General features: G+C 66.3%; 201 protein-coding genes and 1 other RNA gene (2 of these 202 only partly in view). 80 read left to right on the forward strand and 122 right to left on the reverse strand.

The features are described 5' to 3' along the window. The 7 genes from QX126_RS00825 to QX126_RS00855 all read right to left on the reverse strand — a co-directional run. A protein-coding gene (locus QX126_RS00825; protein WP_315755128.1) for a branched-chain amino acid ABC transporter permease crosses the window boundary here: on the reverse strand, nt 1-473 show its 5' portion. Its footprint begins 403 nt before the window's first position; only the first 473 of its 876 coding nucleotides appear in the window; the start codon lies at nt 471-473; the stop codon falls past the left edge of the window. A 71-nt stretch (nt 474-544) separates the two neighbouring features. Then, a complete protein-coding gene (locus QX126_RS00830; RefSeq protein ID WP_315736852.1) occupies nt 545-1684 on the reverse strand; it encodes an ABC transporter substrate-binding protein in 1140 nt (379 codons plus the stop codon). Between the two features lie 79 nt (nt 1685-1763). Next, nucleotides 1764-2645 (reverse strand): shikimate dehydrogenase, encoded by an 882-nt coding sequence (locus QX126_RS00835; protein ID WP_315778727.1) that lies wholly within the window; start codon nt 2643-2645, stop codon nt 1764-1766. A gap of 121 nt (nt 2646-2766) precedes the next feature. After that, a complete protein-coding gene (locus QX126_RS00840; protein WP_315778728.1) occupies nt 2767-3708 on the reverse strand; it encodes a LysR family transcriptional regulator in 942 nt (313 codons plus the stop codon). Between the two features lie 31 nt (nt 3709-3739). Beyond that, a complete protein-coding gene (locus QX126_RS00845) occupies nt 3740-7507 on the reverse strand; it encodes an AsmA-like C-terminal region-containing protein (RefSeq protein ID WP_315778731.1) in 3768 nt (1255 codons plus the stop codon). A gap of 169 nt (nt 7508-7676) precedes the next feature. Further along, nucleotides 7677-8909: a cytochrome P450 gene (locus QX126_RS00850; RefSeq protein WP_315778734.1), complete on the reverse strand. Its 1233-nt coding sequence runs from the start codon at nt 8907-8909 to the stop codon at nt 7677-7679. 70 nt (nt 8910-8979) lie between these two features. Further along, nucleotides 8980-10281 carry an MFS transporter gene (locus QX126_RS00855; protein WP_315778736.1) on the reverse strand — a complete coding sequence of 434 codons (1302 nt, stop codon included), beginning with the start codon at nt 10279-10281 and terminating at the stop codon, nt 8980-8982. A 475-nt stretch (nt 10282-10756) separates the two neighbouring features. Between QX126_RS00855 and QX126_RS00860 the strand changes: the two genes are divergently transcribed. Continuing rightward, entirely contained in the window at nt 10757-11920 is a 1164-nt protein-coding gene (locus QX126_RS00860) for an IS110 family transposase (protein ID WP_315778738.1), read from the forward strand. Nucleotides 11921-12431: 511 nt separating this feature from the next. Here QX126_RS00860 and QX126_RS00865 read toward each other — a convergent pair. From QX126_RS00865 to QX126_RS00880, 4 genes are all read right to left on the reverse strand, one after another. Then, nucleotides 12432-12584: a hypothetical protein gene (locus QX126_RS00865; RefSeq protein WP_315771425.1), complete on the reverse strand. Its 153-nt coding sequence runs from the start codon at nt 12582-12584 to the stop codon at nt 12432-12434. A 228-nt stretch (nt 12585-12812) separates the two neighbouring features. Beyond that, nucleotides 12813-13625 carry a class III extradiol ring-cleavage dioxygenase gene (locus QX126_RS00870; RefSeq protein ID WP_315736845.1) on the reverse strand — a complete coding sequence of 271 codons (813 nt, stop codon included), beginning with the start codon at nt 13623-13625 and terminating at the stop codon, nt 12813-12815. Between the two features lie 239 nt (nt 13626-13864). Beyond that, on the reverse strand, nt 13865-14299 hold the full coding sequence (locus QX126_RS00875; RefSeq protein ID WP_315778740.1) for a DoxX family protein: 435 nt from the start codon (nt 14297-14299) through the stop codon (nt 13865-13867). Nucleotides 14300-14531: 232 nt separating this feature from the next. Then, complete coding sequence (locus tag QX126_RS00880) at nt 14532-15230, reverse strand: outer membrane protein (protein ID WP_315736843.1); 699 nt, start codon at nt 15228-15230, stop codon at nt 14532-14534. A gap of 354 nt (nt 15231-15584) precedes the next feature. Here QX126_RS00880 and QX126_RS00885 point away from each other — a divergent pair, with 354 nt between their 5' ends. From QX126_RS00885 to QX126_RS00900, 4 genes are all read left to right on the forward strand, one after another. Continuing rightward, nucleotides 15585-16502 (forward strand): LysR family transcriptional regulator, encoded by a 918-nt coding sequence (locus QX126_RS00885; RefSeq protein WP_315778742.1) that lies wholly within the window; start codon nt 15585-15587, stop codon nt 16500-16502. A 42-nt stretch (nt 16503-16544) separates the two neighbouring features. Next, a complete protein-coding gene (locus tag QX126_RS00890; protein WP_315778744.1) occupies nt 16545-18239 on the forward strand; it encodes a SulP family inorganic anion transporter in 1695 nt (564 codons plus the stop codon). Nucleotides 18240-18437: 198 nt separating this feature from the next. Then, a complete protein-coding gene (locus QX126_RS00895) occupies nt 18438-18668 on the forward strand; it encodes a hypothetical protein (RefSeq protein ID WP_315736839.1) in 231 nt (76 codons plus the stop codon). A 267-nt stretch (nt 18669-18935) separates the two neighbouring features. After that, nucleotides 18936-19208, forward strand: a complete 273-nt coding sequence (locus QX126_RS00900; protein ID WP_315736838.1) for a GCG_CRPN prefix-to-repeats domain-containing protein — start codon at nt 18936-18938, stop codon at nt 19206-19208. Between the two features lie 160 nt (nt 19209-19368). On the opposite strand, the gene QX126_RS00905 is transcribed toward QX126_RS00900, so the two are convergent. After that, a complete protein-coding gene (locus QX126_RS00905) occupies nt 19369-20790 on the reverse strand; it encodes an FAD-binding oxidoreductase (protein WP_315736837.1) in 1422 nt (473 codons plus the stop codon). 72 nt (nt 20791-20862) lie between these two features. Between QX126_RS00905 and QX126_RS00910 the strand changes: the two genes are divergently transcribed. Beyond that, nucleotides 20863-21369, forward strand: a complete 507-nt coding sequence (locus QX126_RS00910; protein ID WP_315736836.1) for a thioesterase family protein — start codon at nt 20863-20865, stop codon at nt 21367-21369. A gap of 16 nt (nt 21370-21385) precedes the next feature. Here the strand turns inward: QX126_RS00910 and QX126_RS00915 are convergent, their stop codons facing one another. Next, nucleotides 21386-22924, reverse strand: a complete 1539-nt coding sequence (locus QX126_RS00915; RefSeq protein ID WP_315736835.1) for a helix-turn-helix domain-containing protein — start codon at nt 22922-22924, stop codon at nt 21386-21388. Nucleotides 22925-23083: 159 nt separating this feature from the next. Between QX126_RS00915 and QX126_RS00920 the strand changes: the two genes are divergently transcribed. Beyond that, nucleotides 23084-23923, forward strand: coding sequence for a class I SAM-dependent methyltransferase (locus QX126_RS00920; protein ID WP_315778746.1), 840 nt, complete (start codon nt 23084-23086; stop codon nt 23921-23923). A 5-nt stretch (nt 23924-23928) separates the two neighbouring features. On the opposite strand, the gene QX126_RS00925 is transcribed toward QX126_RS00920, so the two are convergent. Further along, nucleotides 23929-25428 carry an amidase gene (locus QX126_RS00925; RefSeq protein WP_315778748.1) on the reverse strand — a complete coding sequence of 500 codons (1500 nt, stop codon included), beginning with the start codon at nt 25426-25428 and terminating at the stop codon, nt 23929-23931. 262 nt (nt 25429-25690) lie between these two features. Here QX126_RS00925 and QX126_RS00930 point away from each other — a divergent pair, with 262 nt between their 5' ends. The 4 genes from QX126_RS00930 to QX126_RS00945 all read left to right on the forward strand — a co-directional run bounded on the left by QX126_RS00930 (nt 25691) and on the right by QX126_RS00945 (nt 28762). Beyond that, nucleotides 25691-26533: a roadblock/LC7 domain-containing protein gene (locus QX126_RS00930; RefSeq protein ID WP_315778750.1), complete on the forward strand. Its 843-nt coding sequence runs from the start codon at nt 25691-25693 to the stop codon at nt 26531-26533. 60 nt (nt 26534-26593) lie between these two features. Beyond that, the gene (locus QX126_RS00935) at nt 26594-27355 is read left to right on the forward strand and encodes an MBL fold metallo-hydrolase (protein ID WP_315736828.1); all 762 of its coding nucleotides are present in this window, start codon (nt 26594-26596) and stop codon (nt 27353-27355) included. Between the two features lie 64 nt (nt 27356-27419). Beyond that, nucleotides 27420-28121, forward strand: coding sequence for an OmpA family protein (locus QX126_RS00940; protein WP_315778751.1), 702 nt, complete (start codon nt 27420-27422; stop codon nt 28119-28121). Then, entirely contained in the window at nt 28118-28762 is a 645-nt protein-coding gene (locus tag QX126_RS00945) for a hypothetical protein (RefSeq protein WP_315736825.1), read from the forward strand. Before QX126_RS00940 ends, QX126_RS00945 begins: the two co-directional genes overlap by 4 nt. A gap of 77 nt (nt 28763-28839) precedes the next feature. Here QX126_RS00945 and QX126_RS00950 read toward each other — a convergent pair whose 3' ends face one another. Beyond that, nucleotides 28840-29013 carry a DUF1328 domain-containing protein gene (locus QX126_RS00950; protein WP_006614063.1) on the reverse strand — a complete coding sequence of 58 codons (174 nt, stop codon included), beginning with the start codon at nt 29011-29013 and terminating at the stop codon, nt 28840-28842. 291 nt (nt 29014-29304) lie between these two features. Here QX126_RS00950 and QX126_RS00955 point away from each other — a divergent pair, with 291 nt between their 5' ends. From QX126_RS00955 to QX126_RS00980, 6 genes are all read left to right on the forward strand, one after another. Then, complete coding sequence (locus QX126_RS00955) at nt 29305-31875, forward strand: ATP-dependent helicase (protein ID WP_315778754.1); 2571 nt, start codon at nt 29305-29307, stop codon at nt 31873-31875. Between the two features lie 114 nt (nt 31876-31989). Next, nucleotides 31990-32406: a hypothetical protein gene (locus tag QX126_RS00960; protein ID WP_315736821.1), complete on the forward strand. Its 417-nt coding sequence runs from the start codon at nt 31990-31992 to the stop codon at nt 32404-32406. After that, nucleotides 32406-33077: an OmpA family protein gene (locus QX126_RS00965; protein WP_315778756.1), complete on the forward strand. Its 672-nt coding sequence runs from the start codon at nt 32406-32408 to the stop codon at nt 33075-33077. The genes QX126_RS00960 and QX126_RS00965 overlap by 1 nt, the downstream gene beginning before the upstream one ends. Nucleotides 33078-33321: 244 nt before the next feature. Further along, nucleotides 33322-33873, forward strand: a complete 552-nt coding sequence (locus tag QX126_RS00970; RefSeq protein WP_315778758.1) for an Mpo1-like protein — start codon at nt 33322-33324, stop codon at nt 33871-33873. Further along, nucleotides 33874-34899 carry an NAD-dependent epimerase/dehydratase family protein gene (locus QX126_RS00975; RefSeq protein ID WP_315778760.1) on the forward strand — a complete coding sequence of 342 codons (1026 nt, stop codon included), beginning with the start codon at nt 33874-33876 and terminating at the stop codon, nt 34897-34899. A 41-nt stretch (nt 34900-34940) separates the two neighbouring features. After that, the gene (locus QX126_RS00980; RefSeq protein WP_315755106.1) at nt 34941-35564 is read left to right on the forward strand and encodes an isoprenylcysteine carboxylmethyltransferase family protein; all 624 of its coding nucleotides are present in this window, start codon (nt 34941-34943) and stop codon (nt 35562-35564) included. A gap of 5 nt (nt 35565-35569) precedes the next feature. Here the strand turns inward: QX126_RS00980 and QX126_RS00985 are convergent, their stop codons facing one another. Both QX126_RS00985 and QX126_RS00990 read right to left on the reverse strand, forming a co-directional pair. After that, the gene (locus QX126_RS00985) at nt 35570-36616 is read right to left on the reverse strand and encodes an alpha/beta fold hydrolase (protein WP_315736815.1); all 1047 of its coding nucleotides are present in this window, start codon (nt 36614-36616) and stop codon (nt 35570-35572) included. Between the two features lie 121 nt (nt 36617-36737). Beyond that, the gene (locus QX126_RS00990; RefSeq protein ID WP_315736813.1) at nt 36738-37472 is read right to left on the reverse strand and encodes a hypothetical protein; all 735 of its coding nucleotides are present in this window, start codon (nt 37470-37472) and stop codon (nt 36738-36740) included. Between the two features lie 290 nt (nt 37473-37762). Here QX126_RS00990 and QX126_RS00995 point away from each other — a divergent pair, with 290 nt between their 5' ends. Both QX126_RS00995 and QX126_RS01000 read left to right on the forward strand, forming a co-directional pair. Then, on the forward strand, nt 37763-38683 hold the full coding sequence (locus QX126_RS00995; protein ID WP_315755102.1) for an ABC transporter ATP-binding protein: 921 nt from the start codon (nt 37763-37765) through the stop codon (nt 38681-38683). Then, nucleotides 38680-39441, forward strand: a complete 762-nt coding sequence (locus tag QX126_RS01000; protein ID WP_315736810.1) for an ABC transporter permease — start codon at nt 38680-38682, stop codon at nt 39439-39441. The genes QX126_RS00995 and QX126_RS01000 overlap by 4 nt, the downstream gene beginning before the upstream one ends. A gap of 26 nt (nt 39442-39467) precedes the next feature. Here the strand turns inward: QX126_RS01000 and QX126_RS01005 are convergent, their stop codons facing one another. Next, nucleotides 39468-39818 (reverse strand): hypothetical protein, encoded by a 351-nt coding sequence (locus tag QX126_RS01005; RefSeq protein WP_315736808.1) that lies wholly within the window; start codon nt 39816-39818, stop codon nt 39468-39470. A gap of 319 nt (nt 39819-40137) precedes the next feature. Here QX126_RS01005 and QX126_RS01010 point away from each other — a divergent pair, with 319 nt between their 5' ends. Next, nucleotides 40138-40923: a L,D-transpeptidase gene (locus QX126_RS01010; RefSeq protein ID WP_315778762.1), complete on the forward strand. Its 786-nt coding sequence runs from the start codon at nt 40138-40140 to the stop codon at nt 40921-40923. Between the two features lie 53 nt (nt 40924-40976). Here the strand turns inward: QX126_RS01010 and QX126_RS01015 are convergent, their stop codons facing one another. The 4 genes from QX126_RS01015 to QX126_RS01030 form a co-directional block, all read right to left on the reverse strand. After that, a complete protein-coding gene (locus QX126_RS01015) occupies nt 40977-42002 on the reverse strand; it encodes an ABC transporter permease (protein ID WP_315755099.1) in 1026 nt (341 codons plus the stop codon). Between the two features lie 12 nt (nt 42003-42014). Beyond that, on the reverse strand, nt 42015-43517 hold the full coding sequence (locus QX126_RS01020; RefSeq protein ID WP_315778764.1) for a sugar ABC transporter ATP-binding protein: 1503 nt from the start codon (nt 43515-43517) through the stop codon (nt 42015-42017). Between the two features lie 13 nt (nt 43518-43530). Beyond that, a complete protein-coding gene (locus tag QX126_RS01025; RefSeq protein ID WP_316178606.1) occupies nt 43531-44484 on the reverse strand; it encodes a sugar-binding protein in 954 nt (317 codons plus the stop codon). A 508-nt stretch (nt 44485-44992) separates the two neighbouring features. Beyond that, on the reverse strand, nt 44993-47272 hold the full coding sequence (locus QX126_RS01030; protein WP_315778766.1) for a fused MFS/spermidine synthase: 2280 nt from the start codon (nt 47270-47272) through the stop codon (nt 44993-44995). Between the two features lie 200 nt (nt 47273-47472). Here QX126_RS01030 and QX126_RS01035 point away from each other — a divergent pair, with 200 nt between their 5' ends. Continuing rightward, nucleotides 47473-49074 (forward strand): NAD(P)/FAD-dependent oxidoreductase, encoded by a 1602-nt coding sequence (locus QX126_RS01035; RefSeq protein ID WP_315778768.1) that lies wholly within the window; start codon nt 47473-47475, stop codon nt 49072-49074. Between the two features lie 189 nt (nt 49075-49263). On the opposite strand, the gene QX126_RS01040 is transcribed toward QX126_RS01035, so the two are convergent. Continuing rightward, entirely contained in the window at nt 49264-49428 is a 165-nt protein-coding gene (locus tag QX126_RS01040) for a Flp family type IVb pilin (protein WP_315736801.1), read from the reverse strand. 268 nt (nt 49429-49696) lie between these two features. Between QX126_RS01040 and QX126_RS01045 the strand changes: the two genes are divergently transcribed. The 3 genes from QX126_RS01045 to QX126_RS01055 all read left to right on the forward strand — a co-directional run bounded on the left by QX126_RS01045 (nt 49697) and on the right by QX126_RS01055 (nt 54293). Then, nucleotides 49697-50593 (forward strand): 50S ribosomal protein L11 methyltransferase, encoded by an 897-nt coding sequence (locus QX126_RS01045; RefSeq protein WP_315778770.1) that lies wholly within the window; start codon nt 49697-49699, stop codon nt 50591-50593. A 479-nt stretch (nt 50594-51072) separates the two neighbouring features. Then, the gene (locus tag QX126_RS01050; RefSeq protein ID WP_315778772.1) at nt 51073-52896 is read left to right on the forward strand and encodes an aminopeptidase P family protein; all 1824 of its coding nucleotides are present in this window, start codon (nt 51073-51075) and stop codon (nt 52894-52896) included. A 119-nt stretch (nt 52897-53015) separates the two neighbouring features. Next, nucleotides 53016-54293 (forward strand): multidrug effflux MFS transporter, encoded by a 1278-nt coding sequence (locus QX126_RS01055; protein ID WP_315736796.1) that lies wholly within the window; start codon nt 53016-53018, stop codon nt 54291-54293. 192 nt (nt 54294-54485) lie between these two features. On the opposite strand, the gene ligA is transcribed toward QX126_RS01055, so the two are convergent. From ligA to murC, 10 genes are all read right to left on the reverse strand, one after another. Beyond that, on the reverse strand, nt 54486-56633 hold the full coding sequence (ligA, locus tag QX126_RS01060) for an NAD-dependent DNA ligase LigA (RefSeq protein ID WP_315736794.1): 2148 nt from the start codon (nt 56631-56633) through the stop codon (nt 54486-54488). 109 nt (nt 56634-56742) lie between these two features. Further along, complete coding sequence (gene recN / locus QX126_RS01065) at nt 56743-58416, reverse strand: DNA repair protein RecN (protein WP_315736793.1); 1674 nt, start codon at nt 58414-58416, stop codon at nt 56743-56745. Between the two features lie 125 nt (nt 58417-58541). Further along, a complete protein-coding gene (locus tag QX126_RS01070; protein ID WP_315736792.1) occupies nt 58542-59432 on the reverse strand; it encodes an outer membrane protein assembly factor BamD in 891 nt (296 codons plus the stop codon). A gap of 399 nt (nt 59433-59831) precedes the next feature. Next, on the reverse strand, nt 59832-60791 hold the full coding sequence (gene lpxC, locus QX126_RS01075) for a UDP-3-O-acyl-N-acetylglucosamine deacetylase (RefSeq protein WP_315771405.1): 960 nt from the start codon (nt 60789-60791) through the stop codon (nt 59832-59834). 346 nt (nt 60792-61137) lie between these two features. After that, nucleotides 61138-62976, reverse strand: a complete 1839-nt coding sequence (ftsZ, locus tag QX126_RS01080; protein WP_315736790.1) for a cell division protein FtsZ — start codon at nt 62974-62976, stop codon at nt 61138-61140. A gap of 90 nt (nt 62977-63066) precedes the next feature. Next, the gene (ftsA, locus tag QX126_RS01085) at nt 63067-64386 is read right to left on the reverse strand and encodes a cell division protein FtsA (RefSeq protein WP_315778776.1); all 1320 of its coding nucleotides are present in this window, start codon (nt 64384-64386) and stop codon (nt 63067-63069) included. Then, nucleotides 64383-65438, reverse strand: a complete 1056-nt coding sequence (locus QX126_RS01090; protein ID WP_315736786.1) for a cell division protein FtsQ/DivIB — start codon at nt 65436-65438, stop codon at nt 64383-64385. The genes ftsA and QX126_RS01090 overlap by 4 nt, the downstream gene beginning before the upstream one ends. 273 nt (nt 65439-65711) lie before the next feature. After that, nucleotides 65712-66713, reverse strand: coding sequence for a D-alanine--D-alanine ligase (locus tag QX126_RS01095; protein WP_315778777.1), 1002 nt, complete (start codon nt 66711-66713; stop codon nt 65712-65714). 70 nt (nt 66714-66783) lie between these two features. Beyond that, complete coding sequence (gene murB / locus QX126_RS01100; RefSeq protein WP_315778779.1) at nt 66784-67719, reverse strand: UDP-N-acetylmuramate dehydrogenase; 936 nt, start codon at nt 67717-67719, stop codon at nt 66784-66786. Nucleotides 67720-67923: 204 nt separating this feature from the next. Beyond that, nucleotides 67924-69327 (reverse strand): UDP-N-acetylmuramate--L-alanine ligase, encoded by a 1404-nt coding sequence (gene murC / locus QX126_RS01105; RefSeq protein WP_315778781.1) that lies wholly within the window; start codon nt 69325-69327, stop codon nt 67924-67926. A gap of 67 nt (nt 69328-69394) precedes the next feature. Between murC and QX126_RS01110 the strand changes: the two genes are divergently transcribed. Next, on the forward strand, nt 69395-69628 hold the full coding sequence (locus QX126_RS01110) for a hypothetical protein (RefSeq protein WP_315736781.1): 234 nt from the start codon (nt 69395-69397) through the stop codon (nt 69626-69628). Between the two features lie 58 nt (nt 69629-69686). Beyond that, complete coding sequence (locus tag QX126_RS01115; protein ID WP_315771395.1) at nt 69687-70424, forward strand: carbonic anhydrase; 738 nt, start codon at nt 69687-69689, stop codon at nt 70422-70424. A 4-nt stretch (nt 70425-70428) separates the two neighbouring features. Here the strand turns inward: QX126_RS01115 and QX126_RS01120 are convergent, their stop codons facing one another. After that, nucleotides 70429-71094, reverse strand: coding sequence for a helix-turn-helix domain-containing protein (locus tag QX126_RS01120; protein WP_315779367.1), 666 nt, complete (start codon nt 71092-71094; stop codon nt 70429-70431). Between QX126_RS01120 and QX126_RS01125 the strand changes: the two genes are divergently transcribed. Continuing rightward, the gene (locus tag QX126_RS01125; protein WP_315778783.1) at nt 71089-71316 is read left to right on the forward strand and encodes a hypothetical protein; all 228 of its coding nucleotides are present in this window, start codon (nt 71089-71091) and stop codon (nt 71314-71316) included. The two genes, QX126_RS01120 and QX126_RS01125, sit on opposite strands and share 6 nt — an antisense overlap. On the opposite strand, the gene murG is transcribed toward QX126_RS01125, so the two are convergent. The 9 genes from murG to rsmH form a co-directional block, all read right to left on the reverse strand. Further along, the gene (gene murG, locus QX126_RS01130; RefSeq protein WP_315736777.1) at nt 71313-72416 is read right to left on the reverse strand and encodes an undecaprenyldiphospho-muramoylpentapeptide beta-N-acetylglucosaminyltransferase; all 1104 of its coding nucleotides are present in this window, start codon (nt 72414-72416) and stop codon (nt 71313-71315) included. The two genes, QX126_RS01125 and murG, sit on opposite strands and share 4 nt — an antisense overlap. Nucleotides 72417-72460: 44 nt before the next feature. Then, nucleotides 72461-73612 (reverse strand): putative lipid II flippase FtsW, encoded by a 1152-nt coding sequence (gene ftsW / locus QX126_RS01135; protein ID WP_315736776.1) that lies wholly within the window; start codon nt 73610-73612, stop codon nt 72461-72463. Nucleotides 73613-73958: 346 nt separating this feature from the next. Further along, nucleotides 73959-75359: a UDP-N-acetylmuramoyl-L-alanine--D-glutamate ligase gene (murD, locus tag QX126_RS01140; protein WP_315778784.1), complete on the reverse strand. Its 1401-nt coding sequence runs from the start codon at nt 75357-75359 to the stop codon at nt 73959-73961. A 109-nt stretch (nt 75360-75468) separates the two neighbouring features. Further along, nucleotides 75469-76575, reverse strand: a complete 1107-nt coding sequence (gene mraY, locus QX126_RS01145; protein WP_315736774.1) for a phospho-N-acetylmuramoyl-pentapeptide-transferase — start codon at nt 76573-76575, stop codon at nt 75469-75471. A 196-nt stretch (nt 76576-76771) separates the two neighbouring features. Continuing rightward, nucleotides 76772-78148 (reverse strand): UDP-N-acetylmuramoyl-tripeptide--D-alanyl-D-alanine ligase, encoded by a 1377-nt coding sequence (gene murF, locus QX126_RS01150; protein WP_315778786.1) that lies wholly within the window; start codon nt 78146-78148, stop codon nt 76772-76774. Next, nucleotides 78145-79605, reverse strand: a complete 1461-nt coding sequence (locus QX126_RS01155) for a UDP-N-acetylmuramoyl-L-alanyl-D-glutamate--2,6-diaminopimelate ligase (protein ID WP_315736772.1) — start codon at nt 79603-79605, stop codon at nt 78145-78147. The genes murF and QX126_RS01155 overlap by 4 nt, the downstream gene beginning before the upstream one ends. Before the next feature lie 70 nt (nt 79606-79675). Then, a complete protein-coding gene (locus tag QX126_RS01160) occupies nt 79676-81424 on the reverse strand; it encodes a penicillin-binding protein 2 (RefSeq protein ID WP_315778788.1) in 1749 nt (582 codons plus the stop codon). Next, the gene (locus tag QX126_RS01165) at nt 81421-81813 is read right to left on the reverse strand and encodes a hypothetical protein (protein ID WP_315713444.1); all 393 of its coding nucleotides are present in this window, start codon (nt 81811-81813) and stop codon (nt 81421-81423) included. Before QX126_RS01165 ends, QX126_RS01160 begins: the two co-directional genes overlap by 4 nt. 3 nt (nt 81814-81816) lie before the next feature. Beyond that, nucleotides 81817-82812: a 16S rRNA (cytosine(1402)-N(4))-methyltransferase RsmH gene (gene rsmH / locus QX126_RS01170; RefSeq protein ID WP_315778790.1), complete on the reverse strand. Its 996-nt coding sequence runs from the start codon at nt 82810-82812 to the stop codon at nt 81817-81819. Nucleotides 82813-83366: 554 nt separating this feature from the next. On the opposite strand from rsmH, the gene QX126_RS01175 reads away from it, so the two are divergent. After that, nucleotides 83367-84218 (forward strand): N-acetylmuramoyl-L-alanine amidase, encoded by an 852-nt coding sequence (locus QX126_RS01175; RefSeq protein ID WP_315778792.1) that lies wholly within the window; start codon nt 83367-83369, stop codon nt 84216-84218. Between the two features lie 4 nt (nt 84219-84222). Here the strand turns inward: QX126_RS01175 and QX126_RS01180 are convergent, their stop codons facing one another. Then, complete coding sequence (locus tag QX126_RS01180; protein WP_315778794.1) at nt 84223-85467, reverse strand: RNA polymerase sigma factor; 1245 nt, start codon at nt 85465-85467, stop codon at nt 84223-84225. Nucleotides 85468-85500: 33 nt separating this feature from the next. After that, a complete protein-coding gene (locus QX126_RS01185; protein WP_315736765.1) occupies nt 85501-85854 on the reverse strand; it encodes a YciI family protein in 354 nt (117 codons plus the stop codon). Nucleotides 85855-85993: 139 nt separating this feature from the next. Here QX126_RS01185 and rnpB point away from each other — a divergent pair. Next, nucleotides 85994-86434, forward strand: an RNA gene (gene rnpB, locus QX126_RS01190) — RNase P RNA component class A. Between the two features lie 48 nt (nt 86435-86482). Here rnpB and QX126_RS01195 read toward each other — a convergent pair. The 3 genes from QX126_RS01195 to QX126_RS01205 all read right to left on the reverse strand — a co-directional run bounded on the left by QX126_RS01195 (nt 86483) and on the right by QX126_RS01205 (nt 91720). Continuing rightward, on the reverse strand, nt 86483-88300 hold the full coding sequence (locus QX126_RS01195) for an ABC transporter ATP-binding protein (RefSeq protein WP_315778796.1): 1818 nt from the start codon (nt 88298-88300) through the stop codon (nt 86483-86485). Nucleotides 88301-88574: 274 nt separating this feature from the next. Beyond that, nucleotides 88575-90164, reverse strand: coding sequence for a DHA2 family efflux MFS transporter permease subunit (locus tag QX126_RS01200; protein ID WP_315736763.1), 1590 nt, complete (start codon nt 90162-90164; stop codon nt 88575-88577). Nucleotides 90165-90388: 224 nt separating this feature from the next. Next, nucleotides 90389-91720 (reverse strand): HlyD family secretion protein, encoded by a 1332-nt coding sequence (locus tag QX126_RS01205; RefSeq protein WP_315778799.1) that lies wholly within the window; start codon nt 91718-91720, stop codon nt 90389-90391. Nucleotides 91721-91907: 187 nt separating this feature from the next. On the opposite strand from QX126_RS01205, the gene QX126_RS01210 reads away from it, so the two are divergent. The 3 genes from QX126_RS01210 to lpxD all read left to right on the forward strand — a co-directional run bounded on the left by QX126_RS01210 (nt 91908) and on the right by lpxD (nt 95572). Then, nucleotides 91908-92546: a TetR/AcrR family transcriptional regulator gene (locus tag QX126_RS01210; protein ID WP_315771377.1), complete on the forward strand. Its 639-nt coding sequence runs from the start codon at nt 91908-91910 to the stop codon at nt 92544-92546. A 786-nt stretch (nt 92547-93332) separates the two neighbouring features. Beyond that, entirely contained in the window at nt 93333-93908 is a 576-nt protein-coding gene (locus QX126_RS01215) for a hypothetical protein (protein WP_315778801.1), read from the forward strand. Nucleotides 93909-94504: 596 nt separating this feature from the next. Next, nucleotides 94505-95572, forward strand: coding sequence for a UDP-3-O-(3-hydroxymyristoyl)glucosamine N-acyltransferase (gene lpxD, locus QX126_RS01220; protein ID WP_315778803.1), 1068 nt, complete (start codon nt 94505-94507; stop codon nt 95570-95572). 619 nt (nt 95573-96191) lie between these two features. Here the strand turns inward: lpxD and nikR are convergent. Then, complete coding sequence (gene nikR / locus QX126_RS01225) at nt 96192-96689, reverse strand: nickel-responsive transcriptional regulator NikR (protein ID WP_315778805.1); 498 nt, start codon at nt 96687-96689, stop codon at nt 96192-96194. 198 nt (nt 96690-96887) lie between these two features. On the opposite strand from nikR, the gene QX126_RS01230 reads away from it, so the two are divergent. Both QX126_RS01230 and QX126_RS01235 read left to right on the forward strand, forming a co-directional pair. Continuing rightward, nucleotides 96888-99221: a TonB-dependent receptor gene (locus QX126_RS01230; RefSeq protein WP_315778807.1), complete on the forward strand. Its 2334-nt coding sequence runs from the start codon at nt 96888-96890 to the stop codon at nt 99219-99221. A gap of 346 nt (nt 99222-99567) precedes the next feature. Further along, complete coding sequence (locus QX126_RS01235; protein ID WP_315778809.1) at nt 99568-100182, forward strand: class I SAM-dependent methyltransferase; 615 nt, start codon at nt 99568-99570, stop codon at nt 100180-100182. Here QX126_RS01235 and QX126_RS01240 read toward each other — a convergent pair whose 3' ends face one another. Both QX126_RS01240 and QX126_RS01245 read right to left on the reverse strand, forming a co-directional pair. Next, complete coding sequence (locus QX126_RS01240; protein ID WP_315778811.1) at nt 100183-100449, reverse strand: hypothetical protein; 267 nt, start codon at nt 100447-100449, stop codon at nt 100183-100185. A gap of 287 nt (nt 100450-100736) precedes the next feature. Next, on the reverse strand, nt 100737-101921 hold the full coding sequence (locus QX126_RS01245; RefSeq protein WP_315778812.1) for an extensin family protein: 1185 nt from the start codon (nt 101919-101921) through the stop codon (nt 100737-100739). A gap of 470 nt (nt 101922-102391) precedes the next feature. Here QX126_RS01245 and QX126_RS01250 point away from each other — a divergent pair, with 470 nt between their 5' ends. Continuing rightward, complete coding sequence (locus QX126_RS01250; protein WP_315778814.1) at nt 102392-103156, forward strand: DUF2147 domain-containing protein; 765 nt, start codon at nt 102392-102394, stop codon at nt 103154-103156. A 78-nt stretch (nt 103157-103234) separates the two neighbouring features. Here QX126_RS01250 and QX126_RS01255 read toward each other — a convergent pair whose 3' ends face one another. Both QX126_RS01255 and QX126_RS01260 read right to left on the reverse strand, forming a co-directional pair. Next, the gene (locus QX126_RS01255; RefSeq protein ID WP_315778816.1) at nt 103235-104602 is read right to left on the reverse strand and encodes an ATP-binding protein; all 1368 of its coding nucleotides are present in this window, start codon (nt 104600-104602) and stop codon (nt 103235-103237) included. Further along, nucleotides 104592-105359, reverse strand: a complete 768-nt coding sequence (locus QX126_RS01260) for a response regulator (RefSeq protein WP_315736751.1) — start codon at nt 105357-105359, stop codon at nt 104592-104594. Before QX126_RS01260 ends, QX126_RS01255 begins: the two co-directional genes overlap by 11 nt. A gap of 230 nt (nt 105360-105589) precedes the next feature. Between QX126_RS01260 and QX126_RS01265 the strand changes: the two genes are divergently transcribed. The 3 genes from QX126_RS01265 to QX126_RS01275 are packed head-to-tail and all read left to right on the forward strand — an operon-like array spanning nt 105590 to nt 110360. Continuing rightward, nucleotides 105590-107065: an efflux transporter outer membrane subunit gene (locus tag QX126_RS01265; protein WP_315778818.1), complete on the forward strand. Its 1476-nt coding sequence runs from the start codon at nt 105590-105592 to the stop codon at nt 107063-107065. Nucleotides 107066-107106: 41 nt separating this feature from the next. Beyond that, the gene (locus QX126_RS01270) at nt 107107-108399 is read left to right on the forward strand and encodes an efflux RND transporter periplasmic adaptor subunit (RefSeq protein WP_315778820.1); all 1293 of its coding nucleotides are present in this window, start codon (nt 107107-107109) and stop codon (nt 108397-108399) included. Beyond that, complete coding sequence (locus QX126_RS01275; protein WP_315778822.1) at nt 108399-110360, forward strand: MacB family efflux pump subunit; 1962 nt, start codon at nt 108399-108401, stop codon at nt 110358-110360. Before QX126_RS01270 ends, QX126_RS01275 begins: the two co-directional genes overlap by 1 nt. A gap of 46 nt (nt 110361-110406) precedes the next feature. On the opposite strand, the gene QX126_RS01280 is transcribed toward QX126_RS01275, so the two are convergent. The 7 genes from QX126_RS01280 to cyoA are packed head-to-tail and all read right to left on the reverse strand — an operon-like array spanning nt 110407 to nt 117342. Then, nucleotides 110407-110940: a response regulator transcription factor gene (locus QX126_RS01280; protein ID WP_315713466.1), complete on the reverse strand. Its 534-nt coding sequence runs from the start codon at nt 110938-110940 to the stop codon at nt 110407-110409. Continuing rightward, nucleotides 110930-112279 (reverse strand): ATP-binding protein, encoded by a 1350-nt coding sequence (locus QX126_RS01285; RefSeq protein WP_315778824.1) that lies wholly within the window; start codon nt 112277-112279, stop codon nt 110930-110932. Before QX126_RS01285 ends, QX126_RS01280 begins: the two co-directional genes overlap by 11 nt. Nucleotides 112280-112325: 46 nt before the next feature. Further along, the gene (locus QX126_RS01290; RefSeq protein WP_315778826.1) at nt 112326-113159 is read right to left on the reverse strand and encodes an SURF1 family protein; all 834 of its coding nucleotides are present in this window, start codon (nt 113157-113159) and stop codon (nt 112326-112328) included. Next, a complete protein-coding gene (gene cyoD / locus QX126_RS01295) occupies nt 113159-113524 on the reverse strand; it encodes a cytochrome o ubiquinol oxidase subunit IV (RefSeq protein WP_315778828.1) in 366 nt (121 codons plus the stop codon). The genes QX126_RS01290 and cyoD overlap by 1 nt, the downstream gene beginning before the upstream one ends. Further along, the gene (cyoC, locus tag QX126_RS01300; protein WP_315778830.1) at nt 113521-114150 is read right to left on the reverse strand and encodes a cytochrome o ubiquinol oxidase subunit III; all 630 of its coding nucleotides are present in this window, start codon (nt 114148-114150) and stop codon (nt 113521-113523) included. The genes cyoD and cyoC overlap by 4 nt, the downstream gene beginning before the upstream one ends. Next, complete coding sequence (gene cyoB / locus QX126_RS01305; protein ID WP_315778833.1) at nt 114147-116156, reverse strand: cytochrome o ubiquinol oxidase subunit I; 2010 nt, start codon at nt 116154-116156, stop codon at nt 114147-114149. The genes cyoC and cyoB overlap by 4 nt, the downstream gene beginning before the upstream one ends. Nucleotides 116157-116166: 10 nt before the next feature. After that, nucleotides 116167-117342 (reverse strand): ubiquinol oxidase subunit II, encoded by a 1176-nt coding sequence (gene cyoA, locus QX126_RS01310; RefSeq protein WP_315778835.1) that lies wholly within the window; start codon nt 117340-117342, stop codon nt 116167-116169. 152 nt (nt 117343-117494) lie between these two features. Between cyoA and QX126_RS01315 the strand changes: the two genes are divergently transcribed. Continuing rightward, a complete protein-coding gene (locus QX126_RS01315; protein WP_315778837.1) occupies nt 117495-118805 on the forward strand; it encodes an MFS transporter in 1311 nt (436 codons plus the stop codon). A gap of 4 nt (nt 118806-118809) precedes the next feature. Here QX126_RS01315 and QX126_RS01320 read toward each other — a convergent pair whose 3' ends face one another. The 7 genes from QX126_RS01320 to QX126_RS01350 form a co-directional block, all read right to left on the reverse strand. Then, a complete protein-coding gene (locus QX126_RS01320; protein ID WP_315778839.1) occupies nt 118810-120522 on the reverse strand; it encodes a thiamine pyrophosphate-binding protein in 1713 nt (570 codons plus the stop codon). Between the two features lie 28 nt (nt 120523-120550). Next, the gene (locus tag QX126_RS01325) at nt 120551-121489 is read right to left on the reverse strand and encodes an AEC family transporter (RefSeq protein WP_315778841.1); all 939 of its coding nucleotides are present in this window, start codon (nt 121487-121489) and stop codon (nt 120551-120553) included. Between the two features lie 37 nt (nt 121490-121526). Continuing rightward, on the reverse strand, nt 121527-123080 hold the full coding sequence (locus tag QX126_RS01330; RefSeq protein ID WP_315778843.1) for an AMP-binding protein: 1554 nt from the start codon (nt 123078-123080) through the stop codon (nt 121527-121529). A gap of 81 nt (nt 123081-123161) precedes the next feature. Further along, nucleotides 123162-123794, reverse strand: a complete 633-nt coding sequence (locus QX126_RS01335; RefSeq protein WP_315778845.1) for a hypothetical protein — start codon at nt 123792-123794, stop codon at nt 123162-123164. Further along, a complete protein-coding gene (locus tag QX126_RS01340; RefSeq protein WP_315778846.1) occupies nt 123791-124321 on the reverse strand; it encodes a c-type cytochrome in 531 nt (176 codons plus the stop codon). The genes QX126_RS01335 and QX126_RS01340 overlap by 4 nt, the downstream gene beginning before the upstream one ends. A 66-nt stretch (nt 124322-124387) precedes the next feature. After that, complete coding sequence (locus QX126_RS01345; protein WP_315778848.1) at nt 124388-126166, reverse strand: PQQ-dependent dehydrogenase, methanol/ethanol family; 1779 nt, start codon at nt 126164-126166, stop codon at nt 124388-124390. A gap of 91 nt (nt 126167-126257) precedes the next feature. Further along, nucleotides 126258-126782 carry a copper chaperone PCu(A)C gene (locus tag QX126_RS01350; protein WP_315778850.1) on the reverse strand — a complete coding sequence of 175 codons (525 nt, stop codon included), beginning with the start codon at nt 126780-126782 and terminating at the stop codon, nt 126258-126260. Between the two features lie 138 nt (nt 126783-126920). On the opposite strand from QX126_RS01350, the gene QX126_RS01355 reads away from it, so the two are divergent. Both QX126_RS01355 and QX126_RS01360 read left to right on the forward strand, forming a co-directional pair. Next, nucleotides 126921-127634 (forward strand): GntR family transcriptional regulator, encoded by a 714-nt coding sequence (locus QX126_RS01355; protein ID WP_315778852.1) that lies wholly within the window; start codon nt 126921-126923, stop codon nt 127632-127634. Nucleotides 127635-127734: 100 nt separating this feature from the next. Continuing rightward, nucleotides 127735-128421 carry a GntR family transcriptional regulator gene (locus QX126_RS01360; RefSeq protein WP_315736729.1) on the forward strand — a complete coding sequence of 229 codons (687 nt, stop codon included), beginning with the start codon at nt 127735-127737 and terminating at the stop codon, nt 128419-128421. 121 nt (nt 128422-128542) lie between these two features. On the opposite strand, the gene QX126_RS01365 is transcribed toward QX126_RS01360, so the two are convergent. The 29 genes from QX126_RS01365 to QX126_RS01505 all read right to left on the reverse strand — a co-directional run bounded on the left by QX126_RS01365 (nt 128543) and on the right by QX126_RS01505 (nt 157815). After that, complete coding sequence (locus tag QX126_RS01365; RefSeq protein WP_315778854.1) at nt 128543-129910, reverse strand: sensor histidine kinase; 1368 nt, start codon at nt 129908-129910, stop codon at nt 128543-128545. Then, nucleotides 129885-131342: a sigma-54 dependent transcriptional regulator gene (locus QX126_RS01370; RefSeq protein ID WP_315778855.1), complete on the reverse strand. Its 1458-nt coding sequence runs from the start codon at nt 131340-131342 to the stop codon at nt 129885-129887. Before QX126_RS01370 ends, QX126_RS01365 begins: the two co-directional genes overlap by 26 nt. 8 nt (nt 131343-131350) lie before the next feature. Then, nucleotides 131351-132391 (reverse strand): hydrogenase expression/formation protein HypE, encoded by a 1041-nt coding sequence (gene hypE, locus QX126_RS01375; protein ID WP_315778857.1) that lies wholly within the window; start codon nt 132389-132391, stop codon nt 131351-131353. Further along, nucleotides 132388-133515 carry a hydrogenase formation protein HypD gene (gene hypD / locus QX126_RS01380; protein ID WP_315778859.1) on the reverse strand — a complete coding sequence of 376 codons (1128 nt, stop codon included), beginning with the start codon at nt 133513-133515 and terminating at the stop codon, nt 132388-132390. Before hypD ends, hypE begins: the two co-directional genes overlap by 4 nt. After that, nucleotides 133512-133748, reverse strand: a complete 237-nt coding sequence (locus QX126_RS01385; protein ID WP_315736723.1) for a HypC/HybG/HupF family hydrogenase formation chaperone — start codon at nt 133746-133748, stop codon at nt 133512-133514. Before QX126_RS01385 ends, hypD begins: the two co-directional genes overlap by 4 nt. After that, the gene (gene hypF / locus QX126_RS01390; RefSeq protein WP_315778861.1) at nt 133748-136015 is read right to left on the reverse strand and encodes a carbamoyltransferase HypF; all 2268 of its coding nucleotides are present in this window, start codon (nt 136013-136015) and stop codon (nt 133748-133750) included. Before hypF ends, QX126_RS01385 begins: the two co-directional genes overlap by 1 nt. After that, nucleotides 136012-136950: a hydrogenase nickel incorporation protein HypB gene (hypB, locus tag QX126_RS01395; protein WP_315778863.1), complete on the reverse strand. Its 939-nt coding sequence runs from the start codon at nt 136948-136950 to the stop codon at nt 136012-136014. The genes hypF and hypB overlap by 4 nt, the downstream gene beginning before the upstream one ends. Further along, on the reverse strand, nt 136950-137291 hold the full coding sequence (gene hypA, locus QX126_RS01400; protein ID WP_315736719.1) for a hydrogenase maturation nickel metallochaperone HypA: 342 nt from the start codon (nt 137289-137291) through the stop codon (nt 136950-136952). Before hypA ends, hypB begins: the two co-directional genes overlap by 1 nt. Then, a complete protein-coding gene (locus tag QX126_RS01405; RefSeq protein WP_315778865.1) occupies nt 137284-138384 on the reverse strand; it encodes a nickel-dependent hydrogenase large subunit in 1101 nt (366 codons plus the stop codon). Before QX126_RS01405 ends, hypA begins: the two co-directional genes overlap by 8 nt. Then, complete coding sequence (gene hybE, locus QX126_RS01410; protein WP_315778867.1) at nt 138381-138890, reverse strand: [NiFe]-hydrogenase assembly chaperone HybE; 510 nt, start codon at nt 138888-138890, stop codon at nt 138381-138383. The genes QX126_RS01405 and hybE overlap by 4 nt, the downstream gene beginning before the upstream one ends. Further along, nucleotides 138887-139099 (reverse strand): rubredoxin, encoded by a 213-nt coding sequence (locus QX126_RS01415; protein ID WP_315778869.1) that lies wholly within the window; start codon nt 139097-139099, stop codon nt 138887-138889. Before QX126_RS01415 ends, hybE begins: the two co-directional genes overlap by 4 nt. After that, entirely contained in the window at nt 139096-139959 is an 864-nt protein-coding gene (locus QX126_RS01420; RefSeq protein WP_315778871.1) for a hydrogenase expression/formation protein, read from the reverse strand. Before QX126_RS01420 ends, QX126_RS01415 begins: the two co-directional genes overlap by 4 nt. Continuing rightward, the gene (locus QX126_RS01425; RefSeq protein WP_315736712.1) at nt 139956-140402 is read right to left on the reverse strand and encodes a hydrogenase accessory protein; all 447 of its coding nucleotides are present in this window, start codon (nt 140400-140402) and stop codon (nt 139956-139958) included. The genes QX126_RS01420 and QX126_RS01425 overlap by 4 nt, the downstream gene beginning before the upstream one ends. A gap of 235 nt (nt 140403-140637) precedes the next feature. Further along, nucleotides 140638-140928 (reverse strand): HypC/HybG/HupF family hydrogenase formation chaperone, encoded by a 291-nt coding sequence (locus tag QX126_RS01430; RefSeq protein ID WP_315736711.1) that lies wholly within the window; start codon nt 140926-140928, stop codon nt 140638-140640. 22 nt (nt 140929-140950) lie between these two features. Continuing rightward, nucleotides 140951-141538, reverse strand: a complete 588-nt coding sequence (locus tag QX126_RS01435) for a HyaD/HybD family hydrogenase maturation endopeptidase (RefSeq protein WP_315778873.1) — start codon at nt 141536-141538, stop codon at nt 140951-140953. A 12-nt stretch (nt 141539-141550) separates the two neighbouring features. Then, a complete protein-coding gene (cybH, locus tag QX126_RS01440; RefSeq protein WP_315778875.1) occupies nt 141551-142294 on the reverse strand; it encodes a Ni/Fe-hydrogenase, b-type cytochrome subunit in 744 nt (247 codons plus the stop codon). A 15-nt stretch (nt 142295-142309) separates the two neighbouring features. Continuing rightward, nucleotides 142310-144100 (reverse strand): nickel-dependent hydrogenase large subunit, encoded by a 1791-nt coding sequence (locus tag QX126_RS01445; protein WP_315778877.1) that lies wholly within the window; start codon nt 144098-144100, stop codon nt 142310-142312. A 21-nt stretch (nt 144101-144121) separates the two neighbouring features. Next, nucleotides 144122-145213 carry a hydrogenase small subunit gene (locus QX126_RS01450; protein WP_315778879.1) on the reverse strand — a complete coding sequence of 364 codons (1092 nt, stop codon included), beginning with the start codon at nt 145211-145213 and terminating at the stop codon, nt 144122-144124. Nucleotides 145214-145447: 234 nt separating this feature from the next. Then, nucleotides 145448-146887, reverse strand: coding sequence for a nickel-dependent hydrogenase large subunit (locus tag QX126_RS01455; RefSeq protein WP_315778881.1), 1440 nt, complete (start codon nt 146885-146887; stop codon nt 145448-145450). Then, nucleotides 146884-147900, reverse strand: coding sequence for a HupU protein (locus tag QX126_RS01460; protein WP_315779368.1), 1017 nt, complete (start codon nt 147898-147900; stop codon nt 146884-146886). Before QX126_RS01460 ends, QX126_RS01455 begins: the two co-directional genes overlap by 4 nt. A gap of 15 nt (nt 147901-147915) precedes the next feature. Then, the gene (locus QX126_RS01465; RefSeq protein ID WP_315778882.1) at nt 147916-149037 is read right to left on the reverse strand and encodes a HoxN/HupN/NixA family nickel/cobalt transporter; all 1122 of its coding nucleotides are present in this window, start codon (nt 149035-149037) and stop codon (nt 147916-147918) included. Nucleotides 149038-149208: 171 nt separating this feature from the next. Continuing rightward, a complete protein-coding gene (locus tag QX126_RS01470; RefSeq protein WP_315778884.1) occupies nt 149209-150525 on the reverse strand; it encodes a trypsin-like serine protease in 1317 nt (438 codons plus the stop codon). A gap of 145 nt (nt 150526-150670) precedes the next feature. Continuing rightward, nucleotides 150671-151378, reverse strand: a complete 708-nt coding sequence (phoB, locus tag QX126_RS01475) for a phosphate regulon transcriptional regulator PhoB (RefSeq protein ID WP_315754964.1) — start codon at nt 151376-151378, stop codon at nt 150671-150673. A gap of 16 nt (nt 151379-151394) precedes the next feature. Beyond that, nucleotides 151395-152111, reverse strand: a complete 717-nt coding sequence (phoU, locus tag QX126_RS01480) for a phosphate signaling complex protein PhoU (RefSeq protein ID WP_315736702.1) — start codon at nt 152109-152111, stop codon at nt 151395-151397. A 30-nt stretch (nt 152112-152141) separates the two neighbouring features. After that, nucleotides 152142-152963 (reverse strand): phosphate ABC transporter ATP-binding protein PstB, encoded by an 822-nt coding sequence (gene pstB / locus QX126_RS01485; protein ID WP_315713505.1) that lies wholly within the window; start codon nt 152961-152963, stop codon nt 152142-152144. Continuing rightward, entirely contained in the window at nt 152960-153841 is an 882-nt protein-coding gene (gene pstA, locus QX126_RS01490) for a phosphate ABC transporter permease PstA (protein ID WP_315778886.1), read from the reverse strand. Before pstA ends, pstB begins: the two co-directional genes overlap by 4 nt. A gap of 3 nt (nt 153842-153844) precedes the next feature. After that, nucleotides 153845-154843 carry a phosphate ABC transporter permease subunit PstC gene (gene pstC / locus QX126_RS01495; RefSeq protein WP_315778888.1) on the reverse strand — a complete coding sequence of 333 codons (999 nt, stop codon included), beginning with the start codon at nt 154841-154843 and terminating at the stop codon, nt 153845-153847. Nucleotides 154844-154939: 96 nt separating this feature from the next. After that, entirely contained in the window at nt 154940-155950 is a 1011-nt protein-coding gene (gene pstS, locus QX126_RS01500; protein ID WP_315736698.1) for a phosphate ABC transporter substrate-binding protein PstS, read from the reverse strand. A 935-nt stretch (nt 155951-156885) separates the two neighbouring features. Beyond that, nucleotides 156886-157815, reverse strand: a complete 930-nt coding sequence (locus QX126_RS01505) for a LysR family transcriptional regulator (RefSeq protein WP_315778890.1) — start codon at nt 157813-157815, stop codon at nt 156886-156888. Between the two features lie 104 nt (nt 157816-157919). Here QX126_RS01505 and QX126_RS01510 point away from each other — a divergent pair, with 104 nt between their 5' ends. The 9 genes from QX126_RS01510 to QX126_RS01550 all read left to right on the forward strand — a co-directional run bounded on the left by QX126_RS01510 (nt 157920) and on the right by QX126_RS01550 (nt 166386). Continuing rightward, on the forward strand, nt 157920-158240 hold the full coding sequence (locus QX126_RS01510) for a Dabb family protein (RefSeq protein ID WP_315736696.1): 321 nt from the start codon (nt 157920-157922) through the stop codon (nt 158238-158240). A gap of 84 nt (nt 158241-158324) precedes the next feature. Then, entirely contained in the window at nt 158325-159224 is a 900-nt protein-coding gene (locus QX126_RS01515) for an NAD(P)-dependent oxidoreductase (protein ID WP_315778892.1), read from the forward strand. Nucleotides 159225-159237: 13 nt separating this feature from the next. Beyond that, nucleotides 159238-160122: an intradiol ring-cleavage dioxygenase gene (locus tag QX126_RS01520; RefSeq protein WP_315778894.1), complete on the forward strand. Its 885-nt coding sequence runs from the start codon at nt 159238-159240 to the stop codon at nt 160120-160122. 64 nt (nt 160123-160186) lie between these two features. Then, nucleotides 160187-161581 carry an FAD-linked oxidase C-terminal domain-containing protein gene (locus QX126_RS01525; RefSeq protein WP_315779370.1) on the forward strand — a complete coding sequence of 465 codons (1395 nt, stop codon included), beginning with the start codon at nt 160187-160189 and terminating at the stop codon, nt 161579-161581. Then, nucleotides 161578-163101, forward strand: coding sequence for a sugar ABC transporter ATP-binding protein (locus QX126_RS01530; RefSeq protein ID WP_315778896.1), 1524 nt, complete (start codon nt 161578-161580; stop codon nt 163099-163101). The genes QX126_RS01525 and QX126_RS01530 overlap by 4 nt, the downstream gene beginning before the upstream one ends. Next, the gene (locus QX126_RS01535) at nt 163094-164044 is read left to right on the forward strand and encodes an ABC transporter permease (protein ID WP_315778898.1); all 951 of its coding nucleotides are present in this window, start codon (nt 163094-163096) and stop codon (nt 164042-164044) included. Before QX126_RS01530 ends, QX126_RS01535 begins: the two co-directional genes overlap by 8 nt. Next, nucleotides 164041-165018, forward strand: a complete 978-nt coding sequence (locus QX126_RS01540) for an ABC transporter permease (protein WP_315778900.1) — start codon at nt 164041-164043, stop codon at nt 165016-165018. The genes QX126_RS01535 and QX126_RS01540 overlap by 4 nt, the downstream gene beginning before the upstream one ends. Nucleotides 165019-165057: 39 nt before the next feature. After that, the gene (locus QX126_RS01545; protein ID WP_315778902.1) at nt 165058-166032 is read left to right on the forward strand and encodes a sugar ABC transporter substrate-binding protein; all 975 of its coding nucleotides are present in this window, start codon (nt 165058-165060) and stop codon (nt 166030-166032) included. 66 nt (nt 166033-166098) lie between these two features. Next, nucleotides 166099-166386 carry a YciI family protein gene (locus QX126_RS01550; RefSeq protein WP_315778904.1) on the forward strand — a complete coding sequence of 96 codons (288 nt, stop codon included), beginning with the start codon at nt 166099-166101 and terminating at the stop codon, nt 166384-166386. Here the strand turns inward: QX126_RS01550 and QX126_RS01555 are convergent, their stop codons facing one another. From QX126_RS01555 to QX126_RS01570, 4 genes are all read right to left on the reverse strand, one after another. Next, nucleotides 166387-167280: an NAD(P)-dependent oxidoreductase gene (locus QX126_RS01555; RefSeq protein ID WP_315778906.1), complete on the reverse strand. Its 894-nt coding sequence runs from the start codon at nt 167278-167280 to the stop codon at nt 166387-166389. After that, a complete protein-coding gene (locus tag QX126_RS01560; protein WP_315736685.1) occupies nt 167277-167693 on the reverse strand; it encodes a carboxymuconolactone decarboxylase family protein in 417 nt (138 codons plus the stop codon). The genes QX126_RS01555 and QX126_RS01560 overlap by 4 nt, the downstream gene beginning before the upstream one ends. A 183-nt stretch (nt 167694-167876) precedes the next feature. Next, on the reverse strand, nt 167877-169337 hold the full coding sequence (locus QX126_RS01565) for an aldehyde dehydrogenase family protein (protein ID WP_315778907.1): 1461 nt from the start codon (nt 169335-169337) through the stop codon (nt 167877-167879). A gap of 473 nt (nt 169338-169810) precedes the next feature. Continuing rightward, the gene (locus QX126_RS01570) at nt 169811-170836 is read right to left on the reverse strand and encodes a LacI family DNA-binding transcriptional regulator (RefSeq protein WP_315778909.1); all 1026 of its coding nucleotides are present in this window, start codon (nt 170834-170836) and stop codon (nt 169811-169813) included. 224 nt (nt 170837-171060) lie between these two features. On the opposite strand from QX126_RS01570, the gene QX126_RS01575 reads away from it, so the two are divergent. The 5 genes from QX126_RS01575 (at nt 171061) to QX126_RS01595 (ending at nt 177202) form a co-directional block, all read left to right on the forward strand. After that, nucleotides 171061-172200 (forward strand): sugar ABC transporter substrate-binding protein, encoded by a 1140-nt coding sequence (locus QX126_RS01575; protein ID WP_315771346.1) that lies wholly within the window; start codon nt 171061-171063, stop codon nt 172198-172200. A 76-nt stretch (nt 172201-172276) separates the two neighbouring features. Beyond that, complete coding sequence (locus tag QX126_RS01580) at nt 172277-173818, forward strand: sugar ABC transporter ATP-binding protein (RefSeq protein WP_315771344.1); 1542 nt, start codon at nt 172277-172279, stop codon at nt 173816-173818. Continuing rightward, a complete protein-coding gene (locus tag QX126_RS01585; protein WP_315754908.1) occupies nt 173815-174795 on the forward strand; it encodes an ABC transporter permease in 981 nt (326 codons plus the stop codon). The genes QX126_RS01580 and QX126_RS01585 overlap by 4 nt, the downstream gene beginning before the upstream one ends. Further along, the gene (locus QX126_RS01590) at nt 174792-175772 is read left to right on the forward strand and encodes an ABC transporter permease (RefSeq protein ID WP_315736679.1); all 981 of its coding nucleotides are present in this window, start codon (nt 174792-174794) and stop codon (nt 175770-175772) included. Before QX126_RS01585 ends, QX126_RS01590 begins: the two co-directional genes overlap by 4 nt. A 374-nt stretch (nt 175773-176146) precedes the next feature. Next, nucleotides 176147-177202: a phosphatase PAP2 family protein gene (locus QX126_RS01595; protein ID WP_315778911.1), complete on the forward strand. Its 1056-nt coding sequence runs from the start codon at nt 176147-176149 to the stop codon at nt 177200-177202. A gap of 84 nt (nt 177203-177286) precedes the next feature. Here QX126_RS01595 and QX126_RS01600 read toward each other — a convergent pair whose 3' ends face one another. The 7 genes from QX126_RS01600 to QX126_RS01630 all read right to left on the reverse strand — a co-directional run bounded on the left by QX126_RS01600 (nt 177287) and on the right by QX126_RS01630 (nt 185187). Continuing rightward, complete coding sequence (locus QX126_RS01600) at nt 177287-177982, reverse strand: ABC transporter ATP-binding protein (protein ID WP_315736677.1); 696 nt, start codon at nt 177980-177982, stop codon at nt 177287-177289. Next, on the reverse strand, nt 177982-178731 hold the full coding sequence (locus QX126_RS01605) for an ABC transporter ATP-binding protein (protein ID WP_315736676.1): 750 nt from the start codon (nt 178729-178731) through the stop codon (nt 177982-177984). Before QX126_RS01605 ends, QX126_RS01600 begins: the two co-directional genes overlap by 1 nt. Further along, a complete protein-coding gene (locus tag QX126_RS01610; protein ID WP_315778913.1) occupies nt 178728-180020 on the reverse strand; it encodes a branched-chain amino acid ABC transporter permease in 1293 nt (430 codons plus the stop codon). Before QX126_RS01610 ends, QX126_RS01605 begins: the two co-directional genes overlap by 4 nt. Further along, on the reverse strand, nt 180017-180964 hold the full coding sequence (locus QX126_RS01615) for a branched-chain amino acid ABC transporter permease (RefSeq protein WP_315778915.1): 948 nt from the start codon (nt 180962-180964) through the stop codon (nt 180017-180019). Before QX126_RS01615 ends, QX126_RS01610 begins: the two co-directional genes overlap by 4 nt. Before the next feature lie 117 nt (nt 180965-181081). Continuing rightward, entirely contained in the window at nt 181082-182314 is a 1233-nt protein-coding gene (locus QX126_RS01620; RefSeq protein ID WP_315736673.1) for a branched-chain amino acid ABC transporter substrate-binding protein, read from the reverse strand. Between the two features lie 244 nt (nt 182315-182558). Continuing rightward, nucleotides 182559-183830 (reverse strand): serine hydrolase domain-containing protein, encoded by a 1272-nt coding sequence (locus tag QX126_RS01625; RefSeq protein ID WP_315778917.1) that lies wholly within the window; start codon nt 183828-183830, stop codon nt 182559-182561. Nucleotides 183831-183966: 136 nt separating this feature from the next. Further along, a complete protein-coding gene (locus tag QX126_RS01630; RefSeq protein ID WP_315778919.1) occupies nt 183967-185187 on the reverse strand; it encodes an ABC transporter substrate-binding protein in 1221 nt (406 codons plus the stop codon). A 283-nt stretch (nt 185188-185470) separates the two neighbouring features. Between QX126_RS01630 and QX126_RS01635 the strand changes: the two genes are divergently transcribed. Next, nucleotides 185471-186163 (forward strand): TetR/AcrR family transcriptional regulator, encoded by a 693-nt coding sequence (locus QX126_RS01635; RefSeq protein ID WP_315771333.1) that lies wholly within the window; start codon nt 185471-185473, stop codon nt 186161-186163. A 56-nt stretch (nt 186164-186219) separates the two neighbouring features. Further along, nucleotides 186220-188265, forward strand: a complete 2046-nt coding sequence (locus tag QX126_RS01640) for an acetoacetate--CoA ligase (RefSeq protein ID WP_315778921.1) — start codon at nt 186220-186222, stop codon at nt 188263-188265. Between the two features lie 20 nt (nt 188266-188285). Here QX126_RS01640 and QX126_RS01645 read toward each other — a convergent pair whose 3' ends face one another. Beyond that, on the reverse strand, nt 188286-189191 hold the full coding sequence (locus QX126_RS01645) for a ribonuclease Z (RefSeq protein WP_315778923.1): 906 nt from the start codon (nt 189189-189191) through the stop codon (nt 188286-188288). Nucleotides 189192-189427: 236 nt separating this feature from the next. Here QX126_RS01645 and dinB point away from each other — a divergent pair, with 236 nt between their 5' ends. The 19 genes from dinB to QX126_RS01740 all read left to right on the forward strand — a co-directional run bounded on the left by dinB (nt 189428) and on the right by QX126_RS01740 (nt 209590). Further along, nucleotides 189428-190537, forward strand: coding sequence for a DNA polymerase IV (gene dinB / locus QX126_RS01650; protein ID WP_315771327.1), 1110 nt, complete (start codon nt 189428-189430; stop codon nt 190535-190537). 170 nt (nt 190538-190707) lie between these two features. Next, nucleotides 190708-190986, forward strand: coding sequence for a metal/formaldehyde-sensitive transcriptional repressor (locus QX126_RS01655; protein WP_315736666.1), 279 nt, complete (start codon nt 190708-190710; stop codon nt 190984-190986). A 7-nt stretch (nt 190987-190993) separates the two neighbouring features. Next, nucleotides 190994-192055 (forward strand): nickel/cobalt efflux transporter, encoded by a 1062-nt coding sequence (locus QX126_RS01660; protein WP_315778925.1) that lies wholly within the window; start codon nt 190994-190996, stop codon nt 192053-192055. Nucleotides 192056-192236: 181 nt separating this feature from the next. Then, complete coding sequence (locus tag QX126_RS01665) at nt 192237-193058, forward strand: sulfurtransferase/chromate resistance protein (RefSeq protein WP_315736664.1); 822 nt, start codon at nt 192237-192239, stop codon at nt 193056-193058. Continuing rightward, nucleotides 193055-194446, forward strand: a complete 1392-nt coding sequence (gene chrA, locus QX126_RS01670; protein WP_315778927.1) for a chromate efflux transporter — start codon at nt 193055-193057, stop codon at nt 194444-194446. Before QX126_RS01665 ends, chrA begins: the two co-directional genes overlap by 4 nt. Nucleotides 194447-194497: 51 nt before the next feature. Further along, nucleotides 194498-195412 (forward strand): DUF1259 domain-containing protein, encoded by a 915-nt coding sequence (locus tag QX126_RS01675; RefSeq protein WP_315778929.1) that lies wholly within the window; start codon nt 194498-194500, stop codon nt 195410-195412. A 267-nt stretch (nt 195413-195679) separates the two neighbouring features. Then, nucleotides 195680-196348, forward strand: a complete 669-nt coding sequence (locus tag QX126_RS01680) for a Crp/Fnr family transcriptional regulator (protein ID WP_315771433.1) — start codon at nt 195680-195682, stop codon at nt 196346-196348. An 89-nt stretch (nt 196349-196437) separates the two neighbouring features. Beyond that, on the forward strand, nt 196438-196641 hold the full coding sequence (locus QX126_RS01685) for a DUF2892 domain-containing protein (RefSeq protein ID WP_315754876.1): 204 nt from the start codon (nt 196438-196440) through the stop codon (nt 196639-196641). A 69-nt stretch (nt 196642-196710) separates the two neighbouring features. Next, on the forward strand, nt 196711-197598 hold the full coding sequence (locus QX126_RS01690) for an MBL fold metallo-hydrolase (protein WP_315771320.1): 888 nt from the start codon (nt 196711-196713) through the stop codon (nt 197596-197598). A 122-nt stretch (nt 197599-197720) separates the two neighbouring features. Further along, on the forward strand, nt 197721-198092 hold the full coding sequence (locus tag QX126_RS01695; protein WP_315778931.1) for a hypothetical protein: 372 nt from the start codon (nt 197721-197723) through the stop codon (nt 198090-198092). Between the two features lie 178 nt (nt 198093-198270). Then, nucleotides 198271-200385 (forward strand): protein-disulfide reductase DsbD family protein, encoded by a 2115-nt coding sequence (locus tag QX126_RS01700; protein WP_315778933.1) that lies wholly within the window; start codon nt 198271-198273, stop codon nt 200383-200385. Next, nucleotides 200382-201020 carry a DsbA family protein gene (locus tag QX126_RS01705; RefSeq protein WP_315778935.1) on the forward strand — a complete coding sequence of 213 codons (639 nt, stop codon included), beginning with the start codon at nt 200382-200384 and terminating at the stop codon, nt 201018-201020. The genes QX126_RS01700 and QX126_RS01705 overlap by 4 nt, the downstream gene beginning before the upstream one ends. Before the next feature lie 167 nt (nt 201021-201187). Further along, the gene (locus tag QX126_RS01710; RefSeq protein ID WP_315778937.1) at nt 201188-202090 is read left to right on the forward strand and encodes a LysR substrate-binding domain-containing protein; all 903 of its coding nucleotides are present in this window, start codon (nt 201188-201190) and stop codon (nt 202088-202090) included. Between the two features lie 134 nt (nt 202091-202224). After that, entirely contained in the window at nt 202225-203169 is a 945-nt protein-coding gene (gene kdgD / locus QX126_RS01715) for a 5-dehydro-4-deoxyglucarate dehydratase (protein ID WP_315778939.1), read from the forward strand. 153 nt (nt 203170-203322) lie between these two features. After that, complete coding sequence (gene gudD, locus QX126_RS01720) at nt 203323-204678, forward strand: glucarate dehydratase (RefSeq protein WP_315778941.1); 1356 nt, start codon at nt 203323-203325, stop codon at nt 204676-204678. 54 nt (nt 204679-204732) lie between these two features. Beyond that, a complete protein-coding gene (locus tag QX126_RS01725) occupies nt 204733-206181 on the forward strand; it encodes an aldehyde dehydrogenase family protein (RefSeq protein WP_315778942.1) in 1449 nt (482 codons plus the stop codon). A gap of 225 nt (nt 206182-206406) precedes the next feature. Next, entirely contained in the window at nt 206407-207948 is a 1542-nt protein-coding gene (garD, locus tag QX126_RS01730) for a galactarate dehydratase (protein WP_315778944.1), read from the forward strand. 174 nt (nt 207949-208122) lie between these two features. Then, on the forward strand, nt 208123-208917 hold the full coding sequence (locus QX126_RS01735) for a class II aldolase/adducin family protein (RefSeq protein ID WP_315778946.1): 795 nt from the start codon (nt 208123-208125) through the stop codon (nt 208915-208917). A gap of 94 nt (nt 208918-209011) precedes the next feature. Further along, nucleotides 209012-209590 carry a hypothetical protein gene (locus tag QX126_RS01740; RefSeq protein WP_315771303.1) on the forward strand — a complete coding sequence of 193 codons (579 nt, stop codon included), beginning with the start codon at nt 209012-209014 and terminating at the stop codon, nt 209588-209590. A 166-nt stretch (nt 209591-209756) separates the two neighbouring features. Here QX126_RS01740 and QX126_RS01745 read toward each other — a convergent pair whose 3' ends face one another. After that, the gene (locus QX126_RS01745) at nt 209757-211205 is read right to left on the reverse strand and encodes a PLP-dependent aminotransferase family protein (protein WP_315778948.1); all 1449 of its coding nucleotides are present in this window, start codon (nt 211203-211205) and stop codon (nt 209757-209759) included. 64 nt (nt 211206-211269) lie between these two features. On the opposite strand from QX126_RS01745, the gene QX126_RS01750 reads away from it, so the two are divergent. Further along, complete coding sequence (locus QX126_RS01750) at nt 211270-211992, forward strand: pyridoxamine 5'-phosphate oxidase family protein (RefSeq protein ID WP_315778950.1); 723 nt, start codon at nt 211270-211272, stop codon at nt 211990-211992. A gap of 177 nt (nt 211993-212169) precedes the next feature. Here QX126_RS01750 and QX126_RS01755 read toward each other — a convergent pair whose 3' ends face one another. From QX126_RS01755 to QX126_RS01785, 7 genes are read right to left on the reverse strand one after another with little or no spacing between them, the layout of a single operon-like run. Further along, nucleotides 212170-213216 carry an ABC transporter substrate-binding protein gene (locus QX126_RS01755; RefSeq protein ID WP_315778951.1) on the reverse strand — a complete coding sequence of 349 codons (1047 nt, stop codon included), beginning with the start codon at nt 213214-213216 and terminating at the stop codon, nt 212170-212172. After that, complete coding sequence (locus QX126_RS01760) at nt 213213-214385, reverse strand: FAD-dependent oxidoreductase (RefSeq protein WP_315778953.1); 1173 nt, start codon at nt 214383-214385, stop codon at nt 213213-213215. The genes QX126_RS01755 and QX126_RS01760 overlap by 4 nt, the downstream gene beginning before the upstream one ends. Further along, nucleotides 214369-215763, reverse strand: a complete 1395-nt coding sequence (locus tag QX126_RS01765; RefSeq protein ID WP_315778955.1) for an FAD/NAD(P)-binding oxidoreductase — start codon at nt 215761-215763, stop codon at nt 214369-214371. The genes QX126_RS01760 and QX126_RS01765 overlap by 17 nt, the downstream gene beginning before the upstream one ends. Then, a complete protein-coding gene (locus QX126_RS01770; RefSeq protein WP_315778957.1) occupies nt 215756-216049 on the reverse strand; it encodes a (2Fe-2S)-binding protein in 294 nt (97 codons plus the stop codon). Before QX126_RS01770 ends, QX126_RS01765 begins: the two co-directional genes overlap by 8 nt. A 4-nt stretch (nt 216050-216053) precedes the next feature. Continuing rightward, nucleotides 216054-216848: an ABC transporter permease gene (locus tag QX126_RS01775; protein ID WP_315779372.1), complete on the reverse strand. Its 795-nt coding sequence runs from the start codon at nt 216846-216848 to the stop codon at nt 216054-216056. A gap of 5 nt (nt 216849-216853) precedes the next feature. Then, nucleotides 216854-217711, reverse strand: a complete 858-nt coding sequence (locus QX126_RS01780; RefSeq protein ID WP_315778959.1) for an ABC transporter permease — start codon at nt 217709-217711, stop codon at nt 216854-216856. Continuing rightward, nucleotides 217708-218766 carry an ABC transporter ATP-binding protein gene (locus QX126_RS01785; RefSeq protein ID WP_315778961.1) on the reverse strand — a complete coding sequence of 353 codons (1059 nt, stop codon included), beginning with the start codon at nt 218764-218766 and terminating at the stop codon, nt 217708-217710. Before QX126_RS01785 ends, QX126_RS01780 begins: the two co-directional genes overlap by 4 nt. A gap of 179 nt (nt 218767-218945) precedes the next feature. Between QX126_RS01785 and QX126_RS01790 the strand changes: the two genes are divergently transcribed. Continuing rightward, nucleotides 218946-219776, forward strand: coding sequence for an IclR family transcriptional regulator (locus tag QX126_RS01790; RefSeq protein WP_315778963.1), 831 nt, complete (start codon nt 218946-218948; stop codon nt 219774-219776). Here QX126_RS01790 and QX126_RS01795 read toward each other — a convergent pair. The 6 genes from QX126_RS01795 to QX126_RS01820 form a co-directional block, all read right to left on the reverse strand. Beyond that, the gene (locus QX126_RS01795; protein WP_315778965.1) at nt 219769-220782 is read right to left on the reverse strand and encodes a CobW family GTP-binding protein; all 1014 of its coding nucleotides are present in this window, start codon (nt 220780-220782) and stop codon (nt 219769-219771) included. The two genes, QX126_RS01790 and QX126_RS01795, sit on opposite strands and share 8 nt — an antisense overlap. Beyond that, nucleotides 220779-222401, reverse strand: a complete 1623-nt coding sequence (locus QX126_RS01800; protein WP_315778967.1) for an amidohydrolase family protein — start codon at nt 222399-222401, stop codon at nt 220779-220781. The genes QX126_RS01795 and QX126_RS01800 overlap by 4 nt, the downstream gene beginning before the upstream one ends. A gap of 217 nt (nt 222402-222618) precedes the next feature. Further along, a complete protein-coding gene (locus QX126_RS01805; RefSeq protein WP_315778968.1) occupies nt 222619-223449 on the reverse strand; it encodes an ABC transporter permease in 831 nt (276 codons plus the stop codon). Between the two features lie 81 nt (nt 223450-223530). Then, nucleotides 223531-224562 carry a PotD/PotF family extracellular solute-binding protein gene (locus QX126_RS01810; protein WP_315736636.1) on the reverse strand — a complete coding sequence of 344 codons (1032 nt, stop codon included), beginning with the start codon at nt 224560-224562 and terminating at the stop codon, nt 223531-223533. A 31-nt stretch (nt 224563-224593) separates the two neighbouring features. Beyond that, nucleotides 224594-225658, reverse strand: coding sequence for an ABC transporter ATP-binding protein (locus QX126_RS01815; RefSeq protein WP_315778970.1), 1065 nt, complete (start codon nt 225656-225658; stop codon nt 224594-224596). Next, nucleotides 225658-226482, reverse strand: a complete 825-nt coding sequence (locus QX126_RS01820) for an ABC transporter permease (protein WP_315754810.1) — start codon at nt 226480-226482, stop codon at nt 225658-225660. Before QX126_RS01820 ends, QX126_RS01815 begins: the two co-directional genes overlap by 1 nt. Before the next feature lie 460 nt (nt 226483-226942). Between QX126_RS01820 and QX126_RS01825 the strand changes: the two genes are divergently transcribed. Both QX126_RS01825 and QX126_RS01830 read left to right on the forward strand, forming a co-directional pair. Then, entirely contained in the window at nt 226943-227833 is an 891-nt protein-coding gene (locus QX126_RS01825; RefSeq protein ID WP_315778972.1) for an ABC transporter substrate-binding protein, read from the forward strand. Nucleotides 227834-228162: 329 nt separating this feature from the next. Beyond that, a protein-coding gene (locus tag QX126_RS01830) for an amino acid ABC transporter permease/ATP-binding protein (protein WP_315778974.1) crosses the window boundary here: on the forward strand, nt 228163-228276 show its start. Its footprint extends 1512 nt past the window's final position; the window shows 114 of its 1626 coding nt (coding positions 1-114); the start codon lies at nt 228163-228165; the stop codon falls past the right edge of the window.

Here is a 228276-nt window from a genome sequence, read left to right on the forward strand (position 1 = left end):
AGCGTGGTCAATCCGACGACCGCGAGGATCGCGACTGCGAGCACGCCGAGGCTCTGCAGCGAAATCGCCCGGCCCAGGACGGTGACGTCACCTACCGGCACGATCGAAGGGAAAGGCGATGCCTCGGCGCTGAAGAACTGCTTCACCGCCTCCTTGATCCCGACCGCCAGCGCCATGGTGGCGATCGCCAGCGGCAGCACGCCATGCCGCAGCATCGGATCGACCAGCAGCATCTTGAAGGCGAGACCGAGCAGCAGTGCCGACAACAGGATGCCGACGAGAACCGCGAGCCAGAACGGCGCGCCGAGATGCATCACCGCGAGCATCAGGAAGGCCGGCAGCATCACGAACTCGCCCTGGGCGAAGTTGATGGTCTGCGAGGTCTGCCACAGCAAGGTGAAGCCGACGGCAACGAGCGCGTAGATGGCGCCGGTGGCGAGACCCGCCACGATCAGGTCGAGCAGATTGGACATCGTTTCCCCCTAAGCCTTTGGGTGACGGCGGCACTGGCGTCCCCTCCGGCGCCGCCGGTCGACCGTTGTCCTCAGTTGAGCTTCGGCAGCACCTGCTTCACGACCTGCTTGCCTTCGACCACCTCGACCAGGAAGCCCTGGCGATCGATGTCGCCGTTCTGGTCGAACGTGACATCCATCAGGATATTCGGCTCGGTCGAGGTCTTGATGGTCAGGCCGTGCAGCGTGTCGGCGAAGGCCTTGGAATCCACCTTGCCCATCTTCTCGGTCGTGGCCTTGACCATGTAGATCGCGAGATAGCCCTTGAGGCCGTTGTGATCCGGCACGTAGTTGTACTTCTTCACGAAGCGGTCGCGGAACGCCTTGATGGCCTCGATCGGTGCGTCGGTGGTGAGACCGACATGGCCGCGGGCGCCGTTGGCGGCATCGCCGGCGAGCTCGATCACCTTCTGGCCGACCAGCGTGGTCTCGCCGATCAGCGGCGCGGTCACGCCCTGGCGCTTGATCTCCTTGAGGATGCGCGCGCTCTCTTCCTCGTTGACATAGATGAAGACCGCATCCGGCGCCGCCGCCTTGATCTTGCTGACGTCGGCGGCGAAGTCGGCCTGGCCGGCTTCGGTCGAGAGGTCGGCCGCGACCTTGATGCCGAGACGGTTGAACTCCTTGGTGATGACGTCGCGACCGCCGCGGCCGAAATCATTGTTGACCCAGACCACCGCGACCGACTTCGCCTTCAGCTCATCGTTGATGTACTTCGCGACCTTCGGCATCGACGATTGCTGGCCGAACGAGGTGCGGAACAGGAACTTGTTGCCGGCCTGCGTGAGCTCGGCCGCTTCGCCGCCCATGATCTGGGTGATGCCGGCCTCGGCCGCCAGCGGCGCCGTCACCTTCACCGAGCCGGAATAGCCGGGCCCGAGCAGCACGTAGGGCTCGCCATCGAGCGCCTTCTGCACCTGCGCACGCGCAACGCCGGGGTTCGACTGCGAGTCGGCATGGCTGACCTCGATCTTGCGGCCGAGGATGCCGCCCTTGGCGTTGATTTCCTCGACGGCGAGGTCGATGCCGTTCTTCCAGTTGTTGCCGACGGTCGCGCCGCCGCCGGAGAGCTCGGCGACATTGGCGATCTTGATGGGGGCGCCGGATTGCGCGAAGGCGGCTCCGGACAGCAGCACGGCTGAGCACAGGCCAGCCAGGGTGATCGATCTCACGTTGTTTCCTCCTCTGCTTTAAACGCTTGTTTGCGTTTCTTGCTTGAACGACTAGTCCGGCGCGTATTGGCCGGTTTGCTCAGGCGGCGTCAACCGCCGGATATCTCTCCGCCATGTGGTTGTCGAACGCCGCCCCCATCGCCTCGGTCGACGGTGCGAGACCGGTGAACAGCTCGAACGCGTCGGCGGCCTGGTAGATCGCAAGCTCGCGGCCGAGCAGAACGCGCGCGCCCTTGGCCTTGGCGGCTTTCAGCAGCGGCGTCCACAGCGGCGAATAGACGGCATCGGCGACCCAGAGATCGGCACGCAGCAATTGATCTGGCACCGGCGTACCGCGGTTCGGCAGCATCCCGATCGGCGTGCCGTTGACGACGCCCGCTGCCCCCTGCAGCGCCGCTTCGACGCTGTCGACCACCGTATACGCTCTGCCCGCCGGCAACAGGCTCGCGAGCTTTTCGGCACGGGCGCGCTCGGTGTCGTAGATGCGAAGGCCTGCGACGCCGAGGTTCGCAAGTGCGAAGGCGATTGCCTTGCCCACCCCGCCGGCTCCGACCAGCGCCACCGCACCCTGGTTGGTCTGCGCCGCCAGCGGCGCCACCGCGCGCTCGAAGCCGGTGGTATCGGTATTGTGGCCGATCAGCCGGCCATCGCGCACGACGACGGTATTGACGGCGCCCATAGCCGCCGCCTTCGGCGCGAGTTCGTCGAGCAGTTCGACCACAGCTTCCTTGTAGGGATAGGTCACATTGACCCCTGCAAAGCCGAGCCGGCGCACGCCTTCAAGCAGCGTCGCCAGACCCGCGCGATCGGCACCGGCCACCTCGATCAGCTGGTAATGGCAGCGGACGCCGAGCGCCGCCGCAGCATATTCGTGCATCGCGGGAGACGCCGAATGCGCGATCGGCGCACCGATCAAGCCGGTCAGGAATTTGCGGGCTTTGAGCGCGGAAAGATCGGGCACGTTCGCTTTTGTCTCTTGCTGCTGTGACGTGCGAGCGTCGCACGCGCGGATTTCGATGCAGACGATAGCGCGTTCGCTCGCTAACACAATTACTCAAATATCGGCTGAACCTAACATCATGTTATTTTTTGCCGCCGCCGGATTTCGCCGGTTTGGCCACCTGACGTCGGCCGGGCTCCAGCGCGCGCATCTCCGCGCGCAGGCAGTCGATGAAGTGTTCGGCGTAGAGCGACAGCGGCGTGCCGCGCTTGACGGCGATGTAGGTGTCGAACCGCGTGGGCTCGGCAATCTTGATCAACTCGATGCCGGGATAGCCGCCATGCGCGACCGTAAACTGGTCGATCACCGCAATGCCGAGCCCGGCCTTCACCAGCGCGCAGACCGTGGTGCCGAAGCGCGCCTTGATCGAGATGATGTAGCTGAGTTTGTTGCGCGCGAAGATCTCCGCCATGATCCGGCCGTAGGGGTCGTTGGGATCGATGCCGATCAGCGGATAGCGCGTCATCTCGGCAGCCGACACCTGCTTGCGGCCGGCGAGCTCGTGTCCCGGCGGCACGATGCAGAACAATTCGCCTGAGGCCAGCGGCAGGAATTCGAGCCCGGAATGATCGAGTCGGTAGCTCATCGCCACGCACTCGCCCTTGCCCAGCATCAGATAGTCGATCGCTTCCTCGATCTTGAGAATGTTGATGTCGATGCCGAGATCGGGATAGCGGCGGCGGACGCGCTCGATCGCGCGCGGCACCATCACCTGGGAAATGCTGGGCACCGAGCCGACGCGCAGTTCCGACAGCGCGCCGCGGCCGATGTTGGAGATGATGTAGCTGAGATCGTCGACCTTCTCGTAGACGCTGTTGATCTGCTCGAAGATGTTCTGCGCCTCGGGGGTCGGGAAATAGCGGCCGTTCTGGCGCTGGAAGAAACGGATGCCGAGCGAGCGCTCGGTGTATTTCACCAGACGGCTGACGCCCGGTGCCGACACCTTCAGCAGGCGCGCGGCGCCGTTGATGGTGCCCGTCACCATGACCGCGCGGATGACCTCGACCTGTCGCAACGTCATCATCGGCGCGGTCCCCGCACGCCGTCAGCCGGCATCATGGACTGCCCGGCGGCGTCAGCACGACCGGCGGACGCGGCACGGGCCTGGGGCGCGGCGGCAGCGCACCCGGCGCGGGCTTGATCTCGACCGGCGGCGGCAAGGGCGCGACCTGCGGCTGGCTCGATGCCACCGGTGCCGCCGGCTGAGGCGCGGGAGCGGAGAGCGGCGGGGTCAGCGGCGGCACGACGGCGCGGGGACCGCCGAGCTTGGCGCGCGGCTCACGCCGCGGATCACGCCCGGGCAGCGGCACGTCGGCCGCGCTCGGCGCGGCCGGGCCAGCCTCGGGTACACCGGGCAGCGACGCGGTGGACGACGGATAGGCCGGCGGCACCTCGCCGCGCGCGATCGCATCCAGACGCCGCGTTTCGCGATCGATCGCACGCACCGCGAGCCACGACGACAGCGAGGTGACGTCGACCGCGCGCGTCAGCGCCCCGGACGTGCCGATCACGAACAGCTGGATCTCGGGACGGCTGTTGGCGTTGCCGACGGTGTTCGCGCTCAGGCTGGCGCGAATGTCGGCCTGGTCGGCAGGAATGTCGAAGCCACCGGACACGACGGCGCGGGCGCCCTGCGCTTCGAGCGTGGTGGCGCCGACACGCAGCCGGCCATCGCGGATGATGAAGGGGATCTGAGCAGACGCGACCGGCAACGTCCCCGATGTCAGCACCGGCTCGATCACCTGCCGCAACTTGCCGTCGTCGTTCACCTGGCCTGCGTCGGCCGCGCGCAACGCCGCATCGAACGCCCGCGGGTCGAGATTGGGGAGCGCCGCATTGTCGAGCGTCACCGTGCCATTGCCCGAGAGCGCGTTGACCAGTGCCTGCACGCTGCGCCCTTCGGCGGCGAGCGTCATCTGCGCCGAAACCTTGCCGGTCGGCATCTTCAGGCTGTGATAGCGCAGCGCGTTGCCGTCGATGCCGGCGAGCTCGACGCGGCCGTTCAGGACGAGACCATTCGCGTTGGAGCGCGCATCGACGGTCGCGGTGACGTCGCCGCCGCCGAGCTTGCCCTTGAGGTTCTCGATGCTCAGCGACTGACCGTCGCTCTTGATGGCGCCGCCCAGCGGACGCAGATCAGTGCCGTTCAGAATGGCGCCGCTGAGGGCCTGGAACGAGACCCGCCCGCGCCATCCCTTCAAGAGACCTGCGCCGAGAGGCTCGGCCTGCTCACGCCCGGCTGCGCCGACCAGCACCGAGAACACTTGCGGCACGTCGAGCGCGTCCAGCCCGAGCTCACCATCGATCTGCTTGTCCTCGTCGAGCACCAGGGCGAGCCGGCCGCGCAGCCGCGATCCACCGACCGTGCTGTCGATGTCGTCGAGCGTCACGCGATTGTTGGAAAGACCGAGACGGCCGAACAGGCGGATGTTCTGCGCCGCCGGATCCTGCGGCTTCAATCCGAACAACGGCGACAGATTGGCGCTGCGCAGGCGCAGATTGACGTTGGCCTTGGCGGTGTCCCCCCAGGGATCGACGGAGCCTTGCGCATCGCCATCGAGCCCGGCGCCGGACAGCTTCGCATTCACCCGCAGCGGCGTGCGCCAGCTGCCGGTCACGCTGGCGTCGAACTGGGCCGGACCGTTGCCGGCCGCCGCGACGCGATCGAGCCCGAGCAGCGCCAGCACGACATTGCCCTGCTCGGCCGCGACGCGGCTCTCGATCCCAAGCTCGGTTCGATCGATCGCGTCGACCTCGAAGCTGCGCAGCGCCGCCGCCGACGGTTTGGCCGTCAGCGTCGCCGAGCCCTTGAGTTGCGGCGCATCGAGATCAAGCACCGCCTTGGCCTGGCTGCGGTCGGCATTGGCAGGATCCTTGGCGAGATCGAGCGTGAGCTTCAACCGGGCAGCGCCGGCAGGCGTGCCGAGTGCATCGAAGCGCGCGGCGATCTGCGGCGCGAACGGCTGCACCAGCGCCGTGATCTCCTTGAGCGAGCCGGCCATCGAGGTCACGACCAGCCGCCCGGTCGCGTCGGCGCGATCGAAACGGCCGGAGCCCTCGCTCGTCACGCCGCCGCTCTGGCCAAACTTGATCTGGTCGATGGCGATGGTCTTGGGATCGTAGGAAAAGCGCGCGGTGAGCGGACGCAGCTCCTGGCCGCTGAGCTTGGCGCGGCCGACGTCGAGCGCCACGGTGGCCTCGGCGGGCCACTCGCCGGTGACGCCGACCAGCGACCGGGTCACGGCCATCGCCGCGTCGAGGTCGAGCCGGTCGCCCTTCAGCACCGCTTCGAAACGCGAGCCCGGCCCGGCCGACCGGTTGACGAGAGCGACGCGTCCATCGACGGAGCCGCCGTCGATATCGGCCTTGAGGCTGTCGATCGCGATCCGCTCCGGCGCCACGTTGAGGTCGCCGCGCAGCCGCAGCGGACGCTGGGTGCGGTAGCTGCTGTCGCTGCGGCCCTGCAGCCAGGCCACCAGCGTGTCGGGCTCCGACGATTCGAGATCGAGTGCGCCGGTGAAGCCCGATGTCACCGAGGTCGAGATGCCGATGGTCCGGAAGGTCAGCCGCGTCGAACCGGGCGCGCGCAGATCGACCTTCTCGAGGCTCCATGCCGACGGCTCGTTGTGCAGGTCGGCGGTGAAGTTCTGCACCGGGCGGCCGGAGAGCATGATCTGCTCGGTCGCGAACTGCACATTGGCCGGCATCGGCAAGGTCGGCAGTTGTGCAATCCAGTTGCGCAGCGCCGGCAGCACCAGCGCGGGCGCAATCGCCCGCCGGTCCTTGACGTCGTCACCGCCGGCCAGGAGCTTGTCGGCATCGAGCTGGCGTGCGGACAGTGAGGCTTTCAGCACGGGGGCGGCGCCGAAACGGACGTCGCCGCTGCCCGCGAATTTCAGTGAGCGATCCTCCTGGCCGAAGCTGACCTCGATCTGGTCGAGCTTGGCCGTCGCCTGGTCGCCGACGATCTTGGTGGCGATGCGCCAAGGCGTCGCGCCGGCCTGGTTCAGCGGACGGGTCTTGGCCTGTTGGACCTGCTTTGCGGACGGCTCCTTCGCAGACTGGGCGGGCTTGTCGTTGTCGGCGCCCTGCTCTTTCGGGGGCGACGACAGCGTCAGCGCGCCCTCGAACTTCGGCGAGCGGTTGGGAAAGCTGATGAGGCCTTCGATGTCGGCCATCACGGGACGCTCGCCCGGGTCGATGTTGAGGTGGACGCGCAGGCCGTTGGAGTCCTTGTCCTGGCTCGACGACACCCGGAACGGGTAGCGGCCGCCGCGGATCGACACGGCGCCGTCGCCGCGCAGGGAGCCAGCCAGCGAGCGCACGTCGCCGGAGAAGACGATGTCGGTCAGCTCCAGCGTCGAACGGCTGGCTGCGTCGTGCAGGGCGACGCGGCCGGTGAGATTGAGCCGGTCGATCGCGAGCGCGGCCAGATTGAAGCGGCCGGAGGCAGCCGGCAGGTCGACCAGGCCCTTGGCATCGAGGCCGAGATCGGCGGCCATGCCGCCGATGGTGAGCTCGTTCGCCCGCCATTCCCCGCGCATCAGATCGCCGAGGCTGAACTCGACGTCGAGCTTGTCGGCGCGCAGCTTGCCGAGATGGTTGGCGCCACCGAACGTGACCTGGCGCAGCCTTAAGGTCGGCGTCGGTAACAGCCGTGCATCCAGCGCACCGGCGACCCGCACGGGCACGCCAATGACCTGGCTCGCCTCGGCCTCGAACTGCGGCCGGAACTGGTTCCAGTCGACGAAGTACGGGCCGATCAGCGCAGCAAGGAGCGCAAGGATGAAGGCAATCGCCAAGCCGAGCAGGGTCGTCTGCACGGGGTCTCCCTCAAAGGACAACGCTCCGGTGTCCCAACCTTAAAACCAATGCGGCCGCGGCCCACTGGCATCGATACCGGAGCGCTGCATCATATAGGATTAAGTATGGCGAAGTCACAGCGCTGTCGGCCTTTCCGGGGGCGTTGCACAACTCCGTTAACGAAGATGGTTACCAGTGGGCCGGCAGCCGCTTGAGGCCGCGCAGCACGAAGGTCGGCCGCCATTCCGGGTTGTCCGGATCGTCCAGCTTCAGCTCCGGCAGCCGCCGCAGCAGGGTTCCGATCGCGATCTCGGCCTCGATCCGGGCAAGCTGCGCGCCCAGGCAATGGTGGATGCCGCCGCCGAACGACAGCGGCTTCACGTTTGGCCTGGTGATATCGAGCTGTTCCGGATTGTCCGGATACACGGCGGGATCGCGGTTGGTCGAGCCGAGCAGGCACAGCACGCTCTCGCCCGCAGGAATCCGCCGGCCGCCGAGATCCTCGATATCCTCGAGCGCGACCCGCCCGGTGAGCTGCACCGAGGAATCGTAGCGCAGGAACTCCTCGATCGCGTTGGTGATGAGCGCCGGCCGCGCCTTCAAGAGCGCCAACTGGTCCGGATTGCGGTGCAGCGCCAGCAGGCCGTTGCCAATCAGGTTGACCGTGGTCTCGTGCCCCGCGCCGAACAGCAGGATGATGTTGGCGGTGAGCTCCTCATGGCTGAGCTTGGCACCGTCCTCCTCGGCCTGCAGCAGCTGCGTCGTCAGGTCGTCGCCGGGATGTTTCCGGCGCAGCTCGAACAGGTGCTGGAAATACGCCTTGGACACGGCATTGCCGGCGTTGCCCTCGGCGATCTCGGCCTTGGACAGCGGCACCGGCTCGAGCAGCCGGCCGCCCTCGCGCGAGCTCTTGTAGAACGCCTCGCGATGCTCCTCGGGAATCCCGAGCATATCGCAGATCACGGTGACGGGCAGCTTGAACGCGAAGTCCTCGATCAGGTCCATCCGGCGCTGCGGGATCACCTGATCGAGCGTGCGGTCGACGATCTCCTGGATGCGCGGCCGCATGTCCTCGACCCGCCGCGCCGTGAACGCCTTCACGACCAGGCCGCGCAACCGGGTGTGGTCCGGCGGGTCCTGCTGCAGCATCCAATGCCGCATGCTCTGGAACACCGGCTCCTGCATGATGTCGGGACCGTAGCGCCGGATCGAACGCGCGACGAAGTCCTTGCCGAAGCGCTTGTCGCGCAGCACCAGGCTCGATTCCGCGTGCCGGCTGGCGAGGAACGCGCCGAACGGCGTCACATGCATCGGATCGTTGTCGCGCAGTTGCGCATAGAAGGGATAGGGGTCGCGGATGAACTCCGGCGACAGCGGATTGAACAGCGGCGCAGCCTTGGCGGCCTGGACATGCTCGTTCATGTGGTCCCTCCCTTGGATTGGCCGATTAGCTCACGGCCGCGCGGCGATGGCAAGTCGGCCGGATCACACATCACGCCGTGGCCCCTGCCGTCCTTAACCTGTGCAATTGGCCGGCGACGAGGCGGACCCTGCGGGGTGCCGCGATCCAGATCGCCGCCGCCGAGACGAAGGCGCCGAGGAAGGCGATCACGAAGCCCGGCGTGTAGCTCAGGGTGTAGTCATACAGCACGCCGGTCACCCACGGCCCTGCTGCGCCGCCGCACAGCCCGATCAGCATCAGCGTTCCGAAGATGCTGCCGAAATGCGCGCCCTGGAATATTTCCAGCGCGACCGCGCCCATCACCGAGGTCAGGCCGTAACCAAGCGCGCCCTGCGTCGCCACCATGACGTAGATCAGCACGAGCGACGGCGCGGCCTTGAGCGCGATCAGCGCGGCGAAGCAGATCGCGAAGCCGAGACAGCCTAATCCCCACACCGCCTCGCGCCCCAGACGATCCGACAAATGGCCGAGCGCGATCTGGCCGGGAATCCCGAGCAGGCTGACGGCCCCGAGCGCCCACACCGCGACGCTCGAGCTGAAGCCGATCTCGAGCAGGTATTTCGTCTGGTGCACCTGCACCGCGTACCAGACGTAGAGCCCGAAGAAATAGCCGAGCGCGAGCCACCAGAACCGGCCCGTGCGCAGCGCGCGCGACAACGTCCAGTCGGTGCCGGCCCAGGCGGCATCGACGATGTTGGAGACCGGCTTGGCCGCATTGGCGAGCGGCGCGACGTCGCCGTCGGGACGCAGGCCGATCTCCTCCGGCTTCTTGCGCAGCAGCAGATTGATCGGCGCCAGCACGACCAGCACGACGATGCCCATCGCGGTGCAGGCCGTCCGCCAGTTGGTCTGCGCGATCATATGCTGCACCCACGGCAACAGCGTCATCGAGCCGATGCCGACGCCGGCAAAGGCGATGCCGATCGCCAGCCCGCGGCGGCGGATGAACCAGTTCGGCAGGAACAGCGACTGGCCGGAATAGCCGAGGCAGACGCTGCCGGCGCCGACCATCACGCCGATGGTGATGTAGAGATGCCAGGGCTGCGAAGTCAGCGGCGCCAGCAACAGGCCGCCGGCCATCAGCGCGACGCCGAGTTCCATGACGGCCCGCGGGCCGGTGCGATCCATCAGCCGTCCGATCAGCGGACTGACGATTCCGGAGGCAACGAAGCCGAACGAGAACGCGCCGGCGGTGACGCCGCGGTCCCAGCCGAATTCGGCGAGGATCGGCGGATAGAACAGCGAGAACGCCGTGCGTGCATTGACGCCGACGGCCATCGTCACGAAGGTCACGGCGACGATGACCCAGCCATAATAGAACGGCAGGCGCATTGTTGTTTCACTCCCTGGTGCATCCTTCGCATCATCTGCATGCGGAGGGGTCAAGGATTTTCTACGCCGCGCCATCCCGTGTCAGTTACCTCCGAGGTCATGTGTGCGGCGCACAGATTGGAGGCAGCTCCTCTCCGCCGTCATTGCGAGCGCAGCGGCGCAACGAAGCAATCCAGACTCGTGCCGCGGAGAGATTCTGGATTGCTTCGCTGCGCTCGCAATGACGATTGTGGCGATAGCTTGAATCCGTCGATCGAACGCGCATCTATAATTCCGCGGCATGACATGCCCGGGCTGTGCAACGTCCGTTCACCCTCAATCAGGAGGGCGCAGGGAAGGCCGGGCGCTGGCCGCGCCCGTGGCCCGCCTGCTCAAAAAAATGCAGGCGGCAGGTACCACAGATCCTATGGGGCGGCGGGTGGTCAAGAAGGGTTAGGATTGGATTTCCGAACCATCCGGCCCTCGGAGGATCAAGATGATCAAGCTCGATCGCACTGACACACCCGCCGCGGCGGAGCATGCCACGGTTTACCTCGCGTTTGAACTGAGCAAAGCGAAATGGAAGCTCGGCGTGCTGCTTCCTGGCTCGCAGAAACTGAGCCGGTACACGATCGGCGGCGGTGACTTGGCCGCCTTGGCGGCCCGGCTTGCGGACATGCGCAAGAAGGCTGCGGCTGCCGCGGGCGGCCGGCCGGTGCGCATCCTGTCATGCTACGAAGCAGGCTTGGATGGCCACTGGCTGCACCGATGGCTGAGCGGACAAGGCATCGTCAATCATGAGGTCGACCCTTCCAGCATCGAGGTGAACCGTCGTGCCCGGCGCGCCAAGACCGACCGGATCGATCTGGAGAAGCTGATGCGGGCGTTCCTCGCCCATTTGCGGGGCGAGCCTCGGGTCTGCAGCATCGTCCACGTGCCAAGCGTCGAGGATGAGGATCGCAAGCGCCGTACCCGTGAACGTGATCGCCTGATCCAGGAGTGCACGGCTCACAGCAACCGCATCAAGGGACTGCTGCACGGCCAGGGCATTCGCGACGTCCACCCGCTCGATCGCTCGTTCCTGGAAAGCCTTGCCAGCCTGCGCACTGGCGACGGTCGTCCACTGCCGGTGCGGCTCAAGGAAGAGATCGTGCGCGAACACGAGCGACTGTGCCTGGTGGCACGGCAGCTCAAGGAGCTCGAGGCCAAAAGCAAAGCCGAGCTGTGCGCCGCTCGGCCCGGCTCGCCGGAAGCCAGGATCATGCAGCTCATGGATCTCAGGAGCATCGGCCCGGTCGGCGGCCAGAAGTTGGTCAACGAGGTGTTCTATCGCGACTTCGACAACCGTCGTCAGGTCGGCAGCTACTTTGGTCTCACCGGCACGCCCTATGACAGTGGCGAGCGCAGCCGTGAGCAGGGCATCAGCAAAGCCGGCAACCGGCGCGCCCGTGAGCTCGCGGTCGAGCTGGCGTGGCTATGGACCGTTCATCAGCCGGACAGCGCACTGACACGCTGGTTCCGCGAGCGGGTGCGCGACATCAAGGGACGCATCCGGCGAATTGCCATTGTCGCTCTGGCACGCAAGCTGATGGTGGCGCTGTGGCGCTATCTGGTGACCGGCGTTGTTCCCGAAGGCGCCGTGCTGCGTCCAACTTCGTAAACGGCTGCGCGCGCCATGACAGCCGACGTGAGCCAGGACCGACGCGTGACCGTGCTGAACCGGGGGCATAAACCTCCCGCTCTCACAGAGGGGTCCCGTCTTGACTGGGCCTTACCTTCCCCCGTGCATGAAAGATCAGGGTACCGGGCCTCGCGCCCGACCGGATACAAGGTGATGCGGTCGTTCCGCATTGTCGTTCACGGCCCAATCCTCGCATCACGTCCGGCCTGCCATCGCGACACCGCGCGTTGCGGGCGCGCCATGATGGCGCCAAGCTCGGCGCGCTCAAGGCCGCTGACGCGCCGCCTCCGGCGGTGGCCTTCGGCCAGCCTTGACCGCGCCTCTCCTTGGCGCCAAAGACCGCCCCCAACAAACGACGCCCCTCTTGACAACTTACTCCCCATACAAGGTTCAGCCGAGATCACCCGGCCCTCCCTGCGCGATGGTCTTCACGCTTATATGCAGGCTTCCTGGCGCTCGGCTTGTTGGCCGCCATGCGCGACAACGCGTTTCACGCGTTGCGCGGTGATACCAGCGTCGAGGTATCAGAACCCTGCAACTTCACGTCCGCAAGAGCATCGTTCGTCCGCACATCGAAAAGGACATGCTGCGAGTTCTCGCGGCCACCGCTCCCCGCCTCGCGTGTCGTGACGATCGCGCGCAACGCCCCTCCGCAAGTGAGGCGGGATGCGCGGAAGGATCGCGGTGATTTGCCCGACGACACAAGCGAAATCACCTGCGACATAGTAACCCGACGGGCAGGCAACGCTCCGCCATCGCTCGTGATTAGTAGAAGACGTCAGCCAATATCGAGATTTCGGGTTCAAGGCGAGCGGCCATCCCCCCGGAATGACGGCGGCTTGGACATTGCAGAACTAATGAGTTCAGCGGCTCACGCCGCTGCCCTCGCCTCGTCGACGCCATGGAACGCATAGACATCCATGCGCAGCACGCCGTAATTGGCGCTGTTGTGCAGGCGCTCGACGCGCCCGCCCTCGCCGGCCGCGCCCATCGCTGCGAACAGCGGCAGGAAGTGCTCGTCGGTCGGATGGTTGTCGCGCGCATGCGGAGCGAGACGGCGGTAGTCGACGAGATCGTCGACGCGGCCTTCGATCGCGGCGTTGTGCACCCAGTCGGCGAAGTCGACCACCCAGGACGGCGCGGGGTCGTCGATGTCGAGCCGGCGCTTGCGGAATTCGCCGAGATTGTGGGTGAAGCTGCCGCTGCCGATGATCAGCACGCCTTCCTCGCGCAAAGGCGCCAGCGCGCGGCCGAGTTCGAGATGATGCCTTGGACCGCGCTCGGTCTGGATCGAGAGTTGCAGCACCGGAATGTCGGCTTGCGGATACATCAGCAGCAGCGGCACCCAGGCGCCGTGATCGAGGCCGCGCGCGCGGTCGATGCCGACCGGCAGGCCGGCCGCCTGCAACCGCGCCGCCACGGCGTGCGCGAGATCGGGCGCGCCCGGCGCGGGATAGCGCAACTGATAGAGCTCACGCGGAAAGCCATAGAAATCGTGGATCGTCTCGTTGGCAGCGACCGCATTGACGGTGGGGATGTCGGTCTCCCAATGCGCCGAGATCACCAGGATCGCCTTCGGCCGCGGCAGGCTGTGGCCGAGACCGACGAGGAAGTCGCGGGCGGCCGAATCCGTGAGCGGCAGCATCGGCGAGCCGTGCGACAGGAAGATGCTGGGCAGGGTCATGTCATGGCTCCTGGTTCAATTGGTATCTCAGGTGGCGCCCCAAACTACAACTGTCGTCCCGGGCAAGCCCGAGCGTCGCATCGCGACGTTCGGGCGCCGACCCGGACCCATACCGCGTGATGTCGCGGCTGGAACAGACTGGTCGTCTCACCTGCCCCAAATAGCGCCCTGCGGTTATGGATCCCCGCGTTCGCGGGGATGACATCGAGATTGGGGCGATGGGCAACCGCCCCTCACCATCAATGCGCGCTGCGGAGCTGGCCGCCGGCAAGGCTACTCCGAAGGCCGCCGAGGGCGTAGGCGCCGTCGCCGAGCAGGGCCTGGACCACCAGGGTCACCGCCCAGAACGCCGGATACTCCCAGCCGCCCTTCGGATTGTTGAAGAAGAACCCCGCGGAGCCATGGACGGTGAAGATGGCGCCGAGCAGGATCGGCACGGCGGCGAGCGCCACCCAGCGGGTGTAGATGCCGAGGATCAGCGCGATGCCGGCGAGGATCTCGGCCGTGATGACGAGGTAGGCGAGCTCGGGCGGCAGGCCGATGCTGCCGAAGAATTTTGCAGTGCCGGCCGGGCTGAACACGAACAGCTTGAGGCTGGCATGGGCCAGGAACAAGCCACCCAGCGTCAGGCGAAGCAGCAGGGCGGCGTAGGGTGCAGTGCGCGAATCGATCATCTCGGGCTCCCAATGGATAGTGCCGAGACATAGATCATTCCCTGGGAGACGATAATCTGGCCGCCAGGAAAGACAGCTCAAACCATTGAGGTGAGGTGGCAGGCGGTTCGTCGTGGACGTACCGCCTTACGCACCGACGCCACGGCGCCTCGAATGCCGACGCCCCGTTCGTCCACCGTTGCATGACGCCGACATGCCTCCGGAAACCGGGGGCACATGCCGCCGCTCCCGATCAGAACCGGTAGCTCGCGCCAACGCGGATCAGGTGGAGTTCGTTCTTGAAGTCGGCACGGTTGCCGTCGCGATTGAACAGCGTCACGTTGCCGTAGTCGGTGTAGACATATTCACCGCGTCCGACCCAGTTGCTGGTGAAGGCGTATTCGACACCGACGCCTGTCGTGAGGCCGGCTTTCACCTGATCCTCCCACACCACCTGCTCGCCGGCGTTGCGGCCCTTTTGGATATTGTTGGTCAAGTTGGCGATGCCGACACCGAGCGTGCCGAAGACCAGCAAGCGGTCGAACGCATAGCCGGCGCGCGCGCGGACCGAGCCGAACATGCCGTATTTGGCGTAGGACGAATCGTTGTCGAAGATGTCGTTGCTCTGCGACGCGGTGGACCGGCCGAGATCGACCTCGGCGCCGACCACGAAGCGATTGGCGAACTGATAATTGTAGCCGCCATAGAGGCCGAAGGCCACGCCATCAGCGCCCTCCTCGGCATGGCCGTGATTGTTGTTGCGATAGAAGTCGATGGTCCACAGCCCGTGCGCGCCCCCGGCGAATGCGCCGGCATAGAAGCCGGTCCAATTGTAGTACGGGGCATCGTAGACTGCTACGGGCCGCTGGACCCTGAAATCTCCTGCCTGCGCGACCGTGCCGGCAAGCAGGACGCCACAGGCGGCAACAGCAAGAGTGTACACTGCTTTCATCAACCCATCCTCACAAACTCAATACATGTGCAAGCGAGTGCATCCCCAGAAGGCGCTCGCGCGGGGCGGAAACTGAAAACGAAGTCGGGCACCAAGTTGACCCGCTTTGGGTCAGGAAGTGATCAAATGCGGCATTGTTCGGGACTGCACTGTGGCGCGGCAACTGATACCGGCGAGAACCCGAATTTGTTGCGACATCTTTTCACTTGCAGTGCGATGACGCGAAGGCAGCGCGACTGATTCGCGCCATCGTTATGACGGACGCCCACCCCCGCCCCCGTCCGCAAGAGTGACGATTCCCCGCACCTCACGAGTCTGCTAGCGAGACACCTCACACCCGGCGAGTGAGGCTGAATGCTGGACCGTCTGACTGGACTGGAAGTGATGTCGCGGATCGCCAGTTCTGGCAGCCTGTCGGCGGCCGCGCGTGCGCTTGGCATGTCGCCAACGATGGTCACGAAACATCTGGCAGCGCTGGAGACGCGACTCGGCACCAAGCTGTTTCACCGCACCACGCGCCGGCTGACCATCACCGAGGCCGGACGCCGCTATCTCGACCTTGCCGAGCGGGTGCTCGGCGATTTCGAAGCGGCCGAGAGCGCGATCGCGGCCGACCGCGTCGAGCCGCGCGGCCTGTTGCGGCTCAATGTCCCGCTCGCCTTCGGCACGCGCCAGATCGCGCCGCTGCTTGCAAGCTTCGCCGCGCTCTATCCCGGCGTCAGCGTCGAGCTCGGCCTCAACGACCGGCTCGTCGACCTGATCGAGGAAGGCTGGGATCTCGCGATCCGCATCGGCACGCTCAAGGATTCCAGCCTGGTGGCGCGGCGGCTGGCGCCGTGCCGGATGATGGTCTGCGCGGCGCCGTCCTATCTCGCCGCCCATGGGACGCCGCGCACCACGGCCGATCTCGCCGACCACAACTGCCTCGGCTATACGCTGGCGGCGGCCGGCCCGTCGCGCTGGCGCATGGGCGGCAAGGCGGCGGTCGACGTCACCGTGAGCGGCAATCTGCGCGCCAACAATGGCGATGCGCTGCTCGCCGCCGCCCTGGCCGGACAGGGCGTGATCTACCAGCCGACCTTCATCGTCGGCGACGAGATCCGCGCAGGACGGCTGGTGCCGCTGACGCTCGACGTGCCGCCCTCGGACCTGCTGGCGGTGCATGCCGTCTACCTGCCGGATCGCACGCCATCGGCCAAGGTGCGCGCCTTCATCGACCACCTCGCCGCGGCGTTCGCGCCCGAGCCACCTTGGGATCGCGATCTTGCGTGAGCGGACGAACAGCTCGGCCGCGATGCACTCGGAGACATCGACATGAGCGAGCAACCACGCCACGACGGCAATCATCATTGGCCGATGCTCCGCTCCCTGCGAGGCTGGCGGATCAGCGCCCTGCCCGCCGATCTCGCCGCCGGGCTGACGCTGGCGGCGATCGCGATTCCCGAGCAGATGGCGACCGCCAAGCTCGGCGGCTTCACGCCCGAGACCGGCTTCTTCGCCTTCATGGCGGGATCCCTGGGGTTCGCGCTGTTCGGCGCCAACCGCTTCCTGTCCTGCGGCGCCGATTCCACGATCACGCCGATCTTCGCCGGCGGCCTGGCGCTGCTCGCGACCAGCGGCACGCCCGAATACGGCAGCCTGGCCGCGGCGCTGGCGCTGCTGGTCGGGGTCATGCTGGTGCTGGCCGGCGGCTTCAGGCTCGGCGGCATCGCCAACGTGCTGTCGGTGCCGGTCACCGTGGGCTTCCTGGCCGGCATCGCCGTGCACATCATCGTCTCGCAATTGCCGGGCGTGCTCGGCCTGCCGTCACCGAGCGGGCCAACGCTGGCGCGGATCGCCACCTTGGCGGGCGAACTCGGCAAGGCCAACGCGTACACGATGCTCATCGGCTTCGGCGTGCTCGCGACCATCACGGTCTGCGAGCGGATCAGCGCCCGCATACCCGGCGCGCTGATCGCGCTCGCGGCCTCGACCTTGTTCGTGGTGTCGGCCGGGAGCGGCGTGCCCGTCATCGGCGAGATCGCCGGCACGGTGCCGATGCCGTCCGTGCCGCTGATCGGACCGGAACAATGGGCGAAGCTGATCCCGCTCGCCTTCCTGATCGCGGTCGTGGTGATGGTGCAGACATCGGCGACGACGCGCTCGTTCCCTTCCGATCCCGATCGGTCGGCCGATGTCGACCGCGACTTCCTCGGCGCCGGTGCCGGCAGCCTGCTCGCCGGATTGTTCGGCGCGTTTCCGGTCAATGCCAGTCCGCCGCGCACCGGCATCGTGGTCGAGACCGGCGGCCGGTCCCAGGTCGCGGGCCTGCTCGCCGCCGCGATCGTGCTGCTGCTCGTGCTGTTCGGAGCCCGACTGCTTGCGAATGTGCCGGAAGCGGCGCTCGGCGGCGTGCTGCTGTTCGTCGCACTACGCATCATCCGCGTCGCGCAGATCACAAGCGTCTATCGCGCGTCCAAGGGCGAGTTCCTGCTCATCCTGGCGACCGCGGTGGCGATCGTCGCGCTGCCAATCGAGCAGGGCGTCGCGCTCGGCATTGCGCTGTCGCTGCTGCACGGCATCTGGAGCACGACACGCGCCCACCTCATCGCCTTCCAGCGCGTGCCGGACACGACGATCTGGTGGCCGGCGCATCCGCAGATCAAGGGCGAGGAGCTGTCCGACATCGCCGTGGTCGGCTTCCAGGCCCCGCTCAGCTTCCTCAATGCAGCGACGTTCCGCGCCGACATGCAGCGCCTGCTGCGCAGCCGCAAGCCGCGGCTGGTGGTGTTCGAGGCCAGCGCCATCGTCGAGATCGATTTCACCGCCGCGCAGACCCTGCGCGACGTGATCCATATCTGCAACGAGACCGGTATCGTGTTCGCGGTGGCGCGGCTGGAGTCGCTGCGGTCCCAGGAAGCCTTCGAACGGTTCGGCCTGTACGATGTGCTGCCGCGGGATCGCGTGTTCCACAGCGTCGATCACGCGCTGCGGAAGCTGCGCAGCAGTGCCTCGGATGTGCACGCTTGAGGGAATGGCGGCACGAGCGCCGCCGTGGTCGACGACGACTCCGGGGCAAGCGGACGCTTGCGCTCTGCGCAGTGACCTCGTGATACAAACCGTTACACGTTGCGGCGACGGTCGACATATGCCCGCTAAATTCATCGGCGAGACAACCGCCTCACGAGGCCCGGCGCGTCGGCCGCGGCGAGAGAGGAATCATCGATCATGCACAAGCTGCTTCCGCTGCTGTTGATAGTCATCTCCAGCACCGCCGCCCAGGCTCAGGACAGGAGCGCCATGCGCCAGGCCTGCGGCGACGATGTGCGTACGCTCTGTACTGGAATCATGCCGGGCGGCGGCCGCATCAAGCAATGCATGATCGAGAAGTTCGACAAGCTCTCCGACGGCTGCAGGACGGCGCTGAAGGACGCAAAGGCGCAGCAAGGCGGCAAATGATGCCGCCTGCGACGAAAGCCAGCAGGACGCGTCGCTGATCGTTCATGTTCCTTGCAGCGAATGTCTGCTAGAACACCGCACGACGGCGACCAAACTGCAGCGATGCGCCACATGATCAGCAGAGCTGCATCGCGCGATCGGTGTCATGGAGATCTCTGTGGTACCAGGAAGAGGTTTCGCGGCGTCGAGAAAATTGCGAAACCAAAACCTGTCCGACGACGTCTAAGGACTACACTGCTTCGAAACCAACGAGAGGACCGCACTGCAATGCGCAATCTGTTCACCTCCGCCCTGCTCGCCGCGACCGTCATGTTGGGCGCGTCGGCCGCGCAGGCCTTCACGCTGCCGGCCCAGCCGGCTGCTCCGGACAGCAATGTCGAGCGCGTCGCCGGCGGCTGCGGTCCCGGCTGGTTCCCGGACCGCTGGGGCCGTTGCCGGCCCGCCCCGCGCGTCTATCGCCCCTATGGCTATGGCGGCTTCGGCCCGCGCACCTGCTGGGTGCGGCCGACCCCGTGGGGACCGCGCCGCGTCTGCCGTTGATCTGAACGGAAACAAAATGCCGCCGCGTGTCGAACGCGGCGGCATTTTCTATTTGGCGAATCGTCACGCGATCCGACATCTCCCCGCATGGAGGGAGATGTCAGCAGCGGCCCTGCGCGCCGGACCCAAATCCGAAACTCAGCTCGGCTTGGATTGCCAATCAGCGCGCCGGGATGATCTTGCCGGGATTGAAGATGTTCTGCGGATCGAGCGCCTGCTTCACCGCGCGCATCGCATCGAGCGCTTCCGGGCCGAGCTCGGACTCGAGATATTTCTGCTTGCCCTGGCCGATGCCATGCTCGCCGGTGCAGGTGCCGTCCATGGCCTGCGCGCGCTCGACGAGGCGATGCATGAACTCGTCGCCGCGCGCCATCTCATCGGCATCGTCGACATCGCACATCAAGGAGCAGTGGAAATTGCCGTCGCCGACATGGCCGACGATCGGCGAGGTCAGCTTGAGACGCGCGAGATCCTCCTCGGTCTCGGTGACGCAATCGGCGAGCCGCGAGATCGGCACGCAGACATCGGTCGCGACCACGCCGACGCCGGGCCGGATCGCCTTCACCGACCAATAGGCGTCGTGACGCGCCTGCCAGAGCTTGGTGCGGTCCTCGGGCTTGGTGGTCCAGGCGAAGTCGCCGCCGCCGCACTCGCGCGCGATCTCGGCGAAGTTCTTCGACTGCTCGGCGACCTCGGCCGCGCTGCCGTGGAATTCGAGCAGCAGCAGCGGCGTCTCCGGCAAGGTCAGCTTGGAATAGGCGTTGCACGCCCTGACCTGCGCGGCGTTGAGCAGCTCGATGCGCGCCATCGGAATGCCGGTCTGGATCGCGAGGATCGTCGCCTGGCAGGCGCCGCGCACGGTCTCGAACGAGCACGACGCCGCGGCGATCGTCTCCGGGATGCCGCGCAGGCGGATGGTCATCTCGCAGATGATGCCGAGCGTGCCCTCGGCGCCGATGAACAGGTGCGTCAAATCGTAGCCGGCGGCGGACTTCTTGGCGCGGGTGCCGGTCTTGATGATCTCGCCATCGCCGCGCACGACCTTCAGCGCCAGCACGTTCTCGCGGATGGTGCCGTAGCGCACGGCATTGGTGCCGGAAGCCCGCGTCGAGGCCATGCCGCCGAGCGAAGCGTCGGCGCCGGGATCGATCGGGAAGAACAGGCCCTGGTCGCGCAGATATTCGTTCAGGGTCTTGCGGGTGATGCCGGGCTGGATCACGCAGTCGAGGTCCTCGGCGTGCACCTCCAGCACCTTGTTCATGTCGCGCATGTCGATACAGATGCCGCCGGCCGGCGCATTGACCTGGCCCTCCAGCGAGGTACCAGTGCCGAACGGAATGATCGGCACACCCAGTGGCGCGCAGATCCGGACGACGTCCTGGATGTCGGCCGTCTCCTGCGCCAGCACCACGCCATCCGGCGGCTGCGTCGGCAGCCAGGTCGTGGTATGGCCATGCTGCTCGCGCACGGCCTGCGAGGTGATAAGCCTGTTGCCGAAGCGGGCCGCGAGCGCGTCGAGCGCACTTTTCAGCGCCTCCGGCGCGGGCCGCTTCAAATCGTGATGGGGGATCGTCGTCGCCACTGCTTCCTCCGAGAGTTGGGCGGACCGTGACAAAGGACGATCAAGGGGTCAAGGGAGCAAACGGAAGAGCCGATGAGCGATAATGCAGTGCCCGCAGCGCAAGGCGCCGGACCGTTTCTGTCACAGGTCATGCAGATCGAGCCGCAATGGATCGACTACAACGGCCACCTCAACATGGCCTATTACAACGTGATGTTCGACCGCGCGATCGACCAGATCTGGGCCGAGCTCGGCATTGGACCTGCCTACATGACGGAGCGCCAGGGCTCGACCTTCACCGCCGAATGCCACGTGCGCTATTTGCGCGAGATTCATCTCGGCGATCCCGTTGTGGTCGCGGTCTGGCTGATCGCCGCCGACGAGAAGCGGCTGCACACCTTCGAGGAGCTGCGCCATGCCGAGGAAGGCTGGGTCTCCGCCACCTCGGAGAACATGTCGGTGCACATCGACATGACCAAGCGCAAGGTCGCGCCGTTTCCGCCGGACATCCAGGCCAACATCGCCCGCGTGCTGCAGGCGCATGCCACGCTACCGCGGCCCGACGGGCTCGGCCGCGCCATCGGCATGCCGAAGAGATGACGGTGACCGGCCGCCGCTACGCCGGCAGGCCGGCGTCGGACAATCCCTCGAATACCCGGGCCGAATAGGCGTCCGGCAGCGGCGGCATGCCGCGCTGGACCTCGGCCAGGGTCAGGTCCGGATAGCCGGCACGCAGCGCCTGCAGGCTGCGCAGGGCTTCCGGCCGCTCACCCGCCAGCACGTGGGACGGGCACATGGTCCGGTGCACCCACAGCGACGACGGATGCTCGCGCAGGCCGCGCTGCTGCCAGCGCGCCGCCTCCGCGTAGGTGCCGGCGGCGAAATGCGCGCAGCCGATTCCAATGAGGGCGTTGAAGGCGAGCGGGTCCTGCGGCGCGAGATCCAGCGCAATCCGAAAGCGCTCGATCGCCGACGCGGCATCGCCGCGATAGACATCGAGCCAGCCGCTGCGGCTCCAGGCCCAGGCGGCACCGCCATCCAGCGCGAGCGCCCGGCCCACCACCTGCTCGGCCTCGGCGAGCTCATCCAGCAGGGTGAGCGCATTGCCGAGCACGCACAGCACGGTCGCATCCGCGAGCTCGGTCGGCACGCGCTGCGCCAGGGCGCGACCAAGCTGCCGATCCTGCCCGGGCGCGGTGCCGAAATGATAGACCGCGCGCTGGCCGTAGGCCCAGGCCGCGAGCGCCGTGGCCAGGGCATGACGGGGATCGCGGGCGATGGCCTGATGCAGCAGCTCGAGCGCACTGCGGTTGCCGTCGGCGTCGAGCGACAGCACGCCGGGCATGGCGCGCAGCGCGAGATCCTGCGCGGTCAGATCCTCGTCCGGTTTGCGCAGCGCCCGATCGATCTCGGCGCGGCGCAGGCTTTGCAGCAGCGATGCCGCCACGCGGGCGGCCAACCGTTCGTGACTGTCGGCCTCCCACCGCAGCATGACCTCGCCGCGATGCGCCCATATCAGCCCGCCGCTGTCCTGGTCGATCAGCTGCAGCAGCAGCCGTGACGCGCCATCCCGACCGTGGAGCGACGCGTTCATGCGGTAGCGCGCCGCGCGCGGCTGGGTCGTCACGGCAAATCCCGCGCGGGTCAGCGCCAGCGTGAGCTCGGCCGCGAGGTCGTCCGCCAGCTCGCGCACGCTCGGATCGGTGGCGATCATGGCGAAGGCGATGGTCGGCCGGTCGCGTACCGGCGCAATGGTGGTGCGCGACGCGGCGAGCTGCGCCATCAAGACCGCCTGCCGCCTCAGGGTTTCCGACGGCGTCTCGCCGTGGCAGCGACGATAGCCGGCGGCGAAGCGGCCGTAATGCGGGAAGCCGCAGCGCAGAGCGACGTCCATCACCTTCTCGCCGGCGCGCCCCTGCAGAAACTCGACACGGGCGCGCGCGTAGCCGAGCTCCTGCCGGACCATTTGCGGCGACCGGCCGATCGACCTGACGAACTGGCGCTGCAAGGTCCGTCCGGAAACGCCGGCAATCTTCGCCAGATCGGCCAGCGTCCAGCGCCGCCCGAGGTCGTCATGCATCGCTTCGAGCGCGCGGCGTACGCTGCGTGGCAAAGGCTGCCGCGCCGCCAGGGGAACCTGATCTCCGTCCATCATGCGACGACGTCCAATTGCCTATGGGTCATCGGCGGCGCTCGAAAAGTTCACGATCCGGATGGCCGTGTCGCGATCTGGATAGCGCTGCCCGAGCCCTGCCGCGTACGTCTCCACACATCAGCGCGCGCAACAGCGCTGCATTCTCCGGAGGAGACCATCATGACCGCATCAGCTGCAATTCAGGCCGGCGTGACCGCAGAGCCGGATTTCACCGCGCTCAAGGCACGCCAGCACAGCGCGTGGTCGTCCGGCGACTACGCCATCGTCGGCAACACGCTGCAGATCGTCGGCGAGGAACTCTGCGAGGCGCTTGACATCCGCGCCGGCCAGAAGGTGCTCGACGTGGCCGCCGGCAACGGCAACGTCACATTGGCTGCGGCGCGGCGCTGGTGCAAAGTCGTCTCGACCGACTACGTGCCTGCCCTGCTCGACCGCGGTCGCCAGCGTGCCGCCGCCGACGGCCTGTCCGTGCAGTTCCAGGAGGCCGATGCCGAGGCGCTTCCGTTCGGCGATGGCACGTTCGACGTGGTGGTCTCGACATTCGGCGTGATGTTCACGCCCCGGCAGGAGCGCGCCGCCGCCGAGCTCACCCGGGTATGCCGCAGCGGCGGCAAGATCGGCCTGGCCAATTGGACCCCCGACGGCTTCATCGGCCAGTTGTTCAAGACGCTCGGCAAATATCTGCCACCGCCCGCCGGCGCCAAATCGCCGGCGCTGTGGGGCACCGAGGCACGCATCCGAGAGATGTTCGCCGATGCCGCCGACATTCGCTGCCATCGGCGTCATTTCGCGATGCGCTACCGCTCGCCTGAGCATTTCGTCGACGTGTTCAAGACCTACTATGGTCCGGTGCTCAAGGCCTTCGCTGCGCTTGATGGCGACCGCCAGGCCGATCTCAAGCGCGACATGCTGGCGCTGATCGGGACGCTCAATCGCGCCGAGGACGGCACGATGGTGGTGCCGTCGGAGTATCTCGAAGTGGTCATCATCAAGCGCTGAGATCGTCAGCTCTGCACCACCCAGTCGGGCAAGCGGTCGAACCAGGGCTGCACCTGCTCGAGCTGGCGGGCGAGCTGCAACAGCCGTGTCTCGTCGCCGAGCCGGCCCGTGAACTGCACGCCGAGCGGCAGGCCGTCGGCGGTCCAGTGCAGCGGCACGCTCATCGCCGGCGTGCCCGTGAGATTGGCGAGCTGCGTGAACGGGACGTATTGCAGGCTGTCGCGGGCGATCTTGTCGATCATGCCGTCGAGCACGCCCGAGCGCGTCAACAGCCCGAGCAGGCCGATGCGGTCGAGCATGTCGAGCAGGGTCTGCTCGGCGGTCGAGGGATCGCCCTGGCCGTGCCGGATCGGCGGATGCGCGAGCGTCGGCGTCAGCAGCAGATCGTAGCGCAGATGGAAGCGGGCAAGCGCGCGCGCGAAGCCGTTCCATTTCAGCAGCTGCGCGGTCAGCGCGCCCGCCGAGATCGCGCCGCCCAGCGTCGACAGCACCCGCGTCAGCAGCTCGAACTCCTCGCGCTTCGCGCCCTTGCCGCGCGCATCGGCCACCAGCGCCGCGACCTGGCCGAAATAGATGTGCAGGAACGAGGTCGCGAGCGCGGCGCCGTCGATGTCGGGGGTGGCCTCCTCGACCTCGTGACCGAGGCCCTGCAGCAGCTTCACCGCGTTGTCGACCGCGAGCTTCGCTTCGGCGTGCACCTCCGTGCCGATCGGCGACGCCGTCGTGTAGCCGATGCGCAGGCGGCCGGGATCGTGGGCAACCGCATTGGCGTAGACCACGCCGGGCTCGGCGGTGAGAAAAGGATCGCCCGGCTCACTGCCCGCGATGACGTCGAGCGCGAGCGCGGTGTCGCGCACGCTGCGCGAGAGCACGCCTTCACAGGAGGCGCCGAACCAGTACTCGCCGAAGCCCGGGCCCGACGAGACCAGGCCGCGCGACGGCTTCAGCCCGAACAGGCCACAGCAGGCGGCGGGAATGCGGATCGAACCGCCGCCGTCATTGCCGGCGGCCATCGGCACGACGCCCGAAGCGACCGCCGCCGCAGCGCCGCCGCTGGAGCCGCCCGGCGTATGCGCGGGATTCCAGGGGTTGCTGACGCGGCCGAAGGCGCGGGAGTCGCTGACGCCCTTCAGCGCGAGCTCCGGCAGGTTGGTCTTGCCGAAGATCACGAGGCCGGCTTCGAGATACCGCCTGACGACCGAGGCATGCTCGCCGGCGACGAAACCGGACAGCGCCTTGCTGCCATAGGCCGTCGGAAGGCCCGCATAGTCCTGGGCGCAGTCCTTGATCAGGAACGGCACGCCGGTGAGCGGGCCGTTGGCAGGCTTGGCGAGCTGCGCACGGGCCTCGCGCTCCATCAGCCTGCAGACGGCGTTGGTCCTCGGCTGGGCCAGCTCGTGCTGCGCCAGCGCGAGCTGCAGCAGCTCCGCCGTATTGGTCTCGCCGCCCTTCACCGCGGCGGCAAGCGCCGTCGCATCGCGCCGCACATAGTCCCGGACGTTCACATTGCCCTCCCCCGTACTGCAATTCGCCGCCGTCATCGTAGCTGATTCTGGTTGCAACAGAGGCGCAGTTGCGCCGAACGCGGCATCAATCGGGCGCAACGATGGCAATCGTGGCGGCACGATGGTCGACCCTGGTCGACCTGACGGCCGGATTGCGCAGCTTGGTCCCGAATCTAGTTAATTTGATTCAGATCATTCGTCGCGTCTCTTGTGCCGACCTAACCTTACGCATCGTTAGTTGCGTAGAGTTGACGAGAGAGCGATGGGACGCCTCGCAAGCCTGCTGAGCCGAGCGCACGGTCCGCATGAGGATGCGGCAGCCGTTCCTGTGACCACCGCCGACTACTTCATCCTGCTGTCGCGCGCGATGGAGAATCTGCCGGATTCCTCCCCCGAGCGCCGCGCCGAAGTCTACCAGTCGGCACGCCAGGCGCTGGTGACCCAGTTGCAGGCGATGGATCCGCCGGTCTCGCGCTCACGCATCAAGGCCGAGCAGCGCGCGCTCGACGATGCGGTTGATACGATCGAAACGCGCGCGCTGACGGCGCCGGACGGCAGTCCGGAACAAACGACGACGCTGGTCCCGGACGACGCGCTGCATCCCTCCTCCTCCATTGCTGCACACCCCGACATTCCGACCGCTTCCGTTTCAACAGCTCAAGATGACACCCAGGATCCCGCCATGGCTCAAAGTCAGTTTCATTCCAAGTTTGCCCCGCGCGCCGTCGAGGAGAAGCCGATGTCACGACTCGATGAAATCAACCGGGTGCTGCGCAAGCTGCAGAGCGACTCGTTCGGGGTCGAGGCCTGCGCGCTGATCTCGGAGGACGGGCTGATGATCGCGAGCGTGCTCGCGGCCGACATGGAGGAGACGCGGGTCGCCGGCATGACCGCGACCTTGCTGTCGCTCGGCGGCCGCGCCGCCATGGAGCTCGGCCGCAGCCATCTGCAGGAGGTCATCATCCGCGGCGAGTCCGGCTATGCCGTGCTGGTCAGCGCCGGCCGCGGCGCGCTGCTGCTCGCGCTCACCAACGAGAACAGCAAGCTCGGGCTCACCTTCTTCGACATGCGCGAAGCCGTCCGGTCGCTGCAGAAGGTGCTGTAGCGCACCGTCGTCCAATGAGCCGGCGCGCGGCGACGACGCGGCGTCGGCGGGAGTAGTTTCATGGCCAATACCGTCCTCTATGACGACGGCGTTCACAAGAACATCCTGCTGGAGGATTTCGGCGCCGGCGATCTCGCGGTGCAGGCGAACCAGCATCTCATCATCCACGACCGCGTCGGCATGCTGCTCGATCCCGGCGGCCACAAGGTCTATTCGAGGGTGCTCAGCGAGACCTTCAGCCAGCTCTCGGGCGGGCGGCTGAAATATCTGTTTCTGTCGCACCAGGACCCCGACATCGTCGCGGCGATCAACGGCTGGCTGATGACCACCGATGCCGACGCCTACATCTCCGAGCTATGGACCCGCTTCGTGCCGCATTTCGGCTTCGACCACATCGTCGCCCACCGGCTGAAGCCGATTCCCGACGAGGGCATGGTATTCGACCTCGCAGGCAGCAGGCTCTACGCGCTGCCGGCGCACTTCCTGCACAGCGAGGGCAATTTCCAGCTCTACGATCCGATCTCGAAGATCCTCTACAGCGGCGACCTCGGCGCCTCGATCGGCGTCGACTACACCGTCGTGCGTGACTTCAAGGCGCATACGCGCTTCATGGAAGGCTTTCACCGGCGCTACATGGTCTCCAACCGCGTCATGAAGGCGTGGGCGCAGATGGTCAGCACGCTCGACATCGAGATCATCGCCCCGCAGCACGGCGCGCTGTTTCCGGATGCGACGATGTCGCGCCAGTTCATCGCGTGGTGCGCAGGGCTCGAATGCGGCATCGACCTGATCACGCCGAAATTCAAGGTGCCCGTGGGCTGACATGCTGGCGCCTTCCCCGAACTCCGTTCCGCCGTCGCCCGCAATGCGCGTCGATGCGTGCGCCGTGGCCGGCGAGGAGGCGCCGATCTGGCTCGCCGCGGCCTTCGCCGTCGCCGGCACCCTGATCGCCGTCATGTCCGCAGCGCTCTGGCAGCAAAGCACCGCCACGCCGCCGATCGCGACGGCCGCAATGCCGGTGACGGCCGTGCCGCAGCGCGACGACCGCGTTGCCGACGCGGCGCCCAAGCAACGGGAGGCGCGGATCGTCGAACCGGCGCCGATCATCGCGCCGCCGACGCCGCCCGCAATCGCTCCCGTCGTGATCGCGCCACCAACTCCGCCGATCGCCCCGGCAGCGCCCCCGGAGCCCCAGGGCACGACGAAGCCCCCCGCCGAGTGCTTCGCCCCGCTAGCGGTCGGCTTCGAGCGCGGCAGCGCGCGACCGAACCCTGCCGACATGAAGCGGTCGCTGGCGATCCTGCAACGCGCGCTCGCGCGCCACGGTGAGGCGACCATCATCATCGAGGGCCATACCGACGCCAGCGGCACCGAGGATCTGAACGTGCTGCTGAGCTATTCGCGCGCCAAGGAGATCGCGGCCCAGTTGAAGCGCGAGGGGCTCTCCGCGCAGCGGATGTCGGTGCGCGCGGCCGGCGCCGGCGAGGCGCGCGGCGATGCCCAGGCGGTCGCGGGCGACCGCAAGGCCGTGCTGCGCATTGCGGGCGTCGACGATTGCAGTCAACTCACAGCGACGAAGCGACCATGACGATCTATGCCATCGTGAGCGGCCTCGGCGCCGCCATTCTCCTGCTCACCTCGGGCTATTTGTTCGGCGCCCGCCAGGGCGCGCTGTCCCGCGAGCTGTTGCGGCGGCAGGTGCAAATACAGGCGGCCAGCCTCGACCAGTTGCAAGAGCAGAGCAGCCACGACGCCATCGAGCGGGAGACCAGCCTGCGCAGCGCGATCGAGGATGTGCTGGCGCCGCTGGTCGAGCGTGAGCGTATCTCGCTGGATCTGGCGCAGCTCGCGAGCCGGCCCGGCCGGCGCCGCGAGCTGGTGCCGCTGCTCGACCGCATCGCCGAAGTCGGCCGCTTCCAAACCGTGCTGCTCACCAACGAGGAAGGCCTGCCGCTTGCGGCCAATACGACTGCCCACCGCACCGAGCAGCTTGCGGCAGCGGCGACGCGGCTTGCGCTGGTGGCGGAGAAGATCGCCGACGAGACCCACATCGCGCCGTTGTCGGTGATGCTGCGCGACGCCTCCGAGGCGACGACGCTGTGCCGGATCTTCCGCGTGCAGGACCAGACGCTCACTCTGACCGCGCTCTCCAACGATGCGCGCCTCGCCTCCGTTGCGCTCGATCCCGCGCTCGCCAAGGTGCAGGTCGCGCTGACTGCGCCGGCCTGACACCTCCCCAAGACGCAGAGGGCGCAGCACCTCTTGCGAGGCACTGCGCCCTTCGCCGACCTCAGGGATGAGGCCGACTACACGCGGCTGCGGCCGCGGGCGAGGCCCACGACGGCCGAAACCAGAAACAGCACGATGGCGATGAAGAAGATGATCTTGGCGATCTCGATCGACGCACCAGCGATGCCGCCGAAGCCGAGGATGCCGGCGATCAATGCGATAACCAGGAAGGTGACAACCCAGCCTAACATGACACGACCTCTGTCTCTCGATTGCGGTTCAAAGCGACGCGGAGCTTGCGCCGTTGCCAGGACAATCGTGGCTCGGAACAAAGGTTCCGGGCGCGCGGGCCGCTAAAAATTCGCGATTGGCCGGAACAAGCGCCCATGGAGGCTGGAGCGGCGTCCGTCTGCCCCGATTTAGGGCTGTAAAACGCCCCCGCCGGCCCCATATAGCCGTCAATCCCTGCTATGAGGGCTCCTTCCTGCAGACCTCGTGATGCCGTCGTATGATGCCATCAGAGGGACGAGACTGATTCGCTGATGACCGAGCCCAACCGCGTGAGCCCTTTTCCTGCGCCTGACCACCAGCCCGTCGCCGGCGGCATCGCCGCGCGCGCCCGCGCCGCCGCGACCGGTGGGGCGCGCTATCTGGCGGGCCTCAATCCGGAGCAGCGCGAGGCGGTCGAGACGCTCGATGGCCCGGTGCTGGTGCTCGCCGGCGCAGGCACCGGCAAGACCCGGGTGCTGACCACGCGCATCGCGCATATCCTGAGCCAGGGGCGCGCACGGCCGAGTGAGATTTTGTCGGTGACCTTCACCAACAAGGCCGCGCGCGAGATGAAGACGCGGCTTGCCGAGATGCTCGGACAGGCGGTCGAGGGCATGCCGTGGCTCGGCACTTTCCACTCGATCTCCGGCCGCATTTTGCGCAGCCATGCCGAGCTGGTGCAGCTCAAGTCCAACTTCACCGTGCTCGACGTCGACGACCAGATCCGCCTGCTCAAGCAGTTGCTGCAGGCCGAGAACGTCGACGACAAGCGCTGGCCGGCGCGCATGCTGGCCGGGCTGATCGACGGCTGGAAGAACCGCGGCCTGGCGCCATCCCAGGTGCCCTCGGGCGAGGCCGCCGTGTTCGCCAACGGCAAGGGCGGCAAGCTCTATGCGAGCTATCAGGAACGGCTGAAGATCCTCAACGCCGCCGATTTCGGCGACCTGCTGCTGGAGAGCATCCGGCTGTTCCGCGAGAACCCGGACGTACTGCGGCAGTACCAGAGCCGGTTCAAGTTCATCTTGGTCGACGAGTATCAGGACACCAACGTCGCGCAATATCTGTGGCTGCGCCTGCTGTCGCAGGCGCCGTCGTCCTCTGGTTCGTCATTGCCGGGCTCGACCCGGCAATCCATCGCGTCTTCGGAAGAAGATGGATCACCGGGTCACGACGCTGCGCGTCGGCCCGGTAATGACGAGACGGGTGTTGCTGCGCCCAGCTCCGCGTCTCCTCCCAAAAACATTTGCTGCGTCGGCGACGACGATCAGTCGATCTATGGCTGGCGCGGCGCCGAGGTCGACAACATCCTGCGCTTCGAGCACGACTTCCCCGGCGCCAAGGTCATTCGCCTGGAGCGCAACTACCGCTCCACGGGGCACATCCTCGCCGCCGCCTCGCATCTGATCACGCACAACGAAGGCCGGCTCGGCAAGACCTTGCACACCGAGGACGTCGAAGGCGAGAAGGTCACCGTGACGGGGGCCTGGGATTCCGAGGAGGAAGCGCGCGGCATCGGCGAGGAGATCGAGGAGCTGCAGCGCCAGGGCGAGCATCTTAACGACATCGCGATCCTGGTGCGCGCCTCCTACCAGATGCGCGAGTTCGAGGACCGCTTCGTCACGCTCGGCCTGCCCTATCGCGTCATCGGCGGCCCGCGCTTCTACGAGCGCGCCGAGATCCGCGATGCGCTGGCTTACTTGCGCGTCATCAACTCGCCGGCCGACGATCTCGCCTTCGAGCGCATCGTCAACGTGCCCAAGCGCGGGCTCGGCGACGCCACCGTGCAGATGCTGCACGACCACGCGCGCAAGCGCCGCATCCCGCTGTTCGAGGCGGCGCGCGCGGTGGTCGAGACCGACGAGCTGAAGCCGAAGGCACGCGGCTCGCTGCGCGGGCTGATCCTGCAGTTCGAGCGCTGGCGCGCCCAGCGCGAGGTCACGTCGCACACCGAGCTCGCCGAGATCGTGCTCGACGAGAGCGGCTACACCGAGATGTGGCAGAAGGACCGCTCGGCCGATGCGGCCGGGCGACTGGACAACCTCAAGGAGCTCGTCCGCTCGATGGAGGAGTTCGAGAACCTGCACGGCTTCCTCGAGCACATCTCGCTGGTGATGGACCGCGAGGGCGCCGCCGACGAGGAAGCGGTGTCGCTGATGACCTTGCACTCGGCGAAGGGGCTGGAATTCGACAACGTGTTCCTGCCGGGCTGGGAGGAAGGGCTGTTCCCGAGCCAGCGTACGCTCGACGAGCAGGGCCGCGCCGGGCTGGAAGAGGAGCGCCGCCTCGCCCATGTCGGCCTGACCCGCGCGCGGCGTCGCGCCAAGATCTATTTCGCCACCAATCGCCGCATCCACGGCACCTGGACCACCACGATCCCGTCGCGCTTTCTCGACGAGCTGCCCGCGGCGAGCGTCGAGATCACCGAATCGAAGGGGGGCTCGGGCTGGGGCGGTGCGGGCGGCTACGGCCCGTCGCGCTTCGACAACGTGGAATCGTTTGGTTCGAGCTATTCCACGCCCGGCTGGCAGCGCGCGCAGGCACGTCGGCCGGGCGCAGCGCGCGGTTCGTCGGAGGGCGGCTTCAAGGAAGAGCCATCGCCGTTCTCGGGCCGTGATCCGTTCGGCGGTCATTTCGGCCGCGGCAAGCGCGGACCGATGACCATCGAGGGCGAGCTGGTGGCGAAATCCACCGGCACGACGTCGGAATTCACGCTCGACGACCGCGTCTTCCATCAGAAGTTCGGCTATGGCCGCGTCGTCAAGATCGACGGCAACAAGCTGACCATCGCCTTCGACAAGGCCGGCGAGAAGCACGTCGTCGACAGCTTCGTCCAGCGGGCGTGATCCGGCGCGACGGCCGCGCCGCCGGGCGGCCGTTGCCGCGCGTCGCAATCGAGCTTCACACTTCGCCGTTGTTTGGCCTTGACCATGGCAGCGTGCATCGTATGAGATGCAATCATGGTCCGAGGATACATTCTGTTGAGTGTTGCGGTCGCGCTGTGTGTGCCCTCGCTGGCGGCGGCGCAGACGATGAGCTTTGGCGACTCCGCGGGGTTGATCGCGTCCAGTTGCGGCGCTGACATCACCGCCAATTGCCGCGGCGTCAACCTCGACTCCAACCGCCTCAAGGAATGCCTCTCGCGCAACCAGGACGTGGTCTCCGCGCAGTGCAAGGCAACCTATTTCAAGGCGTTCGAGGCGATCCAGAAGCGGATCGCCGCGCGGGTCACGGTCGCCAATGCCTGCCAGCGCGAGATCGTCAAGCTGTGCGGCGGCTCCACGAAGGAGACCAGCAAATCGATCCCGTGCCTGATGACGACCAACGGTGTGAGCGCGCGGTGTCAGCAGGCGATGGGCGAAGCGGGGTATCGCTGATGCGGCGGGCAGCGAGATCACTGCTGTCAGGGCTGATCGCGGCTTCGCTGGCGGCCGCGAGCGCGCCCGTATGGTCGCAGGAGGTGAGTCGCGAGGACATCGTGCGCCAGCTCGGCCGCTTCGAAACCGCGCCCACGCTGGATCTGCCGGCGCTGAAGCAGCAGACCCAGGAGCGCTCCAGGATCCGCAGCCGCAACGAGCCACCGCCGCAGAAGCGTCCGCCGATCGCGCCGGAGCTGATGAATCTGCCGGCCTTGAACGTCGACATCCAATTCGACGTGGACACCCCGATCGTGCGTCCGGAATCATACCAAGCCGTCGGGCGGATCGCCGATGCGATGGTGTATTCCGACCTCCTGCCCTACACGTTCCTGATCGTCGGCCACGTCGAAGCCAACGGCAAGCGCGAGTCGAATGTCATCCTGAGCCAGCGCCGCGCCGACGCGATCCGCGACATCCTGGCGAACACCTTCAAGATCTCGGTCAAGCGGCTGCAATCGATCGGACTTGGCGAGGAGCAGTTGCTTGACCCGTCCAAGCCGACCGCCGCCGTCAATCAGCAGATCCAGGTCATCCCGATCGCAAAAACCGTCGAAGAGGCCGCAGCGCCGCCTCCGCCCCCTGCTCCGGCGACGCCCAGCAGGCAGGCCCCCCGCAAGCATCGCAATTGATGCAATTGGGACCTGCGCGGAGGCCATGAACCCGGAGCGCTGCCGGTGCGACTGTTGTTTCAGCAGGTTGCCGGTGCGCTCTCCGGCCGGCGCGAATGGAACCCGTTTTCAAGTCGGCGCTCTGCCCGGCGATGCCGCCGGGCCGCGATTGCCGGGTTTGTCGATGCAGCCGCTTGATGGTATAGCCCCCTCTTTGCGGCCGTCGATTGAGCGGCGGTCGATCTCATTGACGAGCGAGCCAGCCATGAACGCCATGTTCCGACGCCAGATGGTCGACTACGTCGAATATCATCGCGATCCGCGCAACGGCCTAATGCATGTGTTCGGGATCATCCTGTTGTTCCTGGGCGCCGTGCTGCCCCTGAGCTTGTGGCATTTCGACGCGCTCGGCATCCGGATCGGCCTCGGCGCCGTGCTGGCGCTGCCCGTCCTGCTCTACTGGCTGCTGCTCGATGCCGCACTCGGGGCCGGCATCCTCGCCTTCGCCGTGCTGTTCCTTGCTGCGGCCATGATGATCGCCGATCACGTCCATGGTGTCGCCTTCTGGGCGCTGTTTGCCGCGCTCATCATCTTCGGCTTCGTCTCGCAGGCCGTGGGCCACAAGGTGTTCGAGCGCAACAATCCATCTCTGCTGGATCATCCGGCGCATCTCTTTCTCGGTCCGATGTTCGTGATGGCGAAATTGTACATGGCGTTGGGTCTGCGGCCTTCGGTGGCCGACCTCATCGCGCCGAACTGGTCGCCGGATCGGCTCGCATCGGACCGGCTTCAAGGCGATCAGCACTCGCGTCCCTAAATGAAAGTCCTCGTCACCGGCGGCAGCGGTTTCATCGGCCATCACCTCGTCTCTGCGCTGACGACGCGGGGCGCCGAGGTGCGTGTGCTCGACATTCGCTGCCCCAGCCACATGATCGCTGACGTCGAGTACATCGAAGGCTCGGTGCTCGATGCGGGCCTGGTGAAGCAGGCGGTCGCCGGCGCGGATCAGGTCTATCATCTGGCCGGACTGCCCGGCATGTGGATGCCGGACCGCGAGGACTTCTTTCGCGTCAACTGCGTCGGCACCGAGACCGTGCTGGCGGCGGCGCGTGCCGGCCGGGTGCGCCGGTTCCTGCACTGCTCGACGGAATCGATCCTGTTCGACTATCCGGGCTCGACCGGCGCCGCCTCGGCGCCGACCGCACCTCCGGCCGACGCGATGCCGGGCGCCTATACGCGCTCGAAGGCGCTCGCCGAGGCTCGCGCCATGGCAGCCGCCGCGGACGGCTTCCCCGTCGTCGTGGGCACGCCGACGATGCCGATCGGCCCGCATGACAGCAACCTGACACCGCCGTCGCAGATGCTGCGCCACTTCCTGGACAGCCGGGTCCAGCTCTACCTCGACTTCATCGTCAACCTGGTCGACGTCCGCGACGTCGCGGCGGGCCTGATCCTGGCGATGGAGCGCGGCAGGGTCGGCGGCCGCTACGTGTTCGGCGGCGAGAGCCTGCGCCTCAGCCTCATCCTCGATCTGATGGCGACGATCAGCGGCCGCAAGCATGTCGCGGTCGCCGTGCCCGGCCGGCTGGCCGAGCTGTCGGCGGGCATGCTCGAGTTCGTTTCCGATCACCTCACCAAGCGCTGCCCGTCCGGCACCGCCGAGGGGGTGCGGATTGCCCGCGCGGCCTCGGATCTGTCGATCGACAGGGCCAAGCGCGAGCTCGGCTACGCCCCGCGCCCGATCGAGCCGAGCTTGCGCGAGACGATCGCCTTTCTGCTCGATTCCGAGCCGCGAAGGCGGCTCGACGACAAACAACACCCTTTTCGCACCGCGGCCGAATAGCTAAGAGCAGCCGGTCCCAGGTCTCACAACGGTTCCAAGACATGTCCGGCGATGCCAGCCCCATCTCGTCGTTTGCGTTCAGCGGATGGACCACCACTTGGCCCACCTCGCTGCTTGCCATCATCTGGCTGATCTGGCTCGCGAGCTGGGTCGGCGCCTCGTTCTGGTCGGGGCAGACCCGAAAGCATGTGACGGTGATCAAGACCAGCCGCTATCACGCGCTGATCGTGCTCGGCGGCATCCTGTTCACGCCGTGGACCTCGCGCCTGCTCGGCGAGAAGCCGTTCTGGAATCCCGGCGAGACCGGCGTCTACCTGCTGACCGTCGTGACCCTGGCCGGCATCGCCTTCACCTGGTGGGCGCGCATCCATCTCGGTCGCTTCTGGTCCAACGCGATCACCCACAAGGAAGGCCACAAGGTGATCGATACCGGCCCCTACGGCATGGTCCGTCACCCCATCTATACCGGGCTGATCCTCGGCATGATCGCCACCGGCATCGCGGTGGGCACGGTGACCGCCGTGCTCGGCGCCGTCCTGATCTCGCTCGGGATGGCCTGGAAGGCGAAGATGGAAGAGGTCTTCCTCGCTCAGGAGCTCGGGCCGGATTACGTCACCTACCGGCAGCGCGTGCCGATGATCATTCCGTTCCTGCCGCCGGGCTGAAGCGCTCAGCGCCTGACCTGGGCTTCCGACGGCAGCTGCGGCGGCTGGCTTGCCACCTGCGGCAGCAGATGGCGTGGCAGGATGATGCGCTGGCCTGGGACCAGCGGCTGGGCGGCAAGGCCGCGATTGGACTGCTGCAGAGCCCAGAGCGGAACGCGATAATTGGTGGCGATCTGGTCCAGGGTCTCGCCCGGCCGCACTGCCAGTGCAGTGCCGCTGTCCCACAACTCCACGGAGGCTTTCGGCGGCACCAAGTAGCGCAGCGGCACCGGGTCGGCCTCGGCAGTGGCCGAGGTCTGCGACAATTGGCTGATCATGGTGACCAATTGGGCGTGCACATCCTCCATCTTGTCGATGTTGATGTGCGTAACCTCGTCATGATCCTTCATGTCGAAGCTCGCGTAATGACCGCGAAAGCCGGGCTCGGGCTTGACGTCGCCGCCGCCGAGAATGTTGTCGGACAGGAACAGGTTGATGAAGCGCTGCACGTTGGGCGGCACGCTCTTGGTCGCATGCGCCGGATCGACGGTGACGACGAGGGCAACCGGGATGTTCTGCTCCTGCAGTGTGATCGCGATGCGGACGCTGCACAGCCCGCCCATCGAATGGCCGATCAGCACGATCGGGCCCGGCTCCTGGCGGTAGTTCTTGGCCACCTGGAGCGCGATCAGGTCGCACAGCGTGAATTCATAGACACTGGCCCGGTAGCCGGCCTGCTCGATCTTTTCGGCCAGACGGTCCATCCCGGTCGAGAACAGCGGCCCGAGCGCGCCGCGGAACAGGTACACCCGCGGCGGCGGCAGCGGCTGGCTGATCTCGGGCGGCGCGGGGGGTACCGCGCGGATCGCCGCGGGGGTTGCTGCCGGGGATGCCTTGGCTGATCTGGTCGGCGCGGGGGCGGAAGCAGCACCGGGCTGGGCGGCCTGCGAGATGCTCGAGGCGGCAAGTCCGGCGAGGAGAGGTGCGGTAACGAGGATCGCGAGCAATCTCCTGCCGGCAGCCGCCTTGGCTGGGCCGAGCCACCGCCTCGCGATTCGCGCCACGCTGGTCATTCGCGCTCCCGGGAAAGCTCTCAAGCTCAGATCAAGCAGGGTCGTCTCCCCCCCTGCCATACCGCTTGTCGCCGCCGAATGGGAGCATTTTGGGGCGCGCGCCCGGTGACGCGGCCGCCTATTACCGGTAACCGGTGACGTTGGCAGCCCGCTGCGGGGCGGCCATGCGGGTCGGCGGCGCCGCCGCCGGGCGGCCCCGACCGCCGAACACCACGCCGTCGATGGCACCGATCACCTTCTGCTGCATGATCTGGTTCTTTTCGATCGTGACGTGGCCGACACCGGGAACCGACTGAACGTCGACATTCTCGAGCTTGCCGCGGAAGCCGTCGTCGCGGCGGACCGGCTCACCGGCGCCGCTGGCGATGTAGAAATTGATGTAGCGCTCGGCGTTGCCGCCAACGAGCTTGGTCTTGAACACCGAGTCGAGCCCGATCGCGAGCTTCACGGGCACGCCGAGCTGGCCGAGCTTGTTGATCATGTCAGGCAGCGCCGTCGCGCCCGAGGAATGGCCCACCAGGATGATGGTCTTGATCCGGCCGGCGCGATAGGCGGCCGCCGCCTCGTCGGCGAGCGACGACCACGACACGAAATTGGCGACCGTGTTCGGAATGCCCTGCGAATCCAGCTTGGCGGCGATGTCGTCGAGCCCGAGCGAGAAGATGTTGAGCACGCCGCGCAGCAGATAGACATGCGTGGTGCTGGCGGCACTCGCGGCCGCCGGGCTCGGCGCCGCCCGCACCGATCCGGTGCCGAGCGGCAGAGCCAGCGCAACGGCCAGCGCCACCATGCCAAAGCAGCGCGCCGAGAGGCTGCGCTTGCAGGTGGGTCGAACGGTGCTGGCGCGTGGCGTCATCGGTCCTTCTCCGCAGCGGAAATGTCGAGACGGCGCGACCGTACCCAAGATGCTCGCGGACGCAACATCGTCGGACATTGCGGGGCGCGTTCCTCCCCCAGACGTGGCTGCGCAGCAACACTCACCGGCGTCGGCCACGGAAAAGCCCAACAAGCGACACGATCGAGAGCGGCGCGCGCGATTGCGGTAACGCACCGCCGTTCCTATCTGAGCGCTTCGCCCGCGCCTGCGCCCCCTCCTTCGCGCAGCTCCCTGCCCTTTTCGAATCCCTCGGATCGAATTCCCTCGTGATGCCTCCCGTCATTTCCGTTACCGGCCTGTCGAAGACCTATTCCTCGGGCTTCACCTCACTCAACAATGTCGATCTCGCGATCGAGCGGGGCGAGATCTTCGCGCTGCTCGGGCCCAACGGCGCCGGCAAGACGACGCTGATCAGCATCATCTGCGGCATCGTCAATGCGTCTACGGGCAAGGTCGCGGTCGGCGGCCACGACATCAACCGCGACTATCGCGCCGCGCGGGCGCTGATCGGGCTGGTGCCGCAGGAGCTGCACACTGATTCGTTCGAGACCGTATGGGCCACGGTCAGCTTCAGCCGGGGACTGTTCGGCAAGCCCAACAACCCTGCCCTGATCGAGAAGATTCTCAAGGACCTGTCGCTCTGGGACAAGAAGGACGCCAAGATCATCACACTGTCCGGCGGCATGAAGCGCCGCGTGATGATTGCGAAAGCGCTATCGCATGAGCCGCAGGTGCTGTTCCTGGACGAGCCGACCGCCGGCGTCGACGTCGAGTTGCGCAAGGGCATGTGGGACGTCGTGCGCGAGCTCAAGGCCGCCGGCGTCACCATCATTCTCACCACGCACTACATCGAGGAAGCCGAGGAAATGGCCGATCGCGTCGGCGTCATCAACAAGGGCGAGATCGTCCTGGTCGAGGACAAGGCCAAGCTGATGGCAAAGCTCGGCCGGAAGCGGCTGAGCCTGCATCTGCAGCACCGGATCGAAGCCGTCCCCGAGGCGCTCGCGCCCTATGATCTCGCGCTGTCGGACGACGGCTGGCGGCTCGCCTATGACTACGATACCAAGGGCGAGCGCACCGGCATCACCAGCCTGCTCGGCGATCTCAGGACCGCCGGCATCCGCTTCGTCGATCTCGAGACCAAGCAATCATCCCTGGAAGACATCTTCGTGAGCCTGGTGCGGCAATGAATTTTCGCGCGGTCGCCGCAATCTACAAGTTCGAAATGGCACGCACCTGGCGCACGCTGCTGCAGAGCATCGTGTCGCCCGTCGTGTCGACCTCGCTCTACTTCGTCGTGTTCGGCGCCGCGATCGGCTCGCGCATCAGCCAGGTCGAGGGCGTCAGCTACGGCACCTTCATCGTGCCCGGCCTCGTGATGCTGTCGGTGCTGACCCAGAGCATCTCCAACGCCTCGTTCGGGATCTACTTCCCGAAATTCATCGGCACGATCTACGAGATCCTCTCGGCGCCGATCTCGCATTTCGAGATCGTGCTCGGCTATGTCGGCGCGGCCGCGACGAAATCCATCATTCTCGGGCTGATCATCCTCGCCACCGCCGGCCTGTTCGTGCCGCTGCACATCCAGCACCCGGTGTGGATGCTGGCGTTCCTGGTGCTGACGGCCGTGACCTTCAGCCTGTTCGGGTTCATCATCGGCATCTGGGCCGACGGCTTCGAGAAGCTGCAGATGGTCCCGATGCTGGTGGTGACGCCGCTGACCTTCCTCGGCGGCAGCTTCTACTCGGTGAACATGCTGCCGCCGACATGGCATTCGATCGCGCTGCTCAACCCGGTGGTCTACCTGATCTCTGGCTTTCGCTGGAGCTTCTACGAGATCGCCGACGTCAGGGTGGAAATCAGCGTCGGCGTGACGCTGCTGTTCCTGGCGATCTGCATGGCGATCATCTGGTGGATCTTCAAGACCGGATACCGGCTCAAGCATTGAGCCGGCATCGGGGGCGGCGTTCCAGCTCAGCGGTAGCAGTGGAAGCGGCCGTAGCCATCGCGGTATCCCCGGCAGTGATAGTGCCGGTGGTAATAGGAGCGGTGTGGAATGCCGAGCACGCCCTCGACGGCGCCCACGGCTCCGCCGACACCCGCACCGACCGCGCCTCCGACGACGCCGCCGACCGGGCCGGCGATGCGGTTGCCTTCGTGGGCCCCTTCATGGGCGCCACGGATGATGCCCTGGGCATGGGCGAATTGCGGCAGCGCCAGCCAGGCCAGCGCCAGGATGACCAGCGCGAGCGCGGCGAGCAGATATGTCAGCTTCTGCGGCGCGCGATCGTCGAGCACCGCCGTCTTGGCCTTCATCGTCAGCATTTTGAATCCTGGAAACCGCATGGAGGAATCCTTGAAACGCGGATGCGGCCAAAAAGTTGCGCGGTCGTGACGAATTGGACCGATTAGAGAGGTCCTAAGCGCCGGAATGAAAGGCCATCCGCGGGTCGCGAAAATGTCAGCGCCGATGAACGCGGGGAGCCTTTGTCCGGTCCCTGCCCGCCATTAAGGTTGAGGGTGCCCTCGGCTGGAACAAAGCCCGCAATTCCGACATAGTGCAGACCGAGGCGATGACCTGGGCGTTGTCGAAGTCCCGTTTGAGGTCTCTCCACAGTCGAGGGCCCTGGAGGCCAGAGGTTAGATGCGTACCATCCTTTTTGCAGTTGCCGGCTTCGCCTTTCTGTCGGCCACGCCAGCTCTGGCCAAGATCGACATCACCGTCGACAAGAACAACCAGATCATGACGGTCGCCGTCGATGGCGTCGAGCGCTACCGGTGGCCGGTCTCGACCGGCATTCCCTCGCGCGAAACGCCCAATGGCTCGTTCCGCGCCTTCCGCATGGAAGCGGATCATTTTTCCAAGGAGTTCGACGACGCGCCGATGCCGCACTCAATCTTCTTCACCAAGGTCGGCCACGCCATTCACGGCACCGATTCAGAGGGCCGGCTCGGCACCCCCGCGTCTCACGGCTGCGTCCGGCTGTCGAAGGCGAATGCCACGACGCTCTACGACCTGGTGCAAAAGGACGGCGTGCTCAACACCACGGTGACCCTGACCGGCTCGGCCGAGGTGGCGCTGGCGCGCAATCCACGCCGCGGCACCGCTGTTGCCCGCCGCGACGTGCCGCAGCAGTATGACGACAGTGGCGAGCCGGTCGTGCTGACGCCGCAGCCACAGATGCTGCCGGGACGCCAGGTCGTTCCGCAGCAGCGGCCCGATGACGGCTACATCTATCCCGCCGACGGCAGCGACAACGGCGTGCGCTATCCGGCGCCGCGCGGCACGGCCCGGCGCGTCTACGACGCGCAGGCCTATCCGCAGCAGCAGTACTATTACCAAAACGGCAATCCGAGCTACGCGCAGCCGCGCTATTACCAGCCGCGCTCTTATTATCAGCCGCGCGGCTACTACACCTATCAGGACTGATTGCGCATTGATCGTCGCGGCCGGGCGCTGTTACGCAGCGCATCGGCGCCTCCTCACTCGGCGTTGACCCGCTCGAGCGAGGCGGACGCGCGATCGGCGCTGGCCTGCCCGCGGGCCGTCGGCATGCGCGTGCGCCGCTGCACGAAATACTGATCGGCCAGCACGCCGATCAGGATCACCGTGCCCATCACGGCGAAATTGAGCGAGCTCGGGATGCCCAGCAGATTGACCAGGTTCTGCAGCATCTGCAGCAGGATCGTGCCGAGCACGACGCCGATGACCGAGCCCTCGCCGCCGCGCAGCGAACAGCCCCCGAGCACCGCCGCGGCGATCGCATAGAGCTCGTAGAACGAGCCGTGCACCGCCGGCGAGATCGAGCGGGTGTACATCGCGAGCAGGACCGCGGCCAGCGCTGTCAGCCCGCCGCAGATCACATAGGCCGCGATCGTGACCCGATCGGACCGGATGCCGGAGTAGCGCGCCGCCTCCTCGTTCTTGCCGACCGCGTAGAAATAACGGCCGTACACCGAGCGGTGCAGCACCAGCCAGGCGATGCCGGCCACGATGACGAGCGCCACGACGCTATGCGGCAGCGGAAAGCCGAGGACATCGGTGCGGCCGGCGGCCAGCCATTCCAGCGCCGGGAAGCTTGCGCCATAGCCGAAGCCGGCGGTGGCATCCTCGGTGTAGTAGCGCGCCGCGCCGCGGTAGATCAGCAGCCCGCACAGGGTCACCACGAAGGGCTGGATGCGCATCTTGGTGACCAGCGTGCCATGGACCAAGCCGATGGCGATGCCGCCGGCGAGGATGAGGAACAAGGCGGCGATCCAGTCGACGTCCCGGTTGACGATGAGGTCGATGAACAGCACGCCGAGCAACGCGATCACCGAGCCGACGGCGAGCTCGATGCCGCCGACGATGATGACGAAGGCCTCCGCGATCGAGAAAATGCCGAACATGCCGACCTGGTTGGCGGTATTGGAGAGGTTGCCGACCAGCAGGAAGCGCGGGTTGATGAAGGCCACGACGGCGCCGACCACCAGGATCAGGATCAGCAGGCTGAGATCTTTCTTCTGCACGGGCGCCCTCGCTCAGACGGTATGGCCGACGGCGAGCTGAAGCACGTTGTGCTCGCTGAACTCGTTGCGGGCCAGGAAGCCCGAAATCATGCCTTCATGCATCACTGCGATCCGGTCGCTCACCCCGATCACCTCCTCCATGTCACTCGAGATCATCAGGATCGCGACGCCGGAATCCGCCAGACGCCGCAGCATGTCGTAGATCTCCTGTTTGGCACCGACATCGATGCCCCGGGTCGGCTCGTCGAAGATCAGGACCTTTGGCCGCATCGACAGCCATTTGGCGAGCACGACCTTCTGCTGGTTGCCGCCGGACAAGGTGCCGACCGAGACCTTGACGTCGGACGCCCGGATCTTGAGCCGTTCGCGCTGCCGATCGGCATTCTCGGTCTCACGCCTGATGTCGACAAGTCCAAAGCTGAGATAGGAGGCGAGATCCGGCAGCGAGATGTTCTCGGCGATCGACAGGTCGAGCAGCAGGCCGCAGGCCTTGCGGTCTTCCGGAATGAGATAGATGCCGCGATCGATCGCCGCGCGCGGCGTCGAGATGCGGATCGGCTCGCCCTCCAGGCTGATGCCCCCGGCCAGCAGCGGCTCGACGCCGAAGATGCCGCGCGCGAGCTCGGTGCGGCCGGAGCCGACGAGACCTGCAAGCCCGAGGATCTCGCCGCGCCGGAGCTGCAGGCTGACGGACTGGTTGGGATAGGTCGCGGTCACGGCCTCCACCACGTCGAGCACGGCTTCGCCGGGCGGCGCGGCCGGCGGCACGTAGAGCGACCGCAGGTCCCGGCCGATCATCAGCCGGATCATCGCGGCAGGACTGAGCTCGTCTCGCGTCAGCGCGCCGACCATGCGGCCGTCGCGCAGCACGATGGCGCGATCGGCGCATTGCATGACTTCGTTCAGGCGATGCGTGATGAAGATGACGCTGACCCCGTCCGCCTTCAGGCCGGCGATGACCTGCATCAGCCGCTCGGTTTCCGACAGCGTCAGGCTGGAGGTCGGCTCGTCCATGATGACGCAGCGCGCGTCGAGCGACAAAGCCTTGATGATCTCGACCAGCTGGCGCTGCGCCAAGGACAGCTCGGCGAGCGGCGTATCCGGCTCGAAATCAGCGGCGAGGCGCGCGATCAGCGGACGCACCTTGGCCCGCAGCGTCTTGCGGTCGATCAGCCGCAGCGGGCCGCCATAGACCGGCTCGCGGCCGATGAAGACGTTGCCTGCGACATCGAGATTGTCGAACAGGTTCAGCTCCTGGTGGACGAAGGCGATGCCGGACGCGATCGCGTCCGCCACCGTGTAGCTGGTCCGCGCCACGCCATCGATCCGGATCGTGCCGCTGCTCGGCTCCACCACGCCGCCGAGCACGCGCATCAAGGTCGACTTGCCGGCGCCGTTCTCGCCGACCAGGGCGATCACCTCGCCGGGCGCGACCGACAGGCTGGCGTGGTCGAGCGCGACCACGCCAGGATAGGTCTTGCCGATGTCGATCAGCTCAAGGAAGGGCTCGCGCACGCCGGCCGTCGCGTCACTTCTTCAGCATCTGCTTCATCTGCGCCATGAAGTCGTCGACGTTGGACTTCTCGATCACCTTGCCGGGCACGATGATGATGCCGTTGGCCGGAACGCCGGACTTGTCGCCCTGCACGACCTTCGCCATCAGCTTCATGCCCTGATAGCCCCACTCGAACGGCTGCTGCACTACCGTGCCCTCGATCGCGCCGTCCTTCACGCCGCCGAGCGTGATCGGATCCTCGTCGAAGCCGATGACCTTGATCTTGCCGAGCTTGCCGGCCTCCTTCAGCACCTCGTAGATGCGCGGCGTGTTGTAAGAATAGAAGCCGACCAGACAACTGACGTCCGGCATCGCCGCCAGGATGTCCTCGACATTGCGCTTGGCCCGGGTCTGGTCGATCTCGTCGCCGCGTACGTCGACCAGCTCGACCTTCGATCCCTTGATGGTCGCCTTCACGCCTTCGATGCGCTCGCGGGCGTTGTCAGCCCCGAGCAGGCCGACGAAACCGACGCACTTGCCGCCATTCGGCAGCGCCTTCAGCATCAGCTTGCCGGCATCCTTGCCGAGCTCGGTATTGGAGGAGCCGATATAGGCGATGCGCTTCGATTGCGGAGCGTCGCTGTCGGTGGTGAAGAGCACCGTCTGTGCGGCAATCTTGTTGAGGTGCTCAGTCTGGTTCTTCGGATCGACGGCGCTCACCATGATTCCGGCAGCCCCGGCCGCGACGAGGTCATCCAGCATCCGCTGCTGCACGGCGGCTGCCGCCTGCTCGGGATATTTGAGCTGCAGGTTGTAGTTGGGCAGCTCGCCTTGCGCCTTCTTGACGCCAGCTTCGGCGATCTTCCAGAAGTCGGACGCGCCGTTGACGACGAAGGCGAGGACCTTCTTGTCCGCGGCTCCCGCGGAGCCGAGACCGAGCGCCATCGACAACAAGGCAGACGCACCGGCAATCCAAAGACGCTTCATTGAACCCCTCCCATGTGAAGCCGGCCTGCTTTGATGCGGCCGGCATTTTGTAGTCGAACGATATCTAGTCGCGAACAATCATCTCTCGTCCGAACCGCTGGCTCCGCCCGGACGAACAGCACCTCGATCTGGACAGCGTCCGCGCGATCGTTCGCTCAGGGCGAGACGACCAGACCGGTCCCTCACCGCTCAGTTTGCGATCCAGCTCGACTGCGCGTGCGTGCCCCAACCCACCCATTCGAAGACGCGCAAAGTACCGACTTCAAATGAGGGGCGCACCTCAAGGTAGCATGGTCATGACGGGCACGCAACAGAGGCCCGCGCAGAATGCGCGTAACCACTGCGTTTTGCGATGCGGTACAGCAAAGTCGGCGATCAGACGCTCGCGAAATCGATGCGGCAATGCAACCGAGGCCCGCCACTGACGAGGCGCGCACCTCTTTGGGCGCAGACGCCATCATCAACGACGATCCGGGCCCGGCGACGTCGAACGGCGGCAGTGCCCCTGTTACTCGCCGTCGCGCAGCCGCCGATACACGGCGCCGAGAATGTTCGAATAATCGTCGGTCCAGACCCGCTCGCCGTCGGTCGGCTCGGTTTCGGTCCACTTGTCCGAGGAGGCCAGCTTGCCGACGTCGGCGTCCTCGCGCGCGCTGATGACGACGTCGGTGGAGAAGATGTACTCGTCGTCGCGCCCGGAGTCCTCGTTGTAGACCCAGCTCTTCAGGTCGTTGGCGTCGGCGATGCCGACGACGACGCTCTCCAGCTCCAGATGCCGATTGGAGACATGCATCACGACGGCGCCCTGCGGCGCCAGCTTCGCCTTGTAGATCGCCATCGCCTCCTCCGTCGCCAGATGGATCGGAATCGCATCCGAGGAATAGGCATCGACGATGATGAGATCGTAGGCGCCGTCCGGCTCCTTGGCGAAGGTCAGCCTGGCATCGCCGATGACAGGCTTGAAGTCCGGCGCGCAGTTCCTGATGTAGCTGAAATATTTCGGATCGCTGGCCGTATCGATCATGGTCTGGTCGATCTCGAAGAATTTCCAGATCTCGCCGGGCTCGGCTGCGCAAGTGAGCGTGCCGGCGCCAACGCCGATCACGGCGACCTTGAGCGGCGCGCCCTTGCGCTCCCGGATCGCGGTGATGGCGCGGCCGATGCCGCCGTCCTTGTGATAGTAGGTGATCGGCTCGGGCCGCCCCGTCACCTTGGAGCCGTCGGCGTTGAGATATTTCTGCGCGCCGTGGATGGTCGTGCCATGCATCAGCACGTGATAGTGCCCGTCGGAGGTCACCACGATCTTGTGCACGCCGAAGAAGCTGCGCACCGTCTCGACGCGGCCGTCATCGGCCGGATAGGCGCGGATCAGGACGAGCGCGAGCGCGGCCGTCGCGAACACCTTCCAGCGGCCACCGTTCAGCAGCAGAGCGAGCAGCACGGCGAGCACGCCCACGGCGCCCGCGACATAGACGCGGTGGTCCTCGAGATAGGTCGTGAGCTTGCCGGTCATTCCGGCGGGCACCAGCAGCGCGAGGGCAATGACCGCGAGCAGGAGCCAGTACCAGCGCGTGATCCGTGGCAAGCGCTCATTGGCCGCCGGCCGGCACAGCGCCGCGAGCGCCAGCAGGATCGGATATTCGGCGACCCAAGAAAAGGTGAAGGGGGCGATCAGGCCGGCGAACAGGCCGCCGACCATGCCGCCGAACGACAGCGCGACATAGAAGCCGGTGAGATACTTGGCCGGCGGGCGCGTGCGCGCGAGCTCGCCATGGCAGGCCATGGCGATGATGAAGAAGCAGAGCTGATGGCCGCCGAGCGTGAGCGCGAGATTCTGCTCGCCGCCAAAAGCGAGCAGGACGACGACGCCGGCGATCGCAAGCGGCTGTAGCGCCAGCATCCATTTGTGCGGCAGCAACGGCCGCGACTGGAACACCAGCACCCAGGTCAACAGATAGAGCGACAGCGGCAGCACCCACAGCAAGGGCGCGGCCGCGACATCGGTGGAGATATGCGCGGTCACCGCAATCAGCAGGCCGGAGGGCACCGCGGCCAGGAAGATCCAGCGCAGACGCAGCAGCCAGCGTGGCGCCGGGGCATTGCTGTCCCCGGTGTGCAGCAGGCTCGTGACGATCACCGGCGACCGCAGCAACAGGACGCCGCAGCCGGCGATCAGCGCGATCAGGAGGCCATAGCCGCCGGTCCAGATCAGGTTCTGCACGCGCAGGCTGAAGATCGGCTCGATCAGCAGAGGATAGGACAACAGCGCCAGGAAGCTGCCGATGTTCGACGATGCATAGAGGAAATACGGGTCCGGCGCGGCCGGATGACCTGAGCGCACGAACCACGCCTGCAGCAGCGGATTGTTGGCAGCGAGCGCGAAGAACGGCAGGCCGATCGACACGGTGAACAGGCCGAGCAGCCAAAGCCCGTAACCGGAGCTGGGCGGGTCGCCCCAGCTGCTCGCGATCGACAGCGGCAACGTCAGGATGGCGAAACCGAGCAGCAGCAGATGAATCGCGATCGGGAGCACCCGGCTGGGCAACTGGGTGAGAAAATGCGCATAGGCATAACCCGCGAGCAGCAAGGTCTGGAAGAACACCATTGCCACCGACCACACCGCCGGCGAGCCGCCGAGCCGCGGCAGCACCATCTTGGTGAACAGCGGCTGCACCGAGAACAGCAGCAGCGCGCTGACGAAAATTGCGGCGGTATAGACGACGAGCACCAGCCGGTTGCGTGCGGCAGAGGGCTGAGCGACGGCGGCGGGCGAGGCGATTGAGGTCATGACAACTCCGGCAGCGGCGCGGCCGGCATCAGATGCCAAGACCGGACCGCGATGAGCAGACGAGACATAGCGGATCGCAGGGCGGTATGGCGAGGAGCTGAGGCAAAATGGAGTTTCCCTTGACGTCGCAGCCATCCGGCGCGACAGCACCAGCCGAGGTTCCCGGTGCGGGTCATTAAACAGGGCTTTTTGAAGCTGACATGAATGAAACCGAGGTCATCATCATCGGTGCCGGCCATAATGGCCTGACCTGTGCGGCCTACCTCGCGATGGCGGGCCTGCGCGTGCATGTGGTCGAGCGCCGCAAGGTGGTCGGCGGCGCCGCGGTCACCGAGGAGTTTCATCCGGGCTTCCGCAACTCCGTCGCGTCCTACACCGTGAGCCTGCTCAATTCGCGCGTCATCTCCGACCTGAAACTGCACGAGCACGGGCTGGAGATCGTCGAGCGCCGGGCGCAGAACTTCCTACCCTCGCCCGACGGCCGCTATCTGCTGACGGGCGAGGGTCGCACGCTGGCTTCGGTTGCGCGACTGAGCGAGCGGGACGCCGACGCGATCGGCCCGTTCTCGGCACGGCTCGAGGCCATCGCGGACGTGCTGCGCAGCCTCGTGCTGCGGGCGCCGCCGAACCTGGTCGCCCAGTTCGGGCTGTCGGCGATCCGCGAGGCCTTCAACGCGCTCGGCACGGCCAACACCCTGCGCGCACTGTCGCTGGAGCAGCAGCGCGATCTGCTCGACCTGTTCACACGCTCGGCCGGCGAGATGCTCGACGAGATCTTCGAAACCGACCTGGTGAAGGCGCTGTTCGGCTTCGATGCCATCGTCGGCAACTATGCCAGCCCCTATGCCGCCGGCTCGGCCTATGTGATGTTGCATCACGCCTTCGGCGAGGTGAACGGCAAGAAGGGGGTCTGGGGCCATGCGATCGGCGGGATGGGCGCGATCACGCAGGCGATGGCCGGGCGCCTGAAAGAGCTGGGAACGCTGGTCGAGGTCGAGGCCGGCGTGCGCGAGGTGATCGTCGAGCGCGACCGCGCGGTCGGCGTCGTGCTCGAGGATGGCCGCACCATCCGCGCCCGCCATGTCGTCGCCAACGTGAACCCGAAGCTGCTCTATACGCGCCTGGTGCCGGCCGGCGCCGTGCCCGCGCCGTTCCTGAGCCGCATCAGGAACTGGCGGTGCGGTTCGGGCACGTTCCGCATGAACGTGGCGCTCGACCGGCTGCCCTCGTTCAGCGCGCTGCCGGGCGACGGCGACCATCTGTCCGCCGGGATCATCCTCGGCCCGAGCCTCGGCTACATGGACCAGGCCTATCTCGACGCGCGGGCGCATGGCTGGAGCCGCGATCCCGTGGTCGAGCTGCTGATTCCCTCCACCCTCGACCCGACGCTGGCGCCCGCGGGCCAGCACGTCGCCAGCCTGTTCTGCCAGCATGTCGCGCCCGAGCTGCCGGACGGCCGTTCCTGGGACAATCATCGCGACGAGGTCGCCGACCTCATGATCGCGACGGTGGACCGTTATGCACCGGGCTTTGCGGCCAGCGTGCTCGGCCGGCAAGTGCTGTCACCGCTCGACCTCGAGCGCCAGTTCGGGCTGATCGGGGGCGACATCTTCCACGGCGCGCTGACCCTGAACCAGTTGTTCTCGGCCCGCCCCATGCTCGGTCACGCCGATTATCGCTCGCCGCTGAAAGGGCTCTACCATTGCGGCTCGGGCAGCCACCCCGGCGGCGGCGTCACCGGCGCCCCCGGCCACAATGCGGCCCAGGCGATCCTGTCCGACCATCGCGCCCTGTTCGGCTGAGGATAAGGGGTGGAAAGGCGGGTGGGCGTCCGTGTGGACAAGCTGTGGACGCGCAGTGGATGAACGATCCAATAAGCAGTGCACGGCCGTGTGGGTATGCTGTGGACCTGCTTTCGAGATTCCCCCACCCCAAAAGCAGAAAAACCGGGCGCTGAGGCCCGGTTCTTCGAGAACGCCGTGTCAGGCGGATTACTTCAGCGACGTGTTGATCGACTCGAACTTGCTGCTGAGCGAGCTGCCCAGGCCGTTGACGGCGGCAATGATGGCCAGCGAGATGCCGGCTGCGATCAGGCCGTATTCGATGGCGGTGGCGCCAGATTCATCACGCAAGAACTTCAGCAGAGTGGTCTTCATCTGAACCTCGTTTCCCAACCCAGGAACCGAGGATCATCCGGTTCCCATGACGAGAAAATTAGGCGGCCAGAACCTAAAGTTGAGATAAGGCGCTCTGTTCAAGTTGCAGAGATTCTTTGCGGGAATTGAATCACAACTTTTACGCCGCCCCGCCAGCGGCAAGATACAACCGTTGAATGTTCCAACCTGGCAGATTTCCGGTCCTATCGCTTGCGTTGGCAGACAAATCCCTTAACCACGCCGTCAAATCTCGCCAGGATCCACCTTGATGACCTCAACGACCACGCCCGCCACCCACAAGGCCAGCTTCACCGTTGCCGATGAAGCGACCGCGCGCCCGGCCGTCGACGTCCTGACCGAGGTGTTCTTCGAAGGTGATGCCGCGGTCGCGGCCTTCGAGCGGCCGGACGGCCGCTGGGACGTGACGGTTCATTTCGCCGATCCGCCGGATCAGGCGCTGGTGCGGGAGCTCGTCGGCGGGGCGGCGGGCCCCAACGTAGCCCAGACCCTGGCATTCGAAGTCGTCGAGGCCAAGGACTGGGTCAAGGCCAGCCTGGACGACCTCGTCCCGGTGCCGGCCGGCCGCTTCATGGTCCATGGCAGCCATGACCGGCAGCGGGTGCCCGGCAACAAGCTCGGGATCGAGATCGAGGCGGCGCTCGCCTTCGGCACCGGTCACCACGGCACCACCCGCGGCTGCCTGCTGCTGCTCGATCACGTGCTCAAGACCCGCGCGCCGCGACGGGTGCTCGACCTCGGCACCGGCACCGGCGTGCTCGCGATTGCCGCCGCCAAGGCAACGCACCGGTCCGTGCTGGCGAGCGACATCGATGCGCCCTCGGTCATGGTGGCGCGGGAGAACGCCCGGCTCAACGGCGCAGGCCCCCTGGTCCGGGTCATCCGAGCTACCGGCTTCGCCGCCGCGGACTTTGCCCGGTGCGGCCCGTTCGATTTGGTGCTGGCGAATATCCTGGCCAACCCGCTGCGCCAGCTGGCTGCGCCGATGCAGCGCCACCTCGCGCCCGGAGCCTTCGTGATCCTGTCGGGCCTGTTGACCCCGCAGGCACGCGCCGTCTGCGCCGCCTATCGTGCCCGCGGCCTGGTTCCGGTCCGGCATTTGAGAATCGAGGGGTGGAGCAGCCTGTTGCTGCAAAAGCAGCAGTGAGGCGGATCAGCTCACGGCATGGATCGAACCTGCACGCTGGGTGCGGCAAGCTCGCGATTACGTCTTCGGCTGGCTCTGCTGGGAGGTGGAGTCGGACTGACTACGAGAGGCACGTCGAACGCGCGGCGCGACGAGACGATTGACGAGGTCCGCCAGCGCGCTGCGCGGCTTCTCGACCGGTGCGGGCGCCGGTCCACTTGGCGCGGGCGCCGATAGTTTTTCGAAGGTAAAAGCAGGCATCGTGCATCCCCTCGCCGTTGAGTTGAGGCACTCCCCGGATCATGCGACCGTGGATGATCTTTACGATCGTGGTCGTCACGTCCATACGTTTCCTCGCCGCATCTCTTTCGGATGACCGGCATGCGACAGCAAATCTTTTTGCACAGGCGAATGCAAGGAGATTCTTCGTGCACTGCACTGTCTGCTGGAGGAGTATTCGTCGCCGACGCGGCAAGATCCACTTCTAAAGTATGAGACCGATGTTCGAAGCTCTGTTCCAGACGTTCGAAGAACCCGAAACCGGCGTGGCGCTGACCGCGCGGCTGGCCGCTCTCCGCGAGGAGCTGGCACGGCGCAAGCTGACCGGCTTCATCGTGCCGCGGGCCGACCAGCAGCAGAACGAGTATGTGCCACCGTCGGAGGAAAGGCTGGCGTGGCTCACCGGCTTCACCGGATCGGCCGGCCTTGCGATCGTGCTGCCGCAGGCCGCCGCGATCTTCGTCGACGGCCGCTATACGCTGCAGGCCGGCAAGCAGGTCGACGGCAAGGCCTGGACCGTGGAATCGCTGATCGAGCCGCCGCCCGAGAGTTGGCTGACGCGACACCTGCAGAGCGGTGACCGCGTCGGCTTCGATCCGTGGCTGCATACGACGGCCGCGGCCGAACGACTGGCCGCCGCCTGTGCCAAGGCCGGCGCGGAGCTGGTGCCGGTCGAGAGCAACCCGGTCGACAGCATCTGGACCGAACGCCCGCTGCCGCCGCTCGGCGCCGTATCCATCCACGGCGCCGAATTATCCGGCGAGAGCGAGGCGGACAAGCTCGGCCGGATCCGCCAGGAGATCGAGCGGCTCGGCGTCGAGGCGCTGGTGCTGTCCGATTCCCACAACGTCGCCTGGACCTTCAACATCCGCGGCGCCGACGTCTCGCACACGCCGCTGCCGCTGTCCTATGCGCTGGTGCCGAAGACCGGACGTCCGACCATCTTCATCGATTCCCGCAAGCTCTCGAACCTGACACGCGATCATCTCGAGCAGAGCGCCGAGGTGGCGGAGCCGGACGTGCTGACACCGCGCCTGACCGAGCTCGCGCAATCCGGCGCAGCCATCGCGCTCGACAGCGCCACGGCAGCCGATGCCCTGACGCGCCTGATCCAGGGCGCCGGCGGCAAGGCGGTGCGCGGCGCCGATCCGGTCAGCCTGCTCAAGGCCGCCAAGAACGCGGTGGAGATCGACGGCACGCGGCGCGCCCATCAGCGCGATGCGGTCGCGCTGGTGCGCTTTCTGGCCTTCATCGATCGCGAGGCGCCGAAGGGCACGTTGACGGAGATCGATGCGGTCGAGGCGCTGGAGAGCTTTCGCCGCGACACCGGCGCGCTCAAGGACGTGTCGTTCCCGACCATCTCGGGCACCGGTCCGAACGGCGCGATCGTGCATTATCGCGTCACCCGCAAGAGCAACCGCCGCATCATGCCGGGCGATCTGCTGCTGATCGATTCCGGCGCGCAATATCAGGACGGCACCACCGACGTCACCCGCACGATCGCCGTGGGCGTGCCGACTGAGGAGATGCGCGACCGCTTCACCCGCGTGCTGCGCGGCCACCTCGCGATCGCACGTGCGATCTTCCCCGATGGCGCTACCGGCGCCCAGCTCGACACCCTGGCGCGGCAGTTCCTGTGGCAGGCCGGCATCGATTTCGAGCACGGCACCGGTCACGGCGTCGGCAGTTATCTGTCGGTGCACGAGGGACCCGCGCGCATCTCGAAGCTCGGCACGACACCGCTGAAGCGCGGCATGATCCTGTCCAACGAGCCCGGCTACTACAAGACCGACGCGTTCGGCATCCGCATCGAGAACCTCGAGCTCGTGGTGGCGAAGGACGTCGCGGACGCGGAGAAGCCGATGAACGGCTTCGAGGCGCTGACCCTGGCGCCGATCGACCGCCGCCTGATCGACGTCGCCATGCTGACCGCCGAGGAACGGGCGTGGCTCGACGCCTATCATGGCCGGGTCAGGGAAACCGTCCGTGCAGCGCTCGACGAGAACGACCAGCGCTGGCTCGATCAGGCGACTGCGCCACTGTAGCGATCCGCGCGCCCTGCTACCAACTGTCCCGCTGCCCGCATGGGCGCATGCCGAAACAGGCATTTCCGCGAAGCGGAAGGCCGCTACAGTCAGGGCGTTCACCTGATTTGAGCGGCGCCATGCATGGAATGATCAGCAGACCGCCCGGGGCGGCGCCACCGCGCGCCGTCCCCTCGCGCACCGTGCTGGTCCTCCTGGTCGTCATGACCGGGCTGGCGCCGATCTCGCTTTACCTGCTGGTGCCGGCCCTGCCGCTGCTCGCGACCACGTTCGGGCGCGACGCCTCCGTCGTGCAGATGACGGTGTCGTTCTACATGGCCGGCATCGCGATCTCGCAGCTGCTGCTCGGGCCGCTCTCCGACCGCTTCGGCCGCCGCCCCGTGATGCTTGCAGGGCTCGCGCTGTCGATCGTCGCAAGCGTCAGTTGCATCTTCGCCGACACCCTGCCCCAGCTGATCGCGGCGCGCTTCTTCCAGGCGCTCGGCGGCGCCAGCGGCATGGTGATCAGCCGCGCCATCATCCGCGATCTCTATCCGCGCGAGCGCATCGGCGCGATGATCAGCCTCGTCGTCGCGGTGATGATGATCGCGCAGATGCTGTCGCCGCTGACCGGCGGCCTGATCGAGATCGCGTTCGGCTGGCACGCCATCTTCTACGTCGTCGCCGCGCTGTCGATCGTGATCGCGATCGCCGTGACCTTGACCCTGCCGGAAACGCGCCCTGCCCGCATCGAAGGCGCGAGCTTCCGCCGCGACGTCGCCATGCTCGTCAGGAGCCGCGCCTTCCTCGGCTACATGCTGTGCCAGGTGCTGGCGTCGCAGATCATCTTCGCCTTCGCCGGCGGCGGGCCGTACATCGTCGAGGTGCAGATGGGCCGCTCATCGGCGGAGTATGGCGCGTGGTTTGCGACCACGGGCTTCGCCTATTTCGTCGGCAACCTGTTCTGCGTGCGCTACGCGCCGCGCCATTCGCTCGATCGGCTGATCTGGTTCGGATTGGGACTGCAGCTCACCAGTGCCGCGCTGAACTTCACGTGGAGCCTGTTCGGTTTCAACCAGGTGCCATCAGTGCTGTTCGGCACGCAGATGCTGCTGATGTTCGCCAATGCCGCCGTGATGGCGAATTCCGCAGCCGGTGCCATCAGCGTCCGGCCGGGCGCAGCCGGCACCGCTTCCGGCGCGATGGGATTCCTGCAAATGGGCGTGGGCGCGCTGACGTCGCAGCTCGGCGCCTGGCTCGGCGGCCATTTCAGCAGCACGCTGCCGCTGACATCAGCGATGCTCACCCTGTCCCTCGCCTGCGCCTGCAGCATGATCTTCCTGGTTCCGCGCACGCAGATGAAGGTGACGAAGGAGCTGATCGAGACGGCGGAAGAGGACGAAGCCGGGGTAATGTGAGGGAGGTGCGTGAGCGACTGCACGACCGCGCGTCACTCTCGGCGTCATACCCGCGCAGGCGGGTATCCAGTAGGCCGAGGCGTCTCGGCCCTATGACAAATGCCTCTGGAATACTGGATCATCCGCTTTCGCGGATGATGACAACTGTTGGTGTCGCATCCAGCGTCTGTCGCAACCAACACTGCGGAGCTGCTACTCCCCGATCAGCTGCAGCCACTCGTCCTCGGTGAGCACCTGCACGCCGTGCTTTTGCGCGTCCTTCAGCTTTGAGCCTGCCCCCGGACCGGCGACGACGTAGTCCGTCTTCTTCGACACCGATCCCGACACTTTCGCACCGAGCCGCTCGGCAGTCGCCTTGGCCTCATCGCGCGTCATCTTTTCCAGCGTGCCTGTGAACACGACAGTCTTGGCGGCGATCGGCGAATTGCGCTTCGGCCTCTCCGCGTCGAGGATCTTGACCTCTTTCGTCAGCCGCTCGACGATGCCGCGGTTGTGGTCCTCGCCGAAATAGGCGGCGACGCTCTTGATCACGGTGTCGCCGATCTGGTCGAGCGCATCCATCTCCGCGATCGCCTCCTCGTCGCCATTGGCGACCTTGAGACAGGCCTCATGGAACGCCTCCCATGAGCCATAGCCCCGCGCCAGCGCCAGCGCCGTGGTCTCGCCGACATGGCGCATGCCGAGCGCAAAGATGAAGCGCTCCAGCGCGATCTCGCGCCGCGCGTCGATGGCATTGAAGAGATTGCGCACCGAGGTCTCGCCATAGCCCTCGATCTCCTCGAGCTTCAGCTTGCTGTTGCGTGCGGCCAGCGTGAAGATGTCGGCGGGCTCCTTGACCCAGCCCTGGTCGAAGAAGAATTGGATCTGCTTCTCGCCGAGACCATCGATGTCGAAAGCGCGGCGCGAGGCGAACAGCTTGAGGTGCTCGATCTTCTGGAATGGACAGGCGAACTCGCCGGTGCAGCGGGCGCGCGAGCCCTCCTCGCCGGTCGCAATCTCCTCACGCACGACGTCGGTATGCAGCGGACAAGGGCACGTCTTCGGGAAGTGGAATTCCTTGGCGTGCTCCGGCCGCTTGTCGATGAGGACGTCGACCACCTGCGGGATGACGTCGCCGGCGCGCTGGATCACGACGGTGTCGCCGATCCGGATGTCACGGCCCTCGCGCAGCACCTCGCCCTTGTTGCCGATCCCCTTGATGTAGTCCTCGTTGTGCAGCGTCACGTTCTGCACGATGACGCCTCCGACACCGACCGGCTCAAGCTTGCCGACCGGCGTGAACGAGCCGGTGCGGCCGACCTGGATCTCGATGTCCTTGAGCACGGTCATGGCGCGCTCGGCCGGAAACTTGTGCGCGATGCCCCAGCGCGGCGTGCGCGACACGAATCCGAGCCGCTCCTGCCAGTCGATGCGGTCGACCTTGTAGACGACGCCGTCGATATCGTAGTCGAGCTCGGCGCGCTGCTCCTCGATGTGATGATGGAATGCGATCAGCTCCTCCACCGAGTGGCAGAGCCTCGTGAGCGGATTGGTGGTGAAGCCGCAACGCTCGAACCATTTGATCATGCCGCTCTGCGTCTCCGCCGGCATCGCGCTCATTTCGCCCCAGGCATAGGCGAAGAAGCCGAGGGGACGCGAGGCGGTGATGGCCGGATCCTTCTGCCGCAGCGAACCTGCGGCGGAGTTGCGCGGGTTGGCGAAGATGGTGTCGCCCGCTTCCTTCTGGCGCTCGTTGAGCGCGAGGAAGGCCTGCTTGGTCATGTAGACCTCGCCGCGCACTTCGCAGATGTCGGGCAGGTTGCGGCCGTGCAGCTTGTGCGGCACGTCCTTCAGGGTGCGGATGTTGGCGGTGACATCCTCGCCCTCGGCGCCGTCACCGCGGGTCGCGGCGGTGACCAGCTCGCCGCCTTCATAGCGTAGCGACATCGACAGCCCGTCGATCTTCGGCTCGGCCGAGAAATCGATGCGATCGTCGGCAAGCTTGAGGAAGCGCGCGATGCGGCCGACGAAGTCGCGCACGTCCTCCTCGGCGAAGGCGTTGTCGAGCGACAGCATCGGCACCGCGTGCCGCACTTTCTTGAACCGGCCGGAGGGAGCCGCGCCGACCTTCTGTGACGGAGACTCGCTGCTGACGAGCTCAGGGAAACGCTTCTCGATCGCATTGAAACGGCGACGCAGCTCGTCATAGGCGGCGTCCGAGATCTTCGGCGCGTCATCCTGATAATAGAGCCTGTCGTGGGTCTCGAGCTCCAGCGCCAGCCGCTTCCATTCCACCTTGGCCTGGGCCTTGGTGAGATCGGCAACGTCGACGGGCTGCTTCGGTTTTGCTGTCTTGGGCATGCTGCGTACTGTCTGCTCGTCATGGCGGGACGGCCCGAAGGCCGCCCCGAAACGACGGTTTACACAATGCGCACGCCGGAGCCAAAAGCGTTCGGCCCGATCCCTCGGCTTATGCCGCCGCAGCCTCCAGCAGCCGGTCGGCGGCGGCGCGGGCTTCGGCGGTGACCTCGGCGCCGGCCAGCATGCGGGCGATCTCCTCGCGGCGGTGCAGGGTGGCGAGCGTATTGACCCGGGTGACGACGCGCTTGCCGCGGTCGAGCGCATCCTTGGAGATCAACAAATGCTGGTCCGCCCGCGCCGCGACCTGCGGCGCATGGGTCACGGCCATCACCTGAACCCCGTGCGCGAGCCGCGCCAGCCGGGCGCCGATGGCATCGGCGACCGCGCCGCCAACGCCGGTGTCGATCTCGTCGAACACCAAGGTCGGCGCCGAGCCGCGGTCGGACAGCACGACCTTGAGCGCCAGCAGGAACCGCGACAGCTCGCCGCCCGAGGCGACCTTCATCATCGGGCCCGGCCGCGTGCCCGGATTGGTCTGCACCCAGAACTCGACGCGATCGATGCCCTCCGGCCCCGGCGCTTCGGCGTCGCTGTCGACCTGGGTCATGAACTTGGCGCGTTCGAGCTTGAGCGGGGCGAGTTCGGCATGGACGGCCCGGTTCAGCTTCTCCGCCGACTTGGTCCGCGCCGCCGACAGCTTGGCCGCCGCCGCGGCATAGCGCGCATCAGCCGCCGCCGCCGCCGCTTCCAGCTTCTTCAACTGCTCGGCGCCGGCATCGATCAGGATCACATCGGCGGCATATTTGGCAGCCAAAGCAGCCAGACCGTCCACCGGCGTCGAATATTTGCGCGCGGCCGCGCGCAGCGCGAACAGCCGCTCCTCGATGCGCTCCAGCTCCAGCGGATCGAAATCGGTGGCCGCGAGCGCCACCGTCAGATGCTGATCGGCCTCCTCCAGGGCGTTGATCGCCGAATCGATCGCCCTCACCGCTGGATCGACCAGCGCGGGCGAGCTGACCGCGCGTCGCTCCAGCCGGCGGACCGCCGCAGCCAGCGCGGCAATCGGCGACTGGTTGCCGCTGACGGCATCCTGCGCGTCACGCAGATCGCCTGCGATCTTCTCGCCCTGCATCATGGCGGTGCGGCGGGCGGCGAGCTGCGTCTCCTCGCCCTCCTTTGGCGCCAGCTTCTTCAGCTCGTCCGAGGCATGCCGCAGATAATCGGCCTCGCGGGCCGCGCGCTCCATGCTCGCACGATGCTCATCGAGCGCCGTGACCGCGGTCCGGCGGGCCGCCCAGAGCGCCTCGACCGCGGCGACATCCTTCTCCAGGCCCGCAAAGGCATCCAGCAGCCGGCGGTGGGTGGCGGCATCGACCAGCGCACGTTCGTCATGCTGGCCGTGGATCTCGACCAGGGTGGCGCCGATCGCTTTCAGCGTCTGCACGCTGACCGACTGGTCGTTGATGAAGGCGCGGGTGCGGCCGTCGCCGTATTGAACGCGGCGCAGGATCATCTCGCCATCGGCATCCAGGCCGTTGGCTGCGAGGATCCTGGCGGCGGGATGATCCTTGCCGATCTCGAACACGGCCGTGACCTGCCCCTGGTCGGCGCCGTGGCGCACCAGGCTGGCGTCGCCGCGGCCGCCGAGAGCGAGAGCAAAGGCGTCGAGCAGGATCGACTTGCCGGCACCGGTCTCGCCGGTCAGCACCGCAAGTCCATGGGAAAATTCGAGATCGAGTCGTTCGATCAGGACGATGTCACGGATCGACAGTCGCGCCAGCATGGAACCGAAGTCCTTCGTAACGGGGCGGAACGCCCCTGAGCGAACGACTCGATGCTAGCAGCAAATATAGAACAAAACAAGAATACAGAACAAAGCCAGACCGACCAGCCGATCTGGCCGACCGCTCAGCCGAGGCCCAGCTTCTTGAAGGCCCGGGAGATGTAGGAGCCCTTGTTCTCCTCGGGCTCGACGCCGCCCGACTTCACGAGATTGTAGGCGTCCTTATACCACTTGCTGTCGGGGAAATTGTGCCCGAGCACAGCCGCCGCCGTCTGGGCTTCGCCGACGATGCCGATCGTCATGTAGGCCTCGGTCAGGCGATACAGCGCTTCCTCGACGTGCCGCGTGGTCTGATACTGCGTCACCACCGCCTTGAAGCGGTTGATGGCGGCCGTGTAGTCGCGCTTCTGCATGTAATAGCGGCCGACATCCATCTCCTTGCCGGCGAGCTGGTCGCGGGCGCCCTCCATCTTGGCCTTGGCATTGGTGGCGTATTCGGAGGTCGGATATTTGCGTACCACCTCTTCGAGTGAGGCAATGGCCTTCTCGGTGCGGCCCTGATCGCGGCTGATGTCCGGGATCTGGTCGTAATGCGACGCGGCGATCAGGTATTGCGCATAGGCCGCGTCCGGGCTGCCCGGATGCAACGTCACGTAACGGGTGGCAGCGCCGATGCAGCCGTCGTAGTCGCCGGCCTGATAGGACGCGTAGGCCGACATCAGCAGCGATTTGCGGGCCCAGTCGGAATAAGGATGCTGGCGATCGACCTCCTCGAACTTCTTGGTCGCGCCTTTGACGTCCTTCTTCTCGTTCATCAGGAACAAGCCCTCATTGTAGAGCTTGTCCGCGGGCTCATCGACGAAGGTGTCGTCCTTGGCCAGGAATTTGTCCCAGAGTCCGCCGGTGCCGCAGCCGCTCAACAACGGCGCCAGCAGGATCAGCGACGCGGCGAGGCGGAGCCGGCCGATGCTTGCTGCGGGATGACGGAGGTCGCGCGTGAGACGCTGTATCGACATGCTTCTTAGGAACCCGATGCCTGTGATCTGATCTACGCCGCGCACCATGAAGGTCGCTTCATGACCGCGAAGGAAGAGCCCCGCCAGTGGCACGCATCACGCGGCCCCGGCCTCTCTAGCCGAAAACACTTCATCAACCAACCACATAGGAAGCCAATCCGCCCGGATTAAGGCAAGATCGAGGCTGCCGCCGTGCATCATGGTTACGGCTGAAGAAGCCGTGGGAAAACCTGGAAATGCCGACAGCCCGTCCATGAGGAAGGATGCGGTCGGCAACAATCAATGACAAAAAATTCAGCGTACGAGATCTGCAGCCGAGCAAATACCGACAGCAGAATCGTGTTGCCATCGCGCCCCACGAGGGACGCTATCCGTTCGCTCGAGCCTCGCAGCAGGCGCTCAGGACACGTCCGGACCGTAGGCCGGGGCGACCATGCCACCGACCATGCCACCGACGGCGTCCGCGGCCACACGGGGACGCCGCACGGTCTCGCCTTCGACGATCCGCCAGGCGGTGCGATCGGCCATCAGAGCGGTCAGGACCGCGTGGTTGAGCTTGTGACCACCACGGACCGAACGATAGGTTCCGAGCATCGGCAGGCCGGCCAGCGCCAGATCACCGATCGCGTCCAGCACCTTGTGGCGGACGCATTCGTCCGCATAGCGCAGACCTTCGGGATTGAGCAGACGGTCCTCGTCGAACACCAGCGTGTTGTCGAAGGAGGAGCCGAGCGCGAAACCGGCGCTCCACAGCCGCGACACGTCGCTCATGCAGCCGAAGGTACGGGCGCGGGCGATCTCGCGGCGGAAACGCTCGGGATTGAGTTCGAAATGATAGGCTTGGCGGCCGATCACGGGATTGGTGAAATCGATCTCGGCTTCGACCCGGAAGCCGGAGTTGTTGGGACGCAGCTCGCCCGTCGAGGCACCCATGGTCACCTGGACCGGCTTGAGCACCTGAATGTAACGCCGTGGAGCCGACTGATTGACGATCCCCGCCTGGTCGATGGCAGCGACGAACGGCGCAGCGCTACCGTCCATGATCGGTACCTCAGGGCCGTCGACCTCGATCAGGGCGTTGTCGACACCCATGCCGCGCAACGCGGCGAGAACATGCTCGGCGGTCGAGACCAACGGGCCGTTGCGGTCACCGAGCACCGTCGCGAGCTCGGTCGCGATCACCGAACCGAAGGAGGCCTGGACCTCGCGGTCGGCCCCATCGAGGCCGGTGCGGAGGAACACGATCCCCGCATCGATCGGCGCCGGGCCAATCGTCAGGCTGACAGGCGCACCGGAGTGGACGCCTACACCGGTGACGGTGGCTTGCGAACGAAGCGTTGTTTGCCGGCTGAATTTCATCGACGATCGCCCAAGACCCCGCCTGACCCTTCATCGGTCGCCCCTCGCGAACCGACTCACTTTCAGGCATCCCCAAGTCACGGCAGAACTTAACGAGAGCCCCAAAGAGCGCCAACTCACGCTTCTTTACGGATTGTTACCCCATCTCTGCCGTATTCGCGCCAACCCTTAACCAAACTGGAACGTGGCCTTAACCCTCCTGGTTCCCGATCCAAACACCGAAAGAATAATTAATCATTTAAAATCAGTTAGTTGAAGGGAGATCAGCGCGCGCCGCGAGACCAAAAAAAAGGGCCCGGCTCTCGCGAGCCGGGCCTGTTCAGCACCGTCAGGGCTGTAACAATTCTCAGGTTGCCTGCCGGCGGAGGAAAGCCGGGATATCCAAATGGTCGTCTCCCTGTGGCGCCGGGGACACAGGCGCGGGACGGCCATGGACATCCAGCCCCTGCGGCGCGGGACGGCGGGCATACTCCGAGACGGGCGATTCGTGGCTCGCAACCTGCTGAGCAACGTTCCGCTGCGGCTTCCGTTCCGGCAGGGGCGGCATCTGCGGCATGGCAGGACCCGCGGTCCGCACCGGCAGCAGAGGTTCGGCGTCCTCGTCCCGGCGGCCGAGACCGACATTTGCGAGACGCTGCAGCAGCGACATCCGGGTCTTCTGCGGATGCTCGTCGCCCTCGTCGCCCCTCGCCTGACGAATCTCGGCCTGGGCCGGCATCGGCAGGTCCTCGAACTTCGGCATGCGCGGCGCGCGAACCGGAACCCGTTCGGCGGCCTGCGGAATGAAGGTCTCGGGCAAGGCCGCCGGCTCGATCGGAGCCGCGCGCTGCGCCTCGGGCTCCGGGAACAGCGACGGCTTCTGTGCAATCGGGCGCACCGTCACATCGCCATAGGACGCTGCCTGCGCCGGGGCAGCCGACGGACCGGGCTCGCTTGCCATCGCGGCCGCGACGGCGGCCAGCGTATCGCGCTCGAGATTCGGCGCCGGACGCGGCGCAGGCGCCATCGGCGCGGGTGCCGGAGCGGCGACGGCCGGAGCCTGCGACGCCTGCTGCTCGAGCTTGGCGGCGCGTTCAGCCAGGCGCTGATTGTCGGCGCGCAGGCGCGCGGTCAGATCGGCGAGGCGGCTTTCAGGAAGACCCGCAACAGCGGTCGGGGCGGCGGCAATCGGAGCGACAGCCGCCGCCGGCTGTGAGGTCGTAACGTTCCGGTTGAACTGCGCCTGCTCGATGCCGGTGGCAACCACCGACACCCGGATCAGGCCGTCCAGCGATTCGTCGAAGGTGGCGCCGACGATGATGTTGGCGTCCTGGTCGACCTCCTCGCGGATGCGGGTCGCGGCTTCGTCGACCTCGAACAGCGTGAGGTCCTTGCCGCCGGTGATCGAGATCAGGAGACCACGGGCGCCCTTCATCGAGGAATCGTCGATCAGCGGGTTCGCGATCGCGGCCTCGGCCGCGGTCAGCGCGCGCTTGTCCCCGGAGGCCTCGCCGGTGCCCATCATCGCCTTGCCCATCTCACGCATGACGGCGCGGACGTCGGCGAAGTCGAGGTTGATCAGGCCTTCCTTGACCATCAGGTCGGTGATGCAGGCGACGCCGGAATAGAGCACCTGGTCGGCCATCGCGAAGGCGTCCGCGAAGGTGGTCTTCTCGTTGGCGACCCGGAACAGGTTCTGGTTCGGGATGATCAGCAGCGTGTCGACGACCTTGTGCAGCTCCGAGATGCCCGATTCTGCGGTGCGCATGCGGCGCGCGCCTTCGAAGTGGAACGGCTTGGTGACGACGCCCACGGTGAGGATGTTCATCTCGCGCGCGGTCTTGGCGATGACCGGAGCTGCACCGGTGCCGGTTCCGCCGCCCATGCCGGCGGTCACGAACACCATGTTGGCGCCCGAGAGGTGATCGCGGATCTCGTCGATCACCTCCTGTGCGGCGGCGGCGCCGACATCCGGCTGCGAGCCGGCGCCGAGGCCCTGGGTCACCTGCGTGCCCATCTGGATGATGCGCTGCGCCTTGGACATGGTCAGCGCCTGCGCGTCAGTATTGGCGACGACGAAGTCGACGCCCTGAAGGCCAGCCGTGATCATGTTGTTGACGGCGTTGCCGCCCGCGCCGCCGACCCCGAACACGGTGATCCGGGGCTTCAGCTCGTGGATATCAGGAGGGGTAATAGTGAGTGCCATGATTGCCTCTCGATCACGCGCGGGTGGGTTCGCCCCGGCCGCCGGCCGCGGTTGGTGTTGTTGGAAATCGCATGGGATGGAAACCGGTCATCAGAAGCCCTCGCGTAGCCATCGTCCGACCTTTCCGAAGTAGCCGTCGGTTCCTGTCCCGACCTGCCGCGTATGCCGCGGTTCGACATGTTCGAGGTGCGCGTATTGCGGATAGACCAGCAGCCCCGTCGGCACCGCGAAGGCGGCGTTCTTGGCCTCGTTGGGAAGACGGCCGAAGCCAAGCGGGCGGCCGACACGCACCGGGCGGTCGAGGATCCGGGTCGCAAGCTCGACCAGCCCCGTCAGCTGGGAGGCGCCTCCGCTGAGGACGACGCGCGCCTTGGGTTCTGCCGCAAAGGGCGAATCCTTCAGCCGGTCGCGGACCATTTCAAAAATCTCCTCTGCGCGGTGCCTGACGATGTTCGCGATGGTGGCGCGGGACACGATCTGCGGAACATCCCGCTCGTTGTCACCGGCCGTCGGAACAGACATCAACTCACGCGCGTCGGACCCGCCAGTCAGCACCGTGCCATATAACGTCTTGATTCGCTCGGCATCTGCAATGCACGCTGATAGTCCGCGCGCAAGATCCATGGTCACGTGATGCCCGCCGAGCGCAAAACCGGAGGCATGGACGAAGCGGCCGCCGGAATAGATCGCGATCGTCGTGGTGCCCGCCCCCATCTCGACCACGGCAGCGCCGAGATCGGCCTCGTCGTCGGTCAGCACCGACAACCCGGCAACATACGGGCTTGCCGCGATGGCCTCGACGTTGAGATGGCAACGCTCCACCACGAGCATCAGGTTCTTGGCCACGGTGGCGTCGGTCGTGACCACGTTCATGTCGACGCCGAACTGCCGCGCCAGCATGCCGCGGGGGTCGCGGATGCCCTTCACGCCATCGAGCGTGTAGCCGACGGGCAAGGCATGCAGCACCGCGCGCCCGTCGCCGGTGGCGTGATGCATGCCGGTTGAGGTCACGCGGCTGACATCGGCCTGGGTCACGGCGCCGCCGCGAATGTCCGAGGTGGCCTCGATCAGATGGCCCATGACGCGGCCGCCGGCGACCGGCAGCAGCACGGACTCGACCCGCACCCTGGCCATGCGCTCGGCCAGCGCGACCGCCTGCCGCACGGCCTGCTCGCATTCGACGGGATCGACGACGGCGCCGGCCTTGACGCCGCGCGACTGGATCTGGCTGTAGCCGATCAGCTCGACCGTGTGGGTGCGGCCGCGCAGCGCGTCGCTCGGCGGCGCCGGCTTCAGCCGCGCGATCATGCAGGCGATCTTGCTGGTGCCGACATCGAGAGAGGCCACAAGCGCGGTGCGCTTCTGGCCCATCGGGCGCGTCTTCGGAGTCTGGCGATCGAAGCCGGTCATGCGTCACCGGCCTTCTTCTTGGACTTCTTGTCCTTGAACAGCTCGTCGTGCGCCTTCGCTGCGTCCTCGGACAGTTGCACCGTCAGGCGGTCCGGCAGCCGCAAGTCGATGGCGACGATGTCGCGTGAGAACAGCCGATCGTCCTGATCGAGCTGGGTCAGGGTGGCGAGCGCGTTGCCGACATCGTGCTCGGGCAGGCGAATGTCGAGGCCGTCCTTGGTACGCAGGTTCCAGCGCCGCTCGCCGACGAACACGGCGGCCTTGGTGACGGCGCGCACCTGCGGGTAGCGGGCGAGCAGCGCCAGGAAATCGCGCGCGCGGCTCTCGGCCCCCTTGCCGACCACCAACGGCAGCGTCAGGAAACGGCGCGAGACATATTGCTCGAGCACGGCGCCGTCATCGGCGATGACCGAGAGGCGGCCCTCCTGCTGCCAGAGCGCGAACGCCTTGCGCTCGACGACGTCGATCTGCAGCTGGTTCGGAAAGAACTTCTGCACCGTGGCGTCGGCGATCCAGGGGTTGGCCTTGAGCCTGTCGCGCACGGCGGCGGCATCAAGGAACAGCAACGAGGAGCGGCCGGTGACGCCGCCGACGGCGAGGATCTCGTCCTGGGTGAGCTGCTTGCGGCCGTTGATCGCGACGGCCGTGATGCGGAAGCCGGCCGCATTGGCCAGGGCATTGCGGGTGTCGGACAGGGCCGCGCTGACGTCCTGGGCGTGGCCGCCCTTGACGATGCCGAGCCAGACGCTGCCGAACAAGAGCACCACGGTCGCCACGGTGCCGAGCCGGCGCGGCAGATAGCGCTCGACGAGCTCGACCACGCGCGGCGGCGCCTCGCGCTCGACCATCGGCGCGAGCGCGGCCTGCATCGGCGCAAGATCTCTTCGGGTCGACCGCCGGCCCAGAGGTTGCTTCGTGTATCCCCGCGCGAAGCGGACACGCGGAAGGCGGGCCGAGACATACTCGCGCAGCAGGATTGCCGCGCCAAGGGCAGCGGCTTTCAGGTTCGCTTGAGGCCTCTGCGATCGAGCGAGGCGTCCTGCACCATCCATTGCACGAGCTCATCAAACTGTTGCGCCCGCAGATACTCGCGGACCCGCGCCTGCGCTCCCGGCCGGCCGGACACTGGTGACGTCACGACCCGGCAGCCGAGCACCACTGAGGCGCCAGCGTTAACCTTCGGACGTCCTGGTAAACAAAAAGTAAAATCGGTCCGGAGAGACGAATTTTTTCTCCGATTTATGAGGACCTTGCCCGGAATTCTTAAGCATTTTACGGGTTACAGGAACCACCGGGGGACGCCGGGCCGGGTTCCTGCGGGGCGCCTACCGAACGCGGGATCGACGGCTGCGCCCCTCCGCCAAGGCGATCTGCTGATTGAGGAAATCGACAAAAGCGATCCCGTGCGCCGCGAGCGCCTTGGGGTACAGCGAGGCCGCGGTCAGCCCGGGCAGCGTATTGGTCTCCAGATAAACGGGACCATTGGCCGAGACGATGAAGTCGGTTCGCGAATAGCCGCCGCAGGACAGCGCGCGATGCGCCTTGATCGCCTCCGTCTGCAGCGCGGCCGTCACCTCCGGACTGAAGCGGCCGGGACAGATCTCCTTCGTCGCCGCGGCGAGGTACTTCGCGAAATAGTCGAAGGCGCCGTCTGCGGGGAGGATCTCGATCGGCGGCAGCGCGATCAGCGATCCATCGGCCTGTTCGAGCACGCCGCAGGTCGCCTCCGTCCCGGTGACGAAGGGCTCGATCAGATACTCCTCGGTCGCGGCTGCCGCTTTAACGGCAACGAGGTCCTGGCTGGCGTTGACGAAGATCAGCCCGAAGCTCGATCCATCCTTCACCGGCTTGGCGATCAGCCTGCCGTAGCGCGCCAGCGCCGCTTCGGCGTCATCGAGCGCGACGCCCTCGGCCGCCGTCACCCCGCCGAGCACGGCGAAGCGCTTCGCCGCGACCTTGTCGAAGGCGAGGTGCGAGGCGGCCGAGCTCGAGCCGGTGAACGGCACGCCGCGAAGCTCGCACATCAGTTGAAGCTCGCCATTCTCCGCCCGGCCACCGTGGAGACCGAGCACCAGAACCCGATCCTCGGCCCTGGCGCGATCGAGAGCCTCGACGAGCGTCCCGATCCGGGGGCCATCGGCGGTGAACGGCTCCTCGAACGGCTTCGCATGCGCGACCAGCGCCGTGCCACTCGCCTGATGCACCGTGTCGTCGGCCTCCCAGAACCAGAGGTCAGCCTCGGGCAGCGCGGCATGCAGCGCCTTGGTGCTGGCGACCGAGACGAGGCGCTCCTTGTTGGAGCCGCCGAACAAAATCGTGGTGCGCATCAATGTCTTCTCGGTTGATCTCACAACCGCAGTCGCGATTGCGCTGACGTCACTTGAGCAAGCGGGGCGATCAGCTCGCCTTGACTCCGATCCGCTTGATCTCCCACTGCAGCTCGATGCCCGAACTCGCCTTGACCCGCGCACGCACGGTCTCGCCGAGCGTCTCGATGTCCTCGGCCGTGGCATCGCCGGTGTTGATCAGGAAGTTGCAGTGCATTTCGGAAACCTGGGCGCCGCCGACCTTGAGGCCGCGGCAGCCCGCGGAATCGACCAGCTTCCAGGCGGAATGTCCGGGCGGATTCTTGAAGGTCGAGCCGCCGGTCTTCTCGCGGATCGGCTGCGCCGTCTCACGATGCGCCTGCACCTCGGCCATGCGCGCCCGGATCGCCTCCGGCGCCGACGGCGTGCCGCGGAAGCGCGCTGCCGTGAAGATCAGCGACGGATCGACGCCGCTCGCACGATAGGTGAACTTCATCTCGGCATTGTTGAAGAGACGGGTCTCCCCGCTGCGGTCGATCGCAATCGCCTCGACCAGGATGTCCTTGGTCTCGCCGCCATTGGCGCCGGCATTCATCCGCAACGCGCCGCCGATCGTGCCGGGGATGCCGAACAGGAATTCGAGGCCGGCGAGATTGGCGGATGCTGCGACCTCGGCCACGCGCTTATCGAGCGCAGCCGTCCCGGCCGTGACGATGTCGCCTTCCGCCTTGACCTCACCGAACGCGCGCGGCGCCAAGCGGATGACGATGCCGGGCACCCCGCCGTCGCGCACGATGAGGTTGGAACCGACGCCAATGACGGTGACCGGCAGATCGGCTGGAAGCCGCCTCAGGAAATAAGCGAGGTCGTTGGCATCGGCCGGCGTGAACAACACCTGCGCCGGACCGCCGACGCGAAACCATGTGAACGGCGCCAGGGTCTCATTGGCCAGCAGCCGCCCGCGCAGCTCCGGCATGACGGCTTTGAGGTCGGGGGTGATGTCGGGGGTGATGTCGGGGAAGGTCATGCGGCCGCTCTCGCATCGTGCCCCGACATCGTCAGGGTCGGCACGCACTCTCCGTTCCCTCCCCCCTTGTGGGAGAGGGTCAGGAAGGGGGGTGAGCCCCAGGCGCCGGCGCTCGTGGTACCCCCCTCTCCACCTCTCCTCCACAAGGGGAGAGAGAGCAGAGCGTGCCGTGTGGCAGGGACCCGCTTCGTCAAGCTCACCTGGTCACCCCAGCGCCTTGAGCTCGTTGGGAAGCGCGTAGGCCCATTGCGTGATGTTGCCGGCGCCGAGGCAGACGACGAGATCGCCCGGCTTGGCGAGGCCCTTGACGATGCCGGCGAGGTCCGCGGCCTTCGGCAGCGGCACCACGTCGCGATGGCCGTGGGCGCGCAGGCCGAGCACGAAATGGTCGCGATCGACGCCTTCGATCGGCGCCTCACCAGCCGGATAGACATCGGCGACGACGACTGCGTCGGCGTCGTTGAAGCAGGTGCAGAACTCCTCGAACAGGGACTGCAGGCGGGTGTAGCGATGCGGCTGCACCACGGCGATGATCTTGCCGTTGGTGGATTCGCGCGCCGCCTTCAGCACGGCCGCGATCTCGACCGGGTGATGGCCGTAATCGTCGATCACGGTCACGCCATTCCATTCGCCGGTGCGGGTGAAGCGGCGCTTGACGCCGCCGAAGCCGGCAATCGCCTTGCGGATCGCCTCGTCGGACAGGCCAAGCTCCCGCGCGACCGCGATGGCCGCCGTTGCATTCGAGGCGTTGTGCCGGCCGGGCATCGGCAGCGCGATGTCGGCAATCTCGTGCGTCGCGCCGCTCTTGCGATTGCGGAACACCACCTTGAAGCGAGAGCCGCCGCCCATCGGCGTGAGATCGACGAGGCGCACATCGGCCTGCGGGTTGACGCCGTAGGTGATGATCCGGCGGTCCTCGATCTTGCCGACCAACGTTTGCACCACCGGGTGATCGATGCACATCACGGCAAAGCCGTAGAACGGCACGTTCTCGACGAAGGTGCGGAACGCCTCCTGCACGGCGTCGAAGGTCTTGAAGTGATCGAGATGCTCGGGATCGACATTGGTGACGATGGCGACATCCGCCGGCAGCTTCAGGAAGGTGCCGTCGCTCTCGTCCGCCTCGACCACCATCCACTCGCCGCCGCCGAGCCGCGCATTGGTGCCGTAGGCATTGATGATGCCGCCATTGATGACGGTGGGATCGAGCCCGCCGGCATCAAGCAGCGCCGCAACCATCGAGGTCGTCGTGGTCTTGCCATGGGTCCCGGCGATGGCGACGCAGCTCTTCAGCCGCATCAGCTCGGCCAGCATCTCGGCCCGCCGCACCACGGGGATGCGCTGGGCGCGCGCGGCCATCAGCTCGGGATTGTCGCGCTTGATCGCGGTGGAGACGACGACCACATCCGCGCCGGCGACGTTCTCGGCCTTGTGGCCGACGCTGACGGTGATGCCCTTCTCGCGGAGCCGCGCGACATTGGCGTTGTCGGAGGCGTCCGAGCCCTGCACCGTGTAGCCGAGATTGCACAGCACCTCGGCGATGCCGCTCATGCCGATGCCGCCGATCCCGACGAAGTGGATGGGTCCGATCTCGCGCGGCAGTCTCATGGGGCGTCTCGTCTCAAGGGTTCCGGGCGCCCGGCGGAGGGGCGCGACCGCGAATCATCAGCCCTTCTTGCAAGACATGACCGGCCTGGACAAGTCCGCCCCGGCCGTAAACATCGCCAAATTCGCAGGCGCCCGCCCGATTTTGGCCGATTTTGGCAGCTTCGCGGCCGCGATGGGCGAGCAGTTCCCGCCGGGGATGCCCGCTTCACAAATTGTTAAGCGCGATCCCACGCAAACCCGTCCCAACGGGATACCTGCAATTTTTGCGCGTTCACCGCGTCAGTTCGCGTGGCATGGGTAGTGCCGCGGCCGGCGTGCCGGTCGCGCATCTTTCAACTCTTGATGGAGAATCCCCGCCGATGTGCTCGCTGTGTGAAACGCACCCTCCCGTATTGTCCCGCCGTCGGCTGCTCGGCGGCGGCGCAGTGCTGGCTGCCGCGGCGCTCGGCGCGCTTCCGGCGTTTGCGAAGGAAGCCAAGCAGACGAGCGACATCGCAACACCCCCCAACGCGATCTCGCCGGACGACGCGATGAAGCGCATCGTCGATGGCAACGCGCGCTACGTCGCCGGCAATCTCGACAACAAGGATTTCTCGGCCGGCCGCGCGGCGCGCGCCGCGGCACAGTACCCGATCGCCGCGATCGTGAGCTGCGCCGATGCACGGGTCGCGCCGGAGCTGGTGTTCGATCAGGGGCCCGGTGAGCTGTTCGTGGTCCGGGTCGCCGGCAATTTCGTCAACGACGACGGTCTCGCCAGCCTCGAATATGGCGTCAAGTTCCTCGGCACGCCTCTCGTGCTGGTGCTTGGTCACAGCGGCTGCGGCGCCATCGATGCCACGATCAAGGTGCTCAAGGACGGCACCAAGCTGCCTGGCCACCTGCCCGCCCTGATCAATGCGCTCAAACCCGGCGTCGAGGCCGCGATCGCGAAGAAGCCGCAGGACCTGCTGGCCGAGGCCACCGCGGAGAACGTGCGCAACAATGTCCGGCGCCTGTCGACCGCCAAGCCGATCGTCGGCCGCATGGTCGCCGAGGGCAAGGTGAAGATCGTCGGCGGCATCTATGACATCGGCTCCGGCCGGGTCACGATGATCTGACGCGTCAAGCTGGCCGCAGCGCGCGATCCGCACGCGCGGCTGCGGCCGCGAGCCAGCACACCTGGTGGCAGAACCAGGCCTCCACGGAAGCCACGAAATCCGGCATCAGCGTCAGATGCCGGCGCCCGTCGCCAAAGCGCAGCAGACCGCGCTCCTCCATTGTCGCCAGCAGATTGCGGATATGGGAGCGCGAGACGCCCAGCGAGGTCGCAAGCTCCGCCGTCGAAATCTCGACGGCCTCGCGCCCAGCGGCGGAACGGGCGACGAGTGTCAGCGCCAGATGGATGCCGCTGTCGTGCTCGTCGGTCCAGGCGAGATCGGGAAATCCCGTCAGGGGCCGGTTGTCGCGGCAGAGCCAGCTCGCACATTGCCGGATCGTCTCCGCGTAGAACGCGGCGTCGTCCTGCAGACGAAGGCTCAGTCCGTCGGCATGCGTCAACCGCGCGTGGCAATCCAGATGCATGGCAAGCCAGCCTCGCAGACCCTCGAGGATGACGGCGCCTGGCACCAGATAGCGGATGCGGGCGTCCCCGGGATCGCGCTCGACGGTCACCAGCGACAGACCGCGCAAAAGCGCGACGAACGCCGCCGTCTGCCGCGGACCCGGCAGCCGCATCTGCAGGCGCGTCAGGGTCGGCCGCTCGGCCGGTTTGCGCGCCGACACGTGCATCATCACGATGTGCGCAGCAATTTCCGTCGGGGCGCGCTGACCGAACAGCTTGATCATCAGGCGCTGACCGCGCAGGGGCGCAATCAGCTGATCGCAAAATCCGACGAACACGGGCACGAAGGACGGATGGCGTCGCAAACGCATCGGATGATCATCCGCCGCGATGGCGCCCTGGTCAGCGCTCCGGTTCGTCATCGCATCACCGCGCACTCGATCAACTAGAGCGCCGCCGTCCTGATCACGAGGTCGGCCAGCCGCTCGGCGGCATCGAGCCGCCCGGCCGCGCGCGCAGCCTGGGCCATCGCTGCGAGACGCGTGGGCTCGGCGGCGAGCGCCGAGATCTCGGAGGCCAGCCTGTCGGAGGTGAATTCGCTCTGCACGATCCGGATCGCGGCGTTCGCGTCCGAGAGCACGCCGGCATTGGCAAACTGGTCCTGGTCGATGGCGCCCGGCAGCGGCACCAGGATCGAAGGACGGCCGATCGCGGCGAGCTCGGCGACGGTACCGGCGCCGGAACGCGAGATCACGAGGTGATTGGCGGCAAGCCGCGCCGGCAGGTCGGTGAAGAAGGGTTGCAGGTCGGCATTGATCTTGAGCCGGTCATAGACCGCGCGCACCCGCGCCATGTCCTCCTGCCGCACCTGCTGGGTCAGCACCAGTCGGTCCCAGAGGGCCGGCTCCAGCCGCTCGATCGCGCCGGGCACGATGTCGCTCATGATGCGCGCGCCCTGGCTGCCGCCGACGACGAGCAGCCGCAACGGGCCCGAAGTCTCCGGCGCCACATAGGGCATGGCCGCCGCTTCGAGGATGGCGGGACGCATCGGCGTGCCGACCGTGGTGGTCTTCGCCGAAAGCGCCGGATCGCGGTCGAGCACGCCAGGCAGCGACGTCGCGATCGCCTTCACATGCGCGGACAGGAAACGGTTGGCGCGGCCGAGCACGGCGTTGGCGTCGTGGATCAGGCTGGGCACGCCGGCGAGCCGCGCCGCCAGCAGCGGCGGCACGGTCGGATAGCCGCCGAAGCCGATCACGGCCGCGGGCTTGAGCCGCCGCATCAGGTTGAAGGCCGCGATGGTGCCGCTGCCGAGCAGCAGCGCGGTGCGGGCCAGCGCCAACGGCGAACGGCTGCGCACGGTCTCGCTCGGCACCACGTCGATCATGTCCGGGGTGAACAGGCCGCTGTATCGCAGCGCGCGCTCATCGGTGACGAGACGGACGCGATAGCCGCGCCTGATCAGCTCGACACCGAGCGCTTCAGCAGGAAACAGATGGCCGCCGGTGCCGCCGGCCGCGAGCAGAATGAGAGGCGCGGTTGAGGTCATGCGCTTGTTTACAGGCAATGTGCGGTCATTGCGAGCCAGGCGGCCTAGGCGTAATTGCGCAGCGCGCCGGCTGCGTCGCCGGCCTCGACCTCCATCCGCGGCCGCTGTCGGGTCAGCGCCAGCATCATGCCGACGCCATAGGCCAGCGACACGATCGAGGAGCCACCGTAGGAGATGAAGGGCAAGGTCATGCCCTTGGCCGGGATCAGCTGCAGGTTGACTGAGATGTTGATGGCCGCCTGGATGCCGAACAGGATCGCCAGACCCGAGGCCGCGAAGCGCGCAAAGCCGTCCTCGGTCGCATAGGCGCGCGACAGCGTGCGGATCACGATGAAGGCGAACAGCGCGACCAGCGCCAGGCACAGGATGATGCCGAACTCCTCGGCGGCGACCGCGAACACGAAATCGGTGTGGCTGTCCGGCAGGCTGCGCTTGGCGATGCCCTCGCCCGGCCCCAGCCCGAACCAGCCGCCGTTGGAGAACGCCTCCATCGCGGTGTCGACCTGGAAGGTGTCGCCCGATGCCGGGTTCATGAAGCGCTTGATGCGGCCGGCGACGTGCGGGACCAGCAGATAGGCGCCGAACAGACCAGCGGCCGCGGCGCCGGCGAGGCCCGCGACCCAGATCATGCGCATGCCGGCGATGAAGAACAGCGAGCCCCAGACCATCAGGACCAGCATGGTCTGGCCGAAATCCGGCTCCATCACCAAGAGCGACACGAGCATCATCAGCAGCACCAGCGCCATCGTGGTCGCCGGCATGTCGGGCCGCCGCGCCGATTCCGAGAACAGCCAGGCGGAAACCACGACGAAGGCTGGCTTCGCGGCCTCGGACGCCTGGATGTTGACGCCGATCAGCGTGATCCAGCGCCGCGAGCCCTTCACCTCCGGCCCGATCGCGAGCGTCAGCACGATCAGCACGATGGCGACCGCGAACACCACCAGCGCGCTGCGCCGGATCTGGCGCGGCGACAGGAAGGAGACGCCGATCAGCACGATGAAGGACGGCAGCAGGAACAGGACGTGGCGGTTGAAGAAGTGAAACGGATCGAGCCCGATCCGGGTCGCGACCGGAGGGCTGGCCGCCAGCGACAGGATCACCCCGCACAGCATCAAGGCGAGGATGGCGCCGAGCAGCGGGCGGTCCACCGTCCACCACCAGTCGGACAGCGGATTGCGTTCTTCACGGGAGAGCATCGGGCGTCCACCTGAGGCCTTAAGGAATCAGACCATTGGCGCCCAGGATGGTTATTGAAGGGTTAAGGATTCCTCCGCTGTCGTCCCGGACAAGCCGTGACGCGCCAGCGCGTCGCGGCGCCGATCCGGGACCCATACGCCGCGGCCATCGTGAACGGACAAAATGCCAACGACCCGCGTGCCTCAAACCGCTTCATGGGGGTATGGGTCCCGGCGTTCGCCGGGACGACACCGGTGTGTGCTGCTGCAGATGCGCGTCGTATCGTTCAAGCGTCCGGCCTGCTGAGCAAACACCGTCATCCTCCGCGCAGAGGAGAATCCAACACACCGTACCGTCGCGATGAAGCTACGCCACCGGGTTCACGCCCGGCAGAGCCTGCACCAGCTCGCGGAAGCGCGTGCCGCGGATCTCGAAGTTGCGGAATTGGTCGAACGAAGCGCAGGCCGGCGACAGCAGGACCACGGCCTCCTTCAGGCCGGAGGCTTCAGCGTCTGCAGCCGCCTGCGCCACCGCGATCTCCAGCGTGCCGGACATCTCGTGCGCCACCTTGTCACCGAGCGTGCCGGCAAACTCCGCGGCCGCCTCGCCGATCAGATAGGCCTTGCGGATGCGCGGGAAGAAGCCCGCGAGGCTGGTGATGCCGCCGGCCTTGGGCTTGCCGCCGGCGATCCAGAAGATGTCGGCGAAGGACGACAATGCGTGCGCGGTCGCGTCCGCGTTGGTGCCCTTGGAGTCGTTCACGAACAGCACGTTGGCTCGGCGGCCGACCTGCTCCATACGATGCGCCAAGCCGGGAAAGCTGCGCAGCCCCTGCTGCAGGACGTCCTCCTTGACACCGAGCGCGAGCGCAGTCGCCGCCGCGCAGGCCGCATTCTGCGCATTGTGCTGGCCGCGCAGCGAGCCGATGCCACCGAGCCGCACAACCTCGCTGCGCGCCCCGCCTGAGCTGCGCAGGATGGTCTCGTGCTCGACATACAGCCCGTCAGCCAGCGGATTTTTGACCGAGATGCGCACGACGCGCTTGCCAGCCTGGTCGAGCCGGTCGGCGATCGCGCGCGAAAAACCGTCGTCGACGCCGACGATCGCGGTGCCTTGCGGCTTCACGCCGGCGACAAGGCGCTCCTTCACGGCCGCGTAGTTCTCGATCGTGCCGTGACGGTCGAGATGGTCCTCGCTGACGTTGATCAGGATGCCGACGCTCGGATCGAGCGAGGGCGTGAGGTCGATCTGGTAGGACGACATCTCGATGACGTGGACGCGGCCCATGCGCGCAGGCTCGAGCGACAGGATCGCGGTGCCGATATTGCCGCCCATCTGGGCGTCGTAGCCGGCGACGCGCATCAGATGCGCGATCAGCGCGGTCGTGGTCGACTTGCCGTTGGTGCCGGTGATGGCGACGAACGGCGCATCCGGCGCGTGCCGCCTGCGCTCGCGACAGAACAGCTCGATGTCGCCGATCACCTCGACGCCGGCCTCGCGTGCCCTGAGCACGCTCCAATGCGGCACGGGATGGGTCAGCGGCACGCCCGGCGCCAGCACCAGCGCGGCGAAGTTCGCCCAGGAGACGGTGCGCAGATCGGCGGTGATGAAACCCGCCTTCGCCGCTTCCGTCATCCGATCGGCGCCGTCGTCGGCCGCGATCACTTCGGCGCCGCCGGCCCGCAGGGCATGACACGAAGCCAGCCCCGAGCCGCCGAGTCCGAACACGGCGACGGTCCTGCCGGCGAATGAGGTGACGGGGATCATGGGAAGAACTCCGTCGTTCCGGACACCGCGCAGCGCTGATCCGCAATCTCGGGATTCCGGGTTCGCGCTGCGCGCGCCCCGGAATGACAATCCATGGCATACGGACCCATCAGCGCAGCTTCAGCGTCGAGAGACCGACCAGCGCCAGCATCACCGAGATGATCCAGAACCGGATCACGATCTGCGGCTCGGTCCAGCCGAGCTGTTCGAAATGGTGATGGATCGGCGCCATCCTGAAGATGCGCTTGCCGGTCAGCTTGAACGACGCGACCTGCACGATCACCGACACTGCTTCCAGCACGAACAGGCCGCCGATCACCGCCAGCACGATCTCGTGCTTCACGGCGACCGCGATCGAGCCGAGCATCCCGCCGAGCGCGAGCGAGCCGGTGTCGCCCATGAAGATCGAGGCGGGCGGCGCGTTGAACCAGAGGAAGCCTAAGCCCGCGCCCAACACCGCGCCGCAGAGCACGGCGAGCTCGCCGGTGCCCGCGACGTAGTGGATCTGCAGATAGTCGGAGAACACGGCATTGCCGACGAGGTAGGCGATCAGACCGAAGCTCGCCGAGGCAATCATCACCGGCACGATCGCAAGGCCGTCGAGGCCATCGGTCAGGTTGACGGCATTGCCTGCGCCGACGATGACGAAGGCGCCAAAGATGACATAGAGCCAGCCGAACTTGAAGACGAGGTCCTTGAAGAAGGGAATCGCCAGCCCTGTCGAGGATGGATCGCGGCCGAGGCGAACCAGCGCATAACAGGCGACCAGCGCGATTGCAGCCTCGATCAGCAACCTGAGGCGGCCAGCGAAGCCCGAATGCGACTGCTTGGTGACCTTCAGATAGTCGTCATAGAAGCCGACGAAGCCGAAGCCGAGCGTGACCGCGAGCACGATCCAGACATAGGGATTGAGCGGATTGGCCCACAGCACGGTGGAGACGACGAGCCCCGAGAGGATCATCAGCCCCCCCATCGTGGGCGTACCCTTCTTGCTGATGATATGCGATTGCGGGCCGTCGGTGCGGATCGGCTGGCCTTTGCCTTGACGCAGCCTGAGATGATCAATGATCCAGGGGCCGAACAGGAACACGAACAGCGCGCCGGTGACGACGGCGCCGCCGGTCCGGAAGGTGATGTAACGGAACACGTTCAAGAGCCCGCGAAACACCGAAAGGCTCGGAAACGTATTCGTCAGCTCGATCAACCAGTAGAACATCCAACCCGCCTATGCCGCCTCACCGAGACTAAGCCACGCCAACACGGTTGCTCGTGCGCGAATCCGGTCCAGTCTCTTTTAACCATGAACGGGGCCGGGTGCGAATCGTAGCCCGACGGGAACGATCCGTCCGGCATGACCGCTTCGGCCACCAGTGGAAAACTATCCTTCTGCCGCGCCGCGATATCGCCCGATTTCAACCGACGCCCTGCAACGCCGCGGCGAGCTTCGACACGAACTTGTTGACCCAGAAGATCTTCTTGCTGCCCTTGATGACGACGACGTCGCCCGGCGCGAGCAGCGCCGCGACCCGGCCGGGATCCAGCGTCACCGGATCCTCGTGCCAGCCGAGCCGCTTCGCTTGCGGCAGGCTGTCGAACAGGTGACGCATCAGCGGACCGACGCAATAGACGCCGTCGACCCCGGCGAGATGAGCGACCATCCCCCGATGATAGGCCGGCGCCTCGTCGCCGAGTTCAAGCATGTCGCCGATGATGGCAATGCGCCGCCCCCGCACCGGCCGCGCCTGCAGGCTGTCGAGCGCCGCCGCCATGCTGGCCGGATTGCCGTTGAAGCTGTCGTCGATCAGAACGATGTCGCCGATGGTCTGCTCGACGCCGCGGCCCGTCATGATGCCGACCTGGCCGAGCGTCGGCGCGAGCAGCGCCGGATCGAGCCCGGCCGCCGCGATGGAGGCGAGCGCCGCCAGCGCATTGTGCAGGCGATGCGGCGCCCCCGGCGTCACCGTGAAGGCGACGCGGCGACCGGCGATGTCTGCCGACACATCCCAGCTGTCGCCGCGCGAGGTGTGCGAGAGCTCGCGCACGTCAGTGCCGCCACCGAAGCGGATCACTTTGCCCGTCCATTCCGGCGCAGCGAGATCGGCCGGCAGCACGAGAACGCCGTCAGCCGGCAGCCCGCACGCGATCGAGACTTTCTCTTTCCTGATCGCTTCCAGGCTGCCGAGCTTCTCCAGGTGCACCGGCTGCACGTTGACGACGAGAGCCACCGTCGGCTGCGACAGCTCCGTCAGCCGCGCGATCTCGCCTTTTTGATTCATGCCCATCTCGACGACCCAGACCGAAGCGCCCGGATCGGCATTGCACAGCGTCAGCGGCACGCCCCAGAAATTGTTGAAGCTCGACGGGCTGGCTGACGCTCCGGGATAGGCGGCGATGAACTCCTTGGTCGAGCTCTTGCCGGCGCTGCCGGTGAGCCCGATCACCGGGCCATGAAAGCGCGCCCTTGCAGCGCGCGCGAGCGTCCACAATCCATCGATCAGCGTGTCCTGCACCACGAGCTGCGGGACGGTGATGCCGTCGATCCTGTGCGGCACGATCATCGCGACGGCGCCGGCCGCTTCGGCGTTTGCCGCAAACTCCCAGCCGTCGCGGCTGGAGGCGAAGCTCGACACGAAGCCACCGCTCGGCGTGCCGCTCAGCGCAACGAACAGGCTGCCGGGCTTCACGGCACGGCTGTCCTGCGTCACGAAATCGATTGGGCTCTCCGGATAGTCACCGGGGAGGCCGAGCGCGCGCGCCGCCTCCGCCACGGTCCACAGCGCCTTCGTCATGGTGTCCTCGATGCCAACGCGTCCGCGACCGCTTCGTGATCGCTGAAATGCAGAACATTGCTGCCGATGATCTGTCCGGTCTCGTGGCCCTTGCCGGCGATCACGAGCGCATCGCCGGGCTGCAGCTCGCCAATCGCGACCTGGATCGCCTCCGCCCGATCGCCGATCTCGCGGGCACCGGGTGCGGCGGCCAGGATCGCGGCGCGGATCGCAGCCGGATCCTCGCTGCGCGGATTGTCGTCGGTGACGATGACGCTGTCGGCCCCTTCAGCGGCGATCGCGCCCATCAAAGGGCGCTTGCCGGTGTCACGGTCGCCGCCGGCGCCGAACACGACGACGAGTTTTCGCGCAGCATAGGGCCGCAGCGCGTGCAGCGCCTTGGCAAGCGCGTCCGGCTTGTGCGCGTAGTCGATGAAGATGGGTGCACCATTGTGCTCGCCGACCAGCTCGAGCCGGCCCCTGGCGCCCTCGAGCTGCTCGAGAGATTCGAACACGGCTTGCGGATCGCTGCCGGTGCCGATCGCAAGGCCCGCCGCGACCAGCGCATTCTCGATCTGAAACGCGCCGACCAGCGGCAGGCGGACCGCATGCATGCGGCCGCAATGCTGGATCTGGAGCTGCTGAGCAAAGCCGTCGATTGCAGTGGCCACCAGCCGGATGCCCTCTCCAGCGCCGTCCCCATGCGTTCCCACCGTCATCAGGCGAAGACCGCGTGTCTGCGCCGCGGCGATGACCTCCGGCGAGCACTCATGATCAGCCGAGATCACGGCAGGGCCGCCCGGCGGCACGAGATCGCGGAACAGCCTCAGCTTGGCGTTGAGGTAGTGCGTGATATCAGGATGATAGTCCATGTGGTCGCGCGACAGGTTCGTGAACCCGCCGGCCGAGACCCTGACACCATCGAGCCTGAATTGATCGAGCCCATGCGACGAGGCCTCGAACGCCAGATGGGTGACGCCATCCTGCGTGATCTCGTCGATCTGCCGATGCAGTGCGATCGGATCCGGCGTCGTCAGCGAGCCGTAGACGGTGCGTTTGTCCGACACCAGCCCGACGGTGCCGATGCTGGCCGAACTGTGGCCGAGGCGCTGCCATATCTGGCGCGTGAAGGCGGCGACCGACGTCTTGCCGCTGGTGCCGGTGACGGCGGCAATGGTCGCCGGCTGGCGCGGATAGAACCGAGATGAAGCGAGCGCGAGCGCCCGCCGAGGGTTGGGCAGCGCGATGAATGGCACGGCCAGCTCCGTTCCAGGGCCCGCCGCGCCGGCCACGGCGACCGCGCCGGCCGAGATCGCCGCCGCGATGAAGCGGGTGCCATCGGTCTTGGTGCCGGACAGAGCAAAAAACAGGTCGCCGGGCCGCACGGCGCGGCTGTCCACCGCGAGGCCGGAGATCTCGACAGCGGCGATGCGGGCGTCGAGCGTCGCCTGATCGCCCAGGAGGTCCTGAAGTTTCATCCTGGTTCCGTGCCAGTCCTGGCCCCGCCCCGGGCGGCGGCAGCTCCAAAGCCCGCGATTCGACGACGGCTTACTGTGTCAGCCGCGATGCTGCAAGAATTTGGCGGTCGGACGGCGGCAGGTCGAAGCGGGGCTCGATTCCCAGCAGCGGCCCGATCCGGGAGATCACGGCACCAGCCGTCGGCGCGGCATTCCAGCCGGAGGTGATGAAGCCATAGGTTTCCTTCAATGACTGCGGCTCGTCCAGCATGATCAGGAGCTGGTATTTTGGCTTGTCTGCCGGGATCACGGCGGTGAAGAGGGTCAGCACCTTCTTCTTGGCGTAGCGGCCGTTGATGACCTTCTCGGCGGTGCCGGTCTTGCCGCCGATGTAATAGCCCTTCACGTCGGCCTTGCGCGCGGTGCCGACCTCGGCGTTCAGACGCATCAGGTAGCGCATCTTCTCCGAGGTCTCCGGCTTGATCACGCGCTTGGCGACCTGCATCGCCTCTGCCTCGGTGCGCTTCATGAAAGTCGGCGGGATCAGATAGCCACCATTGACCAGCGCGCTGACACCCATCACGCCCTGCAGCGGCGCCACCGCCATGCCGTGACCGAACGCGATCGTGACCGTGTTCAACTCGGCCCAGCGCTTGGGCAGGATCGGCGAGGCGCTCTCCGGCAACTCGGTGCGCAACCGGTCGAACTGGCCCATCTTGCGCAGGAACGCCTTGTGCGCGTCCACGCCCTGCGCCAACGCGATCCTGGCAGCACCGACGTTGGACGAGAAGTAGAACACTTCCCGCATGTTGAGGAAGCGGCCCTTTGGTTCGTCGTCGTGAATCGTAAACTTGCCGTAGTGCAGCGGTCCGCGCGCATCCCACAGCGAGTTGAGATCATACTTGCCGCTGTCGAGCGCCATCGCCAGGGTGAAGGCCTTGAAGGTCGAACCCATTTCGTACACGCCCGTGGTCAGGCGGTTGATCCGATCGGGATCGTGCGCTTCCTTCGGGTTGTTCGGATCAAAATCCGGCAGCGAGACCATGGCGATGATCTCGCCGGTCCTGACATTGACGACGAGACCGGAAGCCGCCTTGGCCTTGAACTTGTCCTTGGCCTTGAGCAGCTCATCGCGCAGCGCGTGCTCGACGCGCAGATCGACCGAGAGCTCGATCGGGCGCTGCAGGCGATCTGTGGCGAAGCCGGCGCGATGGAGGTCGGCGAGGCCCTGATTGTCGAGCCACTTCTCCATACCGGCGATGCCCTGGTTGTCGATGTTCACCAGGCCGATCAGATGGGCGACCTCGTTGCCGGTCGGATAGACGCGCTTGTTCTCGCGCAGGAAGCCGATGCCCGGCAGGCCGAGGCGATGAATGTCCTGCTGCTGCTTCGGTGTCATCTCGCGCTTCAACCAGACGAAACCCTTGCGCGACAACAGTCGGTCGCGGACCTCGCCCGTATCGAGATCCGGCAAGGTCGCCGTCAGAAGCTCGATTGCCTCGTCCTTGTCGATGAGACGACGCGGCTCGGCGAACAGGCTCGGCGTCTTCACGTCGGTGGCGAGAACGGCGCCATTGCGGTCGACGATATCGGGGCGCGCGGTGGCGATCGCGTCCTGCTGCGCGGCGCGCCGCGCGCTCGGACCGTCCGAGCCGATCGCGAACATCACGAGGCGGCCGCCGATGATCGCGTAGACCGCGGCAAAGGCGACGATCGCGAGGCCGACGCGCACGCGGGCCTTGGCAGTGCGATCGACATCGCGCCCATACAGAAGCGTGCGCACCAGTCGCTGCCGCCAGGGCTCCTGCGGCTTGACGTGAGGCCGAGGCTGATCGCTCATTGCTGATCCTCCGGGCGACGCACCGATCCGGTCACGGGGGGCTCTTCGTTGATCGCGTCGATCGCATCGATCATCGATCCGATCGGATCCGGATTGTCCGGTCGCGCAAATCGCGGCGGCCGCTCCGGCAGATTCTTCAGGCTGTCGTATTGTGTGGCGTTGAGCGGCTTCAGCGGCAGATGCCGTTCGACCAGCCCTTGCAGCCGCAGCGGCGCGTCGAGCTTGGCCCATTCCGCGCGCAACACTGCGATGGCCTCGCGCTGCTCGCGGATCTCAGCGCGCAATTGCAGCACGCGCTCGACCCGTGCCGTCGAGTCCATCTTGATGCGATAGACATAGGCCGCCGCGAAGATCAGCGAGCAGATCACGACGAGGTGCAGGAGGCGCATCGGTCACCCTCCTCGCAGGACGTCGGCCAGGCGCGGCCAGGGGGATGATGATGCCGAGGCGTGCGCCGGCGCGGCCGTGCGTTCGGCGCCGCGCAGCTTGGCGGACCGTGCCCGGGGATTGGCTTCGGTCTCGGCCTCCGCGGCCACCACCGGCTTGCGGTTGAGCAGTTGGAAGCTCGGTACCTCCTGGGCCACCTCGGGCCGATGGCGGGAGCCGCCGCCAGTCCTGCTGCGCTCGGCCAGGAACGTCTTGACGATGCGGTCCTCGAGCGAATGGAACGAGACGACCGCGAGGCGGCCGCCCGGCGCCAGCACGCGCTCCGCAGCCGCCAGCGCCTGTTCGAGCTCGTCCAGCTCCTCGTTGACGAGAATGCGCAACGCCTGGAACGTGCGCGTCGCCGGATGGATGTCGCCAGGCTTCGATCTCACCACGCGCGCGACGATATCGGCGAGCTGCCGCGTCGTCGTGATCGGCTGCTCCTTGCGCGCGGCGACGATGGCCCGCGCCACGGCGCGGGAGTGCCGCTCCTCGCCAAAGATGTAGATGACGTCGGCCAGATCGCGCTCGGCAGCGTGCGCAACGACATCGGCAGCCGTCGGCCCCGTGCCGCCCATCCGCATGTCGAGCGGGCCGTCGAACCTGAACGAGAAGCCGCGCGCGGCGGAGTCGAGCTGCATCGAGGATACGCCGACATCCATCACGACGCCGTCGACATGTGTGAGGCCTTGCGATGCACAGATTTCGGCCAATGCCGAGAAGCGGTTCTCGACCAGTGTCAGGCGACCGCCCGCTTCGGCGAGGAGACTCGCGCCGCCGGCGATTGCGGTGCTGTCGCGATCGATCCCGATCACCCGTGTTCCCGCCGTCGCCAGGATCAGGCGCGTATAGCCACCCGCGCCAAAGGTCGCATCGACATAGGTTCCGCCGGCGCGCGTCGCCAGCATCTCGACCGCTTCGGGGCCGAGCACCGGGACGTGTCGCTGGTCAGCCGTGCTCACGCGGCCGCTCCGCAAGCGCGCCGTTGCTTCAGACTGACTTTGTTCGGCAGCGAGCCCATCGCGCCTTCGATCCTCGCGCCCGTCAATTCGCCAAGCCATCTCCCGGGACGGTCGGTCATCCGTCGAGCCGTCCCGACATCAGCGGCACGATCCGGCCTTGTCGAGACCCTCGATCCGACAGCGATCGCGCGGCGCCGGAGCGCCCCGGAACCGCTTTCGATCGTGAACTGCCGTGCAGGACCTTGCATCGTGGCGGCTTGCCGTCCCGAAAGCCGGCTTGGCTCTTCACCACTCAGTAACGGCGTTTAGCGTTAACAAACAGTTGACGGTCTGTGGCGGATGTTGGGCACTTGGACCGCGAGGCGGAGCTGCCCGGTAGACCGTTCGTCCTGCACGCCGTCGCGCCGTTCGGCGGACTGGCAATCGCCATACAACGGTCCGCTCAATAGCGAGGGCTCGCATGCGATTTCGATTGCGGCTGGGACATGTAAAAGAGTAGTGCCTGCCCATATTCGGTTTGAGCCATCGCCGCCGCCGTCCGCTTCGAGTCGTTCATGCCAAATCCATCCGACAAGCCGGAATCGAAGCGTCCCCGTGCGCTGCCGATCCCCAAGGGCGTTTCCGACCTGCCGGTCTTCACGCCGGACTCGTCGATCGCCTCCGACGTGATCCCGTCGGCCAATTTCGGCGAGCGCAAGGGTGGGCGCCAGCCGGACATGATCATTCTTCATTACACCGGAATGCCGGATGTCGAAGGGGCGATCACCAAGCTTTGCACCGCCGGCAGCGAGGTGTCCGCCCATTACGTCGTGCTTGAGGACGGACGCATCGTCCAGTGCGTACCGGAGGCCTACCGCGCTTGGCACGCGGGTCTCTCGTCCTGGGGCGGCGACGAGGACATCAATTCCTGCTCGATCGGTGTCGAGATCGTCAATCGCGGCCACGATTGGGGCTATCCGGATTTCCCACCGCGGCAAATCGCGGCGGTCATCGCGCTGTGCCGAGGCATCATGCTTCGCCGCAATGTGCCGGCGCATCGCGTGCTCGGGCATTCCGACGTGGCGCCCGCGCGCAAGAAGGATCCCGGCGAGAAATTCCCGTGGCATTCGCTGGCGAATTCGGGCGTGGGCCACTGGGTGCAGCCGGCGGCGATCACCAAGGGCGAGACGTTGAAGCTCGGCAGCATAGGCGATGACGTCAAGGGCTTGCAGAAGGCGCTCGCCAAATACGGCTATGGCGTGCCGATCACGGGCAAATTCGACGGCATCACCATGGATGTCGTCACCGCGTTCCAACGGCACTTCCGCCCCGAAAAGATCGACGGCATCGCCGACCGCTCGACCTTGTGGACGTTGCATGCGCTGCTGACGAGCCTGCCTGCCGAGGATCAGGCGCCGCGCGTCTGACACGTCAGGCCTCCACATCGAGCTCCCCCAGCCGGCGAGCATAGAGACGCCTGAGCGGCGCGAGCTGCGTGGCCCCGCTCGCCTCGCGGTAGGCGGTGCGTGCCTCGTCGCGCCGACCGAGTCGCCGCAAGAGGTCCGCCCGCACCGCCGGTAGAAGATCGTACTGCTTCAATCCGCCGCGCGCGGCCAGCGCATCGACCAGCGCCAGTGCCCGCGCCGGGCCATCGACCATCGATACGGCGGCTGCATGATTGAGCTCGATCACGGGCGATGGCGCGATCCGCAGCAGAACCTCGTAGAGCCCCACGATCTGCCGCCAATCCGTTTCAGCGTAGCTGGAGGCCTGAGCATGAAGCGCGGCAATCGCCGCCTGGACCGTATAGGGCTGCGGGAGCCCCTTCATGCCCAGGGCCTGTTCGACCAGCCCCAGCCCTTCGGCGATCTGCTCGCGATTCCACAGCGCGCGGTCCTGCTCCTCCAGCAGGACGATGTCGCCCGCCGCATTGGTTCGGCCGGCGCGCCGCGCATCGTGCAGCAGCATCAACGCGAGCAGACCCTTGATGTCGCGAGCCTCCGGCATCAAGCCAAACAGCAGGCGACCCAGCCGGATCGCCTCACGCGCGAGATCCTCGCGAATCAGCTCGGTGCCTGAGGTCGCGAGATAGCCCTCCGTGAACACCAGATAGATCACGGTCAGGACGCCGCGCAGTCGCTCCTCGAGCGCGTCGCGTCCCGGCACCTCATAGGGAATGCCGGCGAGGCGGATCTTCTGCTTGGCGCGCACGAGGCGCTGCGCCATCGCCTCCTCGCCGGCGACAAAGGCGCGGGCGACCTCGGCGGTGGTGAGGCCGCAGACCGTGCGCAGCGTCAGCGCCACCTGGACCTCCGGCGCGAACGACGGATGGCAGCAGGTGAAGATCAGCCGCAGCATGTCATCGTCGAGATCGGCCGGCGCGTCCGCGTCGTCGTTGGCGGCGTCACGCTCGATCGTATGAACGATCTCCGCCTCCTTGTCGCGAAAATTGCTCCGCCGCCGGATCCGGTCGATCGCCTTGTTGCGGGCGACGTTGACCAGCCACGCCCGCGGGTTGGCAGGGGCGTCGGACCCCCGCCATTTGAGCAGCGCCGCAGCGAACGCATCCTGCAGCACGTCCTCGGCCAGATCGAAGTCACCGACGAGCCGGATCAAGGTCGCGAGTGCGCGGCCGGCCTCATCGCGGAACACCTTGTCGATCGCATCAGGCGTCATCGGTGACCTTCTCGGCAGCGAGCCGCACCGGTCTCAATGATTGTATTGCCAGACCGGCCGCACCTCGATCGAGCCGAAACGGGCGCCGGGAATACGCGCGGCAATCCCGATCGCCTCGTCGAGATTCTTGGCCTCGATCATGTAGTAGCCGCCGAGCTGCTCGCGGGTCTCGGCGAACGGACCGTCGGTGGTGAGGATCTTGCCGTCGCGCACCCGCACGGTCGTCGACGTCGAGGTCGGCTGCAGCCGGTCACCGCCCTTGTAATTGCCGCTCGAGATGATCGATTGGGTGAACGTCTGGTACTCCGCCAGCATCTTGCCTTCAGCCTCCTTCTCGATCTTCGCGTATTCGGCCTCATTCAGGTAGATCATCAACAGATACTGCATCGGACTTGCTCCTCTCTTCGGCTGGATCGCCGACATCCAGTCGAACGGCGTCGACACGGAACGACACGCGAAGGATAATATTTTCCGCCGGCATGGCGATGGCTTGACGTGCTGGTCGAGAAGCCCCATTCAAGCTGCATCAGTCGGCCGGACGGCCGCTCCGGCAGGTGCCGAAAGGCCGCCGGGGAGGAAAGTCCGGGCTCCATCGACATGCGGTGCCGGATAACGTCCGGCGGGGGCGACCCCAGGGATAGTGCCACAGAGAACGAACCGCTTCCTCCCGCGAGGGAGGCAGTAAGGGTGAAAAGGTGCGGTAAGAGCGCACCGCGGGGCCGGCAACGGAACCGGCATGGTAAACCCCACCGGGAGCAAAACCGAATAGGGATGGCCACGCGGAGACAATCGCCAAGGCAGATGATGCCAAGGCGATGACGTCCGCGGGAGCGATGTCAGGCTCGCCGTCCGGGTAGGTTGCCCGAGGTCACGCGCAAGCGCGATCCCAGAGGAATGGCCGTCACGTATCGTCATGCGCAAGCTTGACGGTGCCCTACAGAACCCGGCTTACAGGCCGGCTGATATGTTCATGAGGGGCTCGGCGCCGACAGCGCCGGGCCCCTCACCATTTTTGTTAACCAGCCGCCGAGAGCTGGCCGAACTCGGTGGCCTGGCGCTCGAACAGGCTGCGGTAGAGCCCACCGGGTCTGCCGACCAACGCGGCGTGGCTGCCCTGCTCGACGATGCGGCCGCGATCGAACACCAGGATGCGGTCGAGACTGCGCACGGTCGCCAGACGATGCGCGATCACGATCGCCGTCCTGCCCTTCATCAGCCGCTCCATCGCCTCCTGGATCAGCGCCTCGGATTCCGAATCGAGGCTCGAGGTCGCCTCGTCCAGGATCAGCACCCGCGCGTCCGCCAGGAACGCCCGCGCCAGCGCGACCCGCTGCCGCTCGCCGCCCGACAGCTTGACGCCGCGCTCGCCCACCAGCGTGCCGTAGCCCTTGGGCAGGCGCGTGATGAACTCATGCGCGTTGGCGAGCCGCGCCGCCTGCTCGATCTCGGCCTGGCTGGCGCCGGGCCGGCCATAGGCGATGTTCTCGGCCAGCGAGCGGTGGAACAGGATCGGCTCCTGCTGCACGATCGCGATCTGGCTGCGCAGCGAGTCCTGCTTGGCGTGCGCGATGTCCTGGCCGTCGATCAGGATCCGCCCGCCGCTGACGTCGTAGAGCCGCTGCACCAGCTTGACGAACGTCGTCTTGCCGGAGCCCGAGCGCCCGACCAGCCCGATCCGCTCGCCCGACCGGATGTCCACCGACAGCCTGTCGTAGAGGGAGCTGCGATGGCCGCCATAGTGGAACGTCACCGCATCGAACACGATGTGCCCGCCGGTCACCGCGATCGGCTTCGCGTCCGCCGCATCGACGATGCCGATCGGCTCGCCATGGATCGCCACCAGCTCGTCCATGTCGTTGACCGCGCGCTGCAGGTTGTTGATGTGCATGCCGACGTCGCGCAGATAGGCATGGATCACGTAATAGCTGGTCAGCACATAAGTGACGTCGCCCGGCGAGGCCTTGCCTGCCATCCACAGCAGCACGGCGCCGCCGATCACCGACGAGCGCAGGCACAGCAGCACGCCGAGCTGCACGGCAGCCGTGGTGTTGTAGCGCAGCCACGTGCGATTGACCCGCCGGGACCAGCGGCTGACGACGCGCATCAGCCGACCGTCCTCACGCGCCTCGGCGCCGAACGACTTCACCACCGCGTTGCAGCTCAACGCGTCGGCCAGCGTGCCGCCGACCTTGGTGTCCCAGGCATTGGAGATGCGCGCGGCCGGGGCGATGTAGCGGGTCGAGAACACGACGGTCATCGCGACATAGAGCACTGCGCCGATCGCGATCACTCCGCCCAGAGCGCCCCAGTGCAGCCCGAGCAGCACCATCGAGCCCAGCAGCACCGACAGCGACGGCAGCAGCGCCAGCAGGATGGTGTCGTTGTAGAGGTCGAGCGCCCACATGCCCCGGGTGATCTTGCGCACGGTCGAGCCGGCGAAGCTGTTGGCGTGCCAGTCGGTCGAGAAGCGTTGCACGCGCACGAACGCGTCGCGCGCGACATCGGACATGATGCGCAGCGTGAACGGCACGATCAGTTGCAGGCCCGACAATCGCAGCACGATCGAGGCGAAGCCGAGGCCTACGATGGCGGCGAACGCCACCAGCGCGCTGTGCCGTGCATCGGCATTGCCTGGGCCCAGAGTAAGAGCATCGACCAGCCGGCCGGAGAACAGCGGCATGAACAGATCGGCAGCGGTGGCGCCCAACAGCGCGCACGCAATGCCGAGGGCCATGCGCGGCTGCTTCAGCCAGTGGCGGGTCACGAACGGGATCACGACGCGGATCGCGGCGGGACGCTTGTCGGCCTTCAGGCCGGAGACGTCGACGGTCATGGCATCATCCGGCCGCGCTCGTCGCGCCGGGCCGGCTCCAAATAGTGCAGACGCGACGCGGCGCGCGGTCTGCGGATGAGGAATCAGGCGTTGGGAAGTTAAGCGATGGTGCTCAAAGCGAGCGGCCGAACACCAGAACAGGCATCGAGCGGGTGCATGCGATCTGCAGATGCGATGTGGTCATGCAAATCTCCCCGGTTCGAGCGACAATTCTTGTTCCATACCATCGACGGTATGATTTGGCAACCCGCGGCGCGCGCAGGAGCCGCTCACGTCAATGTGCGTCGCCGCCGCCCGCCATCGGCGAACTCGGCTTCTTGAGCAGCATGACCATGAAGCTGAGCGCAATGTAGAAGCAGGTCAGCATGAAGAAGGCATCGCCATAGCCCATCACCACGGCCTGCCGGTGCACGATCTGCGAGAGCTGCTTCATCGCCATCAGCGCGGAATCGCCCATGCCCTGCAGCTTCTGCTGCAGCATGTTGAGGGTCTCGACCGCGGTCGCATTACCCCAGGTCACCCGCTCGTGCAGGCGCGAGATGTGCAGGTCGGTGCGGTCGTTGAGCACCTGGTTGATCACGGCGAGTCCGACCGCGCCGCCGAGATTGCGCATCAGGTTGAACAGGCCCGAAGCGTTCTTGACGCGGTCCGGCGCCAGAGTGCCGAGCGCGATGTTGTTGGTCGGTACCATCGCGCACATCATGCCGACGCCACGCAGCACCTGCGGCACGAACAGCTCCCAGAAATCGTAGTCGCGGGTGATCCCTGTCATCTGGTAGGAGCCGATGGCGAAGATGACGAGGCCGAAGGCGATGATCAGGCGCATGTCGATCTTCACCATCAGCCGGCCGACCACGGGCGCCATCAGGAACATGGTCACGCCCGACACGAACATCGTCTCGCCGATCATCAGCGCGCTGTAGCCGCGCACCTCGGCGAGATAGCGCGGATAGATGTAGGTCAGGCCGTAGAGGCCGATGCCGATGCAGAACTGCAGCAGGCAGCCGACCGTGAAGTTGCGGTCGCCGAACGCATAGAGGTCGACGATCGGCTCGTCGACCGTCAGCACGCGCCAGAAGAAGCACACCGCCGAGACGGCGCAGACCGCGGCGAAGATCGCCACCGACGTGTCCTGCAGCCACTCATATTGCGGCCCTTCCTCCAGCACGTATTCGAGTGAGCCGAGGAATCCGGCCATGAACAGCAGGCCCCACCAGTCGAAGCGGTCGAGCAGCTCGAAATGCGGCTCGTCGAAATCGACCAAGGCGAGCACGCCGACCGTGATGAGGATGCCCGGCGGGATGTTGACGAAGAACAGCCAATGCCAGGACATCGCGTCGGTAATGTAGCCGCCGACCGTCGGGCCGACCGTCGGCGCAAGGGTGGCGACGAGCCCGATGATCGGGCCGACGACGTTGAACTTGGAGCGCGGGAACACCGTGTAGGCCGAGGCGAACACGGTCGGGATCATGCCGGCGCCGAGAAAGCCCTGGAGCGCGCGCCATACGATCATCTGCTCGATCGAGGACGCGAAGCCGCACAGGAAGCTGGAGATGGTGAATCCCGCGGCCGAGATCGCGAACAACAGCCGCGTGCCGAGCGCGCGCGACAGAAAGCCGGACAAGGGAATCGCGATCACCTCGGCAATCAGATAGGCGGTCTGCACCCAGGACACTTCGCTGGAGCTCGCCGACAGTCCGGCCTGGATCTCGCTGAGCGACGCCGACACGATCTGGATGTCCAGGATCGACATGAACATGCCGAACACCATGATCAGGAACGCGATCAGCCGCCGCGGCGCGATGCGGTCCGACGGCGCCGCCGGTGCGCTCATGGTGGGATTGGCTGTGGTGGCGGTGGCCATGGTCTAATGAGTCCGCTGGAGTCGATGACCGCGCCGCGTCACAGGTGCGCTCCCCTCCCCCCGCGCGAAGCGGAGCTTCGCTAGGCGGGGAGGGGTCGGGGGTGGGGGTCCCCAACGGCGGTCTCGCCCGGAGACCCCCCACCCCAACCCTCCCCGCAAGGGGGGAGGGAGCTGACTTCCGATGACGCGACAGCGAATGCAATCGCGCCGGTTAGATCAACTTGCTACTTCCCCTGCACCGTCGCCGGCGCGTCGAGATCTCCGTCACTGTCGGCATCCTTGGCGCCGTCGGTGGTGTCCACCGTGACGTAGACCGACATGCCGGCGCGCAAGAGGTTCTGCCGCGCCACGTCCTTCGGCACGCGGATGCGCACCGGCAGGCGCTGCACGATCTTGGTGAAGTTGCCGGTCGCGTTGTCCGGTGGCAGCAGGGTGAACACCGAACCCGCGGCCGGCGAGATGCTGTCGACCACGCCCTTGAAGCCGCGCGCGCCGTAAGCATCGACCTTGATGGTCACCGGCTGGCCCGGACGGATACGCTTGAGCTGGGTTTCCTTGAAGTTGGCGTCGATGAACACGTCGTCGAGCGGCACGACGTTGCCGAGCCGCTGGCCGACCGCGACGAAATCGCCGGTGTTGACGAGGCGGTTGGAGAAGGTGCCGTCGACCGGCGCGCGCACGGTGGCAAATTCGAGATCGCGCTCGGCCTTGGCGAGCGAGGTCTTGAGCTCGGCGAGCTGCGCCTGGGCCTCGACCTGCTGCGCCTTCGTCACCTCGACATTGTCGCGGGCGGCGTCGAACGCGGCGCGCGCTGCGCGCACCCCGGCCATGCCCTGATCGCGCGTGGCCTCCGACTGCTCGAAGGTCGCATGCGAGGCAAAACCCTTGCTGCTCAGCGCCTGCTGGCGCTCATAGTCGAGCCCGGCGCGCTTCATCGCGGCTTCGGATGAGGTGAGATTGGCCTGCGCCTGCTCGACGGCGCTCTGCTGCGCGGCGACCTGGCGGCCGATGCGCGCGATGGTCGCCTCCTGGGTGGCGATCTTGCTGCGCGCGGCGTCGACTGCGATCTTGTAGTCGCCGTCATCGATGCGGAAGATCACGTCGCCCTTGCGGACCACCGAATTGTCCCGCGGCACGATCTCCTGGATGTGCCCGGAGACGCGCGCGCCCAGCATGGTGTTGTTGGCGCGGACATAGGAATCGTCGGTCGAAACCATGAAGCGGCCGACCAGATAATAGTGCGTGGCATAGCCGGCGGCGGCGAGCGCGAGCAGCACGCCGATGCTGGCGAGCACGCGCTTGCGCTTGCCGGATTTCGGCGCGGCGGCGGGCGCGGCTTGCGGCTTCGCTGCGGCAGGAGCGCCGGCCGGCGCGGGCCGTTCGGATGGCGCCTCGGTGCTGACGTCTGCCTTCAGCTCAGCCGGCTTGGCATCAGCCGGCTTGCGCTGCGCCATGTCGCTGGGCTGCGGCCGGACCGACTCAGCGCTCGGCTGTTTCGACGCTTCCTCGGCGTCCGGACGGCGCGCCCGTACAGCCTGATCTCTCGCAGCGGCCATCAGAGACTCCCACCCATGACAGCGGGGCCGCTCAGGCCCCGAAAATCCCGACCGAACCGTACGGTCAATCCACATCTACCATTGACCGAACCGTTCGGTCAATATACATCTTCGCTATCGCAACATATCCGCGCGGATGCCTTGGTGACGTTGGCGCCGGCCAAATCTTCGGGAACAGCCTAAACCAATGATTGAGGCGGACCACAATACCACCCAAGCAACGTCGGACGACGATTCCTCGAAGCGCCGGCAAATCCTCGAAGGCGCCCGCAAGGTGTTCATGGACATGGGCTTCGACGGCGCCAGCATGGGCGAGATCGCGCGCGTGGCCGGCGTCTCCAAGGGTACCCTCTACGTCTACTTCGCCGACAAATTCCGCCTGTTCGAGGCGATCGTCGCGGAGGAGACCGTGCATCGGGGCGCCTCGAACTTCAGCTTCGATCCCGCCCGCGACGCCGCGACCGTGCTGTACGAATTCGGCACCGCCTGGATCGCGGTCGTCTGCCGCCCCGGCGGCGGATCGGCGATCCGCACCGTGATGGCGATTGCCGAACGCATGCCGGAGGTGGGGCGGCGCTACTATGATTGCGTCATCGAGGGCACGATCGGCCGGCTCGCCGCCTATCTGCAGGCGCGCGTCGATGCCGGGGAGCTCGCCATCGACGACTGCCACCTCGCCGCATCGCAATTCCAGCTGATGTGCCAGGCCACGCTGTTCCTGCCCTTCATCTTTCAGGGAGCCCCCGCCCCCTCGCCCGACGAGGTACACAAAGTGGTGGCGAGCGCCGTCCGCATGTTCCTCGCGACCTACGGCATCAAGAGTTGAGACGCCGCTGACCGCAGCGATGCGCGCGGCGATGTCGGCACAACAGATATCGGCGCAAGACATGTCAGCCCGAGATATGCCAGCATAAGACATGCGCTCTCCTTCTCGCGGCTGGTGACGCCCGAGCTTTGCGTTCGGATCACCCTCGGATCGATCGGAGGGTGCAGGGAAGGCCGGGCGCTGGCCGCGCCCGTGGCCCGCCTGCTCAAAAAAATGCAGGCGGCAGGTACCACAGGTCTGGCCGAACACACCCGGCCCTCCCTGCGCGATGGGCTTACGATTTATACGTAGTCTCCCCGGTGTCCGGGCTTGTAGCCACCGTCACCCGCGTGATGCGCAAGCATCGCCGCGAGCTTGGCGCCAGCATCGGGGCGCCAGGACCATACGACTTCACCGTCCTGCCGGTCGCGTTCGTCCGCTCGCGATAAGCGCGCTGCGCGCCGACAGGCCACCGCTCCCCGCCTCCAACGCTCGTGACGACCGCGAAACGTCCCTCTTCGATCGAGGCGGGATGGCGGTAGACAACCATGAAATTCGGAAAAATGGAAGATGAAAATTTTTGCGCGAGGGACTGGACAGGGCAAATCAGCTTGATCGGGCAAACGAAATCGGATTCTGCGCGCAGCCGGCTTTAACCGCGCGCGACCGCTGCAGCAGCGGGCGACGATACCACGGCGCCGTATCCGCGGAAGAAGCCTAGCGTCCGAGAAGGGGCGCGAGCCGACCTTGCAAGCGGTTGCGGATTGGGGCAATCGAAGCTCGGCAGCCGCGCATCCTGGGCCTACCATGTCAAAGTTCTTCGCTATGGAATCCGTCAGATCTCCCTGGGGTGACTACGGCGATATTCTTTTGAACGGCCTCGTTGAAGCGACCGAGTGCGTCGGACCGCCGATCATCCGCATCTTGCGCACTGGCCCATATGTGCCGCCGATGACCCAGCCATTCGGCTTCATCATCGTCACCGACGAATTTCGACGTGACCTTGAACGCAGCCAGTTGACTGGCTTTGACTTCGAGCAGACTCAGTATGGGAAAGTCGTCCGCCTCGATTGGCAGACTTGGAGCACGGATACCAATGAGCCGATGTCGTATCCCGAGACAGGCGAACCAGAGGACTACATTTTGGGATGCTCCCACGAACCCACTCTTCTGGCGCAGATGCCTCGGTTGTGGGCTCTCGCCGTCCGGCCTACGCCCGAATTGCAGGTCCAGGGCACACATTCCTTCCGCGCAGATCGACATCCGGGCACGGACATCGCTCGTGAGCATACGCTCCATTGGGTAAGCGAGCGTATGAAGGTTTGGCTCGAACGATCGTCGGCGGCTAGATGGATTGCGTTTCGTTCGATAAACCCACGATGAACAATGTCCGCTTCGGGACAAAATGGGATTCTGGGCGCAACAGCGACGGAATATCTGCTGTCGTGAATGCACCAGTTGACGCGTTTCAGGATTAAACCTTCCCCGCCGCTGCCAAAGTACCTGCGGCATCTCGTACCATTGTCATCACCGGCACGAGCGACGGCATTCTAGGGCGCGCGACCGCAGTAGCACGGCGTCATCGCGAGCGAAGCGACGCGATCCAGGGGCCGCGCCAAGACTCTCGATTGCCTCCGCCTGATCGGCTTGGGGACACGTCGGCGCAAGGACGCCTTGCTCCGCCGCAGCCGCGGGTGATGATGCAACGGCGCCGCATCTGCGGCCGGAGCCCAGAGTCCGCTCCAGTCCGTGAACGGGACGTCGACGACATATCTTGAGATCTAACATAGCTCCGTTTCGCAACGTTGCCACGTATCGCTCCCGTCATACTCTCGTCATGCTGGCTTCCGTTCATGCAGCCCGTCACGTTTAAACTCGTCACTCCTTCCGAAGCATGTGCCATCATGTTCTCGCGACGCCAGTCCCCCGAACGCGTGCCCGGTATCGCCCCTGACACAGTTTTCAACTAAGGCTGGGATATGGAAAAACGAACATTCTTCGATCGCCCCGCGGGTTTGACTGTGGCCGAGATCATGGTGCTGACGGGCGCCGAATGCCGTGATGCCGCGCGACTTTCGCACGTGATTACCGATGTTGCGCCACTTGAACTTGCCGGGCCGAACGACCTCACCTTCATCGAAAGCAACAAATACGTCGACGCCTTGGCGACGACGTGCGCCGCAGCCTGCCTCATGCTGCAGCGCTTCGAAAGTCGCGCGCCAAGCACGCTCATTCTGCTGCCCACGGAGCGGCCATATCGCGCCTTTGTCAACGTCCATAGTGAGCTCTACCCTCAATCCCTGCGTCCGACCTCCCCGTTCGAAAGCAACGACATCGCGCGGGGTTCAACCATCCATCCGACTGCGCGCCTTGGGAGCGGAATAACGGTTGATCCAGGAGCTGTGATCGGGCCTCGGGCTGAGATCGGAGCGGGAAGCATCATCGCCGCGACGGCCGTGATCGGTCCGGACGTAGTGATCGGTCGCGATTGCTCAATCGGCGCGGGGTGTTCAATCACACATACGCTGATCGGCGAGCGCGTGGTGATCCATCCCGGATGCCACATCGGGCAGGACGGCTTTGGTTACATCGGTGCCACGCAGCAGAAAGTTCCGCAAACGGGACGCGTGATCATCCAGGACGACGTCGAGATCGGCGCCGGGACGACGATCGATCGTGGCGGCATAAGGGACACGATCATCGGAGAGGCGACGAAAATCGACAATCTTTGTCAGATCGGCCACAACGTCGTCATTGGTCGTCATTGTGTCATCGTCGCACAGTCGGGTCTCAGTGGCAGCGTGACGCTCGAGGATTTTGTCGTCCTTGGCGGCAGGGTTGCGATTGCGTCCCACGTCACGATCGGCAGGGGTGGGCGCGTGGCCGGGGGCTCGGGCGTCATGAATGACGTTCCGCCGGGAAGAACGTGGGGTGGCTATCCGGCCCGGCCGAGAATGCAATGGATGCGGCAACTGGTGACATTGGCTCGACTGACCAAATCCGGCGAGAAAACTGAGGCGCCTTCATCCCTTTCTGATGAGAGCTGAAATCCAATCGATGATCTTTCCACCCGCGCCGAGCAAGGATTTGGCGTCCGGCAGCTTCTATGCCAGGCGCAAGGTCTTCAGCCGGCGGCATCGGCAGGCCCATGAGGGTGCGCTGGCCCCGCGTGCTCTGGGAGCGCTCGGAGCAGTTGCTCGACGCCGCCCCGACCACGTCGCGCGCGGCGCTGCGGGCCGTCTGATCGTTGCTGAGACATAGCCGATGAATTGTAGGGTGGGCAAAGCAGCTGCCCGCAGGGCAGTCGCGTGCCCACCATCGCTCCGCGCACGCGAAAGCGGGATGGTGGGCACGGCGCGCGACGCGCCACACCTGATCAGCAGCATCGGCGCGCGCCTTTGCCCACCCTACCCTGCCGTCATCGCGAGCGTCAGCGAAGCGATCCAGGGCGGCACGGACAGTTTGGATGGCTTGGTGTGCTCATGACTGCGCCCTCTCCCCTTGCGGGAGAGGGCATGCAGGAAGGAGCAGCAATCTCGCCTGGGTGAGGGGTATGCGTCTGCGAGCGTTGCTCGCGGAGAGAGACCCCTCACCCAATCGCGAATGCGGACAGGCCGGCGATGCCCTCTCCCGCAAGGGGAGAGGGCGCTGCATCGGGCAGCGCTGCTACTTCTTCCCGGTCTTCGTGGTGTGAGAATGCGAATGGCTGTGACTGCTGATGCGGCTATGCGAATGGCTGTGCGCATGCCCGTGATCGGCTGCCGCGTCGACCGGCATCATCGCGACGTGGCCGTGGCGGACGCCGCGTTCGGCGATGACGTGGTCGGCGAAGGCCTTGACCTCGCGGCGCTCGCCCTTGAGCACGGTGACCTCGAGGCAGCTCTCCTGGTCGATGTGCACGTGCAGGGTCGCCTGGGCGAGGCCGGAATGGTCGTGCGCCTCCTGGGTGAGGCGCTTCGGCAGCTCGCGCGCGGCGTGGTCGTAGACGTAGCTGAGCGTCGCGATGCAGTGCCGGCTGTCGCTGGCGCCGGCGTCAGCCGTCTCCAAGCCGCTGCGCAGCAGATCGCGAAACGCCTCCGAACGATTGTCGTAGCCGCGCCGGGCCATGAAGGCGTCGACCTCGGCGAGCAGATCGTCGTCGATCGTGATCGTCAGGCGCTGCATGTCCCGTCTCCCTGAGCTGCGCGGCAAGCGCCTATCCACCGCATGAGTATGATGTATTCACGTTGACATCATACCGGTGTCACCTTAGCGTTCTTTAACATTCGACAGTAGGGCGATCCAAGCGAGCATGTCGCGGGCCAACGAAGGCGCGCGGCAGTTGAAGATGCATGCCCTGTGGCGAGCTCTAGGGGCGTGACGATGCGGTGGCGTGGGGCGAGTGTTGGCGTGCTGATGGCGGCATTGGCGCAGCAGGCAAACGCCCATCCGGAACGGGCCCCTGCCGAGTTGCCGACGGTCGACGTGGATGCCCCCCGACGCACGGCCAAGCCGAAGCCGCAGGTCCGGCGCGCGGCGCAGCGGCCGAAGCCGGGCACGGCCGGTGCGACTGCGCATGCGACGCCGGCCGCCACGGCCGCGGCTGCACCGTCCGGCGCGCCCAATGTCGGCTCCGGCCCGGCGCGGCCGCAGGGCATGGCGAGCGAGGTCGTGATATCCGGCGAGGAGATCAACGCCCGCCCGGCCACGCGGCCCGGCGAGGTGCTCGAAGCGGTGCCCGGCCTGATCGTCACGCAGCACTCGGGCGAGGGCAAAGCCAACCAGTATTTCCTGCGCGGCTACAATCTCGACCACGGCACCGATCTCGCGCTCTTCGTCGACGATGTGCCGGTCAACATGCGCACCCATGCCCATGGCCAGGGCTATGCCGATCTCAACTGGCTGATGCCGGAGACGATCGGCCGCCTCGACGTGCGCAAGGGGCCCTATTTCGCCGACGAAGGCGACTTCGCCTCGGTCGGCAGCGTCCATATCGGCCTGGTCGACAGCGTGCCGAAGGCGATCATGCAGATGACGGCGGGCAGTTTCGGCTATCGCCGCTTCTTCGGCATGGACTCGGTGCATGTCGGCGAAGGCCATCTGCTGATCGCCGGCGAGGCGGGCCGCTATGACGGACCGTGGGCCGCGCCCGATGATGCGAAGAAGCTGAACGGCCTGATGCGGTATTCGCAGGGCACCGCGACCGACGGCTTCTCGATCACCGGCATGGCCTATGCGAACCGCTGGACCTCGACCGACCAGGTGCCGGAGCGCGCCATCACCTCCGGCCTGCTCGGCCGCTACGATGCGGTCGATCCGACCGACGGCGGCAAGACCAACCGCTTCGCGCTGTCCGGCCGCGTCGCCGGCACCGACGACGCCGGCTCCTGGAAGGCCAACGCCTATGTGGTGAAGAGCCAGCTCGATCTCTACAACAATTTCACCTACGCACTCAGCAACCCCACCTATGGCGACCAGTTCCACCAGCATGACGACCGGCTGATGCTCGGCGCCAACGCGTCCCGCACCTTGAACGGCAGCTTTGCCGGCCGGCCGATGGAGACGACCGTCGGCATCCAGACGCGCTATGACGACATCGCGCTGGCGTTGACCAACACCCGTCAGCGGGTGCTGCTCTCCGACATCGATGCCAACAACACCGGCGTCGTTCGCGCCGACAAGGTCGGCGAAGGCAGCGTCGGGCTCTATGTCGAAAACACGGTGCGCTGGACCGACTGGCTGCGCACCACGGTCGGCTATCGCGGCGACTATTATCAGACCCACGTGTATTCGCTGACGAACGGCAACAACACCGGCGACGCCGCAGCCAGCCTCGGCAGCCCGAAATTCAGGATGGCGATCGGGCCGTTCAACAAGACCGAGTTCTTCGTCGGCGCCGGCTATGGCATGCACAGCAACGATGCCCGCGGCGCGACCACCACCGAGGATCCGGCCGATCCGACCAACAAGCTCGCCTCCTCGCCGCTTCTCGTCCGCACCAAGGGCGCCGAGGTCGGCGTGCGCACGCGCATCATTCCGGGACTCGACTCGTCACTGAGCGTGTTCATGCTCAACCAGGATTCCGAGATCCTGTTCTCCGGCGATGCCGGCGACACCGAGGCGAGCCGGCCGAGCCGGCGCTACGGCTTCGAGCTGACCAACCATTACCGGCCGGCGTCGTGGATCGACATCGATGCCGATCTGGCGATGACGCATGCGCGTTTCGTCGGCGACAACACCGACCAGGCGGCGGTCTACACCTCGCTCGCCGGCTACCCCCAGGCACAGCTTGGCAATGCGCCCGGCAACTACATCCCCAACGCGCCGTCGATGATCGCCTCGGCCGGCATCACGCTGGGCGAGAAGACCGGCTGGTTCGGCGGCCTGCGCTGGCGCTATCTCGGCGCGACGCCGCTGACGGAGGACAACTACTTCCGCTCGACCGCGACCAGCGTGTTCAACGGCCGCATCGGCTTCCGCGACGCCAATGGCTGGCGCATCCAGCTCGACGTGCTGAACCTGCTCAACACCAAGGCCAGCCAGATCTCCTACGGTTACGGCTCGCTGCTGCCGACCGACCAGCTCTACAAGGACTGCTACGTGTCGCCGCCCGCGACGCCGGTGCCGGCGCAGGTCTGCCGGACTGGCGTGATGGACCGCGTGCTGCACCCGATCGAGCCGCTGACGTTCCGGGTGACGGTGGCGGGGACGTTTTGAGGACTTGATCGTCGTAGCGGCATGACCGTTCCGGCAGCTCGTTCAACGCACGCTATCGCCGCGCAGGCGGTGCGCTCCCCTCCCCTTGCGGGGAGGGGTTGGAGGTTGGTATTCACGGGTCCCGCCGTTGATGAGAGCCAGTGCGCCGACAGGCACGACGCTTCGTTGCGTGTCGCGTTACGCACCCCATGAGTTCTCGACAGATGATGGGGATCTCACCTCGTTCAGCGCGTGGGACCCCCACCCCCGACCCCTCCCCGCAAGGGGGAGGGGAGCCCACCACCGCCTGGGCAAGAGTTCGAGCCGTCGCGTGCTATAATGTGTGCCTCTCCTCGGGACCGAAACCATGTCCGACCGCACCACCCATTGGCAGAACGTCTACACCACCAAGGCCGAGACCGAGGTCAGCTGGTACCAGGACGATCCGGCGACCTCGCTGCGGCTGATCCGCGAGGCCGGCGCGACGCCGACATCGCGGATCATCGATATCGGCGGCGGCGCCTCGCGGCTGGTCGATGCGCTGCTCGCGGCCGGCTACGGCGCGCTCGCCGTGCTCGACATCTCCGATGCGGCACTGGCGACGGCGCGCCGCAGGCTCGGCGCGGCGGCAGCCGGGGTCACGTGGATCGCCTCCGACGTCACCACCTGGACGCCGGACGCGCGCTACGACGTCTGGCACGACCGGGCCGCCTTCCATTTCCTCACCGCGCCTGAGGACCGGGCCGCCTACGTCGACCGCCTGCGCGCGGCGGTGGTGCCCGGCGGGGCCGTCATCATCGGCACGTTCGCGCCCGATGGTCCGGAGAGGTGCAGCGGACTGCCGGTCGTCCGCTACGACGCCCACAGCCTGGCCGCAACGCTGGGTCCTGCTTTCACGCTGCAGGACAGTTGCACCGAGGCGCATCGCACGCCATGGGACTCGACGCAGCAGTTCCAGTTCTGCCGCTTCCGCGCCGGTTAGTCAGCAGCACAGAGGCGGGCCATCCGACACGACGAGAACCTCGATGTCGGTATCCTCGCTGCGCGCGGCATCGTCCGCTCCGCCAGCGGAGGTCTCACTCTGCGGCGGCGTGCGCCAGGGAATCGGCTTCGGCGGCATCCGCTCCAGGCGCTGCGCGTCGGCGACGGCGCGGCGGGCGATCTTCAGCGAACGGCAGACCAGCACGGCCTGCTCGGCGGTGCCGACCTCGAAGCCCGAGCCAATCGCCTTGATGCGATACGATACCATCTCCGCCTCTCCCAATCCGGCAGCAACCAGAACCCCGCGCGCCTTGTTCCTGGCGACTGTGGCAGGTCTAGTGTCGGCCAATGGCGGACGGCAAAACTGGTCAACGGACTCCTAATGCGCAGCGCGTGACATCGGCGTTTCCGTTTCGCGGCGGGACAGAGTGCCTTCACGCGCGGCCGACGGCGGGAGAAATCCACAGCCGCGCACAGGCGCGAACGAATGGCGAATGGCGACCAGGCGATCGTCCCGATCCCGATTCGCTGCTCGCTATTCCCTATTTGCTCCTCTCAATAGTCCCGGAATTCGTCTTCCTCGTTGATCAGCTGGCCGATGCTGCGCGGCTGCTTGCGCGAGGGGATCGAGCTGGTCACGTCGGGTTCGCGCTGGCCATAGCCATAACGCCGCTGCTGCGCGCGCCCCGCCACCGCCTCGCCGGATTGCGCGGCCGGCTGGCAGATCAGGCGGCGGCTGGCGCGGCGCATCAGGTCCACATGGATGTGGTCGTAGTGATAGACGTTGGAGCCCGGCGCCAGCACGGTGGTGAACTGCTGGCAGGCGCCACCCTGGATGTCGCGCAGAAAGCCCTGCTCCTCCGGCAGGCCGATCCAGCCATCCTTGACGCTGATGCGACGGCCGTCGGCGAGCGTGAAGGCGGCGATGTCGAGCGCGTTGCCGAAGGCATGCTCGGAAATATGCGCGCTCGGATTGCCGTTCATTCCGCGGCAGGAATAGGCCGAGATCTGCTTGATCTCGACGACCTTGGTGCCGAACCAGCGCTGGGCCGCCGGCTGCACCGATTCCGCAAGCCAGCGGTCGAGCGCCGAGACGATCGGACAGGCGAGCGTCGCGGTCGGCTTCACCGCGACCGGGCCGACGGTGCCGACCGGATCGCGCGACGGTCCGAGCCGCGGCGGCGGTTCCTGCGGCGGATAGGCGGTGCGAGCGGCCGGCTGACCGCGATAGGGCGAATAGGCCGCGTCGGCCGGCTGATCGACGTCGTCCTCGCCGACCGGCGGCTCGAGCTGCAGTGGCGCGCCGGGAGGAGCGCCATAGGACGGCGATGCCGAATTCGGATAGGCCGCGCTCGACGCGGGATAGGCCGGCTGCGGCGCGGCCTGCGGCTGATAGGTCGCGGGCGGGGTGTAGCGTTGCGGCGGCTGGTTGATCGGCCAGCGCGGCTGGCCGCCGATCGCGGCCGGTGGACGCAGGCTTTCATCGGCGAAGCCATAGCTCGTGGTCGCTTCGCCGAGCGCTGCCACCTTCAGCGGATAGTCGGCGCCGCACATGCCGGGGCCGGAGATCGGATTGATGCGGACGATATCCGCGCTCTCCTTCACCGCGCCCGATTTCAGGCAGGCGATCTCGGCCTCGGCCCGCCACGGCTCGCGCTCCTGGAAGAATCCACGGCCGCAACCCGCAAGCGAGACAAGGACGATGGAGCCGACGAGATACAAACGAACTCCGCGCGTCATATGCAGAGGTTTGCGGCAATTTGCTTAAGGACCTGTCAATGCCGTCCATTTACGGCGCGCAAACCATCGTGACGTGAAAGGCAGTCCATTTACGGGGAAGCGACAACCGCGCTGTCTTTTCTGCCGATGCCGATCGGATATGTGTGGCGCGCGCTCCGCGGAACGCCTGCGTCAGGAGCGACGCGCACGTCAGGTGCGCGAGAGATACGAAAACGGGAGCCGTCCCATGAGCCCTGCCGATCGGCTGAGCATGGTGGTCACGTGTATCGTGTTTGCATTCGTCGGCGCCATCGTCGTCGGGATGATCTGATCGCTGAGATCCGACCTCGATCGATTGACGGGCTGCGGCGGGCCGCGTGCAGCCCCAGCCGCATTGGCTTTTCGGCTGTGACCCTTGTCACAGATCGCGCCGTCGCCCGCCTCTAAGAGTTTCCTCCAGGTTCACGACGCCGTCCCGAGGGAGCTCATCCATGAAGACCGTCTTTCTGGCCGCAGCGGCCGTTCTGATCGCGAGCAGCGCCGCGCAGGCCGGCAGCTCGATCGCGTTCAATTTCGACGGCCACAAGATCCGCGTCACCGTGCCGCGCAACTGCCAGTCGCTGTCCTGCCTGCAGGTGTCGGGCATCGACCTCAGCGGGCTGACATCGTCCAAGCTCGGCGATGATGCGCCGGCGAGCAGCGCGCCTGCGGCCAGTGCTCCGGCTCCCGCCGCCGCGGCGCCCGCTGCGCCGGTCGTGAATGCGCCTGCGCCCGTCACCGCCGCACCAGCCGTGGCCGCGCCAGCCCCCACAGCGCCCGCTTCCGTCGCGCCATCCATGACGGGGCAGATGCCGGTGCCGCCGGCACCGGCATCTGCGACCGCGCCTGCTCCCCAACCTGCTCCGGCACCCGCGCCGGTCACCGTCGCCGCGGCGCCTGCCGCAGTTCAGCCCGCTCCGGCTGCAGCCGATCCGAACTCGCCGCTCGGCCTGTGGGCCACCGAGGGCGGCAAGGGCAACGTCGTGATCGAGCCGTGCGGCGCCAACATCTGCGGCTTTGCCGAGAAGACGCGGGAGAAGATCCTGATCAACATGAAGCCGAAGGACAGCAAATGGGTCGGCCGCATCCATGACCCGGACGGCGGCGGCAATTACGACTCCACCGTCGTGCTCAAGAACCCGAACACGTTGCGGGTCCAGGGCTGCGCCTTTGGCGGCCTGTTCTGCGGCGGCCAGACCTGGAAGCGCGTGAGCTGATCGCCGTCCCTCGACATCGGCAAACGCAAAGGCCCCGCCGGGATCAGCACCGGCGGGGCTTCCTTCTCGTGGCGTGTGCTACGCCACCTTGGCGGGGATCGCCGAGGGCATCGCGATGCGCAGCGGCAGCGACAGCCGCACCCGCAGACCGCGCGGGGCGTTGGGCATCAGCGCGATGCCGCCGTCATGCTTCTTCATGATCTCCTGCGCGATCGACAGCCCGAGGCCGAAGCCGCCGGCGGAGCGGGCCTGGTCGAGCTTGACGAACGGCTCCAGCGCGCGCGCCTGCAGCGCCTGAGGGATGCCCGGACCGTCGTCGGCGACCTCGATCGCGATCATGCCGTCGGCCAGGGTCGACAGGCTGACCACGACCTCGCTGCCGTGCTTGACCGCGTTCTCAACCACGTTGGTGACGGCGCGCGACAGCGCCCGCGCCCGGCCCTCGCAGACCAGCCGCGACGGTCCATCGAAGGTGACGGCGTGGCCGACATCGGCGAAGTCGCAGCAGATCGTCTCCAAGAGGCTCGACAGCTCGATCCGCGCCGGCTGCTCGGCCTTGGTGTCGTCGCGCAGATAGTCCAGCGTCTCGTCGAGCATGCGGCTGACCTGGTCGATGTCGCGCAGCATCGCGCTGCGCATCTCGACCTGAGCGATGCGCTCCGAGCGCAGCCGGAGCCGCGTCAGCGGCGTGCGCAGATCGTGGCTGATCGCGGCCAGCATGCGCGTGCGGTCGTCGAGCAGCGCGCGGATGCGCGCCTGCATCTCGTTCAGCGCCTCGGCGACCTGGGCGATCTCCCGGGGCCCGCGCCGGCTCAGCGGCTCCTGCGCTCCCGGCGAGCGGCCGAACGCCGCAGCCGCGCGCGCCATCTCCGACAGCGGCCGGATGATCGCCCGCGCCGCGTAGATCGACAGCAGCACGCCCAGGATCAGGATGAGGAACAGGAACACCGCCGTCGGCTTCAGCACCATCGACCAGAATTCGAGGCGCGGCACGTCGTCGAACACCAGCGCACGCTCGCCGTCGACCTGGACGATGATCTGGGTCGGCGGCGACGCGCCATAGCCGACGCCGTGGAGCAAGGTGACGTCACGCAGCACGCTGAGCTGACGGCGGGCCAGCCGCGACGTCCATGGCACGTCCCTGACCGGCTTGGCGAGCAGCGTGAGCGAGGTCAGCGGCACGAGCTCGACCTGGATGCCGGAGCTGCGCAGGCTCGACAGGCTGCTGCCGACGGCCACGGGGTCGTTCGCGGCGCGGACGAAGTGCACCGCCTCGGCCACGCGCGCGATGCCGTAGGCCGGCGATTCCTGCTCGTCGGGCGGATCGAGGAACAGCAGCGCCGCCGCGATCATCACGACCATGCCGAACAGCACCGACAGCGACGCCAGCGTCACGATCTGCGTGGTGAGGCCGAGGCGCGGGCACGGCTTGCTATCAGGCGTCATCGATGGTCTCGACTCTTGGCGTGAAGACGTAGCCGCCGAGGCGCACCGTCTTGATCAGGGTCCAGCTCCTGGCGCCGGGCTCGATCTTCTGGCGGATGCGGCTGATGTGAACGTCGATGCTGCGCTCGACCGGCCCGGCCTGCCCGCCATGCGCCAGCTCGATCAGTTGCTCGCGCGACAGCACCCGGCCGGCGTTGCGGCAGAACGCCAGGAGGATGTCGAACTCGGCGCTCGTCAGCGTGATCTTGACGCGGTCGGGATCGAACAGCGTGCGCGTCGCCGGCTCGATGCGCCAGCCGTCGAAAGTCATCGGTGCCTGCCGCGCCGCGATCACGGCGGGATGCAATTGCGAGCGGCGCAGCAGCGCGCGGATCCGCGCCACCAGCTCGCGCGGATTGAACGGCTTGACGACGTAGTCGTCGGCGCCGAGCTCGAGACCGAGGATGCGATCGATGTCCTCGCCCTTCGCCGTCACCATGATGATCGGCACGGTCGAGATCTGGCGAAGGCGGCGACAGATGCTCATGCCGTCATCGTCCGGCAGCATCACGTCGAGCATGATGAGGTCGACCTGCTCGCGCTGCAAGAGGTCGTTCATTGCGGCCGCGGAGGACACGAAGCGCGGCGCGAAGCCGTGCTCCTGCAACAGCTCGGTGAGCAGCGCCGCAATCTCCCGGTCATCTTCGACGCAGAGAATGCGCGCAGCTGCCGGTATGTTTGCGTCTGCGGCCACGGCGGTATTGTGTGACGACATCATGCGCGGAACATGGTCGATTTGAGTCCAAAAGAACAGCCCGAAGCGAGCTCCGATCGTGGCAAAAGTAAGCTGTATTGTTAAGGCGGAAACATTTCTTCACGCGACTTAATCCTGCGAAATTGGTATCACGCCTAGGCTTTACGCATCAGACAAGCATCAACAGGGAAGTCCTGCGGCATGGCTCTTCGGCCGGCGCGGCCCTCTTCCGAACCGCGATCGTCTCAGCCACCGTGAAGCCTCTCCTGCTCGCACTCTGCCTGGCCACACCGCTGCTCGCCGGCTGCGCCGTCGGGCCCGACTACGTGAAGCCGGATTTCGGCATGCCCCAGAGCTGGAGCAGCGACCGCAACAAACCCACGCAAGCGCTGAAGCTCGCACATTGGTGGCGCAGCCTCGGCGATGTCATGCTCGATCAGCTGATCGCAGACGCCGTCAGCGGCAATCTCGACGTCGCCGCCGCCAAGGCACGCATCCGCGAGGCGCGGGCGACGCAGCGCCAGGCCATCGGCGCACTGTTTCCCACAGTGAGCGGCACCGGCACGGCGACGGAGACCCGCAGCGCCGGCAGCTCGACGAGCGGCATCGCGATCGCTCCTACCACCTACAGCCAGTACCAGGCCGGCTTCGATTCGAGCTGGGAGCTCGATCTGTTCGGCGCCAACCGCCGCGCGGTCGAGGCCGCGGGCTATGGCGTCGACGCTGCGGAGGACGATCTGCGCGCGACCTTGCTGACGCTGATCGGCGACGTCGCCTCGAACTACATCGATGCCCGCGCCTATCAGGCGCGGGTGGCGCTGGCCCGGCGCACGGCGGCCTCGCAGCGCGAAACCGCGGCACTGACCGAGCGCAAGCAGAATGCCGGCTCGGCGTCGGCCGTCGACACCGCCAAGGCCTCCGCGCTCGCCGCCAGCACCGAAGCCACCATCCCGACCTATGAGAGCAGCTATCAGCAGGCCGTGCACCGGCTCGGCGTGCTGCTCGGCCGCGACCCGGCCGCACTGAGCCTGCGCCTGTCGCGCACTGCGGCGATCCCGGCGCCACGCCTGCCGTTGCCGAAGGGCATCCCGGCCGACGTGCTGGTGATGCGGCCGGACGTCCGCAAGGCCGAGCGGCAGCTCGCACAGTTCACCGCGAAGATCGGACAAGCGACGGCTGCGCTGTATCCGGATGTCAGCCTCAGCGGCTCGGTCTCGACCAGCGCGCTGAAGCTCGGCGATCTCGGCAAGAGCTCGACCATCGGCTGGTCGATCGGCCCCAGCGTGTCGGTGCCGATCTTCAACGGCGGCAAGCTGCAGGCGGCGGTGGAGATCGCCGAGGCGCAGCGCGACGAGTACCACGTCGCCTGGCAGAGCGCCGTGTTGAGTGCGCTCGAGGACGTCGAGAACGCCATCGTCAATCTCGGCCAGGAACGCATCCGCATCCGCAGCCTGACGGAATCGGCGCGACGCTATGGCGAGGCTGCGCGGCTGTCGCGCTCGCTCTATCAGACGGGGTCCAGCACTTTCCTCGACGTGCTCGACGCCGAGCGCTCGCAATTCGCGGCCGAGGACAATTTGCTCGCCAGCCGCGCGACCTTGGCAAAAAATTACGTCGCACTGGCCAAGGCGCTGGGCGGCGGTTGGACCGGCGCGATCGACAGCTCGCGGCCCGAGGTCGTCGACAGCGGCACCGGGCCGCATCTCGCGCAGTCCGTCGACCCCAAATAGTCCACGTCCTGAATTCCAAAACGTGTTTCCGAAATGATCCGATGAACGCACCCCTATCCCAGATGCCCCGAGCGGTCGCGGTCGATGACGGCCACGCGCCGGGACCGAAACCCAAGCGGCCGCGCCGCTGGCCGCTGCTGATCGTGGGAGCGCTCGTCGTTCTGGCCGCCGCGATCGTGCTGGTCATGAGGCTGACCAGCAATCCCAACGCCAATCTCGTCACCGCACCCGTCACGACCGGCGACATCGAGCAGACCGTGCTCGCCACCGGCACGCTGAAGCCGGTCAAGCTCGTCGCGGTGGGTGCCCAGGCGTCGGGGCGCCTCGTCGCGCTCAACGTCAAGCTGGGACAGAAAGTGAAGGCCGGCGACCTGATCGCCGAGATCGACTCGCTGACGCAACAGAACACGCTGCGCACCAACGAGGCGAGCCTGCGGAGCGTGCGGGCGCAGCGTGACGAGAAGGTCGCCACCCTGGCGCTGGCCGAGGCGAACCTGGCGAGGCAGCAAGTCACGCTGGCGCAGAAGGCGTCGTCGCGCGCCGACTATGACAGCGCCGAGGCGACCGCGAAGCAGACCCAGGCCCAGATCGCGCAGCTCGATGCGCAGATCACCGAGGCCGAGGTGGCGATCGAGACGGCGCGCGTCAGTCTCGGCTACACGAAGATCACGGCGCCGATCGACGGCACCGTGCTGTCGATCGTGGCCCAGCAGGGCCAGACCGTGAATGCGGTGCAGTCGGCGCCGACCATCGTCGTGCTCGGCCAGGTCGAGACGATGACCGTGCGGGTGGAGATTTCCGAGGCCGATGTGGTCAAGGTCAGGCCCGGACAGAACGTCTACTTCACCGTGCTGGGCGAGCCCGATCATCGCTACGAAGGCACGCTCGGATCGATCGAGCCGGCACCCGAATCGATCAAGAGCGATTCGAGCTTCTCGTCGAGCACGACGACCACGTCGAGCAGCAGCTCGTCCTCGTCCACCACGTCCTCCGCGATCTACTACAATGGCGTGTTCGACATCGCCAATCCGGACGGGCGGCTGATGACCTACATGACGGCCGAGGTCCACATCCTGCTCGGCGAGGCCCGCAAGGTCCCGACCATTCCGTCGTCCGCGCTTGGCAACGCCAATCCCGACGGCAGCTACACGGTGCGCGTGCTGACCGGCGCAGGAACACTGGAGAAGCGCACCACTCACATCGGCCTCAACAACAAGATCCGGGCCGAGGTGCAGTCCGGCCTGCGCGAGGGCGAGCGGGTCGTCATCTCGACGCCCGACGAGGGGCCGAAGCGAACCGTGATGCCGCCGCCGGCCTCCTCCGGAGGTCCGTGATGGCGGAGGTGCTGATCGATCTGCAGAACGTCGGGCGGTGCTACGCCTCCGGCGAAAACATCGTCCATGCCTTGCGCGGGGTCGACATCCAGATCGCGCGCGGCGAGATGGTCGCCATCATCGGCCAGTCGGGCTCCGGCAAGTCGACGCTGATGAACATTCTGGGCTGCCTCGACCGCCCGACATCCGGCAGCTACCGGATCGCCGGCCGCGAGATGGGCTCGCTCGATCCGGACGAGCTGGCGGCGTTGCGGCGCGAGCATTTCGGCTTCATCTTCCAGCGCTACCATCTGCTGGGCGAACTCACGGCCGCTGAGAATGCCGAGGTCCCGGCCGTCTATTCCGGGCTCGGCCCCAATGCGCGGCGCCGGAAGGCGGCGGCGCTGCTGCAGCGGCTCGGCATGGGCAGCCGTACCGACCACAAGCCGGGTCAGCTCTCGGGCGGCCAGCAGCAGCGGGTCTCGATCGCCCGCGCGCTGGTCAACGATCCCGACGTGATCCTGGCCGACGAGCCGACCGGCGCGCTCGACCGCGCCAGCGGCGAGGAGGTGCTGCGCATCCTCGACGAGATCAGCGCCTCCGAGCGCACCGTCATCATCGTCACGCACGATCCGAGCGTCGCGCAGCGCGCCCGGCGCATCATCGAGATCGAGGACGGCCGCGTCATTTCCGACCGGCTCAATCCGCGGACTTCGGAACCCGCGCCAGCCGCAGCGACCGAAGACCATACCGCCGCGGCGGCGTCGTGGTGGCGCAGCCAGCTCGACCGTTTCCGCGAGGCCGCGCGGATGGCGCTGCTCGCCATGAATGCGCACCGGATGCGCGCGTTCCTCACCATGCTCGGCATCATCATCGGCGTTGCCTCGGTCGTCCTGGTGCTGGCGCTCGGCAAAGGCTCGCAGGCCAAGGTGCTGAAGGACATCAACCGGCTCGGCACCAACACGCTGGAATTCTTTCCCGGCAAGGATTTCGGCGATACGCGCTCCAGCAAGATCAGGACGCTGGTGCTCGCCGATGCCAAGGTCATGGCGCAGCAGCCCTATGTCGACGCCATCTCGCCGACGGTCTCGACCACCAGCACGTTGCGGTTCGGCGCGATCGAGGTCAGCGCCCAGATCTCCGGCGTCGGCGAGCAGTATTTTCGGGTCAAGAACACCGAGCTCGCCGAAGGCAGCTATCTCGATGCCGATACCGTGCGCTCCTACGCCCAGGATGCCGTGATCGACGACAATGCGCGCAAGGCGCTGTTTCCCGATCCCGACGTCAGTCCGCTGGGCAGCGTGGTCCTGATCGGCAAGGTGCCCTGCCGCGTCGTCGGCGTCACCAAGCAGCAGCAGGCCGGGTTCGGCTCCAGTTCGACGCCGATCGTCTATCTGCCCTACACCACTGTGCAGGCGCGCTTCCTCGGCAACCAGGTGCTGCGCAGCATCAGCGTCCGCGTCGACGAGGCGACGCCGATGGCCGCAGCCGAGCGCGCTGCGACGGCGCTGCTGACGGCGCGGCACAACGCCAAGGACTTCTTCGTGCTCAATACCGACGACATCCGCAAGACCGTCGAGAGCACGACGCAGGTGCTGACTCTGCTGGTGGCAGCCATCGCCGTGATCTCGTTGCTGGTCGGCGGCATCGGCGTCATGAACATCATGCTTGTGTCGGTGTCCGAGCGCGTCGGCGAGATCGGCGTGCGCATGGCGGTCGGCGCGCGGCGCAGCGACATCCTGATGCAGTTCCTGATCGAGGCCGTGCTGGTCTGCCTGCTCGGCGGCGCGCTCGGCCTTGCGCTCGCGGTCGGCTTCGGCACGGTCTTCAACGCGCTCGACGTCGGCTTCCAGCTGATCTATTCGCCGCTCGCAATGGTCGGCGCCGCCGTCACGTCGATGGCGATCGGCATCGGCTTCGGCTACATGCCCGCCCGCAGCGCCTCGCGGCTCGATCCGGCAACGGCTCTGGCAAGGGAGTAGGTCGGAAAGAATGAGCTCCACTCCTCCGGACAACAACCGTATCGATCTACTTCACCGGGCGTTTCTCCAGCTTGCGCGCGAGCGTCCGGCGATGCATGCCGAGCCGTCTTGCAGCTTCGGAGATGTTGAAGTCGGTCTCGATCAGGGTCTGGTGGATGCGCTCCCATTCCAGCGTCTTGATCGAGGTGGAGCGCTCGGCCAGGGCCACTTGCGCATTGCCCTGCGCCTTGCGGAACGCCTCCTCGATGTCGTCGGTGTTCGACGGCTTGGCCAGATAGTGGCAGGCGCCGAGCTTGATCGCCTCGACCGCCGTCGCGATGCTCGCGAAGCCGGTGAGCACCACGATCAGCATCTCCGGATCATGAGCATGCAGCTTCTCGACGCAGACGAGACCTGAGGCGCCGCCGAGCTTGAGATCGACGACGGCATAGCCGAACGTCTTTTCTTTGAGGATCTCGTCGACGTCCTCGAGCGAGCCGGCGACGACGGCCTCGTAGCCGCGCCGTTCGAACGACCGCTTCAGGGTGCGTGCAAAACCGTCATCATCCTCGACGATCAAGAGGGACAGGTCATTCGCCATCGCGCTCTCCAATGACAAGCGTCGACAACGGCAGTGACAGCCGCACGGTCGCCCCACGTCCCCGGTGGTTCCAGGCCGATACGCTGCCGCCCAGCTTGCGGATCACGTTGACCACCAGGAAAAGGCCGAGGCCGCGGCCCGGGCGGCCCTTGCTCGACTGATAGGGACGTCCGAGTTGACCTAGCATCGCCGGATCAAAGCCCGGCCCGCGATCGCTGACGCTGAGCAGCAGCTGATCACCATCTCGTTCGGCCACGAACTCCACCCACTCGCGCGAGACTTCGAACGCGTTGTCGAGCACGTTGACGATCGCCTGCTTCAGCGCGACGTCGGAGACGATCGCCGGATCCGAGCCGAACTCGTTGCGGAACATCAGATTGCGTGCCGAGCGCGCCACGCTCCATTCGGCGACCAGCGTCGTCAGGAACGCCTTCAACGTCGTGGGCGCCGAGCCTTCGCCGCGCGCCTGACCGGCCGAGACCAGGATGTCGGTGACGATCGACTTGCAGCGCTGCACCGCCGCTTCCATTTCCGTGAAATCCTCCGCGAGCGCCGGATCGGCAGAGATCGCGGTCATGCGGTGCCAATCGTTCAGGATCACCGAGATCGACGCCAGCGGCGTGCCGAGCTCATGCGCGGCGCCTGAGGCGAGCAGGCCCATGCGGATGATGTGATCCTGCTCGACTGCGTGCTGGCGCAGATCGGCAAGCTTGGCGTCGCGCTCGCGCAGGTTCCGGTTGATGCGGGTGACGAAGACGACGAGCAGCACGGCGTCGAGCACGAAGCCGACGAACATGCCGGTGATGTGCAGGGCGAAGGCATCGCTGACGTGATGCTGCGGCAGTTGCAGGGGTCGGTACTCGATGGTGAGCCAGATGAAGCTGAGCACCGTCAGCGCGACCAGCGACCAGGACGAGCGCGCATCGAGCAGCACGGCCCCCAGCGTGACCTGCAGCAGATAGAGGCACGTGAACGGATTCGACGCGCCGCCGGTGAGATAGAGCTCCGACGTCAACGCCACGACGTCGAGCATCAGGGCGATCAGCAGGTGACGATTGCCGACGTCGTCATGCGTGCGCAGCCAGATATGGCTGGCGATATTGAGCGCCACCAGCGCGCAGATGATCGCCGCCATCGGCAGCAGCGGCAGCGCAATGCCGAACCAGGTGGTCACGAAGCCGATGGTGACGATCTGACCGACCACGGCGATCCAGCGCAGCTGGATCAGCAGCACCATGTTCTTGCGGTTGGTCGCGTCCTTCGTCGGCAGCGGCGCGTTGATCTCGGGTGTGGCGGTCGCGGCCACGGCCCCCGGCAGATTAGGGGCCTCGCTTCTCATGAGGCCACGTCCGATCTCCGCCGGCAGAACGGCGAGCTTCGATCCCTCAAGACGCCGCCCCGCATCCACCCATGTCCTGCCGCCGCTGATCCCATTCCACATCCTGCGCCGCCGGCGCTTCGCGCTCACTCTGCCCGCGGCGGAGCCGCTGCAGCCCGGCGCCGGCCAGCATGAGGGCCAATGTAAACCAGGTCAGCGCGTAAACCAGATGGTTGTTCGGAAACGAGATCACCGTGAGTCCCCCGATCGGAAGCCCGCCGGGATTCGGGGTCGCATCGGCATCGACGAAGAACGGTGCGACGTCGGACAGACCGCGCGCCGCCGCGATCGCCACGACGTCACGTGAATACCAGCGATTGTCCGCGGGATCGTTGTGGCGCAGGAAGCCGCCGCCCGGCTCGGAGATCCGCAGCAATCCGGTCACGCCGACCGTGCCATCGGGGTTCCCGGCGCTGCGGCTCGCCGGCGCACGGCGGTCCGCGGGCACGAAGCCGCGATTGACGAGCACGGTGCCGGCGGCGGTCTGCAGCGGCGTCACCACCCAATAGCCGGAGCCCTCGACCGTCAGCGCCTGGACCAGCGTCTCGCGGTCGTTGAGGAAGCGGCCGCTCAACGTTATCAGCTTGTACTCGTCGTCGCTGCGATCGATGGCCGGCCAATCCGCCGGGCTCGGCGCCGGCACGGGCGCGGCATGAACGCGGCGCTCGACGCGATCGATCAGGTCGAGCTTCCAGGCCCGCCGCTCGATCTGCCAGACGCCCAGCGCCAGCAGCATCGCGACGCAGGCAACCCACGCCGCGCCGATCGCGAGCCGCAGCGCGCCGAATCGCCCGCGGCTGGCCTCGTCGCGTTCCCCTGCCCCGTCGGCAGGAGCTGACATCACGGCGTCTGGCCCATCTCGTGCACCGGCATCATGTTCGTGGTCAGGTGATGCATGACCCAGAGCGAGCCGCTGAGCGCAATCACCACCATGATGATCGTGAAGATCAGCGCCATCATGGTCCAGCCACCCTCGGCCTTGGTGTTCATGTGCAGGAAGAAGACCATGTGGACGACGACCTGCACGGCCGCGAACACCATGATGATCAGCGCCGTGGCCTGCTTGTCGAGCGAGCCGGTCATGACCAGCAGGAACGGGATGGCGGTGAGGACGACCGAGGCGCCGAAGCCGATCAGTTGACCCGAGCGCGTGCCGGCATGGTCGTCGGCGGAACCGTGCGCGTGAGCATGGACATCAGAGCTCATCGAAGCATCCCCATCAGATAGACGAAGGTGAAGACACCGATCCAGATCACGTCGAGGAAGTGCCAGAACATGCTCAGGCAGACCAGCCGCCGCCGGTTGGCCTCGATCAGGCCGTGAGTCCTGACCTGCACCATCAGGGTGACCAGCCAAACCAGACCGAACGTCACGTGCAGGCCGTGGGTTCCAACCAAGGTGAAGAACGACGACAGGAAGGCGCTACGCTGCGGCGTCGCGCCCTCATGGATCATGTGCGCGAACTCGGTCAGCTCGATGCCGAGGAAGGCGAGGCCGAACAGCCCCGTCACCACGAGCCAAACCTGCATCGCGCCAACGCGGTTCCGCTGCATCGACAGCATCGCGAAGCCATAGGTGAGCGACGACAGCAGCAGGAACGAGGTGTTGACCGCGACCAGCGACAGGTCGAACAGGTCCTTCGGCGCGGGACCTGCCGCGTATTTGGCGCCGAGCACGCCATACACGGCGAACAGGATCGCAAAGATGAGACAGTCGCTCATCAGATAGATCCAGAAGCCGAGCATCGTGCTGCTGCCTTCGGGATGCTCGTGCTCGTCGACGACATAGAAGACCGGCTCCCCGGCCTTCAGAGTGCCCATCGCAACGGTCATGACTTGGCTCCTGCGGCGAGCAGCTCGGTGCGCGCACGCTCGGCGCTGACAACCTCATCGGCCGCGATGTGGAAGCTGCGGTGATAGTTGAAGGTGTGGCCGATCGCGACCGCGAGCAGCGCGATGAAGCTGCCGGCCGCCATCCACCACATGTACCAGATCAGGCCGAACGCCATGGTGGTGCTGAGGCCCGCCAGGATCACGCCGGTACCGGTGTTGCTCGGCATGTGGATGGCCTTGAAGCCGGCGAGCGGACGCGTGTAGCCGCGGCGCTTCATGTCCCACCAGGCGTCATTGTCGTGGACCACAGGCGTGAAGGCGAAGTTGTAGGCGGGCGGCGGCGACGACGTCGCCCACTCCAGGGTGCGCGCATTCCACGGATCGCCGGAGACGTCGGCGAGCTGCTCGCGGCGGAGGATGCTGACCGCGATCTGGATCAGGAAGCTCGCGATGCCCAGCAGGATCAGGAAGGCGCCGATGCCGGCGACGACGAACCAGATCTGCAGGCTCGGATCGTCGAAGGTGCGCAGCCGACGGGTCACGCCCATCAGGCCGAGCACGTAGAGCGGCATGAACGCGAAGTAGAAACCGACGGTCCAGAACCAGAACGACATCTTGCCCCAGAACGGATCGAGCCTGAAGCCGAACGCCTTCGGGAACCAGTAGGCGATGCCGGCGAACAGGCCGAACAGCACGCCGCCGATGATGACGTTGTGGAAATGCGCGACCAGGAAAAGGCTGTTGTGCAAGACGAAGTCGGCCGGCGGCACCGCGAGCAGCACGCCGGTCATGCCGCCGATCACGAAGGTCAGCATGAAGGCGACCGTCCACATCATCGGCAGCTCGAAGCGGATGCGGCCGCGATACATCGTGAACAGCCAGTTGAACATCTTCGCCCCCGTCGGGATCGAGATGATCATCGTGGTGATGCCGAAGAAGGAGTTCACGCTGGCGCCGGAGCCCATCGTGAAGAAATGGTGCAGCCAGACCAGGTACGACAGGATCGTGATCACGACCGTGGCGTAGACCATCGAGGTGTAGCCGAACAGGCGCTTGCCCGAGAAGGTCGAGGTCACCTCGGAGAAGATGCCGAAAGCCGGCAGGATGAGGATGTAGACCTCCGGATGGCCCCAGATCCAGATGAGGTTGACATACATCATCGGGTCGCCGCCGAAATCATTGGTGAAGAAGTTGGTGCCGACGTAGCGGTCGAGCGACAGCAGCGCCAGCACCGCCGTCAGCACCGGGAAGGAGGCGACGATCAGCACGTTGGTGCACAGTGAAGTCCAGGTGAAGACCGGCATCTTCATCATGGTCATGCCGGGCGCACGCATCTTGACGATGGTGCAGATCAGGTTGACGCCGGACAGCAGCGTGCCGACGCCGGCGACCTGCAGGGCCCAGATGTAATAGTCGACGCCGACATCCGGACTGTAGGAGAGGTTCGACAGCGGCGGATAGGCCAGCCAGCCGGTGCGCGCGAACTCGCCCACGAACAGCGAGCACATCACCAGCACCGCGCCCGACGTGGTCATCCAGAAGCTGAAATTGTTGAGAAACGGGAACGACACGTCGCGGGCGCCGATCTGCAGCGGCACGACATAGTTCATCAGACCGGTGACCAGCGGCATCGCCACGAAGAAGATCATGATCACGCCGTGCGCCGTGAACACCTGATCATAATGGTGCGAGTTCAGATAACCCTCGGAGCCGTTGAAGGCGATCGCCTGCTGGAGGCGCATCATCAGCGCATCGGCGAAGCCGCGCAGCAGCATGACGATGCCGAGCACCATGTACATGATGCCGATGCGCTTGTGGTCGACGGTGGTGAACCACTCCTTCCACAGATAGCCCCACAGCCGCAAATAGGTGATAGCGCCGAAAAGCGCGATGCCGCCGAGCGCGACCATCGCGAAGGTGCCGACGATGATCGGCTCGTGCAGCGGCAGCGACTCCAGCGTGAGCCGGCCGAAGATCAATCGGGTGAGATCTGACGTGTCGAACATGATGTGACCCTCACGAATCCGACTTGGAGGCTGGCCCCGTGATGAAAGACGCCTTCGACGGCCGCAGCAGGCTGGGCCGTTCGAGGCCGCGGCCCTGCAGCGGCGTCCAATCGAGCGGCGCGAGAACGGTGGGCGACGATTCCGCAGCCATGCGCGTGACCTGGTCGCCCGGCAGGCAGACGCCGCCGGCGACGTAGCTCGGCTCGCCACCGAACACCGTGCCGCGGCCGGCGAACTTGTCGTAGGCGAGCGGCAGTGTGTTGCGGACGCCGGCCAGGCCCATGCCGCCTCTCGCGTCGATCGCCATCATCTCGCTCATGCACATCTTGCCCGATTCGACGCACATGTTGAGGATGGCGCGGAACAGGTCAGCATCGACCGAGGCGAAATGGCGGACCGGCTCGTCGGTGCTGGGACGCTCAAGCACGAGATAATCCGGCTTGCCGAGGTGATTGCCACTGGCCTTCGCCTTCTCGATCCAGCCGGAAAACTCCGCATCCGACAGACCATGAAAGGCAAAGCGCATGCTGGAAAAGCCGGCACCACTATAGTTGGCCGAGAAGCCGCGATAGACGCCGGGCTTGTTGATGACCGCGTGCAGCCGGCTCTGCATGCCCGGCATCGCATAGATCTGGCCGGCCAGAGCGGGGATGTAGAACGAGTTCATCACCGAGGACGAGGTGATCTTGAAATCCAGCGGCCGGTTCACCGGTGCGGCGAGTTCATTGACGCTGGCGACGCCGTATTCCGGGTAGATGAACAGCCACTTCCAATCGAGCGCGACAACGTTCACCTCGAGCGGCTTGTCCTGCGGCGTCACCGGACGATCGACCGCGATGCGCCCGAGCGTGCGGTAGGGATCGAGCAGATGCGTGCCCATCCATGTGACCGCGCCCAGGCAGATGATGATGAGCAGCGGCGCCGCCCAGATCAGCAGCTCAAGCTGGGTGGAGTGATCCCAATCCGGCGTATACGTCGCCGCCTGGTTCGACTGGCGGTAGCGCCAGGCCACGATCGCCGTCGCCGCCATGACGGGCACCACGATCAAGAGCATCAGCACGGTCGCGATGATCACGAGATCGCGCTGCTGGGCGGCGACGTCGCCCGAGGGCGCGAGCACCACCAGATTGCAGCCACCGAGCGCGAGCCCCAGCGGCAGCAGAGCCAAGGATTTCCAGTAACGCACGCTCAACCTCGTCAAGGCGGATCTCTGAACGAGGCCTCACCTAGCGACCGGACGACACGGCCGACATTGGACAATTTGTCCAATACCGGAGCGGCGCCGAGGACGACAATTACGGGGCGTGAATAGAGTACGAGAGGACTGCAGGCAGCGCGATGACACAGGCAGCGGCGACCGCCGACGGCGAAACCCATCTCTCCCGCACGCATGAGGCGCATCCGGGCGAGATCGCGATCGGCGTGATCATCGGGCGGACGTCGGAGTTCTTCGACTTCTTCGTCTATGCCATCGCCTCGGTGATCGTGTTTCCGCGCTTGGTGTTTCCGTTTGCGGACGAGCTGACGCAGACCCTGTATTCGTTCGCGCTGTTCGCGCTCGCCTTCCTCGCGCGTCCGTTCGGCAGCGTGATCTTCATGGCGATCGACCGCCGCTACGGCAAGAGCGCCAAGCTGATCACCGCATTGTTCCTGCTGGGCACCTCGACCGTCGCGATCGCGTTCCTGCCGAGCTACCACACCGTCGGTGCGGCGGCGATCTGGCTGCTGGCGCTGGCGCGGATCGGCCAGGGTCTCGCCTGGGGCGGCGCCTGGGACGGGCTGGCGTCGCTGCTCGCGATGAATGCGCCGGAGCACCAGCGCGGCTGGTACGCGATGATTCCGCAGCTCGGCGCGCCGCTCGGGCTGATCGTCGCCAGCGTGCTATTCGCGTTCTTCGTCGGTTATCTCTCCGCGGCCGACTTCTTCGACTGGGGCTGGCGGTACCCGTTCTTCGTGGCGTTTGCCATCAACGTCGTGGCGCTGTTCGCGCGGCTGCGCATGGTCGTGACGCCGGAGTATGACGAGCTGTTCCAGTCGCGCGAATTGCAACCGGCACGCGTCATCACCACGGTTCGGCACGAGGGCCGCAACATCGTGATCGGCGCCTTCGCGCCGCTGGCGAGCTTCGCGCTGTTCCACATGGTGACGGTGTTTCCGCTGTCCTGGGTGTTCCTGTTCACCAAGGAGACGCCGGCGCGCTTCCTGCTCATCGAGGCCGTCGGTGCGGTGTTCGGCGTCGTCGCCATTGTCGCGTCTGGCATGCTGGCCGACCGTATCGGACGCAAATCGCTCTTGATCGGCTCGGCAATCGCAATCGCGGTGTTCTCGGGCTTCGCGCCGCAACTGCTCGACGCCGGCCCGGTCGGCGAGACCATCTACATGGTGCTCGGCTTCATCCTGCTCGGCCTGTCGTTCGGCCAGTCATCGGGCGCGATCGCGTCGAACTTCGCCCGCACCTATCGTTACACGGCCTCGGCCCTGACCGCCGACTTGGCGTGGTTGTTCGGCGCCGGCTTCGCGCCGCTGGCGGCGCTGCTGCTGGCGTCGTATTTCGGCCTTCTGTCAGCCGGTGGCTATCTGCTCTCGGGCGCCGTCTGCACCCTACTCGCGCTGTGGCTCAGCGCGCCGCGGCAGCTGCAGCAGGTGTGAGGCCTCACGAGCCGCGCCACTTCCGTTCCGCCTCGTCCCACGCCGCGAGCGGCTGCAGGTCCGGCACCCAGGCGAGGCCAGTCTTGGCGTCCGACGACACCGCTTCCGGCGTGACGACCATGTCGAGCAGCGCCGGGCGGTTGGCCAGCGCGCGCTGGATTGCGGGGCCGAGCTGCTCCTCGGTCTCGACGCGCTCGGCATGCATGCCGAAGGCGCGCGCCATGGCGGCGTGATCGGCGAATTGCAGCTTCGTGCCGACGACCTTGCCGTGTGTCACCGCCTGGTCGTGCACCTCGATCTGCCAGGCGCCGTTGTTGGCGACGACGATCAGCACCGGCGCCTTGTGGCGCACCGCGGTGTCGACCTCGATCGCGTTGAAGCCGAACGCACCGTCGCCGGTCGCGACCACCACCGGTTTGTCGGGAAAGGCGAGGCTCGCAGCGATGCCATAGGGCACGCCGATGCCGATGCAGCCGAACGGGCCGGGATCGAGCATCAAGGGCGCGCTGAGGCCAACGCGGGCAAAGGACAGGAAATCGCCGCCGTCGGTGATGACCACGGCGTCATTTCCGATCGCCTCCTGCAGCGCCGAGAGCACGCGATTCGGATGCAGCCGCCCGTCCGAGCCGGCCGGCGCCGTCGCCATGCTCTGCTTCAGCTTGGCCGCGCGCTCCTGATGCGCGGCCCGCAGTTTTGCGGCCCATTGCCGATCGACGGCCGATTCGCGGTTGCCCGCCAGCGCCACCATCGCGCGCAAGGTCTCCGCTGGTGTCGCCAGGATCTCGGCCCCACCGCGCCGATTGTCGCGCAGCTCGCTCGCGGTGTCGCTGATGCGGACGAATTTGGCGTCCTTGAACACGGCCGGGGAGCCGTAGGCGAGCTGGAAGTCGAGCCGGCGGCCGACCGTCAGCACCACGCCGGCATCGCCCATCACGGCGCCGCGCATCGCACCGACGACCGAGGGATGATCGTCGGGCACAAGCCCCCTGCTCTCGCCGGTGTCGAGATAGACGGCGCCGAGCCGGTCGAGCAGCGCGATCAGCTCGGGCCCGGCGCCGCGCGCGCCGCGGCCGGAGATGACGAGCACACGGCGCGCCGACCACAACAGCTCGACCGCCTTCTCGACCTCGGCCGGATCAGGCCGTGTCGCCGCGCGCGGCTTCGGCGCAAGATGCTCCTCGAGTTGCAGCGCCTTCGGCACGACGCCGCGCAGCGTATCGACGGGAAAATCGATGAACACAGGCCCCGGCTCGCCGCCGTCGCCGACGGCGCGGGAGATCGCCTCGTCGAGCTCCTGCAGCACCAGCGACGGCTCGCGCACGGTGCGCGCATAGCGCGTGATCGAGCGCACGAGCTGGGTGTGATCCATGTCCTGCAGGCCACCGCGGTTCTCCTGCGGCCGCGGATTGCCGCCCGACATCACCAGCACCGGCGCGCGCGAGACGTGGGCATTGGCGATGCCGGTGATCGCGTTGGTCACGCCCGGCCCCGCGGTGACCAGCGCGACGCCGAGCTCGCCGGTGAGCTCGGCATGCGCCTGCGCCATGTGCACGGCGGCGCGCTCGTCGCGCACGTCGATGATGCGGATGCCTTCCGCATCGAGCCGCATCCAGATCGGCATAATGTGGCCGCCGCACAGCGCGAACACGCGGCTGACGCCGCGGCGCTTGAGCAGGCGGGCGATCAGATCGGCGGCACTGTCGGGAGAGATCTTCATCTGACGACTCCTGCGGATGGTGACGTGATCAGCCCGGCGCGAGCCAGGCCACGAGCAGCGAGACGGTGAGAACGGCTGACATGTGCGAGACGAGAATCGAGCCCGAGGTGACGCCGGCCTCCAGACCATAGAGCTTGGCGATCGTGAACGGCCCGGAGCCGATCGGCAGCGCGCTCAGGATCACGGCGGAATGCGACCACAGCGGCGGCATCGAGAACACGTGGAAGGCAAGCAGCGCGGTGACCGCCGGCTGCATCACGAGCTTCAGCGATACGAGAATGCCGATCGAAGCCGCATCGTGCGTCACCACCCGTTCCTGCGCCAGGAACAGGCCGATGCACACGAGCGCCGCCGGCGATGCTGCTCCACCAAGCAAAGTCGTGAAGCTCAGGAACGGCGCTGGCAATGCAAAGCCGCTGAGGCCCACCGCGAGCCCGGCCACGGGCGCGATGAACAACGGGCTCGTCAGCAGCGAACGCGCGACCTTGGCGACCGTCGCCCCGAGCGTGGCGCCCTTCTGAAGATCCATCTCGACGACCACGATCGCGAACAGGAACAGCACGCAGGCCGTGAACAAGGTGGCGATGATCGAGGCCGGCGCGCTGTCCGGGCCGAACACCAGGAGGCACATCGGAATGCCCATGAAGCCGACATTGCTGTAGCCGGCGTCCAGTCCCTCGATGCTGGCGTTGGCAACGCGACGGCCGCGCAGACGGCTGATCACGAAACCGGTCGCGAACGTCGCGGCAATGCCGCCGCAGAAGGCGCCGATGAAGCCGAACTGGCTGACCTGCTCGACGCCGATCCTGGACATCGCCGTGAAGATCAGCGCCGGCAGCGCCAGATAGACCGCGAAGCGATTGAGATTGTCGGTCGCAGTGCGGTCGAACACACCGAACCAGCCGCACAGGAATCCGGTCAGGATCAGCGCGAAGATCGGAAGAGCGGAATTGAGGACGGCCTGCATCGCAGCTACATATCAGACCGTACGGCATTGCAGCGACTCACTGCGTAAATCTCTTCTTCAATTCGCGATGCAGGATCTTGCCTGTCGCGTTGCGCGGCATCTCGCTATCGGTGATGAAGGCGTAAGAGCGCGGCCGCTTGAAGCCGGCGAGCCGTTCTTTTGCCCATTCGACCAGCTCGCCCTCCTTCACCGCCATGCCGTCGCGCGGCACGATCACGGCATGGACGCGCTCGCCCCATTTGTCGTCGGGCAGGCCGATCACCGCGATGTCCTTGACACCAGGATGGGCACCGACCATCGCCTCGACCTCGGAGGGATAGATGTTCTCGCCGCCGGAGATGATCATGTTGCTCTTGCGGTCGGCGAGATGGATGTAGCCGTCGGCATCGCGACGGGCCATGTCGCCGACCGAGCAGTAGTCGCCGCGGAACGCCTCCTTGGTCTTCTCCGGCAGACGCCAATAGCAATCGAAGGTGTGAGCGTTCGAGGAATAGAGCTCGCCTGCCTCGCCGTCTGGCACCTCATGTCCCGCGTCATCCAAGATGCGGATGGGCGCGGCGCCGACGCATTCGCGCCCGACCGAGCCGAGCTTGGTGAACTGCTCATGCGGATGCAGCATGGTGACCCAGCCGGTCTCGGTCGCGCCATAGAGCTCGTAGAGCCCGGACTTCGGGAACATCTCCATCACCTCGCGCTTGGTCTCCGGGCGGGCCGGCGCCGAGGAGATCATCAGCTTGGTGACCGCGCTGAAATCATGCTGTGCGCGCACCGCGCGCGGCAGATCCAGCATCATGATGTAGTGCGTCGGGACCAGCGAGGTGAACGTGGAGCCGCCGTCCGCAAGCGTCGTCACGGCGTGCTCGGGATCGAAACTCTTGCGCGAATAGATCGAGTTGACGCCACCGATATAACCGAACGCGCCGAAGAAGTTCAGCGAGTTGGCGTGGCACATCGGCATCACCAGCAGCGCGCCGTCATTGCGGCTCAGCTTCAGCTCGATCTCGGTGACCATCGACAGGAGGACAGCACTGCGATGGCTGCGCAGCACGCCCTTCGGCTTGCCGGTGGTGCCGGAGGTGTACATCAAGGTCCAGGGATCGGACAGCGCGACCTGCTGGTCGGGCTCCCGATCCGCGGCCATCGCAATGATGTCCTCATAGCCGCGATAGCCTGCCGGACGCGGCTTCGCGCCGAAATGGATGAAGCGGTCATCGGCGATGCCGAGATCCGTGCGCGCCTCCTCGACCAGGCCGACGAGTTCGTCCTGCACGATCATCGCCGCCGCTTCGGCGTTCTGGACGATGAACTGCACCTCGGACGCGGTGAGGCGGAAATTGATCGGCAGCGCCACCAACCCGGCTTTGGCTGTGGCCGCATAGATCTCGCACCATTCGACGCAATTGTAGGCAAGGATCGCAACGCGATCGCCCTTGGCAAGGCCGAGCCCGAGCAGCGCGTTGGCGAGCCGGCACGTGCGCTCATTCCACAACGCAAAGCTCATCGCACGTTCGAGATCGCGGGCACCGGTGCGCTCCGGCGACATGCGCGCATGGGCCGACAGCATCTGCCCGAAATTCAAGAGATCCCTCATCGTCGTTTCCTCCCGGCAACCGGGTTCACGACGCCGACTGGCGCGCGCCTCCAGCGGAGCGCGATGAAGGTCGGCGGCGGGCTAGTTGATATCCTTGGTGATCCGCACCAGCGTCTGATCGACGAAGCTCTTGGCGTCCTGATCCGGCTTGCGGAACAGCTCGCGCTCGACCGTCAGCGTCCGACCGGGCACCGTCTTCTTGCAGACCTCGCGCAGGAACACGCCGCCGACCGGCTGCTCGCCCGCCGTCGGCTCCAGCTCCTTGCAGTCCCAACCCTCGGCGCCATAGCGCGACTTCACCTGGTTGCCGAGCAGGAACGCCTTCTTGCGAATGTAGAGCCGCGCCTTCGGATCGGTCTCGATCGTCAGGCCAGTGACGGTGCCCTTGTCGTCGACCAGGACCGTCAGCAGCACGGGATGACCGGCCACCTTGGTGCCGTCCTGGCTGGTCTCCGGATCGAAATCGAAACGCACCGCATGCCGCGCCTGCTCGTCCGCGGGACAATCGCGCCACGCCGACCACGCATTGAGCTTGCGGTTTGGGTCCTTGGCGCAGGTCAGATTGACATAGCCCTCACTAGGCAGGTCGCCGACCGGCATGCCGACGGTGATGTCACGCAGATCGTAGTTCGGCACGGCCTGCGCGGAGGCCGCATACGTCAAGAAGGACAGCACGAACGTGGCGAAGATCGCAGCGCAGGTTGGCCGTTTCATTTCGATGGCTCGCTTGCAGGCTTGCTGGCATTCGCCTTGTAGATATCGCAGACCCGGGACGTGTTGCCGAAGAAGGCGGTACACTCGTCGTAGCTCGGCTCGCCGCGTCCCTTGATGTGCGCGAGCACGTAGTCCGCGACCGCCTCGATATCGTTGGGCCGCAGGAACACGCCGCCTTCGGGCGGCATGCGCTCGCCGACATCCCGGCGGCTCAGGTCGTAGCATTTCGCCGTGTCATAGGAGCCTCGCGCAAAGTACGGCATGCCCGTGCCGGGACGGCCGCAGGTGACGGTCTCGACGATGTGCTGGCGGTCGAGCTCGGTCTTGCGCAGCGACAGCGCGTCGCCGCCGTAGCCGCCGCCGCCATTGCCGTGCCATTTGTGGCAGCCGACACAGTTCGCACGCTTGAACACGGCTTTGCCGGCATCGGTCGGATCTGCCGGCGCCGCAGACTGCGCCAATGCGAGCGAAGCGGAGCCGAGGACGAGAGCCGACGCCACAGCGAGTGTGATCGCACTGAGTTTCATCTGTTTTTCTTGTCGAACAGGGGGTGAGGACGGAGCGGAGGCTATGCCTCCGCTCCGCAATCGACTTCACAGCGAGAAGACGTAGAGCATCGAGCCGGGCTGGATCTTCTTCAGCTCGGGCGTGGATTCGATGAACCACTTGTCCCAGGCGCCGCCGAGACCGACCAGGATCGCGACATACTGCTTGCCGTCGACCGAGAACGTCACGGGAGGCGCATTGACGCCGCCGCCGGTGTTGAACTCCCACAGCTTCTGCAGAGTCTTGGCATCGAGCGCCATCACCTCGCCCGAGGGCTGGCCGGTGATGACGAGATCAGGCGTCGAAAGCATGCCCCCGAGGTTCGGGAACGGCGTCTCCAACTTGCCGGCGATCTTGCCGGTGGTGACGTCGATCGCGGTCACGCTGCCCGTGATCTTGAACGGCTGGCTCGGTCCGCCGCCGGTCCAGAATTCGCGCGGCTTGAGCTTGTCCTTGGTCGCCTCCTCGACGGTGATCCGGTTGCAGCTCTCGATGACCGGGATGTACCAGAGCTTCAGGTCCGGATTGTAGGAGGTCGGCGGCCAGTTCTTGCCGCCCATGTTGCCCGGGCAGATGTCCGCGACCTTGTTCTCGCGATGCGGCGTTACCGACGCATTGTAGCGCTGCACCGGGTTCTTCGGATCATACTCGATCGGCTTGCCGGTCTCGGCATCGAGCCCCTTGGTCCAGGTGACCTTCTTGACGAAGGGCAGACCCCAGATGAACTTGCCGCTGGTGCGGTCGATCGCATAGGCGAAGCCATTGCGGTCGGCTTCGAGCGCGAGCTTCAGGGTCGAGCCGTTCGGCGCGGGCACATCGACCAGGACGTTCTCGGCGACGCTATCGTAGTCGTAGGGATCGTTCGGCGTGTGCTGATAGTGCCACTTGATCTTGCCGGTGTTGGCATCGAGCGCCAGCGAGCTGTCGGTGTAGAGGTTGTCGCCCGGACGATAGGCGTTGTCCCAGTCCGGACCGGGATTGCCGACGCCCCAGATGATGGTGTCGGTCGCCGGATCATAGGTGCCCGTGACCCAGGTCGAGCCGCCGCCGGCCGCAGCCGCGTCGTTGCTGTCCTTCCAGGTCTCGCTGCCCGGCTCTCCCTTCCCCGGAATGGTGTGGGTGCGCCAGACCTCCTTCTGCGTGCCGAGATCGGTCGCAGCGATCCAGCCGCGGATGCCGTATTCGGCGCCGGCCACGCCCGAGATCGCCATGTTCTTCACGATCAGCGGCGCACCGGTGATGACCTCGCCCTTGTCGGGATCGGCAACCTGGCGCTGCCAGGCAACCTGGCCGGTCTCCTTGTTGGTCGCAATCAGGCGGCCGTCGAGCGTATGCGAGACGACCAGATCGCCCCACAGCGCGACGCCGCGATTGTCGACGCCGCAGCAGGCGATGGCGCCGGCCCAGTCGTGATCCGTCTTCGGATCCATCTTCCAGACCAGTTGGCCTTTGCCACCGCGCGCGTCGATCTTGTAGACCGAGCCCCAGCCGTCGGTGACGTAGATCATGCCGTTCTCGACGATCGGCGTGCCTTCGAGACCGCCGTGGCTCCAGATGCCGCCGCCCTCGACGCCGCCGAGATGCATCGTCCAGGCGACCTTCAGGTTCTTGACGTTATCCTTGTTGATCTCCTTCAGTGCCGAGAACCGTGTGCCCGAGTAGTTCTTATGATGGTGGAGCCAGTTGCCGGCTTCCTTGTCGGCGTTAAGCAGCCGTTCGGGGGTCATTTCGTCGGCGGCCTGCGCCGGCGATGCAAGCTGGAAACAGGCGAAGGCTGCGCTGGCCAGCAGCACCGCCCGCAGGGTCGACCTGACGTTAGTCCTCATCGTTTCCTTCTCCCATTATATTGATTATGAGTTGGAGCGAATACCGCTCCGCCAAGCGCGGCGGCGGAGGGCAGCAGGCGACAAACACGCTTCAAGGCGACTTGCGAACCTCGACCTCCGTTTCGATGGATCCTGCTTTCTGGAATACGATCGTGCAGGTGAAGCGCTTGCCTGGCTCGAGCGGCTCCCGCGTCTGCAGCAGCATCACGTGATAGGCGGTCGGCAGCAGCACCAGCGTGCTGCCCGCGGCAATTGGAATGTTGGGAATGGAGCGCATCGCCGGCGCGCCTTCGCCGCGGTCGACGGTGTGCCGCTCCGAAAAATTGGCGATCGGACAACGCACGCGCATCAACGCTTCCGGCGCGGTCGTGTCATTCTTGATCGTGATCAGCAACGGGATGTCGCGTCCCACCTCGGGCGCCGCCGGCACCCACGCATCGGACAAGGTCAAGCCTTCACCGGCCACCCCAAACGCAGGCGCCATCGCGGCAAACGACGCGACCGAGGCCACCAGCAATGCGCGCGACAGCACCGGCATCATGCCGGCGCGCACGCCGCCCTCCGAGCGCGCGGACCAAACCTGATCGCGCTCCAGACTGGTCGGATCTTCCGACAACGGAGTCCCTCCCTATTTGGCCGCTTTTTAACTTGCCTTAACGCAGCGTCCTTTTTTGAATTCGTACTCTGAATTCGAATACATCGCAAATGGATTTTCGGACTTGACATGCTAATGTGCGGCAAAATGTGATGACCCATGCGAATCGTGCCCGCCGCTCCCTCTCTGGTCGACCAGGTCGTCGAAGCGATCACTGACGAGATCGTCAGCGGCGTTCTCACGCCAGGCTCGCGGCTGATCCAGGACGATCTGGCCCAGGCTTATGGGGTATCGCGCCAGCCGGTTCAGCAGGCGCTGATCCTGCTCCGCGGCTGCGGGCTGGTGCAGAGCGCGCCCGGCCGCGGCCTGATCGTGGCGCCGCTCGACCCCGGCTTCGTTCGGGACCTCTATGAGATGCGCGCGGTGCTCGAAGGCCTCGCGGCGCGGCTGGCCGCCGAGCGCGCGAGCGATCGCGCCGCGCGCGAAGGTCCGGCGTACATCGCGGCCGGCCAAGAGGCGGTGAAGAGCGGGCTCGTCAACCGCAAGATCGAGACCGACATCGCCTTCCATTGCTTCCTCGGCGACCTCTCCGGCAACGCGCTGATCGGCGAGACGATGGCACCACATTGGCCGTGCCTGAAGCGGGTGATGTCCGACGTGCTGCAGAAGGAGCAGAGCATGTCCCGGGCGGTCTGGGACGAGCATGAGGACATTCTTGCAGCCGTGATCGAGGGCCGCAGCGACGAGGCCGAACGGCTGAGCCGCGAGCACATTTCACGCGCGGCCAGTGTGTTCATCCATCACCTCGAAATCCAGCAGGACAGCAAGCCCAAGCAGCGGCGAACGCTCACTGCGCGGAAATTCTCGCTATGACCCCGTTCAGACCGACATCGGCCGCAATGCGAGCGCCGGGCTCCGGCACGGCAGCTCCACATTCGCGACCGGACATCACACCTGATCCCGTGGAGGCCGTGTGCCGCCGCTGAAGACACAGCCGAGCCTGACCGAACGCGTCTACGAGCGCATTCTCTCCGACATCGTCGGCGGCGAACTGCCGGAATCGGCCCGCCTCATTCAGGACGATCTGGCCCGCGACCTCGGCGTATCGCGCCAGCCGGTGCAGCAGGCGCTGCTGCTGCTGCGCAATCACGGCTTTGTGCGCGAGGCGCCGGGCCGCGGCCTGGAAGTCGCACCGATCGACACCGACTTCATCCGCAACCTCTATGAAATACGCGCGGTCGCCGAGGGCCTCGCCTGCCGGCTCGCGGCGACCCGCGGCGCCAAGCGAGCGGCCGAGGAAGGCCCGAATTTGATCGAGCAGGGCCGGAGCGCCGAGCGCGAGCATTCGGTCGAAAAGCTGATCGAGGCCGACGTCAAGTTTCATGAATTCCTCTACGAGATCTCCGGCAACTCCGTCATCCAGGACACCACCCTGCCGCATTGGCTGCATCTGCGCCGGCTGATGGGCGAGGTGCTGATGCGCGACGAGACGCCGCGGCGGATCTGGGATCAGCATGAGGACATCCTGCGGGCGGTGATCGCGGGCGATGCGCAGAAGGCCGAGGATCTCGCACGGCAGCACATCACGCGAACCGCAACCGTGCTGCTGGCGCGGTTGACCAATCAGCGCGAGCGCGTGCCGGTCGCGACGGCGTCCTGATCACCTCAAGCTTGGCTTCTGCCCGCAACATCCGACGGCACCGCCGTCAGGAACCCCCGCATCGTTTCGAAGGGATACCCAGCATCCCACTTCAGCGTCGGCAGCAGCCCCGCCGCTATGGTCAAGCCGCCGGCAAGCTGAAAGAGAACGTGGCGCCGCCCTGCGGCTCGTTGGTCGCGGACAGCTCGCCGCCGTGCTCGCGGACGATGCCGTAGCTGATCCACAGCCCGAGCCCCGTCCCCTCCCCGACGCGCTTGGTCGTGAAGAACGGCTCGAAGATGTGGGTCATGTGATCCTTGTCGATGCCGGGGCCGTTATCGGTGATGCGAAAGGCGATCTCGTTGCCCTGGCGCGCCACCGCGACCAGAAGACGCGGCAGGTCGGTCGATCGCATCGCGTCGATCGCGTTCTCCACGAGGTTGACGATCACCTGATGCAGCTGGCCTTCGTTGCCGGAGATCCACAGATCCGGCTCGACCTCGATCTGGATGTCGACACGATGCTGCTTGGTGCGCCCTGCCCACAGCACGGCGGTATTGATCAGCCGTTCGATGTTGACGCGCTCGACCTCGCCGAGCTTCGAGAACGACAGGCGGCGCAGGTTCTTGACGATCTCGCTGATGCGCACCGCACCTTCCAGCGTGCCGTCGATCAGCGGCCCGAAATCCTCCAGGATGGCGTCGATCCTCAGATCCGAGCGAAGCGCGGCGATGTCCTCGCTGACCGGCTGCTCATGGATGGCATCGAGATAGCCGACCAGCGAGGTGCGGTAGCGCATCAGGGTGTGGATGTTGCCATAGACGAAGCTGATCGGATTGTTCAGCTCGTGGGCCACGCCCGCGACGAGCCGGCCGAGGCTTGCCATCTTCTCCTGCTCGACCAATTGCCGCTGCGCCCGCTGCAGCTCCTGATGCGCCTTGTGCAGGGCCTCATAGGCGCGGCGCAGCTCGCCGATCGGACGGCCCGTCAGCACGACGCCGATGAAGCGGCCGCGATGGTCATGCCGCGGCGAGCTGTTGATCGCGAACAGGTCGGAGCTGACGCCGGCCGCCGCGGCAAAGCGCAATTCACCGTCGACCACTTCGGCGCTGCTGCGCGGCTTCAGCAGCGAGACAAGTTTGGGCCGATGATCGGGATCAATCATCTCGGCGATATCGCGACCGGCGATGTCAGCCAAGGCCCGTCCCGATGTCTGCAGAAAGGCGGAGTTGGCCTGCTGCACCGTGCCCCTGGCGTCACAGACGACCAGGATGTCGGAGACGGACTCGATGACATTGGTGACGAACGCCTGGGCTTCCTCGAGCTCGGCGTTCTTGTGCTCGAGATCGACCTCGTAGCGCAGCAGGTCGGAATAGACCTCGTCCATCTTGCGGATCACTTCGATCCACACGCCTTCGCGCTCGCTGTCGAGTTCGAGCGTGCTGCTGCTCGCGATCAGCTTGAGCAGCGTGTCAGCCCCGGACTCAGGAGAGTGAGTGGTCTTTGCCATGTTTCTTCAGATCGTATCTCGACAATTTGTTCCGGAGCCCCACCCGCGACAGGCCGAGCTCGCTGGCGACGCGACTGATGTTACCATCATATTTCTCCAGACAGTGAACGATGATGGTCTTTTCGAGATCCTCGACCCTGTCCTTCAGGCTCCCGGAACCATTGAGCTTGCCATTGGGGATCGCGGGCGCGGCGCGGCGTGCGCTGCGCCGGGCGGCGAACGGCGGACAGCGCAGCTCGTCGGCATCGGCCAGCACGGCCATGCGCTGGATCTCGTTCTGCAGCTCGCGGACATTGCCGGGCCAGTGATAGCGGGAGAATTCCTCCAGCGCCGCCGGCGCGAACCGCAGATGCGGCCGGTTGAACGATGTCTTCACCGCCGACAGCACGCCCTCGGCGATCAGCGGAATGTCCATCGGACGCTCGCGCAAGGACGGCATGTGCACCGGAAACGCGGCGAGCCGGTAGTACAGATCGCGGCGGAAGCGGCCGGCCTCGACTTCGGCCTCGAGATCCCGGTTGGTGGCAGCGACCACGCGCACGTCGACCTGGCGCACGCGCTGCGCGCCGAGCGGTCGGATCTCGCTCTCCTGCAGCACGCGGAGGAGCTTGACCTGAAATGCCGGCGAGGTCTCGCCGATCTCGTCGAGAAAGATGGTGCCGCCATCGGCAACCTCGAACAGGCCGATGCGGTCCTGATAGGCGCCGGTGAAGGCGCCCTTCTTGCAGCCGAACAGCTCGCTTTCGAGCAGCTCATCCGGCAGCGCGCCGCAATTCTCGACGACGAACGCCTTGGTGGCCCGCGCGGAGCCGTAGTGAATCGCGCGCGCCAAGAGCTCCTTGCCGGTGCCGGATTCGCCGGTGATCAAGACCGAGATGTCGTAGTCGGCGGCGCGCCGGCCGAGCTCGATCACGTTGCGCATCGGGCTCGCCGCCGAATGCACGATGCGGTCGAAATCGTAGAGCTGCTTGGCGGCGCCGCGCTTGACCGACACCACCTTCTTGATATGGGCCGGCGTGGCCTTCACGTCAACGCCGGCGGTCTCCGTCTCCTTCTGCAGCCGGTACAGCTGCACGGCCTCGCGGACGATCTCGATCAGGCGATCCGGCTGCCAGGGCTTTGTGATGTACTGATAGATGCCGGCCTCGTTGAGGCCGGCGATGATGTCCTCGGAGTCCGAATAGCCGGAGATGATCATCCGTACAGGGTCGGGCCACATCTCGCGCACGCGCTTCAGGAAGCTGACGCCGGACTCCTGCGGCATGCGCTGGTCGCAGATCACGGCATGCACGATCTCGCCTTCGAGCAGCTTCTCGGCATCGTTCGTGTTGCCTGCACACAAGACCTCGAAATCCTGGTTGAGGACGCGGCGCAGCGCCTCCTGCGACCGGACCTCGTCATCCACGACCAGTATCGTTCCCTGGATGCCCATCGCGCGTCTCAGCAGATCCGCGGCAGCTGCTCGCCGGACAGCCAGTCGACGATACGGCCGCCGCCGAAGCTCGTCGCCATCTGGACGAAGCGGTGATCATCGGCCACCGCTTCGCCGATGTCAGCCGCATCGCGGCCGAGCGGATGCGCCCGCATGGCGGCGAGCACGGCGCCGGCCAGCTCGGGCGCGACCACCGCGACGAGCTTGCCTTCATTGGCGACATGCAGCGGATCGAGCCCCAGCAGCTCGCAGGCGGCTGCGACCGCAGGCTTCACCGGAATCGATTCCTCCTGCAGGCGGAAGCCGAGATTGGACTGCTGGGCGATCTCGTTCATCGTGGCCGCAACCCCGCCGCGCGTGGGATCGCGCATCAGCCGGATGCCGGCGCCGCCGGCCGCAACCATGTCGGCGACGAGACCGTGCAGCGAGGCCGAGTCCGAGATGATCTCGGTGTCGAAGGTGAGATTCTGCCGCCTCGACATGATGGCGACGCCGTGGTCGCCGAGGCTGCCGGACAGCAGCACGCGGTCGCTGGGCCTGGCCTTGTCGGCTGAGAGATCGAGGCCTTCCGGCAGCACGCCGACGCCGGCCGTCGAAATGAACACGCCATCCGCCTTGCCGCGCTCGACCACCTTGGTGTCGCCTGTGATGATCGCGATGCCCGCCTCGCGCGCCGCCTCGCCCATCGCATCGGCGATCCGTTTCAGGTCGGCAAACGGAAACCCCTCCTCGATGATGAAGCTCGCCGACAGATACAGTGGCCTGGCACCGGCCATGGCGATGTCGTTGACCGTGCCGTGCACCGCGAGCGAGCCGATATTGCCGCCGGGGAAGAACAGCGGCGAGACCACATAGCCGTCGGTCGTCATCACCATGCGGCCGGCGGCGACGTCGAACGCCGACTGGTCGTTGCCGCGCGCCAGCCACTCGTTGCCGAACGCCTCGTGGAACAGGCCGGCAATCAGTTGCGCCATCGCGCGACCGCCGGCGCCATGCGAGAGATCGACGCAGCCGTTTTTCATGTCGAGCCGGCGCTGATGCATGCTCATGATGCAAGCCTCCGCTGATGGTCGCGGAAGCGGCCATAGGTCCAATGCGCCGCGCAGGCGCCTTCCGACGACACCATGCAGGAGCCGATCGGCGTCTCCGGCGTGCAGGCGGTGCCGAACAGCCGGCAGTCCACCGGCTTCTTCAGGCCACGCAGAATGGCCGGACATTCGCAGGCCGGGTTGTCGGCGACGACCAGCTCGGACATGGCGAAGCGCAGCTCGGCATCGAGATGCGCAAAGCCGGGCCGCAGCTTCAATGCGCTCGCCGGAATGCTGCCGAGGCCGCGCCATTCGAACTGATCGCGCAGCTCGAAAATCTCGGCGACCTCCCGGATGGCACGCTGGTTGCCGCTGCCGGTGACCGCGCGGCGATACTGGTTCTCGACCTCGTGGCGGCCATCATTGACCTGCTCGATCAGCATCAGGATGGCCTGCATCATGTCGAGCGGCTCGAAGCCCGCGATCACGACCGGCTTGCCGTCATTGCGCGCGAACGGCGCGTAGGGCTCGGTGCCGATCACGGTCGAGACATGCGCCGGCCCGACGAAGCCGTCGATCTCGACCGTGTCGTCGCTGTCGAGGATCGCGCGCATCGCCGGCGGTGTGAGCACGTGGTTGCAGAACACGGTGAAGTTCGACAATTGCTTCTTCTCGGCGGCCCGGATCATCACGGCCGTCGGCGGCGTCGTGGTCTCGAATCCGATGGCGAAGAACACCACCTCGCGACCGGGATTCTGCTCGGCCAGCGCGATCGCATCCAGCGTCGAATACACCATGCGGATGTCGGCGCCGCGCGCCTTCGCCTTGAGCAGCGAGGACCCGCGCGAGCCCGGCACGCGCATCAGGTCGCCATAGACGCAGAGGATGACCTCCGGCCGTTCGGCGAGCGCGATCGCCATGTCGATGCGCCCGGCCGGCAGCACGCAGACCGGGCAGCCGGGGCCGTGGATCATGCGAACATTGTCCGGCAGCATGTCCTCGAGGCCATAGCGCGCGATCGCATGGGTATGTCCGCCGCAGAACTCCATGAAGCGATAGGCGCGCGCCGGATCGGCCTTGGCGCGGATGGCGCGCGCAAGACCTGTCGCCAGCTCCTTGTCGCGAAATTCGTCGGCATATTTCATGGCCTGACCTCCGCCACAGCCTCGCCCATCTGCCGGAGCAGGTCGAGCGTCTCGCGCGCCTCCTCCGGATCGATCTTGGCCAGCGCATGGCCGACATGAAGAATGACGTAGTCGCCGACGGCGATCTCCTCGATCAGCGCGATCGAGACCTCCTTGCTGACGCCGTCAATCGAGACGATCGCCATGTCGTCAGGCAAGAGCTTGATCACCTCGGCGGGAATGGCCAGGCACATCAGACGGTCCCTCCAGACAGCACATTGCTTTGTGTGAGATGCAGACCAGCCACCCAGGCCTGCCCGAGGCTGAGGCCGCCGTCATTGGGCGGCAGCCGGCGCGGCAGCAGCGGATCGAGGCCTGCGGAACGGCAGCCGCGCACGATCTGTTCGGCCAGATGCGCATTGAGGAAGCAGCCGCCGCTCAGCACGATCGTGCCGATGCCAGTCGCGCGCGAAGCTCTCGCGATCCAGTCGACGCAGGCCGCGGCCAACGTGCCGTGAAACAGCCCCGCCGCTTCGACAGTGTCGAGATCACGCGCGATCAGATGCGCGAGCAGCGGCCGCAGCGACAGCACGCCATCGGCAATGGTCCAGCCGCGCTCAAGCGGCGCCGGTTCACGCACCAGCGCCTCCAGCTTCATGGCCGCCTCGCCTTCATAGCTCTGCACCGTGCTGACACCGAGCAAACCAGCTACGGCATCGAACAGCCGGCCGGCGCTGGTGGTGACCGCGGTATCGGTAAGGTCTAGCAGCGTGACTATGTTGCGCGACTGGGGCTGCGCTACGAAACGCCGCTCGATCTCGTCACCGCGACCGAAATCGTGCAGCACTGACGCCGCCATCCGCCACGGCTCCCGTGCGGCCCGGTCGCCGCCCGGCATCTTCAATGGGGCGAGATGGCCGAGGCGCTGGAAGCCAGCGCCGTCGCACGACAGTAATTCACCGCCCCAGGCGCCGCCATCGCTGCCATAGCCGTAGCCATCCAGCACCAGCGCGAGGGCGGGGCCGGTCACGCCCTGTTCGGCCATGACGGAAGCCGCATGCGCATGGTGATGCTGCACGGGCAACGTCGGCAGACCTCGTGCCTGCGCGAACCGGGTCGACGCCATGTCCGGATGCAGGTCATGCGCGATCGCGACCGGCTCGACGTCGAGGATGGAGGTGAGATGCGCGATCGTCTCCTCGAAGAAGCGGATCGCGGCTGCCGTGTCGAGATCACCGAGATGCTGCGATACGAACGCCTCGTCGCCGCGCGTTACCGTCACCGTCGCCTTCAGATGAGCGCCGACCGCGAGCACCGGCGGCCCGGCACGTGCGAGCCGGATCGGCTCCGGTACATAGCCGCGCGCACGCCTGACGAAGCGGGGAACGCCGGCCACGACAGCAAGCACGGAATCGTCGGCGCGGATGACGATGTCTCGGTCATGGGTAACGATCAGATCCGCGATATCAGCCAGACCGCTCCTCGCTTCATCATTGTCGGTCAGCAGCGGCTCCCCGCTCGGATTGGCGCTGGTGCAGACCAGCGCCCATGGTCCGTCGGCAGCCGCGCGGCGGCCCGCCTCCAGCACATGGAAGATCAGATGATGCAGCGGAGCGACCGGCAGCATCACGCCGATCTTTGCGAGGCCTGGTGCGACCGAGGACGCAACACGCTGGCGTGAGCGCAACAGCACGATCGGCCGCGCCACCTGCTCCAGCAGCGCGCGCTCAGGCGCGTCGATCTCGGCAATCTCAGTTGCAGCGTCGGCCGTGGCCAACATCACGGCGAACGGCTTGCCGTCGCGCTGCTTACGGCCGCGCAGCCGCTGGACGGCCTGCTCATCTCGCGCATCACAGAGCAACTGATAGCCGCCGAGCCCCTTGACGGCGACGATCCTGCCATTCGCGAGCGCGGCCGCGATCTCATCGATGCCATGGCTGAGCCGCGGCCCGCAGCTTGGACACGAGATCGCCTCGGCATGAAAGCGGCGCCCTGCGCGATCGTCGTAGTCGGACCGGCAAGCCTCGCACATCGGAAAGTGCTTCATCGCCGTGGACGGGCGATCGTAAGGCAGGCGCTCGGCGATGGTGAAGCGCGGGCCGCAATGGGTGCAGTTGACGAAGGGATAGAGATGGAAGCGGCTGCCGGGATCGAACAACTCGGCCAGGCACGCGGCACAGGTGGCGGCGTCCGGCACGATCCGCGTCGTGACGCGCCCACTCACGCTCTCGGCGATCCGGAAGCCCGTGCCGGCGTCGGCCACGATCGGCTCGACGGCGATGTCGTCGATGCGCGCCAGTGGCGGCGTCTGCCGCGGCAGAGCCTCGACGAATTCGGCGACCTCGTCGCCCTCGACCTCGATCAGCACGCCATCAGCATCGTTGGCGACGAAGCCGCCGAGCCGATGGCGGATCGCCAAGCCATGGACATAGGGACGAAAGCCGACGCCCTGCACGGCACCGCGGACGCGGAGCCGGAGGCGCGTATGGTTCGCCGCCGATGTCCGGCCGGGCGTGCTCATCCCTGCACCGCGTTCATCGCGCTCGCCCGCATCCGGTCCGACTGCTTCCTGATCCAGGCGTAGAACGCCGAGAGGCCCTCGCCGGTCTTGGCCGAGATCGTCAGCACCTCGATCTTCGGATTGACGCGGCGGGCATATTCGATCGTCTGCGCCAGGTCGAAATCGAGCATCGGCGCCAGGTCGATCTTGTTGATCAGCATCAGCGATGACGCTGCAAACATGTCGGGATATTTGAGCGGCTTGTCCTCGCCCTCGGTGGTCGAGAACACGACGATCTTGCAGGCCTCGCCGAGATCGAAGGCGGCCGGACACACGAGGTTGCCGACATTCTCGATGAACAGCAGCCCGCCGCGCAGTGCCGGCAGCCGGCCATAGGCTTCGCCGATCATGGCCGCATCGAGATGACAGCCCTTGCCGGTATTGATCTGGATCGCCGGAACGCCGGTGGCGCGGATGCGCTCGGCATCGTTGGAGGTCTGCTGGTCGCCCTCGATCACCGCGACAGGCCGGCTCTGCCTGAGATCGGAGACGGCGCGGACCAGCAGCGAGGTCTTCCCGGCGCCCGGGCTGGAGACGAAGTTGAATGCCAGCACGTCATGCGCGGCGAAGCGTGCGCGGTTCTCGGCCGCGAGCCGGTTGTTCTTGCCGAGAATGTCGCGTTCGATCTGGATGATGCGTCCGCTGGAGAGACCGGCAACCTCCTGCCCCGCAGGGTTGGCCGAGCAGTCGATGCGGTCGGCGGCGTGATCATGATGGTCATGATCATGGTGATGGTGACCATGCTCGTGATCATGATCATGGCAGTGATGGCCGTGATGATGATGATGTCCGGACTGATCATGTCCATGAGCATGTTGGTGCTCACCGTGATCGTGATGATGATCACCGGATTCGACGGAGGACTTGCCGTCACTGCAGCCGCACACCGTGCACATTACTCGACCTCCAGCTCTTTGACCCGCATGTCCTCACCGCCCGTGACCTGCAGCTGATGACTTCCGCAGGCCGGACAAGGCGCGTAGCGTTGGCTGATCTCGACGCTGCGCGAACAGCCCAGGCACCACGCCGTGCCCGGCTGTTCGATGATCTCGAGCGCCGCCCCCTGCAACAGGGTCTTCGCGGTCACCGCCTCGAAACAGAATCGCAGCGCCTCCGGCGCGACATGGCTGAGCGCACCGATCTCCAGCCACACCGTCTTCACCGTGGAGAAGGCGCCCTTGCGCGCCTCCTGCTCGACGATCTCGACGATGCCTTCGCACAGCGCCATCTCATGCATCGGCCATCTCCCGGAATGCCAGGTGATAGCCGACGCAGGGATCGAACGATCCGACCATCGTATTGATGGCCTCGCGATCGCCCGTGCCGCGCAGCGCAGCCCCGGTGAGGCTCCTCACGACAGGGCCGCGCGGGTGAAAATTCCATTCCGTCGGCGCCAGATACTCGAAACGCGAGACCGCGCCGTGCGCATCGAGCTCGATTGCGTGATGCAGCCGGCCGCGTGCGCACTCAACCGCGGCGCCGCCGCGCCGCGACCCGAGCGCGTAGCTCGCGATGGCATGCTGGTCGGCCGCTTCGTCCTCAGCCTCGCCGGCCTCGATCCAGCGGAACAGCTCGGCAACCTCGGAGATCTTGGCTGAGAGGCGTTCGACGGGACCGGCTGATGCCAACTGATGGCGCTCCGCATACCGGGCCCAGACCCCGGTCTCCGGAGCCCTGCCGTCGAGTTCCGGAGCCTCAGCAAAGGCAGATCCCACGTCCATCAATTGCGCGACGACGGCGCCATCGTCGGCGGCCGACAGGATGTCGTGCTCGGCCGGCATGTGCCTCCATCCTCCATCATCGGCGGCCTTCCGGACCATGTCCATCAGAGATGCAAGCGGAGTTCCCGGTAGAACGGGCTCCGCTGCCAAGCCTATGCCCAGGGCCACCATGTCCGTCTTGATCTGAGACAAGGTTGCAGCGCGAGATTGCTGCTGGGCGCCGGAATGCATCTGCAGCGACGCGACCGCCTGCAACAGCCGTTGCACCAGCTGCGCGGCGTTGCGATTTTCCGCCAACGGCGCAACCAGCAGACCGCGCACGAGTTCGGCGAAGCGTTCCGCGACTACGGCCTTGATCCGACGATGCCTGGTCAGCGGCGCCGCCCGCTCGCCGCGCGCCGCTTCCAACGCCGAGAGCAGCGCCACCTGGTGCGCACTGGCGCACAGCGAGAACAGCCGCGGCAGGGCCGCGAGCAGCATCTCGGCCGGCTTGCCGGCGAACAGCCGTCCCAGCGGTGGCCGCGTGCGCGGCTGAATGTCGACGCCTGTGATCAGCCGATCGGCGACCGACAGCGTCACGTCGATGCGGTTGCGAAAGGCGAGGGTCATGCGCGGCCCTCGGAGAGGGTGCCGCGCAGGAACGCACGGCGATCGATCGCGCTCGACGCCTTCGCAGCGCGTTCGGACGACAGATCATCCTCCGGCGCCGTCATCAGCGCGGCGAGCGCAGCCTCCGCCGCCGCACGCGCCGCGGTCATGTCCTCGAACTGGAACATCGGCGAGAACAGCGAGCAGCTCGCGATCCGACCGACCTCGGCAACATCGCCGATCGTGAATTCGAACGAGCCAGCCGGAAGCACGATCTTGACGACGGATCCGGCGGCGCCTTGTGCGGCCGGAGTGACCACGTTCATGAACCAGGGCGTGACGACGATGCCGAGGATGCGGCCGTCGACCACTGAAAATCCGATCGCCTCGACGTCGAGCGCGTCGTGATAGATCGGCAGCTCGCGCATCGCACGAGCGCCGATCTCGCGATAAACGCCGGCAAGACGCTCGCCCCACGCGGCCGGCGTGACGTCCGACGTCCCCTGCCCGACCGCCTCAGTGCTCATGGCCCGACCACCATGAACTTGGCTTTCGGCGCATCGCAGTTCGGGCAATGCCAGTCATCCGGCAAGGCCGCGAACGGCGTGCCCGGCGGAATCTGCGCGACGCCATCCCCCTCGGCCGGGTCGTAGCGCGTCCAGCAGATGCCGCACTCCAGCAGCACGTCATCAGCGAGATCGCTGCGGACACCGAAATTCTCGAAGCCGCCGCTCATGTGAAATAGGCCTCGATGATCTGGGTCAGACGCTCGGCCGAATCCTCGAAATCCTCAGCCGCGGCGAGCGCGACCACCGGCACACCGCCGACCTCGAGGGTGTCGAGAATGATCGTGTCCATGGCGTTGAAGAACTGCACCGACCAGACATGACGGATGCCGGTCGCGAGCACGCGGCAGGTGCCGTAGCCACGCGACATCAGCTGGATCGGGCCGTTGCCGAGCGTCTGCTGCAGGAAGCTCATGTCGGTTGGGCTCATCGGCAGCAGCGTGAAGTTGATGGTCTGCGAGCGCTGACCTGGTCGCCAGGACAGCGCGCGCTCGCGGATCTCGGCGAGCACCGGCAGCGCGTTCATGGTGCCCTCGGGCACAGGGCCGATCACGATGTCACCTGCAGTCAGATCGGCGGCGGCGCGCGATACGATCTCCGGGACGGCGCCGATTTCGATGTAGTCGTGTCGCTCGTCCGCCTCCAGCCGCACCCGCCATATTCCGGCGAGCACCGATTCCTGGATCTGAGCCAGCGTCCCGTCGGGAAGAGCCACGACGCCGGCGACTTCGCCCTCGCCCAGCACGTCGTCGATCAGCCGGCGCTCGAGATCGTTGAGGCCCTCGAGCCGGAATAATTGCGTCGGCGCGCCGGCGGTCTGCGCCGCGATAGCCGCTGCAATCGTCGACAGCAGCTCGACCGCCCGCGGGCAGCTCCGCGCCAGCGCCTCCGAGTCGAGCGAGGCCAGCTTGGCCAGGGCCCCGGAAGCGGTCAGCCCCTTGTGCGATGTATCGAGCGCCTCTTCGCCGATCGGAAAGATGTTGACCGGCTCCTCGGCTCCTTCAGGCGCGATCCAGAATCCCGGCTTCATCGCTCGGCTCCCGCAGGCTGATGGACTGGGACGATGCTGGCGACGACCGTTGCAGTCGCGCCCTGCGGCCGGTCGATCAGCCGCGAGATGCGATCGACATAGACAGACCAGTCCTGGATCTTGGCGATCAGGCCGAGCGTCTCCGCCCCGCGGCACAGGATCAGGCTCGGCTGCACGCGCACGCCGAAGCGCGTCCCGAGCTCCGCCTCCGCGTCGCGCGCGATGACCGCGCCACGCAGCCGGCCGTGAAACGCGGTGATCAGCTCCGGCAGCACGATGGCCACATCGAGCGCCTCCGGAAACCGCGCGGGATCACCGGCCGACAGCAGCACGGCGACCAGCCCGGCGCGATCGGCCTCGGCGAGAAAGGCATCGACGGTGCCGGCATCGACCTCCGGCAACCCGCCTCGCATGCGCGCGGGGTCACGCTGCTGCATTTCCATCGACGTTTCTCCCTGACCAGTTATCGTTGCCGTGCTCTCCACTTTAGCAATCAACGTGCCAGACGCCCACGCGGCAGCGGAACGTTCAATACGTTGAAATATCTCATATTTTTATTGAAATTAAGAGCTCCGCAATCAATCGGAAAGCCGCTTTCCAGATAATGTCCGGCAACTTACTTTTCTTATGGAAATCTTATTGCCAGGAATCTGGCGCCCATCCAAGCGCATAACACCGCTACCGCAGATGCTCTGGAAGCTCCGGCTCGCGCCCGATCAGGTCGGCGAAGAAGTCGTCGCAATTCTCGCCGTTCACGGCCGCCTGCAGGCCGCGCAGCGCCTCGCCGATCAGCCGCGCTTCTTCGTCATCGAGCAGGCGAACGGCGTTGTCGATATAGACGAGCACCTTGGCTCCGACCGGCGGGTTCGACAGCAGCAGCACCGAGACGCGGCGCTCCTCGCCGTCGAAGCTGCACAGCGCCGAGACGCCATCGGTCTCGAGGATTGTCATCGGCAGGCCAAGACACATGTCGGATTCCCTCGCGGCGCGGTTACTCGGCCGTGCGCGCCCGCAGCTCGTAGCTGTGATGATCGATGTCGTTCGCGAGCAGGCGTTCGTCGCCGGCGAGCGTTTCACGCCGCGACGCGGCGGGCGCGCCCCATTCCGCCAGGAGGGCGCAGGCCAGCTCGATCGCCGGCGCGATCTGCGCACGAACCGGCGCAGTCAGCGGACCGCCCCAATCCTCGAGGTCGAGCGGCTGGCAGCCGATCAGCGCAAGCCGCTGCGGATAGCGGCCGAGCAGGTCGGCCGCGCTCAGTACTTCCTGGAAGCCCGTCTGGTGCAGGCTCATCTTCTTGGCGCCGGTGAAGCGCGGCACCTCGTCGTCCCGGACGAGCTTGAGCTCGCCCGGCACGAGGCCGTAGTCGATGGCGTCGAACACGATCAGGCCGTCGGCTTCCTCGACATAGTTCACGAGGTAAAGCCCCTGCGTGCCGCCGTCGAGGATCGTGACGTTGTCGGGCACGGTGAAGCGGCGGTGGAATTCCTCCACCACCCGCACACCGAAGCCTTCGTCCGCCCAGAGAATGTTGCCGATTCCGAGCACCAGAATGCGATCGCGCCCGCGCTCATCGACCATGCCGGCCCCCTGCTACTCGCGGAACTGCCGTTCGCCTGAGATCATCGAGGAGATGATGCTCTGGCGCGACATGATGTCTTCGCGAATGGCGGCATAGACATGCACCATCACGAACGTGACCAGCGCCCACATCCCGAGGTGATGCCAGGTATGAACATCCTGGCTGTTCGGCCAGATCGCAAACACCCAGCCGAACAATTTGTGCTGCCAGCTGTCGATCCCGGCGCCTTCCGAATAGAGCGCAAAGCCAGTGACGATCATGAAGGCGACGAACAGCGTGAAGCCGGTGAACATTGCCGTCTGCGCCAGGGGATTGTGGCCGACATACATCTTCGGCTCACGCTCCAGGAACGCGTACCAGCGAATCTCGTGCAGCACCTCCTTCCAGAACTGCTTGCGATGCACCGGAATGTAGAAGATCTGCCGGGAATGGTGGTTGCCGACGAAGGCCCAGAAGATGCGGGCGAGGAAGAACACCGCCAGCACCTGTCCGGCCGCGAAATGGGCAAAGCGGATGTAGCCCATCACGAAATTCGCCGACGCCTCCCCCGACACCGTCGGGAGCGGTGATCCGATCAGGTAGCCGGTAATCATCAGAACGATGATCGCGAACGCGTTGACCCAGTGGCAGATGCGCACCGGCGCTTCGTAGACATAGACCGTGGGCCGGCCGACCGCATGCTCGCCAGCGGCGTCGGCTGCGATCGCGGCGATGTCCGTCCCCGACTCGGGCGGGCGTGCAACTGCATCCATCATGACCCTGCTCCCGTGCTACCTGACCTTGACCTTGGCCAGCTCCTGGCCATCCGGACTCATGACGTGCGTCGAGCAGGCCAGGCACGGATCGAACGAATGGATCGTGCGCAGGATCTCCAGCGGCTGCTCGGGATTGGCCATCGGGGTGTTCATCAGCGACGCTTCGAATGCGCCGATGTTGCCCTTGGGATCGCGGGGCGACCCGTTCCAGGTCGTCGGCACGACGCACTGGTAGTTGTCGATCTTGGTGTCCTTGATCTTGATCCAGTGCGCGAGCGCGCCGCGCGGCGCCTCGGTGAAGCCGACGCCCTTGGCCTCTTTCGGCCAGCTCTCGGGCTTCCATTTGTCGACATTCGCCGTCGAGCTGTCGCCTGCCTTGATGTTGGCGATCAGCTTGTCCTGGAAGTAGCGCATCTGGCGTCCCGCCCACACCGATTCCAGCGCGCGCGCCGCGGTGCGGCCGAGCGTGGAGAACAGCGCCGTCAGAGGCAGGTCGAGATCCTTCAAGAACTTGTCGACGGGATCCTTGAACTCCGACTTGTTCTGCGCATAGCCGACGACCCAGCGCGCGAGCGGCCCGACCTCCATGGCGTGGCCGCGCCAACGCGGCGCCTTGATCCAGGAATATTTGCCGCCCTCGTCGAGCTCCTTGATGTCCGTCTTGGTGCCCTTGGCGTTGGGGCCGAGCACGTAGTTCGGCTCGGTGACGCCGTCCCAGGGATGCAGCCCCTTGGTCTCGTCGGGGTATTTGTACCAGGAATGAACGACGAACTCCTGGATCTCGTCCGGATTGGCGTGATCGACCGGAAACACCTCGGACAGATTGCCGTTGATGATCGCGCCACGCGGCAGCTTCAGGCTCTTGGCGGAATAGTCATTGGCATGCTCGGGCACGTCGCCGTAGGCGAGCACGCTCTTGCCGGACAGGCCGCCGCCATAGAGCCAGTCCTTGTAGAACGAGCCGATCGCGGCGACGTCGGGGAGATAGACCATCTCGTTGAACTCGATCAGGCGATCGATGATCGAGGAGACGAGGTTCAGCCGCTCGATGTTGATGGCGCCGACCGCACCGGTGCCGTCGATGTTGATCGGACACGGCACGCCACCCACGAGCCAGTTCGGATGCGGGTTCTTGCCGCCGAAGATGGTGTGGATCTTGACGATCTCCTTCTGGAAATCGAGCGCCTCCAGATAGTGCGCCACCGCCATCAGGTTGGCCTCGGGCGGCAGCTTGTAGGCCTTGCTGCCCCAATAGCCATTCTTGAACGGGCCGAGCTGCCCGGACTCGACGAACTTCTTGAGGCGGGTCTGGAGGTCCCTGAAATAGCCGGGCGACGACAGCGGCCAGCTCGAGATCGACTGCGCCAGTGTCGACGTCGCCTTCGGATCGGCCGAGAGCGCCGAGACCACGTCGACCCAGTCCAGCGCGTGCAGGTGATAGAAGTGCACGACGTGGTCGTGCACTTGCAGCGCAAGCTGCATGAGGTTGCGGATCGAGTTGGCATTCTCCGGAATGGTAATGCCGAGCGCGTTCTCGACCGCGCGCACCGATGTGAGCGCATGCGTTCCGGTGCAGACGCCGCAGATCCGCTCGGTGAAGGCCCAGGCGTCGCGCGGATCGCGATTCCTGAGGATCACCTCGATGCCGCGCCACATCGTGCCGGTGGAAACCGCATTGCGGATGACATTGTCGGAGTCGACATTGACCTCGACCCGCATGTGTCCCTCGATGCGAGTGACCGGATCGACGACAATGCGCTTGCCGGAATTGTCGAGATTGAAGCCGTTGGGAGTCTGGATGCCCATCGTTGCCTGCCCTGAATGCGATCAATGATCTTGTTTGGCGTCGTCGCGCTTGGTGGCGAGCCGTTTCACGGCCGTCGCCGCCGCATGCGCCGCGACCGCTGCGCCCACCGTGCCCGCGGCCACCATGCCGACCTGGTCGGCGTTGTGCTCGATGCCGAACTGCTTGATGTTGGTGAGGCGGTCGTAGAACGAGCCCTTGTCCCAGAAGCCGTCCTCGGAGCAGCCGATGCAGCCGTGACCAGACTGGATCGGGAACGACACGCCGCCGTTCCAGCGCACCGTCGAGCAGGCGTTGTAGGTGGTCGGGCCCTTGCATCCCATCTTGTACAGGCAGTAGCCCTTGCGCGCGGCCTCGTCGTCCCACTCCTCGACGAACTGGCCGGCGTCGAAATGCGGTCGGCGATAGCACTTGTCGTGGATACGCTGTGAGTAGAACATCTTCGGCCGGCCCTGGCGGTCGAGCTCCGGCAGCTTGCCGAAGGTGGTGATGAAGGTGACGACGCCGGTCATGACTTCCGCGATCGGCGGGCAGCCCGGCACCTTGATGATCGGCTTGTTGGTGATGACCTTGTCGATCGGGGTCGCCTGCGTCGGATTGGGCTTTGCCGCCTGCACACAGCCCCAGGAGGCACAGGCGCCCCAGGCGATGATCGCCATGGCGTCCTCGGCCATCATCTTCAGCTTTTCGACGAACGGCTTGCCGCCGTCGATGCAGAACATGCCACCTTCGTTCAGCGGCGGATTGCCCTCGACCGCAAGAATGTACTGTCCCTTGTACTTCGCACGCGTCTCGTCGAGGATGGCCTCCGCCTGGTGGCCGGCCGCCGCCATGATGGTGTCGTCATAGTCGAGCGAGATCATCGACAGCACGGCATCCTTCACCAGCGGATGCGCCGAGCGGATGAAGCTCTCCGAGCAGCACGTGCACTCCAGCCCGTGCATCCAGATGACCGGCGTGCGCGGCTTGGTTTCGAGCGCATTGGCGATGCGGCTCGCCGCCAGCGGGCCGAGGCCGAGGCTCGTCGCGGTCAGGCTGCAGAACTTGTGAAAGCTGCGCCGCGTGATGCCCTGACGCCTGATGACGCTGTAAAAAGTTTCCGTTGCCGCGCCCATGAGTCCTCCCCCTGACATCGCGTTGGCGATCATCTGATCGCGTTCTGGCGAGAAGGACAGCAAGATGCGGGCCAGCATCATTGCTGGATTCGAATCATAATGATTTCAGATGCTTGAGGCGGTGCGATCGCAGCGACGGAGCCTTCGGTGGTGGATCGCGCGCGACAATCGGAAATCACGCGCTTTGCACCGACAATCTTGTTTCCGCTTGCTGCCTGCCTGTGTGCAGCGCGCTCAATGCGCCGTGCAGACCATGCAGGGATCGAACGACCGCACGACGTGCTGGATGCCGACCGCACGCGCGCCGGCATCGCCGACCTCGGTGCCGACCAGCGCCTGCTCGAGCGGGCCCGCAACGCCGTCGGCGTCGCGCGGCGAAAAATTCCAGCTCGTCGGCGCGATGATCTGATAACGCTCGATCCGGCCGGAGCGCACCGCGAGCCAGTGGCCGAGGCTGCCGCGCGCAGCCTCCACGACCCCGACGAAGTGGCCGTCGGCCGCCTCACCGCTGTTCACGCAGAACGGCTCGTTGAGACGCAGCGCCTTGATCCAGTGCTCGATCGACAGCGCGAGTTGCGCGGTTTCGATCAGCCGGGCGATGACACGATTGCGGACATTGCTGCGACCGCTCGCGAGCAGCGCGGTGATCAGCGGCTGACCGTCGATGGCCTGCCTTGCGAGAGCGCCGACCTCGACCGGTTCTCCCGCGAGACGCGGCGCCTTGCACCAGCTATAGGCGTCGGCTTTGTCGGCATCGGGCACGGTGCGGCTCTCGGACGGATCGAGCGACGTATCGTGCATCCAGGCGTGCGAGACGTCCTCGGTGATGCCGTCCGACGGCAAAGCCTGGACCTCGCCACTGCTCGTGCGGACGCCAGCGCGAAAACGAGCTCCATTGAAGTCGTGATACGCGCCGAAGCTCATCAAGAGACCTGGTCCGCTGCCGAGGTCGGCCAGCGCGAGCGCATCGGCCAGCCGAAGGAAATGCGCGAAGTCGCCGGCTCGGCCCTCGCGCCAACGGTCGAGTTCGTCCGGCGTCGACAAGGCGAGCACGTTCTCCAACTTGTCGGCGAACAGGACGCGCTCAAGGAAACCGCGAAACGACGCCGCGATCGCGCTGAGCCGCACGCGCTCGCCGAGCTCGATCGCGCGGGTCGTCCCGCCTGGCTGGAAGGCGAGACTGTGCGGCCATTTGCCGGCGATCAGGCCCATGATCTCGAGCAGTCGCGCGCGCGCAGGCAGCGCATCGCGGGCAGCGCTGCCCTTCGTCGCCGCGAAACGTTCGGCCGCGGCCGAATGCCAAGCGTGCGAGGCATAAGCATCGCGGGCGAAGTCCGGCATGAAGAAGATGTAGAAATGCGTCAGATGATCCGCCGCGTTCTCGGCCGCGTGCGCGATGTTGCTCGCGAGGATGCCGTTTGGTGCTGCCGCAATGCCCATGGCCTGGCGCAACGCCGCAGCGGCCGCGATCGATTGCGACACGGAGCAGATGCCGCAGATGCGCGGCGCGATCACCAGGGCGTCGAGCGGCGGCCGGCCCTCAAGGATCTGCTCGAAGCCGCGATAGAGCGGCGCCGTCACCTCCGCCCGCGCGACGCGGCCGCTCTCGATATCGAGCCTGACCTCGAGATCGCCTTCGACACGATTGAACGGTCCGACCGTGATCCGCGTCATGGACGGCGCTTGTCGCCGGAACGGCCCGGCGGCACCACGACATGATCCGCCGTCGCATTGACTCGGACGCGGCGCGGCGTGGCCGATTTCGACAGCGCTGCGAGCGCGACGAACCAGGCTTTCGGCATGTCGGTGGGAAGGCCGACGGGGATGCCGGCGAGCTTCGCCGTCTCCAGATAGTTCTGCGCGCTCTCGAAGCCCGGCGAGGTGCAGGCGATGCAGGCATAACCGCCCTTGGTGCAGGAGCCGCCGCCGTTCCACGAGCGCTGATTGCAGTCGCCGACCGCCTGCGTTGCGCGGCAGCCGAGATGCTCCATCAGGCAGCCGCGTTCCGACATCGTCTCCGCGCTCGCCTTGAACTCGTAGAACTCGTTGCGCGAGCAGCCATGATGAGCGAGGTGGTTGGCGATGAAGGTCGGACGGCCGACTGTGTCGAGGCCGTCTGCCGTCAGATCGCCCGAGGTAAGCGCCAGCAGGCTCTCCATCATCCAGCCCGGATGCGGCGCACAGCCTGCGACGTTGATCACCGGCAGCCCGCGTCTCGAGCGGAAGGCCGCGCCAAGCGCGCCGCCGATATCGCTGCCCTCGAACTGCAGTCCGACCGCATCGGTCGGATTGATGCCAGCCGCGGGAATGCCGCCATAGGCGGCGCAACTGCCGACGGCGACGACGTAGTCGGCCAGCGGCGCCAGATCGAGCAGCCAGCGATAGATCGAGCGGTTGGTGCCGGCGAGCATGTTGAAGCGGCCGCTCAGACCGGGGCCTCGCGCCACCGAGCCTTCGAGCACCAGCAGATCGAGCCGCTCGCGGCCGTCGCGGATCGCCTCCAACAGCTCCACGACCTCGTCCCCTGTCTGCTCGCTGACGGAGGGATGCCACACCAGATCGATGCCGGATTGGCGCAATTCGTCAAACCAGCCGGACGCGCCGCTTTCCAGGATCGACATCGTGCAGCCGCCGCAGCTCGCGCCCTGCAGCCACAGCATCCTGATCGTTCCCTCCGAGCCGACCATCATGAGGCCCCGCTCCTAGCCCGTCTTATGCGTTCCGCTTCGTATCGCCGGCGGGTTTAGCGCCCCCGCACGAACGCTGGCAAGCGCTTCGCCGGGCGTCGCCTCGGAACCGCGCTGACTGCGACCGAGCAGCATGGCGACCGCCCAGACCAGTCCGAACAGGCCGATCGCGACGATTCCGAGATTGGCGACACCGTCGCCCAGCGCGGTGGCGACGTCAGCCCATCCCCCCGTCAGGCCAAGCCGCGGCGCCAACAGCGTGAACGCCTCGAAGCTGCCGATCACCAGCGCGATCGCAACGGATGCGCCGGTGATCACGAGGTTATAGCGCAGCTTGCGTGCGGGATCGGTCAGCGCCCAGCGATAGGCGCCGACCATCAGCATGCTGTCGGCGGTGTCGACGGTGGCCATCGCAGCCGCGAACAGCGCCGGGAATACCAGCACATGGGCGAGGCTCGCGCCGCGCGCAGCCTCGGTCGCCGACAGGCTGAGAAGCCCGATCTCGCTCGCGGTGTCGAAGCCGAGACCGAACAGGAAGCCGAGCGGATACATGTGCCAGGCGCGTCCCACCAGGCGGAGCACGGGGCGCAGCAGGCGGATGAGGATGCCCCGTCCGGTGTTTCCGGCGGTTTCCATCTCGGACTGCGGCTGTGCGGCGCGGCGCCAGAGGTTCACGAACAGAATGAGGTTCGCCAACGCGATAAGCAGCAGGAAGCCGGCCGATACCGACGTGCCGATGACGCCGCCGATCGCCCTGATCGCGCTCTCTTCATCCAGGAGGTCGGCGCCGGCGATGAGGCTCACGACGATGGTGGCGATGACGACGACGCTGGAATGGCCGAGCGCAAAATAGAGGCCGGCGGCGCGCGGGGCGCTACCGTCCTGCACCAGCTTCCGCACGACGTTGTCAATCGCCGCGATGTGATCCGCATCGACCGCATGGCGCAGTCCGAGCAGCCAAGCCAGCATCGCGGTGCCGACGATGGCGGGCCGGTCGGCGTAGAGCGCGAATGCCCAGGCCCAGGCGAGCGCGTTGGCCGCGACCAGCCCGCCGACGAGCGCAACGTTGCGGCCGGGCTGCGACCGCCACCACAGCAGCCGCGCGGCCCGAGGATGATCAATTGGAACAATCGTCATACTCGGACTATAGCAAGAGCTAGGCCAGTTCGGTAAAGGCCCCGCTGCAGGCGAAAGCTGCAGGAAAACCTGGGTGGCGCTTCCCGGACCGCCCTCTCGCTTGGCAACCCGCTATCCAGTCACGCACAGATCATGACCAGCGGCGGGACCTCGTCTCTCTCGCTCCTTCCCTCACCGCGCCGAGGCACTCTGCGCCGCGATCTCGCGGCGCACGACCGCCTCGAACTGGCTCGCGGGGGCGGCGAACATCAGCCGGGTCTCCTCGTGGAACGCCGAGAAGATGCCGACCACGGCCGGCTCCCCGCCGACCTCGGCCAGGATCGGCGAGCCCGAATAGCCGAAATTGGCCAGGCAATGCACTGTCAACAGCCGGGCATCCCCGGTCATGCCGGCGCTGCAATTGCGCTGGCCGGTCGGCGAATAGCGCCGCTCCTGGCCATAGCCGATCTCGGAGATGGTTCCGGCCGTGGTCGCAGCCGCGAGCTCCTCGCGGGTCAGCGCCTTGACCGCCACCGGCTTCGACGGCAGAGCATCCTTCAGCACGATCAGCGCCCAATCGGCGGGCGAGCGGTCGAGCGACCATCTGTCGTGCCGGGTCGGGACGAAATCGGGCGCCACGATCAGCTTGTCGGCGACCGACGATGCCGCCGGCGTGCCACGGTTCATGCCGGCCAGGAAGCGGACATTGCCGGGGCTGACCTGCGCCACGCCGTTGAAGACGCAATGCGCGGCGGTGAGCACGACGCGCGGCGCCACCAGGGTGCCGGTGCACCAGCCGCCGCTCGAGTATTGCGCGACGGTGACGACGCCGATCGACGACGCCGGCCAGGAGGTGGGATCGACGACCTCGCCGATGTGGCGATCGAGCCCGAGCAATTGCTCCGGACGCGGAGTGGCAATGCCCGCATCCGCCGATTCCGGTTTCGGCTGCCAGGACGCAATGGCGCTCTGGGCCTGGACGCGCTGCGGCTCGGTCAACCTGACCCGCTGCACGTCGCGGCCGGCCGATCGCACGCCGCTACGGCCCGCCATCACCAGCCAGGCATAGCCTTGCACGACGTCCTGTTTCACACCGCGGCCGTCGAGCAGCATCAGGCCGAGCATGTATTGCGACTGGGCGAAACCCTGCGCCGCGGCGCGGCTGAACCAGCGACTGGCTTCGCCGTAGTTGGAGGCAACACCCTCGCCGTTGACGTAGGCGATGCCGAGATAATGTTGCGCGACGGCGAGCCCCTGATCGGCGGCCTTGCGGTACCACGCCAGCGCCTCGCTCGGATTACGCGGCACGCCCCAGCCGAACGCCTGCATGAAGCCGACGTCGAACTGCGCCCGCGCATCGCCCTTGGCGGCCAGCGGCAGCAGCCGTCGCATCGCCGCCGCATGCTGCCCGTTGCCTGCCGCCGCGACCGCGTCTTCGAGCTCGGCGGCCGTGGCGCCCGCCAGGCTGCCGAGCAGCATGACAAGAGATATGATGATGGTCTTGATCAAGGGCGTCCGCTGGGACCGAAACATCGTGACGGGCCACGAAGCAGACACGATCAAGACGGCGGCGGCGTGGCGGAAAGCGGACCGCGATCTCCTCAATCGGGCCCGCTCGCGCCTCACACCTTCTTCATCCTCACGCCCATCGCCCTTACACCTGCTCGCTCTTGGCGAAGCGATCATCGAGCGCATAACCGGCGCCGCGCACGGTGCGGATCGGGTCCTGCTCGCGGCCGGGATTGAGCAGCTTGCGCAGGCGGCCGATATGGACGTCGACGGTGCGCTCGTCGATGTAGATGTCGCGGCCCCAGACGCTGTCGAGCAGCTGTTCGCGGCTGAACACGCGGCCGGGGTGCTCGAGGAAGAATTCGAGCAGGCGGTATTCGGTCGGGCCGAGATCGATCGGCCGCCCCGAGCGCGCCACGCGGCGTTTCTCGCGGTCGAGCTCGATGTCGCCATAGGACAGCACGGTCGCCAGCCGCTCCGGGCTCGCCCGCCGCAGCAGGCCTTTCACGCGCGCCAGGAGCTCCGGCACCGAGAACGGCTTGACGATGTAGTCGTCGGCGCCGGTGGCGAGTCCGCGCACGCGCTCGCTCTCCTCGCCGCGCGCCGTCAGCATGATGATCGGCAGTTGCCGGGTCTCGGAGCGCGCGCGCAGGCGGCGGCACAGCTCGATGCCGGAGAGGCCCGGCAGCATCCAGTCGAGCACGACGAGATCCGGAACGCGCTCCTTCAGCCGCGTGTCGGCCTCGTCGCCGCGCGCCACGGTCTCGACCTCGTAGCCTTCGGCCTCGAGGTTGTAGCGCAGCAGCGTCGTCAGCGCCTCCTCGTCCTCCACCACCAGAATTCGGGCGCCCATGTCTGAACCGTCTCTCTTAGTTACCGGGAATCGTCGTCGCGAAGCTCGTCATGTCGCCCTTCGGGCGCTTGTCCATGATCTGCTGGCCTTCGATCATATAGAATACAGTCTCGGCGATGTTGGTCGCGTGATCGCCGATGCGCTCGATGTTCTTGGCGCAGAACATCAGGTGGATGCAGAACGAGATGTTGCGCGGATCCTCCATCATGTAGGTCAGGAGCTCGCGGAACAGCGAGGTGCAGATGGCGTCGACTTCCTCGTCGCCCTTCCACACCGTCATCGCCGCCGGCAGGTCATGCGCGGCATAGGCGTCCAGCACCGTCTTGACCTGCGACTGCACCAGATCGGTCATGTGCTCGAGGCCGCGGATCAGCTTCAGCGGATGGAAGTCGCTCTCCAGCGCCGCGACGCGCTTGCCGATGTTCTTGGCGAGGTCGCCGATGCGCTCCAGATCGGTCGCCACGCGCATCGCGCCGACGATCTCGCGCAGGTCGACCGCCATCGGCTGGCGACGGGCGATCGTGAGCACGGCGCGCTCCTCGATGATGCGCTGCAGCTTGTCGACCTCGGCGTCGGTGGCGACCACCTTCTGGCCGAGCGCGATGTCGCGCCGCACCAGCGCATCGACGGAATCGACGATCAGCCGCTCCGCGAGGCCGCCCATCTCCGATACCAGACGGGTGAGGTCCTGCAGATCGCTGTCGAACGCCTTGGCGGTATGTTCACTGGCCATGATGATCTCCTGAAGACAATGTCGTCGGCGTCAGCCGAACCGGCCGGTGATGTAATCCTGGGTCCGCCGATCACTCGGCGAGGTGAAGATCTTGCTGGTGTCGTCGAACTCGATCAGCTCGCCGAGATACATGAAGGCGGTCTTGTCGGAGACGCGCGCCGCCTGCTGCATGTTATGCGTCACGATGGCGATTGTGTAGTTTTCGGCGAGCTCCTGGATCAGCTCCTCGACCTTGGCGGTCGAGATCGGATCGAGCGCCGAGCACGGCTCGTCGAACAAGATCACCTCCGGCCGGACCGCCACGGTGCGCGCGATGCACAGTCGCTGCTGCTGGCCGCCGGACAGCGACAGGCCCGAGGCGTTGAGCTTGTCCTTGACCTCGTTCCACAGCGCGCCGCCGCGCAGCGCCTTCTCGACCCGGTCGTCCATCTCCGACTTCGATATCTTCTCATAGAGGCGGATGCCGAAGGCGATGTTCTCGTAGATCGTCATCGGGAACGGCGTCGGCTTCTGGAACACCATGCCGACCCGGGCGCGCAGCAGATTCAGATCGAGCTTGGGATCGAGGATGTTGGTGTTGTCGAGCATCAGCTGCCCGGTCGCCCGCTGGCCCGGATAGAGATCGTACATCCGGTTGAAGATGCGCAGCAGCGTGGACTTGCCGCAGCCGGACGGGCCGATGAACGCGGTGACGCGGTTGGTGCCCAGCGACAGGTTGATGTTCTTCAGCGCGTGATGGTCGCCGTAGTAGAAGTTGAGGTTGCGCGCGGTCACCTTGGCCGGCGCATCCGGAAGCGCCTTGCCGTGAAGAGCGTGATTGGGCTGACTGACGGAGACGGACAGTTCGGTCATTTGGTGTTCCTCTCGGCGCCGAGAATGCGTGCACCGATGTTCAGGGCGAGCACGGCCAGAGTGATGAGAAGGGCTCCGCTCCAGGCCAGTTGCTTCCAGTAGGCATAAGGGCTCTGGACGAAATTGTTGATGGTGACGGGCAGGTTCGCCATCGTCCTGGAAAGGTTGAGGCTCCAGAACTGGTTCGACAGCGCGGTGAACAGCAGAGGCGCGGTCTCGCCGGCGACGCGGGCGGTGGCAAGCAGCACGCCGGTGATGAGGCCCGAGCGCGCCGCCCGATAGGCGATGCGGCGGATCACCAGCGAGCGCGGCAGGCCGAGCGCAGACGCCGCCTCGCGCAGCGGGTTGGGCACGAGCAGCAGCATGTCCTCGGTGGTGCGCAGCACCACCGGGATCACGATGACCGCCAATGCAAGGGAACCCGCGAGTGCCGAGAAGCCGCCCATCGGCACCACGACCGCACCATAGATGAACAGGCCGATGATGATCGAGGGCGCCGACAGCAGGATGTCGTTGATGAAGCGGATCACCGAGGTCAGGCGGTCGTTGCGGCCGTATTCGGCGAGATAGGTGCCGGCGAACAGGCCGAGCGGCGCGCCGATGCCGACGCCGATGATCGTCATGATCAAGGAGCCGACGATGGCGTTGCGCAGGCCGCCTTCGCTGGAGCCGGGCGGCGGCGTGTCGGCGGCAAAAACCTGCAGGCTGAGGCCGGCGAGTCCGTTATAGAACAGCGTGAACAGGATCAACGCCAGCCAGGTGACGCCGAACATCGCGGCGGCGACGCAGAGGCCGCGGATCACGATGTCCCTGCGGCGCCGGCGCGCATAGATCGGATTGACCTGCGCATCGAGTGTAAGCGTGTCAGCGCTGGACATGGCTTATCTTCCCGCCTTGGCTTCGAGCCGCATGAGCATCAGCCGCGCGCTCGCCAGCACGAAGAAGGTGAGCACGAACAGCAGCAGACCGAGCAGGATCAGGCTCGACTGGTGCAGCCCGTCGCTCTCCTGGAATTCGGAGGCGATGGCGGCCGAGATCGTGGTGCCCGGCGCGAAGATCGAGGATGAGATCCGGAACGAGTTGCCGATGATGAAGGTCACCGCCATCGTTTCGCCGAGCGCACGGCCCAGCGCCAGCATGACGCCGCCGATGACGCCGACGCGGGTGTAGGGAATGACGACGCTGCGCACGACCTCCCAGGTGGTGCAGCCGACCCCGTAAGCGGCTTCCTTCAGCACGGGCGGGACGGTCTTGAACACGTCGACCGAGATCGAGGTGATGAACGGTAGCACCATGATCGCCAGGATCAGCGAGGCGTTGAACAGGCTGAGATAGGACGGGGGACCGGCGAAGATGTCCTGCAGCACGGGGATGCCGGCGCAGAGATTGATCATGAACGGCTGGAACGTATAGGCCAGGAACGGGCCCAGCACGAAGAAGCCCCACATGCCGTAGATGATCGAGGGAATGCCGGCGAGCAGCTCGATGGCAAGTCCGATCGGACGGCGCAGCCATTGCGGGCACAGCTCGGTGAGGAAGATCGCAATGCCCAGACCGACCGGAATGGCGATCAGCATCGCGATGAAGGACGTGACCAAGGTGCCGTAGATCGGGCCGAGCGCGCCGAGCACCGGCGGATCGGCCGACGGCGCCCAGCGCCGCGTCCACAGGAATTCGAAGCCATATTCTCTCATGGCCGGCCATGCGCCGACGATGAGCGACAGGATGATGCCGCCCAGGATCAACAGGACGGAGATCGCGGACAGCCGCGTGATCCAATAGAAGGTCACGTCGCCGAGCTTGAAGGCGTTGAGCGCGCGTGCCCGGTCATAGGGTCCGGCAGCGGCCGCGATATCGCTGACTTCGGTCTGAACCGCCATCTCTGCCAATTCTGCCCCCTGTTCCTTGGACACGCCGCAACCCCGGTAGCGTCCCTCCCCCGGAGGCCGGGAGAGGGGATTTTCGATACGTCCAGCTCAGCTCTTGATGTCGGCCGACCAGGTCTTCTCGATCAGCTTCACGACGCTGTCGGGCATCGGGATGTAGTCGAGCTCCTCAGCCATCTTGCCGCCCTTCTCGAACGACCACTTGAAGAACTTGATGGCTTCGCCGGACGCCGCCTTGTCGGCCGGCTCCTTGTGCATCAGGATAAAGGTCGCCGCCGTCATCGGCCAGGACTTGTCGCCGGGCTGGTTGGCGAGGATCACGTAGTAGCCGGGAGCCTTGGCCCAGTCGGCATTCGCGGCCGCGGCCTGGAAGGCCTCGACGGTCGGCTGCACGGTCTTGCCGGCTTTGTTCATCATGCCGGTGTAGGTGAGCTTGTTCTGCTTGGCATAGGCGTACTCGACATAGCCGATCGAGTTCTTGGTCTGGCCGATGTTGCCGGACACGCCTTCGTTGCCCTTGGCGCCGACGCCGACCGGCCACTCGACGGCGGTGTTGAAGCCGATCTTGCTCTTCCAGTCGGCGCTCACCTCGGAGAGGTAGTAGGTGAAGTTGAAGGTCGTGCCCGAGCCGTCGGAGCGGCGGACCACGGCGATCGCATCGGACGGCAGCTTGACGCTGGGGTTGAGCTTCTTGATCGCGGCGTCATCCCACTTGGTGATCTTGCCGAGATAGATGTTGGCGAGCGTCTCGCCGTCCAGCACCATCTCGCCCGGCTTCACGCCCTCGAGGTTGACGACCGGCACGATGCCGCCCATCACCATCGGCCACTGCACCAGGCCGTCCTTCTCGAGCTGCTCGGCCTTGAGCGGCGCGTCGGTGGCGCCAAAGGTCACGGTCTTGGCCTGGATCTGCTTGATGCCGCCGCCAGAACCGATCGACTGGTAGTTCAGACCGTTGCCGGTCTCCTTCTTGTAGGCGTCCGCCCACTTGGAATAGATCGGGAACGGGAACGTCGCGCCCGCACCGGTAATGTCGGCAGCGAAGGCCGACGTCGATGCGGCGACCAAGCCGGCAGCGACGATAGCTTTGACGAAATTCATAGCTGGTCTCCATGCTTGGGAAGCGAAGCGCCATCTGCGCCCGATTGCGCTTCCCCGGCCGCTTTACGGGGCCTCAGTGTGGCTTTTATAAAGGTTCGATGACAGTCGGATGACAGTCACAAGCCGTTGATAAGTATTGATCTTTCGATCCAACTCCGAATTTCTACGGGCCAACCGACATATTGCGGCGGGCTGCGGCACCTCGCGTCCGTGCGAGCGTCGCTCCCCCCCCCCCCGGGGACAGACCATCACCGCCGTCATCGCCCGCGCGGGCGGGCGAACCAGCATACCACCGGCGGCCATGATCCGCCGAGACGCCGCGGCGTACTGGATGCCCGTCTGCGCCCTGGGGTTATGGGTCCCGGATCGGCGCGCTGTGCGCGCTTGTCCGGGACGACACCGGGGATTGGGTTGGCGACATGAGCAGCCATGGAGATGAGCGCGTGCGTTCCCGCGGCCTACGAGGCCCGAGGTGTGGGTTCGTCGTGTCCCTCCTGATCATGAGAGGGCGCGAGGAAGGCCGGACCTCGGCTGAGGCCCGTGGCCCGCCTGCTCAAAAGAATGCAGGCGGCAGGTACCACAGGTACAGCCGGACAGACCCGGCCCTCCCCGCGCGACGGTGTTAACGGTGTCCTTCGTGCTCTCCCTGGGGATCGGCGTTCTTGCCCCCATCGCCCGCGCGTGCCGTCAAGCAACGCTCACGGACTTGACCTCAGCGTCGAGAGGCCAGGACCACACGACTTCGCCGTCCGTGCCGTCTGCGCTCGTCTGGCACAGCCGTCACGTCCATCGCAGCCCACCTCCACGTTCGTGACGACGCGTACGTCCCTCTGCTCGAGGCGGGATGCACGCAGGAGACCATGATTTCCGAAAAATAGCAAGGTAATTATTTTTCTCAGAACATGATCCGCCCTCCCCCGCACGCGGGCATCGGCTCAATCCGGCTTGGGCGGCTCGATCCAGATCCCCGGGTCGGAATGGGTCCGGATGTGATCGACGAGGAAATCGGCGAACACCCTGATCTTGGCCGGCAGCCTGACGCGGTTCTGGTAGGCGATGTTCATCGTCAAGAGCGGCAGCTCCCAGTCGAGCAGGACCGGCACCAGCCGGCCGGCCAGAATGTCGCTCTGCACGATGTAGAGCGGCTGGATCAGGATGCCGAGCCCGGCAAGCGCGGCGCCCTTGATCACCTGGCCGTCATTGCTGTCGAGCGTCGGCGCGATCCGAATGCTCTGGGCTGTCGTGCCGTTGCGCAGGGACAGGGAATACGGATCATTGGCAAGATTGTAGATCAGCATGTCGTGGCGCACCAGATCGCCGGGAACGACGGGACAGCCACGGCTCGCGAGATAGGACGGCGCGGCCGCCAGCACGCGCCGCATCTGCCCGATGCAGCGAACGACGATGCCCGAGTCCGGCTCATGCTCGCGGGTGCGGATCGCCACGTCGATGCCCGCCTCGATGAAATCCGGGTAGCGGTTGGCGGCGATGATCTGCAGACTCAGCTTTGGATACATCGCGCGAAACGCCGGCAGCATCGGCGCGAGATAGATCGTCGCGAACGACAGCGAGCTGGTGACGCGCAGCATGCCCTGCGGCGACAGCGCGCGGTCGCTGACGGCGTCCTCGGCCTCGGCCAGCTCGTTGAGCAGCGGGCCGCAGCGCTGCAGCAGCTCCTGCCCGGCTTCGGTCAGCCAGAGCCGGCGCGTGTTGCGCTCGATCAGGCGCACCGCGAGCCGTTCCTCCAGCGCGCTGAGATGCCGGCTCGCCGCGGCGTTGGACATCCGCAAGGACTCGGCGGCCTTGGACAGGCTGCCCAGCTCGGCCGTCTTGGAAAACACCTCGAGTTGGAGCAGACGGTCCATTGTTACGCTGATCGGAAAACAGAGTTACAATTTTTGTCCTTTATTTCCATTTCCTGCAAGGCAAAATCGTCAGACAAGAACAAGCACAGGTGAGGGACGCACGAATGACGGGGCCGATCAGGCACATCGTGATGTGGCGGCTGCGCGCCGAGACGGCTGCCGAGCGCGCCGCGGCCCGGCTCAAGGTCAAGACCCTGTTCGAGAGTTTGAAAGGCCGGATCGACGGCCTGACCCACATCGAGGTCGGTCTCGATGTCAGCGACGTCGACTATGCCTGCGACGTCGTCCTGTTCTCCGAATTCGCCAGCAGCGCCGCATTGAAGGCCTATGCGTCGCATCCGGAGCACCTGCGCGTCCGCGACGAGCTCGGCGACCTCAGGATCGGCCGCTTCCAGGTCGACTATCCCGTGGCGACCGGCACGTGACCGGCCCCCTCACGTCGACGAACCTGCGAGGCAGCATCGCGTCGCCACAGGCACAGCAAATGAAGCAATCGGCGGACCTCACCCATGTCACTTCCTGACAAGCGCCTCGCCTTCATCGGCATCGGCAAGATCGGCCTGCCGATCGCGGCGCGGCTCGCCAAGGCCGGCCATGACGTCACGGCGTTCGATCCCAACGCCGCCCGGCTCGACGAGGCACGTGCGCTCGGCATGGCCGCCGCGTCGTCCGCTGCCGAGGCGGTGCGCGACCATGCCGTCGTCATCTCGTCACTGCCCGACGATACCGCACTGCGCGCGGCGATGCTGGACAGCGGCGGACTGATCGCGGCCATGGCGCCGGGCGCGATCCTGATCGAGACCAGCACCGTGGGTGTCGACGCGTCGAGCGCGGTCGCGGCCGCCGCGAGCGCTCGCGACGTCGCCTATCTGCGCACGCCGATCTCCGGCAATGCCAGCATCGCCCACACCGGCGAGCTGACGTGCTTCGTGTCCGGTCCAAGAGAGGCGTTCACCCTGATCACGCCGGTGCTGGCCGGCTTCACGCGCGCGCAGACCTATCTGGGCGCGGCGGAAGAGGCGCGCTACGCCAAGCTCGCCGTCAACCTGATGATCGCGACGACGGCGGCGATGATGGCCGAAAGCCTCGCCCTCGCACGCAAGGGCGGCATCGCCTGGCCCGACATTCTGCAGGTGCTGCATGACAGCGCAGTCGCCTCGCCGATGGTGAAGTACAAGACCGCGCCGCTGCTGGCGCGCGACTTTGCCGCGACGTTCTCCTGCGCGCAGATGGCCAAGGATCTCGATTTGATTCTCGGCGCCGGCCATGCCGTCGGCGTGCCGCTGCAGCTCGCGGCGCAGGTCCGTGAGACCTATGGCGCGCTGATCGCGTCAGGCGATGCCGACACCGACTTCCTCGCCACCGTCCGGCATGTCGAGCGGCTGTCCGGGCTCGGCGAGCCTCTCTGAAAGGAGCCGCGTCTTGCGCAACTTCAACGAGACCACGATCACAGATGCCCTGCTCGAACGCCTGGCGGGCGCGCGTGATGCGCGGATCAAACAGGTCAGCGAGGCGCTGGTGCGGCATCTCCATGCCTTCGTGCGCGAGGTCCGTCCGACCCAGCAGGAATGGGAATACGGCATCGACTTCCTGACCCGCACCGGCCAGATGTGCGACGACAAGCGCCAGGAGTTCATCCTGCTGTCGGATACGCTCGGCGTTTCGATGCTGGTCGACGCCATCAATCATCCGGTGCCGGAAGGCGCCACCGAGACCACGGTGCTCGGCCCCTTCTTCGTCCAGGCCGCGCCGGAACGCGCCAACGGCGACGATATCGCGGGCCCGATGAAAGGCGATCCGCTGCTGGTGACCGGCTCGGTGTCGAGCGCGGACGGCGCGCCGCTGGCAGGCGCCGTGGTCGACGTCTGGCACTCCGACGACGACGGCTATTACGACGTGCAGCGGCTCGAGCAGATCGGCGATCTCGCCATGCGCGCGCGCTTCCATACCGACGCCGACGGCCGCTTCCATTTCTGGTCGATCAAGCCCGCGGCCTATCCGATCCCCAACGACGGGCCGGTCGGCGACATGCTCACGGCGCAGGGGCGGCATCCGTGGCGGCCGGCGCATGTGCATTTCATGATCTCGGCGCCCGGCTTCGAGCGGCTGGTGACGCATGTGTTCGTCGCCGGTGACCAGTATCTCGATTCCGACGTCGTGTTCGGCGTCAAGGACAGCCTGATCCGCGACTTCACGCGCTGCCCGCCGGGCCGTGCGCCAGATGGCCGCATGGTGGCGCAGGGATATTTTCATCTCAACTATGATTTCGGCCTGAAACGGCTTGCGGAGCGCGCCAATCAGGTTTGAGCTGAGCGGACGACAAGGACCGTCAAGAGTCCTGTCATCGTCGAGGAAGCGGACGGGAGGAATGATGGAGTTGCGGGTCGGCACCGGCGCATTGGCCGAGCGGCTTTCGAACCTGATCGGGCCGCGTGCGAGTCTCGCGCGCGGCGTGCTGGATCAGCACGGCCGGAGCGAGTCGTACTATCCGGCGATGCCGCCCGACATCGTCGTGTTTCCCGAGACGACGCAGGAGGTCGCCGACATCGTCAGGCTGTGCGCCGAGGCTGCCACGCCGATCGTGCCGTTCGGCGCCGGCACGTCGCTCGAAGGCAACGCTGCGGCTGTCACGGGTGGGGTCTGTTTCGACTTCGCCCGCATGAACAAGGTGCTGGCCGTGCATGACGCCGACATGGACGTCGTGGTGCAGCCCGGCATCACCCGCAAGCAGCTCAATGCGGCGCTGCGCACGACCGGCCTGTTCTTTCCGATCGATCCCGGCGCCGACGCCTCGATCGGCGGCATGAGTTCGACCCGTGCCTCCGGGACCATGGCGGTGCGCTACGGCACCATGAAGGACAACGTCCTCGCATTGGAGGTGGTTCTGGCCGACGGCCGGGTGATCCACACCGCGAAGCGTGCGCGCAAATCCGCCGCCGGCTACGACCTGACACGGCTGTTCGTCGGATCGGAGGGGACACTCGGCGTGATCACCGAGATCACGCTGAAGCTGCATCCCCTGCCCCAGGCGATCTCGGCCGCAACCTGCAGCTTCCCGGCTTTGCACGACGCGGTCGACACAGCGATCGCGCTGATCCAGTCGGCCGTCCCCGCCGCCCGCATCGAGCTCGTCGATGACGTCATGATGCGCGGCATCAATGCCTATTCGAAGCTCGGCTATCGGGAAGCCCCGACGCTGTTCCTGGAATTTCACGGCTCCGAGGCCGCCGTCGCCGAGCAGGCGCAGACGGCGGAGGCGATCGCGACCGAGCATGGCGGCCGAGGCTTCGCCTGGGCCAAGGCCGCCGAGGATCGCAGCCGGCTCTGGCACGCCCGCGACAATACGCTGTATGCCGGACTGGGCCTGCGCCCCGGCGCGCGCGCCGTCATCACCGACGTCTGCGTGCCGATCTCGCGCCTCGCCGAATGCCTGATCGAGACGCGCCGGGATGCCGACAGCAACGGCTTCATTGCGCCGATCGTCGGCCATGTCGGCGACGGCAATTTCCACATGCTGATCCTGATCGATCCAACTGATGCGCACGAGCTGGCCGGCGCCAAGGCGCTGCAGTCGCGCATGGTGGCGCGCGCGATCGCGATGGACGGCACCTGCACCGGCGAGCACGGCATCGGCCTCGGAAAGATCGACTATCTCGAGGACGAGCTCGGCGAGGCCGTTGGTGTGATGCGCGCGATCAAGGCCGCGCTCGATCCGGATGGCCTGATGAATCCGGGCAAGATCTTTGCGGGCGGAGCGCGGCCATGAGCGTGGCGGCAGCCATGGCAGCCTCATCGCCCGCGCCGCTGCTGGAGCTGCGCGGCATCAGCAAGACGTTCCCCGGCGTCAAGGCGCTGGACGACGTCTCGTTTGCGATCTACCCGGGCGAAGTCCATATGCTGCTCGGCGAGAACGGCGCCGGCAAATCCAGCCTGATGAAGATCCTGTGCGGCGCCTATAGCGCCGATGCGGGTGAGGTCTATTACAAGGGTAAGAAGGTTGCGATCACCTCGACGGCCGATGCGCAGGACCTCGGCATCGCCGTGATCTTCCAGGAATTCTCGCTGGTGCCGTTCCTCGACATCGCGCAGAACATCTATCTCGGCCGCGAGCCGAAAGGCCGCCTGCCCGGCACCATCGACCGCCGCAGGATCCTGGCCGATGCGAAGCGCGTGCTCGACAGCATCGGCTTCGACATCGATCCTTCTATCATCGTCGACACGCTCGGCGTCGCGCAGCAGCAGATGGTCGAGATTGCGAAAGCGATCAGCCAGAATGCGCGGATCCTGGTGATGGACGAGCCGACCGCGGCGCTGTCCGACCGCGAGGCGGAGCTATTGTTCGCACTGATCCGGCGGCTGAAGGCGGACGGCGTGGCGATCGTCTACATCTCGCACCGCATGGCCGAGGTGTTCGCGCTCGGCGACCGCATTACCGTGCTGCGCGACGGCCGCCGCATCGGCGATGTCAGCCCCGCCGACGTCACGCCCGACCAGCTCGTGCGCATGATGGTCGGCCGCAATGTCGACATGACCTATCCGCGCCATTTCGCGGAAACGCCGGGCGAGCTCGTGCTCGAGGTCAGGGGACTGAGCGCGCCGACCGGCATTGCCGACATCAACATCGAGGTGCGGCGGGGCGAGATCGTCGGCCTGTGCGGCCTCGTCGGCTCCGGCCGCACCGAGGTGGCGCGCGCGATCTTCGGCGCCGATCCGGTCAGCGAAGGCGAGATCATCTTCGACGGCAAGCCGATCGCGGGCGAGCCCGACATCGCGGCCCGCCGCGGCATCGCGCTGATCCCCGAGAGCCGCAAGAGCGAGGGCCTGGCGCTGCTGCGCTCGGTCGGCGACAACCTCGTGGTGTCGGCGCTGAAGAAGCTGTTTCCCAGTGGCCTCTACGATCCGCGCGGCGCGCAGCGCACCGCGGACGGGCTGATCCGGCAATTGCGGATCGCGACGCCGAATGCGCGCCAGACGGTCGGCCTGCTCTCCGGCGGCAACCAGCAGAAGGTCGTGATCGGCAAATGGCTGGCGGCCGGCGCCAAGCTGTTCATCTTCGACGAGCCGACGCGCGGCATCGACGTCGGCGCCAAATCCGAGATCTTCGCGCTGATCGACCGGCTGGTCGCCGAGGGCGCCGCCGCGCTGATGATCTCGTCCGAGCAGATCGAGATCTGCCACGTCTGCGACCGCGCCTATGTCATGCGCGAGGGCCGCATCGCCGGACACCTGGCGCGCGGCGAGCTGACCGAGGAGAATATCGTGCGACTGGGGATGCATGATGAGTGACGCCGCCGTCGTTTCGCCGATCCGCTCGCTGCAGCGCATCCCGGGCGTGGCGATCGTCCTGGTGCTGCTGATCGCGCTGTTCGGCGCGATCGCGCCGGGCTTCCTGTCGGCCGCGAACCTCTCCAATGTGCTGGTGCAGTCGACGATCCTGACCATGCTCGCGCTGCCGATGACCCTGGTCATCATGACCGAGGGGCTCGACCTCTCGATGGGCGCGGTGCTGACGCTGACGTCGCTGTGCGTCGCCATCGTCTCGCTCGCGACCAAATCGGTGCTGCTGGGATTCGGGGCCGCGATCCTGGTCGGCGCGGCGTTCGGCACCGTCAATGGCTGGCTGGTCGCGATCGTCGGGATTCCGCCGTTCGTGGCCACCCTCGCCACGCTCGGCATGGCGCAGGGCCTGTCGCTGATCGTCAGCGACGGCCAGAGCGTGGTCGGCATTCCCCACGGCGTGCGCGACATCTATTCGGCGACGCTGCTCGGCATCCCCGTGCCGATCGTGATGGGGCTTTTGACCTACGCCGTCTTCCACGGCCTGCTGTATCACACCCGGTTCGGCACCTACATCTTCGCGCTCGGCGGCAACCGCGAGGCGCTCCGCTATGCCGGCCTGTCGCCGACACGGCTGCTGATCGCGGTCTATGCGATCGGCGGCACGATGGCGGGCATCGCCGGTCTGCTGATGACCGCGCGGATGAATTCGGGACATCCGACCGCAGGGCTCGGAATGGAGTTCGACGCCATCGCGGCGGTCGCGGTCGGCGGCACCTCGTTCGAGCGTGGCAATGGCTGGCTGCTCGGCACCGTGCTCGGCGTCATCGCGGTCGGCGTGCTGCGCAACGGCCTCAATTTGGTGTCGCTGCCATCCTCCGTGCAGGTCGCGAGCGTCGGCGCGCTGGTCATCATCGCGATGTTCCTCGACGGCCTGCGGAGCCGGTCATGACCGACATCGCCAAAGAGAGCGTCTTGCCGCCGCGATCGTTCCTGTCGCAGAACGCGGCACAGGTGTTCTACCGGCTGCTCGCCGCGCTGCTGATCTGCGCCGCGCTCAGCGTGCTGAGCGACTCCTTCCTCAGCCTCGGCAACATCCTCAACGTGCTCAGGCAGGCGAGCCTGACCTTCTTCATCGCCTCCGGCCTCACGCTGGTGGTACTGACCGCCGGCCTCGATCTGTCGGTCGGCGCCAACGTTGCCTTGTCGGCGTGTCTCGCCGGCACCGTGATCCATCAGACCGGCTCGCCCGCACTCGGGATCGGCACCGGGCTGCTCGCCGGCGGCAGCGTCGGATTTCTCAACGGCTTCATGGTCACGGCGCTGCGCATCCCCTCTTTCATCGCGACCTACGGCATGCTCTGGGTGCTGAACGGTGTCACCTACTGGTACATGGCCGGCGAGACCATTCATGGCTTCCCGGCCGGCTTCCGCCAGATCGGCAGCGGCTATTTGCTCGGACTGCCGATCCCGGTCTATCTGCTGCTGGTGTTCCTCGCGATCGGAACGCTGTTCGCGCAACGCACCACATGGGGCCAGGAGATCTACGCCATCGGCGCCAATCCGGTCGCGGCGCGACTCTCCGGCATTCCGGTCGCGCGCCGGCTGCTGCTGGTCTACACCGTCTCAGGCACCATGGCCGGCCTCGCCTCGATCATCTTCCTGTCGCGGCTCAACTCCGCCGAAGCCGACATCGGCGAAAGCCTGACGCTGCCGGCCATCGCCGCGGTGCTGATCGGCGGCACTTCGCTGTTCGGCGGCGTCGGCACCGTGTTCGGCACCTTCATCGGCGCCCTGATCCTGACGCTGGTGCTGAACGGCATGAACCTGCTCGCGATCAGCGCCAACTGGCAGCCGCTCGTCACCGGAATCATCGTCATCATCGCCGTCTGGCTCGACATGAAGACGCGGCGCCCGACGCAATGAGCTCATAAGCAAACTCAGAAAACGAGGGATGGAAACACCATGCAACACCGGATACCGCACAGCCTCGCGCTCGCACTCCTGATCACGGCTGTCACGACGCAGGCCCGCGCCGACGGCGAGACCATCGCCGTGTTCACCAAGAACCAGACCAATCCGTTCTTCCAGACGGTGCGGGTCGGCGCCGACAACATGGCGAAGGTGCTGAACGCCAAGATCCTGCACTACATCCCGACCAAGCCGGACTCGATCCCCGAGCAGCTCAGCCAGATCGAAGACGTGGTGGTGAAGAAGCCGAGCGCCATCGTCTTCACGCCGGTCGACTACAAGGCGATGGTGCCCGGCGTCGAGAAGATCAACGACGCCAAGATTCCCGTCGTCAACATCACCGACCGCTCGGCCGGCGGCAAGTTCGTCTCCTTCGTCGGCGCCGACGACTACAGCCTCGGCCTGGAGACGGGCCGGTTCCTGCTCAAGACGCTCGGCGGCAAGGGCAACATCGTCATCATCGAAGGGGTCAAGGGCTCGCTGACCAATGTCGATCGCGTCCGCGGCTTCAACGACGCGCTGAAGGAGAATCCCGGCGCCAAGCTGCTGGCGTCGCAGCCCGGCAACTACCAGCGCCTGCAGGCCCTGCAGGTGATGGAAAACCTGATGCAGTCCAATGCGCAGATCGACGGCGTGCTCGCCGCCAACGATGCCATGGCCGTCGGCGCCATCGAGGCGCTGGACGGCGCCAACCGCAAGGCCCAGGTGATCGGCATCAACGGCACCAAGGAGGCGATCGACGCGATCAAGTCCGGCAAGCTGCTCGCCAGCGGCGACTACAACGGCTTCGCCCAGGGCTGCCTCGGCACCATGATGGCCGTCCGCTCGCTGCGCGGCCAGCCGGTGATCAACGAGATCGTGCTGAAGCCGACCGTGATCACCAAGGACAACTATCAGCCGTTCGACGTAGCGCTCGAACAGCGGACCTGCCCGAGCTTCGAGGATGCGAGCAAGCTCGGCGCGAAATAGGATCAGCCATCAGTCCGGAAGCAGGACGGCATGGAGCCGTCCGGCTTCAACTTGCGGAGAGAATTCATGCTGTTTGCGATTCACGCGATCGACAAGCCGGACGCGCTGCCGGTCCGGCTTGCCAATTACGACGCGCACAAGGCCTATCTCGGTGACACCGCCCGCCTGCCCGTCACCATCGTGATGTCCGGCCCGCTCGTCTCCGACGATGGGTCGACGATGATCGGAAGCCTGTTCCTGGTCGAGGCTGCCGGCCGCGCCGAGGTCGAAGCCTTCAACCGCGCCGACCCGTTTGCCGCGGTCGGCATCTGGGACAAGGTGACGATCACCGGCTTCCTGCGGCGCCAGGGGTAGTCAGCCCTTCAGCTCGATGCCGGCCAGCGCCTCGCTCAGCTTCGCCAGCGCGGTGTGATCCTGCCCGGGTCCGAGCAGCCCTTGCGCGCTCGCGCTCAGCTCGCGGCAGAGATTGGAGAATGGGGCCGCGACCCCGCTGGCACGCGCAACCTCGAGCGCGATCGAGAGGTCCTTGACCATCAGGTCGAGCCCGAAGCCGCTGTTGAACTGGCGCGACAGCACGAACTGCTTGAACTTCTTCTGCGTCGAGTTGTTCATGCCGGTCGAGGCGTTGAGCACGTCGGTCATCAGGCCGGGATCGATGCCGAACTGCTGGCCGATCAGCAGCGCCTCGATGCCGATCAGGAAGCCGCCGGCGGAGACGAGGTTGTTGAGCGCCTTCATCGCCTGGCCCGAGCCGAGGCCGCCGATGCGGTGGATCGTCGTGCCCATCGCGCGCAGCAGTGGCTCGACGCGATCGAGCGCAGCCGGCTCGCCGCCGGCCATGATCGCGAGCTCGCCGGTCACAGCGCGCGGCACGCCGCCGCTGACCGGCGCATCGAGCATGATCACGCCGAGCGGGGCGAGATCGGCCGCGATCGCCTGCGTCGCGGCCGGCGCGCCGGAGCTCATGTCGATCACGACGTGACCCTGCCTCAGACCTGCGCGCAGGGTCCCGACCGCGTCCGCGACATGCTTGCTGGTCGGCAGCATCGTGATGATGACTTCGGCATCTGCCGCTGCGGCCGCAAGATCCCCCGCCTCGATGCCGCCGACCTGGCGCACGAAATCCGCAGCCCGTTCCGGAACGGCATCATTGACCGCAACCGCAAAGCCGGCGCCGAGCAGGCGCGCGGCCATCGGCCAGCCCATGTTGCCGATGCCGACGAACAGGATCTTTCCCGGCGCGCTCATGTGCCGTCCTTTGCGCCGTCCTTCTTGGCGATCGCGCCTTCGGCGACCAGCACCTCATGCGCGGCCTTGAAGGCTTCGAGCCCCGCGGGAATGCCGCAATAGACGGTCGCGTGCAGCAGGATCTCCTTGATCTCGTCGACCGTGACGCCGTTGGTGAGCGCGCCCTTGACATGCAGCTTCAGCTCGCTCGGCTTGCTCAGCGCGGTCAGCATCGCGAGATTGATGATGCTGCGGGTGCGGCGATCCAGTCCGGGCCGAGTCCAGGCATAGCCCCAGCACATTTCGGTGGTGATGTGCTGGAAGGCCATCATGAAGTCGTCGGCCTTGGCGAGGCTGCCATCGACGTAGGCCGCGCCGAGCACCTCGCGGCGCACCTTCAGGCCCTTCTCGAACAATTCTTTTTCGTCGCTCATCCGCTCGTCTCCTTCAGCAAACCCTGATGTCAGCTCTTTGTCTGAGCATGATCTTTTCGGAAAACCGGCTTCCACTTTTCCGGATCATGCTCTAGCGCCTCGCCGCGCGGACTGACAACAACAACGCCGGGCGGCGTTGTCAGTGACGTCCGCACGGCGGAATTGATCGGAGATGCGAATCCGCTAGCCGTGCTTGACGATCAGGGTCTTCATCGCCGCAAGCTCGTACAGCGCCTCGAACCCCTTCTCGCGGCCGTGTCCCGATTTCTTCATGCCGCCGAACGGCAGCTCGATGCCGCCGCCGGCGCCGTAGCCATTGACGAACATCTGGCCGACCTTGACCTTGCGCGCGACGCGCATCGCCCGCGAGCCGTCGCCCGACCAGACGCCGGCGACCAGGCCGAAATCGGTGGCGTTGGCGAGCCTGACGGCGTCGGCCTCGTCGTCGAACGGCATCGCCGCCAGCACCGGACCGAACACCTCGTCGCGCGCCAGCTCGGAGTCGCGCGCGACGTGCTGATACAACGCCGGCGCCACATAGAAGCCCTCGCTCGGCACGCCGTCGGCGATCCTGCCGGACGCCACGCGCCTGGCGCCGCCGCTTTCGGCGCGCGCCAGCATGTTTTCGATCCGCGTCTTCTGGACCGCGCTGATGACCGGGCCGAGATCGAGGTCCATCTCCGGGGTGCCGGCGGTGATCTTCTCGAAGCGGAGCTTGAGGTCGGCCAGGAAGCGGTCCCAGATCGAACGCTCCACCAGCACGCGCGAGCCGGCCGAGCAGGTCTGGCCGGCGTTCTGCACGATCGCCGCGGCCACCGAGGTCAGCGCCGCATCGAGATCGGCGTCGGCGAACACGATCTGCGGCGACTTGCCGCCGAGCTCGAGCGTGCAGCCGATGTGGTTCCTCGCGGCCGCCGTCTGCACGAGCGTGCCGACCTCCGGGCTGCCGGTGAAGGAGATGAAATCGATGCCGTCATGCGCCGACAGCGCCGCACCCGCCTCCTCGCCGAGACCCGGCACGACATTGATCGCACCGGCCGGGAAGCCGGCTTCCGCCGCGAGCTCGGCAAGACGCAGCGGCACAAGGCAGGCCTCCTCGGCCGGCTTGATCACGGTCGCGTTGCCCATCGCCAGCGCCGGCGCGACGGTGCGGCCGAACATCTGCCCCGGATAATTCCACGGAATGATATGGCCGGTGACGCCGAGCGGCTCATAGACCGTGGTGACGAAGAAGCCGTCGAGGAACGGGATGGTGTCGCCATGCACCTTGTCGGCGGCGCCGCCGTAATATTCGAAATAGCGCGCGACCGCGACCACGTCCGCCTTGGCCTGCTTCATCGGCTTGCCGGTATCCGCCGCTTCGAGCTTCGCGAGTTCCTCGGCGTTGTCCTCGACGAGGCGGCCGAGCTTCGACAGCAGGCGCCCGCGGTCCACCGCGGCGAGCCGGCCCCACGGGCCTTCGAGCGCGCGGCGCGCCGCCGCCACGGCAAGATCGATGTCGGCCGCATCCCCTGCCGCGATCGAAGCGATCACCTGGCCGGTCGCCGGAGCAAGCATCGCAATGGTGCGGCCCGACCGCGCGGGCTGCCACGTGTTGTCGATGAAGACGCCCTTTGCGGCAGGCAGTTTGACATTGGCGTTCATGGCAGCTCTCCGGCTTCTTTTGCAGCTCGTCCTCGGTCATATCAGACCTCGGCACGGTGCATCACCACGCGGCCGCGCGACGGCCGAGGCAACGGAGGCGTGTCACCATGGCCGGATTGGCCGGCCGCTCTCCCCCGTTTGCGCTGCAGCGGTCATGATGCCCGATGGATGCGTCCGACGTTTCTGTCAGACAATATCGGAGCCGTCCAGAACGGGACGTGGGGCGCACGAGAACGTGCGGCGCGCGGCCCTGCGGGGCTCGCGAGCGATCGGCCGCGACATGATCGTCGCAAGGCTCGTCATCTGGCTTACCGCCTGGTCCGCCAAGCGGTCGGGAACGCTCGTGGCCGGCGCGGCGATCTCGCCCAGCGCGGCCGCTGCCTCCTTGCGAGAGATTGGCCTGCTCGTGGGTGATGCAATGGGTGCTCGGCCGCACCACGTGCAGCACTGCGCCCGAAAGGGCGCGACCATCATCACGAAGCCACGAGGTGCGGTCCGGTGCTGCCGCGTGCGACGATCTCGAAACCGAGATCGATCCGCCGCGTTCTCGGCCGCTTGCCGGTGGCGATCACCTGAAGCACCAGTTCGGACGCCACGCGCCCCATGTCGGCGCGCGGCGTCAGCACGGTCGACAGCGGCGGATTGGAGGCCGCCGCGAATTCCAGGTCGTTGAAGCCGATCAGCGAGATCCGGCGCGGGACCTCCAGCCCCGCCTGCTGGCAGGCGAACAACGCACCCAGCGCGATGTTGTCATCGCAGCAGAAAATCGCATCGGGAGCTCCGCTCGCGAGCATCTCCTCGGTCAGCTTCCGCCCCAGCGAGATCGTCGTCTGTGCCGGGAGCCAGGCAACCAGCGACTCGCCGTCCAAACCAGCTTCCGTCAGCGCCGCGCGATAACCCTCCAGCCGGGCTCGTGCCCGGTCGTCGCGCTGTCCGGAGAGGTAGGCGATCCGCCGATGTCCCAGCTCGATCAGGAAGCGGGTCGCGGCGTAGCCGCCCTGGCGCTGCGAAAGTCCGACGTTCAGATCGATCGGATCGTCGGTCAGCTCGAACGTCTGCACCACCGGAATCCGCGAACGTTCGAGAACGCGCCGCGCGGCCCGCGTCTGGTTCACCCCGACCAGGATCAGCGCCTCGATGTTCTGGCCCAGCAGCGTCCTGATGGCGCCCTCTTCCTCCTCCGCCGAATAGCGGCTGCTGACGACGACGGGGCGAAAGCCGAGCGGCAGCAGGGTGTCGTAGATCGCCTGCAGGTAGTCCGCGAAGATGCCGTTGGAGAGCGACGACACGACGATGCCGATCGAATGCGTGCGGGTCGAGGCGAGCCGGCTGGCCGCGAAGTTCGGCACATAGGCCAGCCTCTCGACCGCGGCATCGATCCGCTTGCGCAACTCCGGCGACACCATATCGGGCCGCCGCAGCGCCCGCGACACGGTGACAGCGCTGACATGGGCGATGCGGGCGACGTCCTCCAGCGTGGTGCGACGCTTCTGAGACATGATCCTTGCAACATTGATTCACGCGGATTTGTCCGAACCATATTCATGACATGCGACCGGCCGCTTGGCAAAAGCCGCGCGACGGTAATTGACAGCGCTGTCATTGATCAGTAACGCTTGGCGGGTCGAGACGACGAGCAATGCTCGCACAAACCTCCGGAAACAAAGAGGCGTCTCGCACATGCGTCATTGATTTGGCGCCACAACAACAGGGGAGGTCACGAATGTCGTCCAAGTCGATGAGGGCGCGATGCCTTGCCACTTGTGCATCGCTGGTGTTGGTCACGGCGTTTGCCGGCAAGGCGCTGGCGGAGCCGGAGATGGTCAAGGGACCGGCGACCGAGCCTGAATGCATGGTGCCGTGGACCGCGGACACCAAGTTCTTCAAGTTTCCGGCCAAGAAGGGCCCGTACCGCATCGCACTGGCGAACGGCTACATCGCCAACACTTGGCGCATCCAGATGATTCAGACCGCGAAGGCCTATGCGGCGCAGCCGGAGGTCAAGGCCAAGCTGAAGGAGTTCAAGGTCGTCTCGACCGGCGAGGACGTCCCGGCCCAGATCTCGGCGATCAACAACTTCATCGACTCCGGCTACGACGCCATTGTCGTCAACGCGCAGAACCCGACCGCATTCGGGCCGGTGATCAAGCGCGCCAAGCAGGCCGGCGTCATCCTCGTCGCCTTCGACAACATCCTTGCGACGGAAGATGCGATCAACGTCAATGTCGACCAGAAGGGTCTCGGCGAACTCTGGGCGAAGTGGCTGGTCAAGAACGTGCCGGGCGGCGGCAAGGTGCTCGAGGTGCGCGGCGTCGCCGGCACCTCGGTCGACACCGATCGTCACAACGGCTTCCACTCCGTTCTCGACGGCTCCGGCAAGAAGTGGCAGGTCACCGAGGTCGTCGGCAAATGGGACGACGGCGTCGCCCAGAAGGCCACGGCGGATGCGATCGCGACCAATGGCCCGTTCGATGCGATCTCCGGCCAAGGCGGCGACACCGGCATCGTGCAGGCCATGCTCGACGCCAAGCACAAGATGGTGCCGTTCGGTGGCGAGACCGAAAACGGCTTCCGCAAGTTCTGCGCCGCCAAGGCGTCCGAAGGCCTGAAATGCTCTTCCGCCGGTACCGGACCTGCGCAGGTCGCGGTCGCGATCAAGGTCGCGCTCGCCGCCCTCGAAGGCAAGGTGGTGCCGCAATCGGTCAAGCTGCCGCTCGCGGTCGTGGAAGACCCGAACTTCAAGAAGGATCAGGACTACTTCCCGGCCCAGTCCGACAACTTCTTCGTCGGCAACTCCTTCCCGACCTGCGGCATCAACTTCACGGCGCAGGAGATCATGGGTCAGTCGAAGGAAAATCAATAGGCCGGTGCGATCGCTGGTCCGCGAGTTCTCTCGCGGCCAGCCTGTCCCTATTGCTCAAGCGACTGAGGGAGCAAGCATGATCGCGGCCGAGCCGCTGTTTCGCGCCGAAGGACTGTCCAAGCGCTACGGCGGCGTGATCGCTCTCGACGGTGCGGACCTGGAGGTCCATCCCGGCCGCATCCACGCGATTCTCGGCGAGAACGGCGCCGGCAAGTCGACGCTGATCAAGCTCATGGTCGGCGTGGTCACGCCGGACGAAGGCCGCATGACGCTTGCGGGACGCGAGGTCGCCTTCACCGGTCCTTCCGCGGCAAACGATGCCGGCGTCGTCTGCATCTTCCAGGAGCTGTCGCTGATTCCCGACCTGTCGGTCGCGGACAACATCATGATCTCTCATCCGCCGACGCGATTCGGAATGATCGATCGGCGGGCCCAGCGTCGACTTGCAGAGGAGGCGCTGCACCGCGCCGGCGCCGGCGACATTCATCCGCGTGCGCTGGTGAAGGACCTGCCGCTGTCGCGCCGGCAGATGGTCGAGATCGCGAAAGCGCTGTCGCGGCAGCCCAAGATCCTGATCCTCGACGAGGCAACCTCGGCGCTGACCGCTTCCGACGTGACCAAGGTGTTCAAGGTGCTGAAGCGCCTGCGCAGCGAGGGGCTGGCGCTGCTCTACATCTCCCATCGCATGCACGAGATCGCCGAGCTCGCCGACGACTGCAGCGTGTTCCGCAACGGCCGCCGCATCGCGACTTTCCCGGCCGGTACCAAAACGGATGCCGAAGTGATCGAGCTCATGATCGGCCGTGAGTACAAGCATGCCTTCCCGGAAAAGCCGCCGCGGAAAATCGATGGCCGGCCGCCAGCGCTGCAATGCAGGAGCATCAGTTGGGGCGACCGGCTGAAGGACATCTCGTTCTCGCTGCAGGCCGGCGAGATCATCGGTCTCGGCGGGCTCGACGGCCAGGGCCAGCGCGAGCTGCTGCTGGCGCTGTTCGGCGTGCTGCGGGACTGTCGCGGCGACATTCTGATCGACGGCAACAAGGTGACGATCGACAGCCCCGTCACCGCCAAGTCGGAGCGCATCGGCCTCGCGCTCATTCCGGAGGACCGCAAGACCGAAGGACTGATGCTGCCGATGTCGGTGCGCGACAATCTCTCGGCTGCCGCCTTCGACCGGTTCGCGACATTCGGCATCATCGACCGGCAGCGGCAATCGACGCTGATCGACGAGATGATCCGCCTGATCGAGATCAAGACCGCCTCCCCCGATCTCGCCGTCAGCGCGCTCTCCGGCGGCAACCAGCAGAAGGTCGTGATCGCGAAATGGCTGATGAACAAGCCGCGCATCATCCTGCTCAATGATCCGACGCGCGGCATCGATGTCGGCACCAAGCAGGAGATCTACCGGCTGCTGCGCCGGCTTGCCGACGAGGGCGCCGCGATCCTGCTCTATTCGACCGACTATGACGAGCTGATCGGCTGCTGCGACCGCGTGCTGGTGATGTACGATGGCGCGATCAGGCGCGAGCTCGCGGGCGCCGAGATCACCGAACGTGCGCTGGTCAGTAGCGCGCTCAACGTCGACGAGGGCGAGCGAGCGGAAGCGAGTCTGGCATGACCGAGTGGCGGTACTGGCTCTCCGAACAGCGCGGCACCCTGCTCGCGATCGGGATCTTCGTCGCGATGTTCGTGCTCTATGCGACCAATCATCCGGCCGGCTTCAGCGCCAACATGGTGCAGACCGCCGCCAACAAGGCGACGCTGCTGGCCTTCGTCGCCATGGCGCAGGCGATCGTGGTGATCACCGCCGGCATCGATCTGTCCGTCGGCATGATCCTGACTCTGACCAACTGCCTCGCGTCCTGGATCGTGGTCGGAACCGCCACCGAGACGGCGCTCGGCGTGGCCGGCGTGCTCGGCACCGGCATCGTCTGCGGCATGATCAACGGCGCGATCGTGATCTTCGGGCGTCTGCAGCCGATCGTGACCACGATCGCCACGGGCGCGATGTATTACGGGCTCGCGCTGTTCCTGCGACCCAATCCCGGCGGATCCGTCAACGAAACGCTGGCGGATGCCCTGACCGGCAGGCTGTTCGGCGTGCTGCCCACGAGTCTCGTGGTTCTGGCTGTGACGGCGCTGCTGATCTGGGTGCCCTATAGCCGCTCGGTCGTCGGCCGCGCCGCGTTCGCGACCGGCTCCTCCGAGGTCGCAGCCTACATGTCCGGCGCGCCGATCCGCGCGGCCAAGTTTGTCGCCTATACCTTGGCCGGCCTGTTGTCGGCGATCGGCGGCCTGTTCCTGACGTTCTTTTCGTATACCGGCGAGGCCGCCTATGCGAGCGGCAACGCCTACACGCTGTTCTCGATCGCGGCCGTGGTGCTCGGCGGCGTGTCGCTGATGGGCGGACGCGGCAGCGCGATCGGGGCGATCTTCGGCGCGCTCGCGTTCCGCACCATCGGCGATCTCCTGTTCGTGTTCGATTTCGATCCGCTGTGGCAGCCGCTATTCCAGGGCCTCGTGCTGATGCTCGCGGTCTCGATCGGAGCGTTCGGCCTGGTGCGGGTGCGCAATCGCCTGGAGTGGTTCGGATGAGCGACGCAACGGCATCACAACCGGCCCGTCGAGGGATCGCCATGCTGCGCCGGATCGATCCGGCGGTGGCCGCCTCCTTCGGCTGCATCCTGCTGTTGCTGCTCGTGGGCAGTCTCTATTCGCGCAGCTTCCTGTCGCCGGACTATCTGCTGCAGCAGTTGAAGGTCGCGAGCTTCCTGGGCGTGATCGCCACCGGGATGATGCTGGTGATCCTGCTCGGCCAGATCGATCTGTCGGTGCCGTGGGTCGTCACGACCGGTGCGATGATGGCCTGCGCGGCGGCCGCGCATGGCACGACCGGCGCCATCATCGCGATTCCCTGCGGCATTCTCTGCGGCGCCGCCATCGGTCTGTTGAACGGCATCGGCGTCGCCTATCTGCGCATCCCCTCGATGATCATCACCTTGGCGACCAACGCGGTCGCGCAAGGGCTGATGGTCGCCTACACCGGCGGCTTCGCGCCGCAGGATTCCGCCTCCAAGGCGATGCGCTATCTCGCCACCGGCACCATTGTTCCCGGCGTTCCGAACGCGGTGCTGGTCTGGGCGATCATCGGCGGCGCAGCGATCTGGCTGCTGTCGCGGACCACGTTCGGCCGCGCCATCTACGCCATCGGCAACCGCGAGCGCGCCGCGTATCTCTCAGGGATCGATACACGCCGCATCACCATGCTGGCGTTCGCGCTGTCGGGCGCCCTCTCCGCCTTCGGCGGCGTGCTGCTCGCGGGCTATGCCTCGAAGGCAGCGCAGTCGATGGGCGACGCCTATTTGCTGCCCTCGATCGCCGCCGTCGTGCTCGGCGGCACGCACATTCTCGGCGGCCGCGGCAGCTATCTCGGCACCGTCGCCGGCGTCGTGCTGATCACCCTGCTACAATCGATCCTGTCGGTGATGCAGATCAGCGAGGCCGGCCGCCAGCTGATCTACGGCGCCGTGATCATCCTGATGCTTCTGATCTACGGCCGCCAGAAACTGTGATCGCACGCGACATCGCGCCGGGGCGATCGGACGGAAGACGGCTGCACGGACAGCGACCGCGGCGACCGGCCCTCCCGCAAGCCGGCCTGCGAGCTGCAGCGCATGCGACAGCACTACCACGGGTGGCTTCCCATGATGAATGGTGAAGACCCTTTACACGAGGGCTGTGTCGACGCGAAAGCGGCTTCGTTTTCCGGACATGAATGCGGTCTCGACACAACCGAATACAGGATTCCAGGCTACGTTCAGTTAAGCATCTCATCACGGTATCCCCGTATTTTACCCGCAAAGGTTGATTTATTGGCCTGATTGGCCGTAACAAGACACCGACGGGAAACAAGTCGAAATCCATTGAAACGTGAGAGCGGACGACAATGTCGGACACCGCCGCCGGTGGTCTATTGCCTGATCTCAGCCGCCGCTGGCTCCCCTGGACAAAGAGCGTCTTGCAACGGGCGCATGACAGCGGGGATGCAGCGACGGCCTGGGCCGTGTTCCGGTTCAACTGGGCTGTCATGACAGCACTTTGGGTGCTGTTCGGACTGTGCCTGGTCTTTACGGACTTTCGCATCGAACCAATCGGCTACGTCGTCGTGCTGTCGACATCGGCCGTTTATGGTCTCATCGGCTACGCCAATGCACGGTCGGCCCAGCGTGCCAAACCCTGGATGTTCTCATTCCTGACCGGGATGGCCCAGACCACCCTGGCATCCACCGTGCTGGCGTCACTGTCCTACATTGCGACGGCCGCCAACCTGCCGCTTCAGGACGCCAACCTGCTCGCCCTCGATCGCGCCCTTGGCTTCGACTTTCGCGAGTACTTGTCGTTCGTCAATGACCGTCCGTGGGCCGTCTTGACCCTCGCGTTCGGCTATCGATCCATTTCCTGGACGATCTGCATCATCGTCGTGGCCCTTCCCTTGTTGGGCCACTATCGCCGGTTTGCAGAGTTCAACCTCGCGATCAGCCTGACGCTGGCGCTGACATGCATCATCACCTTGTTTGTTCCTGCACTCGGCGTGTACCACGCGTTGGAGCTGCCGCCGTCCGCCTACGCAAACCTCATCCCGCAGGCCTATTTCGACACGGCGCGCGAGGTGCCCCTGGTTCGCGACGGGACGCTGCGCCTGTTGGACACCAGCCATCTCGCGGGGATCGTGACCTTTCCGAGCTTTCACGCGGCGGCCGCGGTTCTCGACGGCTGGGCGCTGTGGTCGTTGCGCTGGTTGCGACCATTCAATGTCCTGATCCACGGCGCGATGTTGCTCTCGACCCCAATCGGCGGCGGGCATTTCCTCGTCGACATGATCGCCGGCATCGCGATCGCGACGGCGTCGATCTGCATCGCGCGTCTCGTTGCCCTGAGGCTGCGCGAGCGCGACGCCTCGTTTCCGCGAGGCATGTTGGGACATCCAGCGCCTCAGACCTGAACTGATGGATTCGGGCACGGCAGGATGTCTGTTGCACATCTGCCCGAGCTGCATCGGCGAACGCGTGCCCGCAGTCCGCGCACCTCACACTTCGAGCCACTCCTGCCGGACCGCGGTGTTGGCCTTGAGCTGATCCGGCGTTCCTTCGAACACGACACGGCCATGGCCCATGACGTAGACGCGCTTCGAGATCCGCATGGCGATCGAGAGCTTCTGCTCGACCAGCAGGATCGCGACGCCCGCCGCTGCGATCCGGGCGATCAGATCGCCGACCTGCTGCACGATCAGCGGCGCCAGACCTTCGGTCGGCTCGTCGATCATGATGAGGTCGGGGTCGCCCATCAGCGTCCGGCAGGTGGTCAGCATCTGCTTCTCGCCGCCCGACAAGACGCCGGCCGGCGTATCGGCGCGCGCCGCGAGATTGGGAAACATGTCGAGCATGTCCTGAAGGCGCCACTTCCCCGGCCGCCGCGTGTCCTTGATGCCGAGCACGAGGTTTTGCCGGACGGTGAGGCTCGGGAAGATATCGCGATGTTCGGGCACATAACCGAGCCCAAGGCGCGCGATCTTGTAGCTCGGCAGACCTGCAATGTCCCGGTCCTTGAAGCGGATCGTCCCCTGCGGGCTGACCTCGCCCATGATCGCCTTCACGGTGGTCGAGCGGCCGACGCCGTTGCGGCCGAGCAGGCTCACGACTTCGCCGGCGGCGACGTCGAGGTCGACGCCCTGCAGAATATGGCTCTTGCCGTAGTAAGCGTGGAGGTTCCTGACTTCGAGCATCAGTGGGCCTCCTCGCCGAGATAGGCTTCCTTCACCTTCGGGTCGCGACGGATCTCCTCCGGCGTGCCCGACGCGATGATGTGGCCGTAGACCAGCACCGAGATGCGATCGGCGAGACCGAATACCACGCTCATGTCGTGCTCGACGATCACCAGCGTCCGCCCCTCGGTGAGCCGCCGGATCAACGACACGGCGCGCTCGGTTTCCGCGTGGCTCATTCCGGCCGTCGGCTCGTCGAGCATGACGACCGTCGCACCGCTCGCAATGGTGACCCCGATCTCCAGCTCGCGCTGCTCGGCATAGGTCAACAATCCCGCGGGAATGTCACGCCGATGCGTGAGATGGATGTCGTCGAGAATCTGGGCGGTCCGCTCCCGCACCTCCGGGAGACTGTCGACGTTCTTCCAGAACGCGTAGCGATGCCCGGTCGCCCACAGCACGGCGCATCGGACGTTCTCCCACACGGTCATGCGGGCGAACACGTTGGTGACCTGGAACGAGCGCGACAGGCCGCGCCGATTGATCTCGAACGGCCGCAGGCCCGAGATGACCTCGCCGTTCAGCCTCACCTCGCCGGAGGTCGGCTTGATGTGTCCGCTGATCAGGTTGAACGTCGTGGACTTGCCGGCGCCGTTCGGGCCGATGATGGCGTGGCGCTCGCCCTTGGTGACGCTGAGATTGAGGTCGCGGATCACGCCGACATTGCCGAAGCGCTTTTCGACGGCACGAACTTCGATCGCTGCGGTCATGCCAGATACCCCCGGTCACGCGCCACGGTGGCGGCCCTGTCCCAGGCTTCGGCGATCCGCTGCCACGTCCACCGCCCGACGACGAAGCCGGCGACCAGCAGAATCGCGGCGGCGCCCCATGTTGCCGGCGACTGCGGATTCAAGGCCATGCCGAACAGGTTGATGGCGTCACCACCCGAATAGCGCGCGACCGTCTCGATGGTCAGGATGACGCCGTAGGCGAGCGCCGCGGTCGGCACGATGGCCACGAGATAGGACGGGATCACCATTCCGAGCGTTCCGGCACGGACCAGCGGCCGGTGCATCATCAGCAGACCGGCAATGCCCCCGGGTGAGAACATGACGATGCCGATGAAGATGATGCCGAAATAGAGCTGCCATACGCTGGTGAGGCTCGTCAGCCCGAGCTGGAGATAGGTCACCAGGATCGCGCCGAGGATCGGACCGAAGAAGTAGGCCGTCCCGCCGATGAAGGTCGCGAACAGCACCAGGCCCGACTGGATTGCACCGAGATAGGCGGAATTCGCGATCTCGAAGCTGATGGCCGCGAGTCCGCCCGCGATGCCGGCGAAGAACCCGGCAAAACAATAAGCGAGATAGCGGACGACGTGCGGATCATAGCCGATGAACTGGACCCGTTCGGGATTGTCGCGCACCGCATTGCTGATCCGTCCCAGGGGCGTCCGGGTCAGCGCATACATCGCGATTGCCGACAGCACCAGCCAGGCCGCGATCAGGTAATAGACCTGCAGCTGCGGGCCGAAGGTCCAGCCGAACATGCGTGGCAGAGCGGTGCGGTCGGTGGTGATGCCGGCTTCGCCGCCGAACACCGAGCGCAGGATCAGCGACGACGACGCCACGAGCTCGCCGATGCCGAGCGAGATCATCGCAAACACCGTGCCGGCGCGCTTGGTCATGACCCAGCCGAGGATGATCGCGAAGGCGAGGCCGCCCAGCCCGCCGAACAGCGGAATGAAGGGCAGCGGAATCGGCCAGCCATGCGCCACCACCGCGTTCATCATGTGACAGGCCGCGAAGCCGCCGAGGCCGTAATGAACCGCGTGGCCGAACGACAGCAATCCGGTCTGACCGAGAAGGACGTTGTAGGAGAGCGCGAACACGATCGCGATCCCGATCAGGCTGAACGAGGTCAGCGATCCGCCCGAATTGAAGAGCAGCGGCAGCACAATCAGCACGGCCACGCCGATCAGCCAGACGGCGTAGAAGCGGAGACGGGAGCCGGCGGGCTTTGCCGCGAGATGAGACGCGGAGGTGACTGCTGCGGTCATGATTCGCGAGTCCCCATCAGGCCCACGGGGCGCACGATCAGGACGAGCACCAGCAGCAGGTAGGGAACGATCGGCGCGACCTGCGCGATCGTCACGTTCCAGATGTCGGTGAGCACCGATGGCCCTGCGGAGGGATCGAGCGGTCCGAAGGCGCTCGCCAGCGAGCCGTTCAACGCGACGGCGAAGGTCTGCACCAGGCCGATCACGAGCGAGGCGATGAAGGCGCCCGGCAGCGAGCCGAGGCCGCCGAACACGATCACCACGAACAGGATCGGCCCGAGCGCGGCGGCCATGTCGGATTGCGTGACCAAGGCGGGGCCGGCGATGACGCCGGCGATGCCGGCCAGCGCGCTGCCGACCCCGAACACCACCATGAATACGCGTCCGACATTGTGGCCGAGATGGCCCACCATATGGGGATGGGTCAACGCGGCCTGCACGATCAGGCCGACCCGGGTGCGCTTGAGCACGATCAGGAGCACCACGAAGATCGTCACCGATACCGCCAGCATGAAAAGCTTGTACGCCGGATAGTTGGTCGAGAAGATCGTGAACGCGGGAAAGTCCAGCAGCGCCGGCACGCGATAGTCGAGCGGGGTCCTGCCCCAGATCATCGAGACGATCTCCTCGATGGCGAATGCGAGGCCGAAGGTCAGCAGCAGCTCGGCGACGTGGCCATGCTTGTGCGTGTTGCGCAGACCATAGCGCTCGACCGCCATGCCGATGGCCCCGACCAGCAGCGGCGCGAGCAGCAGGGCCGGCCAGAAGCCGACCCACTTCGTGAGCTGGAAGCCGAAGAAGGCGCCGAGCATGTAGAAGCTGGCGTGAGCAAAATTGAGCACCCCCATCATGCTGAAGATGACGGTCAGCCCGCTCGACAGCAGGAACAGCAGCATGCCGAACAGCACGCCGTTGAGGGTCGAAATGACGATGAGTTCAAGCACGGCGCACTCGCGAATGTCCCGGGCTTCAATGCCCTGCCGCTCATTCTCTGACGGACCGACGCACGGCCGGCGCCACTTCCCGCACGCTGACCTCGTGCGGGAAGCCGGCGCGGATCGTTACGGACGCGCCATCTTGCACGTCGTCGACACCATGGCCTGGGGCGTATCGACCCTGGAGACCAGGTGCCATCCCCAGCCGGTGTTCTCCTCGTCAAACGTCTCGTTCGCCGCGAGCTTGCCGAAGGACGAGACGTAGATCGGCTGCAAGAACTGGTGATCATCCTTGCGCATGAAGCCGGTGCCGCCATCCAGCACCTCGAGCTTGAGGTCCTCGAGCGCGGCCGCGACCTTCACCGGGTCGATGGAGTTGGCCTTCTCGGCCGCCGCCTTGAACATGCGCATCTCGTTGACCGCCCGCGGATACCACAGCGACATGTTGACCTTGGCGCGGAACGCCTTCTCGTAGTCCATCGCGGCCTGATGGCCCGAATTGGCGAAGCCTTCGGTCAGTTGGAAGACCTGATGATCCAGGCCCGTCTGCTTGATGGCGGTCGGGCCGCCGGCGCCGCCCGCATAGTAGGTGTACCAGTTGACCTTCAGGCCGGCATCGGCGGCGGCCTTGAGCAGCAGCGCGATGTCCTGGCCCCAGTTGCCGGTGATGACGCTGTCGGCGCCGGACGCCTTGATCTTGGCAATGTAGGGCGAGAAGTCCGTGATCTTCAGCAGCGGATGCAGCTCGTCTCCGACGATCTGGATATCGGGCCGCTTCGCCGCGAGCATCTTGCGCGCGTCGCTGCGGACCGACTGGCCGAAAGAATAGTCCTGATTGATCAGATACACCTTCTTGATGGAAGGGATGTCCTTCATGTAGTTGGTGAGCGCCTCCATCTTGATGTCCGAGCTGGCGTCCCAGCGGAAATGCCAGTAGCTGCATTTCTCGTTGGTCATGCTCGGATCGACGGCGGCATAGTTGAAGTACAGCACTTCCTTGCCGGGGTTGCGCGTGTTGTGCTTGTTGACGAAATCCTCCAGCGCGAGCCCGACGGACGATCCGTTGCCTTGCGTGATGTAGCGGACGCCGGCGTCGATCGCCTTCTGGGCCTGGACCAGGCTCTCTTGCGGATTGGTCTTATTGTCGAACGGCACGATCTCGACCTTATGGCCGAGAATGCCGCCCTTGGCGTTGAGCTCGTCGGCCAGATACTGGAACGTCTTCAGGCCCCCCTCGCCGATACTGGCGCCGCCGCCGGACAGCGGATCGATATAGCCGATCTTGACGGTGTCCTCGGCTTGCGCGGCGTGACCGAGCATCGGGACGATCAGGGCAATGGCCAAAGTTAGCTTGCGCATAGTCTTGTTTCCTCGCGGGCTGTCGACTTCAGTCGATCGATGCGCATGATCGCGCAATTTGAAGAAGCACTGAGCAGAATAACGGCCGGATGACAAGCTCGGCATGACATGAACGCATGTTGCCGCTCCGGCAATGTCAGGAAAGGCGGCTCGCCGCTGATCGGACGTTTCATTCGGCGGAATGTTGGCGTCCACATCCTGGACGAATCCGCCCGACACGCGGGGGTGACAAGCGCTGCCCCGGTCATGTCGCTTGTTCCACAACGTGGGACAACGCGGCGTAGGTTCCACGCTGATAGACGGGAAGAGCACGGCGGCCGGCAGCGCCGCGCCCGGTGGCAATCGTGGCCCCTGTCCCCGCCGAGACCGGCACTTGATGCTGGATCAGATAGATCATGATCAGGTCATTGACGGGATCGGCCTGCCACCAGGTGCCGAAGATGCCCCGCCAGGTCATCGAGCCCGGTGCGCCACAGGCATAGGGATTGCCGGTGGAATCCTCGGCGATCGCAAGTCCGAGCCCAAATCCGCAGGTCTGCCACAGCGGCATGCCGGCGAAGGGAATCTGGCGCTGCGCGTCAATCAGCCGGTTGGTGCGCATCAGGTTGACGGTTTCGGGTCGCAACAGCCTGACGCCGTCCAGCTCGCCTCCTCTCAGCAGCATGCGCGCGAACCGATGATAGTCGGGCGCGGACGAGATCAACCCGCCGCCGCCCGGCGTATAGGCCGGCGGCTCGTCATACATGACCGGCTCGACCTTCGCGAGCCGCCCCGCCGTCTCGTCATATCCGTACAGGCTCGCCAGACGATCTCGCTTGGCGTGCGGCAGCCAGAAATCAGTATCGGCCATGCCGAGCGGCGCGAAGATGCGCTCCTGTAGCACCTGCCGAAGCGGCTTGCCTGCGACCCGGCCGATCAGGAAGCCGAGCACGTCGGTCGAATGACCGTAGTGGAAGCGGTCGCCGGGCTGATACGCCAGCGGCAGCGTGCCAAGCGCAGCGAGCCATTCGTCGGGCGTGGACCGGTTCATCGCGGGATCACCGAGCGCGCGCTCATAGGCGAGCTTGAGCGGGCCTTCCGAGAAGAACGCATAGGCGATGCCCGAACGGTGCGTGAGCAGGTCCTCGACGGTGATCGCGCGCCGGGCGGGCACGGTATCGTCGAGCGGGCCGGCGGCGTCACGCAGGACCCGCAGATCGGCCAGTTCTGGAATCCACCGGGAGATCGGGTCCGCCAAGGCGATCCTGCCTTCCTCGACCAGCATCATCGCCGCCACCGAGGTGATCGGCTTGGTCATCGACGCGATCCGGAACAACGTATCCGGGCGCATCGGGCTCTTGGTTTCGACATCGCGCCAGCCGATCGTCTCGGCATGAACGATCTCGCCGCCGCGCGAGGTGAGAGACACGATGCCGGCGAGTTCGCCGCGATCGACGAATGCGGCGAGTTCCGGGCCGATCGCCGCAAGCGCCGCAGGATCGAAGCCGCGACGGCGGCAGACGGCTTCACTGGTCATGAGCGGGCGCTCCGATGGACAGGGGTCAGCTTTCGGCCACCGGCCTTCGCCGCGGCACCGTGACGGCAAAGCAGAGGCCACGGGATGGCCCGGCGCACAAGCAGCGCCCGATCAGGCCGTGGCCCGGTGAGAAGCTTCAGTCCGCCTTGAAGTCGTCGGTCAGGATCGGCCCCGATATGATCCAGCGCTGACCATCGAATTTCATCATCTGGAATTGCTTGCTGATGCGATAGTCGTCGGGGGTCGTCGTCACCGACATTCCCGGCAGCCCGAGATCGGGAACGAAGCCCTTGATGTTGGTCGCCTGCTTCATGATGTTGGCGCGCGTCAGCTCGTCGCCGCATTGCCTGAGAATGTGGACGAGCAGAGCGGCCGTCGAGTAGCCATAGGTCGCAAAGCCGCTGTTGGCGTCCTCGCCGGGCGCGTATTTCGCCATGAACGCCTTGTAGCGTTTCATGCCCTCGTCATCGGCCCATTGCGGATCGAGCGGATCCTTGCCGTAGGCGACCGAGATGATGTCCTTGGCATTATCGAGCCCCGCGGGCACGAGCACCTGACCGACCGCCGTCGCGTTGACCTCCAGGATGTGGACGGGCTTCCAGCCGAGCTCGGCGGCCTTCCTGATCGATTGCGCCGCGAATTTCGGCGTCGACATGTTGTAGAAGAGGTCGGCGCCCGATGCCTTCAGCGTCACCAACTGGGAATCGACCGTCGGGTCGGACAGCTCGTAGGACAGCTCCTTCACGATCATGCCGGCCTTGGCGCCGAGCCCGTCCTTCAGGCCCTTGACGTAGTCTTTGCCGAGGTCGTCGTTCTGATAGAGGATGCCGATCTTCGCGTTCGGATAGTTCTCCAGGATGTATCTTGCGTAGATGTGCGCTTCCGACTGGTAGTTCGGGTTGGCGGAGATCGTCCACGGAAAGTTCTTGGGATCGGTGAAGCGGGACGCTCCGCTTCCCGCCAGAAGCTGCGGAACGCCCTTGCTGTTCAGATATTTCTGGACCGCGGCATTCGGCGGCGTGCCGATGATCTGGAACGTGGTCAGCACCTCGTCGCTTTCGACCAGCTTGCGCACCTGCTCGACCGTCTTCGGCGGGCTATAGGCGTCATCGTATTGAATGAGGTTGATCTTGCGACCATTGACGCCGCCCTGCTCGTTGATCATGCGGATATAGGCCGCCTCCGCCTTGCCGATGGCACCGAAAGCGGAAGCCGGCCCGCTGAGCGGGTTGGTCTGGCCGATCTTGATCTCGGTGTCGGTCGCGCCGACGTCGTATTTCTTTTCAGCGGATGCCGGGGCTGAAAGGCCCACGCCGAACATCAGCAGGGCGGCCGCCGTCGACTTGATCCGTGTCATGTGTCCTCCCGTGAGCGGCTGATCCATGGCCAGCCGATTGTTTTTGATGATGTCCGCGCACGACGAGACTGGCGACGCGCTGCCCGCCGCCCGATCGTCGACCGCCTTCCATCAGGTCTCCGAGACCTACCGTCCGGCCGGCCGCCGGTCAAGTTCATTCATTTAGCACTAAATGAAAATGTTGGAAGCCCGAAGTCCTGCTTGACCGGGCGCGCCCACCCCCTCATCGTCAAAACACCAACGGTGCCGTTCCTGTGTGCGCCGATCAGGGACCACGGAGAGCATGCCAGCAGAGCCGAAACCCGAAGGGCGCCGCACGCGCGCGGAACAGCGCGCGACGACGGTGAAGCTGATCCTCGACACCAGCGAGGAGCTGTTCGCGCAGCTCGGCTATTTCGGCGTGACGATCAAGGATGTGGCGGACAAGATGGGCATCCATCCTGCGCTGATCCATTACTACTTCGAGGGCAAGAGGGCGTTGTTCGATGCCGTGTTCGAACGCCGCATGGAATACGCGGTCACGGTGCGCACGGCCGGGCTGGATGCCTACGAGGCCAAGGTCGGAGATCGTCCGACCGTTGAAGGCGCGCTGCGTGCCTATTATGACGGCGCGTTCGACGTCTACGTCAACGAAGAGGACAACTGGCGACACTTCGGCCGCATCTTCGCGCAGGTCGCCAACGCGCCGGGCTATGGCGTGGAGATGATGGACACCTATCTCGATCCGCTGGTGCTGCGTCTCATCGGGCTGCTGCAGAAGGCGTTGCCCGACGCCAAGCCTGAGGACCTGTTCTGGAGCTTCCAGTTCACCTCCGGCGCCTACTCGCTGATCCTGTCACGGACCGGCCGGATCGACCGCCTGTCCGGCGGCCTGTGCAAGTCCGACGATTTCGCCGCGGTCCGCGAGCGGTTCGTGACCTTCATGGCCGGGGGCTTCAACGCGCTCTACAAGCGGCGGAAGCAGAAGTCGAAATGAGCGCCTCTTGGCGTCTCCTGGCCGTACCGTACCATGCAAACAAGCCGGAACGAATGATGACAGCTCCCTATGTCCCGCAAATGGCCCTCTATCGCCAATGGCTGAGGGACAATCGCGGCCTCCACTTCGAGAACTTCGAGCAGATGCGGCAATGGTCCATCCGCGACCTCGACGGATTCTGGCGCAGCATCTGGGACTATCATGACCTGCAGTCGCCGACCGCGTTTTCGACCGTCCTCGGCAAGCGCACGATGCCGGGAGCGGTCTGGTTTCCGGGCGCTTCGGTCAACTACGCCCAGCAGGTCTTTCGTCACGTCGACGCCGCCGATGCGGCGGGCCTGCCTGCGATCATCAGCAGTCACGAGGACGGCAGGCTCACGGAGACGACCTGGCCCGAGCTTCGGCGAAAGGCAGCCGCCCTGGCGCTGCATCTGCGCGAGCAAGGCGTGGCGCCCGGCGACAGGGTCGCCGCCTATCTGCCCAATATACCCGAAGCCATCATCGCGTTTCTCGCTTCGGCGAGCATTGGCGCGATCTGGAGCGTTTGCGCGCCCGACATGGCCGCGCCCGCCGTGATCGACCGGTTCAAGCAGATCGAACCCAAGGTGCTGATCGCCTGCGATGCGGTCACCTATGCCGGCCGCCGGCACGATCGCCGCGGTGTCGTCGAGGAGCTGCGCCGGTCGTTGCCGACTCTCGGTCACGTCATCCTGCACAGTGACGATGCCGGCGCGCAGGTGAGCGACGGGGTTCGTCTCTCGGACATTCTGGCAAGAACAAGCCCTGGCATCGATGCCTTCGAACCGGAGTGGCTTCCGTTCGATCATCCGCTCTGGATCGTCTATTCGAGCGGCACCACCGGGCTGCCGAAGCCGATCGTGCATGGTCACGGCGGAATCATCATCGTCACACTCGCCCTGCTCGGACTGCACAACGACATCGGCTGCTCGTATCAGCCAAATTCGTTCGGCGAGCGCTATCACTGGTACAGCTCGACCGGCTGGATCATGTGGAACAACCAGGTCGGCGCGCTTCTGAACGGGACCACGTGCTGCATCTTCGATGGCAGCCCCGCCGGGCCGAAGGATCGTCCGGACTGGACCACGCTGTGGCGCTTCGTGGCGAATTCGAGATCCACCTTCTTCGGCGCGGGCGCGGCGTTCTTCGCGAGCTGCGTCAAGGCGGACATCAACCTGGCCGACGCGGGCGATCTGTCCCATCTGCGTTGCCTCGGGTCCACTGGCTCGCCGCTCAGCGCCGACACGCAGGCCTGGTTCGATCAGCGGTTCGCGGCGCTGTCGCAGGTCAATGGCAGCCGGGCGCAGGCGCAAATGTGGTGGGCCAACATCTCGGGCGGCACCGACTTCGCCGGCGCCTTCATCGGCGGCAATCGCGAATTACCGCAGGTGCCCGGAACGATGCAGTGCCGCGTCCTCGGCGCAGCGGTCGAGGCCTTCAACGACCAGGGCAAGCCTGTCATCGGCGAGGTAGGAGAGCTCGTCTGCACCGCGCCGATGCCGTCGATGCCGCTGCGGTTCTGGAACGACGCGGGGAATGTGCGCTATCTCGCAAGCTATTTCGACGCCTTCGAGACGCGCGAGGGCGGGCCGGTCTGGCGGCACGGCGACTGGCTCAAGGTCAATCCGGACGGCTCCTGCGTGATCTATGGTCGTAGCGACGCGACCATCAATCGCCACGGGCTGCGCATGGGGACGAGCGAATTGTACTCGGCCATCGAAGCGCTGCCGGAGATCCTCGATTCGCTGGTCGTCGATCTCGAATATCTCGGCCGAGACAGCTACATGCCGCTGTTCGTGGTCCTGCGCGACGGCGTCGCGCTCGATGCAGCGATGAAGCGGAAGATCAACATGGCGGTGGAAGGCAGCCTGTCGCGACGCTTCGTGCCTGACGACATCTTCGCGGTTGCCGAGATCCCGCGCACGCTGTCCGGCAAGAAGCAGGAGCTCCCGATCAAGAAGCTCCTGCTCGGGCAGCCGCTCGACAAGGTCATCAACCGCGATGCGATGGCCAATCCCGGTTGCCTCGACTGGTACATCGCGTTCGCCCAGAGCCGTTTGCAGAGCGCCTCAGGTGCGACGTAGCAGACGTGCCGAACGAGCCGCTAGACCACCATCCGGTCGAAATCGATCGCGACTCGGCTGTCAGGAAAGATCTCCCGCGCCTCGGCGAGGATCTCCTCGTCGGGATAGCGGCCGGAGATGTGGTTCAGGACGAGCTGCCTGATGTTGCTGGACGCCGCGAGGCCGGCGGCCTCCGCGGCCGTCAGGTGGCCGTAGTCGCGAGCCATGGCAGAATCGCGCCGGAGGAAGGTCGCCTCGATCACGAGCATGTCCGCGTCGCGGACGTGCTCGTGCAGACCCTCGGTCGTTTCCGCATCGCCGACGATGACGAGCTTCTTCGGTCCCTGCGGAGGCCCCAGAACATCCTCGGGATCGATGGTTCGGCCATCCTCCAGCGCGACCGGCCGGCCCTCCGCCAAGGCCTTCCGCACGGGCCCATCGGGCACGGCGAGCGCTGCCAGACGCTCTGGCAGCAGATGGCGGCGCGCTCGACTCACAAATTCGAAGCCGAAGCTGTCGGTGTCGCGGTGCCGGACGGGAAAGCAGTTGATCGTAAACTCACCGGCGTCGAGAACCTCCCCGCGCCTTAGCGGTACGAACTCAAGCGGGATCGGCGCGCGGCCCTCGCCCCACAGCCCCGCGAGCATTCGGACCACCACATCGAGCGTGCCGGGGCTGCCGTGGACGCGCATGATGTCAGCGCTCCTGCGCAGCCGCAGGGTGGAAAACAGTCCGGGAATGCCGAGGACATGGTCGAAATGGCCGTGGGTGAGCAGGATCCGATCGAGCCGCCGAAAGCCTGCCCTACCGCGGAGCAGCTGACGCTGGATCCCCTCGCCGCAATCGACGAGAATGCGATCCCGGCCTGCTCGAACGAGAAGGCCGGGATGATTGCGGTCTGCGGACGGAACGCTCGCCGAGGTCCCCAGGAACGTGAGCTCAAACATCACAGCCGGGCCAGGCGAATTTCGGTCGCGGCGGCGTGACCCGTTTTGACCACGGGTCTCGGCTGCGCTGCTTCGTTTCAATCACCGTAGGCCATCCTTTTTTCTGAGCGCTTTTCCCCAGCCGCCGTTTGATGGCCTGACGGGCAGATCTCATCGCAACGCCGCCGTCAAAGGGACGTCGCAGGCAGCGCTCGGGCCGGGCAGACTTCATCGCCACGCTCTGATAGAGCTTGGCGATGCCAAGCTCCGGTCCGGAACAGGATGCCGCGCCGCCGGCCATTCGCAAGATCATCCACATCGACATGGATGCATTCTATGCGTCGGTCGAGCAGCGGGACAATCCCGAGCTGCGCGGCAAACCCGTGGCCGTCGGCGGATCGCGCGAGCGCGGCGTCGTGGCAGCCGCAAGCTACGAGGCTCGGGCGTTCGGCGTGCGCTCGGCCATGCCGTCTGTGACGGCAAAGCGCCAGTGCCCGGACCTGATCTTCGTCAAGCCGCGCTTCGAGGTCTACAAGGCCATCAGCCAGCAGATCCGCGCCATCTTCGCCGAGCACACGCCGATCATCGAACCTCTGTCGCTGGACGAGGCCTATCTGGACGTCACCGAAAACCTGCGAGGCATTCCGCTGGCGCGCGACATCGCGTTGCAGATCCGGGCCAAGATCAAGGCCGAAACCGGACTCAATGCCTCCGCGGGAATCTCCTACAACAAGTTCCTCGCCAAGCTGGCCTCGGACCATCGCAAGCCCAATGGGCAATACGTCATTTCGCCGGAGATGGGTCCGGTCTTCGTGGAGGGGCTGCCGGTCGGCAGGTTTCACGGCATCGGCCCGGCGACCGCTGCGAAATTCAACGCGCTCGGAATTCATACCGGCCTCGACATCCGCAATCAGACCCTGCCCTTCCTCCAGCAGCACTTCGGCAAAGCGGGCAACCACTACTATTGGATCTCGCGCGGAATCGACAATCGCCCGGTCCGAGCCAATCGCATCCGAAAATCCGTCGGCGCCGAAAACACCTTCTCGACGGACCTGACGGAATTCGAGCCGATGTTGGCGGAGCTGCAGCCCCTGATCGACAAGGTCTGGCAGCATTGTGAAACCAGCGGCAACCGAGGCCGGACGGTCACGCTGAAGGTCAAGTTCGCCGACTTCGACATCATGACGCGCAGCAGGTCCGTCGCCCACGCGGTCGGGAGTCGCGAGGATCTTGCCCGGTTGTCCGTTGCTCTCCTGCAGAGCGAGATGCCGTTGCCGAAGCCGGTGCGGCTCCTCGGCGTTTCGCTGTCATCCTTGCAGCAGCAGAATGACGCCGGGGCGGACGCACAGCTGCCCTTGCTGATCTGAGGCGGGCTGGACGGCCCGATCATGCGTCGAGGACGGCGGACGCACGTCGCGCGCAATGTCGTCCATGTCGAGCCGGGCTGGCTCAAGAAGCGCTCCTGCCATGGGCGAAAGACCGGTCGGGCTCCCGGAGTCCTGTTGACCTCTGTAGGGTACCCCCCTATCTTATGGGGATGTCGCACACGATCAAACACAAGTCGAAGCTGCTTGCGCGCGTCCGGCGCATCAAAGGACAGATCGATGCCGTGGAACGGGCGCTGGACGCGGAGCTGGGCTGCGCCGACGTCCTCATGCTGGTGGCGTCGGTCAGGGGCGCCATCGGAGGCCTGACCACCGAGCTGCTGGAGGATCACATCCGCCACCATGTCGTCGATCCGGCGCACGAAAAGGATCCTGAAAAGGCCAAGGGCGCCGCGGACCTCATCGAAGTGGTTCGAACCTATCTGAAATGACACTCGCATGACCGACCTGTCTCACCTTCTGCAACAAGGCAGCGCGAACGCCTGGCTGTTCGTCCCCAGCGCCATCGTTCTAGGCGCGCTGCACGGGCTCGAGCCGGGTCACTCCAAGACCATGATGGCTGCGTTCATCGTCGCGATTCGAGGAACCGTTTTTCAGGCCGTGCTGCTTGGCCTGTCGGCAACCCTCTCCCACACCGCGATCGTGTGGGTGATCGCGCTGGCCGGGCTTCACTTTGGCCAGGAACTCTCCGGGGCGCGGAGCGAAGCCTATCTGCAACTGATCTCGGCCGTCGTCATCATCGGCATCGCCGTGTGGATGGTCTGGCGCACGTGGCGGGATAAGAATGAACATCACGGTCATCATCATCATGACGCGCCGACATCCGTCGTGCTGACCGGACGTACGTTGTTGCTCGAGATCTTCGAAGACGGCGTGCCGCCACGCTGGCGAGTCCGGACCGAGTCCGGCGCGCTCCCTCCGGCCGGCGAACTCCGGCTCACGACCATTCGCGGAGATGGCGACGCGCAGAGCTTCAGCTTCCGCGCCGCAAGCGATTACCTGGAGAGCATCGAGGAGATTCCCGAGCCGCACGCGTTCAAGGCACGGCTTGCGCTTGCGGGTGACACTGCCGAGATCCTGTTCGAGGAACACGCGCACGATCACATGGACCTCGGCGATGAGGACGATGCCCACGCACGCGCCCATGCGGACGACATTCGAAAGCGCTTTGCGGGACGCACGGTCACGACCGCGCAGATCGTCGCCTTCGGTCTCACAGGCGGGTTGATCCCCTGCCCCGCCGCCATCACCGTCTTGCTGCTCTGCATCCAATTGAAGCAGTTCGCCCTCGGCTTCATTCTGGTGCTGTGCTTCGGCATCGGTCTGGCGATCACGATGGTCTCGGTTGGCGTCGCGGCGGCCCTTAGCCTGCGGCACGTCGAGCGGCACTGGAGCGGGCTCAGTCGCTTCGCCCACCGTGCGCCCTACGTCTCGGCGGCTCTGATCGTGCTCGTCGGGGTCTATACGGGGTGGCTGGGTCTGCACGAATTCATCACGTGAGGCCCGCGGTCCGGGATCCAGCCGGACAGGGAGAGATCAGCGCGTTACCTCCGCGGCGTTCCCGGCCCATCCGGCAGTTGACAGCCGAGCCATCGAGCGCTTTATTTCGCTTACGGGGATGTGCGATCTCCCCGCGAGGCGACATGCCCAAGAATCGCGTCCTGGTCACCAAGGGCGCAACATGTCATCATCATACACCTCGATATCATCCGAAAAATTGTCTCGACTGATCGGCACGGCGACCTCGCCACGGCTCGTCGACGTGCGTGTCGACGAGGATTTCGCCGCCGACCCACGCCTCATCCCCGGCGCCGTCAGGCGCTCCCATCTCGACGTCCAGCAATGGGCACCGAGCTTCACCGGCCAATCGGTTGTCGTGATCTGCCAGAAAGGCAAGAAGCTGAGCGAAGGCACCGCGGCCTGGCTCCGGTGCAGCAACGTCGCAGCCGAGGTCCTCGAGGGCGGTCACGTCGGCTGGACAGAGGCACAACTCCCGACCGTGCCAGCCGACAGAATTCCGAGCAGGGACGACCGCGGCCGCACCGTCTGGGTCACGCGATCACGCCCCAAGATCGACCGCATCGCCTGTCCATGGCTGATCCGTCGCTTCGTCGACCCCGCCGCGGTCTTCCTGTTCGTGACGCCGGCCGAAGTCGAAGCCGTCGCCGAGCGTTTCCAAGCCACTCCCTTCGACATCGAGAATGTCTTCTGGAGCCACCGCGGCGAGCTTTGCACCTTCGACGTCATGGTCGAGGAGCTCGGTCTGCGGACACCACCCTTGGAACGACTCGCCACGCTGGTGCGTGCCGCGGATACGGCGCGACTTGATCTCTCGCCCGAGGCTCCTGGCCTCCTTGCCGCTTCACTCGGCCTGTCGCGAATGTATGACGACGATCTCGAGCAGCTGAGCGCCGGCCTGCTGCTCTATGATGCCTTCTACCGCTGGTGCCGCGACGCCACGAAGGAGGCGCACAACTGGCCGACCAGCAAGGTGAAGTCATGACGGACGTCGCAGCATCCCGGAAGCCGGTCGCGGCGGAGCACGCCCACGGCATCTCCTTCAATGAGGCGCTTCTCGTCTGGATCCGGGTGGCCGTGCTGAGCTTCGGCGGCCCCGCCGGTCAGATCGCGGTCATGCATCGCATCCTCGTCGAGGAGAAGAACTGGATCTCGGAGAGCCGCTTCCTGCACGCCCTGAACTACTGCATGCTGCTGCCCGGCCCGGAGGCGCAACAGCTTGCGACCTATATCGGCTGGCTGCTGCACCGGACCACGGGCGGCATCGTCGCAGGAACGCTCTTCGTTCTGCCCGGCATCTTCGCCATCATGGGCCTCAGCTACATCTATGCAGCCTATGGCAATGTCGGCGTCGTCGAAGCCTTGTTCTTCGGCCTCAAGGCGGCCGTGCTGGCGATCGTGATCCAGGCCGTCGTCCGCGTCGGCAAGCGTGCGCTGCGCAATCGGATCATGATCGGACTGGCGGCCGCAGCCTTCGTCGCGATCTTCTTCTTCGGGGCGCCGTTTCCGATCATCATCATTGCCGCCGGAGTCATCGGCTTCGTCGGTGCCCGCCTCGGCCGGCCGGAGTTCGCAGCCCTCGAGCACGGCGGCAAGAGCGCCGGCGCGATCGACAGCATGCTCGGCGAGGCCGTGCCGGATCACGTCCGTCCGAACGCTGCGCGCACGCTGCGCGTGGCGGCCGTCTGGCTTGCGATCTGGCTCGTCCCCGTCTTCGCACTGCTGATCCTGCTCGGGCCGAACGACGTCTTCGGCCAGATCGCGATCTTCTTCAGCAAGATGGCGATGGTGACGTTCGGCGGCGCCTACGCCGTGCTCGCCTACGTCGCGCAGCAGGCCGCGGAGTACTATCACTGGGTTGCTCCGCGCGAGATGCTCGACGGCCTCGGCATGGCGGAGACGACTCCCGGTCCCCTGATCATGGTCGTCCAGTTCGTAGGCTTCATGGCCGCGTTCCGCGGCGCCAGCGGGCTGTCTCCCATGCTCGCCGGCACGCTGGGCGGACTGCTGGCGACGTGGGTGACGTTCGCGCCCTGCTTTCTCTGGATCTTCGTCGGCGCGCCCTACATCGAGGCGTTGCGGGGAAACAAGGCGCTCGGCGGCGCGCTCTCGGCCATCACCGCCGCCGTCGTGGGCGTGATTCTCAATCTGTCGATCTGGTTCGCGCTGCACACCCTCTTCCGCGAGACCTTTCCGATCCAGGGATTTGGACTGTCATTCGACGCGCCCCGGCCGATGAGCATCGACCTGCCGGCCGTTGTCCTGTCGGTTGCGGCCGCTACGGCCATTTTCCGCTTCAACGTGGGAATGCTCGTCGTGCTCGCCGCCTCGTGCATCGCGGGCATCCTGATGCGCTTTGCGGGCGTCATCTGAGAGCACGCTGCGACGGAACATGGGGCAGTGACAGACCAAAAGGAGCGAACGATGAGAAGCACGATCTGGAGTCTGTTGGGCCTCGGCGCCTGCCTCCTCGCACACGGCGCCGGACCGATCGTCTCGACGGCGCGCGCACAGGACACCGATTGGCAGAAGATCGACGAGACATTGGGCCGGAAACCATCCGTGGCGGGAGACGTCCGCCGGTACGGCTTCCCGCGCACCGATCTCGCGGTGACTCTGGACGGCGTAACCATCAGGCCGGCGCTCGCGCTCGGCGGCTGGGTCGCGTTCAAGCCAGCGCATGGCGGCATCATGATCATGGGCGATCTCGTCCTGCTGGAATCAGAGGTCAATCCGGTAATGGCGAAGATGATCGCCGGCGGGCTCGAAATCAGCGCCGTGCACAACCATCTGCTCCGCGCGAGCCCAGCAACGTTCTACATGCATGTCGCCGGTCACGGCGATCCCGTCAAACTCGCGTCCGCCATCCGCGACGCCCTCGCCGACAGCAAGACACCGTTGACGATTGCGGCCTCGCCGACCACGCCGCCGCCGGCCATCGATCTCGATACGACACAGCTCGATCAGATCCTGGCGGTCAAAGGACAGGCCAATGGCGGGGTCTATCAGTTCAACGTGCCGCGACGCGATCCAATTGTCGAGGGCGGACTATCCTTGTCTCCCGTCGCGGCGATGGGCGTCGCGACGGGCATCAACTTCCAGCCGACCGGCGCGGGCAAGGCCGCCGTCACCGGTGACTTCGTGCTGAGCGGGGAGGAGGTGAACCCCGTGATCCGGACGCTCCGTGCCCACGGCATCGAGGTCACGGCGCTGCATAGCCACATGCTGGACGAACACCCCCGCCTCTTCTTCATGCACTTCTGGGCGAACGATGATGCGATCAAGCTCGCCAAGGGTTTGCGGGCGGCGCTCGACAAGACGGCAAGCACCAAGAGCTAAGAGCAAAGAGCGAGGAAAGGCGCGGTCCGAGAGTGCGCGCGCCTTGCTCTGCCGGCAGGTGCGGCAACCTGTTGGTCTGGCCCGCCTGCAACGGCCGCGCATGCGTGAGACGCCGATCGGTTGCAAGGCAACGCGCTGCCGGAGTCCATGCGAGCTCCCTCGTGGTGCCGAAGATTAGGGTCGGGGGGGGCAGATCCCGTCCCTCGACCCACGCGCGATCCTATGGCAAGTCTGGACGACGCCGATGTGGCGCAGCCGGATGTCGTGATGTCGTCGGAGCAGGACTGGACGAGCGCTTTCCCGCCGTTGCGACAACTGCCGGAGGAGATCTTCGCGCAGTTGCGCGAGGCCAGCCTCATTGTCGAGCTTCCGGAAGGCAGCCGGATTTTCGGCCCCGGCCAGGCGCCGGACTCCTTCCTGCTGCTGCTGGACGGGACCATCCGGGTGCAGCAGACGTCCGAGTCCGGCCGCGAGATCGTGCTCTACCGCGTCCAGGCAGGCGAAAGCTGCGCGCTGACCACGGCCTGCCTGATGGGTTACGAGGAATACCAGGCCGAGGGCATCGCGGAGACCCGGATCCGCGCCGTGGCGATCCCGCGCGCGCTGTTCGACCGGCTGATCGCCAGCTCGCGCGAATTCCGTCAGTTCGTCTTCACCGCGTTCAGCCGCCGCGTCACCAATCTCTTCCGCATCATCGAGGAGGTTGCGTTCGAGCGGATCGATGTGCGGCTCGCCCAGAAGCTTCTCGAGCTTGCCGGGGCAAAGCAGCAGATCGTTGCAACGCATCAGGATCTCGCCAACGAGCTCGGCAGCGCACGCGAGGTCATCAGCCGCCAGCTCAATGAATTCGCGCGGCGCGGCTGGTTGCGAATGGCTCGCGGAATCGTCGAGATCACCGACAGACCGGCGCTTGTCCAGCTGGCCCAGCATGATTAGGAACCGGCTCCTCTTGGTGACTTAGTTACATACGCGCGCCGTATCCCGCTCTATCGTTGGCATCATCGCAAGCCAAAGGGGAGCGCGACATGACACAGAACATTGGCAAGATCGACCGGCTGCTCAGGATCATCGTCGGACTGGCGATCCTCAGTCTCACGGTCGTAGGGCCGCAGACCTTGTGGGGCCTTCTGGGCCTGATCCCGCTCGGCACCGCACTGATCGGCTGGTGCCCGCCCTACGCGATGCTCGGCATCAATACCTGCGGAACGAAATCCAGTCCGATGCCTTAGACCGCGCAGGACGACAAACGCGGCGTGGGCGGCGATGCCGCCCCGGAGCCAAATCGTGGAGCAGCAGCCATGTCCTATCCAATCGATCTCCGCGTGCAGCCGAAGGTGGCCGGATTTTTCGATCCTGACACCAGCACGATCAGCTATGTGGTGAAGGACCCGTCATCGCCGTGCTGCGCGATCGTCGATCCCGTCCTCGACATCGACTACGCGGCCGGCCGCATCAGCACCCGTTCCGCCGACATGCTGATCGACTACGTGAAGATCAACGGACTCCGGCCAGAGTGGCTGATCGAAACGCATGCGCATGCCGATCATCTCTCCGCTGCGCCCTACATCCAGGACAAACTCGGCGGCAAGATCGGCATCGGCGAGCATATCCTGACCGTGCAGGAGACCTTCGGCAAGGTCTTCAACGAGGGCACGGAGTTTCGCCGCGACGGCAGCCAATTCGACCGGCTGTTCAAGGATGGTGACACCTATCAGGTGGGACAGATGACGGCCCTCGTGATGCACACGCCCGGTCACACGCCCGCCTGTGCCACGCACGTGATGGGCGATGCAGCTTTCGTCGGCGACACCTTGTTCATGCCCGACGGGGGAACGGCGCGGGCCGACTTTCCAGGCGGCAATGCGCGCACGCTGTTTCGCTCGATCCGGAAGATCCTTGAAACGCTGCCGCGCGAGACCCGGCTGTTCATGTGTCACGACTATGCCCCCAACGGCCGCGCGGTGCGCTGGGAAACGACCGTCGGCGAGGAGCGGCTCCACAACATCCACGCGCGAGACGGGATGACCGAGGACGAGTTCGTTGCGCTTCGCGAGGCCCGCGACAAGACGCTCGGCATGCCGCGCCTGATCATTCCATCGCTTCAGGTCAATATCCGCGCCGGACATCTGCCTCCCGCGGACGCGACGGGAAAGACATTCCTGAAGGTACCGATCAACGTACTTTGAGAACCACTCGCTTTGCTCACGCGATGCCGGCCTGGGCCGCAAGTTCGCGGCGTCACGAAGATGTCAGTTGCCAAGAGCGGCCGGTCTGCGCGACCAGTCCAAGCTGGAGCAGATGATCCAAGATGAGGCATGCTGATTTCGAGATGCCCGCGATGACACGCCGCCTGATGGCGGCGCTGATCGCGCTCGTCTTGAGTCTGGCGCCTCTGCTCGGAACGTTCGAGGTTGCCACGGCAGACACCGGTGCCGGTGCCCCTCAATGGTCCCGAACGACCACGAGCGCGCCCAAGCCGTGCAGGAAGGCCGTCCTTCCGGGCATGGTCAACACCTGTCCGTTTGCCGCGGCTGGTCTGACCGCCGTCCCGGCGAACGACAATCCTGCGGCACAGCCGGTTGCCGCCTCCCGGACGCTGTCCTGGCGCCCCTATGACGAGGCGCTGACGACGCAATGCTACGGGTCCTCGCCCTACCGTCCTCCCTGTCGCCACGCCTGACCGTTCCGTGCTCATCGGCTCACGGGCAGCGTAACGCCGTGACTTGAGCGAACGAATATCCAACATCGATCGCGGGTCACGCGGATCGGCTCGTGGTGCCCGTCTCTAGGCGTGCCTTGCGCCGGATCGCGCGGCGCAACGGCCACCGCAATGTGCGATCAGCGCGCGGGAGATCATCATGTCCATCCGTCATCTTGGCCGGCTCGTATTGCTGCTCGGCCTGCTCCATCTTGCGGCGACGACCGCCGCCGCGGGTCAGTTGCGGCCGCAGGCGAACGTCGACACGCGCCTGCTGGTCGGCGACATCACGCGAGCAGACGACCGCCCGGCCACGGCGTGGGCGGGACTGGATGTCAGGCTGGATGCAGGCTGGCACACCTATTGGCGCTCGCCCGGCGACGCCGGCGCACCACCGCAATTCGACTGGAGCGGCTCGCGCAACGTCGCCGATGTCACCGTCGAATGGCCGGCGCCGAGCCGCTTCAGCGAGCAGGATATCGACACGTTCGGCTATGCCGAGCACGTGCTGTTTCCGTTGCGCGTGCGGCTCGAGGATGGAGCGGCGCCCGCACATCTCACGCTGAAGGCCGTGCTGTTCGTCTGCTCGGTCATCTGCACCCAGCAGGAGGCCGATCTCGAGGCCGACATCCCCGCCGTTTCGCGTCGGCCGAACGATCAGGCGCTGATCGACGAATGGCGGCAGAGCGTCCCGCGGGCGAGTTCGCCCGGACTTTCCATCACGGCGCTGCGCATCGATCGGCAACCAAAGCCGCAACTGCTGCTCGAAGCGCATGCGACGCCGCCACTGCACGCGCCCGACGTCTTCCTTGATGGGGACGACGCCGTGTCCGGCGGCCGTCCCCAGGTGAGCACGATGTCGGACGGCGGCGTACGGATCGCCGTGCCGGTGCAAGGCCTCGATCGGGCCGGTCCGGTGCAACGCCTGCGGGTCACCCTGGTCGATGGCGACCGATCGATAGAAGCCATGCTTCCGGTGGATGTCGATCAAGCTGCTCACGCTTCTGCGGCCAAAGCAGCCACACCGGCACCGCGTCCTTCGGCGGCATCGATCTGGGCCATTCTCGGCGTGGCCCTGCTCGGCGGCTTCATCCTCAACTTCATGCCCTGCGTGTTTCCGGTGCTGTCGCTGAAGCTCGTTTCGCTGGTCGATCACGATCCCGCACACGCGCCCTCGCCGCGTCGGGCATTCCTGGCGACGGCGGCCGGCATCGTCGCCTCGTTCGTGACCCTTGCCATCATCCTGTCCGCGCTCAAGGCCGCGGGCGCCGAAGTCGGCTGGGGCCTGCAGTTTCAGCAGCCCGCTTTCCTCATCGCGATGATCATCGTGCTCGCAGCATTCGGCGCCAACCTGCTCGGCCTGTTCGAGATCAGCCTGCCGTGGTGGATCGCCGGCCGCCTCGGCAACGCTGCGAGCCGCAGGACGATGGCAGGTCATGCCATCAACGGCTTCGTCATGACGCTGCTGGCCACGCCGTGCTCGGCGCCATTCGTCGGCACCGCCGTCGCTTTTGCGCTGTCGCAGGCCGCGCCGCAGATCCTGCTGGTGTTCACCACGCTTGGGCTCGGCATGGCTGCGCCGTATCTGTCTCTCGCCGCGGCGCCGGGCCTTGCCGCACTCTTCCCGCGGCCCGGCCGCTGGATGCTGAAGCTGCGCGCCGTCGCAGCGGCCGCGATGGCGGCGACCGCGCTCTGGTTGCTGATCGTGCTCGCCGACATCAGTGGCCCCCCGACTGCGGTCATCCTCGCCGCTGCGCTGCTCGTCCCTGCGCTGATCACGGCGGCGCTCCGTTTCCCGTTGCGGCGAACGATCGCTGGAGCCAGCCTCGCCATCGCGACAGGTCTGGCGCTGACGGCAGCAACCTACATCAAGGCGCCGGACGGCAGGGACCGGGTGGCCGAGATCGCCTGGCAGCCGCTGGCTCCGGCCGAGATCGCGGCACAGGTGCGTGCCGGCCATACGGTCTTCGTCGACATCGGCGCCAGCTGGTGCGTCACCTGCAAGGTCAACGAGAAGCTCGTGCTCGACAGCACGGCCGTGCGCAGCCGACTCGCGTCGGGTGTCGTTGCCGTCAAGGCGGACTGGACCTCGCCCAGCGACGCGATCGCGACCTATCTCCGATCCTTCGGCCGCTACGGCCTGCCGTTCAACATCGTGTACGGCCCCGGAGCTCCCAACGGCATCCTGCTCCCCGAACTGCTGACGCCGCAGACCGTGCTGGATGCCATCGACACCGCATCGACCATCCCTCATCAGGAGAACGACAAGTCATGACCACGAAGACCTTTGCCGCATCGATCGCCACGCTGCTGCTGTTGACTGCGGCCATCCTGCCGCTCCAGGCCCGCGCCGAGGACGACGACACCGACATTCTGAGCGAAGCGCGCATCCTGCACGATCCCGCCATCCCCGCTGTCGGAAACGCCAATGGCGACATCACGATCGTCGAGTATTTCGACTATCAGTGTCCGTATTGCCGCAAGATCAGCCCGGAGCTCGCCAAGGTGGTTCGCGACGACGGTCACGTCCGTCTCGTCTTCAAGGATTGGCCGATCTTCGGCGGCGCCTCGATCTACGCGGCGCGTCTCACCCTGGCGGCGAGATATCAGGACAAGTTCGCCGAAGCCCATGAGGCGCTGATCTCGCTCAATGAGAAGCTGTCGGAGGCCAAGGTCGATGCGGCGCTCAGCGGCGCCGGAATCGACCTCGCCCGCGCCAAGGCCGACCTCGCGGCCAAGCGCGCCGACATCGACGCCGTGCTTGCGCGCAACCACGAGCAGGCCACGGGCCTCGGCTTCCGCGGCACGCCGGCCTTCATCATCGGCCATTTCCGCATCCCCGGCGTCCCCAATGCACAGGCCTTCAAGCAGGCCATTGCGGATGCCCGCGCTGCTGCGTCCGGCAAGTGAGCCGGCGCCTGACGGGGGCGTCAAGCAGTGGCCCTGCCTGACGCCAACCGCCGAGTTTGGCGCGTCTGCCAAAAGCCGCGGCCAGAGATCCCGCCAACATTCCCACTGCCCCCAATCGATGCTACCAAATCCGCACCACCGGCCCTATCCATGCCGAGGAAGCATCGATGTTCGATCTCAACCAGCTGCGCTGCTTCGTCACCGTGGCCGAGGAGCTGCATTTCGGCCGCGCCGCGATCCGGCTCAACATGACGCAGCCGCCGCTGTCGCGGCAGATCCAGGTGCTGGAGCACATCATCGATGCGGTGCTGCTCGAGCGCACCAGCCGCTCGGTGAAGCTCACGCCGGCCGGGCGCAGCTTCCTGCCGGAGGCGCGGCGCATCCTGAAGATGGCGGAGAGCGCCGCCCAGGTGGCGCAGCGCATCGCCAGCGGCAAGAGCGGGTCGCTGAAGATCGGCTTCACCGCGGCCGCCGCCTACGGCTTCCTGCCCGACCTCGTCGCCGCCTGCCGTAGCGAGCTGCCCGAGGCCGATCTGTCGCTGAAGGAGATGGTCTCGGGCGACCAGATCGAGGCGCTCGCCTCGGGCCAGATCGATGCCGGCCTGCTGCGGCCGCCGATCGCGCGGCCCGAATTCGCCACCCGCCGCGTCGTCGCCGAGCCGCTCTGCGCCGCGCTGCCGCGCCGGCATCGGCTGGCCTCGGCCGAGACCGTCTCGATCCGTGATTTCGACGGCCAGAACTTCATCATGTATTCGCAGACCGAGGCGCGCTATTTCCACGATCTCCTGGTGTCGCAGTTCATGCGCGCAGAGGTGCTGCCGCGCTACGTGCAGCACCTGAGCCAGATCCACTCGATCCTGGCGATGGTGCGCGCCGGACTGGGGCTCGCGATCGTGCCCGAAGCTGCCTCCAGCCTGAAGATCGCTGATGTCCGGCTGCGGCCGCTGAAGCTGCGCAACCCGACGCCGGCCGAGTTGTTCCTGGTCTGGCGGCGCGATCACGACAATCCCCTGCTGCCGGCGCTGGTCGAGCTGGCCGGCAATCTCGCCGTGCAGCAGGCGGAGGATTGATGCCGGCTGAGCATCAATTGATACCGTGATTGGCTTGGACCGGCATTGAACTTGGTCCTACGACAGCGCCCAGAGAATGCGCTCTGGTGCCCGTGCCGCGCCATTCCGTAAGACATTCGTGAAGGACCCGCACGATGAGCAAGATGACCCCGACGGAAATGGCTGCGAAGATCGGCAGCGGCCTGCTCTCCTTCCCCGTGACGCCATTCAAGGCCGACTATTCGTTCGACGAGGCCACCTATCGCGCCAACATGGACTGGCTGTGCGGCTATGAGGTCGCAGGCCTGTTCGCCGCCGGCGGCACCGGCGAGTTCTTCTCGCTCACCCCTGCGGAGGTGCCTGAGGTCGTCGAGGTCGCGGTGCACGAGACCCGCGGCCGGGTGCCCGTGCTGGCGGGTACCGGCTACGGCACCGCGATCGCGCGCGAGATCGCCATTGGCGCCGAGAAGGCCGGCGCGGACGGCCTGTTGCTGCTGCCGCCCTATCTGACCCATGCCGAGCAGGACGGCCTCGCCGCCCATGTCGAGGCGGTCTGCAAGTCGGTGAAGATCGGCGTGATCGTCTACAACCGCGACAACGCCATCCTGCAGCCTGACACTTTGGCGCGGCTGTGCGAGCGCTGCCCGAACCTGGTCGGCTACAAGGACGGCATCGGCGACATCGAGCTGATGACCCGGGTCTACACCAAGATGGGCGACCGCCTGACCTATATCGGTGGCCTGCCGACCGCGGAGACCTTCGCGCTGCCCTATCTCGACATGGGCGTGACGACCTACTCCTCGGCCGTATTCAACTTCGTACCGGAGTTCGCGACGAACTTCTATGCCGCGGTGCGCAAGCGCGACCACGCCACCATCCAGGCCGGATTGAAGGATTTCATTTTGCCGCTGATCGCGATACGCAACCGCAAGAAGGGCTACGCGGTCTCGATCATCAAGGCCGGCATGAAGGTGATCGGCCGCGATTCCGGCCCTGTCCGCCTGCCGCTGACCGATCTGACCGCGGAGGAGATGGCGGAGCTGACGGCGCTGGTGAAGGCGCTGCCAGGCGCCGTCTCGGCGCAGCAGGCGGCGGAGTAATTGGCTGTCATTCCGGGGCAAGGCCGCAAGGCCTTGAACCCGGAATCTCGAGATTGATGGAAAAGACAAGACGCAAGCCAATCTCTGGATTCCGGGTTCAGCCCTGACGGGCTGCCCCGGAATGACGGAGGTGGTAGCGAGGAGGAGGAGCAAATGAGTCACGAGGCCACCAAGACCGGCATCTCCGGCGCGCCGGTCGTCACCGGCATGGAGGTCATTCCGGTCGCCGGCCGTGACGGCATGCTGCTCAATCTCAGCGGCGCGCATGGGCCGTTCTTCACCCGCAACCTCGTCATCCTCACCGACAATTCCGGCCACACCGGCGTCGGCGAAGTGCCCGGCGGCGAGAAGATCCGGCAGACGCTGGAGGATGCGAAGAGCCTGATCGTGGGCAAAAGCATCGGCGCCTGCAATACCATCCTCGCCACGATGCGCACCGCCTTCGCCGACCGTGACGCCGGCGGCCGCGGCAAGCAGACGTTCGACCTGCGGGTGATGATCCACGCCGTGACTGCGGTGGAGTCGGCGCTGCTCGACCTGCTCGGCCAGCATCTCAGCCTGCCCGTGGCGGCGCTGCTCGGCGAAGGCCAGCAGCGCACATCGGTCGAGGCGCTTGGCTATCTGTTCTTCGTGGGCGACCGCAAGAAGACGGACCTGCCCTACGCGACCGGCGAGGGCGAAAAGGACGGCTGGTTCGCCCTGCGTCATCAGGAGGCGATGACGCCTGAAGCCGTCGTGCGGCTGGCCGAGGCGACGCACGACGCCTATGGCTTCGCCGATTTCAAGCTCAAGGGCGGCGTGCTCCAAGGCGAGGCCGAGATCGAGGCGGTGACCGCGATCGCCAAGCGCTTTCCGCAGGCGCGGGTCACGCTCGATCCCAACGGCGCCTGGTCGCTCGATGAGGCGATCCGGCTGTGCAAGGACATGCACGGCATCCTCGCTTATGCTGAGGACCCCTGCGGCGCCGAGGCCGGCTTCTCCGGCCGCGAGATCATGGCCGAGTTCCGCCGCGCGACGGGCTTGCCGACCGCGACCAACATGATCGCCACCGATTGGCGGCAGCTCAGCCATGCGCTGCGGCTCGGCGCGGTCGACATCCCCTTGGCCGATCCCCATTTCTGGACCATGCAGGGCTCGGTCCGCGTCGCCCAGACCTGCAAGGACAATGGCCTGACCTGGGGTTCGCACTCCAACAACCATTTCGACATTTCGCTGGCGATGTTCACCCATGTGGCCGCCGCCGCACCGGGCAAGGTCACCGCGATCGACACCCACTGGATCTGGCAGGACGGCCAGGCGCTGACCAAGGCGCCACTGCAGATCAAGGGCGGCAGGATTGCCGTGCCCGAGCAACCCGGGCTCGGCATCGAGGTTGACCGCGGCGCCATCGAAAAGGCCAATGCGCTGTACAAGAGCCACGGGCTCGGCGCACGCGACGACGCCGTCGCAATGCAGTATCTGATCCCCGGCTGGACCTTCGACGACAAGCGCCCCTGTCTCGTGCGATGACGGAGGCGATCGGTTAGATTGTCCGAGCAATCGCGCAAAAGTCTGGAGAACAACATGAACGCGATCCTCAAGAATTTCATTGCCGGCGAGTGGGTCGACGGCAGCGGGGTGACCCGCAACATCAACCCGTCCAACACCAACGACGTCGTCGGCGAATATGCCAAGGCCGACCGCGCGCAGACCGAGAAGGCGATCGCCGCCGCCAAGGCCGCTTTTCCGGCGTGGTCGCGCTCGACCCCGCAGGAGCGCTATGACGCGCTCAACAAGATCTCGGCGGAGATCCTGTCGCGCAAGGAAGAGCTCGGCCGCCTCTTGGCGCGCGAGGAAGGCAAGACGCTGCCGGAGGGCATCGGCGAGGTGGCGCGTGCGGGGCAGATCTTTGCGTTCTTTGCCGGCGAGGCGCTGCGCCTGACCGGCGAGAAGGGCGCCTCGGTACGTCCGGGCCTCGACGTCGAGATCACCCGCGAGGCGGTCGGCGTCGTCGGCATGATCACGCCCTGGAATTTCCCGATCGCGATCCCCGCCTGGAAGATCGCGCCCGCGCTCTGCTACGGCAACACGGTGGTGTTCAAGCCGGCCGAGCTGGTGCCCGGCTCGGCGCATGCGCTCTCCGAGATCATCGCGCGCTCCGGCCTTCCCGCCGGCGTGTTCAACCTCGTCGTCGGCTCCGGCTCGGTGGTCGGCCAGACGCTGCTCGAGCACCCCGACGTCGCCGCGATCTCCTTCACCGGCTCGGTCGGCACGGGGCGCAAGATCGCGCAGACCTGCGTGCTGTCGAACCCGATGAAGAAGTTCCAGCTCGAGATGGGCGGCAAGAACCCGCTCGTCGTGCTCGACGACGCCGACGTCAAGGTCGCGGTCGAGGCCGCCGCCAACGGCTCCTACTTCTCGACCGGCCAGCGCTGCACCGCGTCTTCGCGCCTGATCGTCACCGAGGGCATCCACGACAAATTCGTTGCCGCGCTGACCGAGCGGCTGAAGGGCCTGGTCGTGGATGACGCCGTCAAGCAGGGCACCCATATCGGCCCGGTGGTCGACGGCAATCAGCTCGAGCAGGACCAGCGCTATCTCAAGATCGGCCAGGACGAAGGTGCCAAGCTGACCTGGGGCGGCGAGCTCCTGAACCGGGAGACGCCCGGCTTCTACATGCAGCCGGCGCTGTTCACCGAGGCCACCAACACCATGCGCATCGCCCGCGAGGAGATCTTCGGGCCGGTTGCCTGCGTGATCCGTGCGAAGAACTACGACGAGGCGCTGGCAATCGCCAATGACACCGAGTTCGGTCTCGCGGCGGGCGTCTGCACCACCAGCCTCAAATACGCCTCGCACTTCAAGCGCAACAGCGAGGCCGGCATGGTGATGGTCAACCTGCCGACCGCCGGCGTCGACTATCACGTGCCGTTCGGCGGCCGGAAGGGCTCGAGCTACGGCGCCCGCGAGCAGGGCTCCTACGCGCGAGAGTTCTACACGACGGTGAAGACGGCCTACACCTATCCGGTGTGAGACCTCGCCCGTCGTGAGCGCCGTCATGGCGAGGCGCGAAGCGACGAAGCAATCCAGACCTCCTGTTCGGCCCTGGATTGCTTCGCTTCGCTCGCAATGACGGAAACCAAGACCTGTAGGGTGGGCAAAGGCGCGAAGCGCCGTGCCCACCGACAGCTCGAAGACGAACGAAAGACGGTGGGCACGCTTCGCTTTGCCCACCCTACGGAGCAGCACGGAGCGAGCATGAACCAGCAGGTCGTCGCCAACCAGGAGCCCCGCACCATCAAGCTCAACGCGCGCGACAACGTCGCGATCGTGGTCAACGATTTCGGCCTGCCCGCCGGCACCAAATTTCCCGACGGCCTGACGCTGAAGAGCTTCGTGCCGCAAGGCCATAAGACCGCACTGGTCGACATCGCCGAAGGCGCGCCCATCATTCGCTACGGCGAGATCATCGGCTACGCCAAGTCTCCGATCGCAGCCGGCGAATGGGTCGATGAAGCCCGCATCGACATGCCCGAGGCCCCTGCACTGGACCAGTTGGAGATCTCGACCGCCGTGCCGGCGCCGTTGCCGCCGCTCGAAGGCTACACCTTCGAGGGCTTCCGCAATGCCGACGGCTCGGTCGGCACCCGCAACGTGCTGGGCATCTCGACCTCGGTGCAATGCGTCAAGGGCACGCTGGAATTCGCGATCAAGCGCATCAAGAACGAGCTGCTGCCGAAGTACCCCAATGTCGATGACGTCGTCGCGCTGACCCACGCCTATGGCTGCGGTGTCGCGATCACGGCGCCAGATGCCGTGGTGCCGATCCGCACTTTGCAGAACCTCGCGCTGAACCCCAACTTCGGCGGCGAGATCCTGGTCGTCGGCCTCGGCTGCGAGAAGCTCGCGCCGGAACGGCTGCTGCCGGAGGGCACCGAGGACTCGATCGTGCGCATGCAGGACGAGGCCTTCGATGGCTTCGGCGCGATCGTCGAGGCGATCATGACCCAGGCAGACCGTCGCCTCGCGCAGCTCAACAAGCGCACGCGCGAGACCTGCCCGGCAGCCGATCTCGTGATCGGCCTGCAATGCGGCGGCAGCGACGCGTTCTCCGGCGTCACCGCCAACCCTGCGGTCGGCTTCGCCGCCGACCTGCTGGTGCGCGCCGGCGCGACCGTGATGTTCTCCGAGGTGACGGAGGTTCGCGACGCCATCCAGCTCTTGACCCGGCGCGCGATCAACGAGGACGTCGGCCGCTCGCTCATCCGCGAGATGGACTGGTACGACTCTTATCTGGCCCGCGGCGGCGCCGATCGCAGCGCCAACACGACGCCGGGCAACAAGAAGGGCGGGCTCGCCAATATCGTCGAGAAATCCCTGGGCTCGATCGTCAAGTCCGGCTCCGGTCCGATCCATGGCGTGCTGGCGCCGGGCGAGAAGGCCAAGCAGAAGGGCATGCTGTTCGCAGCCACGCCCGCCTCCGACTTCATCTGCGGCACCCTGCAGCTCGCCTCCGGCATGACGCTCCAGGTGTTCACCACCGGCCGCGGCACGCCCTACGGCCTCGCCGCCGCGCCCGTGATCAAGGTCGCGACCCGCAGCGAGCTGGCGCGGCGCTGGAAGGATCTGATCGACTTCGACGCCGGCCGCATCGCCACCGGCGAGATGACGATCGAGGAGACCGGCTGGGAGCTGTTCAAGCTGATCCTCGAGGTTGCGAGCGGCCGCACCAAGCCGTGGTCGGACCGCTGGGGCATCCACAACGATCTGACGCTGTTCAATCCGGCGCCGGTGACCTGAGGGAGCGCTCACCCTGCCATGCCAGTTGCCTCGCTCAAACCTCTCCCCGTCATTGCGAGCGAAGCGAAGCAATCCAGGGTCCCGACCACCATCCTGGATTGCTTCGCTTCGCTCGCAATGACGCGTATGTTGAAGCAACGAGCCTAGACAACGAAGGCCGGGAGGAAGAGCCAGATGTCCAGCTTCAGCCGCTTCGCCGCGCTTGCCGTCACCGCCCTCCTCCTCTCCGCCGCCCCCTCTCGCGCCGAAGACTCCATCCCCGGCGTGCCGCGCGAACTGCTGGAGGACATCGCGACCGGCAGCCGCGTGCTCGCCGATCTCGGCGTCGTCGATGCCTTCGGCCATGTCAGTGCGCGGCATCCCACCAATCCGCGCCACTTCCTGATGGCGCGCTCGATCGCGCCGGCGCAGGTCACGGCCAATGACATCATGGAATTCGACGAGAACGGCGAGCCGGTCGATGCCAAGAACCGCGCCGTCTTCCTCGAACGCTTCATCCATGCCGAGATCTACAAGGCCCGCCCGGATGTCAACGCGGTGGTACACACGCATTCGCCCGGCGTCGTCCCCTTCAGCGTCAGCCGTACACCCTTGAAGCCGCTCTATCATAATGCGGCCTTTCTCGGCGACGGCGCCCCGGTGTGGGACATCGGCAAGGAGTTCGGCGCGACCGACATGCTGGTGCGCAACAACGCCATCGGCAGGTCGCTCGCATCCGCGCTCGGCGACAAGTCCGTGGTGCTGATGCGCGGCCATGGTGACGTCACCGTCGGTCCTGCAGTCCAGGCCGCCGTGTTCCGCGCCTACTACACCGATGTGAATGCGAAGCTTCAGGCCCAGGCACTCGGGCTCGGCTCCGATGTGACGTATCTCAGCGCCGAGGAGGCCGCCAAGGCCGATGGCGTCAACATGGTGATCATGGATCGTGCCTGGGTGTTGTGGAAGCAGAAGGTGCAGATTGGCAAATAGCGTCCGGCGACACCGACCTCATTTTGCCGCAAAGTTGACACATCTGTTGATCGAACCTTAATTCCTGATTCTCCCATCGGGCCTGACGCCGCGGATGTCCCTGCATTTTCCTCGCATTGTCGCCGTCGCGCTCGGCCTCTGCCTCGGCTCGTCCTGTCTGGCCCAGGCGCCGATGACGGCTGCCAGCACGTCTGAGAACAAGCCAGACATCGATCTCTATGCGCTGATGTCCGGCTCCTGCCGCACCGCGAAGGTCGATGGCCGCGAATTTTCGTGCAAGACGGTGGCGTTCTTTCACAGCGAGAAGGGGCGGGCTCATTTCACCGTCGCGCTCGACGATCCGGCCGACGAGAGCCACATCATCGCATTCTCCGGCGTCAATGGCCGCAGGTCGATTCAGAACGTCTACGAACTGCCGATCGACCGCATGCTGCTGAATTCCAAGCATCGTCCGAAGGTCGATGGCATTCCGGTGCCGGCGACGAAGAGCTCGGCCGGCGTGTGCCGTCAGGTCGGCAATTTCGCGATGCTCAAGGTCACGAGCGTGACCTGCTCCGCCAAGGACGACGGCGGCCGCGCCTATGAGCTGCAGTTCGTCTCCGACGGCACCCCCATCACCTTGCGCCGGGTGCGCCAGACGATGACGAACGCCGAGCACAATCCCTACGAATGAACGCGCCGGGGGTGCGACAATGCCCATCCGGGCCGCCTGACACGCATCTGTTCCAAACCACATCTCGCACAGCCATGAACATGAGGGCGCATTCTCGCGGCAGATGATGCCCGAGGCTTGCGATCCGTCTCGCCCGGCTCGGCCACACATGCAGCATCGATGATGCTCAGCGCGGGCGCGCGGCAGCGCCCAGGATGTCCTGTGTGGCGCGACCGAGCCGCCTGGCGGCATCGGCGAGATCCTTCGCCGCAAAGCCCGAATAGCCCAGGATGAATCCGTCGGGCGCGCGCTGCACGATCCGCGCATCCGACAACAGCCGGCATTCGATGCCGGCCCGGTCGCGGATCAGTTTCGCTGCGCCCTTCGGCGCTGCGGGCGGCAAGGTCGCCAGCAGATGCAACCCTTGCGACGGCGCGGCCAGTTGCAGGCTTCCCTTGCCATGCCTGGCGAGCGCTTCGGCGACGACATCGCGCGCCTGGCGGTAGCGCGGGCGCAGCCGCCGCATGTGGGCCGCGAGCACGCCGTCGGCCATCAGGTCGGCCAGAGCGTCCTGCATGAAGGCCGGCGGAAACCGGTCCTGCGCCGCGCGCGCTGCGACGACCCGCGCGACCAGCGCCGGCGGCACCACGAGGTAGCCGAGCCGCAGTCCCGCGAACAGCGTCTTGCCGAAGGTGCCGAGATAGATCACGCGCTCACCGCCGATTCCGGCCAGCGCCGTCAGCGGCGGGCCGGCAAAGCGGTATTCGCTGTCGTAGTCGTCCTCGAAGATGTAGGCGTCCGCCCTGCGCGCCCAGTCGAGCAGCGCGATGCGCCGCGCCATGCTCATCGCAACGCCGGTCGGAAACTGATGCGATGGCGTCACATAGGCGGCCTTGGCCGCCGCGTACGCCGTCTCGCCCGAGCTCACCATGATGCCTTCATCATCGACGGACACCGGGACCAGCTTCGCGCCGGTCGTGCTCAATGTGTGGCGCGAGGCGACATAGCCGGGATCCTCGAACCAGACGGGATCGCCCGGCGCAAGCAACGCGTCGATGCACAGCCGCAGGCCATGCTGGGTGCCGCTCACGATCAGGATGCAGCTTGGGTCGCAGCGTACGCCACGATTGGCGGCAAGGTAGTGCGCGACCTGGGTGCGCAGATGCAGGCTGCCGCGCGGATCGCCATAGCCGAGCCCATCGGGCGCAGCCTGGGCGATGCGGCGCCGGCTGGCTGCGGCGAGTCGCCTCAAGAGCACGGGATCGACCAGCGTGTAGCCGAGCGCGAACGGCCGGCGCGGCGGAATGCGAACATCCAGCTCGGCGACCGGCGCGGCGACCTGCGGTGCGGGCAGCCGGGCGGCGACATAGGTGCCGGCGCCGTGGCGCGCCTCGACCAGGCCATCCGACAGCAGCGCCTCATAGGCTGTGACGATCGCGTTGCGGCGGACGCCGAGCTGCTCGGCAAGCCCTCGCGTCGAAGGCAGACGAAGGCCGGGCACGAGCAGGCCATCGACGATGCCGGTCCGCAGCGCACCGTGCACCTGCTGCGACTGGCTGCGGATGGCACGGTCGAGGTGGATCGGCAGCGCCAGCACGTCGTCGCGGCGCCGCGAAGTGGTTGCTTGCTTTCGCATCGAAGTGGAACTCCCGGCAACCACTTTGCCATGGCATGACGTCGACGGAAACAGGAGACTGACGATGTCCGAGCAACAGATGCCGAGCTATCCCGTCGACGACACCAATCGGGTCAAGCGGCGGCATCAGCGCGCCCACTACGATCATGCGACCGTCCATGCCCTGCTCGACTCCGCAACGCTGTGCCACGTCTCGTATGTCATCGACGGCCAGCCCTATTGCACGCCGACGCTGTATTGGCGCGAGGGAACGACGCTGTATTGGCATGGATCGAGCGCCAGCCGCATGCTGCGCAGCCTGTCCGAGGGACAGCCGGCCTGTCTCACCGTCACCCATCTCGACGGCCTGGTGCTGGCGCGCAGCGCCTTCCATCACTCGGCCGACTACCGCTCGGTGATGGCGTTCGGCCATGCCCGGCCGATCGAGGATCAGGCCGAGAAGGCGCGCGCGCTGGTGATGATGGTCGATCGCCTGTTTCCCGGCCGCACTGCAAGCCTGCGCCCGACCACGGAGCAGGAGCTCAAGGCCACGTCAGTTGTGACCATGGAGATCGAAAAGGCATCGGCGAAGATCCGAGCGGCCGGCGTGATCGATGATGACGAGGATTATGCGCTGCCGATCTACGCCGAGCGCATTCCGGTGCACACCCTGATCGGGCCGCCGGAGCCCGATGGCCGCTTGCTGCGGGGCGTCACCCGTCCCGCGACGCTGGCAGGTTTCAGCGCTGGACGGCGGCTCGATGAGACGCTGACGGAGGCGTATGCGACGAGCTATCCGGCGGATTAGTTCGCGCGCGGCAATGTAGGGTGGGCAAAGGCGCGCCCGCTCGTTGCTTTTGCGACGTGCTGCCTGACCGCGCCGTGCCCACCATTTCACCGCGACGCGTGGCGGGTACGGTGGGCACGTCGCTTCGCACGATGCTTTGCATCGCGCGGAGCGCCTTTGCCCACCCTACGACTCTTCTCACCGCTCGATCATCCTGTTCCAGCGCGTATTCCACTCCGGGCGCCTGGCGTTGATGACGTCCCAGTCGAGCGTGACGGCGCTCTTCATGAAGACGTGGAAGGTCGCGAGCTTCTGCTCGGCTGCCGGAGTCGTGGCTTTCGCGGTGGTGTTGGACGGCACGATGTTGCCGGCCGCCAGCGCCTTGGCCTGCGCTTCCGGCGACAGCAGATAGGCGGCGAGCTTCTGCGCCAGTTCGGCTTCGGAGTTGTTGGCGATGACGCATTCGGCGACCATCAGCACGACCGAGCCTTCCTTCGGCTGGGCATACTCCACCGGAATGCCCTTCTCCTTCAATGTCGACACCGCAGTCGGCGTCAGCGGGAAGATCGCGGCTTCGCCAGTCTGCACCATCTCTGAGATCTTGGCCGAGTTCGGAATGTATTCGAGCACGTTCTTGCCGATCGTGTCGGGAAACGCCTCGAAGCCAGGCTCGACATTGGCCTCGTTGCCGCCCTTGATGCGGTTGAACATCAGGAAGGCGTGCAGGCCGAAGGTCGAGACCGAGGCCGACTGGAACACGACCTTGTCCTTGAATTTGGGATCGGCGAGATCGAGCCAGGAGGTCGGCGCCGCCCAGCCCTTCTCGTCGAACAGCTTCTTGTTGTAGGCAAGGCCAGTCATGCCGATGTCGATGCCGGCGGCGATGTCGTCCTTGAGCCGTGCGAACGGCTCGAGCTGCGCCAAGCCATCGCTCGGCTTCAGCTTCTCGCACAGCCCGAGGCCGGCGGCGCGGATCATCACGCCGTCGTCGAGAAACATCACATGCATCTGCGGCCTGTCCTTGGCCGCGATCGCCTTGGCGAGGATCTCCGAGGAGGTGCCGGGCACGACGACGATCTTGACGTCGTTCGCCTTCTCGAACTCCGGGAACACCGCCTGCGTGTAGGTGCGCTCGAAATTGCCGCCGTTCATGCCGACATAGAGCGTCTTGGTTTCGGCGTACGCGGAGGCGGTTGCAAGCACGAGCGCGAGGGCTGAGCCGAGCGCGGCGCGAGCATCGATCATGGCGAGGTCTCCTTCGATCCTGTCGTCATTGCTGCTTGAGATGCATCGCCCGGCTGCGATGCGGGTGAGAAACGGGTGATGGCGAAAGGGGCGATCGGCGTCGAGGTCTCGCCGTCGCGCACCAGCTCGGCCAGCACCTCGCCGGCCCCCGGTGCGATCTGGAAGCCGGCGCCAGAGAAACCGAAGGCGTGGATCAGTCCCGGCGTCGTGGCGCTCGGGCCGATCACCGGGTTGCGGTCGGGCATCGTCGCCTCGGTGCCGCTCCAGAACCGGATCGCCTGGGCATGGCGGAGCGGACCAAACAGCGCGCTGGCGCGCTGCATGATCGCAAGCACGCCGTCACTGCGCGGGCGCGAGTAGTCGGGATCGTCGAGTGGCGCAGCGCGCTCGCCGCCGACCACGACATTGCCGCGCGCCACCTGCCGCGCATAGATGCCGCCGCCTTCGATGCCGATATTGACGCCGAGAAATGGATCAAGCGGCTCGGTCACGATCATCGATGGATAGGTGCGCTCCAGCGGCACCGGCTCGTCGAACGCGCGCGCCAAGCCGTCGGCCCAGGCGCCGGCGCTGTTGATGACCGTACGTGTCTTGATGGTAACGTCGCCGGCCTCGACCACGAAGCCCTCGAACGTCCTGGTGGCGCCCGTGACCTCCGTGTTCTCCAGCACCTCGGCGCCAGCGCGACGCGCCGCTGCGGCGAAGGCGGTGGCGACCAGCCGGGGATTGGCGTGGCCGTCGCCGGGGCAGAACGAGCCGCCGACGACGCCGCCCGCGATGCCGAAGCGCTCGTGCAGTCGATTGTGGCCGATCAGCTCGAGAGCGAGCCCGAACGGCGCAACCTCGGCGGCGTAGCGCTCCAGGCTCGCCATGTCCGCAGGCGTCCGCGCGAGCTTGAGATGGCCCGAGCGCAGGAACTCGCCGTCGATGCCGATGAGCTGCGCGAGCTGCGGCCAGATCGCATGCGCGCGCTGCGACAGCGGCAGTTGCTCGGGCGGGCGGCCCTGGCGGCGCACGCCGCCATAGTTCACGCCGCTCGCCTGCGCGCCACAGAAGCCCTTGTCGAGCAGCGTGACGGAGAAGCCCATGGCGCGCAGCGCCAGCGCGGCGGAGCTGCCGACCAGCCCGCCGCCGACGATCGCGACATCGCAGTCAATGCGCCGGGTCATGCTGCCTCTCGTCGAGGGAAAGGCTGGCGGCCACCGGGATCGGCTTGATCGGCGCCTGCGCGCGCAGACGGCCGACAGCGCCGATGTCGCGGCGCGTCTGGGCAGCCAAGAGCTCCGCGGCGGCCGCGCCGCACATGCGGCCCTGGCAGCGGCCCATGCCGATGCGCGTCACCGCCTTCAGACGATTGATCTCGGTGAGCGAGAAATCCCTGATCGCGCGCCGCGCCTCGCCGGCATCGATCTCCTCGCAGCGGCACAGCAGCGTGTCATCGGCGATGTCGCCCGCCCAATGCGATGGATAGGGAAAAGTGGCTTCGAGCACGTCGCGCAGCCGGTCGATCCTCGCAAGCGCATGTTCGAGGACGGCGGCGCGCATGGAATCATGCGGCTGGCCGCGATCCTCCAACAATGCCAGCGCGGCCCGCTCGCCGGCGGCTTCAGCGGCGTCGGCGCCGGCAATGCCGGCGCCGTCGCCGGCGAGGTACACGCCCGCGATGCTGCTGCGGCCACTGACGTCGCGAACCGGACGATGCGCGCGGTCGCGCGCATCGAAGCGAAAGGCGCAGCCGGCGAGATCAGCAGCCTGAGTCTCCGAGCGCAGACCGAGGCCGTAGCCAACGCCGTCGCAGGTGATCGCGTGTTCGCGCCCACCGGCCCGATAGACGATGCGCGCCACCCTGCCCTCGCCCTCGATCCGGAGCCGGGAGACGCCGAACCGCACGCAAGTGCCGCGCAGCGTCAACTCCACCGCCATGCGCAACCCACGCAGCACGATGCCCGGCGCGAGCGGCAATGCGCGCAGCAGATTGAGCTTCGCAGACAAGGGCGCCGCGTCGAGCACGGCAGCGACATCGACGCCGGCCTTCATGTATTGCCAGGCAACCAGATAGAGCAGCGGGCCGGAGCCGGCGAACACCACGCGTCGGCCGATCGCGCAGCCCTGCGCCTTGAGCGCGATCTGCGCGCCGCCGAGCGTGAACACGCCCGGCAGGGTCCAGCCGGGGATCGGCAGTACGCGATCGGTCGCGCCGGTCGCGAGGATGAGCCCGTCATAGCTGACCCGCTGGCTGATACCCCCACGCAAGATGTCGGCCGCGCCGTCGCGCAGATTCCACAGCAGCGTATTTGGCTGATAGTCGATTGCAGTACGGAGCGCCGCAAAGTCGTGATGCAGCCGCGCGGCCTTCGGAGCCTCCGAGCCGTAGCGCGCGCGGTCATCGCGGCCGTCGGGGCTCAGCGGCTGGCGATAGATCTGGCCGCCACAGGCGTGGCCCTCGTCGATCACGACCGGCCGCAGGCCGGCGGCGACCAATGTCATCGCGGCGCGGATGCCGGCCGGACCGGCGCCGACGATCAGGGGCGGCGCGCGCTCAGCCATTGCTGCGTCCCCGCTGCGTGACGATGTGCATGCCCTCGGTGAGCGGAGTCGTGCAGGCGCGCAGCCGCTCGCCGCTTGCGAGCTGCACCCAGCAGTCCTGGCAGGCGCCCATCTGGCAGAAGCCGGCGCGCGGCGCGGCGGAGAACTCGCTGTGGCGCAGCCATTCGACGTGACAGAGCACCGCCGTCAGAACGGTGTCGCCGGCGCGGCCGTCGCAGGGCACGCCATCGATCGTGAAGGAGATGACGGCGCTGTCGGTGCGGACCAGGCGATGCAGCAGCGGCATGGTGTCAGCCCTGCCCGACGAGGATCTTGTCGAGACCGAAGATGCGGTCGAGCAGCAGCATCGCCGCCGCCGTCACCGCGATCATCAGTGCCGATACCGCCGCCATCATCGGATCGATGGACTCGGTCGCGTACATGTACATGCGCACCGGAAGGGTGACGGTGGCGGGCGAGGTGATGAAGATCGACATCGTGAGCTCATCGAAGGAGTTGATGAAGGCGAGCAGCCAGCCGCCGGTGATGCCGGGCAGGATCATCGGCACGGTGATGCGGCGGAATACGATCCAGCGCGAGGCGCCCAAGGTCACGGCCGCCTGCTCGGCGCTGCGGTCGAGGCCGGACAGTGCCGCCAGCACCAGCCGGAGCACATAGGGCGTGACCACGACGATGTGGCCTGCGGTGAGCCAGAGCAGGCTGCCGGTGGCACCGACGAGCGCGAACAATCTGAGCAGCGCCACGCCGAGCACGAGATGCGGGATCATCAAGGGCGACAGGAACAGCGCGTTCAGCGCCGCGCGGCCGCGGAACTCGTAACGATCGAGCGCGAGGCCGGCGGCGACCGCGAGCACGACCGCGATCGTCGCGGCTGTCGCCGCGACCCACAGGCTGTTGAGGAAGGAGGCGACGAAATCCGGATGCGCGAACACGGCCGTGAACCAGCGCAGCGAGAACTGCGTGGTCGGCAGGGTCAAGGTGTTGGCGGGCGTGAACGCGACGAGGCAGATCACGATCAGCGGCGCCAGCACGAAGCCGACGACGAGCGCGTGAAAGACAAGCGCGATGGGACCATTGTGGCGCATGCCGCTCACCCCAGCGTCCGCCTGGCGCGCGCCTCGACCAAGCGCTGGTAGACAAGCATGATGACGAGGTTGATGACGAGCACCAGGATCGCGACGGCCGCACCGAGCGGCCAGTTCAGCTCGTGCATGTACTCATCATAGACCAGCGTCGCCGCCATCTTCAGCCGACGGCCGCCGAGCAGCGCGGGGATTGCGAACGCGGACGCTGATAGTCCGAACACGACGAGGCACCCCGACAGCAGGCCCATCGTCACCTGTGGCAACACCACCCGGCGCAGCGCGGTGAAGCGCGAGGCGCCGAGCGTCCAGGCGGCGGCCTCGACCATCGGATCGAGCTTCTGCAGCGAGGTCCAGACCGGAATCACCATGAAGGGCAGCATCACATGCACGAGCGCGATGACGATGGCCGTCTCGGTGTAGAGGATCCTGACGGTGCCGAGGCCAACCGCGCGGAAAGCCTCGTTCACGAGGCCGGTGGGGCCGAGCAGCATGCTCCAGCCGAAGGCACGCACCACGACCGAGACCAGCAGCGGGCCGATGATCGCGAGCAGGAACGCCGAGCGCCAGGGCTCGCGCATGCGCGCCAGGATGTAGGCCTCGGGCGCACCGATCGCTGCGCAGACCAAGGTCGTCAGCGCCGCAAGCCGCAGGGTGCGCCAGAAGATATTGAGGAAGTAGCTGTCGGAGAGGATGGCGATGTAGTGCGTCAGCGTGGTCTCGTCCTTGACGCCGGTCGCGGCGTCATAGACGTGGAGCGACAGGATCAGCGTGAGCGCGAGCGGCACGACGACCAATGCGGCGAACAGCAGCGCGCCCGGCGCCGCCAATAACCATGGTGTCGCACTGGCGCGCCCGCTGCTCATGCCGGTGACGCTCCGTCCGGCTTGGACGCGTGTGCGCTGGCGCTGCTCCAGGCGAGCCCGACCCGATCGCCCTCGCGCGCCGGCTCCTCGCCTGCATTGGGCAGGGAGACGCCGATCACCCCGGCCGGGGTCTCCACGGTGAAGAACCAGGCGCTGCCGAGGAAGAAACGCGCCTTGATGCGGCCGTCGAGCACGCCGGCGCCGGGAGCGGCCAGACCGATCTTCTCTGGCCGGATCGCCAGCACGGCAGCCGCGCCCTCGGCGAGACCAGCGCCCTCGCAAGGAAGCAGCGCATGGCCGCCGATCTCGACGCCATTGTTGCGCCAGATGCCGGACAGTCGGTTCATCTTGCCGACGAAGGAGGAGATGAAGGGCGTCGCGGGGCTCTCATAGAGACGATAGGGCGCATCGACCTGCATGATGCGCCCGTGCTCCATCACCACGACGCGGTCGCTCATCGACAGTGCCTCGCTCTGGTCGTGGGTCACCATGATCGTGGTGGTGCCGATGCGCTGCTGGATGCCGCGCAGCTCGAACTGCATCTCCTCGCGCAGCTTGGCGTCGAGATTGGACAAGGGCTCGTCGAGCAGCAGCACCGGCGGATCGATCACCAGCGCCCGCGCCACCGCGACGCGCTGGCGCTGGCCGCCGGAGAGCTGGCGCGGATAGCGGTCGGCGAGGGCTGCGAGCTGCACCAGCGCCAGCGCCTGTGTGACGCGGCTCGCGCGCTCGGTCCTGGCCACCTTGCGCATCTCCAGACCGAACGAGACGTTCTGCGCCACCGTCATGTGCGGAAACAGCGCGTAGCTCTGGAACACGATGCCGAGGCCGCGGCGATCGGGCTTCTCGTGGGTGATGTCGCGGCCGTCGAGCGTGATGCGCCCGGACGTCGGCTCGACCAAGCCGGCGATCATCTGAAGCGTCGTGGTCTTGCCGCAGCCGGACGGACCGAGCAGCGAGATGAACTCGCCCTTGGCGACGCTGAGACTGACATCGCTGACCGCAGCGACATCGCCGTAGAGCCTCGTCAGACCGTCCAGCGTCAGGAAACCCATGCGTCCTCGCGCGGGAGGCTCCCTTCGCCATCGGCAGGGATTGCCGCCCTGGGGCTCTTTCATGCCGGGGAGCGAACCAGATGGTCAATCGTGAATTCCGATATCCTGAATTTATCTCTTTCGAATTTTGATATATGAAATCTTATCTTCAAACTGCGCGCTTCCATTCAATCAAACAGATGACTGCATCCAACACCGACTCTGCCTCCAGCCTTCGCCGGGCCCTGAAGCTGCTGCGCATTCTCGCCGAGGGCGACCCCGACGGGCTGCGGCTGAAGGACATCGCCGAGGTCGCAGGCTGCAGCCAGCCGACCGCGCACCGCATGCTGCAGGACCTCGCCGCGGAGGGTTTCGCCGAGCAGGCGTCCGGAAAGCGCTATCGCCTCGCGCTGGAATTCTACGTGCTCGCCGCGCGCGCCGGCCAGGCCAGCGGCCTGCGCGAGGCCGCGCGGCCGGCTTTGCTGCGGCTGTCGGCGACCCTGAGCGACACGATCTTCCTGCTGGTGCGCAACGGCTTCGATGCGGTCTGCCTCGACCGCGTCGAGGGTCCGTTTCCGATCCGCTCCTTCACCGGCGACATCGGCGGCAAGGTGCCGCTCGGACTCGGCCAGGGCAGCCTCGCCATTCTCGCCAACCTGCCCGAGGACGAGCAGGAGGCGGTGATCCGCTTCAACATCCCGCGCCTGCTCGATCGCGGCTTCCTCGACGAAGCCTCGCTGCGCAGTGCGCTGGCGCAGGCGCGCGCGCAGGGCTGGGTCAACACCAGCACCGGGCTCATTCCCGGCATGGCCGGCGTCGGCGTGCCTGTGCTGGACGCGCAGGGCCGCGCCGTCGCGGCGCTCAGTGTCGGCACGCTGGCCGAACGGCTGAACGCCGATCGCCTGCCGCATGTGGTCAAGATCCTGCAGGGCGAGGCGCAGGCGCTGGCCGGCAAGCTCAACCCGTTCGACGTGGCTCTGCGCTATCCGTCACGCAGTCTGAGCACGATCGGCGGCGCGCAATCTACGTGACCCACTCGGCGCGGATGCCGCGCGGCCGGGCTGCCGCGCTGTCCGGCTCGCGCCAGGAGAATGCGAACAGGCCCGACGGCTCGACCTGTTCGAGCTCATTGCGGACAATGTCGCGCGCGATCACGACGATGAAGGGCGCCGGCAGTTTTTCGGCCGTCAATTGCCGCGGCGGCGCGAACATCGTGCCGACGCTTTCGACCAGCAGCGGCCGCGGCGCCTCGTGCACCTTCACGAGGCCCTTGACGCGCAGCAGCCGCTCGCCGAGCGCGCCGGCGACATTGTCGAGCCAACCGGAGAGATCGGCATAGGCGATCTCAGCCCGCGGGCGGACGAGGCAGAGCGCGAGGCGCGGATGCGCGGTTGCCAGATCGGGCGCGACCTCGCGTAGGGGCAACGCGGCTACGAGGGGTGCGAAGGCGGCCGAGACGATGGCTGCGCGATCAGCGCCGGCAACGACCTCCGCCACCGGGTTCAGCTGCGCGATCGCAACCGGCGCCTCAGTCAGCGCCTGCGGCGCAAGATCAGCCTTGGTCGCGACGATGCGATGCGCCGCCGCCCATTGCGCCGCAGCTTCCTCGAATGTCGCGACGGCGAGCCCTCGCGTCAGGTCATAGGTTGCGACGACCGCGACGCGCATCCGGTGCTCGGCCAGCGTCGCGAGCTGGCGCAGCACCGGGCCGGGCATCGCCAGGCCCGACGTCTCCAGGATGATCCGGCACAGGGGCGGCAGGCCGGCGGGGCGGGGCGCCATGATCAGGCGGTCGATGGTGAAGGCGAGATCGCTGCCGACCTGGCAGCACACGCAGCCATTCGACAGCATCGCCATCGGGACGTCGTCGCCGCTCTCGCGCAGCAGCACGCCGTCGAGCCCGATTTCGCCGGCCTCGTTGACGATCACGGCGGTGTCCGAGCCGGTCTCCACGCTCAGCACGTCGCGCAGCAGCGACGTCTTGCCCGAGCCGAGGAAGCCGGTCAGGACGAAGAAGTCGATTGCACCGGCGCTCATGGCGCCGCGGCGTCCTTGTCTTTATCCTTGGCGGCGTATTTCTCCGGCACGTCGCTCTCCCAGCTCGCCTTCACCAACTCGCGGACGTCGGCCAGCAATTCCTCGGTATCGTAGATGATGCCGTCCTTGATCGTGTATTTCAGGCCGCGATGCCACTCAACCGCGTTGGTGGCGTCGTTGAAGCGCATCGCGCCGGTGCCGTAGAGCAGCTTGAAATCGGTCAGCGGATTGTGGTCGTGCACAAGGATGTCGGCGCGCATGCCGACGTCGATGGTACCGATCTCGTTCTCGAGGCCGCACAGCGCCGCGCCCTGCGAGGTCGCCGAGCGGATCACCTCGAGCGGATGGAAGCCGGCCTCCTGCAACAGCTCGAGCTCGCGGACATAGCCGAAGCCGAAGATCTGATAGATGAAGCCGGAATCCGAGCCGGTGCAGATCCGGCCGCCGCGGTTCTTGTATTCGTTGATGAAGGCCATCCAGAGCCGGTAGCTCTCCTTCCACTCGATCTCGTTCTGGGTCGACCAGCGATACCAGTAGGAGCCGTGGCCGCCGCGCTGCGGCGTGAAGTAGTCCCACATCGACTTCCAGGTGTACTCCTTGTGCCAATAGGCCTGGCGCGCTCGCATCAGGTCGCGATTGGCATCGTAGATCGTGAACGTCGGCACGAAGGTGAAGCCGATCTCCAGGAACTGCTCCAGCACCTCGTTCCACTTGGCCGAGCCGGGCTCGGCGCCCTGCCTGAACATCTGACCCGACACCGAGAAGCGGAAATATTCGTCGGTGTAGTTGTAGTCGAGCGGGAAGTTCTGGATCACGCGATCCTCGAACAGCGCCTCCGGCAGGCCGTAATAATGCTCCGCGCTGGTCAGGCCCCACTTCGCCGTGGTCAGCGCGTTCATGCGCGACACCGCCATCTGGGCGTGGTGACAGCCGGTGCGCAAGCCGATTGTCTTGCACTCGTCGAGCGCGGCTTCCATGATCGCCGGCGGCGCGCCGAAGAACTTGATGCCGTCGGCGCCGCGCTCCTTGACCTGACGCAGCCACTCTCGTCCCTGCTCCGGCGTGTAGATGGTCTTGACCATGTCGTTGACGGCCGGGAAATAGGCGTAAGCCAGCAGCCGCGGCGAGGCGATGGTGTTGTCAGCCGCACGCTGCTTCTGGTCGAGCATCCACGACAGGCCGTTCATCGAGCCCATCTCGCGCACCGTGGTGACGCCATGCGCCAGCCAGAGCTTGTAGACGTAGTCGACCGGTGGCACCCAGCCATTGGCGGAGTGATAGGCCACGCCGGCATGGGCGTGGCAGTCGACGAAGCCCGGCGTCACCCATTTGCCGCGGCAGTCGATCTCGTGATCGGCGGGCTCGCCGGCGTTGCCGGCATAACCGTAGCCGACGACCTTCTTGATGCTGACGATGCGGCCATCCTCGACGATGATGTCGACCGGCCCGATCGGCGGCGCGCCGGTGCCGTCGATCACAATGGCGCTGCGCAGCGCCAGCCGCTTGAACGGCCCGATGCCGCGATCGCGCGACGTGGCCTTCGGCACGATCGGCGCCGCGCCCTTGTTCCGGATGAAGGCGAGCTCATCGCCCGGCAGCATCGTGGCTTGGTCGGTCATGAAGGCGTTTCCTCATTTTCGAAGCATAGGGTGGGCAAAGCGTAGCGTGCCCACCGTCCGTCCTTCTCTTGCAAGATGGTGGGCACGGCGCTCCGCGCCTTTGCCCACCCTACGAATGGTTTTTCCGTCATTGCGAGCGCAGCGAAGCAATCCAGGGGCGACGAAGGAAGTCTGGATTGCTTCGTCGCTGCGCTCCTCGCAATGACGCCCAACGCCCTTATCCCGTCCTGTACCGCCGCGCGAACGCCACGCTGCCAAACACAGTGAAGGCCATGGTCACAGCGAGCAGCATGAAGGCGAGCGCGGCGCCCATCGGCCAGTTGTTGCCGCGCACGAACTGGTCGTAGACGGCCGGGGCCATCATCTTGAATCGCGGGCCGCCGAGAAGCACCGCCGTTGCATAGGTGTTCATGCACAACACGAACACCAGGATCGAGCCGGCGGCCACGCCGGGGCCGGACAGCGGCAGGATCACCCGCCAGAACACCCGCGCGCCCGAGGCGCCGAGATTGGCGGCGGCATATTCCAGGTCGCGGGGAATGCTTTCGATGACCGCCGAGAGCGTCAGGATCATGTAGGGCAGCACCACGGCGATGATGCCGATGATCACGGCCTTGGTCGTGTACATGATCTCGAGCGGCGCGGAGATCAGGCCAAGCTTCATCAGGCTCGTATTCACGAGCCCGTCGCGGGCGAACAGCGCCATCCAGCCGGCGGAGCGGACGACGTTGCCGACCAGCAGCGGAAACAGGGTCGCGATCACGACCAGGCTCTTCCAGCGACTCTCCATGCGGCCGAGCCAATACGCCGCCGGAAACGCCAGGATCAGCGTGAGCAAGGTGCACAGCAGCGCGATGCCCAGCGTGGCCAGGATGATCTGCTGGTAGTACGGATCGGTCGCGGCCTTGATGTAGTTGTCCGGCGACAGCGCCTGCACCATCAATTGGGTCGGGCTGAACTGGTTGAGCGAGATCCGGAACATCAGGATCATCGGCCCGATCAGCAGCGCCAGGACCAGCAGACAGGCGGGGACGACCAACAGCGCCATCGCGCGAGCTCCGATTGCGAGTGTGTCGGCTCTTCAGCCGCAGCTCCTGCGGCGGGGCCGCAGGAGCGCATCATTCAAGGCTTACGCCTTGAACTCCTTGTTCCAGAAGTCGAGCGTGCGCTGCGAGCGCCCTGCGGCATAGGCATAGTCCGGCTTCAGCAGGCGGGCGCGCTCAGCCTCGGTCAGGCTGACCTGCTTGGCGAGGTCCTCCGGCAGCACGGCGTCGGTGACGGTCGGGACGTAGCCCATCTTGTCGGCGAAGCCGCCTTGCGCCTTGGCGTCCAGCATCGCGTCGAGATAGGCGAAGCCGCCGGCCTTGTTCTTGGCGTTCTTCGGCACCGAGGCCTGGAACACGATCGCCGGGGTGCCCTCCTTCGGCACGACGTGGGCGAGCGGGATGCCGGACTTCTTCCACATGAAGCCGCGGGCGAGCCACATCGTGGTCAGCCACACCTCCTCCGACTTCAGCGCCGCCGCCAGCGCCTCGTTGGAAGGATAGATCTTCACGTCGAGCGAGCGCCATTCCATCAGCTTCTTCTCGGCCGGATCGAGATTGCTGACGCCGCCACCGCCGGCGAGCGCCGCCGCCAGCGTGTTGTTGGGATAGAGGATGTCGGCGAGACCGATGCGGCCGCGCCATTTCGGATCCCACAGATCCGCGAAGGATTGCGGCGGCGTCTTCACCTGGTTGGTGTTGTAGAGGATCACCTGCGCCGAATAGATGTGCGGGATCGCGATCTCGCTCCGGAGCTCCGGGAACACCTTGTCCAGCCGCTTCACCTGCGCCGCATCGACCTTCTCGAACACATCCGATTGCGACACGATGTAGGCGTCGTTGTCGGACAGGCAGGCGACGTCCATCGAGCCGCGCCGGCTCTGCCGCTCGGCCAGCAGCTTGGTCTTGCGCGGATCGGCATTGGCGACGTCCTGCACGATCTCAAAACCCCTGGGCGTCATGATCGGCTTGTCGATGATATCGGAGAGCAACTGGCCGTAGTCGCCGCCCCAGGTGCCGACCACGACCTGTCCGCCCTCGGCGCGCGCAGAGGGCATGCCGGACGCCAGCGCGGCGACGCCGGCACTGGCAGAGAGAAAGTGACGTCGCGAAATCATGGGAGAACCTCTTGCTGTGAATGGATGGTGTTTACGAAGCTGTCTGCGGCACGAGACGCGGGACCTTGCGGTCCCATTCCAGGGACACGGGATCGTTCGGTTTGAGTGTTGCCAGCGGCTCGCTCGCGTCGGGCGTTGGCCTGACGGCCACCAGCGTCTCGTCGCCGATCGCCACCACATATTCGCTCTGCGCGCCCATATAGGTGATCGCCAGCACGCGGCCGCGCACCTCGCCGGACTCACCGGCCACCACTGCAATGCGTTCAGGCCGCAGCGCGAAAGCATCGGCATCGCCCCGCTCGCCGCTGGCGACATCGACCGGTAGCAGCAGGCCGCCGTTGGTGCGGAACTGGCTCTCGTTCGCCCGCCGGCCCGCCACGATGTTGCAACGGCCGACGAAGTCGGCGACGAACGCATCCTTCGGCGAGTCGTACAGCTCCTGCGGCGTGCCGATCTGGCGGACGCGGCCGCCCTCCATCACCACGAGGCGGTCGGCCATGGTCAGCGCCTCCTCGCGGTCATGCGTCACCATCAGAGTGGTCAGGCCGAGCCGCTGCTGCAGCGCGCGGATCTCGAGCCGCACCTCGGCGCGCAGCTTGGCGTCGAGATTCGACAAGGGCTCGTCGAGCAGGAAGATGCGCGGATTGATCACCAGCGCGCGCGCCAGCGCGACGCGCTGCTGCTGCCCGCCGGACAATTGCCGCGGCAGCCGATCGGCGAGATGCGACAGCCGCACCAGCTTGAGCGCGTCGGCGATCTTGATCTTTCGCTCGACCGCATTGATGCCGCGCATCTCCAGGCCGAAGCCGACATTGTCGGCCGCGCTCATGTGCGGAAACAGCGCATAGGACTGGAACACCATGCCGGTGGCACGCTTGTAGGCCGGCAGATGCGTGACGTCCTCGCGGTCGAACAGCACGCGGCCGCTCGTGGGCGGCAGGAAGCCCGCGACCATGCGCAAGGTCGTCGTCTTGCCGCAACCGGAGGGTCCGAGCAGCGCGACCAGCTCGCCCTCATGGACGGCGAGATCGAGCCCCTCCACGCCGATGGATGTGCCGAAGCGCTTGGTCAGCTTCTCGAGCGTGAGCTGCGCCATCACACCACCCGCGACAATTTGACGAAGCGATCGGTCACCACCATCAGCAGTCCGACCAGCGCGATCTGCACGGTGGCGACGGCGGCGAGCGTCGGATCGATGCGGAATTCGAGATAGTTCAACATGGCAACAGGCAGCGTAATGCGGCCGGGACCGACCAGCAGCATCGACAGATCGAGATTTTCAAAACTCTGGATGAAGGAGAACATCGCGGCCGCAACGATCCCTGAGCGCATCATCGGCAGGGTGATGCGGCGGAACACCGTGAACGGGCTCGCACCAAGATTGGCGGCGGCCTCCTCGGCGGCTCGGTCGAGCCCCTGCAGGCTGGCGACAACCAGCCGCACCGTCCAGGGAATCGCGAGCAGCGTATGCGCGGCCACGAGCCCTTCCGTCGTCGCCTTGATGTCGCGGTCGAGCAGATCCTCGGCGAGCACGTAGAACATGTAGAGGCCGGAGCCGGCGACCACGCCGGGCACCGCCAGCGGCGCCAATAGGAACGACGACAGCGCCTGCCGACCGCGGAACTCGCCGCGCACAATGGCGAGCGCAGCCGCGGTGCCGACGGGCACGCCGATCGCCGTCGCGAGCAGCGCGACCTGGAAGCTCGTCACGAGGCCGCGCAGGAATTCGGGCTTGCTCAGCGCGTTGGCGTACCACTTCAGCGACAGGCCAGGCGGCGGGAAGCTCACGATCTCCTGCGCGAAGAAGCTGGTCACCACGATCATGATCACGGGCGCGAAGATGATTGCGTAGGCGACGACGATCAGTGTCCGCACCGCGAATTGGCCGAGTGATGGTTGTCCCGTAAAACGGAACAGCATTGCAGACACCTCAACAAACAGATCAGCAACTTGTGCGGCGGCATCGTAGTCGGCAGCTCCGCTGCCGCCAAGCCTGCGACACGAGTTATCGCAATGCACATACGCATGGGCGGAGCGACGCAGCGACGCCACGATCCTGACGCGTGACGTGGCGCCACCTCCATCTTGGCGCTAGCGCCGTGCGCACCTGCCCCGTCGCCGGCGTGACCGATTTTCGACTTTCGGAATCTTCGAGGACCGCGCAGGCGGACTTGACGCGTGCGCGCCGGTCCGTCGCGGCGGCGCGGATTTGAGCAATGCGTGCTCAATTCTTGCACCGGCACGATCCAATATTTTGTGCGCCTACGGACAAGTCATCCGCGCAGGCTCGCACCTAAGCTTGCCGTCGAGCTTGGACCGGGGCGACGGCACCAATGCACCGCCGGACCAGCGCGACACATCGTTCGAAGGAGCTGGCAACATGCAGACGAGGCTATTCACTGGAGCGCGGCGCGCGTGGCTTGCCGCGCTCTGCGCCATCATTGCGACGGGACTTCTCGCGCCGATCGACGCACAGGCGGCGGCGCCCGCAGGGTGCGCGGCGCTCAAGGAGAAATATCCAGACTGGAAGGGTAAGACGCTCGTCAACGCCATCAATCCGCACACACCGGGCTACGAATCGATCGACCCGAAGGATCCGAGCAAATATGTCGGCTTCGACATCGACCTCGGCGAAGCCATCGGCGACTGCCTCGGCTTCAAGCTGACCTACAAGCCGGTGACGTTCGCCGCGCTGCTGACGACGCTGGCGAGCGGCCAGGCCGACATCGTCATCTCCGACATCTATGCCACCAAGGAGCGCGCCAAGGCCGCCGACTTCATCACCTACTCCAAGGTGTTCGACGGCGTGCTGGTCGCGAAGGGCAATCCGAAGGGCATCAACGGGATCAACATGACGATGTGCGGCGCGGCAGCTGCCGAGAACACCGGCTATGTCGAGGTGCCGCTGATCCAGGACCTCGCGCCGAAGTGCAAGGCCGAAGGCAAGCCGGAGCCGACGCTGCAGCTCTACGACAACAACGCCAATTGCATCCAGGCCATCCTCGCCGGCCGCGCCGACACCTATGTCAACGACGTCAACACGGTGGACCAGGCGGTGAAGGCCTATCCGGACAAGCTGGAGAAGGCGATCGCGGTGACCATCCCCTACTCGGTCGGCATCGCCGTGCCGAAGGACAAGCCGAAATTCCGCGACGCCGTGCTCGCCGCCCTGATCGAGGTGCAGAAGGAAGGCATCCATCAGGAGCTGCTGAAGAAGTGGCAGCTCGATCCCGCGAACTTCAAGGAGCCGGATATTTTGACGGCGGACTAAGAGCACCGCTCCGTTTGACGCGAGAGATAGCGGCGAAGACGGCGCGCTCCCCTCCCCCTTGCGGGGAGGGGGTGGGGGTGGGGGTCCACAGATGACAGTCTTTGCTGGGCCCCCCCTCCCCAACCCTCCCCCACAAGGGGGGAGGGAGCGCACCGGCTCCTCAGCGACACTCCAAGCTCAGCGGCTGACGTGTGCATGTGAGCCAACTTCGTAGTTCGTAGGGTGGGCAAAGCGCAGCGTGCCCACCAACGCTGTTCCGAAACACCACGGTGGGCACGGCGCTTCGCGCCTTTGCCCACCCTACGGCACTCATCAGGCTGCAATCATCGATGTCCCTCTTCCTGCACTATCTCAGCATGCCGTATCTGCTCATGGGCATCGAGCTCACGCTGCAGGTCACCGCGCTCGGCCTGATCGGCGGACTGGTCCTCGGCCTCATCCTC

The organism is Bradyrhizobium sp. SZCCHNPS1003, from assembly GCF_032381555.1.
GTDB lineage: Bacteria > Pseudomonadota > Alphaproteobacteria > Rhizobiales > Xanthobacteraceae > Bradyrhizobium.

What these genes read in the sequence shown, in the direction of transcription:
- QX126_RS01750 (WP_315778950.1), top strand. Translation starts at nt 211,270, where the DNA reads ATGTCCGAGCAACAGATGCCGAGCTATCCCGTCGACGACACCAATCGG.
- QX126_RS00930 (WP_315778750.1), top strand. Translation starts at nt 25,691, where the DNA reads ATGGGACGCCTCGCAAGCCTGCTGAGCCGAGCGCACGGTCCGCATGAG.
- QX126_RS01055 (WP_315736796.1), top strand. Translation starts at nt 53,016, where the DNA reads ATGCATGGAATGATCAGCAGACCGCCCGGGGCGGCGCCACCGCGCGCC.
- QX126_RS01540 (WP_315778900.1), top strand. Translation starts at nt 164,041, where the DNA reads ATGACCGACATCGCCAAAGAGAGCGTCTTGCCGCCGCGATCGTTCCTG.
- QX126_RS00870 (WP_315736845.1), bottom strand. Translation starts at nt 13,625, where the DNA reads ATGACCCTGCCCAGCATCTTCCTGTCGCACGGCTCGCCGATGCTGCCG.
- QX126_RS00980 (WP_315755106.1), top strand. Translation starts at nt 34,941, where the DNA reads ATGTCCGGCGATGCCAGCCCCATCTCGTCGTTTGCGTTCAGCGGATGG.
- pstS (WP_315736698.1), bottom strand. Translation starts at nt 155,950, where the DNA reads ATGAATTTCGTCAAAGCTATCGTCGCTGCCGGCTTGGTCGCCGCATCG.
- QX126_RS00840 (WP_315778728.1), bottom strand. Translation starts at nt 3,708, where the DNA reads ATGATGACGTTGCGACAGGTCGAGGTCATCCGCGCGGTCATGGTGACG.
- QX126_RS01550 (WP_315778904.1), top strand. Translation starts at nt 166,099, where the DNA reads ATGCTGTTTGCGATTCACGCGATCGACAAGCCGGACGCGCTGCCGGTC.
- QX126_RS01210 (WP_315771377.1), top strand. Translation starts at nt 91,908, where the DNA reads ATGATTGAGGCGGACCACAATACCACCCAAGCAACGTCGGACGACGAT.
- QX126_RS01460 (WP_315779368.1), bottom strand. Translation starts at nt 147,900, where the DNA reads ATGGTCGGCTCGGAGGGAACGATCAGGATGCTGTGGCTGCAGGGCGCG.
- hypE (WP_315778857.1), bottom strand. Translation starts at nt 132,391, where the DNA reads ATGAGCATGCATCAGCGCCGGCTCGACATGAAAAACGGCTGCGTCGAT.
- QX126_RS01585 (WP_315754908.1), top strand. Translation starts at nt 173,815, where the DNA reads ATGACCGAGTGGCGGTACTGGCTCTCCGAACAGCGCGGCACCCTGCTC.
- QX126_RS01815 (WP_315778970.1), bottom strand. Translation starts at nt 225,658, where the DNA reads ATGGCGCAGCTCACGCTCGAGAAGCTGACCAAGCGCTTCGGCACATCC.
- QX126_RS01205 (WP_315778799.1), bottom strand. Translation starts at nt 91,720, where the DNA reads ATGGCCGCTGCGAGAGATCAGGCTGTACGGGCGCGCCGTCCGGACGCC.
- QX126_RS01330 (WP_315778843.1), bottom strand. Translation starts at nt 123,080, where the DNA reads ATGAGGGATCTCTTGAATTTCGGGCAGATGCTGTCGGCCCATGCGCGC.
- QX126_RS01355 (WP_315778852.1), top strand. Translation starts at nt 126,921, where the DNA reads ATGCGAATCGTGCCCGCCGCTCCCTCTCTGGTCGACCAGGTCGTCGAA.
- QX126_RS01315 (WP_315778837.1), top strand. Translation starts at nt 117,495, where the DNA reads ATGACACAGGCAGCGGCGACCGCCGACGGCGAAACCCATCTCTCCCGC.
- QX126_RS01740 (WP_315771303.1), top strand. Translation starts at nt 209,012, where the DNA reads ATGTCCCTGCATTTTCCTCGCATTGTCGCCGTCGCGCTCGGCCTCTGC.
- QX126_RS01685 (WP_315754876.1), top strand. Translation starts at nt 196,438, where the DNA reads ATGACACAGAACATTGGCAAGATCGACCGGCTGCTCAGGATCATCGTC.
- QX126_RS00895 (WP_315736839.1), top strand. Translation starts at nt 18,438, where the DNA reads ATGCACAAGCTGCTTCCGCTGCTGTTGATAGTCATCTCCAGCACCGCC.
- QX126_RS01790 (WP_315778963.1), top strand. Translation starts at nt 218,946, where the DNA reads ATGACTGCATCCAACACCGACTCTGCCTCCAGCCTTCGCCGGGCCCTG.
- QX126_RS00910 (WP_315736836.1), top strand. Translation starts at nt 20,863, where the DNA reads ATGAGCGATAATGCAGTGCCCGCAGCGCAAGGCGCCGGACCGTTTCTG.
- QX126_RS01655 (WP_315736666.1), top strand. Translation starts at nt 190,708, where the DNA reads ATGTCGCACACGATCAAACACAAGTCGAAGCTGCTTGCGCGCGTCCGG.
- QX126_RS01785 (WP_315778961.1), bottom strand. Translation starts at nt 218,766, where the DNA reads ATGGGTTTCCTGACGCTGGACGGTCTGACGAGGCTCTACGGCGATGTC.
- QX126_RS01230 (WP_315778807.1), top strand. Translation starts at nt 96,888, where the DNA reads ATGCGGTGGCGTGGGGCGAGTGTTGGCGTGCTGATGGCGGCATTGGCG.
- QX126_RS01095 (WP_315778777.1), bottom strand. Translation starts at nt 66,713, where the DNA reads ATGCGCACCACGATTTTGTTCGGCGGCTCCAACAAGGAGCGCCTCGTC.
- kdgD (WP_315778939.1), top strand. Translation starts at nt 202,225, where the DNA reads ATGAGCAAGATGACCCCGACGGAAATGGCTGCGAAGATCGGCAGCGGC.
- QX126_RS01090 (WP_315736786.1), bottom strand. Translation starts at nt 65,438, where the DNA reads ATGGATGGTGCAGGACGCCTCGCTCGATCGCAGAGGCCTCAAGCGAAC.
- QX126_RS01735 (WP_315778946.1), top strand. Translation starts at nt 208,123, where the DNA reads ATGTCCAGCTTCAGCCGCTTCGCCGCGCTTGCCGTCACCGCCCTCCTC.
- QX126_RS01320 (WP_315778839.1), bottom strand. Translation starts at nt 120,522, where the DNA reads ATGAAGATCTCTCCCGACAGTGCCGCCGATCTGATCGCCCGCCTGCTC.
- QX126_RS01235 (WP_315778809.1), top strand. Translation starts at nt 99,568, where the DNA reads ATGTCCGACCGCACCACCCATTGGCAGAACGTCTACACCACCAAGGCC.
- QX126_RS01045 (WP_315778770.1), top strand. Translation starts at nt 49,697, where the DNA reads ATGACCTCAACGACCACGCCCGCCACCCACAAGGCCAGCTTCACCGTT.
- QX126_RS01745 (WP_315778948.1), bottom strand. Translation starts at nt 211,205, where the DNA reads ATGCGAAAGCAAGCAACCACTTCGCGGCGCCGCGACGACGTGCTGGCG.
- QX126_RS01675 (WP_315778929.1), top strand. Translation starts at nt 194,498, where the DNA reads ATGAGAAGCACGATCTGGAGTCTGTTGGGCCTCGGCGCCTGCCTCCTC.
- QX126_RS01690 (WP_315771320.1), top strand. Translation starts at nt 196,711, where the DNA reads ATGTCCTATCCAATCGATCTCCGCGTGCAGCCGAAGGTGGCCGGATTT.
- QX126_RS01635 (WP_315771333.1), top strand. Translation starts at nt 185,471, where the DNA reads ATGCCAGCAGAGCCGAAACCCGAAGGGCGCCGCACGCGCGCGGAACAG.
- QX126_RS01775 (WP_315779372.1), bottom strand. Translation starts at nt 216,848, where the DNA reads ATGCGCCACAATGGTCCCATCGCGCTTGTCTTTCACGCGCTCGTCGTC.
- murC (WP_315778781.1), bottom strand. Translation starts at nt 69,327, where the DNA reads ATGAGACTGCCGCGCGAGATCGGACCCATCCACTTCGTCGGGATCGGC.
- QX126_RS01630 (WP_315778919.1), bottom strand. Translation starts at nt 185,187, where the DNA reads ATGACACGGATCAAGTCGACGGCGGCCGCCCTGCTGATGTTCGGCGTG.
- QX126_RS01765 (WP_315778955.1), bottom strand. Translation starts at nt 215,763, where the DNA reads ATGGCTGAGCGCGCGCCGCCCCTGATCGTCGGCGCCGGTCCGGCCGGC.
- murD (WP_315778784.1), bottom strand. Translation starts at nt 75,359, where the DNA reads ATGATCCCCGTCACCTCATTCGCCGGCAGGACCGTCGCCGTGTTCGGA.
- QX126_RS00955 (WP_315778754.1), top strand. Translation starts at nt 29,305, where the DNA reads ATGACCGAGCCCAACCGCGTGAGCCCTTTTCCTGCGCCTGACCACCAG.
- QX126_RS01595 (WP_315778911.1), top strand. Translation starts at nt 176,147, where the DNA reads ATGTCGGACACCGCCGCCGGTGGTCTATTGCCTGATCTCAGCCGCCGC.
- hypF (WP_315778861.1), bottom strand. Translation starts at nt 136,015, where the DNA reads ATGAGCACGCCCGGCCGGACATCGGCGGCGAACCATACGCGCCTCCGG.
- QX126_RS01285 (WP_315778824.1), bottom strand. Translation starts at nt 112,279, where the DNA reads ATGAGAAGCGAGGCCCCTAATCTGCCGGGGGCCGTGGCCGCGACCGCC.
- QX126_RS01545 (WP_315778902.1), top strand. Translation starts at nt 165,058, where the DNA reads ATGCAACACCGGATACCGCACAGCCTCGCGCTCGCACTCCTGATCACG.
- QX126_RS01755 (WP_315778951.1), bottom strand. Translation starts at nt 213,216, where the DNA reads ATGATCGATGCTCGCGCCGCGCTCGGCTCAGCCCTCGCGCTCGTGCTT.
- QX126_RS01185 (WP_315736765.1), bottom strand. Translation starts at nt 85,854, where the DNA reads ATGCAGTATCTGTTGATGATCTACCTGAATGAGGCCGAATACGCGAAG.
- QX126_RS01260 (WP_315736751.1), bottom strand. Translation starts at nt 105,359, where the DNA reads ATGATGTCGTCACACAATACCGCCGTGGCCGCAGACGCAAACATACCG.
- QX126_RS01385 (WP_315736723.1), bottom strand. Translation starts at nt 133,748, where the DNA reads ATGTGCCTGGCCATTCCCGCCGAGGTGATCAAGCTCTTGCCTGACGAC.
- QX126_RS01365 (WP_315778854.1), bottom strand. Translation starts at nt 129,910, where the DNA reads ATGGCAAAGACCACTCACTCTCCTGAGTCCGGGGCTGACACGCTGCTC.
- QX126_RS01180 (WP_315778794.1), bottom strand. Translation starts at nt 85,467, where the DNA reads ATGACGCCTGATGCGATCGACAAGGTGTTCCGCGATGAGGCCGGCCGC.
- QX126_RS00935 (WP_315736828.1), top strand. Translation starts at nt 26,594, where the DNA reads ATGGCCAATACCGTCCTCTATGACGACGGCGTTCACAAGAACATCCTG.
- hypA (WP_315736719.1), bottom strand. Translation starts at nt 137,291, where the DNA reads ATGCATGAGATGGCGCTGTGCGAAGGCATCGTCGAGATCGTCGAGCAG.
- QX126_RS01335 (WP_315778845.1), bottom strand. Translation starts at nt 123,794, where the DNA reads ATGAAACGGCCAACCTGCGCTGCGATCTTCGCCACGTTCGTGCTGTCC.
- QX126_RS01560 (WP_315736685.1), bottom strand. Translation starts at nt 167,693, where the DNA reads ATGAGCGACGAAAAAGAATTGTTCGAGAAGGGCCTGAAGGTGCGCCGC.
- QX126_RS01610 (WP_315778913.1), bottom strand. Translation starts at nt 180,020, where the DNA reads ATGACCGCAGCAGTCACCTCCGCGTCTCATCTCGCGGCAAAGCCCGCC.
- QX126_RS01620 (WP_315736673.1), bottom strand. Translation starts at nt 182,314, where the DNA reads ATGCGCAAGCTAACTTTGGCCATTGCCCTGATCGTCCCGATGCTCGGT.
- murF (WP_315778786.1), bottom strand. Translation starts at nt 78,148, where the DNA reads ATGACGAAGGCGCTGTGGACCGTGGCGGAGGCGGCGCGCGCGCTCGGC.
- QX126_RS01795 (WP_315778965.1), bottom strand. Translation starts at nt 220,782, where the DNA reads ATGAGCGCCGGTGCAATCGACTTCTTCGTCCTGACCGGCTTCCTCGGC.
- ligA (WP_315736794.1), bottom strand. Translation starts at nt 56,633, where the DNA reads ATGCCCAAGACAGCAAAACCGAAGCAGCCCGTCGACGTTGCCGATCTC.
- QX126_RS00985 (WP_315736815.1), bottom strand. Translation starts at nt 36,616, where the DNA reads ATGACCAGCGTGGCGCGAATCGCGAGGCGGTGGCTCGGCCCAGCCAAG.
- QX126_RS01270 (WP_315778820.1), top strand. Translation starts at nt 107,107, where the DNA reads ATGAACGCACCCCTATCCCAGATGCCCCGAGCGGTCGCGGTCGATGAC.
- QX126_RS01665 (WP_315736664.1), top strand. Translation starts at nt 192,237, where the DNA reads ATGTCATCATCATACACCTCGATATCATCCGAAAAATTGTCTCGACTG.
- QX126_RS01030 (WP_315778766.1), bottom strand. Translation starts at nt 47,272, where the DNA reads ATGACCTCAATCGCCTCGCCCGCCGCCGTCGCTCAGCCCTCTGCCGCA.
- chrA (WP_315778927.1), top strand. Translation starts at nt 193,055, where the DNA reads ATGACGGACGTCGCAGCATCCCGGAAGCCGGTCGCGGCGGAGCACGCC.
- QX126_RS01525 (WP_315779370.1), top strand. Translation starts at nt 160,187, where the DNA reads ATGGAGTTGCGGGTCGGCACCGGCGCATTGGCCGAGCGGCTTTCGAAC.
- QX126_RS01290 (WP_315778826.1), bottom strand. Translation starts at nt 113,159, where the DNA reads ATGTCAGCTCCTGCCGACGGGGCAGGGGAACGCGACGAGGCCAGCCGC.
- QX126_RS01590 (WP_315736679.1), top strand. Translation starts at nt 174,792, where the DNA reads ATGAGCGACGCAACGGCATCACAACCGGCCCGTCGAGGGATCGCCATG.
- QX126_RS01515 (WP_315778892.1), top strand. Translation starts at nt 158,325, where the DNA reads ATGTCACTTCCTGACAAGCGCCTCGCCTTCATCGGCATCGGCAAGATC.
- nikR (WP_315778805.1), bottom strand. Translation starts at nt 96,689, where the DNA reads ATGCAGCGCCTGACGATCACGATCGACGACGATCTGCTCGCCGAGGTC.
- QX126_RS01530 (WP_315778896.1), top strand. Translation starts at nt 161,578, where the DNA reads ATGAGCGTGGCGGCAGCCATGGCAGCCTCATCGCCCGCGCCGCTGCTG.
- cyoD (WP_315778828.1), bottom strand. Translation starts at nt 113,524, where the DNA reads ATGAGCTCTGATGTCCATGCTCACGCGCACGGTTCCGCCGACGACCAT.
- QX126_RS00960 (WP_315736821.1), top strand. Translation starts at nt 31,990, where the DNA reads ATGGTCCGAGGATACATTCTGTTGAGTGTTGCGGTCGCGCTGTGTGTG.
- QX126_RS01245 (WP_315778812.1), bottom strand. Translation starts at nt 101,921, where the DNA reads ATGACGCGCGGAGTTCGTTTGTATCTCGTCGGCTCCATCGTCCTTGTC.
- QX126_RS01405 (WP_315778865.1), bottom strand. Translation starts at nt 138,384, where the DNA reads ATGACCCTCGCCTTTCGCAACCGCATCGACGTGACGCTGTCGGTCGCC.
- QX126_RS01280 (WP_315713466.1), bottom strand. Translation starts at nt 110,940, where the DNA reads ATGGCGAATGACCTGTCCCTCTTGATCGTCGAGGATGATGACGGTTTT.
- QX126_RS01535 (WP_315778898.1), top strand. Translation starts at nt 163,094, where the DNA reads ATGAGTGACGCCGCCGTCGTTTCGCCGATCCGCTCGCTGCAGCGCATC.
- QX126_RS00885 (WP_315778742.1), top strand. Translation starts at nt 15,585, where the DNA reads ATGCTGGACCGTCTGACTGGACTGGAAGTGATGTCGCGGATCGCCAGT.
- QX126_RS01565 (WP_315778907.1), bottom strand. Translation starts at nt 169,337, where the DNA reads ATGAACGCCAATGTCAAACTGCCTGCCGCAAAGGGCGTCTTCATCGAC.
- QX126_RS01275 (WP_315778822.1), top strand. Translation starts at nt 108,399, where the DNA reads ATGGCGGAGGTGCTGATCGATCTGCAGAACGTCGGGCGGTGCTACGCC.
- QX126_RS01450 (WP_315778879.1), bottom strand. Translation starts at nt 145,213, where the DNA reads ATGGGCGCGGCAACGGAAACTTTTTACAGCGTCATCAGGCGTCAGGGC.
- QX126_RS01035 (WP_315778768.1), top strand. Translation starts at nt 47,473, where the DNA reads ATGAATGAAACCGAGGTCATCATCATCGGTGCCGGCCATAATGGCCTG.
- QX126_RS01810 (WP_315736636.1), bottom strand. Translation starts at nt 224,562, where the DNA reads ATGATTTCGCGACGTCACTTTCTCTCTGCCAGTGCCGGCGTCGCCGCG.
- QX126_RS01255 (WP_315778816.1), bottom strand. Translation starts at nt 104,602, where the DNA reads ATGACGCCTGATAGCAAGCCGTGCCCGCGCCTCGGCCTCACCACGCAG.
- QX126_RS01465 (WP_315778882.1), bottom strand. Translation starts at nt 149,037, where the DNA reads ATGACGATTGTTCCAATTGATCATCCTCGGGCCGCGCGGCTGCTGTGG.
- QX126_RS01070 (WP_315736792.1), bottom strand. Translation starts at nt 59,432, where the DNA reads ATGTCGATACAGCGTCTCACGCGCGACCTCCGTCATCCCGCAGCAAGC.
- QX126_RS01120 (WP_315779367.1), bottom strand. Translation starts at nt 71,094, where the DNA reads ATGCACGTGTCGGCGCGCAAACCGGCCGAGCGGCCGACCCTGACGCGC.
- QX126_RS01820 (WP_315754810.1), bottom strand. Translation starts at nt 226,482, where the DNA reads ATGCTGTTCCGTTTTACGGGACAACCATCACTCGGCCAATTCGCGGTG.
- cybH (WP_315778875.1), bottom strand. Translation starts at nt 142,294, where the DNA reads ATGATGGATGCAGTTGCACGCCCGCCCGAGTCGGGGACGGACATCGCC.
- QX126_RS01660 (WP_315778925.1), top strand. Translation starts at nt 190,994, where the DNA reads ATGACCGACCTGTCTCACCTTCTGCAACAAGGCAGCGCGAACGCCTGG.
- QX126_RS01005 (WP_315736808.1), bottom strand. Translation starts at nt 39,818, where the DNA reads ATGCTGACGATGAAGGCCAAGACGGCGGTGCTCGACGATCGCGCGCCG.
- QX126_RS01600 (WP_315736677.1), bottom strand. Translation starts at nt 177,982, where the DNA reads ATGCTCGAAGTCAGGAACCTCCACGCTTACTACGGCAAGAGCCATATT.
- cyoC (WP_315778830.1), bottom strand. Translation starts at nt 114,150, where the DNA reads ATGACCGTTGCGATGGGCACTCTGAAGGCCGGGGAGCCGGTCTTCTAT.
- QX126_RS01700 (WP_315778933.1), top strand. Translation starts at nt 198,271, where the DNA reads ATGTCCATCCGTCATCTTGGCCGGCTCGTATTGCTGCTCGGCCTGCTC.
- QX126_RS01640 (WP_315778921.1), top strand. Translation starts at nt 186,220, where the DNA reads ATGACAGCTCCCTATGTCCCGCAAATGGCCCTCTATCGCCAATGGCTG.
- lpxC (WP_315771405.1), bottom strand. Translation starts at nt 60,791, where the DNA reads ATGAAATTCAGCCGGCAAACAACGCTTCGTTCGCAAGCCACCGTCACC.
- QX126_RS01250 (WP_315778814.1), top strand. Translation starts at nt 102,392, where the DNA reads ATGAAGACCGTCTTTCTGGCCGCAGCGGCCGTTCTGATCGCGAGCAGC.
- QX126_RS01705 (WP_315778935.1), top strand. Translation starts at nt 200,382, where the DNA reads ATGACCACGAAGACCTTTGCCGCATCGATCGCCACGCTGCTGCTGTTG.
- QX126_RS01435 (WP_315778873.1), bottom strand. Translation starts at nt 141,538, where the DNA reads ATGGTCGATGAGCGCGGGCGCGATCGCATTCTGGTGCTCGGAATCGGC.
- lpxD (WP_315778803.1), top strand. Translation starts at nt 94,505, where the DNA reads ATGGAAAAACGAACATTCTTCGATCGCCCCGCGGGTTTGACTGTGGCC.
- QX126_RS01195 (WP_315778796.1), bottom strand. Translation starts at nt 88,300, where the DNA reads ATGACCGTCGACGTCTCCGGCCTGAAGGCCGACAAGCGTCCCGCCGCG.
- QX126_RS00970 (WP_315778758.1), top strand. Translation starts at nt 33,322, where the DNA reads ATGAACGCCATGTTCCGACGCCAGATGGTCGACTACGTCGAATATCAT.
- QX126_RS00915 (WP_315736835.1), bottom strand. Translation starts at nt 22,924, where the DNA reads ATGATGGACGGAGATCAGGTTCCCCTGGCGGCGCGGCAGCCTTTGCCA.
- QX126_RS01445 (WP_315778877.1), bottom strand. Translation starts at nt 144,100, where the DNA reads ATGGGCATCCAGACTCCCAACGGCTTCAATCTCGACAATTCCGGCAAG.
- QX126_RS01580 (WP_315771344.1), top strand. Translation starts at nt 172,277, where the DNA reads ATGATCGCGGCCGAGCCGCTGTTTCGCGCCGAAGGACTGTCCAAGCGC.
- QX126_RS00875 (WP_315778740.1), bottom strand. Translation starts at nt 14,299, where the DNA reads ATGATCGATTCGCGCACTGCACCCTACGCCGCCCTGCTGCTTCGCCTG.
- QX126_RS01555 (WP_315778906.1), bottom strand. Translation starts at nt 167,280, where the DNA reads ATGAGCGCGCCGGGAAAGATCCTGTTCGTCGGCATCGGCAACATGGGC.
- QX126_RS00850 (WP_315778734.1), bottom strand. Translation starts at nt 8,909, where the DNA reads ATGAACGAGCATGTCCAGGCCGCCAAGGCTGCGCCGCTGTTCAATCCG.
- QX126_RS00880 (WP_315736843.1), bottom strand. Translation starts at nt 15,230, where the DNA reads ATGAAAGCAGTGTACACTCTTGCTGTTGCCGCCTGTGGCGTCCTGCTT.
- QX126_RS01115 (WP_315771395.1), top strand. Translation starts at nt 69,687, where the DNA reads ATGTGCTCGCTGTGTGAAACGCACCCTCCCGTATTGTCCCGCCGTCGG.
- QX126_RS00855 (WP_315778736.1), bottom strand. Translation starts at nt 10,281, where the DNA reads ATGCGCCTGCCGTTCTATTATGGCTGGGTCATCGTCGCCGTGACCTTC.
- QX126_RS01695 (WP_315778931.1), top strand. Translation starts at nt 197,721, where the DNA reads ATGAGGCATGCTGATTTCGAGATGCCCGCGATGACACGCCGCCTGATG.
- pstA (WP_315778886.1), bottom strand. Translation starts at nt 153,841, where the DNA reads ATGTCCAGCGCTGACACGCTTACACTCGATGCGCAGGTCAATCCGATC.
- QX126_RS01160 (WP_315778788.1), bottom strand. Translation starts at nt 81,424, where the DNA reads ATGAGCGATCAGCCTCGGCCTCACGTCAAGCCGCAGGAGCCCTGGCGG.
- QX126_RS01570 (WP_315778909.1), bottom strand. Translation starts at nt 170,836, where the DNA reads ATGTCTCAGAAGCGTCGCACCACGCTGGAGGACGTCGCCCGCATCGCC.
- phoB (WP_315754964.1), bottom strand. Translation starts at nt 151,378, where the DNA reads ATGGGCGCCCGAATTCTGGTGGTGGAGGACGAGGAGGCGCTGACGACG.
- QX126_RS01800 (WP_315778967.1), bottom strand. Translation starts at nt 222,401, where the DNA reads ATGACCGACCAAGCCACGATGCTGCCGGGCGATGAGCTCGCCTTCATC.
- recN (WP_315736793.1), bottom strand. Translation starts at nt 58,416, where the DNA reads ATGCTGGCGCGACTGTCGATCCGTGACATCGTCCTGATCGAACGACTC.
- QX126_RS01605 (WP_315736676.1), bottom strand. Translation starts at nt 178,731, where the DNA reads ATGACCGCAGCGATCGAAGTTCGTGCCGTCGAAAAGCGCTTCGGCAAT.
- QX126_RS00890 (WP_315778744.1), top strand. Translation starts at nt 16,545, where the DNA reads ATGAGCGAGCAACCACGCCACGACGGCAATCATCATTGGCCGATGCTC.
- hybE (WP_315778867.1), bottom strand. Translation starts at nt 138,890, where the DNA reads ATGAGCACTGAGGCGGTCGGGCAGGGGACGTCGGACGTCACGCCGGCC.
- QX126_RS01575 (WP_315771346.1), top strand. Translation starts at nt 171,061, where the DNA reads ATGTCGTCCAAGTCGATGAGGGCGCGATGCCTTGCCACTTGTGCATCG.
- QX126_RS01505 (WP_315778890.1), bottom strand. Translation starts at nt 157,815, where the DNA reads ATGGACCGTCTGCTCCAACTCGAGGTGTTTTCCAAGACGGCCGAGCTG.
- QX126_RS01430 (WP_315736711.1), bottom strand. Translation starts at nt 140,928, where the DNA reads ATGTGTCTTGGCCTGCCGATGACAATCCTCGAGACCGATGGCGTCTCG.
- QX126_RS01050 (WP_315778772.1), top strand. Translation starts at nt 51,073, where the DNA reads ATGTTCGAAGCTCTGTTCCAGACGTTCGAAGAACCCGAAACCGGCGTG.
- QX126_RS01345 (WP_315778848.1), bottom strand. Translation starts at nt 126,166, where the DNA reads ATGAGGACTAACGTCAGGTCGACCCTGCGGGCGGTGCTGCTGGCCAGC.
- QX126_RS01175 (WP_315778792.1), top strand. Translation starts at nt 83,367, where the DNA reads ATGCCAAATCCATCCGACAAGCCGGAATCGAAGCGTCCCCGTGCGCTG.
- QX126_RS01340 (WP_315778846.1), bottom strand. Translation starts at nt 124,321, where the DNA reads ATGAAACTCAGTGCGATCACACTCGCTGTGGCGTCGGCTCTCGTCCTC.
- QX126_RS00860 (WP_315778738.1), top strand. Translation starts at nt 10,757, where the DNA reads ATGATCAAGCTCGATCGCACTGACACACCCGCCGCGGCGGAGCATGCC.
- QX126_RS00995 (WP_315755102.1), top strand. Translation starts at nt 37,763, where the DNA reads ATGCCTCCCGTCATTTCCGTTACCGGCCTGTCGAAGACCTATTCCTCG.
- hypD (WP_315778859.1), bottom strand. Translation starts at nt 133,515, where the DNA reads ATGAAATATGCCGACGAATTTCGCGACAAGGAGCTGGCGACAGGTCTT.
- QX126_RS01510 (WP_315736696.1), top strand. Translation starts at nt 157,920, where the DNA reads ATGACGGGGCCGATCAGGCACATCGTGATGTGGCGGCTGCGCGCCGAG.
- QX126_RS00990 (WP_315736813.1), bottom strand. Translation starts at nt 37,472, where the DNA reads ATGACGCCACGCGCCAGCACCGTTCGACCCACCTGCAAGCGCAGCCTC.
- pstB (WP_315713505.1), bottom strand. Translation starts at nt 152,963, where the DNA reads ATGACCGAACTGTCCGTCTCCGTCAGTCAGCCCAATCACGCTCTTCAC.
- QX126_RS00965 (WP_315778756.1), top strand. Translation starts at nt 32,406, where the DNA reads ATGCGGCGGGCAGCGAGATCACTGCTGTCAGGGCTGATCGCGGCTTCG.
- mraY (WP_315736774.1), bottom strand. Translation starts at nt 76,575, where the DNA reads ATGTTCTACTGGTTGATCGAGCTGACGAATACGTTTCCGAGCCTTTCG.
- cyoB (WP_315778833.1), bottom strand. Translation starts at nt 116,156, where the DNA reads ATGTTCGACACGTCAGATCTCACCCGATTGATCTTCGGCCGGCTCACG.
- QX126_RS01760 (WP_315778953.1), bottom strand. Translation starts at nt 214,385, where the DNA reads ATGACCCGGCGCATTGACTGCGATGTCGCGATCGTCGGCGGCGGGCTG.
- QX126_RS01000 (WP_315736810.1), top strand. Translation starts at nt 38,680, where the DNA reads ATGAATTTTCGCGCGGTCGCCGCAATCTACAAGTTCGAAATGGCACGC.
- QX126_RS01425 (WP_315736712.1), bottom strand. Translation starts at nt 140,402, where the DNA reads ATGGAAATGCAGCAGCGTGACCCCGCGCGCATGCGAGGCGGGTTGCCG.
- pstC (WP_315778888.1), bottom strand. Translation starts at nt 154,843, where the DNA reads ATGGCGGTTCAGACCGAAGTCAGCGATATCGCGGCCGCTGCCGGACCC.
- QX126_RS00945 (WP_315736825.1), top strand. Translation starts at nt 28,118, where the DNA reads ATGACGATCTATGCCATCGTGAGCGGCCTCGGCGCCGCCATTCTCCTG.
- dinB (WP_315771327.1), top strand. Translation starts at nt 189,428, where the DNA reads ATGCCAAGCTCCGGTCCGGAACAGGATGCCGCGCCGCCGGCCATTCGC.
- QX126_RS01770 (WP_315778957.1), bottom strand. Translation starts at nt 216,049, where the DNA reads ATGCCGCTGCTGCATCGCCTGGTCCGCACCGACAGCGCCGTCATCTCC.
- ftsZ (WP_315736790.1), bottom strand. Translation starts at nt 62,976, where the DNA reads ATGGCACTCACTATTACCCCTCCTGATATCCACGAGCTGAAGCCCCGG.
- QX126_RS01780 (WP_315778959.1), bottom strand. Translation starts at nt 217,711, where the DNA reads ATGAGCAGCGGGCGCGCCAGTGCGACACCATGGTTATTGGCGGCGCCG.
- garD (WP_315778944.1), top strand. Translation starts at nt 206,407, where the DNA reads ATGAACCAGCAGGTCGTCGCCAACCAGGAGCCCCGCACCATCAAGCTC.
- murB (WP_315778779.1), bottom strand. Translation starts at nt 67,719, where the DNA reads ATGACCTTCCCCGACATCACCCCCGACATCACCCCCGACCTCAAAGCC.
- QX126_RS01155 (WP_315736772.1), bottom strand. Translation starts at nt 79,605, where the DNA reads ATGAAACTTCAGGACCTCCTGGGCGATCAGGCGACGCTCGACGCCCGC.
- QX126_RS00975 (WP_315778760.1), top strand. Translation starts at nt 33,874, where the DNA reads ATGAAAGTCCTCGTCACCGGCGGCAGCGGTTTCATCGGCCATCACCTC.
- ftsW (WP_315736776.1), bottom strand. Translation starts at nt 73,612, where the DNA reads ATGCTCTCCCGTGAAGAACGCAATCCGCTGTCCGACTGGTGGTGGACG.
- QX126_RS01680 (WP_315771433.1), top strand. Translation starts at nt 195,680, where the DNA reads ATGTCGTCGGAGCAGGACTGGACGAGCGCTTTCCCGCCGTTGCGACAA.
- ftsA (WP_315778776.1), bottom strand. Translation starts at nt 64,386, where the DNA reads ATGACCGGCTTCGATCGCCAGACTCCGAAGACGCGCCCGATGGGCCAG.
- QX126_RS01825 (WP_315778972.1), top strand. Translation starts at nt 226,943, where the DNA reads ATGCAGACGAGGCTATTCACTGGAGCGCGGCGCGCGTGGCTTGCCGCG.
- QX126_RS00900 (WP_315736838.1), top strand. Translation starts at nt 18,936, where the DNA reads ATGCGCAATCTGTTCACCTCCGCCCTGCTCGCCGCGACCGTCATGTTG.
- QX126_RS00920 (WP_315778746.1), top strand. Translation starts at nt 23,084, where the DNA reads ATGACCGCATCAGCTGCAATTCAGGCCGGCGTGACCGCAGAGCCGGAT.
- QX126_RS01455 (WP_315778881.1), bottom strand. Translation starts at nt 146,887, where the DNA reads ATGACGCGGATCACGGTCGGACCGTTCAATCGTGTCGAAGGCGATCTC.
- QX126_RS01165 (WP_315713444.1), bottom strand. Translation starts at nt 81,813, where the DNA reads ATGCGCCTCCTGCACCTCGTCGTGATCTGCTCGCTGATCTTCGCGGCG.
- gudD (WP_315778941.1), top strand. Translation starts at nt 203,323, where the DNA reads ATGAGTCACGAGGCCACCAAGACCGGCATCTCCGGCGCGCCGGTCGTC.
- QX126_RS01725 (WP_315778942.1), top strand. Translation starts at nt 204,733, where the DNA reads ATGAACGCGATCCTCAAGAATTTCATTGCCGGCGAGTGGGTCGACGGC.
- QX126_RS01200 (WP_315736763.1), bottom strand. Translation starts at nt 90,164, where the DNA reads ATGGCCACCGCCACCACAGCCAATCCCACCATGAGCGCACCGGCGGCG.
- QX126_RS01415 (WP_315778869.1), bottom strand. Translation starts at nt 139,099, where the DNA reads ATGAGCGGCGGCTTCGAGAATTTCGGTGTCCGCAGCGATCTCGCTGAT.
- phoU (WP_315736702.1), bottom strand. Translation starts at nt 152,111, where the DNA reads ATGGCCAGTGAACATACCGCCAAGGCGTTCGACAGCGATCTGCAGGAC.
- QX126_RS01040 (WP_315736801.1), bottom strand. Translation starts at nt 49,428, where the DNA reads ATGAAGACCACTCTGCTGAAGTTCTTGCGTGATGAATCTGGCGCCACC.
- QX126_RS01325 (WP_315778841.1), bottom strand. Translation starts at nt 121,489, where the DNA reads ATGCAGGCCGTCCTCAATTCCGCTCTTCCGATCTTCGCGCTGATCCTG.
- QX126_RS01010 (WP_315778762.1), top strand. Translation starts at nt 40,138, where the DNA reads ATGCGTACCATCCTTTTTGCAGTTGCCGGCTTCGCCTTTCTGTCGGCC.
- QX126_RS01625 (WP_315778917.1), bottom strand. Translation starts at nt 183,830, where the DNA reads ATGACCAGTGAAGCCGTCTGCCGCCGTCGCGGCTTCGATCCTGCGGCG.
- QX126_RS01025 (WP_316178606.1), bottom strand. Translation starts at nt 44,484, where the DNA reads ATGAAGCGTCTTTGGATTGCCGGTGCGTCTGCCTTGTTGTCGATGGCG.
- hypB (WP_315778863.1), bottom strand. Translation starts at nt 136,950, where the DNA reads ATGTGCACGGTGTGCGGCTGCAGTGACGGCAAGTCCTCCGTCGAATCC.
- QX126_RS01805 (WP_315778968.1), bottom strand. Translation starts at nt 223,449, where the DNA reads ATGGCGCTGTTGGTCGTCCCCGCCTGTCTGCTGGTCCTGGCGCTGCTG.
- QX126_RS01645 (WP_315778923.1), bottom strand. Translation starts at nt 189,191, where the DNA reads ATGTTTGAGCTCACGTTCCTGGGGACCTCGGCGAGCGTTCCGTCCGCA.
- QX126_RS00950 (WP_006614063.1), bottom strand. Translation starts at nt 29,013, where the DNA reads ATGTTAGGCTGGGTTGTCACCTTCCTGGTTATCGCATTGATCGCCGGC.
- murG (WP_315736777.1), bottom strand. Translation starts at nt 72,416, where the DNA reads ATGACCTCAACCGCGCCTCTCATTCTGCTCGCGGCCGGCGGCACCGGC.
- QX126_RS01215 (WP_315778801.1), top strand. Translation starts at nt 93,333, where the DNA reads ATGTCAAAGTTCTTCGCTATGGAATCCGTCAGATCTCCCTGGGGTGAC.
- QX126_RS01240 (WP_315778811.1), bottom strand. Translation starts at nt 100,449, where the DNA reads ATGGTATCGTATCGCATCAAGGCGATTGGCTCGGGCTTCGAGGTCGGC.
- QX126_RS01370 (WP_315778855.1), bottom strand. Translation starts at nt 131,342, where the DNA reads ATGGGCATCCAGGGAACGATACTGGTCGTGGATGACGAGGTCCGGTCG.
- QX126_RS01420 (WP_315778871.1), bottom strand. Translation starts at nt 139,959, where the DNA reads ATGAAGCCGGGATTCTGGATCGCGCCTGAAGGAGCCGAGGAGCCGGTC.
- QX126_RS01710 (WP_315778937.1), top strand. Translation starts at nt 201,188, where the DNA reads ATGTTCGATCTCAACCAGCTGCGCTGCTTCGTCACCGTGGCCGAGGAG.